The sequence below is a fragment of the Rahnella sp. BCC 1045 genome (assembly GCF_019049615.1).
In the GTDB taxonomy this organism is placed as follows: Bacteria; Pseudomonadota; Gammaproteobacteria; order Enterobacterales; family Enterobacteriaceae; genus Rahnella; species Rahnella contaminans.
In genome coordinates this window covers 1-207910 of sequence record NZ_JAFMOZ010000143.1, presented here as the reverse complement: position 1 = coordinate 207910, position 207910 = coordinate 1, and the positions used below count along the sequence as shown (strand labels likewise).

The window sequence follows — 207910 nt, the reverse complement described above, 5'->3', positions numbered from 1 at the left end:
ATATTGATTTTAGACATTTTTTTATAGTGTTCGGGATAACCTGTATGTTCAAAGAGCAATCTCAAACCCTCTTTAAAATCGTCGTAGTTGAACTCTTTGAAATCAAAGATATTCTGGCCTAACGAATGTGACTCACGATTGATGTAACGTAAAAATGACTGGAATCGTGGATTTTTCAATTCAGGTTTTTGTATTACATTACTGAGATCTGCCTTCTGTACAAAGTTAAAGAAATATTCAATTACATTCCTCATACAGTTAGCGATCAACGCTGGGGGTTGTTTATCATCATTAATTACAGACCAGTATGATTGATAATCATTTTGTATCTCATCATATTTTATTGAACTAATTGAACTGCCATTTGAGTTTTTAGAAAAACGGAATAAGCTTTGGCTCTCTTTCCTTCTATCATGATTTGCATCAGCAAGTTCATAGAAAAAGTACAGACTGTGAGATAATACGAATACTTGCTCAATGTCTTTTGAGTTGAAAAAATCATTTTTGAGTAACTGGCCTATATTGTAAACAAAGATATGTGACAAACTGGATACAGGATCGTCAATAACTGCAATTTTTCTCACGTTACCTTCAGTTGCGCTTTGTTTACCTCTGAATAGCTCTCTAAAATATAATAAACTGATGATCATTTTCTCACCTTCACTTAATGATGAGAAGATTTTTAAGTGAGAGTCAGTGCGAACTAAACGATATAGGTCACCTTCATGTTTTTCTATGTAGAAATCTGTAATTCCTATATCGGTTAAACCTTGGTTGATATTAATTATCGCCTCATCAATATTAACTGTGGATTTTTGATGTTCGACTCTATCCGAATTTGTTGTCCTTTCTAGCTCTGTTTTTGCAGTTTCATCTTTTGTTTTTTCAGTTATTATTTTTTCTGCTTCACTTTGAATGGCATTGAAGTTACTGATTGTTTGATCATATTCATATCGTAATATTTTCCAAAAATCAGTTTTGATATTTGCTAATTCATTTGCTGAATTGTCGATCTTGGAGTTATGTGTAACTATAAGCTTGTTAATTGACTCTACAACCAAATTAAATGCTGACACCGTTGCGGAAATATCATGTAATGTAACTTGTAGGCTAGGGTTAGAAACTTTTTGCTTGATTAACTCAAGATTTGCTTCTGCATCCTTTGATAACTGGGCGTGATATTCATTTAACTGAGCTAGATAGCCACTAGAAAATTGACTATTTTTATAGTCGTCTAACTTCGGAATACTCTCAACAATGGAAGTATATCGCGTTTGGATCGATTTAATTTCAATTATACTATTTTGATACGATTCATCAAAGTAATCACGAATATTTTTAGCTAGTTGTTCGGTAATCGTATCAGCCTGACAGAATGGACATTGAGGCCCATCAATTTGGTCCAAATATTTTAGACCGTCGCTCACCCAATCGGAATTTTTTAGCTTACCGATAAGTTTTGATACTGGACTGTCATTACTACCTACAATAATTTCATTCAAAGAAAGGGTATCTTCTGGAGATAATATAAATGAGTTAAATGTGCTAAGGGTTGAGTGTTTAACTGCAGCATCACCATCTATAGCATTAGCTTCATCTTTGAGGTTTGCAATGGTCTTGGACGGTTTGGATGTAGGCATAGGTATCAGGCAAAGATTATTGAAAAGAGATTCTTTGCTGCCCATTTTCCCTTTTAGACAAAATTCAAGCACTCGGTCGCCACCGGTATAACTGGTTTTTATCTCCCATGTTTTATTTTGCGCTTTTTCTTTCGCATCACTGATATTAGATTGTTGTTTAACTATATCTTTCCGTAACTGTTGCTTCTGTTTGGATATTTCTTCTAATTTTAGAGTTAACTCTTCTACCTTCTCCTTTGCTTCTTTATTTTCCTTGGATAAACTAAATATACCGCTTAGAGTGTCTTTCGAATAAAAGTTATCTTGAATGAACTTTTGATTGTAAACAAGAATTGTGTCGTAATCCCCGATGTGAGAGCAGTGTTCGTATTTTGTGCTTTGAGGGTCATAAAAATAATTAGAAAAAGTACTTTTCCCTGAACCATTCAATCCATATATTATATTAACCTTTTTGTCTGTTTTTAGCTCTGCTTTTGATTTGTAACTTGCAATGTTATTTAGTACGATATTAGTTATCACTTACTTTCTCCTCAGTAAACTATAACTCCCATTGATTTTTAATTAAATTACATTAGTTAATAAAGGTTGGTCAACTGTCGTTTTGACGAATTGAGAGCTGAAATCCAATTAACAATGCTAAGGGAATGAGTTGCAACACTAAATCTATTGCTGCCGACCGACATTTTAGCTATGGGGAACGAGGTTCTACCCTCTTATAAGTGTTGGCGAAAATACTGGGGCGAAGGGGGGTAGCAACTTAACAAGAGTAAATGAGTAAGCAATTTACCTGCCTTTAGGATTAAGTTCGTTGCAAAGCTGGCTATTTAGCATTTCATTTATGGAAGATAGTTGTGATATCTGCAAACGCAAATGGTGTATTTCTTCCCGTAGCGCACGATTTTGAGTCTCTGTGTCGTGAAGTTTTTTCCTTAACGTACTTTCGGATTTTTGTGGTGGGTAACCTGTTATCTGTCTGATTTTTGCCGCGATATCTGGGTAATGATTGTGAATCAGCGATGGGCTTATGCCAGCCTCACGCGCCACTCTGGAAATACTAAGTGTTTGCTTCCTGAGTACTAGACTGCGGATTATTTGCAGAAGTTTCTGTTGGCGGATATGTGCTGGTTTATGTTGTTGATTCATCATCGTCCCCATCACTGAGAGGAATACCAAGAGACTTCATCACGCTCTTGCAGTGCCTGATATCCTCAAAGAGATGATGCAATGCGATTGGGTGATGGACACGGGTTTTCAATGAACTTAAGTCGTCATATAACTGCTGGTATACAGAAAGGTGTGAAGAGTCGATCACCGCGTTACTACATTTACCACAGCGCAGCATATTCTGTGGAGAGTTGCCTGAACATCGTCGATTATCAGCGGTACACCATGCATGCCCATTGCTGCGGATAGATGTACTTTCGGCCATAGAACGGAGCATATGTTCGTGGCTGTGGAAAATATGAGACGGTGTAGTCTGTCTCCAGTGCATAAGATTTTTGCCATAACCACCGGCCAGAGGTGTTACTGCCTGAAGCCAGTTGTCTATCAGCGTTATTTTCAGCGTTTCTACGTCACCTTCTATTTCACTTAACAGTGTCATTTCCTGTCGGTCGCTCATGGCATATCTCAGCGTCATGTCCATTGACCAATGTTTAAAATGTTCGCGGAGATAACGAAGATCACCGAACTGACTTTGCGCTGCATAGTTCGCAAATTTACGTCGGAACTGGTGCGTGCTGATCGTCCATGGAATCTCGTGAGTCTGGCAAAACGCTTTCAGACGTGAATTCCATTGCCCACCGCCTAATGTCCTGACTTGTCTTGTGCGGGGATGTCTTCCCAGAAAAATGGCTCCCTGATGGCGTCTGGCTTCGAGGATCTCTGGGTCGTGCGGATTAGCCTGCTCTTTTTGTCGTATTTCTATTTGCAACTCCTTTTGAAGTGGTGCTGCCAGTCTTTCAGCCACCCTGATCGCCCTTACAGCAGCAGGAGGGATCATCCATTCAGTCTGACCTTCTCCGGTTTTTGTTGAGCGAGAACGCATCCACCACAGTATATCGCCGTTTTCATGTCGGATGCGGTAACAGGCACCCGTCTGTAACCAGGCCAGTTCGTGATTCCGACAACCGGATAGACTTGCGATAACAATGTAACAGGCAGTTCCAAGATGATGCAGATCCTGATATAGCGAAGTCAGTCCGTGGCTCCATCCTCGGGTCTTCAGGCAGGTATTGCGTGCAATAGCTCGGGTTGAGGGGCATTTATCTGCAACAGACTTGCTGGCATACAGGAGTGCCTCACGGTGTCGAAGTAATTCATCAGCCTGTTTTACTTTTTTCCAAGCGTGCTGGAACAATGCTGTAAAAACTAAATCAGGCATGAGAGGAGTTTTATGCATCGTGATAGTTTTGTTATTCATCCGGGCTAACCGATGGGAAGATGTACCGGGCCATGGGTGTGGGATCATGTGTTCAGGGGCAAACTGCCCCAGTTCAAACAGTGTTTCGAGCGCAGCTAGGCGGCGAGATAACGTTGCTGGCTTCAACGTCTTGCCTGTTTTAATACTTTGGTATTGCTGAAGTTCTCTGGCCCATGTCAGACAGAGCTCTACAGTGACCTGGTTCAGAGTGCATATATTCTGAGCGGAGAGCCAGTGCAGGAAAAAATGAATCTCTAGAATAAAAGCTGCCACTGTTCCTGGCCTTGGGCGAATCTTCCCCGCACGTCCGTGAGATAACCAGTGCCATGACAGGTACTTCAATGTTGCCCGGAAAACGGTGGGAATTTTTGCAAAACGAATATATCGCCGGAACCGACTTGTGTTGGTTGGAGCGTCGTTGAATTGCCACTCATCATCTTGGTACAGGCTTAGCGTAATCCAATTTCCGTTTATATGGATGCGAGATACTACTGTGCTGCCTGGCACGTCAGATTGACCAAGGAAAGGGGCTGTCTGTGGAATGTTCATTGTTTTTCCAGCCAGGCCAGCGGGCGTTCATATGACCAGAATGGATGTGGTGAATGCCGGGCAGCCTCACGGGCCTGGTCTACGTCAGACTGTCGAAAGATGCCATGCTGTATCCCGGGTATTATCACGGTCCGTTCGATAAGGCGCGGAATATAGGCATAGTACTGCTTCCAGCAGTGTTTGCTTACACGGTTACGTTCGTACAATACTCGCCAGAAGAAACTGAATACTCGATGTAGATCATCGGCCGTAACTACATAGTGGCGGCAGCGTAGGCAGTTGAGAAAAGAGTAGCACTGAGCTCCTGTCGTTGTCGGTGCGTATTCTCCATTACGGCGGTCACGACAACGACCTGCAGGTGTCTGAGCTAAATTTTCACGAGAGACACTGAGCAGTTCAGTTGTCAGTATGCGCCCCATCTTTTGCCAGCGGAGTTTGGCCTTTTCCGGTGGGCGGAGATAATTATGTGCAGTAACCTGCGGACTGTTGCCAGCGGCTGCGGCGGTTGCAATGAGATCTTCATCGAGGATCTCGTAAACCTTGTTGATAAACGTTTTACGCAAACGGCTGACATTCAGTCGCAACCAGTTACCGTTATCATCAGTAAGGTTGGCGTGTTTTATCAGTTTATCAGTGTGGTGCAATAGTACTGAGGATGTCAGTGTGGTGAGTTGTCCACTGGTGGGACCGGCTGGCACCCGATACAGCCAGAGAGACGATTTCAGATGGGGAGGCGCTTCATCACGAAGTGGTTCTGTTAGCCTGATGACGTTCCTGATTAGCCGGGCAACGGTAAGCCGTATTGCTGGCCAAGATGTATCGTCTTGAGTCGCTTCCTGTCGGATCACCACTTTGTCTTCGGAGTGACCTCGTCGCTTATTAAGCTGGAGAAACATCAGACCTTCCCGGGGATGGGGAATGAGGCAACTTGGGGTTAGCTCTAACAATGGCGTAGTATTGCGTCCAGTGTGTAAGGCAATAACCAGGAGCGCGTAACTGAGTAAATCGGGACCCGGAGAAGACGATAGGGTCATCAGCGGACTGACGGCGGATTTTAATGCTGTGGCAAATGCTCGTCGCTGAGGCCGTGTCAGGGGAGACTCTCCACGGGCACGGCGGTTACAGCCTGGAAATGGGTTGGGCGGAAACGTGAGTAAATCAGGGCGCCCACGAAGCGTAAGGTTTATTTTTCCTCGTAGCCCTATAGCGGTCAACACTGAACGACAGGCGCTATATATTGCTCGCTGACTAAGCATTGAGATATTTTTCTGGCGAAGAAAAAAGAGAAAACCATCTATCGTGTTTCGACTGATATCGTTTAGTGTTAGTTCATGCTGGGCAGTCTGGCTGCTTAGTACCATGAACTCCAGAAAGTTGCGCCCACCAATACAACAGTAATTAACAACTGTTGTGACTGCGACGTCATTGTCCAGCCCGGCAAGAAATCGTTCAGTTTGTTGCTGCCAGCCCGCAGTTATGTTGTCAATTCCTACACCATACCAGGGGGCGAAATCATAATGCCTATTGGTGGTCGGATTTCCTGGAAACGAGACGACGGTAACCGATGGGCGGAGTGGGTTTCCGGCAGGAATGTCACGAGACAGGAATTTAGCTGCTGTCAGCGTAGTTCGGGTGAACAGTTTACGCCGTCCCATATCGTTAGTCTCCGCTTTCAATGTTGAGGATATCGCTGTACTGCAAAATGGCATCCTCTGCGAGTGTGTTAATTAGATGAAGATAACGCATAGTAGTATTAATGGAGCTGTGACCCAGTTGCTGCTGAATGAACACGACTGGCTCGATACGATTTTTATCTCGCTGTTGTTGAAGCAGGGACAGCGTATGAGTTGCCCAGGTGTGTCTGAGCATATGAGTATTAACCTCTATGCCTGCCTTGTGCCCGATTTCTCTGACAACTCTGTCTAGGTGTTTTCCGCCATCGGCGTAGGGTAACCCGCTGTGATTCAAGAATAGGGCTTGCTGGCAAGAAGGTGAGAGTGATGCTCGTTCGTATCGGCGAAGGCGGATATAGTCGCAGATGTTCCGATAAAAGAGTTGGCTAATATAAATATCCCTGGGTTTCATCCCTTTAGTGCGCATCCCATAACCATCAGTTGGGGAAAGAGATATTCGAATATTGCCATGTATTTCTGCTGATGGTGTACAGGACGTCGATATATACGCCAAGGGAAATGAGGCCAGCTCTTCGCGGCGAAGGCCAGTGTTCAGGGCCATCAACAACAGCATCCGGTGGTGTGGATTACGAGTGGTTGTAATCAATGAGTGAATTTGCTCGGAAGACAGAAATGTCGGAAGCTGCCGCCATCGACGGGGCATCACATTTCTTGTGGTTGTCTTGCCGCTAGAAGCCTCCGTATGAGCCAGAAAAGTTGGCGATCTGACTGTGACCCGTGATTCGTTGTGCCAGGGTAAATGAGTTATCCAGCCTTGCTGAAGCGCAAACTCATAAAACTGGCAGATGAAATGCAGCCGTTGGCTGACCGTGTTTCGGGAAAGGCCGACATGGCTGAAACTCCAGAGACGGTAACTGTCGGTTAGGTTTACGCCAATTGCCGGTGAAACAGTCTTCCATTGTAGACTGTGTACCTGAAGAAAACTGAAGTAGTCATAGAGTGCCTGTCCTGCAGCACGCCACGTATGATGAGAACTGATACTGCCCCGGCTCAGATGATGCCGCAGAAAAATGTTGACCTCCCTGCAACTATCCATAGTGTCGTGAAGGATTATTGGGAATCCAGGGCAAGATACACCGGATAAACAAAAATCACTGGAAGCCCATACCAGCAGCATGATGCCAGCCCCTTTTCAGTTGAACGAAATGGCTCCTGATCTGTACTGCATATCCATCAGATTAATCCTTGACCAGAACCTAACAAACTTCAAGGTCCATAACACGCCATTTTGCGTTTCCCGTATGATGGCGGAAATGCAACTGGATGATATCGGCAGCTTGCTGGCCGATAAGCCTTTTTTCACCGTTTACGAACCGGCTTGTGGTTCAGCCGGGATGCTCCTGGCTATTGCGGAGGTCGTCATGGAAAAGGGATTTAATCCAGAACGGCATCTGTGGGTTTCCTGTACCGATATCGATCCGGTGGCGTCCGGAATGGCTTATATCCAGTTATCGCTGAAGGGTATCCCCGGAGAGGTTGTGACAGGGAACGCCCTGAACGGTGAACGCCGGCGAGTAATGCATACCCCGGCGCATTGGTTGGGGAACTGGTCATATCGTCTAAAAAGCGTTTTAGATATTGCATAACATAAACGAAGCCTCTGCATTGCAGAGGCTTTTCTATGAATTTAAATCCTGACGAATATTATTTATATTGGCTTAGTATTAATTCTTAACCGTAAATCGGAATAACAAAAAACAACTTACGATAAAAAACGTCAGGCCACTTCCCTGAACCTGAATGCTCCAGTCAAGAACGATACTCACTGCGATAAAGGCCGCCAGGACGACCACCATCAGGTGAGACAGCACCAGGTATCTGCTTGCAAAACGCATAAATGGCATCAGGCCAAGTGCTGCTAACCGCTTTCGCTCAGGGATCAGGGGCAATATCACCCCAACAAACGAGAGCACGCTACAAAGATTTGCAGTACACGCAGCCGTGAGCTGCTGAGGCCCCCACTGGTTTCGCAGCGGTACTGCAAGAATAAGCCGGACGCCAGCGAACAATATAGCAGCCCATACCCAGAACAAAATTCGGAACCATTTTTCGTTTTGAAAAAAAGTCATGTGGTCTCTCCTAACAAATATCGATGCGATAAAACTAATAATTAACGTAACGGTCACGCTAATCACGTCTAATCTCAATAAGAAAGTTCGACGGCTACGGATTCATCCGCGGATTCCTGATTATCGAAAAACTCACCGCCATCAGTCACTGTGGTATGAGCATTGGAGTGACAAAACGATTTCCACTCTTTCTTACTGCCACGCCATCCAGTGTGCCAACCAAGTTCTCGTGTTGCTTTTCGCCATGCGCGATTTGCTAATTGCATCTGTGTTTTTTGCATATCACGCCCCCTTGACCGTAAAACCGGACTTTTCTATATCAGCAATGGAATTTAGGCGAGAGGCGTTATATCCACGGACATATCCCTGCTCGTATTCATCAGGGTCTTGATAGTCAAAGCGCTCGTTATGCAACTCAACGGGATTGGCCAGTTTGGCTTTCAGCTCTGCGATTTCTGCCCGCAAACCTTTTTGAACTTCGTGCCCCGCAGTCAAATCACGGTATTGATTGCGGTTTGCGCGTTCTGCATCATCAGCCTGTTGGCGTACTGCCCCAACTTTTTCGACAGCGTCAGCAAACTGGAACATGTTGCTCCACTCGGGGCGTTGACCAGTAGCGGCTTCGTACATATCGCTCAGTGCCTCTTCCGCAGCGTCACGTTCCGCAATCACCTGTGTTTCGCTGATGTCTAAGTTTTCTGCACGCTGACGTTCAGCTTCGAGCTGGTTAATTACCTTATTTGCAAAGTTACGCATAATCTCATTAGGAATGATTTCGCATTCCAAGAATTCACGCAGCGCAGCTATATCGGATGTCTCAGTCATACCGTCTCCCGAAGTGTTTTGTTGGCTTTGAGTGCTTCTTTGTAGCTGGATTTAGCCTCTTTTTGTGTATCGCACCATTCCCCGGTAGCTCTGCGGGAAACCATCCGGAATTTGCCCCGATTCGGATACCAAGAGCCGTATTCAATTTCTGGCACATCAATGCCCAGAAACTCTGCAAACGAATAACCGCAATCCGCATGCAGGTACTCTTCGTAGCGAGTGGGTGTTTTAGGTGCGGGTAGTGATGCAAAGGCGATAGCCCGGCCAGCGTCTGTAACGTGGTAAACCACATCACCCTCAGCGCAGAATGAGGGAGCGGCGAAGGATGTCATCAGGCCAGCAGTATGGAGAGATTCCAGATCAGCATTAGCATTGTGACCGCCGCTGGCGAGAAAATAATTCCGATATGGTTCGCGGCGATTCTCGTTGATGCCTAGTGCGTGCTGCATGAGTTCGATTTGGTATTTGGTTGTCTCAATCATGAGGTTGTTCCCTTTTTTCGGCTTTGAGTACCATCCGACTGCCGTCAGGTAACCCCCAACTAATTTCGCCACCCTCCGACATAACCAATTGCCAAACCAGTTGTGCTGCCTCATTTGTCACGTCGCTGCCCTTATCGTTGCTGACGAGGACTCGCTGACCCTCACCGTCGTCGCGCATTTTTGCTAACCTGATAGCTTTGCTCAGCGGAGAGAACCCCAATTGCAATTTGGCTGCAGGTTTACGTGCGTTCATGATTGTGTTTCCCCCTTCATGGCAGGCATGGAGAGGTGAGTATTTTCCGGGATGATATCGGTATCTGAAAGAGACTGGATATGGTTCAGGCAGTCATGCAGTGAGTCGAAGTCTGTCTGTGAAACTCTATGGCCCCATCTCTCTTTCGCCAGGCCAAACTTTCCTGTGCTCCGGTTGCTAAAAAATGACCAGGCGCAATCTTCACTTCCCAGATTGAATACCGACATGACTTTCTCATCCCTTTCATCAGATTTGAGATATTCAAGAGTGAATTTAACCAATTGTATCTTTTGCTGAAGCTCAGTTGGGGAATTGGAAGAGAATGAGATCGCAAACCCGCGTTGTTTCGTATTGATGTTGTAACCGCCATTCAAATTCAGCCCGGCTTGTTCAATCCAGGCCAGTTTGTATTCCCGCATCACATGCGTTTCATTGTCATCGCTGTCAAAAATAGATGGCCAGTTGGGTTTGTTTCCCCATGATTCAATTAAAATGGAATCCCGCTCGCAGAAGAGGCTGTAAGCCTCATTTTGTGCGTGTTCAAGATTACGTTCTGCACGCTGAACTGAGCGATGGCGTTTTTTTACAATTTCATTGGCTTCCGCAATACGGCGATTTATGCCGTTTAACTTAGTTTCCAGATATTGCATACAGATAATCTCCTGAGCAGAAAATATGCCCGAAAAGCCGGACAACGATTCTGATGGATAAAAGATGCCTAACGAATTGTCCCTTCTGCCACTGGGCCAATTTGCCCCCAGAGTTTTTTCGTCCAGGCTTCTTTAAGATGGGTTGGGTCTGTTGATCGGTAAGTCGCTATAACCTGGCTGCTCCCACCTTCGCGGCTGACTTCAAGTGTCAGGTGATCGTCTTTCCCCCATACCCGGCTCATCCGGTAGTAAGAACCTGGTTGGGCGCTCCAGTCCGTGCCTTCAGACATTGCGCTGGCCACCCAGCCTGAGTTTCCTTTACCGCTGTTACCGGCAGCGGCAATTTCATCACTCGATGTGAAGTGGTAGTAACGCTTCAGCCTGACGGCGGCGGTATCGACATCCGCCCGGACAATCAATGTTTTAGTAATTTCACCCCATTCAGGTGATTTTTCTGCATTGGCAGGCGGTGTTGAGGGGGACAGAGTAGAGCGCAGTTGACTGACCTGCTGTGTAAACGTGTTCAGGTCGCTGTTGCTGCATGCCGTCATATTCAGTGCACACGCGGCGACCAGAAGAGCGGAAGGGAGCTGAAGTTTATTTAATATTGCCATGATATATCTCCATTTCTGATAGGAGGAAGCGGGGCACGCAGTGCTTGCCCCTGACCAATTTAGAGGCGGGAGTCCGTGAGGTGGACCAGCCAGATCATGTAGCTTTTCCCCACGCGATTAATATTCAAAACCGCGCTGCCATTTTTAAGCAGCACTCGCCCGCTGCTGCGAGCTACGTCATGAGCCTCATTGTCGGGACCGATTGGCAAGCCTGCTGCAAGCTGGAAATTCAACAACGTCTGATACTGAAAAGATGAATCTGCGTAGTCCGAGAAAATCATGAGTTTTTGAGTGAAAGTTTTAGAGGTTGGCTTTAAGTGCACGGGGACAACGTTCGTATTGAGCACCGCGCGGAAAGCTCCAGCAGACGACACTAGTTCCAAAGGCAATGGTTCTCCGAAATATGACATTGCATGCCAAAACGCTAAAGGCTCAAGTGTTCCTGACTGTCGAAAAGTGTCAGCAGTGACAGCGCTTTTATCGGGCGAAATTACCCGTTGGCCCTCGACCTCATCAGACTCTCTCTCGGGTAGGGCGTTAAGCGATTGAAGGACATTTCTGAGGGCATCGGGGCGCGTCGGAGTAAACATCCAAACAGAAACATCATATGAAACACAGTGCGCACAAGCCTGTGTGTTGGGTGCTTCCTCTAATGTGTTTTTAACCGCACCAGGGGCTGTTGATGCTCGGGCATTTGCAGAAATCAATAGCATGATGCTCAGTATTACGCTGATTAAAAGAACTGAAGATAAATGGTTTTTTTTCACGATTGTCATGGTCTTTCTCCGGTGAAGGGAAAGGGCATGTTGAACATGCCCGTAAGTATCAGAAGGTGACAGAGAGCTGCGCTACAGCACCGTAGGTTCGGTCTGTCCCGGCCATCCCGGTCAGGTCGAGGTGAACCAGGTCGAACGGTGAAATGCCGATACCTGCCGTCACGACATTGTTGTCACTGTTGCGCATGTCAGCGCGATAGCCGGCACGCAGCTGCGCCCACGACCAGGCATTAAGCTCGGCACCGACGCCGGCATATTGTCTTTTTTCATCGGAAGCGAATCCGCTTTCGGGGGTCATATCGACGTCGGCCGCAAAGGTCACGAACCCGTTACTCCATGCGGTGCCTGCGGTGGCCTGTGGGCGGATTTTGAAGCTGTCCTGTGTGCCGTTGATTTCACGGGTAGCGACACTGCGGGCCACGAGGTTTTGCGTCGCCAGGGCGACGGTCCACGCCGGCGTCAGGTCAGCTGAGAAACCCAGGTCAACGTTGGCACCGCTCTCTGAACGCTTCCAGTCGCCGCTGTGAAAATCAGAGGTGCTGTAGTTATTAATGGCCACGTTATAATTCCAGGTATCAACCCGCTGGAGTTTAGGAGTGATACCAACGGAAACCGGAATATCAACGAGGGTGAACTGATGTGCCATGGCAATGCCGTATTCGCTTACCAGTGCTGCCACTCCTTCCGCCCGGGAGGTCAGGTTGTTTAACGCGGTTCTATCCGGTTGAACGAGACCTGAGCCGACCGCATCGAGATAGGCCAGATCACTGTCGCTCACCACCGCACGCGCTTTGGCCTCTCCCCAGCCTTTTACGACGAGAGCAAAAGGCAGGGTAGTGTTCGGTACGGCAATGGCGGCACCGACGCCGGCATTCGCCTGACCGCTGTGGTCGGATATATCGGTCAGGGATTTTCTGAGTTGGGCTGCTGCTGAAGCACTGTTGCCTGTGCTGGTGGTATTTTCCAGATTGTCCCAGGCATGTTTAATGCTATCGAAGCCGTCCTGCAGGTTATCCGGGTCACTGACCTGAGCCCCTATCGCCGGCAGGATAATGCTGAGGTCATCAGAAGGCGTCGCTTTTGTCAGCAGGGCTGGGTTCAGGAACGGAGCCGCGCCGTATTTGGACGAGGCTACACCGGTGCCACCCATTGCATCATTACGCGCTTCAAACCAGGTACCGGCCGCGTGGGCTGCCGGCAGTGAGGAGGCCAGGCCAGTAAGCAGCAGGCAGCGTGAGATTAATGTGGCTTTCATCATGATATTTTCCTGTTCAGTTTAGGATTTTTAGGCAAAAGAATTCCCTGATGCTTGCGCACCAATAAAATTTTGTTTGTTTACGTGATACCGGATTAATTAATCAGAGCATGTCATCTATTGTTTTTAACCACTCCTGTGTTGCATATTTTTCTGGAAATCTGAGTGGCAGTAATTCTTCTGTTTGCCATTCAGATAAGTCCGTGGAATTAAATATTTTGTCCACCGCCATAATGGGTAATACTTTCCCTGATGAGAGGAGAGATAATGTTGTAGTGTCTGTTGTGCGCGTGGCGACTCTGGCCAACCCTTTTCTTTCAATTACGCCACAATAAGCGAGAAAATCTGAAATAAGCTCTTCATGTCCGCCATAAGGTATTTGTTCGCCCAGATACTGGACAATGCGCAGCGGGACACCATTTTTTAATCTTGCCGTAATGAGGCAAACACCTATTAGTGTTTCATGACTGCGTTTATCAACCGGCGGAGCAAGTTTGTCCCGGAGTAAAATAATCTGAGGCAAGCCTATGCCAGAAAATGCCCTAATCTCTTTATTTATTCTCAATGCCAGCGTATGCCAGTCCGGAATATTACCGGGCGCAGGGCCTGGTGTGACGACTTCGCCCTGCAACCATCCCTTATTAACCCCAAACCAGTCGGCCATCTCTGAAAGCAACGGAGCAGTCAGATAATCCATCGTTCTCTCCCGGTTTTCCAAAACGCTAAGGCCGATATTCCAAGGGGACAGCAGTGTGGCGACATCGGTAACGTTTAGCCCGTGCGCCCCCATGAGCAACTGAAAGCGTTCGACGACCAGTGTTGCCCGGGTCTGGAAGGGCGAGAGGGTTTCCCGTACCACTCCTTCTATTAAAATATTGATGAACTCGGAGGCGGAGACCCCCAATTTTGCCGACGCCTGTGTGACATATTCTCGGATACCTGGCTTAAATCTGACGGCCAGAGGATCCCCGGACTTTTTACTTTCCGTCGCGGCAGCGCTGAGTAAAGCACTGAGCTTATCGTCCTGTTCCAGCGTCAGGCGCGAAAGCAATGATGTGACGTTAAGGTTCATGGTTTTTCCCGATGTTGAAATAGCGCGTTGTATTGAATGTGTTTCATTCATTTGTATCCGATGTGAATACAGTAATCGGACAAGTGGCCTATGTATAACGGACAATTTCGATCGTTCAGATCGACACGGCTCATGTAACCAATATGAATACGTTGATTAAAAGATTTAACGGGAAATTGTTTATTCACTTTTGCAAATTAATTATGGGTGTCGGCCCGTTGCCTGAATCGGGGCCATTTAGCGCCGCAACCACCTGAATCGCAAACGAAAATGCGCAGACAGTGGCCTGCATTCCGCCTCCTGTAACCAGCCGGCAATAAATCCCTCGGTCCACAATGCCAGACGGTGAAAGCGGTTCAGTTTGTAGTTGTAATGAAAGGCAGCTTCCTCCTCCTCGCAGATGTTCCTGCAGGCACGTTCGGTGGCTTTCATGAGTTTCCAGGACAGCATCGTCGTTATTGCCTCTTGTCTTTTTTACGTATCACAAGCACACCGCAGCGCCCAGAGGGGGAATACCAGCGCCATTCCTTGAGGAATGTGTCTAGCTGAAGGCCTGTCCGCTCAATGCGGCCAACGGGCCGGCTCAGGATGCGGTGCCTGTAGTTCCCTGCCGGGAAACGTTGTACTAACCGTTTTATTCTTCGGCAACTGAGAAGATGCGATGACAGGATGAGAGTGCCGTGGGGCGACGACAGGCCGGTACGGAGCGTGTCCGTCAGGGCTCGCCAGTAGGCGTTAATGTCACTGAGACCCGGCTGGCCGACGCAGAGCCAGGGGTTGAGGTGCAGCCAGACCCTGTGTCGTTTTTTCATCAACACAAAGGGGGCGGGCCTGAGAAAAAACATCACTTTGGTCAAGGGTCTGAACAACACTGGCATACAACAGATGATAGCAAACACGACCAGTGTGTCAGGGGTGATCCCTCTTCGGGTGATGAATGCACTGAGGGCTAAACAGATTAGCCCCCAGCCTGTGGCAACCAGGGTTAGCTGAACGTTATCCGATTTCATGGCGGTCCCTTTTCTTGGAAAAGTCCCATTCAGGCACGTTCCCGGACGCCTGGTCAGGAAAAATTCTGCATGCAAATCCAAAAAATAAAGATCAAGTGACTAATCGATCAAATGAATAAACAGTTCTCCCTTGTCAGCGGAGGGGGAAAGCATAGCGTAATGCCTCTTTACCGATAACTGACGCAGGGGATGGCAATGCTAAAGTGGATTGCAGGCGCATTTCAGAACCAGAAAGGGGAGATGGCACCGACGCCGGTTAAGGTGTCCGATAGCCTTGGAGCAGGTGGATGGTTCGCGCCGCAGAGCGCCGACGCGCTTCTGGCCACCCGGGCCAGGAAACAGGCACTGCAACAATTATGGGACAACAGCCCTTTTTCCAAAGCGGTATGGGAAGCGTTCTGGCTGGAGCCCGTTAAGCAGCTGGCGGTCAGTCTGCAGCAGCTGCCAGCTGCCACATCCGGACCCTATGCCCGCGAAGGCGGCATGCTGGATGAGGCACTGGACGTGGCGGTTTGCGCGGTCAGGCTATCCCGGGGATGGATGCTGCCGCCAGGGGCGCCCCCAGAAGAGCAGTCGGCACAGAGTGCGGCCTGGTGTACGGCGATATTCTGGTCCGCATTACTGCATGATTTGGGCAGTCTTCAGCAGATGGCGGCTTTCTATGAAGACGGGCGCCGGTGGCATCCGGGGTTCGGGAAGCCTGATGCCCCGTGGCGTATGCGGTTTTGTGATCAGGATTCAGACTCGACAGTTCGTGCTGCCGCCTCAGCTTATCGACTGCTACCCTATGAGGGGCTTATCTGGGTGGCCCGCTGGCCCGCACTGACGGACATGTTGCTGACCTACCTGTCTGGTCATAAGTCTGCCGGCGCTATACTCCATGCTGCCGTGAGTGCAGCTCGTGAAAAATGTGGGTTGCTGGCTGAAGGCACGTCTTCCCAGCCTTCAGCAAAATTAGCCGCAAATAATTCTGAAACCTTATCCCAGAGTGCTCCTCCGGCTTCTGCCGAACATCCCGCGAATGAAATTGCTGTTAACCCCATTGTATCTATGGCAATCGATGAGAATAAAACTCAGTCGTCAGGCAGTGCGCCTGCCATTCGGCCTCTGCCCGAACCGGCCTCAGAGCTGGTCTCTGCGCTCGGCCAACCGGTAGCTGATGAAGGTGATGCTGAACAGGGAACGGATGGGCAATCAGGGGGCGGGACGCCGGGAGAATTGCTGACACTGCTGGATAAAATGACCGGCGGGGATACGCCCGATGCAGTGTTGCCGGAGGATGACCCACCGCCGGTGGCAGCGTTGCAGCCTGCGGATATCTCCGCGCTCACCCCGGGTGAACATTTCTGGGCGTGGCTGGTTGATTCTATCGAGGCGGGGTCATTAAGTGTGAATGCGCAGGATAGCCTGCTGCATGGTATGGCGCAGTACGTGTTTATCCAGACACCGGACTGTTTTTACCGGTACCTGGGGGGGCAGGGAAATACGGAGGGGGATAAAGATGAGGTTCAAAAGAGTTTTGAAGTATTGAACCGGCATTTTTCAAAAAGTGGGAAGGGAATATATATCTACAGGAAATATGAGAATGAGAGCCGGGAGGGGCGGTTTACCCGAATGTCTGGCTATATGATTTTGGCCTCACAACTCTTTAAGCAAGGTGTCGTGCTTTCTGACAGCCTGTGGTTGTCACCCAATAAATAGATTTTGCAAATTATTTGCTTGAGAAATAAGGAGAATGAAATGGATTTAATTAATTATGACGATATCTTGCAGGATTATTTTTTCAGTAAAACATTACGGCCTGCCACTGAATGGAGTTACAGAAAAGTTGTCAATTCATTCATACGTTATACGGGTGATAAGGTTCTACCGGGTCAGGTCAACAGACTGACAGTCTTAAACTGGCGGCGACATGTCTTAAATGAACAGGGACTGTCATCCATAACATGGAATAATAAAGTCGCTCACATGCGGGCAATTTATAATCATGCGCTGCAGCAAGAGTTTATTACCCTAAAAGATAACCCCTTTAATGGCGTGATTGCCAGACCTGATATTAAACGGAAAAAAACGCTCTCGGAGTCAGAGATAAAAAAGATTTATTTACTGCTTGAGGCCAGGGAACATGAGGAGAGTTTGGGTGTGATGGATAAGCAACGCTCGGCGCTGCGACCAGCCTGGTTTTGGCTGAGCGTGGTAGACACGCTTCGGTATACCGGGATGAGACAGAATCAACTGCTCAACATTCGCCTGGAAGATGTTTATCTGGAAGGGGGATGGATTAATTTAAGACCGGAGGCATCCAAAAATCACCGTGAGCACCGTGTTCCCATAACCCGATTATTGCGGCCAAGACTTGAAAGGCTAATGATGGCTGCGACTGAGCGTGGGGCAACACACTGCGATATGCTATTTAATGCCAGCAGGTTTGATGGGCGGAAGAATATCTTAACTGATGTGATGGCGTATCAACCCTTGCGCGGTTTTTTTCGCCGGCTCTCGACTGAGTGCCAGTGCGTCATTACTCCGCACCGATTCAGGCATACCATTGCGACCGATATGATGAAATCCCCTGACCGTAATCTGAAAGTGGTTCAAACACTGTTAGGACACTCAAGTGTGGCTGTCACGCTGGAATACGTTGAAGGCAATATGGACAGTCTGCGGGTCGCCCTGGAAGAGGTTTTTGGCCGATAAGATTAATCTTAAGTTAAATATAAGTGATTGAAAGCAAAAAAGTGCGGGTTTTCTTTACAGAAGATTGACACTGCCGGTCGGAAACTGTAAGAATTCTTATCGGAAGGACGAGAGAAAGCCGGAGAGTGCTAGAACACTCTCCGGCTTCTTAGTCCCGAGTGTTCAACAATCGATGCGATAAGCGTATTTATCACATGACGTCGTTTCGGGTACTTATGTCATGCCCGTTAAGGATCTCAACCCTTAACGAACAGGCTCTGAAGATGGTGCCCGGACTCGGAATCGAACCAAGGACACAGGGATTTTCAATCCCTTGCTCTACCGACTGAGCTATCCGGGCAACGGGGCGCATTAAACCGTATTGGGCATGTGTCGTCAACGGCTTTTTGTAACAACGGTGGCGTTCGTCACCCGACTGATGCTTTTTACCGCATTTTGGCGATTTAACTTACGATACCGGGAAAGTGTCCGTCAAAACAGGGTGGGATGGGCGGATTTTCGCGTTTTGTGATGTCGCATTCTGTAAGAATTTCCCGCAATGTTCAGGGTTGAACAGGGGAATAAAAGATGCCATTATTGCGCCGATTTATTAAACAACTCTGATCCCGTTTTCACGCGACAGCTCAAGAGGGTTGCGGCATGGCTGGTTTATCACATCGCGCTTTTCGTAAGTGCAGAAAAAATCTGATGATGATCTCCGGGTGCTGTAAACACCACGATTTCAGTTTTCCTCCTTTTGCAGATCCTTTCATGCGGTAAGGCTACCGTTTGCCTGCTGTTAGATATTAGTAAAAACAGAGCGCACCTCTGATTTTACTGTTGTCTATCAGACGTGGCCTGGCCTGAACGTCGATCTGTCACCACTTTGCCCCTCGGGCATCGTTTCATCGCACTCGACCTCGCGCTCAAGCCAACGTCATTTGCCGGGCTGGACTCTGCGCACTATACCTTTAAGACGTAAGAACCAGCTCATTGCCGTGCCCTGTGGCACACCCTCTTACTTAACCGTTTGAGAGTCTGAATGAAACACTTAAAACTTGCAGCAAGCGCTTCTGTCGCCCCTTATCTCCAGACGTCCCGCCTGGTCGTCGATCTGCGTCGTGCCGATTATGCCGACGTGGCGGCCATCATTATTTCTGTCGGGGATCTGAATCACGGCAGGCTGGCGGAGATAGAAACGCTGGGATTCGGGATCCCCGCGTTTGTTGCAGTGCAGGGAACGGAGCAGATTGCGCCGGAGTTTTTACCGTCGCTGAAAGGCGTGATTACGCTGTCCGATGCCAATCAGGCGTTCTATGCGGCGCAGATTGAATCGGCTGCGCAGGGCTATGAAGAAGCTTTGTTCCCGCCGTTTTTCGACACACTGAAAAAGTATGTCGAGATGGAGAACGCGACCTTTGCCTGTCCGGGGCATCAGGGCGGTGAGTTTTTCCGTCGCCATCCGGCAGGGCGTCAGTTCTATGATTTTTACGGCCCGAACATTTTCCGTTCCGACATGTGCAACGCCGACGTCAAACTGGGCGATTTACTGATCCACGAAGGCTCGGCGAAGGATGCGCAAAAGTATGCGGCGAAAGTCTTCAGCGCGGATAAAACCTATTTTGTTCTCAACGGGACTTCTGCCGCGAACAAAGTCGTGACCAACGCGCTGCTGACGCGCGACGATCTGGTGCTGTTCGACCGTAACAACCATAAATCCAACCACCACGGCGCACTGCTTCAGGCAGGCGCGACGCCGGTGTATCTCGAAACCGCGCGCAATCCGTTTGGTTTTATCGGCGGCATCGACGCGGCCTGTTTCGATGAAGCTTATCTGCGCAAACAAATCAAAGAAGTGGCTCCGCAACGTGCTGGAGAAAAACGTCCTTTCCGCCTGGCGATTATCCAGCTCGGCACGTATGACGGCACCGTGTATAACGCGCGTCAGGTGGTCGATAAAATCGGGCATCTGTGCGACTACATTCTGTTTGATTCTGCATGGGTCGGTTATGAGCAATTCATCCCGATGATGAAAGAGTGCTCACCGCTGTTGCTGGAGCTCAACGAAAACGATCCGGGCATTATCGTCACGCAGTCCGTGCATAAGCAGCAGGCCGGGTTCTCGCAGACGTCGCAGATCCATAAAAAAGACAATCATATCAAAGGCCAGAAGCGTCATTGCAGCCATAAGAAGCTGAATAACGCATTCATGATGCACGCTTCAACCAGCCCGTTTTATCCGCTTTTTGCCGCGCTTGATGTCAACGCGCGTATTCATGCCGGTGGCAGCGGTAAACATATGTGGATGGAGTGCGTGAAGCTGGGTATCGAAACCCGCAAAATGCTGCTCGATCAGTGTTCGATGATTCTGCCGTTTGTTCCGCCGGTGGTCGGTGGAAAGCGCTGGCAGGATCATGAAACCGCTGAAATGGCGAACGATGTGCGTTTCTTCGATTTTGTGCCGGGCGAGCGCTGGCATGCCTTCTCGGGTTACGCGGAAAAACAGTATTTTGTTGATCCTTGCAAGCTGCTGCTGACCACGCCAGGCATTGATGCGTCCAGCGGGAAATATACCGAGTTTGGTATTCCCGCGACGATCCTGGCGAACTACCTGCGTGAGAACGGCATCGTGCCGGAGAAATGCGATCTCAACTCGATCCTTTTCCTGCTGACGCCAGCCGAAACGCCGGCCAAAATGCAGCTGCTGGTGGAAGAGCTGGTTCGCTTCGAGCAGTACATCGAAGAAGACGCGCCGCTGAGCGAAGTGTTGCCGACCGTTTACCGTAAAAACGAAGACAGATACCGCAACTACACCATCCGCCAGTTGTGCCAGGAAATGCATAACCTGTACGTCAGTTTTGATGTGAAAGAGCTGCAAAAAGAGATGTTCCGCGAGAAGAGTTTCCCGAAAGTGGTGATGAACGCGCAGGACGCTCATAACGAGTTTATCCGCGACAACATTGAACTGGTGCCTGTCGGCGAAGCCGAAGGCCGTATCGCGGCGGAAGGTGCGTTGCCGTATCCGCCGGGCGTTCTGTGTGTCGTGCCGGGCGAGCTGTGGGGCGGCGCTGTGCAACGTTACTTCATGGCGCTGGAAGAGGGGATTAATCTGCTGCCGGGCTTCTCGCCTGAACTCCAGGGCGTTTATATCGAGAAAAAACCGGTCGGCTGGAAGCGTATTATGGGCTACGTCGTCGCGGAGTAATCCGCACACGCTCAAGCAGAAATGAAAACGGAGGCCAGCGGGCCTCCGTTTTTTTGTACCGCAATCACATCAGTCTACACGGCGATAGCTGCGCTGCGTGTTGTTCACTTTGTACAGATAGCGGCGCGATTCTGCTGACGGATGTTTGGTGGTCAGCGTGGTATAGACATCGCCCGGCGCCATGTTGTTGATGATGTTGAAGGCCTGCGTTTTGTTCTGTGAGAACACGCGCAGCACGCTACCTGCACCGCCATTGTAGGCCGTGATCACGGCGTAACGGCGTGACGTCGGGTTACTGATGTTCCCCAGATACGTCGTTTGCAGCATCGCCAGATACGCGGTGCCGGTGTTGATATTGTTCTGCGGATCGAACAGATAGCTTCGGCTCGGTTTGCCCCACTTGCCTTCGGATTTAAAGACGTCAACCCCGGCGGAATGCTGCACAACCTGCATCAGGCCCAGCGCATCGGCGTTACTGACCGCATACGGGTTAAAGGCGGATTCGGTTTGCATGATCGCCAGGATCAGCGACTGATCGACGCCGTATTTGGCGGAGGCTTCGCGGATCATCGGCAGATATTTATGCGCACGCTGATTCAGGTGGTTTGGCACCATCTGGATCGTGACGGAATAAATGATATGCATGCCGGACTGGCGGCGCATCAGTTTGTTTTGCACCAGATAATCGGCAAAGCTGTTGGCACGGCCGACCCAGCGGATAGGCTGCCCGGTGTTGTCGAGAACCTGCCCGTAAAGCATCGGCTCACGGCTGATCTGGATATCGTTGGCGTCGGAATAGAGGTCAACATTGCCCGGATCATCGCCCACCAGTAAAGTGCTGACGATCGCCTGACGCAGGCTCGCGGCCGGATCGGTGCCGGAAATGGTTTCAATCGTGATGGTACCCGCATCAAAGTTGATGTGGCTGCGGGTGTAATACTGATCGCTATACTTTACGTAGTCTTTCGGACCCGCAATCAGGACTTCATTCATACCCCAGATATTTTCGATGTTATGAGCGAACTGCCCCATCAAAATATCGAATCCGTTGGTGTCTTTTACGAAAGCTTCGTCGAACTGGTTTTTTTTACTGCCGGAGCAGGAAATCAGCATCGGTGCGATAACCAGCAAAGCTAAAATTTTCTTCATCTGAAAACCATTTCTGGTGAAAGAAGCAGGCCGCGCACGAGCCTGCCTAAATTTCTGTTCCTGAACGTTATTTTGAAGGCGGGGTGTAGCCTTCAATATGAACATCCTGACCTTCAAACAGGAAATTAACCATCTCCTGTTCCAGCAATTTCCGGTCGTCCGGGTTCATCATGCTGAGTTTCTTTTCGTTGATCAGCATGGTTTGTTTGGTCATCCACTGAGACCAGGCTTCTTTCGAAATTTCGTTGAAAATACGTTTGCCGATCTCACCCGGATAAAGCTGGAAGTCCTGTCCTTCGGCATCGCGTTTCAGAAAAGTACAAAAAATCGTTCTGCTCATGCTAATTCCTTATGATCATTCTGTTGGGACGGTTTTTTGCCATCGGCTTTTTTTGCCAGAGAGGTCAGCAAACGCTCGACCGGTGCGGCCAGCCCGACCTGTTGTGGTTGCGCTAAGTTATACCAGAGACCCGCACCTTCATCCATGCAACCCGCTGTCGTTCGCAGATTTAACCACATCGGGACGATATCCAGATGGAAATGGCTGAAAGTGTGGCGAAAAGCAGTCTGCTGCTGCAACTGATTTTGCGTAACACCGTATTTTTGAAGCCCCTGCGCCAGTTCTTCTTCTGTCGCAAATTGCGGGAAGCAGAATAAACCGCCCCACAGGCCCACCAGCGGTCGCTGCTCCAGCCAGACTTTTTCGTCCTTCTGAATCATCAGCATAAAGGCCGTTTTTTCCGGCAACGTCGTCTTGGGTTTTTTACCCGGATATTTTGCCCAGCTGTGATGTGCGTAGGCTTCGCAGCCGGATTTCACCGGGCACAGTTCACATTTTGGTTTGCTGCGGGTGCAGACCATTGCCCCTAAATCCATCATCGCCTGATTAAACTGCGCGACACCTTCAGCCGGTGTGACGTCTTCGCTTATTTTCCACAAACGATTTTCAGTTTTCTTCTCGCCCGGCCAGCCGTCAACGGCATAACACCGGGCCAGCACGCGCTTCACGTTACCGTCTAAAATGGGATAGTGCTGGTTTAGCGCCAGCGACAATACGGCGCCTGCGGTCGAACGACCAATGCCCGGCAACGCGAGAATTTCATCAAAGGTGGTCGGAAACACGCCATTGTGCTGAGTGGCAATAGTTTGCGCCGCTTTATGCAGGTTACGCGCCCGGGCGTAATAACCCAGACCGGTCCACAGATGCAGCACTTCATCGAGCGGGGCGGCGGCGAGATCGGACACCGTCGGGAAGCGTTCCATAAACCGTTCGAAATAAGGAATAACGGTTGCGACCTGCGTTTGCTGCAACATCACTTCAGAAAGCCAGACTTTATAAGGTGTTTTGGCGATTTGCCACGGCAGCGTTTTACGGCCATAGCGCTGATACCAGTCGAGCACCAGCGGCGAAAAAGTGGAGGCTTCCATCATGGGTGAATTACAGTCCGGCAGGGTTAAAAGACGGGGCTGATCACATCACAGTTCCCGTCTGGCTGTAAACCGGAACTTTCCGCACTGTATTGACGGATTTCCTGCCCGCAAGCCTTGCTAATCGGGAGTAAGTTTGGATAATGCGCCATTCTTAACAGTTAATGACCAAAATACAGCAGTGACCGAATACCGCGTCTTGCGTAACGGAGTGGAAACACCATGAAAAACGACGTCATTTCTCCGGAGTTCGATGAGAACGGTCGCGCGATGCGCCGTATCCGCAGCTTTGTCCGCCGTCAGGGCCGTCTGACCAAAGGTCAGCAATTTGCGCTGGACAACTTCTGGCCGGTGATGGGCGTGGAGTTTCAGACTGAAGCTCTGGATATTGATGCCTTATTTGGTCGCTCAGCACCGGTTGTGCTGGAAATCGGTTTTGGTATGGGCACGTCGCTTGTCACCATGGCGCAGCAGAATCCTGACCAGAACTTTATCGGGATCGAAGTGCATTCGCCGGGCGTCGGTGCCTGTCTGGCAACGGCGCACGAAGAGGGCGTCAGCAACCTGCGCGTGATGTGTCACGATGCGGTTGAAGTACTGGAAAAAATGATTCCGGATGGCTCGCTGGACATGGTACAGCTATTCTTTCCTGACCCGTGGCATAAAGCGCGTCATAATAAGCGCCGTATCGTGCAGCCTGAATTCGTTGAGAAACTGCGCAGGAAATTGAAAGTGGGTGGCGTATTCCATATGGCAACCGACTGGGAGCCGTATGCAGAACACATGCTTGAGGTGATGACCAGTCTCGAAAACTGGGCAAATCTGTCGCAGGAAAATAATTATGTACCGCGCCCCGAATCGCGCCCGGTAACGAAGTTCGAAATGCGTGGCCAGCGTTTAGGCCACGGCGTGTGGGATCTGATGTTTGAGAGGAAGCAATAATGGCTACAAATCGCAGTCGTCGTTTACGTAAGAAGTTACACATTGCCGAGTTCCAGGAACTGGGCTTCTCTGTAAAATGGCGTTTCCCGGAAGGTACCGCGGTAGAAACCATTGACGAATCACTGGATAAATTCATTGACGGTGTGATCGAGCCAAACAAACTGGCCTTCGACGGCAGCGGCTATCTGCAATGGGAAGGTCTGGTTTGCCGTCAGGATATCGGTCACTGCACTGATGAACAGCGCGCGCAGGTCAAAAAATGGTTAGAAGACCATAAAATGGAAGACGTTGAAGTTTCAGACCTGTTCGATATCTGGTGGGATTGATTCTGCCAGCAGTTGAACACTGAATCTTTTAAAGGTGCCTTTCCGGCACCTTTGTTACATCTGGAGGAAGGACGTTGGGTACCGAGCTCGATAACAGTTTGCTGGAAGATATTCTTGCGCAGGTCAGGCCGCTGATTGGCCGTGGTAAAGTCGCCGACTATATTCCCGCGCTGGCAGAAGTCAGCCCTGATCATCTGGGGATTGCCGTGTGTACCACGAAAGGGGAGATCTTTCGTGCCGGTGATGCCAATACCCGGTTCTCAATCCAGTCGATTTCTAAAGTGCTCAGCCTGACGCTGGCGCTGACCCGCTATCAGGAAAGCGAAATCTGGCAACGCGTGGGCAAAGAGCCTTCCGGCCAGCCGTTTAACTCGCTGGTTCAGCTTGAGCTGGAACAGGGGAAACCGCGCAATCCGTTTATCAACCCCGGTGCGCTGGTGGTTTGCGATATGCTGCAAACCCGTCTGACTGCGCCCAAGCAAAGAATGCTGGAAGTGGTGCGTCAACTGGCCGGTTCGGCCGATCTCAACTACGATCGGCACGTTGCGCGTTCTGAATTCGATCATTCCGATCGCAACGCCGCCATCGCTTACCTGATGAAATCTTTCGGTAATTTCGATAACGACGTCATCACCGTGTTGCACACCTATTTCCATTATTGCGCATTGCGCATGAGTTGTGAGGAACTGGCGCGGACGTTCGTTTATCTTGCGAACAAGGGCCATCCGCTGGGTAATGAGCAGCCGCTGATTGATGCCCGTCAGGCGCGACAGATTAACGCAATGATGGTGACCAGCGGCATGTACGACGGCGCCGGTGAATTCGCTTACCGCGTCGGCATGCCGGGCAAGTCCGGTGTCGGTGGCGGCATTATTGCTATCGTGCCGGGAGAGATGTGTATCGCTGTCTGGTCGCCGGAACTTGATGCGGCGGGGAACTCTTTGGCAGGTATTGCTGCCTTAGAATTACTGGCGCAACGAATTGGCCGTTCAATTTTTTGAGTTTGCTGTCTTAAGGGAGAGTACATGTTTGTAAAAAGTGGAGTGGTAAAAACCGGACTGGCTGCATTGCTGGCGCTGAGTGCGTGGAGCGCGCAGGCTGATTATCAGTGTGCCGTTCAGCCTAAAGACGACGTGATCATCAAGCCGCAAACCGTGCAGGTTGTTGGCAAAAGCGGTGACTTGCTGATGACCCCTAACGGCAATGTGACTCTTAACGGAAAAGACATGACCCTGAGCGCAAAACAGCGTCAGGAAGCCATCGATTATCAGGCTGGCCTGCGCCGTGACCTGCCATGGATTGATCAGGGCGCGACGGCGCATCTCGAAAAAGGCCGTGTGGCCGTTGACCGTGTGATTGTCGATAAACTCGGCAGCGACAGCAACGTGCGTAATCGTCTGGTCAAGCTGGATAAACAGCTGAAAGAGCAGATGAATCTGATTATCGAGCATCGCACTGACGGGCTGACCTTCCACTACAAAGCGGTGGATCAGGTTAAGCAGAATGGCCAGAAGCTGATGGAACAAACTATGGGCGGTGTGATGCAGGACAGCATCAACGAGATGGGCCTGAAACAAGCCACGAGCGGCGGCAATCCCCTGCAGGCAATGATGGGCAATCTCGGCGGTCTGCAACAGGCCGTACAGGAAGAGTGGAACAAACAGGAAAAAGAGTTTAAAGCCTTCGGCGATGATGTTTGTAAACGCGTCACCGCGCTGGATACCCAGCACAAAGCGTTACTGGCGGATTTGAAACAGTAATTTGCTAAATGCCAGACACAAAAAAACCGCGATTACGCGGTTTTTTTGTTGGAACATGTAGTTGGAGCTACATCTTCCAGAGTTTCTACTTCCGTAAGTAGCACGAAAGTCAGCACCCCAACGCAGCTGATAATATACCCAATTCAAATTTGCGACAATCCCAACACGCATCATTTTCCCGTACGCCGAAAATCTTATCCGGGAGGTCATATAAACGTGACGAAGTAATTTAGAGGGTGATAATATCCTATCGGGACTAATTCCCCCGTTTGGAGACGGGGCACCGGGCTCAGGGATTGGAACTGACACACCGCGAAAGTTGGCACCTCAACAGATGCTGGCCATTTGCCACGTTATCCCGGTGTGATTTGGTGAAACGCGGTTTCTTCAGGAAACTGCAAATATGAAAAAGTGCATTTATGCGCTTCTCATCGTGCTTGGTTCTATGGCGACTACTGAAAGCGACGGATGGAACATTCATGTTTCACACATCAATTTCAGCGTTAACATAGGCCAGTACTGAGCACTTAACCAACCGCCCCTCGGGGCGGTTTCTTATTTTCTAATCCTTACTCACCCAAAAACAGCTCCAGCAGCGAATTCAGGAACAGTTTACCTTTGCGGGTGATCTGCCAGTGAGTGCCGGTTTCCACCAGATATTCTTTGGCGATGGCTTCGTCAAGCTGTGCGCGGATCACCGATTCATCCAGCCCGGTATACAACCCAAACTCTTCGCGTGGTGCGGCTTCGAGCAGACGGAAACGGTTCATGAAGAATTCAAACGGCAAATCTTCTGTTTCCACAGGATGCTGTTTGTCCATGTAACGTCCCTGCATATAACCACGCGGATGCTTGGTTTTGACCGTGCGCAGGATTTGCCCGTCGGGCTGTGTCAGCTTGCCGTGCGCGCCGCAACCGATGCCGAGATAATCCCCGAAGCGCCAGTAATTGAGATTATGCTGGCACTGATAGCCGGGTTTAGCATAGGCAGACGTTTCATATTGCTGATAACCGGCGGCCGTCAGCAGCCGTTCGCCTTGCTCAAAGATATCCCACAGCGCGTCGTCATCCGGCAACGTTGGCGGACGTGAGGCGTACATCGTATTAGGCTCGATGGTCAGCTGATACCACGATAAATGCGGCGGATTCAGTGCGATGGCCTGACGCAAATCGTCCAGCGCTTCTTCGAGTGTCTGATCCGGTAAACCGTGCATCAGATCCAGATTAAAACTGCGCAAATTCAGGCCGGTCGCCAGATGGGCGGCGCGTTTTGCTTCTTCCGGCCCGTGAATGCGCCCCAGACGCTCCAGTTTTTGCGCATCGAAACTTTGCACACCAATTGAAATGCGGTTCACACCGGCGCGCTGATAGCCGCTGAAGCGGTCTGCTTCGACGGTACCCGGATTGGCTTCCATGGTGATTTCCGCACTGGCATCGAGAGGCAAACGCGCACGTACGCCGTCGAGCAGGTTTTGCATCGCTTCGCTGCTCAGCAGGCTTGGGGTTCCGCCGCCGATAAAAATTGTCCCTACGCTTCGGCCTGCGGCCAGATGCAAATCAGCATCCAAATCGGCCAGCAGATGCGCGACATAGTCGTCGTGCGGCACTTCACCCTTTAACGCATGCGAGTTGAAATCGCAGTAAGGGCATTTTTGCACGCACCACGGAATATGAATGTAGAGACTCAGCGGCGGCAACTTACGCATTCTTCTGTACAGCCTCTTTCATCGCCGCCAGCAGCAGTTTCAGCGCCTGACCACGGTGCGATACCGCACTTTTTTCTTCACGCGTCAGCTCTGCGGCTGTTTTGCCCAGTTCCGGAACGAAGAAAATGGGGTCGTAACCAAAACCGCCTTCACCGGCTTCTGCAAAGGCAATTTCACCCGGCCAGCTGCCGTGACACACCAGCGGCGTCGGGTCTTCTGCGTGACGCATGTAAACCAGAACGCAATGAAATTGTGCATTGCGCTGGCCCTGCGGCACGTCTTTCAACGCAACGAGCAGTTTGTCGAGATTTTGCTGATCGCTGGCATCAACACCTGCGTAACGTGCGGAATAAATCCCCGGCGCGCCACCCAGAAAATCGACGGCCAGGCCGGAGTCATCGGCCACAGCCGGTAAACCGGTTTCTGCCGCCGCGTGGCGGGCTTTGAGAATGGCGTTCTCAATGAACGTCAGGCCGGTTTCTTCAGCGGATTCAACGCCGAGTTCGGTTTGTGCGACGACGTCCAGCCCGAAATCGGCCAGAAGGTGTGCGAGTTCACGGACTTTACCGGCGTTGCCGGTAGCCAATACGACTTTTTGCATAAAATAACGTCCTGAAGACCATCTGAAATGAGTTTATTCAGCGAGCAGTACCGCGACCTCGGTCGGGATATTTTGCGGATTCGTAATGCGGACTTGTTTATGGCGGCCCAGCTCGCCCTTTTCAATGCTTATCTGACTTTTGGCGACTTTAAACTGTTTGGCGAGAAATTTCACCAGATGCGTGTTGGCCTGACCGTCCACTGGTGGCGCGGTGATGGCGACTTTGAATTCATCGCCATGCAAACCGACCAGGCTGTCGCGGCTGGCTTTGGGCTGAATAATCAACCGCAAAACCAGCGCATCGGACTGCCAGCTCACCGGATTTACGGCAACTGCCATAATGTTCCGATGTAATTTAAGTTCGCGAAGAAATTATCGAGAATATAAAGAATAATCACGATAATCATGCCTGAAAAATCGATGCCACCCAGCGCGGGTAAGATGCGGCGAATTGGCCCCATCAGCGGTTCAGTTAACTGCATCAGCAGATAATCCATCGGGCCACGACCCTGCGTCACCCAGCTCAGCAGGGAGCGGATAATCACAACCCAGAAAATCAGCGAGCCTGCGGTTTTGATTAACGAAACCAGACCCGCCAGCAAATTCACCAGGCTCAGTGAAATCCCGCCGCTGATAATCAGCTCCATCAGCGGGTATTTGAGCGTCAGCAGCAGGAACGCAATCAGCAATGACGCGCTGTCAATCGGCCCCAGCGGCGGGATCACCCGGCGAAGCGGACGGATAACCGGCTGTGTGACTTTTACGACAAACTGGGATAACGGATTATAAAAATCTGTACGCGCCCACTGCATCCAGATGCGGAGCAGTAAAATCATTGCGTAAGTATTAATTACCATGACTAACAAATTGGTCAGCATAAATTGCCTTATCTAAGTATGTTAAAACTGTTTTTCCATTTCCTGTGCGCGGGTAATGGCGGCCTGCATGGCTTCGGAGACAATCTCCGGTAATTTACGATCGGTGAAAACTTTCAGTGCTTCAAACGTCGTGCCACCTTTGGACGTCACATTCTCACGAAGTTGTGACAATGGCGTGTCCGGGCTGGCGGCGACCAGCGCAGTCGCCCCGCTTGCAGCCTGTTCCACCAGCATCCGTGCCGCTTCTGCACTAAAGCCCAGACGCTGTGCTTCAGCCTGCATCGCTTCCATAAACAGGAAGAAATACGCCGGCGCACTGCCCGCAGCAGCAATAATATGATTGATGCCTTCTTCGGTATCGACCCAGCACACTTTGCCGACGGCGGTCATCAGCTCGCCGCTGTAATCGCGGTCAGCTTGTGAAACCTGTTCTGGCGCGAACAAACCGCTCATGCCTTTTCCGACCAGAGACGGCGTGTTAGGCATAATACGCACAATGTTCAGATTATCGCCCAGCAGCTCGCAGAAACGCGCCACGCTGACGCCTGCGGCAATCGACAGTACCAGCTTGCCGCTAAAATCCACGTCTTTTTGCAGTGCTTTACATACATCGGCCATCATTTGTGGTTTTACAGAAAGTACCACCACATCAGCGTCTTTTGCGCAGCCATTGTTATCGCTGCTGCTTTTAACGCCATATTTTTCAGCCAGCGCGTCGCGGTGCGTGGTGGAAGGGGCACAAACGCTGACCAGATTTGCCGGATAGCCGCTTTCGACCAGACCCGCAATAATCGCGCCTGCCATGTTACCGGCGCCGATAAAACAGAGTTTACGATGTTGCATTGGTGCTCCTTGCTGTCAGAACAGGGGATAAGTAAGTCATTTATTGATGATTTAAAACAGTTTACTGCATCGCAGCGGTTACTGTTTGGCGCTGTAATCGCGGGCACCAAAAATCGCCGTCCCGATACGCACCATGGTGCTGCCTGCCGCAATGGCTGCCGGCATATCGTCGGTCATGCCCATTGAAAGCGTATCCGCTTGCGGGCAAATGACCTGCAATGCCTTCAGTGCGTCACGCATCTGGCTGAAAACGTCCAGCTGACGTGCGTAATCGGTTTCTGCCGCCGGAATTGCCATCAGACCGCGCAGATTCAGGTTAGGCATCGCCATGATTTGCGCCGCCAGCTCCGCAACGTCTTCCAGCGCAATACCGGATTTGCTGGCTTCATCGCTGATATTCACCTGAATCAAAACCTGTAATGGCGCAAGATCAGCCGGACGTTGTTCATTGAGGCGCTGGGCGATTTTCAGACGGTCAATCGTATGGCACCAGTCGAAATTCTCGGCCACCAGGCGGCTTTTGTTTGATTGCAATGGTCCGATGAAATGCCAGGTGAGCGCAGGCTGATGCCCGGCAAAGTGGGCAATTTTATCCACGCCTTCCTGCACGTAGTTTTCACCGAAGGCAAACTGCCCGGCGGCGATAGCTTCTTCGACAGCGCTCGCAGGTTTCGTTTTGCTGACTGCAAGCAAAGTAACTTCTTCTGGAGACCTGCCGCAAAGCTGTGCAGCGGCTGCGATTTTCTCGCGGACATTCTGTAAGTTCTGCTCAATAGCGTTTTGCTGACTCAGGCTCATAAGGACTCGGGAGGATTTCAACATGGATATTGATGGATTAGTGGGGCGTAGTGTAAAGCAAAATGCCTCTGATCTGCACCTTTGTACCGGCTATCCGCCAATGTTACGCATTGATGGCGAATTATGCCGCTGCGAGGATCTGCCGGTTGTTAAGGCGTCGGCGATGCAGGCACTCAGCCAGCAGTGGCTGGATACCGCGCAGCTTGACTGTCTGCATCAGGCCGGACAGGTGGATAAAGCGCTGACGCTCGGGGCGGGCGTGCGGATGCGGCTCAACATTTTTCAGCAATGGCACGGGCTTTCCGCGGCGCTGCGACCCATTCCGGCGCATTGTCCGGATTTGGCCACGCTTCACGCGCCTGACGTTTTGCAGCGGCTGATTATGCAGGAGGATGGCTTGATTCTGGTTACCGGCGCGACCGGTAGCGGGAAATCCACCACGCTGGCAGCGCTGATTAACCATCTCAACCGGCATACGGCGCGGCACATCATTACGCTTGAGGATCCCATTGAGCTGATTCATACCAGCCAGCGCTGCCTGATCCAGCAGCGTGAGCTGGGGCAGCATACGCGCTCTTTTTCTGAGGCCGTGCGCGGTGCCCTGCGTGAGGATCCGGATGTGTTGCTGCTGGGGGAACTGCGTGACACCGAAAGTATCCGGCTGGCGCTGACCGCGGCAGAAACCGGGCATCTGGTACTGGCAACCTTGCATACGCGTAATGCCACGCAGGCGATTGACCGGCTGGTCGATGTTTTTCCCGTAGAAGAAAAGGCGTTTGTCCGGGCACAGCTGGCAGGCAGTTTGCGGGCGGTGATTGCCCAAAAGCTGGCGGTAACGAAAGCGACGGAGGAACAGCAGGGCGGAAGGGTGGCATTGTTTGAAGTGCTGACATCAACGCCGGGTGTGTGCAATCTGATCCGCGAGGGGAAAACGCATCAGCTGGCCGATGTACTGCAAACCGGCGCACAGGCCGGAATGCAGACATTTGCGCAGAGCCGCCAGCAGCGGCAAAGCGCCGGGTTACTGGCTGCGGATCAGGACTGACTCCATTGTTTCTCGAACCAGCTTTCCAGAATGATGACCGCCGAAGCCGCGTCCACGCTGCCTTTGTCCAGCGCGCGAAAGCCGCCACGGTCAAACAAATCCGCGCGTGCTTCAACGGTGCTCAGACGTTCGTCATGCAGCTCCACCTGAACGCCAAAACGGCCATGCAGACGGTTGGCAAACTTGCGTGCACGTGCCGTCAGCGGCTGTTCTGTACCGTCCATGTTCAGCGGCAGACCAACCACGACCAGATCAGGAAGCCATTCTTTCAGCAGCTTTTCGATCTTCAGCCAGTCCGGCGTGCCGTCCTGCGCTTTAAACGACGTCAGCGGGCGCGCCGTGCCAGTGACTTCCTGGCCGATCGCAAGGCCGATGCTTTTGGTGCCGAAATCGAAGGCGAAGACTGTGCGGTTACCCATTATGCGTGCCCTGCGTGGGTGGCAAGCTGGCTGACATCCACGCCGATCATTTTCGCGGCTTCACGCCAGCGGTCTGCAATCGGAGTGTGGAAGAGAATGTCGCTGCTCGCTTCAATGGTCAGCCATGAATTTTCCAGCAATTCCTGCTCCAGTTGCCCCTGTTCCCAGGCCGCATACCCGAGCGCCACCAGCACATTTTTCGGCTGGTCAGGCGTGCCCAATGTTTCAAGAACGTCTTTGGACGTAGTGATCATGGTGCAGTCTGAAATCCGGATACTGGACCCAAAACCTTCACGCGGCGTATGCAAAATAAAACCACGATCGTCTGCCAGAGGGCCGCCGGAAAAGACCGGGCGGTCGAGGCGGATTGCCGGATCGCGTGGCTCAGGGCTGATATCGAGTTTATCGAGCACATTTTCGACGGTGAAATCTTCGACCAGTTTATTAATCACCAGACCCATTGCGCCGTCTTCATTATGTTCGCAGATATACACGACCGAACGTTTGAACTGGGGTTCGTCCAGTCCGGGCATCGCAATAAGAAAGTGATGTTGTAGATTCATGGTATGTAGGATGTTTAACCTCAAAATAGAAACAAAATCAGACAAGCCAGTTTATTACGGCAGCGTCATCAAAAAAAGCGGGTTATCCGGCAGTGCGGATAACCCGTTAATGACGATATTGCGTGATTAGCGTGCAGCCAGACGCTTTTCGATAGCGTCCATCAGCATACCGGTGATGGAAATCGGGAATGCGGCTTCGATTTCACGCGCACAGGTCGGGCTGGTAACGTTAATTTCGGTCAGGCGATCGCCGATGATATCCAGACCGACAAAAATCAGGCCTTTTTGCTTGAGGATTGGTGCAACGGTGCGGGCAATTGCCCAGTCGCTTTCGCTCAGCGGACGTGCTTCACCGCGGCCACCGGCAGCCAGATTGCCACGGGTTTCACCTTGTGCAGGAATACGCGCCAGGCAGTAAGGCACCGGCTCGCCGTCGACAACCAGAACGCGTTTGTCGCCGTCTTTAATGGCCGGCAGATAGTTTTGCGCCATGCAGAAACGGCTGCCGTGCTCGGTCAGTGTTTCGATGACAACGGAAACGTTCGCGTCTTCCGGTTTCAGGCGGAAGATTGATGCGCCGCCCATACCGTCGAGCGGTTTGAGGATCACATCGGTATGTTCTTTATGGAACGCTTTCAGCTGCGCCGCGTTGCGTGTTACCAGCGTGTCCGGCGTCAGTTCCGGGAACCAGGCGGTGAAAAGCTTTTCGTTACAGTCGCGCAGGCTCTGCGGTTTGTTGACGATCAGCGTGCCTTTTTCTTCGGCGCGTTCAAGGATGTAAGTGGCATAAATAAATTCGGTATCAAACGGCGGATCTTTACGCATCAGGATCACGTCGAGCTCCTGCAGGGCGATATCCTGTTCGGTGCCGAATTCATACCAGCCGTCGTAATCCTGCTTTACGCTGAGCTTTTTGGTGGTCGCACGGCCTTCGCCGCCGCGCAGATACAGGGAATTCATTTCCATGTAATGCAGCTCGTAGCCACGACTCTGCGCTTCGAGCAACATTGCGAAACTGGTGTCTTTTTTGATGTTGATGGAAGAAATCGGGTCCATCACGATGCCAAGCTTGATCATTTGGTCTCCTCTTAACCCAGATCGCCGAAACGAACCTGTAAGGCCGTTATCGCGGTGAGTGCTGTAGTTTCTGTACGCAGAACACGGGGTCCCAGCAGGATATCAGTAAATCCGTAACCGGAGGTCATTGCAATTTCGTCGGCGGATAAACCGCCTTCCGGGCCGATCAGCAGGCGAACATGATTCACCGGCAGCGGCAGGGTATTGATGCTGTGACTGGCGCGAGGATGCAGGTTCAGCTTCAGGCTGTCGTCCTGCTCGGCGCACCAGGCTTCAAGCTGCATGACCGGACGAATTTCCGGAATGCGGTTTCGGCCACACTGTTCACAGGCGGCAATGGCAATTTTCTGCCACTGCTGCAATTTCTTTTCCAGACGCTCACCGTCCAGTTTCACGCCACAGCGTTCGGAAAACAGCGGCGTAATGGTATTCACGCCCAGCTCAATGGATTTCTGGATGGTGAATTCCATCTTCTCGCCGCGCGAAATCACCTGGCCGAGATGCAGATTCAGCGGTGATTCATTGTCTGACAGCACGCCTTCTTCCAGGCTGACGCGCACGTTCTTCTTATCCACCTGCGTAATGCTGGCGTCGAAGATCTGATTACTGCCGTCAAATAACTGAATGGCCTGACCAGGCTGCATGCGCAGAACGCGCCCGACGTGATTCGCGGCATCTTCACTGAGCGCAATTTCGCTGTGCGCGTTTAACGGTTCAGGGTGATAAATGCGAGGTATGCGCATGTGAGGCTGCTGTCCTTAAAGTCTTGAGAGGGGTTATTTTGGCGACATTAGTCCGCATTGTCGCGAACTAATGTGCTCTGATGATGAGTTTAATACTAAGTTAGCTTTTTCTTTGCGCGCAAGCCTGCTGAACGTACGGATTGTGATTTCCCTGCACATTCGCAATGCGGTTATCGCGTTCGCATTCCCAGGCGGTGACCGGATACTGGCGATCCCAGGCAGTAAACAGCTGAGTTTGCTGACGGGACAGGTTCAGTTTGTACTGGTCGCGCATGTAGAAATAGGTGCGTGCGATGGCGCCGCGTGCACGGGCTGGCGGCTCGGCGGCTTTGGCTTTGAAGTCGACTTTCATCCCGCATTTGCCGTACTGGCCTTCCCCGCCGTTCCACTGACTGTACATAAAGTTGTTGCGATCGCCGTTCACTTCGCCGATAGCCGGTTCAAGGTTGTGCAAATCCGTTTCTATCTGGCGATAGTCGGCGTTTTTCGCACAGTTTTTGCGTCCGCCATCCTGCCAGCACTGCATCTGATGGCCGAACTGCCAGGCGGGAACCACATGCTCCCACTCAATCCTGCTGGCGCGTTGTTCGCTTTTACGTACCTGATAGCCACAGGATTGCAGATCCGGCGTGCCTTTTTTCCCCTGCCAGCTGATGGTACAACCGCAATAAAATGTAGGCGCACCCTGATTAATTTTCACTGCCGCCGCTTTGGCCTGAGTGAAATTATTAATGGCGTTGCCAGACTGGCTGAAAGCGCTCAGCGGTGCCAGAGCACCGATAAACAGAAAGGATAAAAGTGTTTTACGAAACATGTTTCCGAATAGCCCGAGTGTAAAAGGTCGCAAGGGTAACGGATGCGAAGCGGTGTGACAATCAGACAATATGGCTATTTAGTGATTGAAAAATCAGCAGTTAGCGGTGCCTTTAGCGTTAAAACGTAACAACTCACCGCAATGCCGGCAGCGATATTCTGACTCTTTACGCATCACTTTATTGTGGCGTCGGACAGTCAGCTGGTGATCACGGCAGGCGCATAAATATGGGTAGGTTTTGCTTTGCACCGAGGCGACTTCGAACTTGTGCGTCCGGCTGGCGGAAACACCCAGCACATGTTCCATCATCAAGCGCCACTCTTTGCCATGCGGCGCCGGTGCGCGTCCAAACCGCCGGTAAACCAGCAAATGCGCCAGCTCGTGCGGAACCACTTCATCAATAAAAGGCTGCTGGTTTTCCATCAGCAAGACAGGGTTAAGACGGATTTGCCAGTGCTGGAGGTACGCGCTGCCCGCGCTGGTACCGCGTTGCTGATATGTGATTTCCGGCTCCGCGTAATCGGTGCCAAAAAACTGATTTGCCATCTGGAGTTTTTCCCGCAGGCAGCGCATGACGGCTTGTTGCAGGGCGATGGGAAGGCGTGAGGTTTTCATCAGGCGAAGGATAAATCTGTGGGAAGCGAGATGCAATATTGAATTCCTCCCCTTTGCAGGGGAGGAATGGCGGGCTTACTTACCGATGTCGCGCAGTGCTTCACCTTTCATCAGGTTGCGTTCGATGTGTTCCAGAGAGACGTTTTTGGTCTCAGGGATCAGCGCAATGGTGATGAAGATGAATACAACGTTCAGCGCCGCGTATACCCAGAAGGTGTTGGCGTTGCCGAGGCTGTCGAGCATGGTCAGGAAGGTCGCGCCCACGATCATGTTGGCAATCCAGTTGGTCGCGGTTGAAACGGTGATACCGAAATCACGGCCTTTCAGCGGCTGAATTTCAGAACACAGAACCCAAATCAGCGGACCGGCACTCATCGCAAAACCTACGATGAACATCAGCAGCATCGCGATAGAGAAGTATTTCGCGGCATCTGATACAACGCCAATGTGCAGCATTGTCCCGAGCACGCCCATACCGACGGCCATAACCAGGAAGCCCAGTTTCAGGGTAGGTTTACGGCCCCAGCGGTCAACCAGACCGATAGCGATAAAGGTCGCCAGAACGTTAACCAGACCGACAATGACCGTGCCCCACATTTGTTGAGACGTGCTGGCAAAACCGGCGATACCGAAGATTTTCGGTGCGTAATACATGATGACGTTCATGCCGGTGAACTGTTGCATGACCTGCAACAGGATGCCGAGGTAAACCGCACGACGGAAGTTTTTGTTGTTAGTGAACAGACCCCAGCCGCTTTGTTTTACTTTCAGGCTTTCACGGATTTCATCCAGCTCACGTTTCGCCTGTTCGCTGGAATCACGCAGTTTTTCCAGAACACGGCGGGCTTTGCCATCGTCACCGCGTGCGGCCAGCCAGCGCGGACTGTCCGGCAGGAAAAATACGCCAATCAGCAGCAACACGGCAGGGATGGTGATAACGCCCAGCATCCAGCGCCATGCGCCGGTGTAGCTGAATGCGGTATCAGACAGGTATGCCGCCAGAATACCGATGGTGATCATCAGCTGGTACATGGAAATCATGCTGCCACGGATTTTTTCCGGTGCAATTTCTGACAGGTAGATTGGCGCAGTGTAAGACGCGACGCCGACCGCCAGACCCAGCAGGACGCGGGCAATAATCAGAATTTCTGTGTTTGGCGCGAAGGCTGAACACAGGGAACCGGCAACGAACAGGATCGCGCCAATCATCAGGCTATACTTACGGCCAATGCGGAAATTCATCCAGCCACTGCCGACAGCACCGACGGCGGCACCAAACATCATGGAGCTGACCACCCATTCCTGCTGGTGGCTGGTGATTTGAAAATCATGGCTGATAAACGGAAGGGCACCAGCGATGACGCCGATATCTAAGCCGAACAACAGTCCGGCCAGCGCAGCGAGAAAACACACAAAGAAAGTGACGCTTTTGTTCGAGCGTTTTCCTTTGGTCGAAGTTGAGTTGTTCATCCGGTCTCCAAAATAATGCAATCGTTTTGAGTTTGTAATAATGCTTAGGTTGTTATGTTATTTACCCTGTACACAGCTTAACGTGAACCCGGTCACAGTGTTGTAATCGTTTACACTTATAGGTGTCATCGGGAATGTTGTTCGGTAAGGGTTTCAATGAGATATGCAGCAGGGAAGGGGCTTTCATGCAGAGTAATAGCCCATAAATTGATTTATATCAATCAAAATTATGTGACACATTTTTAATCATCTAAATAATCTATTAATTTATAACAAGTTATTATCTGTAACCGTTTTCACATGTCTTTAAAAATCAGATTCCATCCCTATTCATTCCGCGCTAATCCCCTAAAAACAGGCAATAAAAAACCCCGCCGCAAGGACAGGGTTTCAGTGCAGAACAGTCTGAAAAACTTATTTCAGGCCGGCAGCTTCACGCAGCTGAGCCGCTTTGTCGGTTTTTTCCCATGGGAAATGTTCGCGACCAAAGTGACCGTATGCAGCGGTTTCTTTGTAGATCGGGTGCAGCAGATCCATCATCTGAATCAGGCCGTATGGACGCAGGTCGAAGAACTCGCGCACAAGCAGGGTCAGCTGTTCGTTAGAAACTTTACCCGTACCGAAGGTTTCCACCATGATGGAAGTCGGTTCAGCCACGCCAATGGCGTAAGACACCTGGATTTCACAACGATCAGCCAGACCGGCTGCCACGATGTTTTTCGCCACATAACGTGCAGCGTAAGCAGCAGAGCGGTCAACTTTCGATGGATCTTTACCTGAGAATGCACCGCCGCCGTGACGGGCCATGCCGCCGTAGGTATCAACGATGATTTTACGTCCGGTCAGACCGCAGTCACCCATCGGGCCACCGATAACGAAACGGCCAGTCGGGTTGATGTGGTATTTGGTGCTGGCGTTCAGCCATTCTGCTGGCAGTACAGGTTTGATGATTTCTTCCATCACCGCTTCCTGCAAATCTTTCAGCGCAATGTCTTCAGCGTGCTGAGTGGACAGCACAACGGCATCGATGCCAACGATTTTGCCTTCGTCATACTGGAAAGTGACCTGGCTTTTCGCATCAGGACGCAGCCATGGCAGGGTGCCTGATTTACGTACTTCAGCCTGACGCTGCACCAGACGGTGTGCGTAAGTGATCGGAGCTGGCATCAGAACGCTGGTTTCGTTGGTAGCATAACCAAACATCAGACCCTGGTCGCCCGCGCCTTGTTCCAGCGGGTCAGTGCGGTCAACGCCCTGATTGATGTCAGGAGATTGCTTACCAATAGCGCTCAGTACGGCACAAGAGTTGGCATCGAAACCCATGTCAGAATGGATATAGCCAATTTCGCGAACGGTCTGACGCGTGATTTCTTCAACGTCGACCCATGCGCTGGTGGTGATTTCACCGCCAACCAGGACCATGCCGGTTTTGACATAAGTTTCACATGCAACACGTGCTTTCGGGTCTTGCTCTAAAATTGCGTCCAGTACGGCGTCAGAAATCTGGTCTGCAATTTTATCTGGATGTCCTTCTGAAACAGATTCGGACGTGAAGAGGTGTTTAGCCATTATGTTCTTTACCTTACATACGACGGGTTAGATATCACTGCATAGCACCGGGGAGACGGGCAGATGAGGAGCTTAGCTCGTCATTGTCACAATGCGTCCTGCATGTCCCCATTAGGCAAAGCCTTAAAGCAGTTTGCGCATTAATCCCTAAAATTGCTACGGACGGATTAACATCTGGACGGCTATTTTAGGATAGCACCTGTGTTGAAAGCCAGTCATTTTTGTGGCGAACATGGCGTTATTGTGCGGGTTTGCAGTGATATTCACGCATAGAAACAATCCTGACGTCATTTTCATTTTGCAATTTCAGCAGGTTGCCGGTATAAACGGCGCGCGCTGTACACATTTATAGAGACTGTAGATCCCAGCGTATTCCAGTGATTACTGTTTTCTCAGCTCGAATGCCCGCGGGTGATGCGTGGCACGTGTGGAGGTGGTTAGGTTAATGACCCACTTTTTACCGGTTGTTACATTTCAACAGCATCCCCTGCAGCCTTTAATGCGCCTTGCAGCACTTCTTTCAGCGGACCTTCTTTCAGAGAAATGTCTGCCCTCTCTGCGATGTTACAGACAGCCTGACTACAGACAGGTCAGTCGCCGACATCTGTACGCTACTCAGTAAAACCGGGATCGTATTCCCGACATATAACTGATGTAGCCTGCGACCTCCGGGGTGATTTCCCCTGATTTCTTCCGACTCGTTACACGGAGTCTAAAAACGTGTTTTACAATGATATGAGTGAAAAACAGTCCCATGGCTGTGGCTCGCAGGGTTTTATCCTGTCTGAAAGCCAGCCTTGCGGGTTGTTCTCACCTGTTGTTACTGCGATAGTGGCTGGCCATGTTGTCAGTATAGAAAGAGGATTTACCTATGTCTGATGACATCCAGTCCCACCGTCCGTCACAACCGGGCGATACTGTTTCTTTGCGCTCCATGCAGGAGGTTGCCGTGAACGATCGTGATGCCAGCAAAATGCTGCGCACTTACAACGTTGCCTATTGGGGTAACAACTATTTTGACGTCAATGAACTGGGCCACATCAGTGTTTGCCCGGATCCTGACGAGCCTTCTGCCCGTGTCGATTTGGCGCAACTGGTGAAAGACATGCGCGAGCAGGACGGTCAGCGTCTGCCCGCTTTGTTCTGTTTCCCACAAATTCTGCAACACCGTCTGCGTTCGATTAACGGCGCCTTCAAGCGCGCGCGTGAATCGTTCGGTTATGAGGGTGATTACTTCCTGGTTTATCCGATCAAGGTTAACCAGCATCGCCGCGTCATTGAATCTCTGGTCGAGTCCGGCGAACCGTTGGGCCTGGAAGCGGGTTCAAAAGCGGAACTGATGGCGGTTCTGGCTCACGCCGGAATGACCCGTTCTGTTATCGTTTGTAACGGTTATAAAGACCGCGAATATATTCGTCTGGCGCTGATCGGCGAGAAACTCGGTCACAAGGTTTATCTGGTTATCGAGAAAATGACCGAGATTAAACTGGTGCTGGAAGAAGCTGAACGTCTGAACGTCATCCCGCGTCTGGGCGTGCGTGCGCGTCTGTCCTCACAAGGCTCCGGCAAATGGCAGTCCAGCGGTGGCGAAAAGTCCAAGTTTGGTCTGGCGGCGTCTCAGGTTCTGCAACTGGTGGAAATGCTGCGTGAAGCCGGACGTCTGGAAAGCCTGCAACTGCTGCACTTCCATCTGGGTTCACAACTGGCGAATATCCGCGATATCTCGACTGGTGTGCGTGAGTCGGCGCGCTTCTACGTTGAACTGCACAAGCTTGGCGTCAACATTCAGTGCTTCGACGTCGGCGGCGGTCTGGGTGTGGATTACGAAGGCACCCGTTCGCAGTCTGACTGTTCGGTGAACTACGGCCTGAACGAATACGCCAACAACGTCATCTGGGGTATTGGCGACGCCTGTAATGAACATGGTTTGCCGCATCCGACGGTGATTACCGAGTCTGGCCGTGCTGTAACCGCGCACCACACAGTTCTGGTTTCCAACGTGATTGGCGTTGAGCGCAACGAGTTCAAAGAGCCGGTTGCGCCGGAAGATGATGCACCACGTGCGCTGGGCAGCATGTGGGATACCTGGAACGAAATGCACGATCCGGAAAACCGTCGCTCACTGCGCGAATGGTTGCACGACAGCCAGATGGACTTGCACGACGTCCATTCGGCCTATGCACACGGTATTCTGGATCTGACTCAGCGCGCCTGGGCGGAAGATATCTACCTGAATATTTGTAATAAAATTCAGGATCAGCTGGATCCAAGCAACCGCGCGCACCGTCCGATTATCGACGAATTGCAGGAACGTATGGCCGATAAGCTGTACGTGAACTTCTCGCTGTTCCAGTCCATGCCGGATGCGTGGGGTATCGATCAGCTGTTCCCGGTTCTGCCGCTCGAAGGGCTGGACAAACCGCCGGTTGGCCGTGCGGTGCTGCTGGATATTACCTGTGATTCCGACGGGACTATCGATCACTACATCGACGGTGACGGTGTGGCGACCACAATGCCGATGCCTCCGTATGATCCTGAGAACCCGCCGGTGCTGGGCTTCTTCATGGTTGGCGCGTATCAGGAAATTCTCGGCAACATGCACAACCTGTTCGGCGATACCGCGGCAGTGGACGTGTTTGTGTTCCCTGACGGCAGCATAGAAGTGCAGCAGTCTGACGAAGGCGACACCGTGGCCGATATGCTCGAATACGTGCAGCTTGACCCGAATGTGTTGCTGACCCGCTTCCGCGATCAGGTAAAAGAAACCGATCTGGATGCGGAACTGCAGGCGCAGTTTGTGGAAGAGTTTGAATCCGGTTTATACGGTTATACGTATCTGGAAGAAGACGAATAAGGGCGCCGGTTTTCGGCTCTGAATGAAAGATAAAATAAAGGCACCTTCGGGTGCCTTTATTATTTAGGTTGTGAATATTCTATTTTTGAGGATATAAATAACGAATTTGTTCTCGCGATTATTTATCTTCGGCGATACGCTTTTTAATATTATCTGCGCGCTCCTGAGAAGGCGGGTGAGAGCTGAATAAACTCTTCTCACTGCCACCGCTCATTTTTGCCAGTTTCTCAAAGGCAGTAACCAGCCCTTTGGTCGGCAGGCCGCGTTTTTTCAGCAAGTCGTAGGAATAATTATCAGCGTCAGATTCCTGTTTCTGAGAGAACTGCGCGTTAATCAGGTCTTCACCCAGATCGGCCAGCTGTGTGCTGGAAAGCTGTCCGGCAATGCCACCGGCTGCGCCCGCTGCATTGTGCGCGGCGGAAGTGCTGTATGCCACCTGCATGGCTTTTTTGCTGTGACCCAGGGCGACGTGACCTATTTCGTGGCCCAGTACGCCTTCGACTTCATCGTCGGTCATCATGTCCATCAGGCCGCTGTAAACGCGGATACAGCCGTTCGCCATCGCCCAGGCGTTGACGTCGCTGGTGAGATAGACTTTGTAGTTAGCCTGCCGGCCATTGATGTCGTTACCGAGGTTTTTGGCAATTTTATTCAGGCGTTTTGTGTATTTGCTTTTTGATGAAGCAATTTGGGATTCGGCATCCAGCGCTTTACAGGAACCTTCCGTCATATTGATGACATCCTGATCGGTCAGCGTGGCCGCTTTGTAAGCATCTGAACCCGATTTCATTAAGGCATCGGTATTGAGCGCGCCGTTTTGGCAACCACTTAATAATACGGTGATCCCGAACGCAATTGCAGTTATGCGAAAATTCATAATCCATCTTCCTTTGATAGTTAAATTAAACAAAAACGCAGGAAGAATAACGAAACGTTTTTACTTAGCGAGGAAAAGTCTTCATGGAGGGTTATTTTCAGATTTTGTGCGGTATTTATTTCTGAATAATGGATTTTTAATGAAATTAGGAAGCTTCACTTATACAGGTAATAAAAAGATGCACCCCTTAGCGGGCGCATCTTTATATATGAAGGAATTAATTACCGGCAGCTATGCGATCGCGGATATGTTTGGCACGCGCTTCGGATGACGGGTGATCGTCAAACCAGCCAATGCTGCTTCCCTGATCCAGTTTTGCCAGTTTTTCAAAACTGGTCGCCAGCCCGGTCGGATCTATCCCGCGTTTTTTCAGCAGATCAAACGAGTAATCATCGGCTTCGGATTCCTGTTTCTGAGAGAACTGCGCGTTAACATATTTCTCACCGAGATCGGCCAGCTGCGATTGCGAAAGCGTGGTGCTGACGCCGCCCAGTGACGCCACCGCCGTCCGTGCCGCCGTGGCGCTGTAGGCAACCTGCATCGCTTTACGGGTATGCCCCAGCGCGACGTGACCCATTTCGTGGCCGAGGACGCCTTCGACTTCGTTGTCGTTCATCATATCCATCAGGCCGCTGTACACGCGGATACAGCCGTTCGCCATCGCCCAGGCGTTGACGTCCTTGGTCAGGTACACCTTATAGTTGGCTGGCGTGCCGTTGATGTTGTCCCCCAGCGCCGCCGAGATTTTTTTCAGACGTTGTGCGTATTCGCTGCTTTCTGGTGCTATTTGCGCTTTTTTATCCATTTCTTCGCAAGACTGAACACTCAGGGTTTTTACATCGGCGTCGCTCAGTGTATAAGCCTGATAAGCCTGCGCGCCGGATTGCATTAAGGTATCGGTATTAAGGGTTGAACAACCGCTGACCAGTGCGGCCGCGCAAAGACTCAGCAAAACGGGGTGGAATTTCATCAGTTTGGGTTCCCGGAGAACGTTAATAATAAAGTCAGTACAGCCTCAAAAAGGCGCTGATTGTAAGAATAGCGTTAAGATAGGTTTTTGGGATCGCCCGATCTATAGTGTAAGTCTGAAAAAACGCACTGATTTAAAAGCGAATTCTGTGAACTTAGTCACGAGAGTGATTAAGGATTGCCGTTTTAATGCCGAGTCTGAGAAAATGACTTTCTTGACTGCTTTTTTAATCCGACCTGGAGTAGAACATGTCCTCTCGTAAAGAGCTTGCGAACGCTATCCGCGCACTTAGTATGGACGCCGTGCAGAAAGCGAATTCCGGCCACCCTGGCGCCCCTATGGGCATGGCAGACATTGCCGAAGTCTTGTGGCGTGATTACCTGAACCACAACCCGTCAAACCCGAACTGGGCTGACCGCGACCGCTTCGTGCTGTCCAATGGCCATGGTTCCATGCTGATTTATAGCCTGCTTCACCTCACCGGTTATGACCTGCCAATCAGCGAGCTGGCGAATTTCCGTCAGTTGCATTCTAAAACTCCGGGTCACCCGGAATACGGTTATACCCCTGGCGTAGAAACCACCACTGGCCCGCTGGGTCAGGGCATTGCGAATGCAGTGGGTATGGCGATCGCAGAACGTACGCTGGGCGCGCAGTTCAACAAACCAGGCCACGACATCGTCGATCACCAGACTTACGCGTTCCTGGGCGACGGCTGCATGATGGAAGGCATTTCTCACGAAGTGTGTTCTCTGGCCGGTACCATGAAACTCGGCAAACTGACCGCGTTTTATGATGACAACGGTATCTCTATCGACGGCCACGTAGAAGGCTGGTTCACCGATGATACCGCTAAACGTTTCGAAGCTTACGGCTGGCACGTTGTGCGTGGTGTTGATGGCCATAATCCTGACGCCATCAAAGCGGCTATCGAAGAAGCACATAAAGTGACTGATAAGCCATCGCTGCTGATGTGCAAAACCGTGATCGGTTTCGGTTCACCGAACAAAGCCGGGACTCACGATGTCCACGGTGCTGCACTGGGTGCTGCTGAAGTGGCGGCAACCCGTGAAGCGCTGGGCTGGAAATACGCTGCCTTCGAAATTCCGCAAGATATTTATGCTCAGTGGGATGCTAAAGAAGCGGGCCAGGCGAAAGAAGCGGCATGGAACGACAAGTTTGATGCTTACGCCAAGGCACACCCTGAGCTGGCAAAAGAGTTCAAACGTCGTGTGAACGGCGAGCTGCCAGCCAACTGGGAAGCAGAAGCACAGAAATTTATCGAAGAACTGCAGGCTAAACCTGCCAACATCGCCAGCCGTAAAGCATCACAAAACGCGCTGGAAGCTTTTGGTAAAGTGTTGCCGGAATTCCTGGGCGGCTCTGCCGACCTGGCGCCAAGCAACCTGACCATGTGGTCCGGTTCTAAGTCTATTGGCGACGATCAGGCGGGTAACTACATCCATTACGGTGTGCGTGAATTCGGCATGACCGCGATCACCAACGGTATCGCGCTGCACGGTGGTTTCCTGCCGTACTCTGCGACCTTCCTGATGTTCGTGGAATACGCACGTAACGCCGTGCGTATGGCTGCGCTGATGAAAATCCGCAACGTGTTCGTGTACACCCATGATTCTATCGGTCTGGGCGAAGACGGCCCGACGCACCAGCCGGTTGAGCAAATTGCCAGCCTGCGCGTGACGCCAAACATGAGCACCTGGCGTCCTGCGGATCAGGTTGAATCTGCTGTGGCATGGAAATACGCGATTGAGCGTAATGACGGCCCGGTGACTCTGATCTTCTCCCGCCAGAACCTGACTCAGCAACCACGTACCGCTGAGCAATTAGCCAACGTGGCGCGCGGTGGTTATGTGCTGAAAGATTGCGACGGTACGCCGGAAATCATCCTGATTGCGACCGGTTCTGAAGTCGGTATCACTGTAGAAGCGGCTGATAAACTGGCGGCTGCGGGCACTAAAGTGCGCGTGGTTTCCATGCCTTCAACTGACGCCTTTGACAAACAGGACGCGGCTTACCGTGAATCTGTGTTGCCGAAAGCCGTTTCTGCACGTGTTGCAGTTGAAGCAGGTATCGCGGATTACTGGTTCAAATACGTTGGCCTGAATGGCGCGATCGTTGGTATGCACAGCTTCGGCGAATCTGCTCCGGCAGACCTGCTGTTCAAAGAATTTGGTTTCACTGTAGATAACGTTGTTGCTCAGGCACAGGCGTTGCTGAAGTAATCCGGTTTTCTTAACGCTGCTTAAAAGCACCTTCGGGTGCTTTTTTTTCGTCGGCAATTTTATGCGCAGGTTCTCAGTTTCGTGCGAAATGACGCAGGTCAAACCCTTCGGGTGCCGACTCCGCTAAACTCCCTGCATTCTGATGCTGTTTCAAACCGTCGGTTTTTGAGAAAAATCACTGTTGAAAAGGTGATGAAAAAGTAAAATCACTGTGAATACACAGAATTGGCTGGCGTTTTTTTAAGCGTTCAGCGCGATTAATGCCTCAGTGTTTGACGAATTATTCCTTTTATTCATCGTTTGGTTTATTCTCAGCTGAACCGTTTCAGTCGGGCTATTTGAGCTTAACATCGTCACCAGGTTGTTATCGTGACTGAAACTGAGATTTTTCTGCCGTACGCATTGTGCTGACAGATGACGATGGTGATTCACCGTAAACGCACGCTGCATTACTATAGGTGTTACTGATATTGAGTAACAACCGTGTAACAGGGAGATGTATGCCAATACGTATTGCAATTAATGGCTTTGGTCGCATTGGCCGTAGCGTATTGCGCGCATTATACGAATCCGGGCGTCGTGCGGAAATCTCCGTTATTGCCATCAATGAAATCGCCAGCCCTGAAGGCATGGCACATCTGCTCAAATACGACTCCAGCCACGGGCGCTTCGCCTGGGATGTCCGCCAGGAAGGGGAAAACCTTTACGTCGGCGATGACTCCATCCGTTTACTTCATCAGTCTGATGCCAGCCAGTTGCCATGGGGCGAACTGAGTATTGACGTCGTGCTCGATTGCACCGGCGTTTATGGCAGCCGTGAAGACGGTGAAGCTCAGCTCGCGGCCGGTGCCAAAAAAATTCTGTTCGCGCATCCCGGCGGTCATGATCTTGACGCTACGGTGGTTTACGGTGTGAACCACGAGTTGCTCGAACGCCAGCACCGCATTGTGTCCAATGCGTCCTGCACCACCAACTGTATTATCCCTGTGATCAAGCTGCTCGACGATGCCTTTGGCATTGAGTCGGGCACGGTAACGACCATCCATTCTTCGATGAATGACCAGCCGGTCATTGATGCGTACCACGCAGATTTACGCCGTACGCGCGCGGCCAGTCAGTCCATTATTCCGGTCGATACCAAACTGGCCGCAGGGATCACGCGCATCATGCCCAAATTCTGCGATCGCTTTGAAGCTATCTCAGTGCGTGTGCCGACCATCAATGTCACAGCCATTGATTTGAGCGTATTTGTCGAGGGTTCCGTGACGGTAGACGAGGTGAACCAGCTGCTGCAAAAGGCCGCAACGGGCGCTTTTCGTGGTATAGTTGACTATACCGAACTACCATTAGTCTCGACAGATTTTAACCATGATCCCCACAGCGCCATCGTCGATGGAACGCAGACGCGGGTAAGTGGACAGCACCTGATAAAAACACTGGTCTGGTGCGATAACGAGTGGGGTTTTGCCAACCGAATGTTGGATACAACATTGGTAATGTCCGCTAGCGGTTTCTAGTACGGCTGTTCCGGCCTTCTGGCCGAAATTGCCTTCAAGCAACTTTAAAGAGAATCAACGAGAGGATTCACCATGTCTGTTATTAAGATGAGCGATCTGGATTTAGCGGGTAAACGCGTACTGATCCGTGCCGATCTGAACGTGCCAGTTAAAGATGGCAAAGTAACGTCAGATGCACGTATCCGCGCTTCTTTGCCAACCATCGAAATTGCCCTGAAACAAGGCGCACGCGTGATGGTTACCTCGCATCTGGGTCGTCCGACTGAAGGCGAATATAACGAAGAGTTTTCTCTGCTGCCGGTTGTTAACTACCTGAAAGAACATCTGAAATCTCCAGTGCGTCTGGCGAAAGATTACCTTGATGGCGTTGAAGTTGCAGAAGGCGAGCTGGTTGTTCTGGAAAACGTTCGCTTCAACAAAGGCGAAAAGAAAGACGACGAAGCCCTGTCCAAAAAATATGCTGCTCTGTGTGACATCTATGTGATGGACGCCTTCGGTACTGCGCACCGCGCACAAGCTTCTACTCACGGCGTGGGCAAATTTGCACCAATCGCCTGTGCCGGTCCGCTGCTGTCTGCAGAACTGGAAGCACTGGGTAAAGCGCTGGGTAACCCGGCTCGTCCGATGGTGGCTATCGTTGGCGGTTCTAAAGTTTCTACCAAACTGACCGTTCTGGATTCCCTGTCCAAAATCGCTGACCAGCTGATCGTTGGTGGCGGTATCGCGAACACCTTCGTCGCTGCTCAAGGCAACAACGTCGGTAAATCCCTGTACGAAGCAGATCTGGTCGGTACCGCAAGCAAATTGCTGGAAACCTGCGACATTCCTGTTCCTACAGATGTTCGCGTGGCGACTGAGTTCTCCGAAACGGCTACCGCGACGGTGAAGTCTGTAAAAGACATCAAAGATGACGAACAAATTCTCGACATGGGCGATGAGTCTGCATACCGCCTGGCTGAGATCATTAAAAACGCTAAAACCATTCTGTGGAATGGTCCTGTAGGCGTGTTCGAGTTCCCTAACTTCCGTAAAGGGACCGAAATTGTGGCGCAGGCTATTGCTGACAGCGATGCATTCTCTATCGCAGGCGGCGGCGACACTCTGGCGGCTATCGACCTGTTCGGTATCGCTGACAAAATTTCCTATATCTCCACTGGCGGTGGCGCATTCCTGGAATTCGTTGAAGGGAAAGCACTGCCAGCGGTTGTGATGCTGGAAGAGCGTGCTAAGAAGTAATGAACCCTGAGCGGGGAGCCAGCGGCTTCCTGTTCTTCTTTGCCGCGCGAGGGGCTGCACAGTGGAGTTCGCGCGACATAGCAAACCGATTCAATCCATCTACGGCCGACGAATACAGGACAAAGAACTATGTCTAAAATTTTTGATTTCGTAAAACCAGGCGTTATCACTGGTGATGATGTACAGAAAGTTTTCGCTATTGCTAAAGAAAACAAATTTGCTCTGCCAGCGGTTAACTGCGTAGGCACCGACTCTATCAACGCCGTTCTCGAAGCTGCTGCGAAAGTCCGTTCACCGGTTATCGTTCAGTTCTCTAACGGTGGCGCTGCGTTCATCGCGGGTAAAGGCCTGAAAACTGACGTGCCACAAGGCGCGGCAATCCTGGGTGCAATCTCTGGCGCACATCACGTACACCAGATGGCAGAACATTACGGCGTGCCCGTTATCCTGCACACCGACCATTGCGCGAAAAAACTGCTGCCATGGATCGACGGTCTGCTGGACGCGGGTGAAGCTCACTACGCGAAAACCGGTAAGCCACTGTTCTCTTCCCATATGATCGACCTGTCTGAAGAGTCTCTGGAAGAAAACATCGAAATTTGCAGCAAGTACTTAGCTCGCATGGCAAAAATCGACATGACTCTGGAAATCGAACTGGGTTGCACCGGCGGTGAAGAAGATGGCGTGGACAACAGCCATATGGACGCATCTGCACTGTACACTCAGCCACAAGACGTTGATTACGCATACGAAAAACTGAACGCTATCAGCCCGCGTTTCACCATCGCTGCGTCATTCGGTAACGTACACGGTGTTTACAAACCAGGTAACGTTAAACTGACTCCAACGATCCTGCGTGATTCTCAGGAATACGTGTGCAAAAAACACAACCTGCCACACAACAGCCTGAACTTCGTATTCCACGGCGGTTCCGGTTCTACTGCAGCTGAAATCAAAGAATCTGTAGGCTACGGTGTTATCAAAATGAACATCGACACCGACACCCAGTGGGCTAACTGGGATGGTATCCTTCAGTTCTACAAGAAAAACGAAGCTTACCTGCAAGGTCAGTTGGGTAACCCGGAAGGCGCGGACAAACCTAACAAGAAATTCTATGACCCGCGCGTTTGGCTGCGTGCTGCACAGTCCTCCATGGTGACTCGCCTGGAACTGGCATTCAAAGAACTGAACGCAATCGACGTACTGTAATTCTTACCCTTCCGGTGCTTGACCACCGGAATGTGAGGATAATCGTCAAAGGGGCTTCGGCCCCTTTTTTATTGCCTGTTTTCCAGACACAATAGCCTGTTACGTATTTGCGGCCGCACCCCAAAGAGAGAGCCATGAAGCCAAAATCTGTCACCCTCGATGACGTCGCGCGTCAGGCGGGCGTTTCTTATCAGACTGTATCGCGTGTGCTGAATCAGGCGGCGCACGTCTCGGCAAAAACGCGGGATAAAGTTGAGCAGGCCATGGCGGCTTTAAACTACGTGCCGAATCGCGTTGCCCAGCAGCTGGCCGGGAAACAAAGTTATACGCTGGGGCTGGCGACTACCGAACTCGCCCTTCATGCGCCGTCCCAAATTGCTTCTGCAATGAAAACCCGCGCCAATCAGTTAGGTTTTAACGTTGTTATTTCGATGATTGATAACCTGAGCCTTTCTGCCTGCCGCACGGCGGTGAATGAGCTGATGTCTCAGCGCGTCGATGGCGTGCTGATTAACGTGCCGCTGTCAAACGATGATGCGGGCGTCATTGCACAGCTTTGCGGTGATTTACCGGTGCTGTTTCTGGATGTCGATCCGCAGGCTGACGTCTTTAAAATTCTGTTCGATCCGCATTGCGGGGCAGAGCAGGGCGTTGAACACCTTCTGGCGCTGGGGCATCAGAAAATTGCGGTGCTGACCGGCCCGCTGGAATCCATCTCTGCGCGGCTGCGTTACGAAGGCTGGCTGAGTACGCTGGCAAAGCACCAGATTACGCCCTGTGCCATACAGCACGGTGACTGGAGCGCGGCTTCCGGCTATCAGCAGGCATTATTACTGCTCAACCAGCCGGTGCGGCCTACGGCGATCCTGATTGCCAATGATCAGATGGCGCTCGGTGTGTTACGTGCGGTGCATGAATTTGGCCTGCGCGTACCGGAACAGATTTCGGTGATCGGCTATGACGATACCGAAGACAGCGCGTTTTTCTTCCCGCCGCTGACTACCATCAAGCAAGATTTCCGTCTGCTCGGCCACGAGAGCGTCAAGCGGCTGGTTGACCATCTGCATCATCATGGCGATAAGCAGCAATCGTCGCTGTTATTGCCGACCTCTCTGGTGGAACGCCACACAACGTCGAAACCCGGTGAATCTGCCGTTTCTCAGGAAGCACTGTCGCAGGAACTTCTCCGCATCGCCCGCCAGCTCAGCCCGCGCTGATTTACTTTTTTTTTTGCTTCTCCGGCGCGGGATCTGTGATCCGCGTCCCTTTCCCGCACTCCCTTGCTTTACTTAATTGCTCCCTTTACGCATGTTTATATTATTGTGAGCGCATAACAATTTGCATGGGGATTATTATGACATTATCAGCGGATGAAAAACTGTCGTCACTGGCCACCGTTCTGGGGCGCCGTGACTGGGAAAAACCATCATCAACGCAATATAACCGTCTTGCGGCGCACCCGCCTTTTAACAGCTGGCGGGAAAGTGAAGAAGCCAGACGAAATCAAGGTTCCCCTAATATTGTTTCCCTGAACGGGGAATGGAAATTCAGCTATTTTAAGCGGCCAGAAGCCGTGCCCGAACAATGGCTGGAAGGTGACCTCGCGGATGCAGACAAGGTTCAGGTGCCATCTAACTGGCAGCTTGCAGGTTATGATGCGCCGATTTACACCAACGTTCAGTATCCGATCCCGGTTAATCCGCCGTTTGTGCCCGCAGAAAATCCTACAGGTTGTTACTCGCTCACAGTTTCTTTGGAGAACGAATGGCTCAGCAGCGGACAGACCCGCATCGTGTTCAACGGCGTCAGTTCGGCGTTCTATCTGTGGTGCAATGGTCAGTGGATTGGTTATTCACAGGACAGCCGTTTACCGGCTGAATTCGATCTCAGCGACGTGCTTCATGCGGGTGAAAACCGGCTCGCGGTGATGGTGTTGCGCTGGAGCGACGGCAGCTATCTGGAAGATCAGGATATGTGGCGCATGAGCGGCATCTTCCGCGATGTCACATTGCTGCAGAAACCCCGGGAGCAGATCACGGATTACCAGGTGCGCACGCATCTGTTCCACGGTTTTACACAGGCTGAACTGGAAGTACAGGTCAGCGCGGCGGTACCTCAGGAAAGCGCGGCTGATTATCAGGTGCGCGTTCAGTTGTGGCAGGGCGATAAGCAGGTCGCAGAACATCAGCAGGCGCTTGGCAGTGAAATCATTGATGAACGCGGGGCGGCATATGATCGCACCACGCTGCGTCTGCCGGTCAGCCATCCTGCACTATGGAGTGCCGAACAGCCCGCTCTTTATCGCGCGGTGGTTTCCCTGATTTCTCCGCAGGGTGAGCTTATCGAAGCTGAAGCCTGCGACGTCGGTTTCCGTCAGGTGGAAATCAGCAACGGGCTGCTGAAAGTCAACGGACAGCCGGTTCTGATCCGCGGTACTAACCGTCACGAGCATCATCCCGTAAACGGTCAGGTGATGGATGAAGTCACCATGCGCCGTGACATTGTGCTGATGAAACAGCACAACTTTAACGCCGTGCGCTGCTCGCATTATCCGAATCATCCGCTGTGGTACACACTTTGCGATGAATACGGCCTGTATGTGGTCGATGAAGCCAATATCGAAACCCACGGTATGCAGCCGATGAATCGTCTTTCAGACGATCCGGTGTGGTTCAACGCCTTCAGCGAGCGCGTCACCCGCATGGTTCAGCGTGACCGCAACCATCCCTGCATCATCATCTGGTCGCTGGGCAATGAATCCGGCCACGGTGCGAATCACGACGCGCTGTACCGCTGGATAAAATCTGTCGATCCGACGCGTCCGGTGCAGTATGAAGGCGGCGGTGCCAACAGCGCGGCGACCGACATCATTTGCCCGATGTATTCCCGCGTTGAGCAGGATCAGCCATTCCCGGCGGTACCCAAATGGTCGATTAAAAAGTGGATCAGTATGCCGGACGAAACGCGTCCGCTGATCCTCTGCGAATACGCCCATGCCATGGGCAACAGCTTCGGCGGTTTCGATAAATACTGGAAAGCCTTCCGCCAGTTCCCGCGTTTACAGGGCGGTTTCGTCTGGGACTGGGTCGATCAAAGTCTGCTGCGCACCGGCGCAGACGGCGAACGTTATATGGCCTACGGCGGTGATTTTGGCGATACGCCAAACGATCGTCAGTTCTGCATGAACGGACTGGTATTTGCCGACCGCACGCCGCATCCGTCGCTGTTTGAAGCGCAGCGTGCGCAGCAATTCTTCCAGTTCTCGCTCACCGGCACCTCACCGCTGACGATTGAAATTCAGAGCGAGTATCTGTTCCGCCAAAGTGATAACGAACAGCTGGTCTGGCGTATCGAGCGTGACGGCAAAGTCATTTCACAGGGCGAAACGGTGCTGAACATCGCGCCTGACGGCAAACAAGTGTTGGATCTGGGTGATATCCCGCAGGCAGAAGGCGATTTGTGGCTGAACGTCGCGATACACCAACCGCAGGCAACCGCGTGGTCCGAAGCGGGGCACCGCAGCGCCTGGGATCAATGGCAGCTGCCGCAACCGCTCAGCCTGCCGGTGCAGGAGAAAACCTCCACCAGCGCGCCGGTTATGGATCGGCAGGGCGATATGATTTCTGTAGTCCACGGCGCGCAACGCTGGCTGTTCAGTCAGCAAACCGGACTACTGGAACAGTGGTTTGATGACAAAACGCCGCGCCTGCTTTCGGCGCTACGCGACCAGTTTGTCCGCGCGCCGGTGGATAACGATATAGGCGTCAGCGAAGTCACCAGAATCGATCCGAATGCGTGGGTGGAGCGCTGGAAAGCCGCCGGAATGTATCAGCTGGAATCGCGTCTGCTGAATATTTCCGCCGATCAGTTGCAGGATGGCGTGGTGATTACTACCACGCATGCATTTATGGCGGGTGAGGAAGTGCGTTTGCTGAGCCGCAAAAGTTTCCGTATCGATAATCAGGGTGAGTTGCATATCAGCGCCGACGTCAGTGTGGCGGCGAACGTGCCGTCGCCGGGGCGCATCGGCCTGACCTGTCAGCTGGCAGATATCGCGGAAAACGTCCGCTGGCTGGGGCTGGGGCCGCATGAAAACTATCCGGATCGTCGTCTGGCCGCGCAGCACGGGCGCTGGACATCGCCACTCGGCGATCTGTATACGCCGTACGTTTTCCCGACCGAAAACGGTTTGCGCGGTGGGACGCGTGAACTGGAATACGCCGGTTGGACGTTGCAGGGTAATTTCCACTTTGGCCTGAGCCGCTTCAGCCTGCAACAGCTGATGGAAACCAGTCATCGTCACCATTTGCGTGAAGAAGAGGGCACCTGGCTGAACATCGACGGTTTCCATATGGGCGTCGGTGGTGATGATTCTTGGAGCCCGAGCGTCAGCCCTGATTTCCTGCTGACTGCCGGCCAGTATCATTATTCATTCACCTGGAAACGTGCCTGACAGCCTGTGCCGCCGGGTTCATCTCCGGCGGCGAAATATTCAGACGTAAGGAAACTGCGTATGTATTACCTGAAAAATACTAACTTTTGGATGTTCGGGCTGTTCTTCTTCTTCTATTTTTTCATCATGGGTGCATATTTCCCGTTCTTCCCGATCTGGCTGCACGACATCAATCAGATCAGTAAAAGTGACACCGGAATAATATTTGCCAGCATTTCGCTGTTCTCCCTGCTTTTTCAGCCGGTGTTTGGTTTACTGGCCGATAAACTGGGGCTGAAAAAGCATTTGCTCTGGGTGATCACCGGTATGCTGGTTCTCTTCGCACCATTCTTTATTTACGTGTTCGGCCCGCTGCTGAAAATTAATATCTATCTCGGTTCGGTGGTCGGCGGGATTTATCTCGGCCTGATTTACAACGCCGGTGCGCCTGCGATTGAAGCGTATATCGAAAAAGTCAGCCGCCGCAGCAGCTTTGAATTTGGCCGTGCGCGGATGTTCGGTTGTGTCGGCTGGGCGCTGTGTGCGTCGGTGGTCGGCATCATGTTCACCATCAACAACGAATTTGTTTTCTGGCTCGGTTCCGGCTGTGCGGTCATTCTGGCAATCCTCTTGCTGATCGCCAAACCGGAAGTTACGCCTACCGCGCACGTAGTTAATGAACTGGGCGCGAACACCAAACCGTTCAACCTGAAGATTGCCCTTGAGCTGCTCAAAGACCGCAAACTCTGGTTCCTGGCGCTTTACGTGATCGGCGTGTCCTGCACGTACGACGTCTTCGACCAGCAGTTCGCCAACTTCTTTACTTCGTTCTTTGATTCGTCGTCCGAAGGCACACGCGTTTTCGGCTATGTCACCACCATGGGCGAGTTGCTGAACGCCTGCATCATGTTCTTCGCACCGCTTATCGTGAACCGCATTGGCGGGAAAAATGCGTTGCTGCTGGCCGGAACGATTATGTCGATCCGCATCATCGGCTCGTCGTTTGCCTCATCGCCGCTGGAAGTCGTGGTGCTCAAAACGCTGCACATGTTTGAGGTGCCGTTCCTGATTGTCGGCTGCTTCAAATACATCACTTCAGTGTTTGAAGTGCGCTTCTCCGCGACGATTTATCTGGTGACGTTCTGCTTCTTCAAACAGGTGGCGATCATGTTTATGTCCGTCTTCGCCGGGAATATGTATGACCGTATCGGTTTCCACGGCACGTACCTGATCCTGGGATTAGTGGCGCTGACGTTCACCGTGATTTCGGCCTTCACGCTGAGCGGAAGAGGGCCGTTACAGGCTTTCAAAACGCCTGAAACGCTTAAGAACAGCCGCGTAAATTCCTAATCTGATAGCCTTTCTCAACGGGCGGTTGGCACTTCATCGCATTGTTAGTTAACCTTAAAGCACACTTGCTGCCCGCATCGTCGGGCAGCTTTGGTTTCTTGCAGCCCGACAGGGTGTAATTTTGGGGTACTTTAAATGGATGATTTGAACGTTGTAGGCAGCATTAATAATGCTGGCAACTGGTTGGTGAGAAACCAGGCCTTGCTTCTGCATTATGCTGTGAACATTGTGGCGGCTATTTTCATTCTGATCGTCGGTCTGATAATCGCCCGCGTCGTTTCCGGCGGTGTCAGCCGTGTTCTGAAAGTTCGTGGTATTGATATCACGGTTTCTGATTTCCTTTCCGCTATGGTGCGTTACGCGATTATCGCCTTCACGCTGATTGCGGTTCTCGGACGCATCGGGGTACAAACCACGTCGGTGATTGCGGTTATCGGTGCCGCCGGTCTGGCCGTCGGTCTGGCGTTACAGGGCTCGCTGTCTAACTTCGCAGCTGGCGTGCTGTTGGTTATTTTCCGTCCGTTCCGTGCAGGTGAATATGTGGATCTCGGCGGCGTAGCCGGTACGGTGACGCACGTACAGATTTTCTCAACCACTCTGCGTACGCCGGACAACAAAATCATCGTCGTACCAAACGGTAAAATTATTGCCGGTAACATCATCAACAATTCACGCGAACCGACAAGCCGTATCGATATGACCATCGGCGTGGGTTATGACTCTGACATTGATCTGGTCAAATCGATCCTCACCGAGATCATCACTGCCGATCAGCGTGTGTTACAGGATAAAGGCGTCACCGTACGTCTGAACGAAATGGCCGCTTCTACCCTGAATTTCATCGTGTACGCATGGACCAGCAACGGTGATGCGCAGAACGTGAAATGGGATCTGCTGGAATCGTTCAAACGTGCGCTGGATAAAAACAATATCAATATTGCGTATCCGCAAATGGACGTTCATTTGTATCCGGCGGCCCCTGTCGTTGTGGATAAAAACGTACAGCCTGCGGAATAAAGTCGCGGCTTCTCAAAGGGCGCCTGCGGGCGCCTTTTTTGTGTCTGAAAAATGGGCTCCTCACAAATAAGTCAGGCTAATGACCGATTAGAAATATCCATTTCCTCTAATGACACCAAAGCCCTTACACTGCGCGCAATCTCTGTTATTAACTCTTTAAGGATATTCACGTGCTGGCTATTTTCCTGCAAGGACTGGCGATGAGCGCCGCAATGATTTTACCCCTCGGGCCGCAGAATGCGTTTGTGATGAATCAGGGCATTCGCCGCCAGTATCATCTGATGATTGCGTCTTTATGCGCGCTGAGCGATATCGTGCTGATTTGCGGCGGGATATTTGGCGGCAGCGCGCTGCTGAGCAAATCGCCGCTGTTATTAGCGCTGGTAAGTTGGGGCGGCGTGGCATTTCTGCTGTGGTATGGCTGGGGCGCGTTTCGCACGGCATTCAGCAAAAATCCTGAACTGGCGCAGGCGGAAGTGGCGAAGCAAAGCCGCTGGAAGATTGTCGTCAGCATGCTGGCGGTGACCTGGCTCAATCCTCACGTTTATCTCGATACGTTCGTCGTATTGGGTAGTCTGGGCGGAAGCCTGAGCCACGACGAACGTTCGTGGTTTGCGCTCGGCGCGGTCAGTGCTTCTGTGCTGTGGTTCTTCGGGCTGGCCATTCTCGCGGCATTACTCGCGCCCTGGTTAAACACCGGGAAAGTGCAGCGCGTCATCAACTTTATTGTTGGCGTAATTATGTGGGGGATTGCCGTACAACTTGCGCGTCAGACCGGCGTATTTTGAGTTTTTACCCGAAAACAGGTTTTTGTCACTAATCTTAGTTTCAGTTGTAACGGTTTATGCTACGGTTTTGCGGATTGATTGAATTAACTATTGCCAGATCTTTGATGATTAATGGAGGCACTGTGAAACTGAAAGCATTGGCTGTAGCAGCGATGTTGGGATTAGGGACTTTACCTTTAGCGTTGCACGCGGCAGAAGTTCCTGCCGGCCCGCACGTGGTGACATCAGGTACGGCAAGCGTTGACGCCACACCGGATATCGCGACGCTGGCCATTGAAGTGAGCGTATCGGCAAAAGATTCCGCGAGCGCCAAGAAACAAGCCGACGATCGTGTGGCGGAATATTTTGGTTTCCTGCAGAAAAACGGAATTGAAAAGAAAGACATCAATGCCGCGAATCTCAGCACACAGCCGGAATATAATTACCTGAAAGACGGCAGCTCAGAGCTGAAAGGCTACCGTGCGGTGCGTCAGGTTCAGGTGACATTGCGTCAGCTGGATAAACTGAACGATTTGCTGGATGGCGCATTAAAATCCGGCCTGAATGAAATCCGTTCTATCGAACTGGGTGTGGCAAATCCTGATCGTTTCCGTGACGAAGCGCGTCAGAAAGCCATTGATAACGCCACACAGCAGGCAAAGTCTTTGGCAGAGGGCTTCCACACCAAACTGGGGCCGGTTTACAGCATTCGTTATCACGTCGCCAACTACCAGCCAATGCCGGTTGCGCGCATGTTTAAAGCCGCCGCCGCACCCACGCAAAATGATGCCGCTGAAACCTACGAACAGCAAAGCATTCACTTTGATGATCAGGTCGATGTGGTGTTCGAACTGCAGCCGCAGGCACCCGCACCAGCTCAGTAAATATGACGCCGTAATAATGAAAAACCCGCTCCGGCGGGTTTTTTGTTTTCTGCGGCGCTAAATCAGTCCTGACGCAACACCTGATGTCCGTGTGCCAGCAGGGCATCGGTGACTTTACGCATCATGCGGCTTTCCGGCGCAAAGCGGTGCCAGTACAGCATCCGGCGCTGGAACAGGCCGGGCGTCAGGTCGATAAGCTCGCCGCTTTCCAGCTCTTTCTCGATTTGCAGATGCGGGATCATACAACAGGTCGTGCCCTGACGTGCCAGCTGCACAAAGGCTTCCGACGAGTTAACGATATGACACGGCACGCTGCCCGGTGACAAATCGAAGTTCTGTTGAAGGAACGCCTGGTGCATATCGTCGAGATGATCAAACGCAACCGCCGGCGCTTTCAGCAGCGCGGAACGGGTGACGCCGTTCGGGAAATACCGATCGGCAAACGGCTTGGAAGCGACAAAGAGGTAATCCAGCGCGCCAAGTTGATCGACCAGACAGCTCGGAAGCGGCTGCGGCTGAATACTCACCGCGCCGACCACTTCACCGCGGCGCAGACGTTCCTGCGTCCGGGTTTCATCTTCAACCTGCAAATTCAGGCGGATAGGTGAATCGACCAGCACGGATTTCAGCGCCGGTAACAGCCAGGTTGCCAGACTGTCGGCGTTGACCGCCAGCGAAAGCAGCAGCGGCGTATCGTTACTGTCGCTGTTACTGTCACTGCCGAGCCACTCCTCTTCCAGCAATTCCACCTGATGTAACAGGGCCAGTAATTTCTGCCCCTGTTCCGTCGGACGAGGCGGCACGGTACGCACCAGCAGAGGCTGGCCGAACAGATTTTCCAGTTGTTTAATGCGCTGAGAGACCGCCGATTGGGTGATGCAAAGCTTTTGTGCGGCGCGCTCAAAACCGCGCTCACGGATCACCGCGTCCAGTGCCTGTAGCGTTCTATAGTCCGGGCGTTTCATCGGAGTTCTGTCCCTTGGATTTAATTTTATCCGAACACTATGCCACAGATTGTCAGGTTTTGTGGTGAGGAAAATCGGGGCGCTTACAACCCAATTGCACTTAATAAGTGTGATCTGGTCACGCTCTTGTCTGCCCAATCTGCCGGCACATGCTTTATAATCACCGACACTTTTCCGTATTCACGCCACTTACGTTATCAGACAGAGAAGCCATTATGACGCAGGAAGAATTGAAAAAAGCAGTCGGCTGGGCCGCACTGGATTACGTGACTCCGGGCACCATCGTCGGTGTCGGAACCGGATCCACCGCCGCCCATTTCATCGATGCACTGGGTTCGATCAAAGGTCAGATCGAGGGCGCCGTTTCCAGCTCTGACGCTTCAACGGCAAAACTGAAAAGCTTAGGCATTCACGTTTTCGACAGCAACGAAGTGGACTCGCTGGACGTTTACGTTGACGGCGCGGATGAAATCAACGGCTTCATGCAGATGATCAAAGGCGGCGGCGCTGCGCTGACCCGCGAAAAAATCATTGCCGCGATCGCCAAAAAATTCGTCTGTATTGTGGACGCGTCTAAGCAAGTCGATGTGCTGGGTAAATTCCCGCTGCCGGTAGAAGTCATCCCGATGGCGCGTTCTTACGTTGCGCGTGAACTGGTGAAACTCGGTGGTCTGCCGGAATACCGCCAGAACGTTCTGACTGACAACGGCAATATCATTCTCGACGTCCATAATCTGAGCATTCTGGATGCCGTCGCGATGGAAAATAAGATCAACGGAATTGCGGGCGTGGTGACGGTAGGGCTGTTCGCCAACCGTGGCGCCGACGTTGCGCTGGTAGGCACTTCTGAAGGCGTAAAAACTGTCACGCTGAAGTAACCTATCAATAAGCAGAAGATCTGGCTGCTTTTGCTGAAAGCAGCCAGTCATCTCCCTGTCATAACACAATGTTATGAAGATGATAATTTTCTGAATGAATCATCTTTTCTTCAAAAGCCTTAATTTGGTGACTTATGTCACATTTCTCACTATCGCCTCCTGAACGTCTTGCTTTGTAAAATCTAACCAGCAGGAAATGCTGAAAACCAACAGGCGCGGTGAGCCTTCTGCTGTCTGGCAGGCAATCGTTTGTATTGATGATGGCGTATTTTTTGTTATGTTGACTGTGAGCAGTCACCTAGCAGTTCGAATTCAGCCAGAAAAAATATAGGGTCGGGAAATGGCAAAAGTATCACTTGAGAAAGACAAGATTAAATTTTTGTTAGTGGAAGGCGTCCACCAAAGTGCGGTTGATACACTCCGTGCCGCGGGTTACACCAATATTGAATTTCACAAAGGTGCTTTAGATACGGAATCGCTGAAAGAATCGATCCGTGATGCGCACTTTGTTGGACTCCGATCGCGTACTCAGCTGACCGAAGAAGTGTTCCAGGCAGCAGAAAAACTGGTGGCTGTAGGGTGTTTCTGTATCGGTACTAATCAGGTTGACCTGAAAGCGGCAACCCGTCGTGGTATTCCGGTCTTTAACGCACCGTTCTCTAATACCCGTTCCGTCGCCGAAATGGTGCTGGGCGAAATGCTGCTGATGATGCGTGGTATTCCTGAGGCCAACGCCAAGGCGCACCGCGGGATCTGGAACAAACTGGCCGTCGGTTCTTTTGAAGCGCGCGGTAAACGTCTGGGTATTGTCGGCTACGGCCACATCGGTACACAGTTAGGTATTCTGGCGGAAAGCCTGGGGATGCGCGTCTTCTATTACGACATCGAAAGCAAATTGCCGCTGGGTAATGCGCAGCCGATTGCGACTCTGGAAGAACTGCTCAGCACCAGCGACGTCGTGACCCTGCACGTTCCAGAAACGCCAGGCACCAAAAACATGATTTCCGAAGTGCAGCTGGCACAGATCAAACAGGGCGCATTGCTGATCAACGCCTCACGCGGCACGGTGATCGACATTCCTGCCCTGTGCAATGCGCTGCGCAGCAAACATCTGTCCGGTGCAGCTATCGACGTCTTCCCGGAAGAACCGGCGACCAACAGCGATCCGTTCAATTCTCCGCTGTGTGAATTCGACAACGTGCTGCTGACGCCACACATCGGCGGTTCTACCATGGAAGCGCAGGAAGGCATAGGCCTGGAAGTGGCGGGCAAACTGGCGAAATACTCTGACAACGGTTCGACTTTGTCCGCGGTTAACTTCCCGGAAGCCTCTTTGCCAGCGCATACCGAGAAAGCCAGCCGTTTGCTGCATATCCACGAAAACCGTCCGGGTGTGCTGACCAGCATCAACCAGATTTTCGCGGAGCAGGGCATCAACATTGCAGCACAGTATCTGCAAACCAGCCCGGAAGTCGGTTATGTGGTTATCGATGCTGAAACGGATGTCACAACGTTGAACACCGCGCTGCAACTGATGAAAGCGATTCCGGGCACGATCCGTGCGCGCTTGCTTTATTGAGAGATCTGCGCAGTAACAGACTATAAACCGCCGAAAGGCGGTTTTTTTATGCTATTTCCCGCAGACGGGAAGATCTTACCGGATGAGTCGTTTGCCAGATTGCTCAAGGCGTTGAGCCGATGACGGGCGCCATCTCAGGGCACTTCACGAAAATGTCATAAGTAAAAGAACAGGCTGACCAGACCACAGAGGATCAGTGAAGACAGGGTGATTTCGAACTGGAAGCGGCGCAGCATCATCCACAGTACCTCAGGATAAAAACTGGAGAAAAAAACACCCGGCGAACCGGGTGTAAATTTAGCATTTCTGGTAATTGCGAGTTAATACCTCACAAAGACTTCTTGGTAACTTCTTATGCTGCTGGGGTTGCTTTTGTAGCCGGAGCAGCTTTCTTAGCATGTTTCACGTGTTTTTTAGCAGCCTGCGCTTTCTGCGCTACCGGAGCAGCTTTCTTAGCATGTTTCACGTGTTTTTTAGCAGCCTGCGCTTTCTGCGCTACCGGAGTTGCTTTCTTAGCATGTTTCACGTGTTTCTTAGCAGCCTGCGCTTTCTGCGCTACCGGAGCAGCTTTCTTAGCGTGTTTCACGTGTTTTTTAGCAGCCTGCGCTTTCTGAGCGACTTTCTTGTGAGTCTTGTGTTTAGTTACATGCTTGGCCGCAGGCGCAGCGGTCGTTGCAGCAGCAGGTGCCGGAGTAGCGGTTGTTTCAGCAGCGAAAGCGACAGAAGACAGACCCATTGCAGCGGCTACAACCAGAGCTAATACTTTTTTCATGTTTAAATCCTCAGAGATATCGGTTTATGTGTCTGCCCCACTGCGGGGCCGTTGAGAAGATAATAGACATGACGGAATTTATTGTCCGTGAGGGATTGGTTTCGGCGTGTAACGGTATGTATAAGGGGAATTTTCTGAGGGGAGTATTCTCTGAGAGGAGTATCAACAGTCAGCCTATCTTCACCACGTCCACACTTTGCCCGGCGTGATCACTTGCGGCAAAGGCACATCCCAGTGCTCCACCGGCAAGACGTCCACCTGCTGGCAATCATGCGCTAAGCCAATCGGATACGGCCCGCCATCCCGCCAGTGCTCCAGCGTGCGGTCGTAGAACCCTCCGCCCATACCCAGACGTTGTCCGTGGCGGTCAAACGCGACCAGCGGCGTCAGGATGATATCCAACTGAGACAATGGCACAACCTGTGTGACATCAAGTTGTGGCTGGAGGATTTTAAGACGATTGCGTACCAGCGGTGTTTCAGGCGCATAGCGCAGGAACAACAGATGGTGAGGGGAAAACGGATGCAGCACCGGCAGACAGAGCTCTTTTCCTTCCTGCCACAGGCGCTGAATCAGCGGTGTGGTATCAAGCTCTCCGTCGAAGGACAGAAAAACTGAAATCGTGGTGGCAGACTGAATTTCAGGGTGCGCGGCAACGCGATCTGCGGCCTGAAGGGCAAACTCTGTTTGCTGACCGGCAGTCAGATTTTTTCTACGCTGGCGAATTTCATTGCGAATATTTTGTCGGGCAGAAGCAAAAAGAGGAGTGTGCAACATAGATACAAACACCAGAAAGGGATGTACCGAAAAGAAAGGGGAATCTCCGAGATGCCGTCGCAGGCTGTAACCCTTGAACCCATGGTTCAAGGTGAACGTGCTGTCGCAATCTTTAGGCTTCTCGGACGGACCGAGCATGCGCACCGATTACGGATCATCACATTCTGTTGGTACTAATTATCGGCTCAGGGGACGGGCCCGCTGGCGAACATCTCAGAGAAATTTTTTACCGCTTCTGACTGGCCTGTGACGAGCCACATCAGCAACGTGTGTTATTCGAAAGGCGCCCCTTCACGTTCAGAGATCCGGCCTTGTTCGAGCAATGCCTGCTCGATGGTTTGTTGCAGCATCCGGATACGTTGTTCCATATTGGATGCGTAATCGCGCGTTTTCAACCTTTCCTGAGCAAGTTCGTGACATACGTTCAATGCCGCGATGAAAACCAGTTGCTCTGTATTGGTGACTCTAGTGCGAACTTTAAGATCTTGCAACCGCTGATTAAGATCTTCAGCTGCCAGATTCAGTGCTTCCTGTTGTTCTGGCGGACAATTCACCCGTAACGAGCGACCAAAAATTTGAATATCTACCGGTTGTGCAGACATGCCACCTTCCTGCTGATTTATTCGTCCGCCCCAACGTGACCACTACGACCTGGCGCAGGATGTTGGAAGCGGGCGCCACTATAACTATCTCAATACCAGGTTACAACCCCATGACCGGCTGACTGCTGCCCGATTGTTCAGGGCGTGCCATTCAGGCCAAACTGAGCCTGATTGCGGGCTGCTAATCTGGTACTACGACAGACCTTGGTGGTAGCATAACACGAACTTAACCTGCCAACGATGGCGAATGCGCATGTCTATTGAGAATACTTACCCTACTTACGATTCGTTGGATCAAAACCTGAAACAACAATCGGTTGCTTTGACCGCAGCAGAAATGCACGGTCTGATCAGTGGCTTACTGTGTGGCGGCAACCGCGACGGCAGCTGGCTGACGATGGTGCATGATCTGACCAATGAAGGCCTGGCCTTCCCGCATACGCTGGCGGATTTGCTGCAACAACTTCGTAAAGTTACGTCCGATACGCTGGAAGATGACAGCTTCGAATTTAAAATGATGATGCCCGATGACGACAAAAGTGTCTTCGAACGTGCCGACGCCCTCGCCGGTTGGGTCAACCATTTCCTGCTCGGCCTTGGCATGATGCAGCCTAAACTTGCGAAAGTGAAAGGCGAAGTCGGCGAAGCCATCGATGATTTGCGCAGCATCGCGCAACTTGGCTACGACGAAGATGAAGATCAGGAGCAACTGGCGCAATCTTTAGAGGAAGTGGTGGAGTACGTCCGCGTGGCAGCCATTTTATGCTTTGGCGAATTTGGCCACAGCCTGCCGTCTGCACCGGAAAATACCCGCACGTTGCACTGATAATTTGAGAACCCAGTTAATAACAACGAACTAAAACGATTTCAGGAGAAAGTGATGACTCAGCAAGAGATCGAGAACCGTCGCCAGGCGCTGTTAGCGAAAATGGTACCGGGAAGTGCTGCGATAATTTTTGCGGCCCCCGAAGCCCCGCGCAGCGCCGACAGTGAATACCCGTATCGTCAGAACAGTGACTTCTGGTATTTCACCGGTTTCAACGAACCGGAAGCTGTGCTGATTCTGGTTAAAAGTGATGAAAATCATAACCACAGCGTGCTGTTTAACCGCGTGCGTGATCTCACCGCTGAAATCTGGTTCGGGCGCCGTCTGGGGCAGGAAGCAGCACCGGCTAAGCTGGGCGTGACCAAAGCCTTGCCTTTCGGCGACATCAACGACCAGCTTCATTTACTGCTCAACGGCCTTGACGTGGTCTATCACGCGCAGGGCGAATATGCCTATGCCGATGAAATCGTTAACCGCGCGATGGAAAAACTGCGTAAAGGTTTTCGTCAGAACTTCGCCGCGCCCGCGACCGTCACTGACTGGCGTCCGTGGGTTCACGATATGCGTCTGTTCAAATCCGCCGAAGAAATCGCGGTTATGCGCCGTGCCGGGCAAATCACTGCGCTGGCACACACCCGCGCAATGGAAAAATGTCGTCCGGGAATGTTTGAATATCAGCTCGAGGGAGAAATTCATCACGAATTCAACCGCCACGGCGCGCGTTATCCTTCCTACAACACGATTGTTGGCGGTGGCGAAAACGGCTGCATCCTGCACTACACCGAAAACGAATGTGAGCTGCGTGACGGCGATTTAGTGCTGATCGACGCCGGTTGTGAATATCAGGGCTATGCCGGTGATATCACCCGCACCTTCCCGGTGAACGGGAAATTCAGCAAAGCACAGCGTGAGATCTACGACATCGTGCTGGCGTCAGAATACAAAGCACTGGAAGTCTTCGGACCGGGCAGCAGTATTCAGGCGGCGACCGAAGCGGCTGTCCGCGTCATGATCGAAGGACTGGTCAAACTGGGCGTGATGAAAGGTGATGTTGAAACTCTTTACGCTGAGCAGGCGCATCGCCAGTTCTTCATGCACGGTTTATCTCACTGGCTGGGGCTCGACGTTCATGACGTCGGTCATTATGGCTCGGTTGATCGCAGCCGTACGCTGGAACCCGGCATGGTACTGACCGTTGAACCGGGCCTGTATATCGCGCCGGATGCGGACGTACCTGAAGCGTATCGCGGTATCGGTATCCGCATCGAAGACGACATTCTGATCACCGCGACAGGCATCGAAATTCTGACCGGCGACGTGGTGAAAGAAGCCGATGATATCGAAGCCTTAATGGCGGCGGCACGTAAATAATATGAGCATTGTTTCTCTATGAGCATAGTGATTGTTGGTGGCGGAATGACCGGTGCCACGCTGGCGCTGGCAATTTCCTCGCTGACGCAGGGGCGTCTGCCGGTGCATCTGGTGGAGGCGACCGCGCCGCAAGAACACGAGCATCCGGGGTTTGATGCCCGTTCGATTGCGCTCGCGCAGGGAACCTGCCAGCAACTGGCGCGCGTCGGGATCTGGCCGGCACTGGCAAAAATCGCGACGCCTATCCGTGACATTCACGTCAGCGATCGCGGCCATGCGGCTTTTGTGAATCTCACTGCGGGGCATTATGGTGTCGAAGCGCTTGGTCACGTTGTGGAGCTGCATGAAGTCGGTAATCGTTTGTTTGCCATGCTCACCAAAGCTCCCGGCGTGACGGTGCATTGCCCGGCAAAAGTGGTTGATGTTCAAAGACAAACCGACAGCGCGAGTGTCACGCTCGACAGCGGTGAAACTCTGACCGCGCAGTTGCTGGTCGCTGCCGACGGTTCCCACTCTTCGCTGGCGAAAGCCTGCAATATCAGCTGGCAGCGCGAGGATTACGGGCAGATTGCCGTCATCGCCAACATCGCCACCAGCGAACCGCATAACGGCCGCGCGTTCGAACGCTTCACCCAAAACGGACCGCTGGCTTTATTGCCGATGTCCGACGGGCGCAGTTCGCTGGTCTGGTGCCACCCGCGCGAAGCCCGTGAAGAAATTGATCACTGGAGCGAGGCGAAGTTCCTCAGCGAACTGCAAAAGGCATTTGGCTGGCGGCTGGGTACCATGAAACAGGCCGGTAAACGCTTCAGTTATCCGCTGCAATTACAAAAAGCCAACAGCCATATCAGCCATCGTCTGGCGCTGGTGGGTAACGCGGCGCAAACGCTGCATCCGATTGCCGGTCAGGGTTTTAACCTCGGCCTGCGCGATGTGATGACGCTGGCGGAAACGCTGGCAAGCGCCGCAAAGCAGGGTAACGACGTCGGCAGTTATCGCGTACTTTGCGATTATCAGAACCGCCGTCAGCCCGATCAGCAGGCGACCGTCGGCGTTACCGACGGCCTGATCCACCTCTTTGCCAACCGTTATCTGCCGTTAATGGTTGGCCGCAATCTGGGTTTACTGGCGATGGAAGGCATCACGCCGTTGCGCGATGCGTTTACCCGACGGACGCTCGGCTGGGTTGACCGTTAATTCCGTTCCGGGCTTTACAGGAAAAATTATGCAATCTTTTGATGTGGTTATCGCCGGGGGCGGAATGGTCGGTCTGGCGCTGGCATGTGGTTTACAGGGCAGCGGTCTGCGCGTTGCGGTGCTGGAAAACCAGCAGCCGGATCTCGATTCGCCATTGCCGGAACAGCCGGGCCTGCGCGTTTCTGCCATCAACGCCGCCAGCGAGCGCCTGCTCAAATATATCGGCGTCTGGGACAACATCATCGCTCAGCGCGCCAATGCGTATCAGGGAATGGAAGTCTGGGATCGCGACAGCTTCGGTAAAATTGCATTTCGTGGCGAAGAATATGGGTTCAGTCATCTCGGGCACATTATTGAGAATCAGGTGATCCACCGCGCCCTGTGGCAGCGTGCGGAAAAATCTTCCGACATCACTTTGCTTGCGCCGGCCACACTGAAAAACGTGGCGTGGGGCGAGAATGAGGCGTTTATCACCCTTAATGACGATCGCCAGCTCAGCGCGCGGTTAGTGGTCGGAGCGGACGGTGCCCAGTCCTGGCTGCGTCAGCACGCCGACATTCCGCTGACATTCTGGGATTATCGCCATCATGCACTGGTGGCGACCATCCGCACCGAAGAGCCGCACCAGTCTGTTGCACGTCAGGTATTCCACGGCGAAGGCATTCTGGCGTTTCTGCCGCTGGCTGATGCGCATTTGTCTTCTATCGTCTGGTCAGTTTCGCCGGATGAAGCTCAGCGTCTGAGCGCGCTGGAGCCTGAGGAGTTCAATAAAATCCTCGCCAGCACCTTTGACCTGCGCCTGGGTATTTGTACCGTTGAAAGCGAGCGTCTGACCTTCCCGCTGACAGGCCGTTATGCCCGCAGCTTTGCCGGACAACGTCTGGCGCTGGCCGGTGATGCCGCGCACACCGTGCACCCGCTGGCCGGGCAGGGCGTCAATTTAGGTTTCATGGATGCCGCAGAACTGGCATCGGAAATCAGACGCCTGCAAAAAGAAGGCAAAGATTTCGGCCAGCATATGTACCTGCGTCGTTACGAGCGCCGCCGCAAACACAGCGCCGCGCTGATGCTGGCGGGTATGCAGGGCTTCCGCGAATTGTTTGCCGGTGACAATCCTGCCAAAAAACTGCTGCGCGATATTGGTCTTACGCTGGCGGATTCTCTGCCGGGCGTGAAACCAAAACTGGTGCGTCAGGCGATGGGGCTGAATGATTTACCGGAGTGGTTACAGGACGATTTACTTCGATTGAAATAATCTAATTTCAGCTCAGTTTTTCCATTACATTTTCTAATCCGGGGCCGGATTTCTCATTCTGCAAATGGTGAGAAATCTGGCCTTGTCGTTATATAACATCGATACTTTTGATGTTTATTTGTAGATTTTGCGCCACAAACCCCAGTTTACCAGTCAAAAACTCTGCACAATGCCCTTGTGAAATCACTGACATTTATCCCGCTCTGCATATTTTAACTTATGGTTAGTGAGCTTATTCAGTGGTAAGTTCGAGCAAGGGTATCGTTTGCGCGGTGTGCTGTTTATGCACTTAATTAAATGAGGAATAAGATGGTTAAGCAGACTCAGCTTTATGAACAACATGTTGCGTGTGGCGCGCGTATGGTCGATTTCCACGGCTGGATGATGCCATTGCATTACGGCTCTCAGCTGGATGAACACCACATTGTGCGTCAGGATGCCGGTATGTTTGACGTCTCGCACATGACCATCGTTGATCTCCACGGTGCCCGTACCCGTGAATTCCTCCGTTACCTGCTGGCGAATGATGTCGCCAAACTCACCGTTCCCGGTAAAGCGCTTTATACCGGCATGCTCAATGCGTCCGGCGGCGTGATCGACGACCTGATCGTTTACTTCCTCAACGAAAACTATTTCCGCCTGGTGGTGAACTCCGCGACCCGGGAGAAAGATCTGGCATGGATTTCGCAGCATGCAGAACCGTATGGCATCGAACTGACCGTGCGTGATGACTTAGCGCTGGTAGCCGTGCAGGGCCCTCATGCAAAAGAGAAAGCAGAAACACTTTTTACCGCTGAACAAAAACAAGCGGTCGCGGGGATGAAGCCGTTCTTCGGCGTTCAGGCGGGTGACCTGTTTATCGCCACCACCGGTTATACCGGCGAAGCAGGATATGAAATCGCACTCCCGCAAGAACAGGTTGCTGATTTCTGGCAGAAACTGCTGGCAGCAGGCGTGAAACCTGCCGGTCTGGGCGCGCGCGACACGCTGCGTCTGGAAGCGGGTATGAATCTTTACGGTCAGGAAATGGACGAAGGCGTTTCACCGCTGGCAGCCAACATGGGCTGGACCATCGCCTGGGCACCTGAAGACCGCAACTTTATTGGCCGTGACGCACTTGAAAGACAGCGCGAGCAGGGCACCGAACAGCTGGTCGGTTTAGTGATGACAGAGAAAGGCGTATTGCGTAACGAACTGCCGGTGCGATTCACCGACAGCGCGGGCAACACGCTGGAAGGCGTGATTACCAGCGGCTCATTCTCTCCGACGCTCGGCTACAGTATTGCTCTGGCACGCGTTCCGGCGGGCATTGGCGAGCACGCCATTGTGCAAATCCGTAACCGCGAAATGCCGGTGAAAGTCACCAAACCAGGTTTTGTCCGCAATGGCAAACCGCTGGCGCAGTAAAAATTCGAGATAAAATTATCCAGTTAACGCTGAATTAAGCACTTTTTTGGAGAAAATATAATGAGCAATGTTCCAGCAGATTTGAAATATGCCTCTTCCCACGAATGGGTACGTTCAGAAGGCAACGGCGTTTACACCGTAGGTATCACTGAACACGCGCAGGAATTACTGGGCGACATGGTTTTCGTTGATTTGCCAGAAGTGGGCCGTGAAGTCGCCGCAGGTGAAGACTGCGCCGTGGCGGAATCGGTTAAAGCGGCTTCCGATATTTATTCTCCAGTCAGCGGCGAAATCCTTGCGGTTAACGGCGAACTGGAAGGTTCTCCGGAACTGGTCAACAGCGAGCCGTACGGCGCAGGTTTCCTGTTCCAGATTAAAGCGTCAGACGAAAGCGAACTGGCTAATCTGCTTGATGCAGAAGCCTATGCTGCTTCTGTAGACGAATAATCAGGACTGCAATGCCCGCCCCGCATCCCGTTTGCGGGGTGAATTCAAGACCCGTAGCTTTTGTCAGTATCCCAAGACACCTCCAGCAGATTTCAGGAATGCGTAGCAAATGACTCAGACTCTCAGCCAACTCGAAAACAACGAAGCCTTTATCGGCCGTCACATTGGTCCGTCTTCTCAGCAGCAGCAACAGATGCTGGATACGGTCGGTGCAGACTCGTTAAACGCGCTGATCCAGCAGATCGTTCCGGTCGATATTCAGCTGCCGGGGCCACCGGCCGTCGGTGATGCCGTGACGGAACATCAGGCGCTGGCTGAGCTGAAAGCCATTGCCAGCCAGAACCAGCGCTATAAATCCTACATCGGTATGGGTTACAGCGCGGTGCTGACACCGCCGGTTATCCTGCGCAATATGCTGGAAAATCCGGGCTGGTATACAGCGTATACCCCGTATCAGCCGGAAGTGTCGCAGGGCCGTCTTGAAGCGTTGCTGAATTTCCAGCAACTGACATTAGATCTGACCGGTCTGGATCTGGCTTCTGCTTCTTTGCTCGATGAAGCAACCGCTGCGGCAGAAGCGATGGCGCTGGCAAAACGCGCCAGCAAACTGAAAGATGCTAACCGCTTCTTCGTGGCGGACGACGTGCATCCGCAAACGCTGGACGTAGTTCGCACCCGTGCGGAAACGTTCGGCTTTGACATCATCGTTGATAAAGCTGAAAAAGTGCTCGAACTGGAAGGCGTGTTTGGCGTGCTTTTACAGCGGGTCGGCACTACCGGCGAAGTGCACGATTACACTGCGCTGCTGGGCGAACTGAAATCCCGCAAAATTATCACCAGCGTTGCCGCTGATATTATGGCGCTGGTGCTGCTGGCCGCACCGGGCAGGCAGGGCGCAGACGTCGTCTTTGGTTCGGCGCAACGCTTTGGCGTGCCGATGGGTTACGGCGGTCCGCACGCGGCATTCTTTGCCTGCGTAGACGAATTCAAACGCTCCATGCCGGGCCGTATCATCGGCGTTTCCCGCGATGCTGCTGGCAAAACAGCCCTGCGCATGGCGATGCAAACTCGCGAGCAACATATCCGCCGCGAAAAAGCCAACTCCAACATTTGTACCTCGCAGGTTTTACTGGCCAATATTGCCAGCCTTTATGCGGTATTCCACGGCCCTGAAGGCCTGAAACGCATTGCGTCACGCATTCACCGTCTGACCGACATCCTGGCCGCTGGCCTGAAACAGGGCGGTCTGACACTGCGTCATAACACCTGGTTCGATACACTGACTGTTGAAGTCAAAGACAAAGCCGCCGTGCTGGAACGCGCGCTGAGCTTCGGCCTGAACCTGCGTACTGACATTCACGGCGCAGTCGGTATCACGCTCGACGAAGCGACCTCCCGCGAAGACGTTCAGGTGCTTTTCGCTGCCCTGCTGGGTGACGATAACGGTCTGGATATCGACAAGCTGGACAATGCCGCATCGACCGACAGCAACTCGATTCCTGCGGCCATGCTGCGTGTGGATCCGATCCTCACCCATCCGGTATTCAACCAGTACCACAGCGAAACCGAGATGATGCGTTATATGCACCGTCTGGAGAAAAAGGATCTGGCGCTGAATCAGGCGATGATCCCGCTGGGTTCCTGCACCATGAAACTGAATGCTGCGGCAGAAATGATCCCGATAACCTGGCCGGAATTCGCCGAACTGCATCCGTTCTGCCCGACAGAACAGGCGGGCGGTTATCAGCAAATGATCGGTCAGCTGTCACAATGGCTGGTTCAGCTCACCGGTTACGACGCTGTCTGTATGCAGCCAAACTCCGGCGCGCAGGGTGAATATGCGGGTCTGCTGGCCATCCGTCGTTACCACGAAAGCCGTAACGAAAGTGGTCGTCACATCTGCCTGATCCCAAGTTCAGCACACGGCACCAACCCGGCATCTGCACAGATGGCGAGTATGACCGTCGTGGTGGTGGCTTGTGATAAGCAAGGCAACATTGACCTGAGCGACCTGCGTGAGAAAGCGGCGAAAGCGGGTGACGAACTGTCTTGTATCATGGTGACGTACCCGTCAACGCACGGCGTTTACGAAGAAACTATCCGTGAAGTTTGCCAGATTGTGCATCAGTACGGCGGTCAGGTTTACCTCGACGGCGCGAACATGAACGCACAGGTCGGCATCACCACGCCGGGTTACATCGGTGCTGACGTCTCGCACCTTAACCTGCACAAAACCTTCTGTATCCCGCACGGCGGCGGCGGTCCGGGCATGGGGCCGATTGGTGTGAAAGCGCATCTGGCACCGTTTGTTCCGGGTCACAGCGTGGTACAGATTGACGGCGTGCTGACGCAAAACGGTGCGGTTTCTGCGGCGCCGTTTGGCAGCGCGTCAATCCTGCCAATCAGCTGGATGTACATCCGTATGATGGGCGCGGAAGGCCTGAAACAAGCCAGCCAGGTCGCTATCCTCAACGCCAACTACATCGCTACCCGTCTGAAGGATGCGTATCCGGTGCTCTACACTGGCCGCGACGGTCGCGTGGCGCATGAATGTATTCTGGATATTCGTCCGCTGAAAGAAACCACCGGTATCAGCGAAATGGATATTGCCAAACGCCTGATCGACTACGGATTCCACGCCCCGACCATGTCCTTCCCGGTTGCCGGCACGCTGATGGTTGAGCCAACCGAATCAGAAAGCAAAGTGGAACTGGATCGCTTTATCGATGCGCTGCTGGCAATCCGCAGTGAAATCGACCGCGTTGCGAAAGGCGAATGGCCGCTGGAAGACAACCCGCTGGTGAATGCACCGCACGTGCAGAATGAGCTGGTCAGCGACTGGAACCATCCGTACACCCGCGAAGTGGCGGTATTCCCGGCCGGGTACGACAACAAATACTGGCCGACCGTGAAACGTCTGGATGACGTGTACGGGGACAGGAATTTATTCTGTTCATGTGTACCGATGTCAGATTACGAGTAAGACTGCGGTCTGCTCCCTCCCCTGCGAAGGGGAGGGTCGGGGTGGGGTATTAAAGCAAAATTAATAAGTTGAAGTTAGCATTGACAAGGTATTAGGCCTTAAAACCCCTTCCCGGCCTCCCCCTTCACAGGGGGAGGAACTAAAAACCGGATTGCTCCCTCCCCTGAGAAGGGGGAGGATAAAATTCAAATCATCATTGCTTCAGTTTCTCCTACACTTTCCTCACTTTTCCCCACTGGAGTATTCAATGAAAATCGCTCTCGTCACCGGCGGTAGCCGCGGTATCGGCCGTGCAACCGCGATCCTCCTCGCGCAGCAGGGTTACGCCGTCGGCGTCAACTATCTGAATAACGAAACCGCTGCACAATCTGTCGTCGATGAAATTCAACAGGCCGGTGGCAAAGCCATCGCGCTTCAGGCTGATATTGCCGACGAAACGCAGGTGGTCGCGATGTTTAAACGCCTGGGCGAAGAACTCGGGACAATCACCGCGCTGGTGAATAATGCCGGAATTCTGTTCCAGCAGACGACGATTGAAAACCTCTCGGCGGAGCGGATTAATAAAGTGCTGTCCACCAACGTGACGGGCTATTTCCTGTGCTGCCGCGAGGCGGTGAAAATCATGTCGCATCGTCATGGCGGAAAGGGCGGGACGATTGTGAATGTCTCTTCCGCGGCTGCCCGTCTGGGTGCGCCGGGCGAATATGTTGATTACGCGGCGTCAAAAGGGGCGGTGGATACCCTGACCACCGGTCTGGCGCTGGAAGTGGCGGCGTACGGTATTCGCGTTAACTGCGTGCGGCCCGGTCTGATTTATACCGAAATGCACGCCAGCGGCGGTGAGCCGGGACGCGTCGATCGCGTGAAGGCCAATCTGCCGATGCAGCGCGGTGGCCAGCCGGAAGAAGTGGCGCAGGCGATTTACTGGCTGCTCTCCGATTCCTCCTCCTACGTCACCGGCAGCTTTCTCGATCTGGCGGGTGGGAGATAATACTTTCTTCGGATGCAGAAGCGCCTTAAGGCGCTTTTTTTATGTCCAAACGGTCAACTCCACACAAACGGTCATAACCGGTCATGAGAAACCACGAGGAATTGTGACCGTTTGCAAAACTGTTGCTGTCTTGTTGCAACGCAAATGACGATTTAATGCCGTTCCCGCCACAGATCCAAACTTTAACATTTCATCTTTTCTCAGCTTTTCGTGACAACTATCACATGACGGCGGTGGCAAAAAATGCACACAGCCGCGTTTGAGGCACTGCGCATTCCACAACCACCGGGCTGCGTATCCTGTTTGACATCGGGAAAGAGGAATCACCACATGCTGCCAGTAGAGCGACATCGTTTTATTACCGAAATTCTCACCCAGCGCGGACGCATTCTGGTGCAGGAAGTGGCGCAGTTATGCCGTATTTCGCTGGAAACGGCGCGGCGGGATCTGGCGCTGCTGGAAAAGCGCGGCGTGCTGTTACGCAGCCACGGCGGCGCGGTCTTTACGGAACATTCGGCGGGCGAAAAAACCTATGTACCGTCGCAGATTGAACAGGGCGAATCGTTTCGTGACCGCAGTAATCAGTCGCCTGACAGCAAAACGCGCATCGCCAAACGCGCATTGCAGCTGATTAATCCGGGTGACTGTCTGCTGCTCGACAGCAGTTCGACGAGCTGGTATCTGGCGCGTCAGTTGCCCGACATTCAGCTGGTGGTGCTGACCAACTCAGTGCAGATCATCCAGACGCTGTCGGTGAAAGCCAATGTGCGCACCATCGGTTTAGGCGGTGAATATTCGGCGAAATATGAAGATTTTGTCGGCGTGCTGGCCGAACAAATGCTGAAAGAGTTCGTCATCAACAAACTGTTTTTCTCCTGTCACGGCATCAGCCACGAAGGCGGCATCCGTGAGAGTAACGAGCATCATGCGCGGCTGAAACAGCAAATGCTGCTTTCCTCCGAGCACAAAATTTTGCTGGCTGACTCCAGCAAATTTGGCCGCCGCTCTTTTGCGCGGATCTGCCACTACCGGGAAATCGACACACTGATAACAGACCATCTGGAGGATGAAGAATTCCGCCAGGAACTGGCCTGGAGCAACGTTAACGTGATTGAAGTTTCTCCGTCACCCCTACAGAAAAAAACTAAAAACAGCCGCAACGGTCCGTTAGCTGCGGCACATAACTGACCTCCCAGGAGAGTAAACATGATCAAGAAATCCGTTCTTGCCTGCCTGTTCGCGACAGCCATGTTGTCCCTGTCGGCACACGCCGCCGATAAAATTCGCATGGGCGTGGTGGTGAAAGTCGGCGGTAACGCCTGGTTCAACGCGATGGAAGCCGGGATCAAAAGTGAAGCGGCCAAACGCGGGATAGATGCGTGGCAGGTCGGGCCAACCAGCGCGGATCCGGCGTTGCAGGTGCGTGCGATTGAAGATCTGATTGCGCAAAAAGTAGATGTGATCGGCGTGGTGCCAAACGATGCCCGTGTGCTGGAGCCGGTGCTGAAACGCGCACACGACGCCGGCATCAAAGTCATTGTGCATGAATCGCCGGATCAGAAATATGCCGACTGGGATTTCGAAATGGTCGACGCCACGCAGCACGGCATTAACCACATGATCGCCCTCGCACAATGTATGAAAGAAAAAGGCGATTACGCGGTGTATGTCGGCAGCCTGACCGTGCCTCTGCATCAGAAATGGGCCGATGCCGCCATCAATTATCAAAAAGAACATTATCCGAACATGCACCTGGTCGGCGACAAATTCGGTGTCGGCGAATCGCTCGATGACAGCATCCGAACTACCAATGACCTGATGTCTAAAGACGCCAACCTGAAAGGCATTCTGGCGATCGGTTCACAAGGACCGATCGGCGCAGGCCGTGCGGTGCTTAACCGCGGCAAAACCGATGATGTCTGCGTCTTCGGGCCATTCAGTCCGGGCCAGGGCGCAAGCCTGGTGAAAGCCGGTGCCATCAAAGGTGGCTTTATCTGGAATCCGATGGTCGCCGGTGAAGTCTTCGTGCGCATCGCCGAGAAGCTGGAAAAAGGCGAAAAAATCACTGACGGCATGACCATCGAAGGCATGGGCAAAGTGAAAGTCGATGAAGCCACGCGCACCATTCTGGGCAACGAAACCGAAAGTCTGGATAAAGCCAACCTGCCGAAACTGGTCAAAATGGGGCTGTAATCATGGCAATCTCCGGGATCATTCAAACAGACAACACGCCGCTGATTGATGTACAGAATCTGTCGGTGACCTTTGGCGGACAGCGCGCGCTTAACGATATTTCCCTGCGGCTGATGCCGGGGGAAGTTCACTGCCTGGCGGGCACCAACGGCTGCGGTAAAAGTACGTTGATCAAAGTGATCTCGGGGGTTTATCAGCCGGATAACGGTTGCCGGATCACGCTGGGTTCTGCCACGCAGGGGCTTTCGACGTTCAGCAAACTCAGCCCGGATCAGGCGCGGCAGTTTGGCGTTCAGGTGATCTATCAGGATCTTTCGCTGTTTCCGAACCTGAGCGTGTTTGAAAACATCGCCTTCGACCACAACCTGCAAGGGCTGATGGGCTGGTATCGCCCGTCACGTCTGCGCGACACCGCGCAGCGCATTCTGACTGAACTCAGTTACACCTTAGACCTCGACAGCAAAGTGTCAGCGCTGCCTATCGCCCAGCGCCAGCAGGTGGCAATTTGCCGCGCGCTGGTCGCCGATGCGCGGTTAGTCATTATGGATGAACCGACCGCCTCGCTGACCCGCACCGAAGTGAATCAGCTGCTGCGCACCGTGCATTACCTGAAAAGCAAAGGCATCAGCGTGGTGTTCGTCAGCCATCGTCTCGACGAAGTGCTTGAGATTTCCGACAGCGTCACGGTCATTCGTGACGGCAAAAAAGTCGGCACTTTCCCGGCCTCTGAAGTCAGCAGCGAACGCCTGACCGAACTGATGACCGGCCTCAGACTCGATTACCGCCTGAAAGCCGCCAACATAAATGACGAACGCATCATGCTGGAAGCCGACAAACTCACCCGCGAAGGCCAGTACCACGACGTCAGTTTCAAACTGCACGCCGGGGAAGTGCTCGGCCTGTGCGGCCTGCTCGGTTCCGGGCGCACCGAACTGGCGCTCAGCCTGTTTGGTATGACCAAACCGGACAGCGGCAAAATTTATCTCGACAGCAAACCGGTACGTTTTCGCAGCCACGAAGACGCGATCAAATCCGGCATCGGCTATGTCTCGGAAGACAGGCTGACGCTGGGACTGATCCAGCAACAATCGGTCGGCGACAACACCGTGCTGGCGATCATGGATCAGCTGCGCAGCCGTTTTCATCTGATCGACGAATATCGCAAAAACAAAATCATCCAGCAGTGGATCGAAAAACTCGGCGTCAAAGTCGCTAATCCTGATCAGGCGATTTCCACGCTGTCCGGCGGAAATCAGCAAAAAATCGTGCTGGCGAAATGGGTGCTGACGCAGCCGAAAATCCTGATCCTCGATTCCCCGACCGTCGGCGTGGACGTCGGCGCGAAAGCCAGTATTTACCAGCTGGTGCATCAGCTGGCGGAAGAGGGCATTTCGATCCTGCTGATTTCCGACGAAGTGCCGGAAGTGTATTTCAACTGCGACCGCGTGCTGCATTTCTCCGAAGGCACAGTGAAGGGCGAATATCTTCCGGGCGCGATTACTCAGCAACAGCTTGCGGAGGCGGTCAATGCTTAAGCTCAGCCGGTTACGCCCGTCCAGCAATGAAGGTTATTTAGCCTGGGTTTTGCTGGTGGTTATCGTCACGTTTTCCCTGCTCACCAATCAGTTTCTGACGCTTCAGAACCTGCTCGATCTGACCGAAAGCTACGCCGTCAGCGGCATTTTTGCCCTCGGATTATTTGTGGTGCTGGTCACCGGAGGCATTGATATTTCGTTCGCCGCCGTGGCGTCCGTCGTGCAGTACCTCATCGCCACCCTGGCCATTCATTACGGCCTGAGCAGTCCTGCCGGCAGCATTTTACTGGCGATCGCGATCGGCACCGTCCTCGGGATGATCAACGCCATCCTGATCTACTGCCTGCGCATTGTCTCGATCATCGTCACCATCAGCATGCAGTCACTGCTGTTCGGCATGCTGATGTGGCTGACCAACGGCACCAGCCTCTATGACCTGCCGGACTGGCTGACCACGCCGATCCGTGTGCTGCCCTTCAGCGTCGGCGAGCAGCACTATCAGGTGGGTTTGCCGGTGGTAGTGATGCTGGCAGTCGCCGGACTGAGCTGGATCCTGCTCAACAAAACCCATCTGGGACGCCAGCTGTTTGCCGTCGGCGGTGATCAGGAATCCGCGCGTCGTATCGGGATCCGTGTCGGGTTATTGCATCTGTTTGCGTACGGTTATCTCGGCGCGATGGCGGCGATTGGCGGCCTGGTACAGGTGTATCGCGTCGGTGAAGTGGTGCCGAATGCGCTGGTCGGCGGCGAGCTGGATGTGCTGGCGGCGGCGGTGCTCGGCGGCGCCAGCCTTAACGGCGGTAAAGGCAGCGTGGTCGGCACACTGATGGGCGTGTTCCTGATTGGCGTGCTGAAAAACGGCCTCAACCTGATCGGTGTCTCCAGCTACTTCATGAATATCGTCATCGGCGTGGTGATTGTCGCGGCAATCACCGTCACCCATTACAAGAAACGCAAAGAAACCGAAGTCGGCTTCGCGTGAGGAAAACCGCTATGTTCGCGAAAAGCAGAAATGTGAATCTTAAAGCCCGGCCCCGGCTGAAAATGGCTTCCCTGAAAATAGACAACACCACACTGGGATTATCGCTGTTGCTGCTGGTGGTCATTATCGGTTTCAGCCTGGCGATGCCGGGGCGATTCTTCAGTGACGCCACCTTTATGAGCGTCGCGTTTCAGCTGCCGGAACTCGGTTTGCTGACGCTGGCAATGTTTATCCCGATCCTCAGCGGCGGCCTGAACCTGTGCATTATCGCCACCGCTAACCTGACCAGCCTGCTGATGGCGTGGGTGTTTCTGACCTGGCTGCCGCCCGATGCCAGCATGGCCATGCAGGCGGTCTGGCTGACCGTGGCGCTGGTTGGCGCAATGATTCTGGCGCTGGTCATCGGCATGCTGACCGGTGCGCTGGTGGCCTACGTCGGGGCGCATCCGATTCTGGTCACGCTCGCCACTATGACGATGGTGAACGGCGTTGGCATCTATCTCTCACGCGGCGCGGCCATCAGCGGTATGCCCGACATCGTGCGCTTTATCGGTGCGGAAACCCTGCTCGGCGTGCCGGTTCCGTTAATCATCTTTCTGCTGACGGCCGCCTTAATCGCGGTGTTTTTAGAACGCACCCGCCTCGGTAAATACATCTACATGAGCGGCAGCAACATCAACGCCACCCATTTCAGCGGCGTCAACACGCACCGTGTCCTCATCGCCATCTACGTAATTTCCAGCATGTTATGCGTGATTGCCGGGCTGGTGATGATGGCGCGCTTCAATTCGGCGCGCATGGGCTACGGCGATTCTTACCTGCTGCTGACCGTACTGGCGATCATTTTAGGCGGCACGGATCCCAACGGCGGTTTCGGCAAAGTCGCGGGCGTGGTGCTCTCGCTGATTGTCCTGCAGGTGATTTCCACCGGCCTGAATCTGTTGAACGTCAGCCCGCATTTCAGTCTGGCGATGTGGGGCGCGGTACTGATTGTGGTGCTGGCGCTGAAATTCTTCCGTGCCCGTTTCCTGCAAAAACGCGCAGGACGCATGAGCGCCGCCAAAGCGCGGGCTGCACAACCTTAATCCTTATTTTTAAAGCTTATTTTCATAGCCTCTGACCTTAGGAAAACATCATGGAATACAAAATTTCTCCGTCGCTGATGTGCATGAGCCTGATCGACATCAAACAGCAACTCGAAGTGCTGAACCGCCGCGCTGACATGCTGCACATCGACATCATGGACGGCCATTACGTCAAAAACATCACGCTGTCGCCGTTCTTCATCGAACAGATCCGCCCGCATACGCCCCTGATTCTGGACGTGCATATGATGGTGGAAAATCCGTCCGACTTTATCGAACCGATAGCCAGAGCCGGTGCCGATTTTATTTGTCCGCACGCCGAAACTATCAACCGCGACGCGTTCCGCATCATCAACCAGATCCGTTCTCTGGGTAAAAAGGTCGGCGTGGTACTTAACCCTGCGACGCCGGTGGAATACATCCAGCACTACATTCATCTGCTGGATAAAATTACCGTCATGACCGTCGATCCGGGCTATGCCGGGCAGCCGTTCATCCCGGAAATGCTGGGGAAAATTGCTCAGCTGCGCGATCTCAAACAGCAAAAAGGCTACCGCTATCTGATCGAAATCGACGGATCCTGCAACTTGAGGACGTATCAGGATCTGATGTCTGCGGGCGCGGAAGTGTTGATCGTCGGCAGTTCCGGCCTGTTCACGCTCGACAGCGATCTGGATATTGCCTGGGACAAAATGCTCGATCAGATGCGTCAGGCGCGTCACGCAGCCTGAGGGCAGGAGAGCCGTATGCCGCACTTTCTTGGAGTGGATGTCGGGGGCACCAATACCCGTTTAATGCTGATGGACAGCCAGCAAAATTTTCGCGGCTACCACAAAACCCCGACGCAAAGTTGGGCAGGGCAAAGTGATCCGCTGAGCGGGCTGGAAGCACTGATCCGCGGGTATCTGGATGCGCAGGATCCGCATCATCAGGTGGCACAGGTGATGCTCGGTTTGCCGGGGATCTTGTCCCGTGACCGGCAAACCGTGTTATCGCTGCCGTTTATTTCCGCGCTGGATAATCAGCCGGTCGCGGAGCAGCTTGCGCAGCGACTGCATCTGCCGGTGACGATGGATAAAGACGTTAACCATCTGATGTGGTGGGATTTACTTCAGCACGACACGCTGCCTGACGTCGCCGTCGGCCTGTATCTGGGCACCGGTCTGGGCAACAGTTTGTGGATTAACGGCGATTTTTATCACGGTGCGCACGGCGGTGCGGGCGAGCTCGGACATATTCCGCTGGCAGGCAATCCGCTGCTGTGTCCTTGCGGCAAAACCGGGTGCGTCGAAACGCTGACGTCCGGCAACTGGCTGACCGGCTGGGCTCGGCAGCACGCACCGCAAACGCCCTTCGCCGAACTGTTTGTGCGTCACGCAGAACATGTGGATTTAACCGAATTTGTAGCGCGTCTGGCACGAACGGTCGCCAGTGAAATGAACATTCTGGACCCGGAATATCTGGTGCTCGGCGGCGGTGTGCTGGCGATGGAGAATTTCCCGCTGGCGCAGCTCGAACAGCAGTTGCGCAGCCATCTGCGCAGCCCGTATCCGGCGAACGGACTGAAGATCCACTTCAGCGCCGTCACCGATGAGACCGGCTGCCGCGGCGCCTGTCTGGCAGCACAACGCGTTTTTCAGTCGCAGTCACGACCGTTTTCTTTCAGGAGAGAGGCATGAAAAAAGGCAAGGTATGCGTATTTGGTTCTTTCAACCTCGACATTGTCGCTGGCATGGCGCGTTTCCCCAAGCCGGGAGAATCCCTGATTGCGCGTAACAGCATGATGGGTGCGGGTGGAAAGGGCGCGAATCAGGCAGTTGCCGCACTGCGCGCCGGTGCGCGGGTGCATTACATCGGGAAAGTCGGGCGTGATGATTTCGGCATGTTTGCCCGCCGCCACCTCGACAACGCCGGTTTCGATGCCGTCACGCTGTTTTCCACCAGCGAATGCCCGACCGGTAATGCGCTGATTTACGTCGCCGGTGCGGACGCGGAAAACATGATAGCGGTCGATCCGGGCGCGAACCTGACGGTCACCGACGAAGAGGTCGAACAATGCCGTCCGGCGGTAGCCGCTGCGGATATCCTGCTGACGCAGCTGGAAAATAATCTTCCGGCTATCGAAAAACTGATCAACATCGCCAGGGAAAACGGGACATACATTATCCTCAATCCCGCGCCGTTCCAGCCGGTTTCCGACCACCTGCTGGCGCAGGTCGATTTGCTCACGCCCAACGCCACTGAATGCACATTACTGACCGGCATTGAGGTTCACGATATTCCATCCGCTAAGTGCGCCGCCCACGCGCTGCACGCTAAAGGCATTCAGGCACTGATCGTCACGCTCGGCACGCAGGGCGCACTGCTTTCCGTGAATGGCGAAACGCAAATCATCGCCGCCTGCCCGGCCACACCGGTCGATACCACCGGCGCAGGCGATGCCTTTAACGGCGCATTAGCCTCGCAGCTCGCCGCCGGTTCCACGCTTTCCGAAGCCGCGCAATTTGCCTCCGCCTACGCATCCGTTTGTGTGGAAAGAGCAGGGGCTGCGGCATCGATGCCGACCTATGAAGAGGCACGGGAAAGGATGGGTGTTGTGGTGGTTTGAAGGTCAGCCGGGCGCGCCAGCCGCGCCCGGTGAATAACATTATTGTTGCAGTGAAAATCGCTGTCCCTGATTGGCCGTGATTCGATACGGCACTACCCACAGTTTTAGCGTATTGGAGAATTCAAAGTGATGGCGGATCGGGGCGGTAAAATTGTCTTGTTCAGGATAAATCAAATACATCGCTCCTTGATCTTCACCGGCAAGATACTTTTGCCCGTAGGCAAACATCTGATAAAGATCTGATTGGGATAAACCATATTGGTTTCGCATATTTCCATTGATTAGCTTCCATTTTGTATCCATGACCAGATTATTTTTAGCGGGAACCCCTTTCTGAATCACAAGATCTGGCCGCAATGAGAAAAGGTCTTTTTCCTGATGTCTGACCAGTGACAGGCCGCTAAATTGTGATTTAACGGTCAGCCCGGGTGGCAGTTCGTCAGCAATAGTTTGTGCGACAAAAGATTCAAACACCACCTCCATAGGGAAAAGGAGTGATAAAGATTTCGCCTCTCCTTGCAATGCCATCGGGCTCATACCAGTGAGAATTAATTTCGCCCATTCCACGGGGGTTTCGTAATGCACCATGTTACGGCCAAAGCGCAATTGTGAAATATCCGCGTCGATATCCCGACTCACCGGGATATCATCGAAAACAAAACGAAGCTCCTGGATCCATTGCTGGTTTTCTGCTGCAAGCTGCATTTTACTGAGCTTATTCAAAGCTGAGTGCAAGAGTCTGTTGGCGGCATTATCCGGAGAATACTCTTCATAACTGACGAAAAATTTATCGCGATGAATCACATTATGTCGAAGCTGGGCTGATACATTCAACCTGCCTTTCATGAAGGTTAAATTATCGCTGTGTTCCCGATAGTCAGAACGCAGACCTTTTTTTAGCAACAGGCTTAAGCTTTGTAAAAACTGAGAGATAAAAATTTCCAGCAAGGGTCTCGAATAAGTTTGTACCGATGACTCCTGAGTTTGAATATGCCGAAAGCCCGACAGATAACTCAACATTGTGACCAGCGTTTCGCGTGCTTTTTCTTTGGTCAGATTTCGCCCGACTTTAGGCAATATTTCCAACTGATGGCCCAGAGGTGTGAACAGCATGCCTGCATAATTCTGGACCTGTAATAAACGCTGGTTGTTGCGGGCAGTAACTTTAAGAAATTGGCATCCATACTCGCTGAGAGCCATTGCCTCAAGGTATTTAAAAACCTCTGAAGGCAAAGGAACAACGCCAGATATTTTGGCGTTTTCGTCCCCTAATAAATCATATTCAAAGGCAGAGATAACCCCGGTCATTAGACACTTCCTGATGGGGTTGCTTGAATTTCCTGTTGCTGATAAATCTCACGGTAAGCTTGTGGCAAATCCCATACCGCCTGACCAAACGATTGAAGCTCATAGACCGTTGACTGCTGCTCGTGCCGTCTTAAACCATGGTTGCGGCCGAAAAGCGCATCAAAATCATCGTTTTTCTCCCTCACAAACTGCAGGCTATCTTCTTTCTGGTTGTCCGCCAGAACCAGCCTGATTTTATTCCAGTCATCAAAGAAGTATTCCTGAAGTAAAGGAATGATTTTTTTCTGGAATACGCCTTTAAAAAGCTTAAAGGCCTCTTCCTGACCGCTAGTCTCAAGAGCGGATTTTACCGGCAAAAAGAAGGCGTGCCCGAGCGTGTGCTCGCGGTCATAAAGTGCTTCAATTCGGCTGTTGAGATTTTCCAGTAACGGTTCAAGGTCAATGCCTTTTATATGGCAGCCGCTCAGTAAAGAAAGGTCAGGCATCATCTCGATAAAATCAAAACGACGACGCAGTGCTGTATCCATTAAAGCCAGTGAGCGGTCAGCGGTGTTCATTGCGCCAATAATATCCACGTTTGACGGTACGCTGAATATTTCGCCGCTGTAGGATAATTGCAAACTCAGGGCATTTTTCATCCCTGCGCGCTTATCCGTTTCGATCAGTGAGATCAGCTCGCCGAATATCTTAGAGATATTTCCCCGATTGATTTCATCAATAAAGATAGCGTAGCGGTGATCCGGATCTGCCTTGGCTTTCAAACAAAGACGCATGAAAATTCCGGGTTCTATAGGGTAAGAGACATTACCGCTGTCATCGGCACGGGCACGCATTCCTTCGATAAATTCTTCGTAACCATACGACTGGTGGAAGGTGACAACGGCAAAGCGTTTAATAGCTTCTGCAGAGGTCGGGCCTTTTTTCAGCACAGCATGCAAGGCCGTCAGATCTTCTATCTGTTCCAGTTGTGATTTCACTAAAAACCACTCGCTGTCAGTTGTTTTATCAAATACAGCTGGCTCGCGACGATTTTTATATTCCACCGTTGTTGATTCTGGCTGAGTGAAGGCTTGCAGCGATGCCCAGGCGGTTTGGGTCAAATTAGTCGTGCGGCCATTCAATGAGGCTTTTCGCTGGAACCAGTTATGCTCTACGATTTCACGGACTTTGGCTCGCTTATTAAGGTCGAGTAAAATCAGTGCAATAACCTGCATCCAGTTCAGCGACTCCAGATGTGAATCCAGCCAGGCACTGAGATCTGCTTGTTCAACATCCGTTGTATACTTGTTCATCTCCTGTTGCAGAATATACGTCTTACCTGTTCCCGGCGGCCCGAAATAGATTTGATTGATAGGTGTTGTATTAGCCGGCTGAGATCGTTTGATTTCTCTTTCAACGACAGGTTGGTGAGTAATATTAAATTTCGGTTCTTTATTATTATCACGATCACGTATTAGTTCATAAAGATGCCAAAGCGCCATATTGACAAAATGAGGGTCGGTATCAGGTATAAGCTGATTGATGGCCTGTTTGAATTCGTTATTTTTCTGCAACCAGTCGCCGTCCAGAGTCAGCCCTAAATTAAAGCTCTTATTGAGAAAACTGGCTGCTGCCGTAAAGGCATTTTCTTCGACAGTTGTTGTACATAAATTCGGAGAAAAAGCCGCAAAGACCCTGTTTCTGAGGCTCCAGTACATACGGCTGAGACGCCCTTCTTGCTTTGCAAGCTGCATGGCTTGCGTGACTTGCTTGTAGGTTGTGTCATCCTGTTTTATGCGTATTATCTCAGTTAATTCTCTGAAAAACGGTATGTTTTTTTGAAATTCGGCTAAAGAGGGAACACCTTGCATGATACTGGCAACCCCATTTCCACGCTCATACCAAAGCGCTTTTAGTAACTCATCATTCTCGGCACCCGAAAAACTGTGCGCTTGCTGTACCTGACCGGTGAGCTCGCTGTAACGTTCATACCACATGGAATGAGGATAATCTCTTTCCTGAGCTAATGTATTAATCAATTCACCGAGAGACAACGTTCCTGATTCAATTTGGGCAATAATATCCATTGTGTAGATCCCTTTATTTGAGAATTTGACTTTATCTAATTCATTCAATGTGAGTTGAAAGGAAGGACTGATGTATTAGACGGATATTATCACAGAGCATGAGTGCCCGAAATATTCGCTGTGTGAAGCCTATCCCAATAATCATGCAACGTTAGCATACATGTTTATTGCGAGACGCCTTCCAATTATCAAAGTAACTTCCTGTAAATCCATACAGTCTGTTTCATTGGCAAAATCATCGGAATATAGTCACCTCGCTGCGGCAAAATCCGTAGCCGGACTTGGAACTCCGAATATCTGGAACTGAAAAAATTTGTTTTTTTTCAGCGGCTACGTGCACACTTCAATTCGTGGCTCAGGCAGGGCAATCTTTATGATTGGCCGGTCGCTAGATCCGGAGTTCCAAACCTGTCTGAGTCACTCCTTTTGTTTGGAACCTGAAGGCGTGATGAAACTTAAATCTGGTAATGGAATGATCATCATGACAACAACCGAAACTCAGTACCCTGAAAACTCCATCACCGCTTTTCGCACTTTGATTTCCGATATGGATCTCAGCAACTTCACCGAACCCCAGCTTTATGATCTTGGCGCGGTCGCCTCTGAATCTGCCGAAGGCCTTTGCCATGGTTTGCTCTGTCTGAGCGAAGGTCTGGAAAGCGGGGAACTTTTGCCGCCGGAAGGTGTGGCGCAGGTGAGCGCGTACATCAAAGCTACGGCGCATGTTTTGCCTGCTTTGTTTGAGTTGTCGGAAAAAGCCGGGAACGCGCTGGCGAGGTCATGAGTTCAGGGGTAACGATTTTAAGGACGGCAATACGGCGGTCTTTTCATCCTATTTGTTCAGTAACATTCGCTCATTTTTCATTCAAATAACCATCACACTTCCGCCATGTAACTGACACATAGGCAGGACAGGATAGGCACCTTATTTCGCTGACCGGTATCCTGTAATGCGCCGCACGTTGTTTCCTTATCTTATTTTGCTGCCGACGCTGATTTTCCTGTTTCTGTTCACCTATTACCCTTTATTTCAGTCAGCGATGGACAGCCTGTTTGACAGCCGTCTGGCGTCGGACGGGCCACCGTTTGTCGGTCTGCAAAACTATCTGCGTCTGGTGCAGGATCCCGTTTTCTGGCGTGCACTGCTCAATAACCTGGCTTACATCCTGATGACCGTCGTGCCCGGTATCGTGCTGGCGCTGCTGCTGGCCGTTGCGCTGTGGGAAAACACTTCGCTCAACCGCTGGCTGCGTACCGCGTTTTTCTTGCCGATGATTATCCCGCTGGTCAGCGCCGCAACCCTGTGGCTGTTCATTTTCATGCCTGGCATGGGATTGCTGGATTACACCCTGGCGAAAATGTTCGGGCCGATGAATAACAACTATCTCGGCATGAGCAACAGCGCGCTGATTGCCCTGAGCGTTATCGGTGTATGGAAATTTGCCGGGTATTACATGCTGTTTTTCCTCGCCGGATTGCAGTCGATTCCCGCTTCTGCCCGTGAAGCGGCGCTGATGGAAGGGGCGTCGCGCCCGCAGGTTTTCTTCTACGTCACCCTGCCGCTGCTGCGCCCGACCATCAGTTTTGTGGTCACTATTGCGCTGATTTATTCCATTACCCAGATCGACCACGTCGCGGTGATGACGCAGGGCGGGCCGAATAATGCCACCACAGTGCTGCTGTATTACATCCAGAGTCTCGCCAATGACACCCACGATTTAGGCAAGGCCTCGGCGGCGACTTTCCTCACGCTGGTGCTGCTGTTTGGTTTTTCGATGCTGAATCTGCGTGTGCTGGAAAAAGGAGCTCACTATGAGCGTTGAAACATCTGAAGCGCCGGTGATGACCGGTAAAAAATCGCAGGCGGGTGCGCGTTCGCCGTCGATGTTATTGCGCGGTGCGCGTCGTTCGACATTGCCGGTTTTACTGCTGTGCGCGGCGTTTTTGTGGATGGCACCGTTCCTGTGGATGCTGTCGTCGGCGTTCAGCGAAAGCAGCTTTTCGCCGGATATGGCCTCGTTACTGCCGCGCTTTCCGCTGACACTGCAAAACTTCCGTGAGGCATGGGACAGCGCTGACTGGCTGAGGCTTTACGCCAATACGATCTTCTTCTCCTTCGGCACGTTTCTGGTTCAGCTGGTGACCATCACCACCGCCGGTTACGTCTTCGCGTATCACGAATTTCGCGGCAAACAGACGCTGTTCTACCTGCTGCTCATCCAGCTGATGATCATGCCGGTCATCATGATGGTGCCGAACATGATGATCCTCAAACAGTTCGGGCTGCTCAACACCCTGACCGGCGTGATGATGCCGTACTTTGCCTCAGCGTTTGGCGTGTTCCTGATGCGTCAGGCGTTTCTCAGTATTCCCCGTGAAATCGAAGAAGCTGCTCTGATGGAAGGCTGCCGCTGGTGGCAGGTGGTGTTCCGCGTGCTGATCCCCATGTCATGGCCCGCCATTCTCGCCTTTGCGACCGTCAGCATTACCTATCACTGGAATGAATATTTATGGCCGCTGATGGTGCTTAACGACCCGGACAAACAGGTGCTCACCGTCGGGCTGGTGTCCTTTGCGATGGGCGCGGAATCGGGCGGCCAGTGGGGATTGATTACTGCCGGAACGCTGATGGTGTGCCTGCCACTGATGGTGGCGTTCATTATTTTTCAGAAACAGTTCCTGAAAAGCTTTGGCTTCTCGGGCATTAAATAAAGGAGTCATCCATGTTTTTAGCTCAGATTTCTGACATGCACTTTCGCAGCCATGGCCGCAAATTGTATGACTTTATCGATGTGAACGGCTGTAACGCCGAAGTGGTCAGCCAGCTCAATGCGCTGGAAGAACAACCGGATGCAGTGGTGATCACCGGCGATATCGTCAACTGTGGCCTGCCGCAGGAATATGAAGTTGCGCGCCGCACGCTGGGCAATCTGCGCTATCCGCTGTTTATCATTCCCGGCAATCACGATGACAAAGCACAGTTCCTGGAAGCGCTGCATCCGCTGTGTCCGCAGCTAGGCACCGATCCGCAAAATATGCGTTATGCCATCGATGATTTCCCGATGCGTCTGCTGTTTGTGGATTCCAGCCTGGCCGGTGAATCAAAAGGGTTCCTGACGCTGGAAACGCTGGCGTGGCTGGAAGGTCAGCTGGAGCAGGGCGGCGGGAAACCGACGGCGGTGTTTATGCACCATCCGCCGGTAAAAGTTGGTTCGGCGCAAATGGACGCGATTTCCTGCGAAAACGGCGACCAGCTGCTGGCTCTGATTGACCGCTTCCCGTCGCTGGTTCGCGTGTTCTGCGGCCATACGCACCGCCTGATTTTCACCCAGTACAAACAGGCGATCATCACCACCATTCCCGGTACTGTGCATCAGGTGCCGTATTACCATCATAATCCCGCGCCGTTCTATAACCTCGAACCGGCGGCCTGCGTCATGCACCGTCTGGTGGATAACACCGGGCTGGTCAGTTATCTGCATCCGCTGTCGCAATATCCGGGGCCGTATCTTTACGATGCACAAATCAGTTGTCCGGTGGATGAGCAATGATGTCGGGTATTCGTCTGGAACATATTACCAAACAGTTTGAAGGCAGCACGGCGGTGAATCATCTGTCGCTGGAGATTGCCGACGGCGAATTTCTGGTGCTGGTCGGGCCGTCGGGTTGTGGCAAAAGTACCCTGCTGCGTTTGCTGGCCGGTCTGGAAGAGGTCAGCGACGGGCGCATTATGCTCGACGGTAATGACATCTCCGGTTTGCCGCCCCGCGAACGTAATTTTTCGATGATATTTCAGAACTACGCGCTGTTCCCGCACATGACCGTTGAGCAGAACATCACGTTCGGTATGCGGATGCGCAACGAGCCGAAAGATCAGCACAAGGCGCGTGTCGATCGCGTGGCCGGATTATTGCAGCTGGAGCCGTTGCTCAAACGTAAACCGGGCAAATTGTCCGGCGGACAGCGTCAGCGCGTGGCGATGGCCCGCGCGATAGTGCGCGATCCGAAGCTTTTCCTGATGGATGAACCGCTGTCGAACCTCGATGCGCGCCTGCGTACCGAAGTCCGCGATGGGATTATGCAGCTGCATCAGCAGCTAAAAACCAGCACCGTTTACGTTACGCACGACCAGATGGAAGCCATGACCATGGCGGACAGGATCGCTGTGCTGGATAAGGGCCATCTGCAACAAATTGGCGCGCCGGAAGCGCTGTACGCGCATCCGGCTAACTTATTTGTCGCCGGATTTATCGGCACACCGTCGATGAATCTTTTTCTGCTGCCGTGCGCCGCAGGCGTGCTGACAGTCGAAAATCAGCCGGTGCATTTGCCGCAAACTGGTCACGCGCAGGCGCTTACTGAAGTGTATCTGGGCATCAGACCCGAACACCTCAGCGACCGCCCGGTGGATGGCGAAAGCCTGCAATTGCAGGCCACACTGACCTATCGCGAACTGCTCGGCGCGGAGTATCTCTGCCACGCCGACACTGCGCTGGGGAAAATTCGCTACGTTCGTAAAAACCAGCTGCGGGAAAACGTCGGGGAGATCCCACAACCCGGCGACCGCATCACTTTGCATTTCTCTTTGCACGACCTTCATCTTTTTTCAGGCCAAAACCAGCAGAACCTGCACCGGGAGAATCACCATCATGCGTAAAGTTTACGCACTGACGCTCGCCATTGGCTTCATTGCCACAGGCAGCGCCTTCGCCAAAGAAAATATCGATTTCATGTTCCCTGCGCCGGTTGACGGCAAGCTGACCATGGAAATGACCCGTGTTATCAAAGAGTTCAACCAGTCACAAAATGATGTCGAAGTGCGCGGCATTTTTACCGGCAGTTACGACACCACCAAAGTGAAAGCGGAAGCGGCGGCCAAATCCGGTCAGCCACCGGCGCTGGTGATCATGTCTGCTAACTTCACGGCAGATCTGGCGATCAAAAATGAAATTCTGCCGATGGACGAACTGTTCAAATTCGGCGATCAGAAAGCCACACCATTCCTGACGCAAAACTTCTGGCCCGCCATGCGCCAGAATGCGCAGGTGAACGGCGTGACGTATGCCATTCCGTTCCATAACTCGACGCCAATTTTGTATTACAACAAAACGATGTTCGCCCGGGCGGGTATTACCGCGCCACCGAAAGACTGGGATGAATTGCTGGCAGATTCGAAAAAGCTGACGGATTCGGCGAAAGGCCAGTGGGGCATCATGTTGCCATCGACTAACGATGACTACGGCGGCTGGATTTTATCCGCGCTGGTGCGTGCCAACGGCGGGCAGTATTACAACGCCGATTACCCGGGCGAAGTGTATTACGACAAACCGTCCACGCTGGGCGCACTGCACTTCTGGCAGAACCTGGTTTATCGCGACAAAGTGATGCCTTCAGGCGTGCTGAATTCCAAACAAATCAGCGCAGCGTTCTTCTCTGGCAAACTGGGTATGGCGATGCTGAGCACCGGCGCGCTGGGCTTTATGCGTGAAAACACCAAAGATTTCGAGCTGGGGGTGGCGATGATGCCTTCCAAAGTGCGTAACGCAGTGACTATTGGTGGCGCGAGTCTGGTGAGCTTTAAAGGGATTTCCGACGATCAGAAAAAAGCGGCATACCAGTTCATGCAATATCTGGTCAGTCCGAAAGTGAACGGTGCCTGGAGCCGATTTACCGGTTATTTTTCACCGCGTATGGCGTCTTATGACACGCCGGAAATGAAAGATTATCTGGCAAAAGACCCGCGTGCGTCGATTGCACTGGAGCAGCTGAAATACGCTTATCCGTGGTATGCGACCTATGAAACCGTGGCGGTTCGACAGGCAATGGAAAACCAGCTGGCAGCGTTGGTAAACGACGAAAAAGTGACACCGGAAGCGGCGGCGGCGCAGGCACAGAAAGATGCTGACACCATCATGAAACCTTATGTGGAATCAACGGTGCTGACGGTACCGAAGTAAATTTTTTAAACGTCCTCCCCTGTGAAGGGGAGGATTATATTACTTCAGCCAGCCCTGCTGATGGGCGTTATCAAGATGGCCGCGGATATGTAGCCAAAGTTCCGGGTGGATATCGGCGATAAAGGCATTGCGGGCTAAAACCTGCTCCAGACGGATATTGTTCTCCACCCAGCTCTGACCCTGATTGTTCAGGTTCATGACCATCGGCATGACGCGGTCAATGACCAGCGCAAACCGCGCTTCCGGGGTTTCTCCGGCTTCGTATTCATTCCACAGATCCAGAAATTGTGTGCTCAGCGGCGCAGGCAGCAGGCCGAACAGGCGTTTCGCAGCAATGATTTCCTGATCATGCACCGCCGCACGGGCAGCGAGATCGTATACCAGCACGTCACCGGCATCGATTTCGACGATGTCGTGGATAAGCGCCATGCGGATGACTTTATTGATATCAGTGCCTTGTGGCGCGAAAGGTGCCAGTGACATGGCTGCCACGGCGAAATGCCAGCTGTGTTCCGCAGAGTTTTCCTGACGCTCAGTGCCTAACACTTTGGTGCGACGTTGCACGCTTTTCAACTTGTCGATTTCCATCAAGAACTGAAAAACTTCGGTCATTGCGCCAAAATTCAGCGGGGAAGTTGCTACGGACATAGTCAAACCTTAGTCAAATTGACGGCATTATGAAGAGCATTATCAGAGATTTCCGGTACACCTTAATCGGTTGATGACAAAAAATCATGTTTTTGGGTGCGGAAAATGGCGCTGTCTTCAGAATGTCACACGGAGGAATTATAAACAAAGTGAATGAATTGAAGGGATTCCAGAAAGAGGTTGACTGAAATGATGATCCCGCTAAGAGACTGTTACATCAGGAAATACTCAATTTAGGCTTACAGGTGTACACTGGAATCATTCTCAGTTAATCTGCCTGTCGGCGTAATTTATAAACAGTGCCGGATTAACGTTATTTTATTGTTTTGCCTCGAGGGTTCTCATCGTATGGGTAAGTCATCACCACAGGGATATCCGTGGGCTGAAGAAATTGCCAACAGCCTGAGTCACGGCGTCGGGCTGGTGTTTGGGATTGTCGGCCTGGTCTTGTTACTGGTGCAGGCGATCAGCGTAAACGCCAGCGCAATGGCGATCACCAGTTATAGTTTGTACGGCGGCAGCATGATTTTGCTGTATCTGGCCTCCACGTTGTATCACGCCATTCCGCATCAGAAAGCCAAATACTGGCTGAAAAAACTCGATCACTGCGCGATTTATCTGCTGATTGCCGGAACTTACACGCCGTTCCTGTTGATCGGGCTGAATTCTCCCCTGGCGAAAGGGCTGATGGCGGTCATCTGGGGCCTGGCGCTGTTTGGCGTAATTTTCAAACTGGCGTTTGCGCACCGTTTTGAAGTGCTTTCGCTGATCACCTACCTGACCATGGGCTGGCTGTCGCTGATTGTGATTTATCAGCTGGCGACCAAATTGTCTCCTGGCGGTGTGGCGTTACTGGCTGTGGGCGGCGTGGTGTACACGCTGGGCGTCATTTTCTATGCATCAAAACGCTTCCGTTTCGGTCACGCCATCTGGCACGGTTTTGTGCTGGGCGGCAGCGCCTGCCACTTTATGGCGATCTACTTCTACGTGTAGATAAAACGGCGAGTCAAACAAAAATGAAAGCGGAGTCTTGTGCTCCGCTTTTTTGTGCCTGCTATTCGCCTGACCACCACTGCACCAGCGACGGCACCGGGCGCAGATCGTAATGCGGTTCGCCCAGCAGATGGTTCAGGATTTTGGCCGAGCGCCACGCAGTCAGCGTCAACTGGCCTTCGGCGCTGCCGTGGCTGTGGATACCGGCATTCACCGCGTAAATCCGGTTCTGTTCCGGGCCGTCCCAGCGCAGGTTGAAGTTGGGCAGCAACGGCAAATGTTGTTCGCGATCGTACGGAATTCTGTTGAGCATTGGCGCGAGATAATCCGGCAAACCGGGGCGATAACCCGTGGCGAGAATGACGATATCGCCGCTGAAATGTTCCTCGGATTTCTCCAGCCCGTGTTTCGCCTGCAAACTGAAATCCCCGGAAGCGTTGCGAACGATATGATCCAGCGCGCGGTGCGGCAGTAAACGCACGTTGCGCGGCTGATGCAACACGTCAAACCGGTGATAAAGCTGCTTATAAATATCTTCCAGCGTGTGATAACTGATGCCATCGGAAGGCAGTTTCTGCGTTCTGATCTCCTGCTCACGCACGTCTTCGGGGAGCGTGTAGAAGTAATTCACATACTCGGGCGTGAAATATTCATTAGTGAAAATCGACTCATCCAGCGGCTGAAAATTCGGGCGTCGTGACAACCAGCTCAGTTCCGCGAATTCACCCCAGTGCCCGCCCAGGGCATTGAGAATAATGTCTGCGCCGCTCTGGCCACCGCCGACCACAATGACGCGTTTGCCGGTGAAATCTGGTTCACGCAATTCAATTTCAGCCGCGTGGAAACAGTTTTCCCCCAGCGCCGCGCGTGCCGGTTTGGGGATCCACGGCGCATGGCCGGTGCCGAGGCAAATGTTGCGCGCGCGGTGCTCGCCTTTATCGCTCTGCACCACAAATTCCTGCTTTTTATCATCGAAATCAATACGCTCAATCGGCTCGGAAAAATGCAGACCGGGAATGCGGTCACACGCCCAGCGCAGATAATCTGAGAATTCATCGCGGCTGATGATCAGTTGTTCTGTCGCCAGAAAACGGTAAATCTTCTTCTGCTCAACCAGATAGTTGATAAAGGAGAATTCGCTGCGCGGTGCTACCGTCGTCACCAGATCCTGCAAAACGTAGGTCTGCATGGTGGCCGTTGGCAATAACATGCCGGGATGCCAGCTGAATTCCGGGTTGGCATCAAAAAAAGCCGTGTTAAGTTTCGCGGTATCCCTCGCCATGGCGGCCAGACTCAGATTAAACGGGCCGATGCCAATACCAATCAAATCCTTCGCGGGCATCTTTCTGTTCCTTATGTGTTTTAGAAAAGACAGTGAAGTGCTTTAAGCATAGGCCAGCCACCGCAAGCTGACATTTTTCTCGAAAATAGAAACAAAACTTCATAGACTCAGACACTTCGCCCGTTTCCAAAAGATGAACAAAAGGATCCGTTATGACCCGCCTGCGCCGTTTTAAACAAGTTGATGTGTTTACCGCTGAACCGCTGAAAGGCAATGCACTGGCCGTAATCCTCGATGCCGAAGGGCTGACCGACGCCGAAATGTTCGCCATGGCGCGCTGGACCAATCTTGCGGAAACCGCTTTTGTGCTTAAACCGGAATCGCCGGATGCCGATTACCGCGTCCGTATTTTTACCACCGACAAAGAGTTGCCGTTTGCCGGACATCCGACGCTGGGCACGGCGTACGCGCTGTTGCAAAGCGGCCTGAAGCCTAAAAATCCGGGGCATCTGATACAGGAATGCGGCGTCGGGTTGGTTCAGGTTAATCAGTTGTCCGAAGGCGGGCAGGCGTTTTCTGCACCGCCGGCGGTAATGAAACCGCTGGGGGCTGAACACAATGCGTTGCTGGAGACCGCGCTGCGCGGTGGCAAAATTCAGGCTGACGTCACGCCGGTGGCGGCTGACATGGGCATTATCTGGCTGGTGGTGCGCATGGAAAGCGCGCAGGATTGCCTGAATATCACGGCTGACGCAGCGGCCATCAGCGAGCTGCAAACGCGCCTCGGCGTGAACGGCATTGCGGTTTACGGTTTGCACGATAAAAACGGCCCGGCAGATTATGAAGTGCGGGCGCTGATCGACGAAGACGGCGTGCTGAAAGAAGATCCGGTCACGGGCAGCGCGAATGCCTGTCTGGCGCGGGTTTTGAAAGCCGGGGGATTCCCGGACGGTGCGCATATGGCCGAAAGTTACCGCGTCCGTCAGGGCACAAAACTTCAGCGAGATGGCCGTGTGACAGTCACTTTCGTGGACGGCGAACCGTGGATTGGCGGCGATACCTGCACGCTGATCGACGGCACGTTAGATCTCTGATCAGCGCGGCGTCAGCCCTTGTTGCGCCGTCTGTAACAGATGAATAAACGCCTGCCTATACGGCGTGGCATTGAGGTTATGGCGGTGCAGCAGCCAGGTGCGGTTCTTCACCGTCGTGCCATCGACGCTGACAGGCCGCCGGTAAAAATGCTCCGGCAGCGGTAAATATGTGGCGACAATCGCGTAGCCCAGCCCGTGCTCCACCATTGCCATACACACTTCGAGCTTATCGACTTCCATCGTGATGTTCGGCGCGTGCGAGAAATTGGCATTCCACCAGCGTTCAATCAGCTGCGTGACGTGCGCGCCGTGATGGATTTTTATCTGCGGCATGTGCGGAAGCAGCGCAAAATCAAAATCCTGACTGTTCACCAGCACATAGTCATCTTCTTCAATCAGGTGCTTACCTTCCTTCCAGTTAAAATCATCTTTCACCAGCGCCATATCAATCTCGCCGCGCAGCAGCTTTTGAATAATATCCTCGCTGAATCCGCTCATCAGGCTGACGCGGATCCCCGGATGCGTCTGGCGAAACTGGCTCAGCAAAGGCGGCAGACGATATGCCGCGTAATTGCTGGAAACGCCGAGCGAGATTTCCCCTTGTTGCGCCTGATCCAGGCTGTGCAGATTGAGTTTCAGTTGTTGTAAATCGCTGAGTACGGTCACCGCGTGCTGCGCGAGATATTCCCCCTGCGCGCTGAAAACCAGCCCCTTTTGCCCTTCTTCAAATAAACGGATAGCCAGTTTGCGTTCGATCTGACGCAGGCGATAACTCAGGGCGGGCTGCGAGGTGTAAAGCTGCTCCGCCGCGCGGGTAATATTTTTATGCTGATATACGGCGCGCAAAATCAGCCAGTCTTTTTCGTTCATGGATTTCCCCGGAGTACTGCCCGCAAAGTCGAATACCATAAAATAATTTTTGCGTAAAAAGGGCAACAGATAAAAAGGCTCAATTTGACCAAAATCCCTAAAAGCCCTATTTCTGGAAGGCATAGAGGCAAAACAACGCAACGGCCAATTCACGCTGTCAGAAAATAATTTTTGGCTTTGCACCATCGCAGGGAATAAAACATGTCGGTTTGCACTACAGAAGAACAAAAGGCCCAGATTATCGCTGCCGTCGATTTACTGGCGGCTCAGGCGACGGAACTGGCGATGAACATTCATGCCAATCCGGAGCTCAGTTTTGAAGAAGTGAATTCTGCGGCGGCGCTAATTGCGCCCCTGCGTGCGGCAGGTTTTGAGATTGAAGAAGAACTGGGCGGCTTGCCGACGGCATTCCGCGCCACTTATGACAGTGGTAAACCGGGGCCGGTGATTGCGTTACTGGCCGAATATGACGCGCTGGTCAATCTGGGCCATGCCTGCGGACATAACCTGATCGGCACGGCTTCCGTGACGGCAGCGCTGGCGCTGAAACAGGTTTCGCAGTTTCTGACGGGCAGGCTGGAAGTGATCGGCACACCGGCGGAAGAGGAAGGCGGCGGCAAAATTATCCTCAGCGACAAAGGCATTTTTGACGATGCCGATGCGGTGATGATGTTCCATCCACGCGATAAAACCATGGTGGTGCGCGGCGGGCTGGCGTGTGTCGATGCCGTCTTTAAATTTCATGGTAAAGCGGCGCATGCGGCGTCCGCGCCGCAAAACGGTATCAGCGCGCTGGATGCGGTCATCCACACTTTCAACGGGATCAACGCGTTACGTCAGCTTTTCACCGACGATGTGCGCGTTCACGGCATCATCACCGACGGCGGCAGCGCCACCAATATCGTTCCGGCCTACAGCGAAGCAAAATTCCTGATGCGCGCCGACACCGTGAAAGGGCTGGCCGCCGTGAAGCAAAAAGTCTTCGATGCGGCACGCGGCGCAGCGCTGATGACCGGCGCGCGGCTGGAAATCGAAGAAGGGCTGACCTATGCCGAACGCAACAACAACCTCACGCTGGCCGGATTCTTCCAGCAAAATCTGGAAGCAATCGGTGTTGAGGTCGTCCCGCCTCCGCTGAACGGCGGCATCGGTTCCTCCGATATCGGCAACGTCAGCCAGATAACGGCGGCAATCCACCCGTATATCCGTATCGGCGATGTCCTTCCTCACACGCCGGAATTCGCGGTTGCCGCCGGTTCAGAAGCCGGTTTGCAGGGCATGTTACAGGCCGCCAAAGCGCTGGCGATGACGGCTCTCGATTTATGTCAGGACGATACTAAGCTCCGCGCAGTCAGAGAAGAATTTTCAAACTGGCAGTCAAAACAATAACTTTGGGAAGAGAGGACAGAATAATGATGAAAAAAACACTGGCGGCTGCCGTTCTGGCACTGACCTTTGGCAGCGCGATGGCTCACGCTGACGGTGAAACCCTGCGCGTCGCCGCCGACATGGGCTATCCGCCATTCCAGTACCGTGACGCCAGCGGGACGCCGACCGGTTTTGAAATTGATATCACCAACGCCATCTGCGACGTGATGAAAGTGAAATGCGAGTTCGTGGTCAGCAGTTTTGACGCCGAAATTCCTTCCCTGCTTGCCAAAAAAGTCGATTTTATTTCGCCACAAGGTGCGACAGAAAAACGTCGTAAAGTGATCGACTTCAGTGATTTCGTGTATCACATTCCGACCAGGCTGGTGGTGGCAAAAGGCAGCCCGCTGATGCCGACGCCGGAATCGTTGCAGGGTAAACGCATTGCGGTTCAGCAGGGATCGATTCAGGAAATGTACGCCAATACCTTCTGGCAGCCGAAAGGCGTCGATGTGGTGGCTTATGCCGATCAGGATACGATCTATCAGGATTTGGTCGCCGGGCGTTTAGACGGCGCGCTCAGCCCGGCGGTCGCCGTGACCTTCGGTTTCCTCAATAAGCCGGAAGGTAAAAACTTCGAACTGACCGGCCCGGAAGTGCGTGACGATAAAATATTCAGCGTCGGCTCCTCCTACGGCGTGCGCAAAGACGACGCCAAAATCAAAGCGTTGCTCAACGACGGGCTGGCAAAAATTAAGGCTGACGGCACCTGGGAGAAGATCAAGGTGAAATATTTCGGCCCGCTGGACATGTCCGTTCATCAGCAAGGGAAAGCCCAATAATGCCTCTGCGTCCGCCGGTTCGTGAACATTTACTGCCGCTGATGGACGGCCTGTTGTACGAGTTCTCCTCGCTGCACAGGCTTTCCGGTTGTGATGATGCTGAACTGGCGGCGCATCGGATGGTGTCGTTATTGCAGGAACAGGGGCTGGATGCGCGCCTGATGCATTGCCCGTTGTATCTCAGTGATCCGCTGGCCGGCAGCCTGGAATTGTCCGGCAAACCCGGCTGGCGCTGTGAAGCGAAAACCCGTTCATTTTCCGCGCATTGCCCGCAGGGCGTGGAAGGGCTGGCTTTTTATGACGCAGAAGCCTGCGCGCCGCGTAGCGATCTACAGTGGAAAGCGTGGGCGCAGAACGTAAAAGGCAAAATCGTGTTCGCCGGTCAGGGCTTTGAAGATTACGTGCAACGGCTGTGTGCCGCCGGTGCGCTCGGTCTGATCCATATCTGGGGTTCTGCGGAATCCGCACTGCATGAAGAAACTGTCGGGCCGGTTTGGGGCACGCCGGAGCCGGATGATTTTTTGCGTTATCCGCGCCTGCCGGTGATTTCAGTCAATCAGCAGGGCGGCCAGCGGCTGCTGGCAGAGCTTCAGAATAACCCGCGGATGACCGTGAAAATGGCTACACAGCTGAATTATCACGTCGCCGAATGCAGCATGCCGGTGGTGGATATTCCCGGCAGCAGCCCGGAGTTTGTATTGCTGTCTTCCCACTACGATTCCTGGCATGAGGGCGTGACAGATAACGCGACCGGAAATGCGTTGTGTCTGGCGATGGCGATCCATTTTTATCAGCAGCGCGAGACGTTGTTGCGCGGGCTGCGGATTATCTGGTGGCCGGGGCATTCCAATGCCCGTTATGGCGGCTCGACGTGGTACGCCGACCGTTACCGCCAGCAGCTGAAACAACATTGTGTGGCGCATATCAACGTGGATTCGCCGGGATGTCTGGACGCCGTCAATGTGGTGCTGAATGCCAGCGGTTCTGAATCGCATGCGTTCTTAAACGCCGCCGTTGAAGCTGTGACCGGCGAACCGGCGCTGCGCATTACCGCGCTGGGAAAAGGCGGCGACCAGTCATTCTGGGGCTGCGGTTTACCGCTGCATTTTGCCTTCCGCGAAGTGCCTCAGGAAAAAACGACGCAGTCACCGGGCAGCGGTGGCGGCTGGTGGTGGCACACGGAAGCGGACACTTACGATAAGGCGGATCTGAATATTCTCTGGCGCGATACGCAAATTCACGCGCACTGGCTGGAAGTTTTACTGACGCAGCCCGTGCTGCCGCTGGATCCGCTGGCGTATCTTGACAGTTTGCAACACTCCCTCACGGAGCTGATCGCGGTTATTTCACCGGAATTCGACCTCGCGCCGGTGGCTGAAAAACTCAGGGAATTGCAACCTGAACTGGAGAAACTGACGACACGCTGGATGGCGGATCCGCTCGTCTGGCAGCCGCAGTTAAGGCGTGTCATCGCGGATTTACATCGCCTGCGTTACAGCTCGGTTGATGATTTTCACTATGATCTGAGTTATCGCGGCGGCGCGTTTCCCGGCTTTCAGGAGCTGGCGTCAGCCCGCGAAAATACGTCGCCCGAGATGTGGCTGATGATGACCACGCGCTTCTGGCGCCAGCGGGATCGCGCACTGGCGCTGATTGAAAACGCAGACGCTATTTGTCGCTCATAACGAGCAGATAGCGACAAGGCTGCGAACCCGGATTAGTGAATGTAATAGGCAAATCGACGCCAAACGTCAGGGCATCACCGGTGGCCATCGCGTAGTTTTCATCCCCGTAACGGATATCCAGCGTGCCTTCTACCATCCACAGGCGCTGCTTGTAAGCCTGCTGATGCCAGCCGGGATAGCTGACGCGCGCTCCGGCTGGAAGGGTAATTTCCACCAGTTCGGGCGCACCATTTTCTTCATGCGCGGTCACCTGGCGGCGCAGATAACCAATATCCGGATCCTGCCAGACTTCCTGATTCGCCTGCGGGCGCAGCGGGGCGGGCTGCGGGTTTTCTTCTGAGAGCAACTGTGCCAGCGACACGCCGAGGCTGGCCGCCAGACGCCCCAGAAGGCTGGCGCTCGGGCTGCTGTCCTGCCGTTCAATTTTCGAAATCATCGCTTTACTGACCCCGGAATTGTTTGCCAACTGTTCGAGGCTCAGCCCCTGAGTTTTTCGTAATGATTGCAGACGTGTAGCGATCAACTGGTCGATTGACATATCAGGCGTTCCGTTGTTTACTTTTGTGGAATTTAATCCACTATAGTGGAAATTAAACCATAACGGAAGCGAAGGGGAACATCTGATGAAACTGATTGCCTGTAATGAACATCAGCACGCGGTGCCGATTTTGGATATTTTTAATGATGCCATTATCACTTCAACGGCTTTATATGATTATAAACCGCGCCATATCGACAGTATGACCTCATGGTTTGCCACTAAACTGATCAATAATTTCCCGGTTATCGGCCTCGAGGATGAAGAAGGGACGTTGCTGGGATTCGCCAGTTACGGCACGTTTCGCGCGTGGCCAGCGTATAAATATTCTGTCGAACACTCTATTTATATTCACAAAAGTCATCGTGGAAAAGGGCTGGGAAAAGTGTTGCTCAATGCACTCATTGACGCGGCACGCGAGCGCGATGTCCATACACTGATTGGTGCGATCGACGCGGCAAACGGTGGCAGCATTGCGTTGCATGAGAAGAACGGATTTACCCACACCGGAACGATTAAACAGGCTGCCTGGAAATTTGACCGCTGGCTGGATCTGGCCTTTTATCAGTTGATCCTTGATACGCCTTCAGCGCCCTTTGGAGGCTGAAAACGGCGGGTTGAATGAGAAAGCAAGCGCCGGAGGGCGCACGGTGATTTCAGAGCATAAGCTGTGAATCATCCAGTCGGGAAATGTGAGGCAGACCATGTCAGCTAAAGCGCAAGTTCGTCACGAAGCGTTATCGGGAAGTGCGGAAAGTCATCAGGCGCAGGATCCGCGCTGGCAGGCGGTTGTCAGTTGCGATGCGAAGGCCGACGGCCAGTTTGTGTATGCGGTAAAAACCACCGGTATTTACTGCGCGCCTTCCTGTCCATCACGCCAGCCAAATCCGCAAAATATTGAATTCTACGACAATGCCGAAGCTGCCGAACAGGCCGGTTTCCGCCCGTGCAAACGCTGCCGTCAGGGGCTTATTTCACTGGCGCAGTTTCACGCTCAGCGCGTGGCACAGGCATGCCGGCTGCTTGAACAGTCAACCGAAATGCTCACGCTGAACCAGCTGTCGGCAGAAGTCGGCATCAGCGCTTACCATTTTCATCGTATTTTCAAAGCCCAAACCGGTGTGACGCCAAAAGAATATCAGCAGGCGCAGCGCACGCGCCGCGTCCGTGAAAAGCTGGCCGATGCGGCGACAGTGACCGAAGCGGTTCACTCCGCCGGGTATTCATCCGATGGCCGGTTTTATGAAACGTCGGGCACAGTGCTGGGCATGACGCCGCAGTCATTCCGTGCCGGTGGCCGTGATGTTCGCGTGTGGTTTGCCATCGGGCATTCTTCGCTGGGCGAGATTCTAGTGGCTGAAAGCCAGCGTGGAATTTGCGCCATTTTGCTGGGCGATGATCCGGAAAAGTTGATCGCTGAATTGCAAAACAGTTTTCCGCAGGCTGAACTAGTGGGAGGCGATCCTGATTTTGAGCAGCGCATTGCCGTGATCGTCGGCTTTGTCGAACAGCCGCAAATCGGGTTGGATTTGCCACTGGATATTCGCGGTACGGCTTTTCAGCAGCGCGTCTGGCAGGCATTGCGCGATATTCCAGCCGGAACGACTGCCAGCTACGCTGATATCGCCCGCAAAATTGGCTCGCCAAAATCCGTTCGCGCCGTTGCCGGTGCCTGTGCGGCGAACCTGCTGGCCGTTGCCATTCCCTGCCATCGCGTCGTGAAAACAGACGGGAATATTTCCGGCTACCGCTGGGGCGTGGAAAGAAAGCGTTCATTGTTAGCTCGGGAAGAAAAAGCCTGACTATACTCAGCTGACTTTTCTGCCACCGAATTTTTTGATGACGAGGAACGCCGTGCCTGCTTTTTCTTTGCGCGAAGCTGCGCCAGAAGATATTGATGAACTCGCCAGATTGCACGTCGCTATCTGGCGTGAAACCTACTGCAAACTGGCCCCGGCGGAGGCATTCGCTGCGCTGGATGTGCAACGTCGTAAAGCTTTCTGGCAGGATAAGTTTGATCATCCCGCTGTGGGGCAGGGTATTTTTCTGGCAGAAGTAAACGGAAAACTGGCCGGTTTTTGCCTTGCCTCGGCGTCATCTAACCCTGATTTTGGCGAGATGGCCGAAATCAAATTCCTGTATGTTTCCGGCGATTTTAAACGTCAGGGCCTCGGTAAACGGTTAATCAGTAAAGCGGCTCAGCATCTTATTACCGCGGGATATCGCAGCGTCGGGCTGGGCGTAGTGGAAGGCAACGAACCGGCAATCCGTTTTTACAGTGCGCTGGGTGGCCGCGAAGCGGGGCGGTATACCGACTCCGGGCCGATCTGGCGTTCGCGAAATATCATTTATGCGTGGCCGGACATTACGTTGCTGTCTGCCGTGTAAATTCGCTAAGCAAAGAAAGTGCCCGCATCAGTGAATTCCGCGGGCTATGTTTTTATTTACGCAGTTCTTCCAGACGCTGCTTCTGCTGACCTTCAGCAGAGAAGTTATCGGCGCTCAGCCAGCGGTCAAATGCCGTTTTAGATTCTGGCCATTCGCTGTCGATGACTGAATACCAGCAGGTATCACGGTTGTGGCTTCGCAGGACGATAGCCTGACGGAATGTACCTTCGTACTGAAAACCAAAGCGTAATGCTGCCTGTTTAGACGGTTCATTCAGGCTGTGGCATTTCCATTCGCAGCGGCGGTATTTCAGCGTATCGAACAGATAACGTTGCAGCAGATAAATCGCTTCCGTGCCGAAACGCGTGCGTTTCATCAGCGGTGACCAGTTTACCCAACCAATTTCCGCAACACCGTTCACCGGGTCGATGCGCATCAGCGATACGCTGCCAACGGCACGGCCTGTAGCGTTATCCACAACGGCGAAAAACAACGGATCTTCACTTTTGACCTGCTGCGAAATAAACAGATCGCATTCAGCCTGCGTTGCCGGACGGTCAACAGAAAGATAGGTCCAGTCACTGCCGTTATCAATGCTGTGCCAGGCGTTAAACAGATCCTGGCTGTGGAGTTCGCAACTCAGTGGCTCCAGGTGACACCAGGTGCCGTTAAGCTGAACGCGTGACGGACGTTCACGTGGCTGCCAGTCGGGAAGGGCGTCGCCCACGGGCTGGCCAAAGTGGTTGAGGGTTGTCATCATCTTTTCCATTTCACTATCAGAGAGCTTTCCATAAAATCAGAATGGTGATTGGGCTGCAACCGGTGAGATGCCAAAGAGTTGAAAAGCGGAGAAAAAACCTCCGCTTTAAATCCATTAAGGCGGTAAACCTCATGCTGGTTATAAACCTATTCCCCGTTATAAACGGCCAGCGCTGCCACAGACTTTTATCTTTTCCTCCACTACTTTTTGCATAGCCAGCTTTCCGGGAACGATATATTTGCGCGGATCGTTCGCGTCAGGATGCGCTGCAAAATAGTCTTTCACTGCATCGGCAAAGGCAATTTTCAACTCTGTCGCCACATTGACTTTGCAGATCCCCAGCGCAATCGCCTCATGGATCATGTCATCCGGGATCCCGGACGCGCCGTGTAACACCAGGGGAATATCGACCCGTTGACGAATTTGCTCCAGACGGCGGAAATCCAGTTTGGGCGTGCCCAGATATAAGCCGTGTGCCGAACCAATGGCGACCGCCAGCGAATCGATACGGGTGGATTCCACAAAGTGCCTGGCGACAACCGGATCAGTAAAGAAGCTGTCGCCTTCCTCAACGACCAGATCGTCCTCCTGCCCGCCAAGCCGCCCGAGTTCGGCTTCTACGCTCGCGTCAAAGGCATGGCATAAACGCACCGCATCGCGCACCTTTTCAATGTTTTCTGCCAGCGGAAAATGTGAGGCGTCGATCATGACGGATCGGATCCCCGAGCGGACTTTCGTCCCGATGTCTTCCAGTTCCTCATGATGATCAAGATGCAGTGCCAGCGGAATACGGTTTTTCCGTGCCGCTTCCTGACATATCGAAATCAGGTACCGGGTTCCCGCATAACTGAATGTGCCGGGCGTTCCGGCGAGTATCACCGGAGAGCTCATCGCGGCCGCCGTTTCGGCCACAACCTGTACCGTTTCCATATTGTGGATATTGAATGCCGGAACCGCATAACCTTCGCGCTGCGCCGCCAGCAGCATTTCTCTGTTTGAGATCAGATACATGAATTTAGCTCCTTGTTAAATCCAGCAGGATTTTGCCCGCCATAGGTTTTCCTTTCAGGGCGGTAACTTCTTTGGCAAATTCCTGCGGGTCACCAAGACAGCCAATGAGTGGTGTCAGATTTATTTTCTGTTCCGCGAAAAGCTGCGTTGCCAGCTGCCATTCACTGCCGGGCCAGGGCGCGGAATAATTCATCCAACTGCCGAGTAACGTCAGCTCTTTACGCAAGATATGGCTGAAGGTTGCCACATTCAGGGTCAGATCTTTATGCAGCGTACCGACCAGCGCGACCTGCGCTTTCGGGCCCGCAATGTCGAGAGCCAGCGCGACGGTTTGCGGCGTACCAGCGGTTTCGATAATCAGCTGATTAAAACGACGCTCCTGACTTTGCTGGCGGATTTCGTCAGCGTTCAGCATGGCGCTGTTGAAGCTATGGCTTGCACCGGTTTCCAGAGCAAGCGCCAGCCGCTGAGGGTTGATGTCTATGGCGGTCACGGAACGCGCACCCAGGGCGCTTGCGGCCTGAATGATCAACTGACCGATCGTCCCCGCACCAATCACGACGACTTCTTTGCCTTCACAACCACCGGCCAGTTTCAGTGCGTGTAAACCTACGGTGATCGGTTCCAGAAATGCGCCCTGCAACAGAGAAGCGTTTTCCGGCAGCCGGAAGAGATTTTTTCTCGGCGCGACCACATATTCCGCATGGCCGCCATCGCGGCGGGAGCCGATAAACTGGTAGTGCTTACATTGTGAGTAGGCTTCTTTTTTGCATTCTTCACACTGGAAGCAGGGGAGAAGAGGAACGCACGCCACAGCATCACCTTCCTGTAAATCATGAACTTCGCCACCTGTACTGACCACGTAACCACTGAATTCATGGCCGAGCGTGATCGGATAATAATGCGAAGAGTTGGCGAAAATACGCGGAATATCAGAGCCGCACAGGCCGGAATACGCAACGCGAACTAACACATCATCGGGCGCGCTTAATACAGGATTTGCTTTTTCCTCGACGGTAATTGTTCCGCCCTGATGTACAACTACAGATTGCATCATTGTTTCCTTAAGGCGGAGGTAACCCTCCGCCTGGATGAGGGTTAAGCGCTGGTCAGTGCAGCCGCTGCCAGTTTTTCAGCCCGGGTAAAATTACGGGCGCGTCGCCATGTGAGGAATACACCCACGGCGTAAATGATGCCGATGATGCTGAGCCCCGCGATGTTTTTCAGCGTACAAAGTTGGATCAGAAGATAGGTAATCGGAGAACCGCCCTGATCCATGGATGCCACCCGGCCACCGGCCGTGAGAGCACCGGCATTTGCCGCGAGCTGAGTGTGCAAGTCGATGGTCTGCGTCGCAATCCAGAGGGTGATGCTCATGATGATGCAGCCCGAAATCAGCGTGCGGAACAGGTTCCCCTGATGCACGGCAACCGCAATCGCCACAAAGAAACCGATAGTTGCCAGATCCCCAAACGGCAGAACCTGATTTCCCGGTACCAGCACCGCAATCAAAATCGTTAATGGAATAAAGATCAGGCTGGCGGATACGACGGCGGTATGGCCGAGCAGAAGCGCAGGATCCAGACCAATCAGGAATTCCTGTCCACCGAAACGGGCTTGCAGTCGTGTACGGGCATGGCGGGCAATAGGTGTTAACCCATCCATGATCGGTTTAATCACCCGCGGCATCAGCAGCATGACGGCAGCCGTTTTGACGGCCAGCTGCAATACGCCTTTGATGTCATATCCGGCGAGATAACCAATAATCAGACCCATCACAAAACCCACGGTGACGGGTTCTCCGAACGGGCCAAAGCGTTTCTGAACATCGTCGGCGCTGAAGTGGATTTTGTTCAGACCCGGGATTTTCTCAATAAGGGTATCGACCAGCACGGCAATCGGGCCAAGATAAGCCGAGGAGCCGTGCGGGATTGCGATGCCTTCAAGGTTGAAGAAATCGCGGGTATCTTTCGCAAACCAGTCGCCCAGTTTGTAGATGAACGCCGCGTGAACCACGACGCCCATGATCCCCAGCCAGTATGATCCGGTTGCCAGATGCAGCATGGCGCCGGTGAATGTCATGTGCCAGATGTTCCAGATATCGACGTTGACGACGCGTGTCATGCGGGTCAGCAGCATCACGATATTCACCCCGATAGCAATCGGAATAGCAACCAGCGCAATCTGGGAAGCCCAGGTCATCGGTGATGAACCCGGCCAGCCAATATCCACCACTTGCAGGTTGATTTCAAAATGCTCGGCCATCGCTTTTGCCGCAGGTCCGATGGAATCGAGCATAAGGCCAATGACCAGACCGATCCCGACGAAGCCGATGCCAATGTGAATGGCTGATTTAAATGAGTCCCCCAGTTTCATGCCCAATATCAGGGAGAAAATGATGATGACACCGGGCAACATGACTGTCGGCCCGAGGTCGAGGATGTAGCGCATTATTTCGGTAAACATGGCTTACTCCTGCAACAGGGTCAGTATTTGCTCACGCAACGCATCCATGCCGACGCCAGAAATGAACGGCATCCCATGTACCAGCGGAATTGTGCCGAACTTGCGGTCAACTCTGGCCGTGGTGCAAATCAGATGCGCACCGTCCATGTAGGTTTCGATCTCAGTGACGCGGCACTGGACGAGATCCACTTCAATATTGTGTGCCGCGCATAACTCTTTGATTTCCTCTGCTGCCAGAGTGGAAGTGGCAACGGCTCCGCCACAGGCGACAATGATTTTTCGCTTCACGGTAAGGCTCCTTGATGCTTTGTTTTAATGTTTTTAAGTAAGGTGTAGAGGAGATGCTTCTGTTGCTAACGGCTTCAGATATAAACGGGAGAAATTTTCTCTTCAGCCGGTAAGAAAACCTGTTGCTCAAAGAGGGATGCCAGCTGATTTTCTGGCGCAGTAAGCAGTTTTTCTAAAAATTCCGGCTTCTGTAGTTGACTGAAAAGTTGACGTAACAAGCTCAGCTGTTCTGACGGATGTGTGACGATAAGCGCCACTATCAGAGACGCAGAAACGGTGCCTTCATCATCAGCCTGAAAGAATTCAACGGGAGCATTCGGGCGAATCAGGTAGATAGCCGGGCTCCGGGCATGGCTGGCTTCGCAGTGCGGAATAGCGACTGCATGCTCTTCAAGCTGAATGCCCGTCGGGAATTCAGCCTCGCGATTCAGAAGCGCCTGCGGGTAGGTGCTTTCAACCACACCGGCTTTGACCATGCTTTCTCCGATGTGGGTCAGCGCTTCGCGATGATCTGTAAAGGCAATATTTGTTTTGACGAAGATTTCGCAGTTAAGCATTGCAGCGGGCCTCCGCGCTGACGGGCTGCAGGGAACAGCCGTAATGGTAGGCGCGCAGAACGTCCTGAATTTTATCGATAATCAGTTCGTGAGGATCGCTGGTCAGTTTATTCGCCATCACCCGTTCAAATTGCGCAGGAAGATATTGGCTCAACAGGCCCAGCGGGATTTCTACTGATTTTAAATTGGCGACCAGCGCTTCCATAGCCCGGTTGATGCGGGCATTGGGCCAGTAATAACGAATGCGATCTGAAAGGCTGAAATGCAGGTCGATCAGCGAAAGGCTGAATGTCGGGTTGTAGTATTTTTTCCAGTAAACCGGTTCGTCCAGCATGACACCGTCGATCACGGTCAGTATCTGGCTGCGGGATTCGGGGGCGATCAGCACCTGTTCGATATTCGCCAGAGCAAAAACGGCTTCACGAAGGGCAAAGGTTAACGCAGGCCCAACTTTAAGAATGGCAAAGTGATCCTTAACCAGATGACGATAGGATTCTCGGGTTTGGTAATCGGTTGAATGTGCTTCATAAACCAGCGGAGTCGTTGTTATATATGCCGATAATCCTTCAGCGAGTTTCGGCTGATAGTGGATCACACGGCTATGATCAAACTCTACACCTGGCTGCACAACAACGGCGATGATCCGCTCAATTGCCGCCTCAAGCCCCATTTCTCTGAAAGCCTGATGATGCATTTCGAGCGTAGCTTGCGCGTCTTTCGACTCGGTCACATGAACGTGCTGAATAGCAGAAGCTTCTCCGCCAGGGACCGGAACTTCGGTGCCAATGACGTAGGTCAACGAGCATTTTTGCAGGGGGGTTGCAACACGTTCGGCCACCTGACATAAACGCGCTGCACGCTGAGCGACAACGAAAGGATCAAGCGGAACCGGATCGTCTTTGCATGACATTGAGGCGTCCAGATGGATCTTGCTGAAACCTGCTTCAACATATTGCGCTATCAGCACCTCTGCCTTAGACATTGCACTTTCAGCATCCTCATTTTGCCAGCAGTTTGGCCCCAGGTGGTCCCCTCCCAGAATGAGTCGCTGCACCGGGAATCCGACTTTTTCCGCAATCGCGAGAACGAAATCGCGAAAATCGATCGGCAGCATTCCTGTATAGCCACCAAACTGGTTCACCTGATTAGAGGTGGCTTCGATCAACACTTTACGATCGGTGCGGAGATCTTCCCGCAGGGCGGCCTCGATCACCAATGGATGTGCAGAGCAGACAGAACAAATCCCGGTACTTTCGCCTTGCTTATGTTTTTCGATAATATCTTTCATTTTGGCCTCCGTTTGTTTTCGAAGATACTCATATCATTTCGAAAGCCAAACAATAGCGTTTTACAGAATTCGTGACAGCGATCGAAATATTTCGTAAGATTGTTGCATTCGTTTTCTTTCGTATTCCGGAGCGTGCCGTAATATGAAAGCAATCAAAGCCTGGCGGGCAAGGTGATATCACGTTTCACAATGTCGGTATTTTTTTCTCCTCTTAATGACGCCTTTTGTTTACACTGTCCGCAATACAGTCTTTCGGATCCTTAATCATGAATACTTATGATAGACGTAACAAAATCATTGATTTAGTGAATCAAAACGGCACCGTCATGGTCGCCGAGCTTTCGAATTCTTTCGACGTTTCTGAAGTGACAATCCGTTCTGACTTGGGTCTACTGGAACAAAAGGGCGCTCTGACGCGTTTTCATGGCGGCGCGGCGAAACGCGACGCTTCAATGGCCGACCTGACGGGATTGCAGCAGGATGAAATGGTGCTTGAAGAACGTTATTTGCAGGCCAGTGATCCTAAAAAACGTATAGCTCAGGCTGCGGCAGGATTGGTAAAACCCGGAGATACCGTCATTCTCGACAGTGGCAGCACAACCATGTTGCTGGCGGAAGAGCTGGTAAAATCTGGCGACATCACCGTCATCACGAACAATCTGCCAGCTGCGTTTGTTTTATCTGAAAACCCCGATATCACGCTGGTGGTCTGTGGTGGAACGTTGCGGCATAAAACACGCTCTTTGCATGGAAACATTACGGAATATGCCTTGCAGGGAATCGTCGCCAATCTGATGTTTGTGGGCGCGGACGGTCTGGACGCCGCAACAGGCATCACCACATTTAATGAGGGCTACAGCATCAGCGGCATTATGGCTGCCGCTGCTCAGCGGGTTGTCGTTGTCACTGATTCGACTAAGTTTGGCCGTCGCGGATATAACTTGGTGTTGCCGATGGAAAAAATCGACACAATCATTACGGACACAGATATCCGTGATGAAGCTTTGCTGGCACTTAGGCAGACGTCGGCGGATCTCATGTTGGTGTAACCTTTTCGGATAACGTTTATCGGTGAGGCTGACTTTAGGCTGATAGCCGGATCAGTGAAACGGAAAGGTTTGAGGATTGCGGAGGTTCACGAAAACAATCTTCTGCATTGCAGTTTCTGGCAGGTGGTATTGGAATCCATCCCGCAAATATTGAGCCGCATGGTTAGCCACATGCGGCCTGATGAAAGGAATTACGGCTTTTTGGTGTAGACCTCAAACGTGAAGTATTTCTTTTCCAACGTCTGGTAAGTCCCGTTTTTATGGATTTCTGCCAGCGCATTATTGATGAGTGTCAGGTGCGCCTGATCATCTTTACGCAGCCCGATAGCCGTTCCTTCGCCCAGATAACGGGTGTCGTTTAACGGCTCGCCAGCAAAGGCATAATCTTTGCCTTCAGGCGTTTTCAGAAAGCCGGTTTCGGCTGCCGCCGCGTTAGTCAACGTCACGTCGATACGGCCAGAGGCCAGGTCCTGATTCACGAAATCCTGATTCTGATAGGATACGACGTTCACGCCTTTCTTCTGCCATTCGCCTTGCGCATACGCTTCCTGCGTAGTTCCCTGAGCGACGCCGACGGTTTTGCCTTGCAGCGATTCCGCCGTCGGTTGCAGGCCATTACCTTTTTTCGCAATCAGCACACTGGGAACGTGATAAAGCATGTCGGAGAAAGTGACCTGTGTTTTGCGTTTTGGCGTCATAGACATGGCGGAAAGTACGGCATCAAATTTTTTAGCATTTAGGGCAGGAATTATTCCGTCATACGCGGTTTCAACCCACTCACATTTAACCTGAGCCTGCTGACAGATTGCGTTGCCCAGATCGATATCAAAACCGATCAGCTTACCGTCCGCTGCTTTGGATTCAAAAGGGGGAAACGACGGATCTACGCCGAAACGCAATGTTGTTTCAGCCTGTGCAAAACCGCTGGTGGCCGCCAGCGCCAGAAGGCACAGCAGTATTTTTTTCTTCACAAGTAATCTCCTGATGGTGCCAAAAAAAACAAACCCCCGCAGCTAAAAGCGAGGGTAAAAGTGATGCTTTCTTATTTCGAATATGACGATTCAATAAGTCAGGGTCAAGCGCCAAACATCTGCGCAAAACGGGCAATAGTCGAAGATGGCCGCAATAAGATAACCGGCCGCTATGGAAAACGACTATCCGCAGAAATGGATGAGATAAATGTCGTGTTATAGATGAAAAACAAAAGGATAGACTGCGATGACTCAACGGAGATGTTGCAATAAAAAAGCCGCAAACCCTTGCGGGGTGCGGCTTTCTTTGCGTATCTGGTAATAACCGAAACCTTTTGTGCACTTCTCGGGCATCAGCCAGTGAACGTGCAGAATAAGCGCCAAGGCAGATCAATGGTGCGTTTTGATGTGTTAGGAACCTGATAGAGGAAACGCCAAATTTTCTTGCCGTTGGTTTTGACCAGGAGAAAGAGTCCGTCACCGTCACGCAAGGATCTTCCCTAATTGGTATACGTTTATTGGTATATATCTTAGCGTATACCAATAGACGCCGGTTTCAGGCGGATCTTCTCGGACTTCTTCAGACACAAAAAAGCCCGCAAACCTAGAAGGGATGCGGGCTTTCAGGACTTCTCCGGACTTATCTGGTAATAACCGGATCATTATTTGGTGGAGCTGGGGGGATTTGAACCCCCGTCCGAAATTACTACACCGTCGGCACTACATGCTTAGTCCAATCTTTACATTCGCCGGTTAGCTGCGGATGGACACGCCACTAACAAACTATCCTGATTGGGTTTAACGCTTTCACCCCAGGCAAGGTGTCCACGCGATCTCTTTTGGGTTTGACCTCTCTTGATCCCCGTCCTAAGAGCGGAGGCTAGGGAGAGAGGGCTCTAAGCAGGGTATTAAGCTGCTAGGGCGTAGTTTTCGTCGTTTGCGACTATTTTTTTGCGGCTTTTTACGAGGCCAACCGCCCCTCGGCATGCTCCTTGGGCTTCGCAAATCCCGTCGAATCCAGAATCAGCCCCAAGTACTATTTAGCAGTATATCAGAAAAACTGTATGTTAAGCCAGAGACTTAGCGGTTTGAGTTCTTCATGATACGTGCTTTGTCTACTTTCCATTCACGATCTTTAATGTCATCGCGCTTGTCGTGCTCTTTCTTACCTTTTGCCAGGCCGATTTTCACTTTCGACCAGGCATTTTTCCAGTACATAGAAAGCGCGACGACGGTGTAACCATCGCGTGTCACTTTACCGAACAGCGTTTCTAACTCACGTTTGTTCAGCAGTAATTTTCTTGTACGGGTCGGATCACAAACCACATGACTTGACGCCACGTTGAGAGGTTGAATGGTTGCGCCGAATAAAAAGGCTTCACCGTCGCGGAATGTGACATAGCTGTCAGTGATGTTTGCTTTTCCAGCGCGCATCGATTTGACTTCCCATCCCTGCAAAGCAAGCCCCGCCTCGATCTCATCTTCGATGAAGTATTCATGGCGAGCGCGTTTGTTCATCGCGATAGTCGCGGAACCGGGTTTATGTGCTTTTTTCTTTGTCATAGTGACACTTATTATACTGTAAGCGATGCCGAATGAAATCCCCACGCGGTCAGAGTCAGATGTTTTTCCTGTTTGTGGCGCGCTATGCTTCGTAGTTTTTATTACCGCGCAGATAAATGGTATTATCTGTACGTTTTATGACTCCTGGAAAATGATATGCCACAGATAAGTCGTTCTGCGCTTGTGCCGTTCAGCGTGGAACAGATGTACACCCTGGTTAATGATGTCGATGCTTACCCGCAATTTCTGCCCGGTTGTACCGGCAGTCGGATTTTAGAAAACAGTGACACGTCGATGACAGCCGCTGTCGATGTTTCTAAAGCAGGCATCAGTAAAACGTTTACCACGAAAAATACGCTGATAAGCAATAAACGTATTGATATGCAGCTGGTTGATGGCCCTTTCCGGAAGCTAACCGGCGGATGGGATTTCATCGAACTGAGCCCTGAAGCGTGCAAAGTTCAGCTCAGTCTGGATTTCGAATTTACGAATAAGCTGATTGAGCTCGCGTTCGGTAAAATCTTCAAAGAGCTGGCAGGAAGCATGGTTCAGGCGTTCACTTTACGTGCAAAAGAGGTCTACAGTGCCTGAAATCCGCGTTGAAGTGGTCTATGCGTTGCCAGAACGTCAGTACCTGAGAACCGTCAAACTGGAAGAAGGCAGCAATGTTGAACAGGCGGTTATTGCTTCTGGCTTGCTTGAACTGCGTCAGGACATTGATTTAAAAAAGAACAAGCTGGGGATTTACAGCCGGCCCGTAAAATTGGTGGACACGGTGAGCGACGGTGATCGGATTGAAATTTACCGGCCGCTGATTGCGGATCCGAAAGAGCTGCGGCGTATTCGTGCCGAACGTTCAAAAAAATAAGGCGCCTGAGGCGCCTTATTTTTTTACCCTGAAAGATGATTTTTGGTAGCTACCAACGACCATCACACCCGGGCGATTTATTGCTGATCGTTCAACTTCGGTTTGTTATCGATGTTGGTCAGCTCGCCACCCTGGTTGAAGGTCAGCGTTAATGTTTGCTGAGTTATACCTTCATGACCTGGCTCCTGACGGAACACGTAATACCAAACATCACTGCCAAACGGGTCGTGCAACATCGGCGTGCCAAGAACATAAGCAACTTGTTGCTTAGTCATGCCGGTATGAATTTTTTGTACATCAGCAGGAGACAAGTAGTTCCCCTGATTGATGTCAGGCCGATAAACCACCTTTTCCAGAGTGGAACAGCCCGCAGTAAGCATTAGAAGAGCTACAGCGGCGGCAGTTAGCGTTTTACAGCGCATAGTCATTACATTCCTTTAGGGCATAAGATGCCGATGATAATAGACCTTTCATCAGTTTGAAACCTTTGCGGGGCACCTGTATGACCGCTTAAATGTAAAAAAGTTGAGCTTTTTACGCTGCGAGCAACTCTTTTGCATTGGCTAACGTGTTTCGGGTGACTTCACTTCCGCCCAGCAAGCGTGCCAGTTCCTGCAAACGCGCCTTCTTATCAAGACGATTCATTTGGGTTTCTGTCACTTCGCCGTCGGTTTCCTTGCTGACAAAATAATGCTGATGACCACATCCTGCAACCTGAGGTAGGTGAGTTACGCACATTACTTGTGTCGATTCACCCAATTGGCGTAACAGGCGGCCGACAATTGCGGCAGTTGGTCCGCTGATACCGACGTCCACTTCATCAAAGATCAGTGCCGGAGTTTCCATTTTTTGTGCAGTAATGACCTGAATCGCCAACGCGATACGCGACAGCTCACCGCCGGATGCCACTTTAGCCAGCGCCTGAAGAGGCTGGCCCGGGTTAGTCGTAACCTGGAATTCCAGGCGATCCGCACCTTCGATGCTTAGATGTTCAGGTTCGAACTGAACCTGAATTTTAAATTTACCGTGCGGCATGGACAGTGCCTGCATACTTTGCGTGATCAGTTGCGTTAATTCATCAGCAAAATACTGGCGTTTTTCGTGAAGTTGTTCGGCAATGGTCACGGCCTTCTGATAATGACGTTGTACTGCTTCGCTAAGCTCGGCCTGATTCGTTTCCTGCTCATCCAGTGCCTTTTGTTCTTCCAGTAACTGACGATGCAATTCTGGCAGCTCTTCAGCGCTGACATGATGCTTACGTGCGAGGTTCATCTGGCGGGACAGGCGCTGTTCCAGTTCGTACAAGCGGTTTGGATCCATATCCAGACGTTCGCTGTAATGACGCAGTTCGTCGCTGGCTTCGCTAACCTGAATCGAGGCCTCATCCAGCATAATGATCAGCTCGTTCATTTTGCTGTCGAGTTCAGCCAGTTCAGTTAACTGATTACGGGCGGTGTAGAGCATGCTGACAATATTCTGTTCTTCACCATCGGCCAGCAAATACAGAGCACTCTGGCTGAGAGACAACAGCTGTCCGCTGTTTGCCAGACGCTTATATTCTTCATCAATTTGCTCGTATTCACCCGGCTGAGGGGAAAACTCATTGAGCTCTTTTAACTGGTATTGCAGGAGCTGGCGGCGTGATTCACGCTCATTCATCTGCTGCTGATATTGTGCCAGCTGGCGGCAGCTTTGGTGCCAGTTCTGGTAAGCGGTACGCATTTCTGCCAGTAACAAAGGCTGGTCTGAATATGCATCGAGCAGGTCTTTCTGATGCTCAGGTTTGAGCAGAAGCTGATGGGCGTGCTGGCCGTGAATCTGAATAAGATGCTGGCCCAGTTCGCGCAGTTGGGACAACGGCACAGGCGTTCCGTTGATAAAGCCACGTGAGCGACCATCGCTGCTGATCGTGCGGCGCAGCAGGCAATCATGCCCTTCATCCAGCTGATTATCGGCCAGCCAGTGTTTTGCGGAAGGTGTATCGGCAAGGGTGAAACGAGCGCAAATATCTGCACGGCTTGCGCCAAGGCGAACCATGCTGCCATCGGCGCGGTTGCCCAGGCAAAGGCCCAGTGCGTCAATAGCAATGGATTTACCTGCACCGGTTTCGCCGGTGATTGCCGTCATACCGGCATGAAAATCGATTTCTAATTCACGGACAATGGCAAAGTTACTGATAGTTAATTGCGCCAGCATGATCACCTTCCTGTACATAACAACAGACCTGTAATTACATACAGTATAAACTGGTTTTATATACAGTAAAGGGGCTGGTGAACTATTTTTATCAAATCAGAAGAGTTTTTTTGACCATCCGAGTTTGGTGCTTAATGTATTGAAATAGCTGTAATCCTTTGGATGGATTAAGTTGAGATGGAATTCACTTCGGCGGATCACCACTTCTTCACCCGGCTGGATGGGAAGGGCGATCTGGCTGTCACAGCTGATTTCCAGATCATTGCTCATATGTGAAAAACGCAGACAAATGGTGCTGCTGCTATTGATGACCAGCGGGCGCGCGGAAAGCGTGTGCGGGAACATTGGCACCAGCGCGATAGCTTCAAGCGTCGGTGTAAGGATAGGGCCGCCACCTGAAAGAGAATAGGCGGTAGAACCGGTCGGGGTTGAAATAATCAAACCGTCGGAGCGTTGAGAGAAGGCGAATTTGTCGTCAATATAGACTTCAAATTCAATCATGTGCGCGACTTTCCCCGGATGGAGAACGACTTCATTAATGGCCGTGCTCACGCGACATTGCTGGTCTTTGCAGCGTACCATGGCCTCCAGCAGGAAACGCTGTTCGCTGATGTATTCGCCCTGCAGAACATCATCGAGTTGCTGAAGGGCGTTATCCGGATCAAGATCGGTCAGAAAACCGAGATTACCGCGGTTAATGCCGATGACTTTGATGTCATAGCGTGCCAGAACGCGCGCGGCGCCCAGCATATTACCGTCACCGCCAACTACAACGGCAAGATCGGCCAGTTTGCCAATCTCCGCCAGGCTGCCGGTTTGTGCGCCTTCCAGGGCTAAATCTTGTGCCACCTGCCGTTCAACGACGACCTGATAACCTTTTGAGATTAACCAATGGTAAAGCATTTCATGGGTGGCAAGTGCCGAAGGATGGCGTGGGTGCCCGACGATCCCAATGCACTCAAATTTTTTATTCATCGCTGTGGTTATCCTCAGCAGGGTGTGATGACACCTGCATTATGACCGGTTTCATTCAAAACCAAACCTTGAAACCCCGGTTTTGATCCCCATAATAAGCCAACTAGCAAGATTAATGCTAAAACGCGGAGAGATTCATGAGTAGTAAAGAACATAAGACACCTGACGAGCAAGTCTCTGAAGAACTGAATCAGGAACAAGAGCTGCATGCGGAAGCGGAAACTCAGGCGGCAGATGTCGTTGACCCGCGCGATGAACGTATTGCTGAACTGGAAGCACAACTGAAAGAACTCCAGCAGCGTGAGCGTGACAGCCTGCTGCGTGCAAAAGCGGAAGTGGAAAACATCCGTCGCCGTACTGAGCAAGATATCGAGAAAGCGCATAAATTCGCTCTGGAGAAATTCTCCGGTGAGCTGCTGCCAGTTATCGATAATCTGGAACGTGCACTGGATCTGGCTGATAAATCCAATTCAGAGCTGGCAGGTTTGATTGAAGGTGTCGAGCTGACCCTGAAATCTCTGCTGGATGCTGTGCGCAAATTCGGTATGGAAGTGGTGAGCGATATCCACGTGCCTTTCAATCCGGAACTGCATCAGGCGATGACGATGATGGAATCAGAAGAGCTGGAACCTAATCACGTGATGATGGTGATGCAGAAGGGTTACACTCTGAACGGCCGTCTGTTACGCCCTGCAATGGTTGCGGTTTCTAAAGCCAAAGCCTGATTCTGTTTTTCACAGACTGATATGACGAAAGAGGCACCTTCGCGGGTGCCTCTTTTTTATGCCTGTTCGGGTAATACTGGTACCCAGTCAATCGGTGCCAGACCTTGTTGTTCCAGTAAAGCATTCGCCTGCGAGAAGTGCTTACATCCCAGAAAACCGCGATGTGCCGAAAGCGGAGAAGGGTGCGGTGCTTTCAAAACATGGTGGCGGTTGCGGTCAATAATGTTGCCTTTCTTTTGTGCATGAGAGCCCCAAAGCAAGAACACAATCCCTTCACGGTTTTCGTTCAGCGCGGCTATGACTTTGTCGGTGAAGGTTTCCCAGCCCAGTTTGGCATGGGAATGCGCCTGACCGCCTTCAACGGTCAACACCGTGTTCAGCAGCAGCACGCCCTGATCGGCCCAGCTTTGCAGATAGCCGTGAGACGGTCGTTCGAAGCCGGGAATATCAGTGGCCAGTTCTTTGTACATGTTCACTAAAGAAGGCGGAGCAGGGATCCCGGGGCGTACGGAAAAAGATAAACCATGAGCCTGATTGGGACCGTGGTAAGGATCCTGACCCAGGATCACCACCTTGACGTCTGCCAGCTCAGTGGAGCGGAAGGCGTTAAACACATCCTGCTGTGGCGGATATATAGTTTTGCCCGCTGCGCGTTCAACTGCGACAAACTTCAAGGTATCAACGAAATAGGGCTGTTCTTTTTCCTGACCAATCACGTCATGCCAGGTGAGAGTAGTGGACATTGACGCTCTCCTTTTGAGGGTAATTTTAAACTGGCAGTAGCTTACCTGCTCATCCTGCTGAGTGAAACCCGCGTGAGCTTTTACCGATGTTTATCTGCAACTTAACGTTCTATGCAAAATTTGTTGATAATTTACAAAAATAATTTAACCGGCCACCTTGGAAAAATTGATATAAAACATAAATATGCTGAGGGTTGGAAATACCCACACGGAAAAGATTGATATTTATCAAAGAATGCGGGGTGCTCTGCTGTTATATCTGACAACAGGAAAACAGGTTGTGGTCCGGCCTGACATCAATCATTTAACAGTATCGTAGCCAACTTGGAGGCAACATATGATCACCGGGATCCAAATTACTAAAACTGACAACGAAGCGCTGAAAAACTCTTTCTGGCTGCTCGACGATGAAAAAGCTGAAGCGCGTTGTGTATGTGCTAAAGCGGGTTTTGCGGAAGACCAGATCGTAGCTGTCAGCGATCTTGGCAAATTCGAATACCGTGAAGTGCCAATGGAAGTTCAGCCAACCGTGCGCGTGGAAGGCGGTCAGCACCTGAATGTTAACGTACTGCGCCGTGAAACTCTGGAAGATGCAGTGAAACATCCTGAAAAATACCCACAGCTGACTATTCGTGTGTCTGGCTATGCGGTACGTTTCAACTCACTGACTGCTGAACAGCAGCGTGACGTCATTACCCGTACCTTCACTGAAAGCCTGTAATCGCTGCTGAGCCTTTCAGGTTCCTGTGATTGACGGATATAAAAAAACCGCCTTTCGGGGCGGTTTTTCTTTGCATCAAATCAGGCTTTATTTGGATGCGTCTTTCGCAGCGTCAGGTTTAACGCGGCGCTTACCAACGTTTTTGCTGTCACGATGGCGAACTTTCACTTTCACCTTTGATTTTTCCTGATCCGCTTTCTGCTTCTCTTTGCGTTTCGCCAGCACTTTCTTCGAGGGTTTACCGGTGACTTTTTCGCTAGGTGCTTTGGTCTTAGGACGGAAGCCTTCGAGCACGCGTGCTTTCAGCGGTTCGTTCAGGTAACGACCGATTTTACCGAGCAGCAGATGGTCATGCGCTTCCACAAAGGAGATCGCGGTGCCTTTGCGGCCAGCACGACCGGTACGGCCGATACGGTGCAAATAGATATCAGCGGTCAGCGGCAGGTCAAAGTTGAAGACGTGGCTGATGTCGTTAATATCCAGACCGCGGGCAGCAATATCGGTGGCAACCAGCACGTTAACGCGATCTTCGACCATACGTTTCACGGCTTCGGTACGTTTAACCTGTACCATTTCGCCTTCCAGGTAGCAGGAGTTAATCCCTGCCTCACGCAGCCAGGCAACCAGCTCATGCACACGCTCACGCTTACGCACGAAGATCACTGATTTAGTGACGTCTTCCTGTTTCAGCAAATGGATGAGCATCTGGGTTTTATGCGCCAGATCGTCAGCACGGTAATACCATTGCAGGATTTTTTTGCGCTCGCGGCGTGACGGATCGGCTTCAATTTCTACCGGTTCAGTCAGAATGCGTTCTGCGAATTCACGGATGGCTTCCCCTTCCAGCGTTGCGGAGAACAGCAACGTCTGTTTACGCCAGCGTGCTTCGGCAGAAATCGTTTCGATATCCTGAGCAAAACCCATGTCCAGCATGCGATCGGCTTCGTCTAGGATCAGCGTTTCAATTGCACGGCAGTCAAAGTTTTCTTCTTTGATGTATTGCAGCAAACGGCCGGTCGTCGCAACGACGATATCCTGGTTTTCGCTGAACACTTCGGCGTGGTTCATATATGCCACACCGCCGGTGATCGTCGCGATATCCAGATCGGTATGTTTTGCCAGCTCACGCGCCTGTTCAGCAACCTGCATGGCAAGTTCACGGGTTGGCGTGAGGATCAGAATACGGGGAGGACCAGATTTCTTACGCGGGAAATCCAGCAAATGCTGCAAGGCTGGCAACAGGAATGCCGCGGTTTTGCCGGTGCCGGTAGGAGCCGAACCCAACACATCGCGTCCGTCCATTGCTGGCGGAATTGCCTCTGCCTGTATGACAGTCGGGCGGCTATAGCCTTTGTCGCCTAAGGCGTCAATCAGGCGTTCATCGAGTTCGAGTTCGGAAAAAGTGGTTACAGTCATGGTCTACCTCTACTTGGGGCGCCGATTATAGACGTGTTAGACGCGATCTTCACCTATTTAAGCGGTTTACGTGCCTTTTCCTCCACATCTCTTTACCCTATGCTACGACAGTTTTCGTTCAGAGGCCTGATGGCCGGCGTAATTACGGTGAAATGAGTGGCAAAAGAAGTCAGTTCGGCCCGGCCTTTGCGGCGCAACGGGTTTACCTTTAAACAGTTTTTCGTCGCGCATGACCGCTGCGCGATGAAAGTTGGTACCGATGGTGTTCTGCTGGGCGCGACGGCTCCCGTCAGCGGGGCTAAACGCATTCTGGATATCGGCTGCGGCAGCGGCCTTATTGCCATAATGCTGGCTCAGCGTAGTGACCCTCAAACCGCTATTGATGCCGTTGAACTCGAACCTGCCGCTGCTGAACAAGCTGCGGAAAATTTTGGCGAATCTATCTGGACACAACGACTGTCTGTATTCGCGCAGGATATTAATGATTATGCACGGCAGCATCCGGCTGAGTATGATCTGATTGTCAGCAATCCGCCTTATTTTGAATCGGCGGTAGCCTGCCGGGATGAAGCGCGAAATGCGGCCCGTTATACCGAAACCCTCACACACGCATCGCTGCTTGAATGCGCCGGAAAGCTGATTACGCCGCAAGGATTATTCAGTGTTGTGCTGCCTTATGACATTGGCCTGGCATTTGAAGCGCTGGCGCATCAGCAGGGCTGGTTCAGCGCATGGCGGATGGCCGTGCGCGATCGTCCGGGAAAACCCCTTAACCGCCTGTTACTGACGTTATCGAAGCAGCCCGTTGAGAGAGAGGAAGTGGAACTGGATTTACGGAAATCTGAAGGTATTTACAGCGAAGCGTTCTGCGCGCTGATTGCGGATTTTTATCTGAATTACTGACGGATTTTGTATCTTTTAAAGTGCGTTCCTTCGCACTTTTTAGCGACTAAGGCTGCAAGATTGTCGGCTGAGGGTTTTCCTCTAAATCGGGATAATCTAGCGTGAAGTGCAGCCCGCGGCTTTCTTTACGTTCCAGTGCGCTGCGGACGATGAGTTCAGCCACCAGTACCAGATTTCTCAATTCCAGCAGATTATTAGAAATACGGAAGTTGGCGTAATACTCGTCAATTTCCTGTTGCAGCGTCATGATGCGACGCAGGGCACGCTCAAGGCGTTTGGTCGTGCGCACAATTCCCACGTAGTCCCACATAAACAGGCGCAGCTCATGCCAGTTATGCTGGATGACCACCTGCTCATCGGAATTGTCCACCCGGCTTTCATCCCATTGCGGAATGTTTTTCGCCAGTTTTGCGTGAGGCAGGCGCTTAATGATGTCCTCCGCCGCAGACCACCCATACACCACACATTCCAGCAGTGAGTTAGACGCCAGGCGGTTTGCGCCATGCAGACCGGTGTAGCTGACTTCGCCAATCGCATACAAACCGTCGAGATCGGTACGCCCGTGCTGATCCACCATGACACCGCCGCAGGTGTAATGCGCAGCAGGTACAATCGGAATTGGCTGTTTGGTCAGGTCGATGCCCAGTGTTTGCAGCTTTTCATCAATCATCGGGAAATGATGCTTGATGAATTCCGGCGGACGATGGCTGATATCAAGATACATGCAGTCCGCGCCAAGACGCTTCATTTCATGGTCGATTGCCCGCGCCACTACATCACGCGGTGCCAGTTCGCCACGTGCATCGAAATCAGGCATAAATCGTGTGCCGTCAGGGCGTTTGAGCAGAGCACCTTCGCCACGCAAAGCTTCAGTCAGCAGGAAGTTACGCGCCTGCGGGTGATACAGGCAGGTCGGATGAAACTGATTAAATTCCAGATTGGCCACACGACAGCCTGCACGCCACGCCATCGCCACGCCATCACCGGAAGATATATCCGGATTCGTGGTGTACTGATATACCTTCGCTGCACCGCCAGTGGCCAGCACAACCGATTTGGCTCGCAGTGTTTCCACGTGCTCTTTATCACGGTTCCAGACATAAGCACCGACGACGCGTTGTGTGCCCGGTAATCCGAGTTTGCTTGAAGTAATTAAATCAACCGCATTATAGCGTTCTTTAACGCAAATATTGGCGTGCGCCCTTGCTTTCCCAACCAGCGTAGTCTCTACTTCTTTACCTGTAGCATCAGCAGCATGCAGGATCCTACGGTGGCTGTGACCGCCTTCGCGAGTCAGATGATATCGCTCTTCTGAGCTCTCGTTGGTTTCGGTATCAAACAGTACACCCTGGTCGATCAACCACTGTACACAGTGACGTGCGTTGCTGGCGATAAATTCAACGGCTTCTTTCTCACATAAGCCAGCGCCGGCAACTAATGTGTCATCAACGTGTGAGGCAATGCTGTCTGCTTCGTCGAAAACGGCGGCGATCCCGCCCTGTGCGTAAAACGTTGAGCCTTCGTTGAGCGGGCCCTTACTGAGAACAGTGACGTGACAGTGGTCTGCAAGTCGCAAAGCCAGAGAAAGGCCCGCAGCGCCACTTCCGATTATCAATACATCGCTAACAAATTCAGATGAAGGTTGCATAACGTATGATGTTTGCAGAAGAAGAGGGAAATTCATGTTAGCCTAAACCTCCGTGAAAAAGCCACGGGCATGAGACTTCAATAGAAAAAACAATGGCGATGTGGAACTTTATGTTTCATGTGAACTCCAAGCAGTACTTGCTCAGGAATATAATGATGAAAGCTGGCAGTACGACTTTAAGCGCGGAGATGGTTTTGGGGAGATTTTACCTCGGATGAGCGAGCAGTTAGCCGATCAAGTTCTGGTTGAGCGGGTCCAGAAGGGTGATCAAAAATCGTTCAATTTACTGGTTGTTCGTTACCAGCATAAGGTAGCGAGCCTTGTATCCCGCTATGTGCCACAGGGCGATGTGCCTGACGTGGTTCAGGAATCTTTTATTAAAGCGTATCGCGCGCTGGAATCTTTCCGCGGCGACAGTGCTTTTTATACCTGGTTGTACCGTATTGCAGTCAACACAGCGAAAAATTATCTGGTTGCTCAGGGACGACGTCCGCCTTCAAGTGACGTCGACGCAAATGAAGCCGAAAACTTCGAAAGTGGTGGTGCCCTGAAAGAAATTTCGAACCCAGAGAATTTGATGTTGTCTGAAGAGTTACGACAGATAGTTTTCCGTACTATTGAAGCGCTTCCTGAAGATCTTCGCATGGCGATTACCTTGAGGGAGTTGGATGGGCTGAGCTATGAAGAAATAGCTGCCATCATGGATTGTCCGGTGGGTACGGTTAGATCCCGTATATTCCGTGCCCGGGAAGCAATTGATAACAAAGTTCAACCGCTCATCCAGCGTTAGAGATGACGGACACAGGAAGGGTACTTAGGCATGCAGAAAGAAAAGCTTTCCGCTCTGATGGATGGTGAAGCGATTGATTCAGAACTGTTAAGTTCTTTATCAACGGATAATAAGCTTCAGCAAAGCTGGCAGAGTTATCATTTGATCCGCGATACCTTACGCGGTGATATTGGGAATGTGGTGCATCTGGATATCGCAGACCGTGTGGCCGCAGCGCTGGCAAACGAGCCGGTTAAACTGGTGCCGGGTTCTGCTACAGAATCGCAGCCTCAGCCTCATACCTGGCAGAAAATGCCTTTCTGGCACAAAGTTCGTCCTTGGGCGAGCCAGCTGACCCAGATTGGTGTGGCCGCGTGTGTGTCTCTGGCCGTGATTGTGGGTGTGCAGCACTACAATCAGCCTGACGCAACGGGTGCTTCTCCGGAAACTCCTGCGTTCAATACGTTGCCTATGATGGGTAAAGCTTCTCCGGTGAGCTTCGGCGTGCCAAATGAAGGCAATACCACCAGCGGGCAACAAAATGTGCAGGAGCAACGTAAACGCATCAATGCTATGTTGCAGGATTACGAACTGCAGCGCCGCTTGCACTCTGAGCAGCTTCAGCTCGAACCGATCACGCCGCAGCAAGCTGCTGTTCAGGTCCCCGGAACTCAGTCTTTAGGAACGCAAACGCAGTAATGAAGCAATTTTGGTTTGCCGTTTGTTTAGCGACGGGCAGCCTGCTTTCTTCAAGTATCGCCTCGGCAGAACCGACTTCCGAGGCGTTATTACAAGAAATGGGTAAAGCCAGCCAGTCGCTGAATTATGAAATGGGTTTTATCAACATCACGAAGCAGGGGATTGACTCCTTTCGCTATCGTCATGCTGTCTCGAAGGAAGTCTTACTCGCTCAGCTGGTTCTGATGGATGGGCCGCGCCGTGAAATTGTCCAGCGTGGAAAAGACATCAGCTACTTTGAGACCGGGTTACAGCCTTTCACTCTGGATGGCGATCATATCGTTGATTCCCTTCCTTCCATCGTTTTCAGTGATTTCTCCCTGCTTTCAAAATACTACGACTTTATTGCCGTAGGTCGCGCCCGTGCTGCCGATCGCCTGAGTCAGGTTATCCGCGTTGTTTCGCGGGATGGTACGCGTTTCAGCTATGTCATCTGGGTGGACGAGCAGACGAAATTGCCTATGCGTGTTGATCTGTTAGACAGAGACGGTGAAACACTGGAGCAGTTCCGTGTCATCAGTTTTGATGATGGAAAGCAAGCCATTGGCATGCTGGCTGATTTGGAAAAAGCAAGTTTACCGCCTGTGCTTTCTTTACCTGCTTCCGAGCAGGCGAAATTTAGCTGGCAGGTGAAATGGCTTCCGGCGGGTGTCACGGAAGTGGCAAGCAGTCGCAGAAACTTGCCAAATATGCCCGTCACGATAGAATCACGTCTGTATACTGATGGATTATTCAGTTTCTCCGTCAATATCAGCTCTACGACCAGCGGGCCCTCTGAGCAGTTAATCAGGCAGGGGCGCAGAACGGTGCAGACAGAAATTCGCAACGGCAATGAAATTACCGTTGTCGGAGAATTGCCACCTTCAACAGCCAAACGTATTGCTGACAGTATCGTCTTCTCCGCAAAATGACTTTTGACTAAAAAAACGGGTGATCACATGATGAAAGAATGGGCCACAGTTATCTCGTGGCAAAATGGTATTGCAACGCTGCGTTGTGAAACGCAGGCGGGTTGCAGTAGCTGCCATTCACGCTCAGGTTGTGGTGCCCGCGTATTGAATGAGTTAGGGCCACAAACCGAGCATAATCTTCAGGTCAGCATCAATGAACGTCTGGAACCGGGTCAGAAAGTCGAACTTGGGATCCCCGAGGGAAGCCTTCTTCGTTCGGCATTTTTGGTTTATATGACGCCATTGTTTGGTGTCATTGCTGGCGGCGGGTTGCTACAGGCCCTGCTGAAAGAAGATATGTATGCAGTGATTGGTGCTGTGCTCGGCGGTGGATTGGGCTTCCTGATTGCAAAAGCGCTGGCGGCAAAAGTCGACGGCAAAACTGGTTATCAGCCGGTGGTCTTGCAGGTCGGGTTACCACCGAATGCATTCCGCTACTCTGCTGACAGCTAAAACCTCTCCATTCATGATGCGTATAAATGCCACTGTTTCTTTTGATTCAGTGGCATTTTTAGTTTCTGACAGGTATACGGTTCTGAATCATATGCTCAATCAGCGCGATGAAAAGATCTGCGCTTGAGAGCGAGGTATAGTGCACGGAAAACAGGATCCTGCCGTGTTTATCCAGCAATCGAATCAGCGGGCTGTTGCTGCCACCGCTGATAAACTGAATGTCTTCAACCGGCACCATTTTCCCTTCATCCGTGGTCAGCATCAGCGCGCTCAACCTGATTCGTTTTTCGTGCGTTGCCAGAAGGTTAGAGCTGATAAACCGTTTAAATCCGCAGCGGGCATTGAGCAGACGGGTAAAAAGAATATCGCCACCCTGAGCCAATGTATTTAATGCCCACGGACCACGAAACATCAGTTGTTCGTTTTTAATAACTTCAATTAACCGCTCGGAATGAGCAATGTTTGGCGTGATCCTATGCCAGGTTTTGCTATTTTCTTCACGAAATATCATCGTGTTTAAAATGCGACGTGTATATTTACCGGTTCTGAAACGATATATATCTATAATCCTTTCGAACGGAATAAAACGATTCTTTTTATCCGTCTGGCTTATAACTAAAATACCGTTTTCATGCAGCTGATAGATTTGATGTGGACGGATGAAGCGTCTTAGCATGATGAGGACAATCCCCAGCGCAATGCTGAGCAAAGCAGATAGCACAACGCTGTGCAGCCCGGCTGCGGTATGCCCGAAAGCCAGCAGGAATGCAATTTGCACCGCGCCGCCGATCAGTAACAGAACTGACAGGACCAGAGTGATCCACGAGTTGGCTTTGGCAAAGCCATGCTGACTGAGCAGCCGCCCTTCATTGATCATATCGCTAACCTTGTGACCGGATTGAATTAAAATAAAAAAGTTGTTTAAAGAAGACAGTAATTAAAACCTAAGTAGGTTGGGGGAGAGTTATTTCTTTTTATAACAATATATTAAGTCGCGGTGTCTGTTTTTGTATATGGGCATTTTCCTAAAATAAACAGAAGGCGTTTGTATTTTCCGGACTCGGATTAATGGACGTTGCTGGCAGGCGCAAAGAGGCGACAAATGAAAATAAATGAAAAGTTGACCTCTTCCTGATGGGAAAGCTCGCATAATCTGGAGTTAGGGTGTGCCGAGACTAGGTTTTCCCAGTGCTGGCATGTAGAATGCTGCGACTTAGGCGAAAGACAGCCAACCTACAAACCGTCGCTGTATGTTCATGGCGAATGATTCAGAAATACCAAGGCAGAAAAACTTTTATAATGAAGCATATACGAAATTTCTCCATTATTGCCCACATTGACCACGGTAAGTCGACGCTGTCAGACCGTATTATTCAAATTTGCGGTGGCTTGTCCGATCGTGAAATGGAAGCGCAGGTTCTCGATTCAATGGATCTGGAACGTGAACGCGGCATCACCATTAAAGCGCAAAGCGTTACCCTCGATTACAAAGCGAAAGACGGTCAGGTTTATCATCTGAACTTTATCGACACCCCGGGGCACGTTGACTTCTCTTATGAAGTTTCCCGTTCTCTGGCCGCCTGTGAAGGTGCGTTGTTGGTGGTCGATGCCGGTCAGGGCGTAGAAGCGCAGACCCTGGCAAACTGTTACACCGCGATGGAAATGGATCTGGAAGTGGTTCCGGTTCTTAACAAAATCGATTTGCCAGCCGCTGATCCCGATCGTGCTGCACAGGAAATCGAAGACATCGTGGGTATCGATGCGACCGACGCGGTACGTTGCTCGGCGAAAACCGGTGTTGGCGTGCCAGAAGTGCTGGAACGTCTGGTTCGTGATGTTCCGCCGCCGGAAGGTGATCCGGAAGCGCCGCTCCAGGCATTGATCATCGACTCCTGGTTCGATAACTACCTTGGCGTGGTTTCTCTGGTGCGTATCAAAAACGGCACCATGAGAAAAGGCGACAAAATTAAAGTCATGAGTACCGGTCAGGTGTATAACGCCGATCGTCTGGGTATTTTCACGCCTAAACGTGTTGATAAAGACATCCTGAACTGCGGCGAAGTTGGCTGGTTGGTTTGCGCGATCAAAGACATCCTGGGCGCGCCGGTAGGCGATACCCTGACATTAGCGCGTCAGCCTGCGGACAAAGCGTTGCCTGGTTTCAAGAAAGTGAAGCCTCAGGTTTATGCCGGCCTGTTCCCGGTCAGCTCTGACGATTATGAAAACTTCCGTGACGCGCTGGGTAAACTCAGCCTGAACGACGCCTCCCTGTTCTATGAACCAGAAAGTTCTACCGCGCTGGGCTTCGGCTTCCGCTGTGGTTTCCTGGGCTTACTGCACATGGAAATCATTCAGGAACGTCTGGAACGTGAATACGATTTGGATCTGATCACCACCGCACCGACGGTAGTGTATGAAGTCCTGACCACCGGTAACGAAACCGTTTATGTCGACAGCCCCTCTAAATTGCCTGCGCTGAACAACATTCTCGAATTACGCGAGCCTATCGCCGAATGTCACATGCTGATGCCGCAGGAATATCTGGGCAGCGTGATCACGTTATGTATTGAGAAACGTGGCGTGCAGACCAATATGGTTTATCACGGCAATCAGGTTGCGCTGACTTACGAAATTCCAATGGCGGAAGTCGTGCTCGATTTCTTTGACCGTCTGAAGTCCACTTCGCGCGGTTATGCGTCTCTTGATTACAATTTCAAACGTTTCCAGACTTCTGACATGGTGCGTGTTGATGTTCTAATCAATGGCGACCGTGTGGATGCGCTGGCGCTGATCACTCACCGTGGCAACTCACAGTTCCGTGGACGCCAGCTGGTTGAGAAGATGCAGGAATTAATCCCGCGTCAGCAGTTCGACATTGCAATCCAGGCGGCGATTGGTGCTCACATCATTGCCCGTTCGACGGTTAAGCAATTACGTAAAAACGTTCTCGCCAAGTGTTATGGCGGTGACGTAAGCCGTAAGAAAAAACTGTTGCAGAAACAGAAAGATGGTAAGAAACGTATGAAGCAAGTGGGTAACGTTGAGTTACCACAGGAAGCGTTCCTGGCCATTCTTCACGTAGGCAAAGACAGCAAATAAATCCTTAATTGAGTTGTAGGGAGTATGCATGGCTAACATGTTTGCCCTGATTCTGGCGATTGCAACGCTGGTATCAGGGATTATCTGGTGCCTTGATCGTTTCAAGCTGGCACCCGCACGTCGGGCGAAAATTGCTAAAATTAAGGCCGAAACTGGCGGTGCAGTTGACGACGTCACGCTGAGCAAGGTCGCGAAGCAGCCAGGCTGGGTGGAAACCTGTGCTTCTGTATTCCCGGTACTGTTAGTCGTGTTCGTGGTGCGTTCATTTATTTATGAACCCTTCCAGATCCCGTCCGGTTCAATGATGCCAACGCTGTTGATTGGCGATTTCATTGTGGTGGAAAAATACGCCTATGGTCTGAAAGATCCGATCACTCAGACCAAGCTTATTCCGACTGGCGAACCAAAACGTGGCGATGTGGTGGTATTTAAATACCCACGTGATCCGAGCGTTGACTATATTAAACGTTTAGTGGGGCTGCCGGGCGATCGCGTAACCTATGATCCCTTCAGCAAGCAGGTGACCGTTCAGCCTGCCTGTGAAAATGGACAGAGTTGCAATACGGCGCTTGCGGTGACTTACGACACGGGCACAGCCAGTGATTTTGTACAGACTTTCGGCCAGTCTTCTGGAGGCGAAGCAAGCAGCGGTTTCTTTGAGACTCCGCCGACCGGCAACGTTCCGCAGGACGGCGTTCGTCTGGTGCAACGTAATGAAACGCTGGGCAATGTGACTCACCGTATTCTGACCGTGCCTGGCGCGCGTGACCAACTGGGTGCGTATTATCAGCAACCGGGTCAGCCTCTGGGAACCTGGGTTGTTCCGGCCGGCCATTATTTCATGATGGGCGACAACCGTGATAACAGTGCCGATAGCCGTTATTGGGGCTTCGTGCCAGAGCAGAATTTAGTGGGCAGAGCCTCTGCAATCTGGATGAGCTTTAAAAAGCAGGAAGGTGAATGGCCGACCGGTGTTCGTTTAAGCCGTATTGGTGGGATTCATTAATCTGCTGGCGTCAGCAGCCCGATAATTCAAGTTGCAGGAAGCTCTGGCTCCTGCAACTTCTGTTTTGGCGGCTATATTAGCGCAGCATTATATTTTCACCCGTTGTAGAATATCCTTTCGGGCGATAAAAGTTGGCCCCCTGATTTTTAGTTTTTCTTTGAAAAGAACAAAAACACAAAAGAACAGAGGGAGCCACTGCAAACGAAACAGCTTTGGATTGGCTTAGGGCGAAGCAGGCCTGTTCCGTATGCTGAAGTTTTTGACGCATTCTTGATCTATTGGTAACTCATGAATCCCATTGTAATAAACAGGCTTCAGCGGAAGCTGGGCTACACTTTTCAACAGCAGGAGCTTTTATTGCAGGCACTGACTCACCGCAGCGCCAGCAGTAAGCACAATGAGCGTTTAGAGTTCCTGGGTGACTCAATTCTTAGTTATGTAATTGCTAACGCTTTGTACCATCGCTTTCCTCGCGTAGACGAGGGCGATATGAGTCGTATGCGTGCCACGCTGGTACGCGGAAATACGTTAGCTGAAATGGCACGTGAATTCGATCTCGGCGAATGCCTGCGTTTAGGGCCGGGCGAATTGAAAAGTGGTGGTTTCCGCCGTGAGTCAATTCTCGCGGATACGGTGGAGGCACTCATTGGCGGCGTGTTCCTGGACAGTGATATCCAGACCGTCGAAAAGCTGATTCTCGATTGGTACCGTAGTCGTTTAGACGAAATCAGTCCCGGTGATAAGCAGAAAGACCCAAAAACCCGTTTACAGGAGTTTTTGCAAGGTCGCCATCTGCCGTTGCCTTCTTATCTGGTTGTGCAGGTTCGCGGTGAAGCGCACGATCAGGAGTTTACCATCCACTGCCAGGTTAGTGGCTTGAACCAGCCGGTTGTAGGAACCGGTTCAAGTCGCCGAAAAGCCGAGCAGGCGGCAGCGGAACAAGCGCTGATACAGCTGGAGCTTGAATGAGCGAAGAAAAAAGTTACTGTGGTTTTGTTGCAATCGTAGGCCGTCCTAACGTCGGCAAATCTACATTGCTTAATGAATTATTGGGGCAAAAAATCTCCATTACTTCACGCAAACCACAAACCACGCGTCACCGCATCATGGGCATCCATACTGAAGGGCCATATCAGGCTATTTACGTGGATACCCCGGGGCTGCACATCGAAGAAAAACGTGCAATCAACCGCCTGATGAACCGTGCTGCAAGCAGCTCAATTGGTGATGTTGAACTGGTGATCTTCGTGGTTGAAGGCACAAACTGGACTGCTGATGACGAAATGGTCGTCAACAAACTGCGTGATTTGAAATCGCCGGTTCTGCTGGCTATCAACAAGATTGATAACGTCACCGATAAATCTAAATTACTGCCGCATTTGCAGTTCCTTAGCGAGCAAATGAACTTCGTCGATATCGTGCCTATCTCTGCTGAGAAAGGGACCAACGTAGACACCATCGCCGCTCTGGTTCGCAAACGTCTGCCGGAAGCGATTCATCACTTCCCGGAAGACTACATTACCGACCGTTCACAGCGCTTTATGGCCTCTGAAATCATCCGTGAAAAACTGATGCGTTTCCTGGGCGAAGAGCTGCCGTATTCAGTCACCGTTGAAATCGAACGTTTCGTCACTAACGAGCGTGGTGGTTACGATATCAATGGCCTGATTTTGGTAGAACGTGAAGGCCAGAAGAAAATGGTTATCGGTAACAAAGGCTCTAAAATCAAGACGATTGGCATCGAAGCCCGCCAGGACATGGAAAACATGTTCGAAGCGAAAGTCCATCTTGAGTTATGGGTTAAGGTCAAATCCGGCTGGGCAGATGACGAACGTGCATTGCGCAGCCTGGGTTATGTAGACGACTTATAAGGTCCGCGCCTATGGAAGGCTGGCAACGCGCATTTGTTTTGCATGGGCGACCTTACAGTGAAACCAGCCTGATGCTGGATCTCTTCACTGAGGGACAAGGGCGGGTACGCATACTGGCTAAAGGTGCGCGTGGCCGCCGGTCCAATCTGAAAGGCTGCCTGCAGCCTTTTACGCCTTTACTGGTTCGCTGGAGCGGGCGGGGAGAAGTCAAAACCCTGCGCAACGCCGAGCCGGTTTCTCTGGCACTTCCCCTTTCTGGTTTGATGCTTTATAGCGGCCTGTACGTTAATGAACTGGTTTCCCGCGTACTCGAGCAGGAAGCGAACTATTCCGCCTTATTCTTCGATTATCTGAATTGCCTGCAAAATCTGGCCGGTGCCACAGGCTCGCCGGAATATGCCCTGCGCCAGTTCGAATTATCCCTATTGTACCATCTGGGCTACGGCGTGGATTTTCTGCATTGCGCTGGCAGCGGCGAAGAAGTCAGTGACACCATGACTTACCGTTACCGCGAAGAGAAAGGGTTTATCGCCAGCCTGGTTATCGACAATTCCAGTTTCACCGGCAGGGATTTAAAAGCCCTCGCCAGCCGTGAATTTGACGTCGTTACCTTGCGCGCTGCCAAACGTTTCACGCGCATGGCGCTGAAGCCGTATCTCGGCGGGAAACCGCTGAAAAGCCGTGAGCTGTTCCGCCAGTTTCAGGTTAAAAAGCCCGTCTCATCTTCTGACAATTCTGTCGGTTAATTCAGACTCTGCTCTACACCCCGACATCCGCTAAGGTGTAAACTGCGTAAAACGTTTTTGTTCCATTCTTAAATCAATCCATTCAAAAATCTGGAGCTGTTATGGCTGAGTTGCTGTTGGGCGTTAACATTGATCACATCGCGACACTGCGTAATGCGCGTGGTACGGCTTATCCTGATCCGGTCCAGGCTGCGTTTATCGCCGAGCAGGCGGGGGCGGACGGCATTACTGTTCACCTGCGAGAAGATCGCCGCCATATCACCGACCGTGATGTGCGTCTTTTGCGCCAGACTATCCAGACCCGTATGAATCTGGAAATGGCCGTGACCGATGAAATGGTCGGGATCGCCTGTGAAATTCTGCCGCATTTCTGCTGCCTGGTGCCGGAAAAACGCGAAGAAGTGACCACCGAAGGCGGGCTGGACGTGGCTGGTCAGCTCGACAAAATGACAGTCGCCGTTTCCCGTCTCAGCGAAGCGGGCATTCTGGTTTCCCTGTTTATCGACCCGGATTTGCGTCAGATTGACGCCGCAGTTGCCGTCGGTGCGCCTTATATTGAAATTCACACCGGTGCTTACGCTGAAGCCCAAACCGATCTTGAGCGTCTGGCTGAACTGGAACGCATCAAACAAGGTGCAGCGTACGCCGCGGGCAAAGGCCTGAAGGTTAATGCGGGCCACGGTCTGACTTACCATAACGTGCAGCCGATTGCGGCTCTGCCGGAAATGCATGAGCTGAATATCGGCCACGCGATTATCGGTCAGGCGGTGATTGACGGGTTGTCTGGTGCCGTGCGCGAAATGAAAAACCTGATGCGGGAAGCACGCCGTTAATGAGCATTTTAGGTTTAGGTACGGATATCGTTGAAATAACCCGTATCGAAGCTGTGATTGAACGCAGTGGTGACCGGCTGGCGCGCCGTATTCTGTGCGCGAATGAATGGGCTGTTTACCAGCAACATCAGCAGCCGGTTCGCTTTCTGGCCAAGCGTTTTGCCGTCAAAGAAGCAGCAGCAAAAGCGCTGGGAACCGGGATCCGCAACGGTCTGGCGTTTGAGCAGTTTGAAGTGGTCAATGACAGTCTCGGGAAACCGGGGCTGGTATTCCATGCGCGCGCAGCGGAAATGGCGGCAGAAATGGGCGTGAAATCGGTGCATGTCACGCTGGCTGATGAACGCCGTTATGCCTGTGCAACCGTAATTATCGAAAATTAATTCAGTGCATCACGCCGTGAATTATACGGTGTGATGCAGTACCACGAATTTATCCCACAGCTCTTCGTTGGTTTCTTTATGTGCTGGATTGATGATGATCGTATTGTCGATCGGGCAGACACTCTGACAGGTCGGTTTATCGTAATGACCGATACATTCCGTACAGCGATCGCTGTCGATTTCATAGATCTCATTGCCCATCGAGATCGCCTGATTCGGGCACTCCGGTTCGCACATATCGCAATTTATGCATTTGTGTGTGATCAGCAGGGCCATAGTCTTTCTCGTATCGTCAATAATCAGGGCGCGCAGTATAGCAGAATTGCGCTGGCGTAGGATCCGCACCCGCGCCTTTCCACATCTCAAATGATCCTGATCAAACCAGCTTTTTTACCAGCTCTTCGCTGTGGCGGATCCGTTCCGGCGCATGCTCTGTATCCTGCTGAACCAGTGCAACAAACAGTAAATCCGTCAGGGAAGATTGCGCGGTGGTAGCCGAAAGCGCCGCGCCGCGCGTTGCCGGTAATTCGGCGACCGTATACAGGCAATGGTCAGCCTGCTGCTGCAATGAATTTGGCGAGAAGCCGGTCAGTGCCAGCACTTTTGCGCCGCTCTCTTTCGCCACCCGTGCCGCCAGATTGATTTCACTGCGCTCACCGCTGGAAGAAATCGCCAGCAATAAATCGTCTTTTGACAGTGCCTGAACGGTGGCAATCAGCACGTGCGTATCGGATTCCGCGATGGCTGTGACGCCGATTTTCAGCAATTTATACGCCAGATCTCTCGCGACCAGCCCTGACGCGCCGATGCCCGTCAGCACAATTTTTCTGGCATCTGTCAGCATTGAAAGGGCTATTTGCAGACGCGGCTCGCTGTTGATATCCAGCGTAGCACGCAGCGCAGACTGCTTTTCGGCCAGCAGCTTTTCCCCCACAACGTGCAGGCTGTCCGTACTCAGAATCTGATTATGGACGGTAACCGGCTCACTGTTATTGGGGGATGCCAGCGATTCACTCATGGCCAGTTTCAGCGCGGGGAAGCCTTTGTAGCCCAGCTTCTGAGCGAATTTCACCACGCCGGACTGGCTGACACCGGCCATTTCAGCCAGTTTTTGTGAACTTAGATGGCGCGCCTGTTCCGGCTCCGCCAGTAAAAAGTCAGCCAGTTTTCGGTCATTTTGTGCCAGTGTCGGGTAAAGCTGGCGGATGCGGATCATGCAGCTCATGGTGGTTTTTCCCAGCCTCTCTGAATACTGACATCACGTTTTACGGATTATGTTATCTAAAATAGCAAATATTCCTCGCAATGATGAATAAAATATTCAAATATCACGTAACTAATTTGAATTAAATATTCAGGAGAACATCATGAGCCATAACGCTAACCTGGGAACCCTTGTTTCAGAAACACGTAACCCGGAAACCATGAATCTGGATGAGATGTCCACGCTTGAGCTGGTGACCTGCTTCAACCAGCAGGATCGTAAAGTGCCGGAAGCGATTCAGAAAGTTTTACCGGAAATTGCGAAAGCGGTAGACAGCGCGGCGGCCTCTTTTAAAGCCGGTGGCCGGTTGATTTATCTCGGTGCCGGAACCAGTGGCCGCCTCGGCGTTCTCGATGCATCTGAATGTCCGCCGACTTTTGGCGTGCCGCACGGGATGGTCGTCGGGCTGATTGCCGGCGGCCCTGGCGCGATGCTGAAAGCCGTGGAAGGTGCGGAAGACAGCAAAACGTTGGGCGTTGAAGATTTAAAAAACCTCAATCTTACGGACAAAGATACCGTCGTCGGGCTTGCTGCCAGCGGCCGCACACCTTACGTGATTGGCGCACTGCGCTACGCAACGGACCTGGGATGCGCGACGGTCGCCATTTCCTGTAACCCGGATTCCCCGATTGCCCGCGAGGCAAACATCGAAATTTCACCGGTGGTTGGCCCGGAAGCCCTGACCGGTTCGACCCGTCTGAAATCCGGCACGGCGCAAAAACTGGTGCTGAATATGATTTCGACCGGTGCGATGGTTAAAACCGGCAAGGTTTACCAGAACCTGATGGTCGATGTAAAAGCCACCAACGTGAAGCTCGTCGACCGCGCCTGCCGCATTGTGGTGGAAGCCACCGGAGCCTCGCGCGCAGACGCTGAACAGGCATTATCGCAAACCGGTTTCGACGTTAAACCGGCTATCCTGATGCTGCTGGCAGGTATTGATGCGTCCGAGGCGAAGGCACGCCTGAGTCACCATAATGGATTCCTGCGCGCTGCTCTGGCGGAATAATACGGAGAGAAAAGCATGGCGATGGATAAAACGAATCTCTTGGCTTCACAGATTTTGCAGGGTGTCGGCGGCGAAGGAAATATCAGTAAACTGGAAAACTGCATGACCCGCGTACGTGTGGAAGTGCATGACGACGCGCGTCTGGATCTGACCCGCCTGAAAACACTGGAAGGCATTAAAGGCTACCTTAAGCAGGGGGATCAGCATCAGTTTATCGTCGGGCCGGGTGCGGCGGCGAAAGTCGTGGATGCCATGCGCACATTGCTCAGAACCACCGATGCGCCGGTTCAGAATGATATCGCGCGTAACAAAGCCAGCGCGAAAGCCAAATACTCCGCGCCGATGAGCGGGGCGCTGCGCAAACTGGCTGATGTCTTTATTCCGCTGATACCGGCCTTTATCGCGTCGGGGCTGATCATGGGCATTATCAACCTGCTCAAGCGGCCAGATATTGCCGGTTCCATTGCCACGGATTTCCCGAATATTCTCGGGCTGTTAGCGATTTTTGGCGGCGCGGTTTTCGCCATCATGAATATTCTCGTGGGCGTGAATGCGGCCCGCGTGTTCGGCGGTTCACAGGCGATGGGCGGCGTAATGGCCGGCATTCTCTCCAGCCCGGCGCTGGCGCAAATTACGCTGTTTGGCGAAACGTTGCAGCCGGGACGCGGCGGAGTAATTGCCGTGCTTTTAGTGGTAGCCCTGATGTGCTGGCTTGAAAAACGGCTGCGTAATTTACTGCCGGAATCGGTGGAGCTGATCCTGAATCCGCTGATTACCACGCTGATTACTGCCACGCTCGCTATTGTCATCCTGCAACCGATCGGCGGTTTCATTTCTGACGGCATCGCGCACGGCGTTAATATCGCGATAGATAAAGGCGGTTTGCTGGTTGGCGCAGTGCTGGCGGGCGCTTTCCTGCCGCTGGTCTTGTCGGGGTTACATCAGGGGCTTGTGCCGATCCACGTTGAACTGATTCAGGCGCACGGTTCTAACCCGTTACTGCCTATTCTGGCGATGGCAGGCGTCGGGCAGGTTGGGGCGGCCATGGCGGTATACATGAAAACCCGCAATGCGCGGCTGAAAAAAGTGATTAAAGGCGCGCTGCCGGTCGGTATTTTAGGTATCGGCGAACCGCTGATTTTCGGGGTGACATTACCGCTGGGGCGGCCTTTTATCGGTGCCTGTTTAGGCGGCGCGGTCGGCGGTGCGCTAATCTGTTACTGGAAAGTCGCGACGGTGATCACTTTTGGTATTTCCGGATTGCCGCTGGCGCTGACCATTATTTCCGGCAAAGTCATGTTGTATCTCGCCGGTTTAGTCATTACGGTATTGGCTGGTTTTATTTTTACCTGGCTGATGGGGTTCAACGATCCCGAGGAGTAACGGATTGAGTACGAAGCCTGATCGACGGGTCGTGTTTTTTGATCTTGATGGAACACTGCACCAGCAGGACATGTTCGGGAGTTTTTTGCGGTTTTTGCTCCGGCGGATGCCGCAGAACCTGATTCTGGTGATCCCGGTCTTGCCGCTGGTGGCGATTGGATTGCTGATGCACGGGCGGGCCGCGCGCTGGCCGATGAGTTTGCTGCTTTGGTCGATCACTTTTGGTCACAGCGAAGCCCGGCTTAAAGCGCTGGAATTGCAGTTTGTCACCGCGTTTCGCCACAAAGTGGTGGAGTTCCCGGTTGTACAGCGGCGGCTGCGTGAATACCTCGACAGTGATGATACCGAAGTGTGGCTGATCACCGGATCGCCGGAAAATCTGGTTCAGCAGGTGTATAACGCGTCGCTGTTTCTGCCAAAAGTGCGTCTGGTGGGCAGCCGCATTGCGCGCGGTAAAGGCGGCTGGGTGCTGCCACTGCGCTGCCTGGGTGAGGAGAAAGTGGTTCAGCTTGAACGCCGCATCGGTTCTCCGCTGAAACTTTACAGTGGCTACAGCGACAGCAAACAGGACAACCCGCTGCTGTTTTTCTGCGAGCACCGCTTTCGCGTCAGCAAGCTGGGCGAACTCCAGCAACTGGAATAATTCCGCCGCCGGACCTTCGTCTTAACTATCATTCTAAAACAGGCCGGTTTCCGGCCTGTTTGCATTGGGATGACGCAGGTATACTGCTGGCCGCTAAAAAGAGATTGAGGTTGAAGTGTCGGACGCAGAGTTGGGTAACGGATTAGCAGAAATGAAAGAACACGAACACTGGATGCGATATGCCATGAATCTGGCGCTGAAAGCGCAGGATGAAGGCGAAGTGCCGGTGGGCGCTGTGCTGGTTTTGGATAAACAGGTGATTGGCGAAGGCTGGAACCGGTCTATCGGGCATCATGATCCGACTGCGCATGCGGAAATTATGGCGCTGCGCCTCGGCGGAAGTGCTGTACAAAATTACCGTCTGCTGGATGCCACGCTGTACGTCACGCTTGAGCCTTGCGTTATGTGCGCAGGGGCGATGATCCACAGCCGTATCCGTCGCGTGGTGTATGGCGCAGCGGATGCCAAAACCGGTGCCGCCGGTTCCCTGCTGGACGTTTTGCGCCATCCGGGCATGAATCATCGAGTGGAAATTCTGCCGGGCGTCTTAGCGGAAGAATGTTCCGAACAGCTGAGCGCGTTCTTTCGTTTACGCCGCAACCAGAAAAAGGCGCTGCGGCTGGCAGAGCGCGCTGCGCAAGCCGGTAATACCTCTGAAGAATAAGCCCGCTCGTTGCTATAAATGCTACGGCGCCAGGGCTTCTTTTGCGTCCACGACCGGATAACCCTGGCCCAGCTGAGCCTGCAACGCCGCTTTCTGCGCCTGTTGCTTCTCTTTCTCCATCAGATACCCGACCAGACTGAGCTGATAGCGGCGGATGTTTTCCACATAATTGTACGCCTGCGTGCCGCGCGCGTAGCCATACGTTGTGCGGCTGAAATAGCGCTTCTGGTTGAGCATCGGCAGACGCTGCTTCACATCGGCCCAGCTGTCCGGATTGGCTTTTTGCTGCGCCGTCAGCTTACGGGCGTCGAGCATGTGGCTGTAACCCATGTTGTATGCTGCCAGCGCAAACCAGATCCGTTCATCTTCGGGAATCGATTCCGGCATCTTATCCATCAGGTGCGACAGATACAGAGCGCCTCCGCGAATACTTTGCTCGGCATCGGTCCGGTCATCGACATTCAGGCCATCCGCTGTGGTGCGAGTCAGCATCATCACGCCGCGCACGCCGGTCGGAGATTTTGCCTGCGGATCCCAATGGGATTCCTGATAGGCAATCGCCGCCAGCAGCCGCCAGTCAATTTTATCCGCGTATTTTTCAAACAGCGGTTGCAAAACCGGCAGCGTACTGTCGATGGCGTTCAGGAAAGTTCGCGTATCGACATAATCAAAATCGCCGACGTGCCCGAGGTATTTCTCCTCAAGTTTCTCCAGCGTACCGTCTTCGGAAATCTGGCTGAAAAAGTCCAGCATCGCCGCAGAAAGGCTGTCGTCATCCGGTTCCTTGCGGTAATACCAGGTCACCGGCTCATCTTCCGTGGCATCAAAAGCCACGGCCAGACGCGGATAAACGCGCTGCATCAGTGCGATGGTGACGGAATCTCCCAGCGTGTAATCCAGTTTGCCGTTCTCAACCTGTTGTAACAGATCGCGCGGCGAAAGTTTGTCCGTCGTGGTCCACGTCAGATTGGGGTATTTTTTGGCGGCAGCTTCCAGCGTCAGGATGTGCGCACTGCCGGCGGAAACCACCAGCGTACCTTTTACATCCGCAAAACTTTTCGGGCGCGCGGCTCCCTGCCGGTAAACCAGTTGCTGAGAAACGGAATAGTATTCCGGCCCGGCACGGTAGTTTTTCAGGCGCGTATTGTTATACACCAGCCCGGAAGCCAGCATGTCGGTTTTGTTGTTGTCCAGATCGTCGAACATGGACTCGATCGTGGTGTGCTGATTCACCACCAGCTTTACGCCCAGATAATCTGCGAAGCGTTTAGCCAGTTCGTAATCGAAGCCGAGATTTCCTTCCGGGGAGTCCATAAAAGTCAGTGGAGAATTGAGCGTGCTTACGCGCAATTCTCCACGGGATTTTATCTGATCCAACTGGTCGCCTTCGCCTCTGTGCCACGGGACGGCAGGCCATAAGGCCAGAGCCAGCAACAGGGCGGCAATCCCCATCAGAACATAGTTAATTTTTAGTCGCGTCAAATAGTTATCTCGCTGCGGCGCTCTTGTTTTTTTACGATGTGCTGTGCAGTTTCTATGGTTATATCCCCAGTGCTGACGCATTTTGCTCAACAAAACGGCAGTCTGCAACATTATTCATATTAACCGCAATATTTATAAGGTTATGAGTGAATATCAATATTCCCGACGCAAACGGTTTCGTATGCCGCAAGCTTTCTTTATAATAGCCCGCGTTTTCCCCCTGTTGCGCCCAATGAAGCACTGTGGTCAGTGTCTTCGAAGACGAGAGATCTGTGATTATGGAAATACTGCGTGGTTCGCCCGCTTTGTCGGCTTTTCGCATTAACAAATTATTATCCCGCTGTCAGGAAGCACGCCTTCCGGTCAATGATATCTACGCCGAATATGTACACTTTGCCGATGTCAGCGCGCCGCTGAATTCGGACGAACAAACCAAGCTGCAACGCCTCCTGAAATACGGTCCTTCTCTCGCTGAACATGCGCCAACAGGTCGTTTACTGCTGGTTACCCCGCGTCCTGGCACCATTTCTCCGTGGTCTTCCAAGGCGACTGATATTGCACACAACTGCGGTTTATCTCAGGTTCTTCGCCTTGAGCGCGGTCTGGCGTTTTATGTTCAGGCTCCTGAACTGACCGAAGCACAATGGTCGCAGCTGGGCGCATTGCTGCATGATCGCATGATGGAAACCGTCTTTGGCAAACTCGAAGACGCCAGCGCGCTGTTCGCGCAGCAACAGCCTGCACCGGTTCAGCATGTCGATATTCTCGGCGAAGGCCGTATCTCGCTGGAAACCGCCAATACCAAACTGGGTCTGGCGCTGGCGCAGGACGAAATTGATTACCTGATGGAGGCCTTTACGTCGTTGGGGCGCAACCCGAATGACATCGAACTGTATATGTTCGCACAGGCAAACTCAGAGCATTGTCGCCATAAAATCTTCAACGCTGACTGGATTATCGACGGCGAAACGCAGCCGAAATCCCTGTTCAAGATGATCAAAAACACCTTCGAACAGACGCCTGATCACGTGCTTTCTGCGTACAAAGATAACGCTGCCGTGATGGAAGGTTCGCAGGTCGGCCGTTTCTACGCCGATGCGAAAGACGGTCTGTACGATTTCCATCAGGAGCAGGCGCACATCCTGATGAAGGTTGAAACCCATAACCACCCGACGGCGATCTCTCCGTGGCCGGGTGCGGCGACAGGTTCCGGCGGCGAAATCCGTGACGAAGGCGCAACCGGTCGCGGTGCAAAACCGAAAGCCGGTCTGGTCGGTTTCTCCGTTTCTAACCTGCGTATTCCGGGCTTCGAACAGCCGTGGGAAGAAGATTTCGGTAAGCCGGATCGTATCGTTACCGCGCTGGATATTATGACTGACGGCCCGCTGGGCGGCGCAGCCTTTAACAACGAATTTGGTCGTCCGGCGCTGCTGGGATACTTCCGTACTTACGAAGAAAACGTCAACAGCCACAATGGCCCTGAGCTGCGCGGTTATCACAAACCGATCATGCTGGCGGGCGGTATCGGCAACATCCGTGCTGATCACGTGCAGAAAGGTGAAATCACCGTTGGCGCGAAACTGATTGTGCTCGGCGGCCCGGCGATGAATATCGGTCTGGGCGGCGGTGCGGCTTCTTCAATGGCCTCCGGCCAGTCTGACGCGGATCTGGATTTTGCTTCCGTACAGCGCGATAACCCGGAAATGGAACGCCGTTGCCAGGAAGTGATCGACCGCTGCTGGCAGCTCGGTGAAGCCAACCCGATTCTGTTTATCCATGACGTGGGTGCAGGCGGTTTATCCAACGCGATGCCTGAACTGGTCAGCGACGGCAACCGTGGCGGCCGCTTCCAGCTGCGTGACATTCTGAACGACGAGCCGGGCATGAGCCCGCTGGAAGTCTGGTGTAACGAATCGCAGGAACGTTACGTCATGGCGGTTGCACCGGCTCAGCTGGCGCAGTTCGACGCGATCTGTAAACGCGAGCGCGCCCCGTACGCGGTGATCGGTGAAGCCACAGAAGAAATGCATCTGTCTCTGGAAGACAGCCATTTCGATAACCAGCCGATTGATATGCCGCTGGACGTACTGCTGGGTAAAACCCCGAAAATGACCCGTGACGTCACCACGCTCAAAGCGAAGGGCGATGATCTCAACGGCGAAAATATTCAGATTGCCGAAGCGGTAAACCGCGTTCTGCATCTGCCTGCTGTGGCGGAGAAAACCTTCCTGATCACCATCGGCGACCGCACCGTGACCGGTATGGTTGCACGCGATCAGATGGTGGGACCGTGGCAGATCCCGGTGGCTGACTGCGCGGTCACTACCGCCAGCCTCGACAGCTATCACGGTGAAGCGATGTCTCTGGGCGAACGTGCGCCAATCGCCTTGCTGGACTTTGCCGCTTCCGGTCGCATGGCCGTCGGTGAAGCACTGACGAACCTGGCCGCGGTCGAAATCGGCAGCCTGAAACGCGTTAAGCTTTCTGCTAACTGGATGTCTGCGGCCGGTCACCCGGGCGAAGATGCCGGTTTGTATGCCGCGGTGAAAGCGGTCGGCGAAGAGCTTTGCCCGGCACTGGGTATCACCATTCCGGTGGGCAAAGACTCCATGTCGATGAAAACCCGCTGGCAGGAAGGCAACGAACAACGCGAGATGACGTCACCGTTGTCTCTGGTCATCACGGCATTTGCCCGCGTCGAAGACGTGCGTCATACCGTGACGCCGCAACTGCGCACCGATAAAGGCGACACCGCATTGCTGCTGGTGGATCTGGGTGCCGGTCACAACGCACTGGGCGCGACGGCGCTGGCGCAGGTTTATCGTCAGCTCGGCAACACGCCAGCGGATGTGCGCAGTGCTGAACAGCTAGGTGGCTTCTTCAACGCCATGCAGGCGCTGGTTTCTGAACAGAAACTGCTGGCCTACCATGACCGTTCCGACGGTGGTTTGCTGGTCACGCTGGCGGAAATGGCCTTTGCCGGTCACTGCGGCCTGACGGCGGATATCGCCGCTCTGGGCAACGATTCTCTGGCGGCGCTGTTTAACGAAGAGCTGGGTGCAGTGATTCAGGTTCGCGCTTCTGACCGTGAAGCCGTCGAACATACGCTGGCACAGTTCGGTCTGGCAGACTGCACGCATTACCTCGGTACTGTTGAAACCGGTGACCGCTTCATCATCACGCAGGACGATAAGCCGGTATACAGCGAAAGCCGCACCACATTGCGTACCTGGTGGGCAGAAACCACCTGGCAGATGCAGCGCCTGCGCGATAACCCCGAATGTGCCGATCAGGAACATCAGGCCAAAACCCGCGATCTTGATCCTGGCCTGAACGTGAAACTGAATTTTGCGCCGGACGAAGACGTGGCTGCGCCTTATATTGCGAAAGGTGCGCGTCCGAAAGTGGCCGTGCTGCGTGAGCAGGGCGTTAACTCCCACGTTGAAATGGCGGCGGCTTTCCATCGCGCCGGTTTCGATGCGGTTGACGTGCATATGAGCGATTTGCTGGCCGGTCGCCGTGATTTGCAGGACTTCCATACGCTGGTTGCGTGCGGCGGTTTCTCTTACGGTGACGTGCTGGGCGCGGGTGAAGGCTGGGCGAAGTCTGTCCTGTTCAACGACCGCGTGCGTGAAGAGTTCGCTGAATTCTTCCACCGTCCGCAGACTCTGGCGCTTGGCGTGTGTAACGGTTGCCAGATGATGTCGAATCTGAAAGAACTGATCCCGGGCGCTGAACACTGGCCGCGCTTTGTGCGCAACCTGTCTGATCGCTTTGAAGCGCGTTTCAGCCTGGTAGAAGTGACCGCCAGCCCGTCAATGTTCATGCATGGCATGGCTGGTTCACGTATGCCAATCGCCGTTTCCCATGGCGAAGGCCATGTGGAAGTGCGTGATGCTGCGCATCTGGCACAGATCGAACACAGCAATCTGGTGGCGCTGCGTTTTGTCGACAACAACGGTCAGGCGACTGAAAACTATCCGGCCAACCCTAACGGTTCTCCGAACGGTATCACCGCTGTCACTAACCTCTCAGGCCGCGTCACCGTCATGATGCCGCACCCTGAGCGTGTCTTCCGCACCGTCAGCAACTCATGGCACCCGGAAGAGTGGGGTGAAGACAGCCCGTGGATGCGCATGTTCCGCAACGCGCGTAAACAGCTGGGCTAATCATTAAAAAGCTTAAGTAATAAAAATCCGTAGTGCGAAAGCCTGCGGATTTTTTTATGTACGAATATCAAAAAATAAAGTAATCATGATATTAATTTCGTGAGTGTAAGAAGATATGTCAAAAACGGCCGCTGGGTAAATTTGTAACCGGCTGTTTTACAATGAAATAGCATATCTGGGTCTCAGTAGTTTATATTTACTGAATATATTATTAAATATTTATATGTGTTAAGCGCCATATAATGCCCTGGTCAACTCAACAGGGCATTTACGCCAATGGAAAATATAATCTCCGCGAATTCTCGCGCAATACTCTCTTATTCACTTTTGACGTGTACATTATTAATGTCCATTAATGGACAGGCGCAGGAAAATGTTGCTAATTATCAGCAGCAGGAAATGTCTTCACAAGAAAATAATGACGGGCTGTGGTCTTCATTTAAAAATAATATCGCTGAAACCTGGAATGAACCTCAACAGCAAGATCTCTTTATTCCGGTATTAACCCGCCATAATCGTCACACGCACAGTAAAAAACAAATTGACGGATATAATGAACATCCGTGGGGAGGCGGTTACGGCGTTTCACGTTATGACGATAAAGGAAACTGGCACGCGCTTTATGCCATGGCGTTTAAAGATTCCTTTAATCATTGGGAACCCGTTGCCGGATATGGATATGAAAAGATATGGCAGCCTTTCAGCGATCAGGAATTTCGCCTGGGAGCCGGATACATTGCCGCCATCTCTGCACGTGACAACTATGATTACGTGCCTTTCCCTATGGTGTTACCGCTGGTGTCTGCCGGATATTCGCGGGTGACATTCCAGGCGACCTACGTGCCGGGGACGAATACAAAAGGCAATGTTCTGTTTGGCTGGTTCCGCTTTCAGTTTTAACTGAATTTCTTTACTTAATAAATACCTTTATTAAATTTAAAACAGTCAGAAGTATTACAGACTATTCTGATAATTTAAGTCTCCACCCCTTAATTTTCAGGGAATTAAGTGTCTAAACGTTTTTTGTTACAACCCTGTTTAACCTGTTTTCTTATGCTTTGTTTATGATATTGCTTCGATAAGGAGTGACGTTGAATATGGTAAATAAGAAAAATCTCAGGGATGTCGGTTTATTAATGTCTGTAATTTTTAGCCCAAACCTGTGGGCCAACAACAGTGGAATACATCCGGTCAGCGATCCGGATACCGTGCAATACAAATCGCTGGCAGCCAATGTCTGGTCCGATTTTAAAGACAAGGTCTCCACCACCTGGAATGACTCTGATTCTCAGGATTTGTATCTGCCGGTTATTACCTGGCATAACCGGCTGACCTACGATAAAGAGAAAACTGACAAATATAACGAACGACCATGGGGCGGCGGTTACGGTATTTCCCGTTATGATGATAAAGGAAACTGGAACGGCATTTATTTTATGGCGTTTAAAGACTCGCACAATAAATGGGAGCCGATCGGCGGTTATGGCTGGGAGAAAATATGGACACCTGCGCAGGATAAAGATTTCCGTTTAGGTCTGGGTTATACGGCCGCCGTGACGGCGCGTGATGACTATAAATATATTCCTATTCCTATCGTTTTACCGCTGGCCTCCATCGGTTATAACAAGCTGACTTTCCAGGCCACGTATATTCCGGGAACCTACAACAACGGCAACGTGTTCTTCGCCTGGCTGAGGTATCAGTTCTGATACTCTGCATTGTTACACTTTTGTGACAGTGCAGGCCGGGGTTGTGAGCACGATCTCCCTCTTTTTCTCAATATTCACCTATGCTGAAAATTCACCGCACTTATCAATCTGTTGAACGCAGAATGAGTGCGGTACTTTTTTTATTTCAGGGAATATTCATAAAGAGGAACACTCGTGAAAACAACGTCGCGTTATCTCGCTTTAACCGCACTTGCCTGCTTGTTACCACTCTCACTGCCCGCCGCTCAGGCCGCACAATCCGATAACCTGGAACTGCAACAGGTGCTGGTTCTCAGCCGTCACGGCATCCGTGCACCGCTGGTGAATTATGGTGATGTCCTGGCGGAATCTACCACGCACACCTGGCCGGTCTGGAAAACAGAAGGGGGGTTACTGACCCCGAAAGGCGGCCAAATCTCCGAGCATATGGGGCATTACCTTCGCGCATGGCTGGCGAAAGATAAGCTTCTGCCTGCTGCGGGTTGCCCGGAAACTCAGCAGGTTTTCGCCTATGCCAACAGCCTGCCGCGTACAATTGATACCGCGAAACATATCACCACCGGCGCATTTCCAGGCTGTGATGTGCCGGTCATCAACCGTGTAGAAATTGGCAAAATGGATCCGGTATTCAACCCGATCATTACCGCCGAAGTGAATGACAGTTTTAAAACCAGTGCGCTGAATTCCATCAGCCAGCACGCGGGCGAGGGCGGTTTGCCGGGCCTGAATCAGCGTCTGAAGCCGAACTATGCGTTGCTCGAAAATATTCTCGATTATAAAAACAGCAAAATCTGCAAAGAGAAACAGCAATGCGATCTGGCGTCTCAGCCTTCGGATGTAGTGCTGACGCAGGGTAAAGAACCGGGAATTACCGGGCCGTTGCGTATGGCAACCGGTGCGGCAGATGCATTCATGCTGCAGTATTACGAAGGTTTCCCGCTGAAGGATGTAGCGTGGGGGAAAATCAGCACAGACGATCAGTGGACGAAACTGGAAACCATCAAAAATCTGTATCACGAAACGCTGTTTGGCTCTCCGGCGATTGCTGCCAATGCCGCGAAGCCTTTACTGACGTTCATCTCCGGCGCGCTTGATCCGAAACAGGCCTCGACCGCAGATGAGAAAGCTGCACAGCAGGCAAAACTGGCTCTGCTGGTCGGGCATGATTCGAACATCGCTTCATTGCTTGCGGCACTGAAAACGCAGGATTACACCCTGCCGGGGCAATTTGAACGTACGCCAATCAGCGGTACGGTGGTCTTCCAGCGCTGGCATGACAAGAAAGCGGATAAAGATCTGATGAAGATCGAATATGTTTATCCGACAGCACGTCAGATCCGTAACAACGTAGCCCTGAGCCTGAAAAATCCTCCTGAGCGCGTCACGTTGCAAATCGAAGGCTGCAAAGTGGATAAGCAGGGCTTCTGCCCGATGGAACAGTTCACTCAGGCCGTACGGAAAGATTTGCAGGGCTGAGCCGGCTTTAACCGCTAACTGGCAATAGATAGTGTTTTAAGTTAGTTAGCGGCAGCAAACTGTCATCCGATAATGTGCCGACGTTTTCTTACTCCGGCACATTATGGCGTCCTCTTCTTTCTATCTTAGCCCGCACCAACGGGGCGAAATTAAAGCGCGTTCCCGCAGCCTTTGGTGGCGGCTGGAAATACCGACGTGGTGCCTGATTTTCGCCATTTACGGCGGCTGGTTTTCCGTGGTGTTCTTCTGGAACAGCCTCGGTCCGTGGCTCGGCACGCCTTTGCTCATCTGGTTTACCGCCTGGTATATGTCGCTGCAACACGAACTTATTCACGGCCATCCCACACGTAAAGCCTGGCTGAACCAGCTGCTCGGCACCTTGCCGCTGGCGGTCTGGTATCCCTACGGGCTTTACCGCGACACGCATTTGCAGCATCACAAAAATGAACATCTGACGATCCCCGGTGACGATCCCGAAGCCTATTATTTCAGCCGCAGAAGCTGGGAAAGCCTGACGCCTGCGATGATGGCCGTTGTCCGTCTGCGCAATACCTTGCCTGGCCGGATGATACTCGGCCCGCTGATGGATATTTTCAGCACGCTGACTGGCGCACTGCTGGCCGTCTTTCGCGGTGAATGGCGTACCGTCGCGATGTGGCTGGTTCATGGGATTTTGCTGGCGCTGTTGCTGGTCTGGATGGCGCGCCAGGGGGTATCTCCGGGCTGGTTTGTGCTGGCAATCAGCTATCCGGCCCTGAGCCTGACGAAAGTGCGCTCGTTCTATGAGCATCGCGCTGAACACTCGCCCGAAACACGTTCCACGCTCAACGAAGCCGGTTTTGTCTGGCGCCTGTTATTTCTGAATCTCAACTATCATCTGGTACATCATGATTTGCCGGGCGTGCCGTGGTTTGCGCTGAGGCAGATATATTTTGCTGACCGCGATGCGTATATCCGGCGCAGCGAAGGGTTTGTCGTAAAAGGCTACCGCGAGTGGTTCCGGCAGCATACGCGCGCGCCGGTCGCGGTGGAAATGCATCCGTTTGCTGCGGGGGATCCGGCAGCAGAAAACGGTCACAGCGACTATGATTATCAGCAGGACACCCCCTGACGGAGCTGCCAGATCATGCTGATGTCTTTACCGATGTACGCCATTTCTCCGCTGGACGTGGAAATTTTCACCGTCGCTTTACTGGGTAAACTCAAGCGGCTGGGCATGAAACCGCTGCCGGTTTCACTGAGCTGGCCGACGAATTTGCTGGCGCACTGGCAGAATAAAGATTTGTTGCTGAGCCAGACCTGCGGTTTCCCGCTGGTGGAAAGCCTGCCGCAGGTGCAGCTGGTTGGCACATTCAGTTACCGTGCGCCCGGTTGTGATGGTTTTCGCTACCGCAGCTTTCTGCTGGCGCGTGAAGAACACAGCGGCTTACATCTGACCAGCTTTCGCCATCGCAGGCTGGCTTTCAACAGCACAGATTCGCAGTCAGGCTACAACAGCCTGCGCGCACTGGTTGCGCCGCTGGCCGAAAACGGAAAATACTTCTCTGAGGCGCTGGCGACCGGCAGCCATCTCGAATCACTTCTGTACGTGCAGCAGCATAAAGCCGACATTGCGGCGATTGACTGCGTGACTCTCGAACTGCTGCGTCGCACCGATCCTGAACGGGTCAGCGGGCTGGTTGTCGTCGGGCAAACGGCTGCCGTGCCGGGGCTTCCGCTGATCACCTCCGCGCAGACGTCACCTGAACATCTGGCGATGCTGAGACAGGCATTGCATGAAGTTTCCCGCGAACCGGTGAGTAAACCGTTGCTGATTGAAGCGTTTACCGAGGTGCCGCGACCGGCGTATGAAGTGATCAGGCAGATGAAAAGAATTGCTGAGGAGTTTGGCGTGCGTGAGCTGATGCCGGAATCTGTCAGCTAAAAAAACCGGGCTTCAGCGTCCGGTTTTGTCTGTCAGATCCCGCGGATAATCAGTGCGTTTCTATCGGGAAATCTTCGTTCACATCGCCCCATTCGGCCCATGAACCGTCATACAACAGCACATCTTTCACGCCCAGCGCGTCAAGCCCGAAAGCCAGCGCCGCGGCGGTAACACCGGAACCGCAGCTGGTGATCACCGGTTTATTCAGATCCACGCCCAACCGTTCAAATGTTGCTTTCAGCTCCTGCGGCGATTTCATGCGACCTTCCTGCGTCAGTTCGGTAAACGGTACGCTGAGGCTCTGTGGAATATGCCCGCCGTGCAGTCCCGGACGCGGTTCCGGTGCTTCGGCTTTGAAACGCGCCTGCGAGCGTGCATCGATAATCTGCACTTTACCGATGGAATCTTTCACCTGCTGCGCGCTGGCGACGACCGGGCGCACCAGTCTGGCATTGAACGTCGACGGCACGCGGGTGTGTTCGCCGCTCTGAGTTGGTTTACCTTCGGCAATCCAGGCATTCAGCCCGCCATCGAGCACGCGCACGCTTTTCGCGCCGAAACTGGTCAGCATCCACCAGACACGCGGGGCGGAGAACAAATCCCCTTCATCGTAAAGCACGATGGTTTGCGTATCGGCCACGCCAAGGCGGCTCATCGACGCGGAGAATTCTTCTGCTGTTGGCATCATGTGCGGCAGGCCGGTGGTGCAGTCGGAAATACTGTCGACCTCGACATAAATGGCGCCGGGAATGTGCGCCTCGAGATATTTGCCATGAAAATCAATCGGCGGAGTAATACCCGGTTTCGATTTACGGCAATCGATAATGACCACGTCCGGTGAATTCAGATTCTTCGCCAGCCAGTCGGTAGAAACGGTATGGGTAGAGAAAGTCATGTTCTGTTGCCTTATCTTTTTTGTGGAGCCAGCCTCAGAGATCGCCGGGGATCAGGGAATACATCCAGGCGTCGCGCGGCTGACCATGATAATAAAGCCGGTTGCGGTGTAAACCTTCGGACGTCGCGCCCGCTTTTTCCGCGACGCGGCGGCTGCCGTCATTGCCGTCCATCGCGACGATTTCCAGTCGCGTCAGTTCGAGCTCTTTAAACGCGAACTGCGCCGTGGCCCTGACCGCCAGCGTGGCCAGACCCTGACCGGTATAACCGGTGCGGATCCAGTAGCCGAGATTAGAAAACTTATAATCCTGACTGATGCGGTTGATGCCCACGCTGCCAATCAGATTGCCGGTGGCGCGTTCAAACAGACAGAAATTGAATTCTGTGCCGCGATGACGTTTGTGCTCGCTGTCGGTGAGATATTTCCGGCTGTCTTCCAGCGAATATTTATCTGTGCACCAGGATTCCCACTCGCCAATCTCGGCGACGGAAGCCTGAACGGCAGCAAAATGCGTGATCGCTTCCAGTTCGGTTGCGGCGCGGATCTCGATTTTTTCGTCCTGATAAATCTGGCGTGTCATCATCTGCGGTGTCCTGGAAGCCGGAAATCATCTATGAAACCAATCAAATCAGCCTCACATATCCGGCCGCTGGATGTCAATTAGCGTAGAGATCAAATAAGTGAGAAAAAACAGCAGGCTGTCCGTCAGCGCAATTCAGCTTTCCGGCACCAGCATCACCAGTTTGCAATCGGCATAACCCGCCGGGAAAAACGTCTGCTGCCGGTACCGCGTTTCGCCGCTGAGCGGGTGGTTAAAACGCCGCGCGCCGCCTTCGCGCGCCAGCACTTCCTGTTGCGTCCACCACTGATTGAATTCGCTGCTTTGCCCGCGCAGGCTGATCACTTTCTGACGCACGGCGTCGGAATGAGCGTAATGGCTGGTCTCCGCACGAAATTCTGCCACCACGCGTTTAGCGCGTTCTGCCCAGTCGGGTACCAGCTGCCGGGAAAGCGGATGCAGAAACATAAAATCCAGCAGATTAGGCCGTTCAACTTTTCCCAGCCAGCCGCTGAATAGCGCACCTGCGGGGGGATTCCACGCCAGCACATTCCAGCAGCTGTCGAGCAGATAACCGGGTCCTGTGATCTGATTGACGCAATTTTTCAGGCTGTCATCCGGTGCGCCAGAGAGGGGCACGGCAAGCGGATCTTTCACCGACGCAAGACTGAACAAATATTCGCGGGCGGCCGGTTCCATTTGCAGTGATTTCGCCAGCCTGTCAAGCGTGGCGGCAGAAATAGACACATCGCGCCCCTGCTCAATCCAGGTATACCACGTGGCGCTGATGCCGCTGATTTGTGCCAGCTCCTCGCGCCGCAGCCCGCTGGTTCTGCGTCGTGCAGAACCGGGAAGGCCCACCATTTCCGGCGTGACGCGTTCGCGATGCGTGCGTAAAAAGGCGCCTAAAGCTCCCGGGCCGCTGAGCGACTCTACGTTATCAATCATATTTTTTCTCAGGCTGGAAGTAACTCATACCAGTATAAATGCTCATATTGTACCCGTATAGAACAATGCCTATAGTGATTTTGAGGTCATCTGAAACCGGCGTTTCGACGAAAATAATAAGGCAAACAGGAGCAATGAAAATGACAACAAATACCCACAGTCAGGCGGTCGATAAGCAATTTGGTTCGCAGGCGCAAAATTACCTGACGAGCGCCGTTCACTCGCAGGGCGCAGATTTACAACGTCTGGCCGTTTTACTGGCGCCATTCCCGGATGCGCAGGTCATTGATCTGGGCTGCGGCGCAGGGCACGCCAGTTTTGTTGCAGCGCGCGCCGTAAAAAATGTGATTGCCTATGATTTGTCGGCGCAAATGCTGGAAGTGGTGGCGCAGGCGGCGAAAGATAAGCAACTGGAAAATATCACCACTCAGCAGGGGGTGGCAGAATCACTGCCGTTCGCCAGCGCCAGTGCAGATATCATTATCAGCCGGTATTCCGCGCACCACTGGCACGATGTCGGGCTGGCGCTGCGTGAAGTGGCGCGTGTGCTGAAACCGGGCGGCAAATTTATCATGATGGACGTGGTGTCGCCGGGGCATCCGCTGCTGGATATCTATCTGCAAACGGTCGAGGTTTTGCGCGACACCTCGCACGTCCGCAACTATTCTCCGGGCGAATGGCTGGAAATGGCGTCCGGAGCCGGTCTGATTGCCGGCGAAGTCACCACCGACCGTCTGGTGCTGGAATTCACCAGCTGGATTGCCCGCATGCGCACGCCGGAGCATTTCTCCGTCGCCATCCGCGAGTTGCAAAAAAAGATGTCAGACGACGTTGCCCGCCACTTTGAGATCCAGCCCGACGGTTCGTTTACCAGCGACATTATGATGCTGGTGGCTTCTAAGGGGTAAAGTGCCTGAAAGGGTTTCGCCCTCCTGTGAGAGGAGGGCGGAAGCTATGCTGCGCTATTTCTTCCCGAACATCTTCTTCCCGAGCATTACCAGTGCCAGAACGGCGGCACCGACGATAAGGCCGACCACTAAATCCGTTGCGCCGGTAATCAGCGTGTTGATCCAGCTTTCGTGGCCGTGGGTCAGCGGTTCAATCAGGCTGTGCATAAACGGCAAACCGTGGCTGATAATACTGCCGCCCACCAGGAACATCGCGATTGTGCCAACGACAGAAAGGGTTTTCATCAGCCACGGGGCGGCGTTCACGATGACGCGGCCGAACGCGCGTACGCCATTCATCACACTGCTCTCGCCCGACAGCTTACTGAGATACAAACCCGCGTCGTCAATTTTGACTATCGCGCCGACCAGCCCGTAAACGCCGATGGTCATGGCGACGGCAATCAGCACCATAACGGTGACCTGATTGATAAACGGCGCGGATGAGACGATACCCAGCGAAATCACGATAATTTCAGCAGAAAGAATGAAATCGGTACGCACGGCACCTTTTACCTTTTCTTTCTCCCGTTTTTTGGCATCGGCCTCATCTTTTACCTGCGGTGTCGCCGGTTTCTCTTCATGATGATCGCCGGGCATCAGTTTGTGCGCGATTTTCTCGAAGCCTTCGTAACATAAATACGCACCGCCAATCATCAGCAGCGGCGTAATTGCCCACGGAATGAACGCGCTGATCAGCAGCGCCAGCGGTACCAGAATGGCCTTATTGACCATCGAACCTTTTGCCACCGCCCAGACAATCGGCAATTCCCGGTCGGCTTTAACACCGGAAACTTGTTGCGCGTTCAGTGCCAGATCGTCTCCCAACACACTGGCTGTTTTTTTTGCCGCGACCTTACTCATTGCGGCTACATCATCAAGTATGGATGCAATATCGTCGATCAAGGCCAGAAGGCTGCCACCCGCCATAAACACTCCCTTTTGTCCCGGTCATCATTCCGCAGAGAAGATGCAGGGAATTTTGTTGTTAAAATCAGTTTTCGCACACGCGAAAACCGTTCTTCTGTCGCCACGGCTGTGCAGGTGATCACGGCGACAGGTAAAACCCTAAAAAATAATCATAACAGCGATTGCACTCTCTCGTCGATTTGTGCGAATGTTGTGCGGGTTATAAATAACTTTGAAAACTCTCCATACTTTCTCCATTAAATATCTTTGAATTTCGGCCAGTTATCTGCTAGGAAATGTTTACTTTCATTCTCTCCTTATTTTTACCACAATGGTTAAACTTCTTTACGTTGCATTACGTCCCCTTTCATTGATTCGCCGATAATTAATTCAACGGATTACTTCCGCTCCATTAATTAACGAAACTAACAAAATAAAGGTGCGTATTATGAAACTCTTACCTATGTTTACTGCAGCTGTAATTACCGTCGCTTCATTCTCAGCACTTGCCGCAACGCCTATCTCTGAAATGCAGGCGCAAAGTGGTAACTACCAGTCACTGGGTATGGTTTCAGTGAGTGCACCAAGCACAGTCCCTGGCAGCCTGCATGACCAGCTGGAACAGATTGCCAGCGATAAAGGCGCGACACATTACCGCGTAGTCGGTGCCGGTACTCCCGGTGATTCCAGCCTGACCCGTGCGAACGTTGAGCTGTATAAATAAGATTAAAATTATCTGCTGATAACGAAAAATTTTTTATTAAGACGTTATTTAGCTAATAAGTGTGAGAAGGCCAATGTCACCTGACATTGGCCTTTTAATTATTTGTGCCACCTCTGTTATTTTTGACCTTTTTGAGAATCATCCCATGTGATTTTTCTGAGTTAAAACTTTCTGATGTTTATTCCCCTTATTAATCATTTCTTAAGAATTTTTTGGCTTAATGGGGGTCTGATTCCTCAGGAGGAGTTAATATGTTGAATACCGCAAGAATGACAATTAAGAACACCGGTCTTTCGCTTCAGAACCAGTTTTTTTATCTGCAGAATTTTATTACCTCACCACGGACGATGGGGACGCTGATGCCGTCCTCGCCATGGTTGTGCCATGCGATGCTGAGCCAGATTGACTGGACGACGTCGCTGGATATCGCAGAGCTGGGCGCCGCAGATGGCGTACTGACCCGGCGGATCCTCAGCCGGATGCGCGCTGATGCGAAGCTGGAAGCGTTTGAAATTCAGCCCGCGTTTGTCCGAAAGCTTAATCAGATGGAAGACCGGCGTTTGCAGGTGATGGCGCATTCTGCCGAGCACATGAGCACGGATTATGACGCAGTGTTTTCGTGCCTGCCGCTGTTGTCGATGCCGGTGCGAACCAGCATAAAGATTTTGCAAAAAACGCAGCAGCAGCTGAAAAGCAAAGACGGCGTGCTGGTTCTGTTTCAGTACAGCCAGATGTCTGAGAAACTGCTGTCGCGCTATTTCACCTGGAAAAAAATCCGCGTGGTGAAGAATTTTCCACCGGCCATTGTGTATATCTGTAAACCCCGCTGATACAGCCACTTAGACATTCTTGCTGTCTGAGAGGTTTGCAGGGCATTGCGCTACAAGGATTTTTCAGTATGATGCCCTGAATGGCGTAAATAAAACGCTACAGAAGCTTCACCGGCAGGTGACAAAAATCTGCCAGTGAGGCTTTTTTGTTGTACTATCTCGCGAGTACAGCGCAAACCAGTACACCAGACCACTTTTTGCGACAAAGACTTCATATTGATGATGGATTTTCATCAGGTGAGATACGGGACTTTCGGGGAATAAAGGATAGCGGTAATGACACAACCCATTTTCATGGTAGGCGCGCGTGGCGCGGGTAAAACGACAGTTGGCAGTGAGCTTGCAAAAGCGCTGGGCTACAAATTTGTCGATACCGATCTGTACCTGTTACGCACCTCAGGCCTCAGCGTGGCGGATATTGTCGACCGTGAAGGCTGGGAGGGGTTCCGTCGCCGTGAAACCGAAGCCCTGAAAGCTGTCTGCTCACCGCTGACTGTGATCGCGACCGGGGGCGGCGCGGTGCTGGCGCAGGAAAACCGTGATTTTATGCGGGAAGCCGGAACGGTTATTTATCTGCGTTCACCAGCAACGACGCTGGCAAATCGTCTGGAAGATGCTCCGCAGGAAGATCAGCGTCCGACACTGACCGGCAGGCCTATCACCGAAGAAATGATGCAGGTGCTGAACGAACGCGAAACGCTGTATCAGGAAGCCGCTCACCACGTGGTGGATGGTACTCAGGATCCTGCGCGGGTAGTGAATTCTGTCATGAATGCACTGGCGTTGCCGATGGCGCGCTAACATCATCTGCGGTAAAACGTCATCACGACGGGTCCTCTGAGGCCCGTTTTTTTTGCCTGAAATCCGGTGTTAAGCTGTAAACAAAACGGGCCATTTCTCGTGACAGGGATCACAATCGCCTAAGTATTGTACTGGTGTATGAGCGGGCGTAAACTAATAACTCAGGTGATTACTTAGACGCAGCGCCGTGACGCTGAAAACCCACAACGGACCCGATGATGAAACCCCTGATGTCTTTCTTTAACCAGCACAGTAAAGCCATGCCCGCAATCTGGTCGATCACGATCATTCTGGTCGAAGCTTCTATCGCGTTGTATATTTTGCGTAATATTTAATCAAAATAATCTGCTGAGTTTTACATCGTTCACTTCATAAATACTCGGCATTCATTTCCCTCTCCTCGCCATTCGATTGCTTTAGGAATTTCTTTAAGCATATTCATTTATCTGTCTTCTTCTGGCGGTTAAATAAACGTCTTGACGCTGACACGTATCAGCTTTAGTTTTTATTTAACTTAACAGGAACCCTGTTCCATATACCGGAACTTACTCCTTTATGACCACTTTAGAAAATGCGGCTGCGGTGCTGAAGTTATTTTCAACCCAGGGGATCCGGCAGGGACATCCCGGCTTGTCATTCAGTGACGTGGTCGAAAATTTAAAATTACCGAAAAGTACCGTTTCACGTTTACTGATGACGATGGAAACGCAAGGGCTTTTGGAACGCGATCAGGACAGCCGCTTATACCGGATCGGTAAATTATTGCTGGCAGTCTCCAGCCATTATTTATCCGTGCCGCTGGTGGATTCTGTTTCACCGTATATGACGCAACTGAGTCAGTTGACGCAATGCACGGGCTATGTGTCGATGCTGGAAGGGCGTGACATTATGGTCATGCGTATGTTCCCCGGCAGAACCTATTTACAAGTAGTGACGCCAGCCGGAAGCCTGCTGCCAGCGCATGAGACCGCCATTGGCCGTGCGATCCTGGCGCGTTTTAGCGACGAAGACGTGGTTCAGCGTTTTAACGGGGAATATCAGGTTAACTCCGTCAATTCCCCTGCAAATATGGATCTTCTTTTGACCAGGCTGGCGGAAGTCCGGCAGACAGGATTATCGTTTGCCAATAATGAAACGCTTCAGGGCATCAGTTCTTTAGCGACCAGCATTTTTAATAAACACAGAAATGAAACGGTAGGGCTTTGTTTGTCATTCCCTTCTCCCGAACAGGGTAAAAATATTCCGAAAGGCATAAAAGAAGGATTAATTGCTGTGACCCGGCAAGTCGCCGAAAAATTGGGTGATGAGTACTGGCAATGATTTTTCATCGCAAGGACCAGTAACGGACCCGGATTATTTATTCATTTTTAGCCAACACCAGGGGCCTTATGTCAGACCAACGTGCAAAAGATAATAAGGAAAATCCGCTAAAGGATATTGGCACGCTCATCGTGATGATTATTCTGTCTATTTTAGGCGCTATCATCGGGGTCCAGTTAATAACGACGTTAGGTGTTACGCCTAATACCTCTATTATCGGCGCGCTGTTTGCCATGCTGCTGGCCCGCATTCCGATGCAGGCTTTTCAGCGTTACCGTTCAATCCACACCCAGAATCTGGCGCAAACCGTCATTTCTTCCGCAACTTTTGGCGCAGCAAACAGCCTGCTGATGCCGATTGCCGTGCCTTATGTTCTCGGACAGCCGCAGCTGATTATGCCGATGTTTATCGGTGTTGCCGCCGCGATGCTGCTGGACGCCTATCTGCTTTACCGCCTCTTCGATACCAAAGTTTTCCCGGCCAGTAACGCCTGGCCTCCGGGCGTGGCGGCGGCGGAAGCGATCAAAGCCGGCGATAACGGCGGGCGTCAGGCGTGGTTGCTGGTGGCGGGCGTGGTGATCGGGCTCGGTGGTGCGGTACTGAAAATTCCGATGGCGGCGTTTGGGACGGCATTCATCGGTAATATCTGGGCGCTCAGTATGTTCGGCATCGGATTGCTGATCCGCGCTTACGCACAACCGGTGGCCGGGCTGGATCTTAATGCCCTGTACATTCCGCACGGCATGATGGTCGGCGCGGGGCTGGTTTCGCTGATTCAGGTGATTCAGGTGGTTCGCGCTAAAAATGCCGATGCCCGCACGACATTTACTCAGCCGGCGAAAGAAGTGCGTACGGCGCTGGGGTTGGGCGCATTCGGCTATATCGCGATTGCTGCGTTGCTGGCACTGGCCGGGGGGTTATACAGCGAAATGTCCGTCGGCATGCTGATTGCGTTCGTGGCTTACGCCGCCTTTGCCGCTTTCTTCCACGAGCTGATCGTCGGCATTGCGGCCATGCATTCCGGCTGGTTCCCGGCGTTTGCTGTGGCGCTGATCACGCTGATTATCGGCATTCTGATTGGTTTCCCGCCGCTGGCACTTTGCGTGCTGACCGGCTTTACCGCCGCGACCGGCCCGGCGTTTGCCGATATGGGCTTCGACCTGAAAGCCGGATTCATTCTGCGCGGTTATGGTAAAGACTTACGGGCCGAACTGGCGGGGCGTCGCATTCAGTTATTCGCCGCGTTGCTGGCTTTTATCATTGCGATCCCTGTGGTGTGGTACGCCCATTACGGCTACTTCGCACAGGATCTGGTGCCGCCGGTGGCGCGCGTTTACGCCAAAACCATTCAGGCCGGTGCTCAGCCGGGGATCGCTCACAGTCTGCTTATCTGGGCGATTCCGGGCGCGCTGATTCAGCTGATTGGCGGCCCAAAACGCCAGCTCGGCGTACTGCTGGCGACCGGGCTTCTGATCAACAGCGTGATGGCGGGCTGGGCGGTAGTCTGCGGTATCGTGCTGCGCATCATCATTATTCGTATCTGGGGTGAAAAAGGGCGTACGCCAATGGAAGTGCTGGCGGCAGGTTTTATTGCCGGTGACGCACTTTACAGCTTCTTCACCTCGGTTTTCAGTGCCAAAAAGTAAAGCGTTATTGCCAACACCAGGGCCGTTATCTGGCCAGCATTAAACACTGACTGTTCCGATGATGAACAGCGTTCGTGACCGTTTTGGCTTTTGCGCCTGTGCGCCGGTCACGAAGTTTTAAGAGGATTTTGTGATGAGTTTGCAACAGACATTAACGGTATTTGAACTGATGGATAGCGCACACGTCAGCGGTCAGGATGTTGTGGATTTATTTGCCCGTTATCCGGGCGTCATCGCCAGAACAAACCGTGCGGATGGCCCGAAAGGCGGCACGGATTTCGTCCGTATCACCGTGCCTGGCAGCAAAGGAAAAAGCAGTGGCGGCACTGCACCGACGCTGGGGATTATCGGCCGTCTGGGCGGGATTGGTGCACGCCCGACGCGTATTGGTCTGGTGTCCGACGCGGACGGCGCGATTGCTGCGGTAACCTGTGCGCTGAAACTGGCGGACATGCAGCGTAAAGGCGATACGCTGGAAGGCGATGTCATTATCACTACCCACATCTGCCCGAACGCGCCAACCCGCCCGCACGATCCGGTAGATTTCATGGATTCGCCGATCGACGACGTGACCATGAATGACAACGAAGTCGTCGACGGCGTGGATGCGATCCTTTCCATCGATACCACCAAGGGCAACCGCATTATCAATCACAAGGGTTACGCCATTTCGCCGACGGTGAAAGAGGGCTACATCCTGCGTGTTTCCGAAGACCTTGTGCGCATTATGGAGATGACCAGCGGCAAGCCGGCGGTCACTTTCCCTGTCACCACACAGGACATTACGCCCTACGGCAACGGCGTTCATCACCTCAACAGCATTTTGCAGCCGTCAACGGCGACCAGCGTTCCGGTGGTTGGCGTTGCGATCACGGCAGAATCTGTGGTGCCGGGCTGCGGTACCGGCGCGAGCCATGAAGTGGATATCGCCCTGGCGGCGAAGTTTGCCGTGGAAGTCGCAAAAGAATTCGGGCGCGGTACGTGCCAGTTCTTTGATGCCGACGAATATCAACTCCTGTTGTCGCTGTACGGAAGCTTGCGCCACCTGCAAAACCGGAAGTAAGCCTTATGATCACGACCTTTGCGACGTTAACCATTGGACAGGCGCCGCGCAGCGATATTATGCCGCTGCTGATGGCGCATCTGCCGGCCAAATCAGTGACCCACGTGGGCCTGCTGGACGGAATGAGCACGGAGCAAATTGAGCAGCGATATGCGCCTGCGGAAGGCGATGCGGTGCTGGTTTCGCGTTTGCTGGACGGTTCGCAGGTCACCATGGCGGCGCATCGGGTTGAGCGCGGATTACAGGAAAAAATCGACGTTCTGGAAGCGCTCGGCTGCATGACTATTTTACTGCTATGTACCGGCGAATTTAAAAAGCTGCACGCCCGCAATGCGCTTCTGCTCGAGCCTGACCGGATTATCCCGCCACTGATTGGTGCGATTGTCGGCGGGCATCGCGCAGGAATTGTCGTGCCGATCGAAGAGCAGATCGTCGAGCAGTCTGGCAAATGGCGGAAGCTGTCCAAACCGCCGTGCTTTGCGGTGGCCAGCCCGTATATTTCCGATGACCAGACCATTATCGAAGCGGCGATGCGTCTGGCGCAGCAGGGTGCGGAAGTGGTGGTACTCGATTGTATTGGTTACACGCGGCATCACGCCGAATTGCTGAAAAAACATCTCAGCATTCCGGTTCTGTTGTCGAACGTGCTGATGGCAAAACTGGCGGCGGAACTGATCGTCTGACGCCGGGGAGTAAAGCGGTTATGTGCGGAGCGGATAGCCACCCACAATGGCACTGTGCGACGCTAAAATCAAATCAGCGACGCCGCTTTGCGGGCGGTGTCGTCTGGTGCAGATAAAGCGGTAATAATCAGTGACAGAATGAGGTTTCTGCCCCTAATATGGAGGCTCTGAAAATTATCGCAAAGGGCCAATCTATGTTGAAAAATAATGAGTATTTTGACGGGAAAGTTAAGTCGATTGGTTTTGACAGCGACAGTACGGGTTCAGCCAGCGTTGGCGTGATGGCCGTCGGCGAATACACTTTCGGCACCGCTAAGCCGGAAGAAATGACCGTCATCAGCGGCTCGCTGAAAGTGCTGATCCCGGGTTCTCCGGACTGGCAGGTCTTCAAACCGGGCGAAACCTTCTACATTCCGGGTAAAAGTGAATTCAATTTGCAGGTCGGCGAAACCACGTCGTATCTCTGCAAGTATCTGACCAAATAAATCATTCAGACACAGCAAAAAAAGAAAAGGCGCCAATGAGCGCCTTTTCTTATTCTTGCAGACCTGAAATTAACGTTGGGCTTCGCCGCCCAGCGCCTCAATCAGATTCTGGATTAATGCAGCCAGTTCACCGGTCATCAGCACGAAATCAGCATCGAAACGTCCGGCGAAATCTTCGCGATCGATGTCTTCGTTCTGGTCACGGATCACGTCGCTGAATTTCAGACGTTTGATGCTGCCGTCGTCGGCCAGAACAACGGCAATGCGTTCCTGCCAGTCGACGGCCAGCTTGGTGACCAGTTTGCCATTCTCGATGTGCGTGGCGATTTCGTCGCTGACCAGCGCCTGTTTCTTACAGCGGATCACGCCGCCTTCTTCCAGAATCGCTTTCAGCTCGGCTTCGTCCTGCAGGGCAAAACCGGCAGGCGTCTGGCCTGAACGCACCCATTCGGTCAGCGTCAGTTCGATCGGGCTTTCCATGGTTAATGGCACAACCGGCAGTGAACCGAGGCTTTTACGCAGCAGCGCCAGCATGTCTTCCGCTTTTTTCGCGCTGGCGGCATCGACCATGATCAGGCCGTTAACGGTGTCGATCCACATGAATGTCTGGCTGAAACGGCTGAATGCGCGCGGCATCAGGCTGTGCAGCACTTCGTCTTTCAGGGAATCTTTTTCGGTTTTCTTCAGCTTACGGTGTTGCTCACCTTCAAGCTGATCAATCTTCGCCTGTAACTCCTGTTTGATGACCGGAGAAGGCAGGATTTTTTCTTCTTTACGGGCGCAGATCAGGATCTGACCGCCGTTAACGTGAGTCAGCGCGTCGCCACCGTGGGAACCCATCGGTGAAACCCAGCCGGTTTTCGCCATATCCTGGCTGCCGCACGGGGTAAAGGTGAAAGCGCTGAGCTGTTTTTCCATTTCGTCAGCAGATAACGAAACTTCACGGCTCAAACGGTATACCAACAAATTCTTAAACCATAACATGGCGTTATCCCTGTCCCGGCGCACTCGTGGTACGCTGATTAAATGAATGCAGGGCGGCATGATAACCAATTGAGCGCCGGTCGTCGTTAAGAAATCACCGCAGCATGAAACATTGCATAACAGCTTATTCTGGTGACGACAGCAGCGAGCTTCTACACTGATTTAACCTCAAAAATAACTGACCCTACCGGCAGAAACAGGAGAGAAAACGTGCGAATTGGCATTGATTTAGGCGGCACAAAAATAGAAGTCATCGCGTTATCCGGCGAAGGGAAAGAACTGTTCCGCAAGCGGGTGGATACGCCAAGAAATGATTACGAACGCACGCTGAAAGCGATTGAAGGTCTGGTGCTGGACGCCGAAAAAGCCACCGGCCAGCACGGCAGCGTCGGCCTTGGGATCCCCGGTACGCTTTCGCCGTTTACCGGTAAAGTGAAAAATGCCAACTCGGTCTGGCTAAATGGCCAGCAGCTGGATGAAGATCTGGCGCTGTTGTTAAAACGCGAAGTCCACATTGCCAACGACGCCAACTGTCTGGCGGTTTCCGAAGCCACTGATGGCGCAGGCGCAGGCCGTCACACCGTGTTTGCCGTGATTATTGGTACAGGCTGCGGCTCCGGTATTGCGCTTAACGGCGTGGCGCACGCGGGCGGCAACGGCAATGCAGGCGAATGGGGACACAACCCGCTGCCGTGGCAGGACGAGGAAGAAATCCAGTTTGCCCGCGACGTGCCGTGCTATTGCGGCAAATCCGGCTGCGTGGAGACGTTTGTGTCGGGCACCGGTTTTGCAGAAGATTATTTTCGGCTGTCAGGCCAGCGGCTGAAAGGTGCGGAAATTATTGAGCTTGTTGAGCAGGGCGACGAAACGGCGGAGCTGGCGCTGGGCCGCTACGAGCGTCGTCTGGCGAAAGCGCTGGCCAACGTGGTGAATATTCTGGATCCGGATGTCATCGTTTTTGGCGGCGGCATGAGCAACGTCGATCGTCTGTACCAGACCGTTCCCGTGCTGATCAAACAGTGGGTCTTTGGCGGCGAATGTGAAACGCCGCTCCTTAAAGCGGTTCACGGCGATTCCAGCGGTGTTCGCGGTGCAGCCTGGTTGTGGCCGCAGTCACGCTTCGCGTTGTAATTTTCTGGCAGACAAAAGCCGCATGATGTCACGGCATCATGCGGCTGTATCGATTACTGCGACGGGACTTTAAATTCACTGCTCAGGCGGCTGACGCCCAGCCCGTTCACCTTGGTCACTTTGATTTGCACCGGAATGCGGTCTTTCATCGCTTCAACGTGGCTGATCACGCCAATGGTTTTACCGGAGGCGTTCAGGCTGTCGAGGGCGTCCAGCGCGGTGTCCAGCGTGTCGGCGTCGAGCGTACCGAAACCTTCGTCGAGGAACAGCGAATCGATGCGGGTTTTATCGCTCACCAGATCTGACAACGCCAGCGCCAGCGCCAGACTGACCAGGAAGCTCTCGCCGCCGGATAACGTGCGGGTATCACGCACGGCGTCTGCCTGCCACGTATCGACAACCTGCAACTCCAGCGCATCGCTGGTTTTACGCTGCAACAGATAACGGCCATGCAGTTTTTCCAGCTGGCGGTTCGCCAGATACACCAGATGATCCAGCGTCAGCCCCTGCGCGAACTTACGGAATTTCGCGCCATCGCTGGAGCCAATCATCTGATTGAGATATCCCCAGTCATCACAGGTCAGCTGCGCCTGCGCAATCTGCGCGATTAACTGCTGCTGGCTGCCGCTTCGTTCCTTGTCGAATTTAAGCTGATTACTCACTTCGCCGGTGCGCTGTTGCAGCGCTTTCAGGCTTTGTGACAGCGATTCCTGCTCGGCCATCAGCGCCGTGAGATCGCTTTCGTATTCACTCAGATGCGCCGGGCGTGCGAGCCGCTGTTTCTCCAGTGTCTCTTTCGCGTCGCTTAACAACGCCTGAGCCTGTACCCGCTGTTTCTGCAACTGGTCTTTACGCTGAAGGAGTTGCTGGCGTAATGCGTCGTCGAGCATCGCGAGTTTCACTGCGTCTTCATCCGCAAACTCGCTGTGGGCCAGCGCCTGTTGCCAGTCTGTTTGTGCCTGATGCAGACGGGCCGTGGCCTGCTGATGTTGCAATTGCGTGCTGGCGAGCTGACCGGCCAGTTTGTCGCGAAGTTCCTGCGCCCGGTGAAGGGCAGTCTCGGCTTCGCTGACCGCTTTCTCGGCGGCCTGTTGTTGCTGATGTAAGTGCTCGCGAACCTGCGTAACCTGACGGTCACCGAAAAGTTCTGTGCGCTGCGCCGTCAGTTCCTTCAGCGTTTTCTCGCCATCCGCATACTGGGTTTGCAGGCGTTCAAGCTGTTCCAGAGACTTCGTCAGGTTTTGCTGCGTCAGCGAAAAACGCTCTGCCAGCAATGCACTTTGCTGCTGGACTTTTTGTTGTTCGCCGGCGGCTTCGCTGAGGGCGTCTTTCGCCTGTTGCAGCGCACGCGCCAGCTGTTCATGCTGGCGGAGGGTTTCCTGTGTTTGCTGTTCTTCCTGATCGCATGACGCCAGCCATTGCTGAATGTCCGCCGCATCATTCAGGGTGAACGTCAGACCATGCGGAGCGCTGATTTTCTTCCAGTTTTCGAGATGCGCGTTCAGTTGCTGCTGGTCGTGCTCAAGCTGCGTTTGCAGGCGCAATTGGTGTTCTTTCAGGCTTTTAATTTTCGCGGCCAGTTCGATTCCGCTGGCTTTCGCTGCATCAAATTCCAGCTGCATTTTCTCAACACGCTGCGCGGTTTCAGACGGTTTGATCTCCTGATAACTTTCAATCGCCGGATGCGAGGTGGAACCGCACAGCGGGCAGGGTAGGCCGCTTTGCAGATTCGCGCGTTCTGCCGTCAGGCTGACGATCAGTTCCTCGCTTTTCAGCCGCGCTTTGACATCATTCAGATGCTCGAGCTGTTTCTGGCATTGCAGACGGATTTTGCCAAGGCGTTCTTCTTCTTCCGCGATTGCCGTCTGATTCTGCGCAATATCCTGATGCTGCTGACGGACACGTGAGTCGAGCTGAGGGAAAATTTGTGCGAGTGAGAACAGCTGCTGGCGTACCGGACGCAGTTGCGCCAGTTCAGATTGCCGCTTCTGCAACGCCGTCAGCGGCTGCTGTTTTTCCAGTTCAACCTGACGCTGTTGCTGAGTCTCAAGCGCGGCGGTCAGCGTGGTGTGTTTCGCCTGATGCTGCTGACTCTGTACCTCCAGTTTCTGCCGTTCTTCGGTGATTTTCGCCAGCGTCGCGTTATGCTCACTGGCCTGTTTCTGTACTTCACTGACGGCCTGCTGCGTGTCAGTCAGTGATTTGTGCCACCGGGCAATTTCGCTATCCAGCGGCAGAACTTTTTCGTCCATCAGCGTCTGTAGCTGGCGCTGCTCTCCGGCCTGTTTCTGGCGAGCGGTTTTCGCCTGTTCCAGCGCCAAAGCCAGCGGTGTCATCTGTGCGGCCTGTTGCTGCTGTTGCTGAACCAGTTGCGTGAGCGCCTGCTGTAACTCCTGTGTTTCTTTCTCACAGCGCAACCGGTCGCTGAGCAGCGGACGCAGCTTTTCAGCCGGTTCACTGCGCGCGAGTTGTTGCAACTGCGGCGCTGCGGCGAGGTTTTCCTGCTCTGCCGCCGTCAGCTGCTGCTGAGATTGCTGATATTTTTGCTGTACCTGCTGCCATTGTTGCAACCAGTTCAGATCCTTCTGGCGCTGAAGCGCCTGCTGGCTGAGGATAATTTCCTGCGCGTTCAGCGCGGCCAGTTCCGTTTCAAACGCCTGACGCTGCTCTTCGCTGAGCAACTCGATACCTGCCATACGCTGATACAAACCGTCGAGCTGATTTTTGGCTTCTTTATGTTGTTCAAACACGCGCTCAGAAAGCCGCCCGTAGATTTCGGTGCCGGTGAGTTCTTCCAGCAATTCCGCGCGGTCGTTGGCATCAGCATTCAGGAACGCGGCGAACTGGCCTTGTGAAAGCATCATTGATTTGGTGAAACGGCCAAAATCCAGCCCGGTCAGCTCGGCGATGGCATCAAGTTTATCGCGCACTTTGTCGGCCAGAATTTTTCCATCGGCCAGCAGTGCCAGTTCCACTTTCGGCGCCTGTAAATTGCCGTCCGGCGAGTTTTTGGCCCGGCGCTGGCTCCAGAACGCGCGGTAGCCAATGCCTTTGACCTCAAACTCGACTTCCGCCAGCGATTCGGCGGTGTGGCGGGTCATCAGTTCATTCTGACTCGGCGTGACGTTCAGACGCGGTGTCTGGTGATAAAGCGCCAGACAAATGGCGTCGAGCAGGGTGGTTTTCCCCGCGCCGGTCGGGCCGGTGATGGCAAATAAACCGTTACTGGCAAACGGCTCAGCGGTGAAGTCGATTTTCCATTCGCCTTCCAGCGAGTTCAGGTTTTTTAATCGCAGGCTGAGAATTTTCATTGTGCGCCGTCCTCCGCATTCTGACCGCTGGTGATCTGTTCAACGACCTGCGCAAACAGCGTGCGCATCCGCGCCTGACGCGGCTCATCAGGATCCGGTTCCAGCGCCAGACGTCGTTCAAACACGTCACTGACGCTCAGCTCGCTCAGCGTTTCCTTTTCCTGCTGCTCAATACTGTGGATGCGCTGTTCTTTGCTGCGGCGCAGCAGAACGACTTCCACCGGCAAATCTGCGGTCAGCGTCTGAATACGCCGCTGGATATCGCTGAGATAATCCTGCGTGGCGACTTCGATATCCAGCCAGACCGGCTTTTGCATATCGCCGCCTGCAAACTGCGCCAGCTGTTTTTCGATTTCAGCCAGCGAACCTTTGATGATCTGCATGGGCTGGAAAACCGGGATTTCCAGCGTGTCGATGGCGTTAAGCGTTGCGCCGTCGAAATTGAGTAAGTACACACTTTTGGCTTTGCTCAGTTCGTCAAAACTCAGGGCAATCGGCGAGCCGCTGTAACGGATATGTTCGGTTTTTGCGACGCACTGGGCGCGGTGAATATGCCCGAGCGCCACGTAATCTACCGGCGGAAATGCCTGGGCCGGGAAGGCGTCGAGCGTGCCTATATAGATGTCGCGCACGGAGTCAGACGTGCTGACGCCGACGGTGGTCAGATGGCCGGTAGCGATAATGGGCAACGGCATACCAAGTTTCTGACGCTTCGCCAGTGCGGCCTGATATAGCGCGTCATAATGCGCCGCAATGGCTTCCTGCAACGCGAGCTGTTTGTCGCTGCCGGATTGTCCGGCCTGACTGGCGAGCAAATCGCGCGGACGTAAAAACGGGATAGCACAAAGCACCGCGCCCGGTTTTCCGTCACGCTGGTTTAACACTAAAATCTGTTCAGAGAGGTCTTCACCGACGGTGGCAATCACCCGCGTATTCAGGCACGAAAGCAGTTCGCGGGATTCATTGAGGGTGGCGACGGAATCGTGATTCCCGGCCAGCACCACCAGCTGACAGCCGGTTTGTTGTAATTCCACCACGAAGCGGTTGTACAACTCGCGGGCGTAACTGGGCGGCGAACCGGTATCAAAGATGTCCCCGGCGACAATGACGGCGTCCACCTGATGCTGCTGCACCTGACCGGTCAGCCAGCGCAAAAATGCCTGATGTTCAGCGGCGCGGCTTTTGGTAAAAAAGTACTGGCCGAGGTGCCAGTCGGAGGTGTGGATCAGGCGCATGAGACTCCCGTGTGAACCCTGTATGACGACAATGGTGCAAAGTATAAACGTCGGCGGGGGAACCTGTCCCCGATAAATCAGACCAATTTCAGCAGGATGGCGGGAATTTATCTGTCATATTTGCCTTAAATGAACCATCATTTTCATTCATAAATCTGTCACAAAACTGACGCATAATGGCGCCCGCAATCAAATAAAAGATCGCTAACCTATTGGCAGGACCTACGATGGCTAGACGTATATTGGTGGTTGAAGACGAAGCTCCAATCCGTGAAATGGTGTGTTTTGTACTGGAACAGAATGGATATCAGGCAGTAGAAGCTGAAGATTTTGATTCAGCGATTGGCCAGTTAGTGGAACCTTACCCAGAACTGATCCTGCTCGACTGGATGCTACCCGGCGGTTCCGGTATTCAGTTTATTAAGCACCTTAAACGTGAAGCACTGACCCGCGAAATTCCGGTGATGATGCTGACCGCTCGCGGTGAAGAAGAAGATCGGGTGCGCGGCCTGGAAGTCGGTGCCGATGATTACATCACTAAACCGTTTTCACCAAAAGAACTGGTTGCCCGTATTAAAGCGGTGATGCGCCGGATTTCGCCAATGGCGGTCGAAGAAGTGATCGACATGCAGGGGCTCAGTCTGGATCCGTCGTCTCACCGGGTGATGGCCAACGAGCAGGCGCTCGATATGGGGCCGACCGAATTTAAGTTGTTACACTTCTTTATGACCCATTCCGAACGCGTTTACAGCAGAGAACAGTTGCTCAATAACGTGTGGGGCACTAACGTTTATGTGGAAGATCGCACGGTAGACGTGCATATTCGTCGTTTGCGTAAAGCGCTGGAAACCAGTGGACATGACAGAATGATCCAGACTGTTCGTGGTACCGGATATCGTTTCTCAACGCGTTATTGAGTCCCCCACAGCGGAGAACCTGTGTGTTAGAACGTTTGTCATGGAAACGTCTGGCCGGCGAATTTTTTCTCTTTTGTCTGCCAGCCCTGATCCTCGGAATTTTCGTCGGCCATTTCGGCTGGCTCCTCTTTGCGTCGCTGGTCGCGGCGCTGGGCTGGAATTATTACAATCAGCTTAAACTCTCTCACTGGCTGTGGCTTGACCGCAGCATCACCCCGCCGAACGGGCGCTGGAGCTGGGAACCGCTGTTTTACGGGCTGAACCAGATGCAGATGCGCAACCGGCGACGTCGTCGTGAATTAGGTCAGTTGATCAAACGTTTCCGCAGCGGTGCCGAATCGCTGCCGGATGCGGTGGTTCTGGCGACGGAAGAAGGCAATATCTTCTGGTGTAACGGACTGGCGCAGGATCTGCTTGGTTTCCGCTGGCCGGAAGATAACGGCCAGCATATTTTTAACCTGCTGCGTTATCCGGAATTCCGCACCTGGATCCAGACCCGTGACTTCAGCCGTGCCCTGAATCTGCAACTCAATAATGAACATTACGTCGAGTTTCGCGTGATGCCGTATTCCGAGGGGCAGCTTCTGATGGTGGCGCGTGACGTCACGCAAATGCGTCAGCTCGAAGGCGCGCGACGTAACTTCTTTGCCAACGTCAGCCATGAACTTCGCACGCCGCTCACTGTGTTGCAGGGGTATCTGGAAATGATGGAAGACGCCAAGCTGGAAGAGCCGTTCCGCACCAAAGCGCTGGATACGATGCAGGAGCAGACGAGGCGCATGGACGGGCTGGTGAAGCAGCTTCTGACCCTGTCGAAAATCGAAGCATCCGCCAATATCGATATGCACGAGAAGGTCGATATTCCGGTGATGCTCAGCATGCTTGAGCGGGAAGTGCAGACGTTAAGCGGCGGGAAACATGAAGTGGTGTTTCGCGTAAACGAAAAGCTGAAAGTCTTTGGCAATGAAGATCAGCTGCGCAGTGCGGTGTCGAATCTGGTGTATAACGCCGTGAATCACACCCCGCCGGGCACGCGGATTGAAGTCAGCTGGCAGCAAATTCAACATGGCGCGCAGTTTCAGATAAGTGACAACGGGCCGGGCATTGCGCCGCAGCACTTACCGCGTCTGACCGAACGTTTTTACCGTGTGGATAAGGCGCGCTCACGCCAGACCGGCGGCAGCGGACTGGGGCTCGCCATCGTAAAACATGCGCTCAGCCACCATAATTCGAAACTCGAAGTTCTCAGCGAAGTCGGCGTCGGCACGCGGTTTATGTTCACGCTGGCACCAAAATTGATTGTTCCTCAGGGTTCAGACTCCCCGGTCACCGTAAAACCTTAATTTCAGCAATTTACGTAAAGTCTGTTATCAGCCGATAGCAGGCTTTTTCATTTCTATTTATGGCGTGATTCTGCCTGATGATCATGAATTTATTTCACGTCCCATGAAAATTCCTCTGTTGTGAGTGAAGAGGCTGCATGACAGTATGGCCTTAAAGCCGTTTAGACATCCAGATGTCTATAAATAACGCAATGTAATTATTTACTTTGTAAATCATTCGCATTCCGCCAGGGGCGTGATGCCTTAAGGAGTTTTCATGCAACGTACTACCCCTCCGTTCCGCGCTGACGTCGTTGGCAGTTTCCTGCGCCCGGCCGCGATCAAAGAAGCCCGCAAACAGTTTCAGGCCGGTGAGATTAATGCAGTACAGCTGCGCGCGGTGGAAGACACTGAAATCCGCCGTGTGGTGGATTTGCAGCGTGAAGCCGGTCTGCAGGTTGTGACGGATGGCGAGTTCCGCCGTGCGTGGTGGCACTTTGACTTCTTCGAAGGCCTGGAAGGGGTGGAAGGTTATGATGCGGTTCAGGGGATCCAGTTCAACGGCGTACAGACGAAAGCGCGCAGTATCAAAGTGGTGAGCAAACTCGGTTTTGGTTCGCACCCGATGCTGGAAGATTTCCGTTTCCTGAAAAGTATCAGCGGAACGGCTGTGCCGAAAATGACTATTCCCAGCCCGAGCGTGATGCATTTTCGCGGTGGCCGAAATGCTATCAGCAAAGACGTTTATCCTGATCTGAAAGACTATTTTGACGATCTGGCACAGGTTTACCGGGACGCGATCAAAGCCTTTTACGATGCCGGCTGTCGTTATCTGCAACTCGACGATACCGTCTGGGCATACCTGTGTTCTGAAGATCAGAAGAAACAAATCCGCGAACGGGGTGACTCTCCGGAAGAGTTAGCACGTACTTACGCTGACGTGCTCAACAAAGCCATCGCCGGTAAACCTGACGATCTGGTGATTGGCCTGCATGTTTGCCGCGGTAACTTCCGTTCAACCTGGATTTCTGAAGGTGGCTATGAGCCGGTGGCAGAGATTCTGTTTGGCGGTGTGAATATCGACGCCTTCTTCCTGGAATATGACAATGAACGTTCAGGCGGTTTTGAGCCACTGCGTTTCATCAAAAAAGGTCATCAGCAGGCGGTTCTGGGGCTGATCACCACCAAATCCGGTGAACTTGAGCTGGCGAAAACCGTGGAAGCACGGATCGCAGAGGCGGCTGAATATCTGGACATTAACCAGATTTGCCTGAGCCCGCAGTGTGGCTTCGCGTCTACGGAAGAAGGCAATAGCCTGACCGAAGCGCAGCAGTGGGAAAAACTTAAACTGGTGGTGGATATCGCCGCCCGCGTCTGGTAAATCCGGAAAGCGGCTAAATTTTGCCCTCGTAAAAATGCTGGATATTGTGCGTGAAATGACCTTTGGATGGTGATTTCACGCATTTTTAATCTTATCGGAGCATATCTTGTGCTTTGTTCGTTCAAAAATCATACATATCATATTGCGTGTTTTGGAAGGTATTTAGTGATTGTTACTGCTTTGTCGTATTAATCTGGTTGAACACTCTGCTTTTTCGATCACGGCTTGCCTTTCTACGCTATAAACGTTTACCTTAAGCCCCGCTGTCGCTCGATACTCCCTGCATAACAACGTAATCATCTGCATATCATCAGGCGTTTTTAGCTCACTCCGATCCTCACATTGGTGTTCTCTGGCTATGACAACGCCATTCATCCTTCTGACGGAGTAGCACGACGACAGCATCGGACACTTTATTCATTTGAACAGGCAACACGACACCAATCATGAGTACTCGTTTAACAAATAAAGATATTCTGGCGCTGGGTTTCATGACCTTCGCCTTATTCGTCGGGGCAGGAAACATCATTTTCCCGCCGATGGTAGGCTTGCAGGCCGGTCATGAAGTCTGGTGGGCAGCTGCCGGGTTTATGATCACGGCGGTAGGGCTTCCTGTGATGACCGTGATTGCGCTTGCGCGCGTCGGTGGCGGTGTTGACGCCCTGAGTACGCCTATTGGTCGTGGTGCCGGTATTCTTCTGGCGACTGTCTGTTATCTGGCTGTGGGCCCGCTGTTTGCCACACCGCGTACGGCGACGGTTTCCTTTGAAGTCGGTATCGCACCGATGACCGGTGACGGCCCGCTGCCTCTGCTGATTTACAGCGTGATTTATTTCGCTCTGGTGATTGGTATCTCCCTGTATCCGGGCCGTCTGCTCGATACCGTCGGGCATTTCCTTGCACCGCTGAAAATGGTGGCGCTGGGCGCGCTGGGTGTCGCTGCACTGCTATGGCCTGCCGGTCAGTCCATGCCTGCGGTTGACGCTTACCAGACGGTGCCGTTCTCCAGCGGTTTTGTTAACGGCTATCTGACGATGGATACGCTGGGCGCGCTGGTCTTCGGGATTGTTATCGTTAACGCCGCACGTTCGCGTGGCGTGACCGATGCCAAACTGCTGACCCGTTATACGGTTCTGGCAGGGCTGATTGCCGGTCTGGGCCTGATGCTGGTCTATCTGAGTCTGTTCAAACTGGGCGAAAACAGTGCCTCGCTGGTGCCAAATGCAACAAACGGCGCAGTGATCCTGCATGCTTACGTGGCACATACTTTTGGCAGCGTGGGCAGTTTCTTCCTCGGTGCGCTGATTTTCATCGCCTGTATGGTTACCGCGGTTGGTCTGACCTGCGCCTGTGCTGAGTTTTTCGCTCAGTATCTGCCGTTGTCATATAAAACGCTGGTCTTCATTCTGGGTCTGTTCTCAATGCTGGTGTCCAACCTGGGCCTGAGCCATCTGATTCAGATTTCCGTACCGGTTCTGACTGCGATTTATCCGCCGTGTATTGCGCTGGTTGTACTGAGCTTTACCCTGCGCTGGTGGAACAGCACTACGCGTATCGTCGCACCTGTGATGGTTGTCAGCCTGGTCTTCGGTATTGTTGACGGCATCAAAGCTTCTGCTTTTGCAGATCTTATGCCAGCCTGGACTGCGAACCTGCCGCTGGCGGCGCAAGGTCTGGCCTGGTTACCACCGTCATTATTAATGCTGGTGCTGGCCGGTATTTATGACAAAATCAGCGGTCCGCGTAGCGTCACTGCGCACCAATGATCATTTGGTGAATGTTCAACGGCATAAAATATAATTAGTCTGCTGAATGTTTCGCCAATCGGGCCACGGAGAATCTTCCGTGGCTTTTTCATTGGCAGGTAAAAAAGTTAATTTCTTAAAATACGCACTTTTGATATTTAAAAAACATACGGGTTAATGCACATGCAGCAAGAAGCTGAACAACCAACAGAGCAAAAAGAAGCGCCAGGCACGAAGCTAAAACGTGGCCTGACAACGCGCCATATTCGCTTTATGGCACTGGGATCAGCCATCGGTACCGGGTTATTTTACGGATCTGCCGATGCCATCAAAATGGCCGGACCAAGCGTGCTGCTTGCCTATCTGGTCGGCGGGATCATCGCATTTATCATCATGCGTGCATTGGGTGAGATGTCCGTTAATAATCCGCAGAGCGGGTCGTTCTCCCGTTACGCGCAGGATTATCTCGGGCCGATGGCCGGCTACATCACCGGCTGGACGTATTGTTTTGAGATTCTGATTGTCGCGATTGCCGATGTTACGGCGTTCGGTATTTACATGGGCGTGTGGTTCCCGGATGTACCACAATGGACCTGGGTGCTGAGTGTGGTGCTGATTATCGGCGCTATCAATCTGGTGAGCGTGAAGGTGTTCGGTGAACTGGAGTTCTGGTTCTCCTTCTTCAAAGTGTTCACCATCATCATCATGATCATTGCCGGTTTCGGTATTATCTTCTGGGGCATTGGCAACGGTGGGCAGGCGACCGGTATCCACAATCTGTGGACGAACGGCGGCTTCTTCAGCCAGGGCATCATGGGCACGATCCTGTCGTTGCAACTGGTGATGTTTGCCTATGGCGGTATCGAGATCATCGGTATTACCGCCGGTGAAGCGGAAGACCCGAAGAAATCTATTCCGAAAGCCATCAACTCCGTTCCGCTGCGTATTCTGGTGTTCTACGTTGGCACGCTGTTTGTGATTATGTCGATTTTCCCATGGAATCAGGTGGGGACGCAGGGCAGCCCGTTCGTGCTGACGTTCCAGCACATGGGGATTGCGGCGGCGGCAACCATTCTGAACTTCGTGGTGATCACCGCGTCTCTTTCTGCGATTAACAGTGACGTGTTCGGCGTGGGCCGTATGCTGCACGGTATGGCAGAGCAGGGGCAGGCGCCTAAAATGTTCAGCAAAGTTTCGCGTCTTGGCACGCCGTGGGTCACAGTTCTGGTGATGATGGCGGCGCTGCTGGTGGCGGTTTATCTGAACTACATCATGCCGTCCAGCGTATTCCTGGTGATTGCGTCTCTGGCGACATTCGCGACCGTTTGGGTGTGGATTATGATCCTGTTCTCCCAGATCGGTTTCCGTCGCAAGCTCAGCAAACAGCAGATTAAAGAGCTGGAATTCCCGCTACGCGGCGGCGTTTATACCTCGGTCTTCGGGATCATTTTCCTGGTGTTTATTATCGGGCTGATTGGTTACTTCCCGGATACCCGCGTGTCGCTGTATGTCGGTCTGGTTTGGGTTGTGGCGCTGCTGGTCGGTTACCGCTTCAAATTGCGTAACGACCGTAAGAAAGCAGCACTGGCGCTCAGCAACAAAGCGTAAGCAAGCACTTACCTTCCGGTAAAGAAACGCCCCCGATATCATCGAGATAGCGGGGGCGTTTCTTTTCTACGCAGGAAGATTAATAACCTATTGCTGCACCTGCCGGCCGGCGCACATCATTCGCGCCGTACAGATAACCTTCGCGCACTTTACCCGATACTGCAGAGTCGTTACCTGAAGTGGCCGGTGTCACGCCAGCAGCACCCGGCAATCCCACCATAATCAGTTCTGCTGCGCCCCACGGTGTTTGTTCAACCATTTTATAGCCCATCTTTTGCAGGATGTTCAGGCTGTCCTGAGAAACGCCACGCTGCTCGTAATAGACTTCATCCGGCAACCACTGATGGTGAATACGCGGCGCATTCACGGCTTCCTGCGGTGGCATTCCGTGATCGATGACATTCAGCGCCGTCTGCAGGGTAATGGTGATGATGCGTGAACCGCCCGGTGAACCCAGAACCATGAAGGTTTTACCGTCCTTAGTCACCAGGCTCGGGCTCATTGACGATAGTGGGCGCTTACCGGGGGCGATTGAATTTTTCGGCCCCTGCACCAGACCGAACAGATTTTTCTCACCAATTTTGGTGGTGAAATCATCCATTTCGTCGTTAAGGAAGAAACCGGTGCCCGGTGCAATGACCACAGAACCAAACAGACCATTGATAGTGTAAGTGGTGGAGACCGCATTACCCATTTTATCGACGATAGAATAATGGGTGGTTTCCGGTTTCTCGTGGGGTTCCATACCGGGCTGAACCTGTGTAGAAGGCGTGGCTTTATCCGCTTCTATTTTCTTACGGATTTCCTCCGCGTAACTTTTGCTGACCAGACGATCGATCGGGTTTTTTACAAATTCCGGATCGCCGAGATAGGTATTGCGGTCCATGTAGGCATGGCGCATGGCTTCGGTGAGGACGTGAATTGAAGCCGCCGAGTTGAAGCCCATACTTTTCAGATCATAACCTTCGACGATGTTGAGAATTTCACACATCGTCACACCGCCGGAACTCGGAGGAGGGGCGGACACAAATTTATAGCCGCGATAGCTGCAAGTGATCGGCGCGTCTTCAGTGACTTTATAGTTTGCGAAATCCGCCGCTGTCAGGATGCCGCCCCCTTTTTTTGATGCCGCTTCGACAGCTGCCGGGATTTTGCCTTTATAGAAAGCATCCGGCCCGTTTTTTGATATAGATTCCAGCGTATTGGCTAAATCGGTTTGCACCAGTGTATCGCCGGGCTGGAATGCGCTGCCGTCTTTATGCAGGAAGATACGCGCCGCTTCAGGATCTTCTTTGAAGCGGTCGACCTTGGTATCGAGAATATCGGTATCGCCACGGGTGAGCACAAAACCTTCGCGCGCCAGTTTAATCGCCGGCGCCATGACTTGCTGGCGGGTCAGTTTGCCGTATTCCTTCTGCACCGTATCTAATCCTAAAACCGTACCCGGTACACCGGCGGCAAGATAGCCGTAGAGGCTGGCGCCTTTTTTTACGTTACCGTCGGCGTCGAGATACATATTGGCGCTGGCGGCAGCTGGTGCCGTTTCGCGAAAGTTAATAAAGGTGTCTTTACCATTGGCAAGATGCACCGTCATGAAGCCACCGCCGCCGATATTGCCACAACACGGGTTGACGACGGCCTGCGCATAACCGACTGCTACGGCGGCATCAATGGCATTACCGCCCATTTTGAGAATATCGACGCCAACCTGCGACGCCAGATGTTGCGAGGTGACAACCATGCCATTTTTGGCTTCAACCGCAGGACCGGATGCGGCGTACAACGGGAAGCTGGTCAGTAAAGCCAGCGCGATGAGTGATTTCCGTAACATAGGGGCTCCTGTTTATTACCCTGTCTTATGAGTCATAACCTTCAGGTTATTGTGTGATAACGCTTTTTTGTTTTTTAATCCGGCAGTATTTCGACAAATAACTATGCAAACTGCACGCCATAATGACGCGACCGGGACGTTTTCAGCGTAGACGCAAAACAGGAATAACGGGGAGCAGGAAGAGGAAATTGTGATCGTGCCGGACGGCAGCCAAAAAAAAACGGCCAGCTAAGCTGACCGTTGATAACCGTTAAATCCGTGAAGGGATTACAGGTTTGAAGCGTTTTCAGACAGGTATTTAGCCACGCCATCCGGAGATGCGCCCATGCCTTTTTTGCCTTTTTCCCACTGAGCCGGGCACACTTCGCCGTGCTCTTCGTGGAATTGCAGTGCGTCAACCATACGCAGCATTTCGTCGATGTTACGACCCAGTGGCAGATCGTTCACTACCTGGTGACGAACAACGCCTTCTTTGTCAATCAGGAAAGAGCCGCGCAGTGCAACGCCAGCGTCCGGATGTTCGATACCGTAGGCTTTCTGAATTTCGCGTTTGATATCAGCAACCATTGCGTATTTAACAGGACCGATACCGCCTTTCTCAACCGGCGTGTTACGCCATGCGTTGTGAACGAACTCGGAGTCGAAGGAAACACCAACAACTTCTACGCCACGATTCTGGAATTCTTCGTAACGGTGATCGAAAGCGATCAGCTCAGAAGGACACACAAAAGTGAAGTCCATTGGCCAGAAGAAGATAACAGTTGGTTTGCCTGCTGTGTGTTTTTTGAAGTTGAAGTTTTCAACTACTTCGCCGCTACCAAGTACTGCTGCTGCGGTAAAGTCAGGGGCTGGGCGAGTTACCAGAACCATAAATTACTCCTTTAAGACCCTTGAGGGTGTCGTAGGTGAGTGGAAAGGGTGAACAAAACGACTGCCAGTATAGGGGCAACCCTCAGGTGAATAAACCCCTTCAGACCAATCAATCAGATAGCACTCGGCTATCAGTCTTTGACGTAAGTCTCAATCTTCTTTAACAACAATCCGCTGTTTTGCAGGGGATCGTGCCGTCACTCACAACTTTATGGAGTTATTCAGAGTTCGCGGTCTTTCGCCTGCTGCATCATGACCGGATAAAATTGCCAGAAGAGTTGCTCAAGTGCGTCGTAATTGAGCTCTATATCGTGGAAAGAGCCGCTCAGTGCGCTGAGTTTTGGGCGGCGGTTCGCCATGCCCTGCAAGACTTCGCCGATGAACGGCAGAACGGCATAACGCTCCAGCCAGCGCTGTGGCCAGATAAAGTTATTCAGGTTCTGAAAACGTTCCGGCATGCCCTGAAGCTGCGGCTCGATTTCCTGCTGACAGGCGGCGATAAAATCTTCCAGCGGCTGTTGCGGATGCAGGGAATTCCAGTGGCGCGACAGGAAGTGATCCCACACCACGTCGAGCGTAATCGGCGAGACGCGGCGGAAATCATCCCGAAAATAGCTGCGGGCAATTTTCACTTCGGGCAGGGAATCCGTCATGACATCGACGCGACGATGCATGCGGATCCCACTGACAATTTCCGGGCTGTATTGCCCGTCAGGATTGCCCCGAACAAAATCCGCCAGCAGATTGCCCAGCAGGGAACTGTCGGCCAGAGAGGCCAGATGGAGGTGCGCTAAAAAATTCATCGGGCGAGTATAACGCAGGAAAGTTGATCCCTGACAGGGCAGCGGGTGCCTTTCTTCGTTCATAAGCTTGCAGGGGATGCCCCGTCCCACTAGACTAAGCCGCCTGTTTTTGTCGTTAAAGTGAAGTGAAAAGCCATGCGTGTTGCCGATTTTTCTTTTGAACTCCCGGAATCCCTGATTGCCCGCTATCCGCAGACCCAGCGCAGCGGCTGTCGTTTGTTGTCTCTTGACGGGCCGAGCGGTGAGTTAACGCACGGCGTGTTCACCGATATTCTCGATAAAATCCTGCCCGGCGATCTGCTGGTCTTCAATAATACCCGCGTGATTCCGGCCCGCGTTTTTGGCCGTAAAGTCAGCGGTGGTAAAATTGAAGTGCTGGTTGAGCGCGTGCTCGATTCGCACCGCGTTCTGGCGCACGTTCGCGCGTCGAAATCGCCAAAGCCGGGCGCTGAACTGCTGCTGGGTGATAACGAAGATATTAAAGCCACGATGGTGGCGCGTCACGACACCCTGTTTGAGCTGCAATTTAATGAAGACCGCGATGTCTTTACGCTGCTCAATGAAATCGGCCATATGCCGTTGCCGCCTTATATTGATCGTCCGGATGAAGATGCTGACCGCGAGCTGTATCAGACGGTTTACAGCGAACGCCCGGGCGCAGTTGCCGCACCGACCGCCGGTCTGCACTTTGACCAGCCGCTGCTGGATGCGCTGAAAGAAAAAGGCGTTGAGCTGGCGTTTGTCACGCTGCACGTCGGCGCGGGGACTTTCCAGCCGGTGCGCGTTGACACCATTGAAGACCACATCATGCACGCTGAGTACGCCGAAGTGCCTCAGGAAGTAGTCGATGCGGTTCTGGCGTGTAAAGCGCGCGGCAATAAAGTGGTGGCCGTGGGCACTACGTCAGTTCGTTCTCTGGAAAGCGCGGCGAAAGCCAGTGAAAGCGCGCTGATCGCGCCATTCTTCGGCGATACTAAAATCTTCATTTATCCGGGATACCATTATCAGGTGATTGATTGCCTGATTACCAATTTCCATCTGCCTGAATCCACGCTGATCATGCTGGTGTCGGCGTTTGCCGGATACAAAAATACCATGAATGCCTACCACCAGGCGGTGGCAGAGCAGTACCGTTTCTTCAGTTATGGCGATGCGATGTTCATCAACCGTAACCCACTGGCGCCGCAGGAAGTGGTGGGTCAGTAAACCTGAATCAGCAGTTAACGGCCTGGACGCACTCGGTGTATTCAGGCTTTCTTTTCCGGGCGTCATGCCACGGACTTAACCTCATCAGACTGTTTCTCTGATGCTGGAGGCAATGTGAAATACGAATTAAGCACTACCGATGGCCGTGCGCGTCGCGGACGTCTGGTCTTTGAACGTGGCGTGGTTGAAACTCCGGCATTTATGCCTGTGGGCACTTACGGCACCGTAAAAGGCATGACTCCGGAAGAAGTCAAAGAAACCGGCGCACAGATTTTACTGGGCAACACGTTCCACCTGTGGCTGCGTCCGGGGCAGGAGATCATGAAACTGCACGGCGATCTGCATGATTTCATGAACTGGCATGGCCCGATCCTCACCGACTCCGGCGGCTTCCAGGTTTTCAGCCTGGGCGCGATGCGTAAGATTAAAGAAGAAGGTGTGCATTTCCGCAATCCGATCAACGGTGATCCGGTGTTCCTGAGCCCGGAAAAATCCATGGAGATCCAAAACGATCTGGGTTCTGACATTGTGATGATCTTCGATGAATGTACGCCATATCCTGCTGACTGGGATTACGCAAAACGTTCGATGGAAATGTCTTTACGCTGGGCAAAACGTAGCCGCGATCGCTTCAACGAGTTGAATAATAAGAATGCTTTGTTCGGGATTATTCAGGGAAGCGTTTACGAAGATTTACGAGATGTATCATTAAAAGGGCTGGTAGATATCGGCTTTGATGGTTACGCTGTGGGCGGTTTGGCAGTAGGCGAGCCGAAAGAAGACATGCACCGTATCCTTGAGCACGTTTGCCCGCAAATCCCGGAAGACAAACCACGTTATCTGATGGGCGTGGGTAAACCGGAAGATTTGGTTGAAGGCGTACGTCGCGGTATCGATATGTTTGACTGCGTCATGCCAACGCGTAATGCGCGTAACGGCCACCTGTTTGTCACCGACGGTATCGTAAAAATCCGTAACGCCAAGCATAAAGATGACACCTCGACGCTCGACGAACACTGTGATTGTTACACATGTCGCAATTATAGCCGCGCCTACTTGCATCATCTCGACCGTTGCAACGAAATTCTCGGTGCGCGGTTGAATACCATCCATAACCTGCGCTATTACCAGCGTCTGATGGCCGGTTTACGCCAGGCTATCGAAGAAGGTAAATTAGAGCAGTTTGTGACAGACTTCTACGAGCGCAAAGGCAAGCCAGTTCCGCCTTTAAACTTCTGATTTCTTTGCCGTGTCGACATCTCCACAAGGTGGTGCCGATTTTATCATTTGTTGAACCGGCATTATGGGGTATTGTGCGAGACGTTTCATCGCCAGACTCCGGCTTGGATCACTGTTATTTTCTAAAACAATTTTGCTTCACAACAACAATGAGGGAATTTAAATGAGTCTTTTCATTTCCGATGCTGTCGCAGCGACTGGCGCACCATCACAGGGAAGTCCTTACTCTCTGGTTATTATGCTGGTGGTATTTGGTCTGATTTTCTATTTCATGATCCTGCGCCCGCAGCAAAAGCGTTCTAAAGAACACAAAAAACTGATGGATTCCATCGGTAAAGGTGACGAAGTCATGACCACGGGTGGTTTGATCGGTCGCGTAACGAAAGTAGCCGAAACTGGCTATGTGGTTATCGCACTGAACGACACTAACGAAGTGATGATCAAGCGTGACTTCGTGGCAGCAGTTCTGCCAAAAGGCACGATGAAGTCTATCTAATTTTCGATTTTCCCGAAGGGAACTGCCGTGTTAAACCGTTATCCTGCGTGGAAGTATCTGATGCTGGTCGTTGTGATCATCGTCGGGCTGCTTTATGCACTTCCCAACCTTTATGGTGAGGATCCGGCTGTTCAAATCACTGGTGCTCGGGGTTCCGACGCCAGTGCAGTAACGCTGGACCAAGTCCGTAACGCTTTAGATCAAAATAACATTCAGAGCAAATCTATTGCTCTGGAGAATGGCGCTATTCTTGCCCGTTTTAAAGATACGGATGTTCAGCTTCGCGCTCGTGAAGTGCTGAACGGCGTTCTGGGCGACAAATTTGTGATTGCACTTAACCTGGCTCCGGCAACGCCGCGCTGGTTGAGCATGCTGGGTGCTGAGCCGATGAAGCTGGGCCTCGACTTACGTGGTGGTGTTCACTTCCTGATGGAAGTGGATATGGATACCGCGTTAAGCAAGCTGCAAGAACAAACGATGGACAACATGCGCAGCGATTTGCGCGACAAGAATATCCCTTATGCCACTGTGCGTAAGCTCGACAACTATGGCGTTGAGGTGCGTTTCCGTGATGCTGCGACCCGCGATGCGGCCGTCAGCTATCTGACCCCACGTCACCGCGATTTAGTCATCACCAACAGCGGCGATACTGCTGTTAATGTGGTGATGACGGATGCCCGTCTGAATGAGGCGCGCGAGTATGCGGTTCAGCAAAACATCACTATCCTGCGTAACCGTGTAAACCAATTGGGTGTGGCCGAGCCGCTGGTACAGCGTCAGGGCGCAGACCGTATTGTGGTTGAGTTGCCAGGTATTCAGGATACTGCCCGCGCTAAAGAAATCTTAGGCGCAACGGCAACGCTGGAATTCCGTCTGGTTAACACCAATGTGGACGCCTCTGCAGCGGCAACAGGCCGTGTTCCGGGTGACAGCGAAGTGAAAAATACCCGTGATGGTCGCCCGGTTGTCCTGTACAAACGTGTGATTCTGACCGGTGACCATATCACTGACTCCACATCCAGCATGGATGAATACAATCAGCCACAGGTTAACATTTCTCTCGACAGCGCTGGCGGTAACGCCATGTCTAACTTCACCAAGGATAACATTGGCAAACCGATGGCAACCTTGTTCGTGGAGTACAAAGACAGCGGTAAGAAAGATGCCAATGGCCGTTCGATTCTGGCGAAACAGGAAGAAGTGATTAACGTCGCGACGATTCAGTCACGTCTGGGTAACAGCTTCCGTATTACCGGCGTGAACGATCCGAATGAAGCCCGCCAGCTTTCTCTGTTGCTGCGCGCCGGTGCGTTGATTGCGCCAATTCAGATCGTTGAAGAACGTACCATCGGCCCGACCCTGGGTATGGAAAATATCAAGCAAGGTCTGGAAGCCTGTCTGGCAGGACTTGTGGTTTCAATTATCTTCATGCTGTTCTTCTATAAGAAGTTTGGCCTGATTGCGACCACTGCGCTGATTGCTAACCTGGTACTTATTGTGGGGATCATGTCCCTGATACCGGGTGCAACACTGACCATGCCGGGGATTGCGGGTATCGTATTAACCCTTGCCGTAGCGGTTGATGCCAACGTACTGATTAACGAACGTATTAAGGAAGAGCTTAGTAACGGACGTTCAGTACAGCAGGCTATCGAAGAAGGTTACAAAGGCGCGTTCAGCTCCATCTTTGATGCCAACGTTACGACGCTCATCAAGGTTATCATCCTGTATGCCGTCGGCACCGGGGCAATTAAAGGCTTTGCGATTACAACCGGTATTGGTGTAGCGACGTCAATGTTTACCGCAATCATCGGTACCCGTGCCATCGTAAACCTGTTGTACGGCGGCAAGCGCATCAAAAAGCTGTCTATCTGAGGAGTGCGTTGTGGCACAGGAATATACTGTTGAACAATTAAACCATGGTCGTAAAGTCTATGACTTTATGCGATGGGATTACTGGGCTTTCGGTATCTCTGGTTTCCTGTTGATCCTTTCTATCGCCATTATCGGTGTGAAAGGTTTCAATTGGGGTCTGGATTTCACCGGCGGTACGGTCATTGAAATCTCGCTGGAAAAACCTGCGGATTTGGACGTGATGCGCGCAGCGCTTGAGAAATCAGGCTTTGCCGATCCGCTGGTACAGAACTTTGGTAGCAGCCGTGACATCATGGTACGCATGCCACCGACTCAGGGTGAAACCGGCGGCCAGGTTCTGGGTACCAAAGTTCTTAGCGTGATTAACGAAACGACCAGCCAGAATGCTCAGGTGAAACGTATCGAGTTCGTCGGGCCGAGCGTAGGGGCCGATCTGGCGCAGAATGGTGCTATGGCGCTGTTAGTGGCGCTGATCGCTATCCTGATTTACGTCGGTTTCCGCTTCGAGTGGCGTCTTGCCGCAGGTGTTGTTATCGCGCTTGCTCACGACGTTGTGATCACCATGGGTGTACTCTCGTTGTTCCATATCGAAGTTGACTTGACCATCGTCGCTTCACTGATGTCGGTTATTGGTTACTCACTTAACGACAGCATCGTGGTATCGGACCGTATTCGTGAGAACTTCCGCAAGATCCGTCGCGGGACACCTTACGAAATCTTTAACGTGTCGCTGACCCAGACGCTGCACCGTACATTAATCACATCCGGTACCACGTTAGTCGTGATCCTGATGTTGTATCTGTTTGGCGGTGCATTGCTCAGTGGTTTCTCACTGACCATGTTGATTGGTGTTTCAATCGGTACGGCTTCATCAATCTACGTTGCGTCCGCGCTGGCTCTGAAACTGGGCATGAAGCGTGAACATATGTTGCAGCAGAAAGTGGAAAAAGAAGGTGCAGATCAGCCTTCGATTCTGCCGTAATCTGCCGGTAGCGTAGAAAGTAAAAACCCCGCAATGCGGGGTTTTTTTATGTCTGATTCCTAAAACTGAAAGCCCAATTTTTACTTCGCTGGAACCGGTTCTGCGGCCTGAGCGGGTTTCTGCGTGGCGACAATATTATGCAGATGAACAAAGCCCAGCGTTTCAACGGTCACCTGATCGAATTTCACCTCTATCGTTTTCACCGGACCCGGTAATAAATCCGGTTCAACCGTGATGGTCTGCGTTTGCATATCTACAGTCAGCGGCTTGCCTGTCACTGGATCCAACTGGCCCCAGTTCAGTGTGGCGGTAAATGCAGGCAGCGGCTGGCCGGCATTATTTTTAATCTCTAATACGGCCTGAACACCGCTGGCATCCGGGGCAACGCGGGTCAGTGCAAGGCTCAGTTCGCCAATTTCACTCTTCACCAGTGCAGCGCTTTTCGCCGCAGGAAGCAAATAGACCCCGTTAGTGGACTGGCGGTTCAGCGTAGTTTGCTGTTCCAGCGCTGTAGCCAGATCGGTCAGGCGGGAGAGTTTTTGGTTCAGTTGGCCTACTTCGGCTTTCAGTTCCGGTAACTTGGGATCTTGCTGTGCGCAGCCCGCAAGGCTGAACAATGCGGCAAAGGCCAGTAAGAGGCGGGGAGGTTTTGTCATATCAGAGACTTCCTTTCATCTGCCCGTTGAAACATTCGTTCCGGGCACCAATATAAGATGAGTAAGTTTAACCTGATGTCTATGAAAGTAGCGACAGCCTTTGTTGTCGGCACACTTCGGGGTAAACTGGTGTCCAATTATGCTCGCTGTCAGGAAGTGCTATGCATTGCCCATTTTGTGCCGCTGTTGATACTAAAGTCATCGATTCCCGCCTGGTAGGTGATGGATCTCAGGTCCGCCGACGCCGCCAGTGTCTGGACTGCCATGAACGCTTCACGACTTTTGAAGTGGCGGAACTGGTGATGCCGCGGGTCATTAAAAGCAATGAAGTTCGCGAACCTTTCAACGAAGACAAGCTTCGCAGCGGCTTTCTGAAAGCGCTGGAAAAAAGACCGGTCAGCTCCGACGACGTCGAAACGGCCATCAGCCACATTAAATCGCAGTTACGGGCTACCGGTGAACGTGAAATTCCTGCCAAAATGATTGGTAATCTGGTGATGGATGCCCTGAAAGGGCTGGATAAAGTCGCCTACATCCGCTTCGCATCGGTTTATCGCAGCTTTGAAGATATCCGTGAATTTGGCGAAGAGATTGCCCGTCTTCAGGACTAAGGAACGTTAATGCTCCCCGAACAGCCTGCCGGAACATCGTCTGACGAATTACACCGTGATGAACGTTTTATGGCGCGTGCTTTTGAGCTGGCGCGTCGCGGACGTTTCACCACCACACCCAATCCGAACGTCGGCTGCGTGATCGTCCTTAATGGCGAAATCGTCGGTGAAGGCTATCATTTGCGTGCCGGTGAACCGCATGCGGAAGTTCATGCATTACGCATGGCCGGTGAGAAAGCCCGGGGCGCGACCGCGTATGTCACGCTCGAGCCGTGCAGCCATCACGGGCGTACGCCGCCTTGTGCCGATGCCCTGCTGGCTGCCGGTGTGACCCGCGTAGTCGCCGCGATGCAGGATCCCAATCCGGAAGTTGCCGGGCGCGGTTTGTATCGCCTCAAACAGAACGGCATTGACGTCAGCCACGGGCTGATGCATTCCCAGGCGGAAGCCGTGAATCTCGGTTTCCTCAAACGTATGCGTACCGGTTTTCCTTACGTGCAGCTCAAAATGGGTGCGTCGGTGGATGGCAGAACCGCGATGGCCTCCGGCGAAAGTCAGTGGATAACTTCTCCGGCAGCCCGTGCGGATGTTCAGCGTTTTCGCGCAGAAAGCTCGGCGATTCTGAGCACCAGCGCCACCGTCCTGGCCGATAATCCTTCGCTGAATGTTCGCTGGAGCGAACTGGGCAGCGATGTGCAGGCGGTTTATCCGCAGGAAAATTTGCGTCAGCCGCTGCGCATTATTCTCGACAGTCAGAACCGCGTAACGCCACAGCATCAGCTGGTGAATATCCCCGGCGATGTGTTGCTGGCGCGTCTGGACACTGATACGGAAATCTGGCCTAAATCCGTCGAACAATGGCGTGTGGCCGGACGCGATAATCGTATAGATCTGGTTCTGCTGATGATGCAACTGGCAAAACGCCAGATAAATTCCATCTGGGTAGAAGCGGGGCCGCAACTGGCGGGCGCCTTATTACAGGCAGGTCTGGTGGATGAATTAATCGTTTATATGGCACCGAAACTATTAGGTAATAATGGCCTCGCGCTGTGTGAACTGCCCGGCTTAACGTACCTGGCCGATGCCCCTGAATTTGCTTTCAGCGATGTCAGGCAAATTGGCCCGGATTTACGTTTGCGCCTGAAACCAGTGTACTAAACAACACGTACTGAGAATTTTACGCCTCTCTGTCTGAATGGGTTTGAAAAGCGCATGTCCAGACAGGGTAATTTTATGATAGAATCCGCCCCCCTGCGGCGGGGGTTAGAAACTCCTGAACCCACTTTAAGGAAAACTATGAACGTTATCGAAGGTGCTGTAGCCACGCCGAACGCGCGCGTAGCGATCGCGATTGCTCGTTTTAATAATTTCATCAACGACAGCCTGCTGTCAGGTGCTGTTGATGCGTTGAAACGTATCGGTCAGGTCAGCGATGACAACATCACCGTAGTCTGGGTCCCTGGCGCATACGAATTGCCTCTGGCAACCCGTGCACTGGCTGAAAGCGGTAAGTACGACGCCGTTGTTGCGCTCGGAACTGTGATCCGCGGGGGCACTGCCCATTTTGAATTCGTAGCGGGCGAATGCAGCTCTGGCCTGTCCAGCGTTGCAATGAACAGCGAAATCCCGGTTGCCTTTGGTGTGTTGACGACAGAAAGCATCGAACAAGCCATCGAACGCGCAGGGACAAAAGCCGGTAACAAAGGTGCAGAAGCTGCACTGACCGCGCTTGAAATGATTAATGTTATCAAGGCTATTAAGGCCTGAATCTAGTTAAGGGGAAATCCGTGAAACCTGCTGCTCGTCGCCGCGCCCGTGAATGTGCCGTCCAGGCGCTTTACTCCTGGCAGTTGTCGAAAAATGACATCGCCGATGTTGAATTAGAATTCCTGACCGAGCAGGATGTCAAAGACGTAGACATTGCCTATTTCCGCGAACTGCTGTCTGGTGTGGCAAACAGTGCAGAGAAACTCGATGCATTGATGGCGCCATACCTGTCCCGCCAGTTGGACGAATTGGGCCAGGTGGAAAGAGCGATTTTGCGTCTGGCTCTGTTTGAGCTGAGCAAACGCCAGGACGTCCCTTACAAAGTGGCGATCAACGAAGCTATCGAACTGGCTAAAACCTTCGGTGCTGAAGACAGTCATAAGTTTGTCAATGGTGTGCTGGATAAAGCGGGCCCGCACATTCGTAAAAAATGATCGTCAGCCAGGGTCAGTGGCATTCATAAATGGCGACAGTCATTTTCGGTGCAATACTGAGTCTGTTGATAATCTGGTGATGTCACCTCGCTTATCCTCTGTGTGACACCCCTTTTTAAGGCCGGGCTTCCGGCCTTAAGTCATTCTAACGATTTGGAATTGTACTATGGCATGCGGCGAATTTGATGTAATCACTCGCTACTTCAACAGGTTCAGAACCGCCCGACAGGATGTTCAGTTAGGCATTGGTGATGATTGTGCCTTGCTGACGGTGGGCGAGAAGCAACTTTTAGCAGTCAGTACCGATACTCTGGTCGAAGGCATCCATTTTCTCAAAACGATTTCACCGGCTGATCTTGGCTACAAAGCGCTGGCCGTTAACCTCAGCGATCTGGCTGCTATGGGCGCCGATCCTGCCTGGGTTTCTCTGGCGCTGACGCTTCCTGAAGTGAACCCTGACTGGTTGCAGGCATTCAGTGACAGCCTCTTCGACCAGCTCAATTATTACGGTATGCAGCTGATTGGCGGTGATACCACCCGCGGTCCGCTGAGCATGACCCTGACTATTCAGGGGTTAGTGCCCGCTGGTCGCGCATTAACACGCGGTGGCGCTGGTGTCGGAGACTGGATTTTCGTCACCGGCACGCTGGGCGACAGCGCGGCGGGTCTGGCAATCCTTCTCCAGGAGCTGAATGTCAGTGATATTCCAACCCGCGATTTCCTGCTGAAACGCCATCTGCGTCCGTCACCCCGCGTTTTGCAGGGGCAGGGATTGCGCGATTTAGCGACCTCAGCGATCGACCTGTCCGACGGGCTGATTTCTGATCTTAAACATATACTGAATGCCAGCGAATGCGGCGCGCGTCTGGATCTCGATGCGATCCCGTTCTCCGATGCCATGAAGTCGGTTGCTGACCATGAACAGGCGCTGAAATGGGCGCTGACGGGCGGCGAAGATTACGAGCTGTGCTTTACCGTACCGGAAATCAACCGTGGCGCGCTGGATGTTGCGCTCAGCCATCTGGGCGTTGATTTTACCTGTGTCGGGCAAATTGCTCCGCATTCCGAGGGCCTCAAATTTATGCGTTCCGGGGCTGCCGTTGAGCTTGAATGGCAGGGGTTCGATCATTTTGCCGGTAGGGAGTTGTTGTGAATATAAGCCGTAAAAAACGCCCGGCAGGGTACAAAGGAAAAACCGGTGATCCGGTGCAGGACATGGCGGCCGCGAAAAAGCGTCTGAACCTGCGTAATCCGTGGCACTTACTGGCAACCGGTTTTGGCAGCGGATTATTCCCTGTCGGACCGGGCACTGCAGGCTCCATCGCCGCGATCCCTTTCTGGATTGTCATGACGTACCTGCCGTGGCAGGTGTATTCCATGATCGTCATGTTCAGTATCTGTATCGGCGTATATTTGTGTCGCCAGACTGCGCGTGACATGCGGGTTCATGACCACGGCAGTATCGTGTGGGATGAGTTTGTTGGCATGTGGATCACGCTGATGGCGATCCCCGTAAACGACTGGCGCTGGGTGCTGATCGGATTTATCGTTTTCCGCGTGCTGGATATCTGGAAACCGTGGCCGATCCGCTGGTTTGATCGCAACGTTCAGGGCGGGATGGGGATCATGATCGATGATGTGGTCGCCGGTGTTCTGGCTGCCGCAATTATCTATCTGGTGGGACATCACTGGCCGTTGTTCTGAACTGATTTGCTGTGACGTGATGTCAAAGGCGCTGCCGGTTTCGCGCAGCGCCTTTTTACCTTTCAACCGCGTATCAGCCGCTGTGATTATTTAAAACCAGTGGCCACGTGCGGTACATACGCCATTTCCAGCTCTGCAATTTCTTCTGCTGACAACGTAATGTCTAGCGCGCCAATAGCATCCGTCAGATGCGCAGGGCGGGATGCACCGATAATCGGTGCGGTCACGACGTGCTTACTCAGGATCCACGCCAGCGCGATCTGCGCACGCGCCACCCCGTGATCTTCAGCGATTTTACCCACGCGTTCAGCGATTTTACCATCGGCCTCATCGGTGGCGTCATATAGCGTTTTGGCAAAATTATCGGAAACAGAACGTGCCGTGGTTTCTCCCCACGGACGGGTCAGTTTGCCGCGTGCCAGCGGACTCCATGGCAGCACCGCAATATTCCTTTCCAGGCATAGCGGATACATTTCATTTTCTTCTTCACGCTGGATAAGATTGTATTGATCCTGCATCGACACAAAGCTCGCCCAGCCGTTTTGTGCCGAGACATCCAGCGCCTGTTTAAACTGATGGGCGTGCATGGATGATGCGCCGATAAAACGTGCCTTACCGGCTTTGACGACGTCATTCAGCGCTTCCAGCGTTTCTTCAATGGGCGTTTCGTAATCCCAGCGGTGGATTTGCAGCAGATCGACATACTCCATGCCAAGGCGGCGCAGGCTGTCATCAATGGATTGCATAATCGAAGCGCGTGACAGCCCCGGCTTCAGGCCGGTGACGGCGTTGTAAACCTTGGTCGCCACGACAATCTCATCACGCTTTGCAAAGTCCTTCAGCGCGCGGCCGACGATTTCTTCGCTGCTGCCGTCGGAATAGCTGTTGGCGGTATCAAAGAAATTTATTCCCGCCTCAAGCGCCTGTTTAATGATCGGGCGGCTGCTTTCTTCGGGCAGTGTCCATGCGTGGGTTCCGCGATCCGGTTCACCGAACGTCATACAGCCAAGGCACAGGCGTGAGACATTCAGGCCGGTTTTTCCGAGAATAGTGTATTGCATGACATCTCCTGGTCAGGATGAATTGAAATCAGAAAGTCGTGAAAATGATTAGCACGCTATAACTGTAGCTTACTGAACGCCAGGATTGGGTGACGGGGGAAAAAGTTAGAAAGGAAAATCCCCTCTTTCAGGCTGAAAGAGGGGAAAAGGCTAGGCCAGCCAGTCGGTGATCTGACGGTCGATGCCTTCAGCGTCCAGCCCCAGATCGTGACGGATTTCGTCCTGTGTGCCTTGCGGAACAAAGTTGTCCGCCAGGCCGATATTGAGCACCGGCACCAGAATGCGTTTGGACATCAGCAACTCATTCACGCCGCTGCCCGCACCACCCATAATGGCGTTTTCTTCCAGCGTCACCAGCACTTCATGGCTGGCCGCCAGTTCCTGAATCAGAGCCTCATCCAGCGGTTTCACAAAACGCATATCCACGACGGTGGCATTACGTTTTTCAGCCGCTGCCAGCGCGTCCGGCAGTAAAGTACCGAAGTTCAGGATGGCAACTTTCTCGCCTTCACGACGCACAACGCCTTTGCCAATTGGCAGCGACGCCAGCGGTTCACAGGTTGCGCCCGTGCCGTTGCCGCGCGGATAACGCACGGCAACCGGGCCGCTGTTATGGTGATAACCGGTATGCAGCATCTGGCGACATTCGTTTTCATCGCTTGGCGTCATGATGGTCATGTTCGGAATGCAGCGCAGGAAAGACAGGTCGAAAGCGCCCTGATGCGTCTGACCATCTGCCCCGACGATGCCGCCACGGTCAATGGCGAACAGCACTGGCAGATTTTGGATGGCCACATCGTGGATCACCTGATCGTACGCGCGTTGCAGGAACGTCGAGTAAATCGCGACAATCGGCTTGTAGCCGCCAATAGCCAGACCGGCGGCAAAAGTCACGGCGTGCTGTTCAGCAATTGCAACGTCGAAATACTGCTGCGGATATTCACGCGAGAAGCGCACCATGCCGGAGCCTTCACGCATCGCAGGCGTAACCGCCATCAGTTTGCTGTCTTTGGCTGCGGCCTCGCACAACCAGTCGCCGAAAATTTTCGAATAAGTAGGCAGACCTTCTTTGCTTTTTGGCAGCGTGCCGGAAGCCGGATCGAATTTCGGCACTGCGTGGAAACTGATTGGATCCTTTTCCGCTGGTGCGTAACCTTTGCCTTTTTTGGTCATGATGTGCAGCAATTGCGGGCCTTTCAGCTCGCGCATGTTTTTCAGCGTTTGCGCCAGCGCAACGACATCGTGCCCGTCAACCGGCCCGATATAGTTAAAGCCCAGCTCTTCGAACAGGGTGCCTGGCACCATCATGCCTTTCAGATGTTCTTCGGTACGGCGCACCAGTTCTCTAATCGGTGGCAGACCGGACAACACTTTTTTACCGCCTTCACGCAGATGCGAGTAGAGTTTTCCGGACAGCAACTGCGCCAGATGATTGTTCAGCGCACCGACGTTTTCGGAAATCGACATCTCATTATCATTGAGGATGACCAGCATGTCAGGTTTGATATCGCCCGCGTGGTTCATGGCCTCGAAAGCCATCCCGGCGGTGATTGCGCCATCGCCAATCACGCAAACGGTGCGCCGGCCTTTGCCTTCACGCTCGGCGGCAACGGCCATGCCGAGACCCGCACTGATAGATGTCGAGGAGTGGCCCACGGACAACGTGTCATATTCGCTTTCGCCGCGCCAGGGGAACGGATGCAGCCCGCCTTTCTGGCGGATGGTGGAAATGCGTTCGCGACGGCCGGTCAGAATCTTGTGCGGATAGGCCTGATGGCCGACATCCCAGACAACGTGGTCGAATGGCGTGTTGTAGACATAGTGCATCGCAACGGTCAGTTCTACCGTTCCCAGACCGGACGCAAAGTGTCCGCTGGACTGGCTGACGCTGGCCAATAAATATTGACGCAGTTCGTCACAGAGCTTGGGCAGACTCTCTTTAGGGAGTGAGCGGAGATCTTCGGGATTCTCCGCCAGCGCCAGTGTCGGGTATTTGGCTAATTCAAGACTCATCAGTTGCTCATAGTAAGTTTAATTATCGCGTTCAATGATAAAGCTGGCTAACGCGAGAAGTGGCGCTGTGTTGTAAGAAAGTGCAGCCAGCTGATCCAGTGCGGAAACGGCTTCCTGATACAGATCCATCGCTTTGGCTTTTGCGCCGTCCAGCCCCAGCAGGGCAGGGTAGGTACTCTTCCCGAGCTGCTGATCAGCGCCCTGACGTTTGCCGAGCGTAGCGGTGTCGCCAATCACATCCAGAATATCGTCCTGAACCTGAAACGCTAAGCCGATAGCTTGTGCGTAGTTATCCAGTATAGGCAAAACGGCACGTCCGGTTTCACCGGCAGCCAGCGCACCCATGCGCACGGCGGCGCGGATCAGCGCACCGGTTTTATGGCGGTGGATTTTTTCTAACGCTTCAAGACCCACCTGCTGGCCTTCTGCGGCTAAATCCAGTGCCTGACCGCCACACATGCCGCTGGCTCCGCTGGCGCTGGCCAGTTCGGAAATCATCGACAGGCGGTCTTTCACGGCCACGTCCGGCATATCACCATCGGCGAGAATCGAAAATGCCAGTGTCTGTAGTGCGTCACCGGCAAGAACAGCATTGGCTTCGCCAAATTTAATGTGGCAGGTCGGCTGGCCACGGCGCAAATCGTCGTCGTCCATCGCAGGTAAATCATCGTGGATCAGCGAATACGCGTGAATACATTCCACGGCGGCGGCTGGCGCATCCAGATTCTTCAAATCAAGGTTGAACAGTTGTCCGCTGGCGTAAACCAGATACGGGCGCAGGCGTTTACCGCCCAGCAGCGAACCGTAACGCATCGCGTCCACCAGCGGTAAATCCGCCAGAGGTTGTGCGCTGACGTAGGCCGTCAGAACGCAATCGACACGCTTTTGCATGGCACGAAGTTCGCCAGTAAAGCTGTCAGAAGAAGATAAGGAGATCGCTTCAGACATGACCAGTTACTCTGCTTCCGGGGTGAACGGAGTCAGCGGAGCATCGTTGTCGCTGTCGAGCAGGATCTGAACACGCTGTTCTGCCTGTTGCAGCTTTTGCTGCCCCTGACGTGCCAGCTGGACGCCTTGTTCAAATTCGTTCAGCGCATCTTCCAGAGGCAGCTCGCCAGACTCAAGGCGGGAAACGATCTGTTCCAGTTCGGCCAGGGCCGTTTCAAAATTGGCAGGTGGTGCAGATTTTTTTGGCATAATTCTCTTTTGATATCGTTGATCAGAATTGATGATCAGAGGTCTGAGCCGCAGAGCCGGTTTTCAGCCTCGAGAGACATTCCTGTTCAGCATGACATCTGCTGTCGGGTTTTGTGCGCAGAGTACGCATTTTAAGTGATATACTCTGCGCCGCAGATATTATTGCTAAGCCCAATGTGGCACATAACATACATCTGGCTTAGCAATAATAGGATCCTAGATCCTTATTCAGCGACTTACTACCCCGTTTTTTCACCCGCTAACAAAAGACTGCCATGAAGTTTATCATTAAATTGTTCCCTGAAATCACCATCAAGAGCCAATCTGTGCGTTTGCGCTTCATTAAGATCCTCTCAAGCAGCATCCGCAACGTTGTGCGGCCGCATGATGAGACGCTGGCAGTAGTCCGCCATTGGGATCATATCGAAGTTCGCAGCAAAGACGAAAGCAAACACGATCTGATTCAGGAATTACTCTGCCGTATTCCAGGTATCCGTTATGTTGAAGAAGTGGAAGACCGTCCTTACACGGATCTTCACCATATTTTCGAACAAACGCTGGAAGCCTATCGTGCTGAAGTAGAAGGAAAAACGTTCTGCGTACGCGTTAAGCGTCGCGGTAAACATGATTTTTCTTCAACCGAAGCGGAACGCTACATCGGCGGCGGCCTGAATCAGCACGTCGAATCTGCGAAGGTCAGCCTGAAAGATCCGCAAGTGACGGTTAAACTCGAAATCAACGACGATCAGCTGGTGTTGGTAAAAAGCCGGCTCGAAGGTCAGGGCGGTTACCCGATTGGCACGCAGGAAGATGTGCTTTCGCTGATTTCCGGCGGTTTCGATTCCGGCGTGTCCAGTTATATGCTGATGCGTCGCGGCTGTCGTGTGCATTATTGCTTCTTCAATCTGGGCGGCGCGGCGCATGAAATTGGCGTGAAACAGGTAGCACATTATCTGTGGAACCGTTTTGGCAGCTCACACCGCGTGCGTTTCATCTCAGTCGATTTCGAACCGGTTGTGGGTGAAATCCTCGAAAAAGTCGAAGACGGTCAGATGGGCGTTGTCCTGAAACGTATGATGATTCGTGCCGCCTCTTCCATTGCTGAGCGCTACGGCGTTCAGGCGCTGGTCACTGGTGAAGCGCTCGGTCAGGTGTCCAGCCAGACACTGACCAACTTACGCCTGATCGACAACGTATCTGACACGCTGATCCTGCGTCCGCTGATTTCCCACGATAAAGAACACATCATCAAGATTGCCCGTGAAATCGGCACGGAAGATTTTGCGAAAACTATGCCTGAATACTGTGGCGTGATTTCCAAAAGCCCGACCGTGAAAGCCGTGAAAGCGAAAATCGAAGCCGAAGAAGCGATGTTCGATTTCAGCGTGCTGGATAAAGTCGTCAGCGAAGCGCGAAATGTCGATATCCGCGAAATTGCAGCGCAAGCCGCAGAAGTCGTGCCGGAAATTGAAACGGTCGCTGAATTTACGTCAACCGATATCGTGCTGGATGTCCGTGCGCCGGATGAAGTCGACGCGCAGCCGCTGACACTGGAAAACGTTGAGGTTAAACCTCTGGCGTTCTACAAACTTGCGACTCAGTTTGGCGATCTCGACCAGACCAAAACCTATCTGTTGTATTGTGACCGTGGCGTAATGAGCCGTTTGCAGGCGCTGTATCTGAAAGAACAGGGCTTTGATAATGTAAAAGTCTATCGCCCATAGTCATTAAGCGTTAACCAAAATAAAGGGGTTCAGCCATGCTGAGCCCCTTTTGCTTTGCGGCATCCGGATTAGGATTCGCGTGCGCCTTCGTCGGTGTAGTTATAAATACCTGGCGCCAGAACCAGTTGTGCGGCAATTTCTGCGGCTTTGGTTTTGCCCAGAAGCAGGTCGATAATTTTAAGTGCGAACTCCATGGACGTTCCCGGCCCCTGGCTGGTGAGCAGGTTTACGCGCGGATCGAAAATCACCCGGCGATCGGACCATTTGTTCGGATCGATTTTGTCTTTCAGGCCCGGAAAACCGGTCATGTTACCGACAGGGAATAAATCGTGATATTCCAGCACCAGCGCGGGTGCGGCGCAGATCGCCGCCACGATTTTACCGCTGACGTGCATCTGACGGACTTTCTCCACCAGCAGCGGGCTTTCACTGAAACAGGTCGCGCCGCCAAGGCCGCCGGGCAGAACAACGACGTCGTGGTCGTCATCGGCGACATCCACCAGCGCGGCGTCTGCCAGAATACGCACACCGCGTGAACAGCGGATTTCAAGATTGCCATCCCCCGCAACGCTGGCGGTGGTGACGTGGATACCGGCGCGAACCAGCAAATCAATCACGGTGACGGCTTCAATTTCCTCGCTACCAGGTGCCAGGCAGACCAGTACCGATGCGCTCATAGTCGTTTTCCTTTCTTTTAATTTGTTCAAATAATCGGGTATTAACCGGCAGGTTGAGTCCGTATTTGCGTCCGCGACGCAGCAGATAGCCAGTAATGTAATCAATCTCAGTGTGACGCTGGTTGCGGATATCCTGCAACATGGAAGAGTGATTGGCGGCGGTGGAATCAATCACCTGATAAATAAAGCTCAGCAGCGATTCACTGTGAATTTCCACGCCTTCAATCGCCATGACCTGCGCGACTTCCTGACAGATTTGTTCAATCTGGTCGGCATACGCCAGCAAATCCCCGTTGGTACATTCGTAGGTGGCGGTCAGAGGATTAATCACGCAGTTCACCGCCAGTTTATTCCACAGCGACGGCTTGATGTTGTCGTGCCACGCGACGTCCGGCAGCGCGTGATGCAGCACATCTGCCAGCGAACTCAGCGCCGCAGCGCGTGGCGAAACTGGCCCGATATGCGTGGCACCAGTGGCAACGTGGAGAATGGCATTGCCTTCGTGACGCGCCGCGTGCGTGGTTGCGCCCTGCAAAATCGCCAGCCGGTTTGGCGGCAATTCATCGACGGTTCCCATGCCGTTGTGCAGCAGTAATATCGTGCAATTATCGTTCAGCATCGGCATCAGCGCGCTGACGGCTCCGGAAACCTGCCAGGCTTTGAGGGTCACGAGCAGTAATTCGCTTTGCGCCAGATGCTCAGGATCGTTGGTGGGCAGGTTACGGTTAAAGGCGATGCCTTCGGGGGAAATCACGTTGACGGCACAAAATGGCTGCGGAATACGTATCCAGCCCTGAACGTCGTGGCCTTGCTGATAAAGTGCTGAAAGCCAAAGTTGCCCCAGCGCACCACAACCAAGAACTGTTATTTTCATTGTGCCTCCCGGGAAATGCGGCGAAAACCGCCGTTAAAGCCGGTTGTAGAAAGAATATTCTGCTGTCCGGTTATCTTATTAGTATAGACATTTGTGCTGTACATCACATTTCCACCTGTACTTTTTGACCATTGGAGCATTTCATGTTCGGTGGTTTGCTGTTGTTTGGCATCGACGGTTGAAGGCGGTATTATGCACGCCATATAACGTGCAATACAAAAACTACAGGGAGAAGCGATTATGCCGTCTTTTGACATTGTTTCCGAAATCGACATGCAGGAAGTGCGCAACGCCGTGGAAAATGCCAGCCGTGAACTGCAAACCCGCTGGGATTTCCGCAATATTCCGGCCAGCTTCGATCTCAACGAGAAAAACGAGAGTATCAAAGTGGCCAGTGAATCTGATTTTCAGGTTAATCAGCTGGTTGATATTCTGCGTGAGAAGTTAGCTAAACGCGGCATTGAAGGCGGGGCGCTGGAAATTCCTGAGCAGATGGATCACAGCGGTAAAACGTACAGCGTTGAAGCTAAACTGCATTCTGGGATTGAATCCGCGCTGGCGAAGAAAATCGTCAAGCTGATCAAAGACAGTAAAATCAAAGTGCAGGCGCAGGTACAGGGCGACGAAGTTCGCGTCACCGGCAAAGCGCGTGATGATTTGCAGGCCGTGATGGCGTTAATCCGTAACGGCGATTTAGGCCAGCCCTTCCAGTTTAAAAACTTCCGCGACTAATAGCCTTCGACCTTCGCGCTGCAGATGCGTTGACTGGCGGGAATATTAAAGGGACGCTGTGCGTCCCTTTTTTATGGTGGTCACTTCGGCTGGCGTAGCCTTTTCACCAGTTCGAAGTCTTTAAAGTAGATCGGTTTATCGTGCTGCATTGAAAGATTTCCGGCGACCCCGGTCAGGATCGACATCGCTCCGGCCCGATGATCGGCCGCGCGTTTTAACGGATCATCTTTGCGCTCGCCGAACAGGTCTTCCAGCATGGCATTATCGCCGCCGCCATGACCGCCTTCTCCCAGCTGGAATTGGGCTTTCCACGGTTGTGCAAATAACGGGTAAACCGTGATTTCTGCTGTTTCGATACTGCCTTCATTCTCACGTTTACCACCGGCATTCACGTAAGACATTTCGACGATTTTCATTTCAATGCGGCCTTTGGTGCCGTTGAACACCACGTTCAGTCCTTCCCACGGCAGATACGCATTCAGCGAATAAGTCAGCTGCACTTTGTTGTGGTATTTCACCAGCACCGATAGCGTATCTTCAATATTAATGCCGTCGCTGAATACGCTCTGGTCGCGGAAATAGTTATCCTCATGCTCGGCATCCAGGTACAGCGCTTTGAGCTGCGCATTATCTTCCATGTGCAGAGCAAACGGATCGTTCTGCGCCTGCGGATAGCCATGTGCACGCGGATAAAATTGAGTCACGCCGCGCTTCTCGGCATTCTCTTTTCCGTAAAAACGCAAATCACCTTGGGCATACACTTTTTCCGGTGTGCTGTTCAGCCAGAAGTTCATCAGGTCGAAGTGGTGGGTGGATTTATGCACCAGCAGGCCGCCGGAATTGCGTTTTTCACGGTGCCAGCGACGGAAATAATCTGCGCCGTGTTCGGTATTGAGCAGCCATTCAAAGTGCACAGAAAGCACTTCGCCGATGGTTTCATGCTGGAGTAGTTCGCGGATTTTGCTGTGATGCGGGGCGTAGCGGTAATTGAACGCGACGCGAACCTGATAGCCCGTGGCATCGACAGCATCCAGAATGCGCAGCGCGCGCTGTTCATCAATGGTCATTGGCTTTTCAGTGATGACGTCACAACCGGCGTGCAGGGCGCGGACGATGTAGTCGTCGTGGGTGCGATCCATGCTGGTGACAATCACGATCTCCGGTTTAGTTTCGTCGAGCATTGCAGAGAAATCGGCAGCTTTCCATGTTGATACACGGGCGATGCCACTCTGCTCAAGCTGGCGGTTTGCATAATCCATTCGCGTCTGGTTTGTATCGCAGAAGGCCACAAATTTTGCGTTGTGGCGGTATTTGCCGGTGATCGCTTCAATGTACAAACCTGAGCGACCACCGGTGCCAACGAGAGCATATGTTTTCATGAGATCCTCAATAGGCCCGAAAGCCGTCATCACTGACAAAATTTTGTTAAGGAATTCTTGAGGATAATGATTACTGGGTTTTTTTAAGTGAGGAGAGTCACGCGGTGGGGATAAAATTGAAACGCTGTGCCAGTTTGCAGGCACAGCATTTATTAACGTCAGAGGGCGTCAGGCAGCGCTGACCAGTTGTTCGAGAGCCTGGCGGTTGGTCTGTTTGGTATCGACCTTCACGTAAGCACTGAATTCTTCCGGTACGACTACCGCTTCTGCCACGCCCGGCTGGGCCAGAATGCGCGCCTGAAGGGCGGAATCTTTTACCGCCAGTTCAGACAGCGTAATGCGCAGGCTGCTGACGTACGGCGGTTCGGTCATAGTAGAACTGACCAGCAACCAGACAATGGCGATCGCTGCGCAAACCAGGAACACCGCGCCAGCACCTGAGTTTCCGTATACGTAACCGCCTAAGCTGCCGCCGATCGCCACGCCGATAAACTGGCTGGTGGAATACAAGCCCATCGCGGTGCCTTTGTATCCTGCCGGAGATTCTTTGCTGATAAGCGAGGGCAGAATAGCTTCCATGACGTTAAACGCCAGGAAGAACAGCTGGATACCGGCAATCACGGCCCATAAATGCAGACCCGCCGACCACAGCACGATTTCCGCCAGCAACAGTACTGCGACACAGCCCATGAATACCTGTTTCATGTGGCGTTTTTTCTCGGCGTAGATAATGACCGGAATGACGGCAACGAAAGACGTAAGCATGGTGATCAGGTAAACGCGCCAGTGTTCGCTTGGCGGGAAACCTGCGTGTTCCATCACTTGCGGTAACACCACAAAACTCGACATCAGCAGGATATGCAGACACAAAATTCCGAAATTGAGTTTCAGCAATTTGGCGTTGCTCAGCACTTTACCGAAGCTGCCTTTCACCATGCTCGATTCACGATTAAGAATGTGCGTGGCAGGGGAGGGCACCACGGCAACGGTAATAATGATGCCGAGAATAGTCAGTACTGCGATGGCCCAGAACAGGGCGTGTAAGCCCCACGCGTGCGTGATAATCGGGCCGAGGACCATCGCAATTGCAAAGGTAATGCCGAAGCTGATGCCGATAAACGCCATTGCTTTGGTGCGGTTCTGTTCGCGGGTCAGGTCAGACAGCAGGGCCATGACGGCGGCGGCAATCGCGCCGGAGCCTTGCAGGGCACGACCAATGATCACGCCCCAGATAGATTCGGTTGAAGCAGCCACAATGCTGCCGATGCAGAAGATGACCAGACCAAAGACGATCAGGGGTTTGCGGCCCACGCGGTCAGAAAGCAGTCCAAACGGGATCTGGAAAACGGCCTGTGCCAGTCCGTAAATGCCTATGGCGATGCCGATCAGTGCTTCGCTGGCGCCGGAGAGTTTCATGCCATAAGTGGTCAGTACTGGCAGAACCATGAACATGCCAAGCATGCGCAAAGAAAATACTGTCCCTAGTCCCCATGTAGCCCGACTTTCCTGCGGGGTCATCTGGTTATCGTTCACATTACTACCTCAAAATAACAATCCGACATTTTAATGATTAAGCCGGCCTGGGTAAAACGATGGATCTTTAGCAGATATTACGGGATTTGCCTGATGCTCAAAGCAAAAGAAAAGGCCAGTATTGCTACTGGCCTTTCGCTATGATTTCAGAGCGTTACACTGAAATTGTGTGTTACCAAACGTAGGTCAGCAACGATGTTGGCGCAGAATTAAAATCCACGGACATCATGAAGCTCAGCGACATGATAGTGATGATGGAAAAACCAAACAGTTTTCTCGCCCACACCACGTCGTTTTCCGTTTTGTAACCCTTCAGTGCCATGCCCAGCCACCAGATACTGACAGCGGCGGCAACGACCAGGTATTTATACCCTGCGTAACCGCTCAGGGTCAGCATCAGCGTCGCAATCATAAACGCCAGAATGTAGACGATAATATGATGTTTGGCGACAGAGATGCCTTTCACCACTGGCAGTACCGGGATGCCTGCTGCCTGATAATCTTTGAAGCGGAAGATGGCAATCGCGTACGAATGCGGCATCTGCCACAGGCTGAAGATCAGAAGCAGGATCAGGGCACCGGTATCGAACTGGCCTGAAACGGCGCAGTAACCGATAACCGGTGGCGCTGCGCCAGACAAGCTGCCGATCAACGTGCCGTATACCGAGTTGCGTTTCATGTACAGGCTGTAAACGCCGACATAAACCACAAAGCCCATCACTGCCAGCCACATCGCCAGCGGATTTGCTCCGATATACAACAACGCAAAGCCCGCAATACCCAGAATGGTCGCGTAAACCAGGCTTGTTTTCGGCGGAATAAGCCCTTTCACCAGGACCCGGTTCTTCGTTCTTTCCATGATCCGGTCGATGTCGCGGTCGATAAAGTTGTTAAATACACAACCCGATGCGACAACCAGCGAAACACCCACCAAAGTGGCGAGAAAGAGTGGGAAGTCGATGCTGCCTTTGGCAGCAAGGAGGAATCCCCCGATGACAGAAATTAAGTTGCCGAAAATAATTCCTGGTTTCGTTACTTGCAGGTATTGCTTAATCATCACGTGCAGCTCGGCTCTTTAACTGACCATCATATTGAGGTTGAGGTTATACATAATCCACAATGAGCCCACAACGACGATAAAGATAATCACAGCGGTGAACAGAAGTGCCACCAGGTTCCAGCGCTCTTCCGACGACGTATTCATGTGCAGGAAGAACACCAGATGGACAACGATCTGGATGATTGCGGACGCAACCACGGTACCCAGGATCAGTGAATGTGATGCCGTGTCGGTCATGACCATGGCAAACGGGATCACCGTCAGGATAACCGACAAGATGAAGCCAATCGCATATGACTTCAGGCTGCCGTGGCTTGCGCCACCATGGGAAGTAGCAGAATGACTCATTACATCGCTCCCATCAGATAAACAACGGTAAACACGCAGATCCACACTACGTCCAGGAAGTGCCAGAACAGGCTCAGACACATCAGACGGGTTTTGTTAACTTCAGTCAGACCGCGACGTGAAACCTGAACCATCATGGTCAGGATCCAAATCAGGCCACAGGTCACGTGCAGACCGTGGGTGGCGACCAGTGCAAAGAAGCCAGACAAGAAACCACTGCGCTGCGGGCCATAGCCTTCAGCAATCAGGTGATGGAATTCATAGAGTTCCATCCCGATGAAGCCTAAACCGAACAGGAATGTCAGGAACAACCAGCCGTTAACGCCTGCTTTGTTACCCTTGTTCATGGCCAGCATGGCAAAGCCGTAAGTGATACTACTGAACAGCAGGCAGAAGGTTTCTACCAGCACGAACGGCAGTTCAAAAATGTCTTTACCAGTGGGACCGCCAGCGGTCCCGTTTACCAGTACTGCATACGTTGCGAACAGGCTCGCAAACAGGATGCAGTCACTCATCAGGTAGATCCAGAAGCCGAAGACTTTGGTTGCACCTGCGTCGTGGTGCCCATGCTCAGCATGGGCTTCATCGTGGTGAGTCAGAGTATCAGTTGCCATGTTTCACACCTGCTTTACGGATTTGTTCAAAATGCTGGTTTTCAATACGTTCCACTTCTTCAACTGGCACGTAGTAATCAACATCTTCGTCGAAGCTTTTCGCAATCCAGGTCGCAGCCAGGGCAATGAAGCTCACTGCTGCCAGCCACCAGATATCCCAGATTAATGCGAAACCACAAACCAGGCTCAGCATAGCGATGATGAAACCGGCGCCGCTGTTACGTGGCATATGAATCGGTTCATATTTAGCAGGCTGCTTGTAAGCGGTACCTTTCTCTTTCATGTCCCAGAACTCATCACGGTCGTGAATTTGCGGCACGATAGCGAAGTTGTAGAACGGAGGAGGAGAAGAGGTTGACCACTCCAGAGTACGTGCGCCCCACGGGTCACCGGTCAGATCACGGTTCTGGTCGCGGTCGCGAACAGAGACGAAGATCATGATCAGCTGGCAGAGGATACCGATAGCAATCAGTGCAGCACCACATGCTGCAACAACCAGCAGCGGGTGGAACTCAGGATCGATATTCTGGCTGACGCGACGGGTCATCCCCATGAAGCCCAGTGCATACAGAGGCATGAACGCAACGAAGAAACCGATGATCCAGAACCAGAATGAACGCACACCCCATTTTTCGTTCAGCGTGAAGCCGAAGGATTTAGGGAACCAGTAAGTCAGACCAGCGAAGCAACCGAAGACCACACCACCGATGATAACGTTATGGAAGTGGGCAATCAGGAACAGACTGTTGTGCAGCACGAAGTCAGCACCCGGAACCGCCAGCAGAACGCCAGTCATACCACCAACGGAGAAGGTGATGATGAAGCCCACGGTCCACAGCATCGCCGCGTTAAGCGTGATACGGCCCTGATACATGGTGAACAGCCAGTTGAAGATTTTTACCCCAGTCGGGATAGAAATGATCATCGTCATGATGCCGAAGAAGGCATTGACGTTGGCGCCTGAACCCATGGTAAAGAAGTGGTGCAGCCAAACGATGAACGACAACACGGTGATGGCGATGGTTGCCCATACCAGCGAGGTGTAACCGAACAGACGTTTTTTGGAGAAAGTTGCAGTAACTTCCGAGAACACACCAAATACTGGCAGAACCAAAATGTACACTTCCGGATGGCCCCAGGCCCAAATCAGGTTGATGTACATCATCATGTTGCCGCCCATATCATTCGTGAAGAAATGGGTGCCCAGATAACGGTCTAATGTCAGCAGTGCAACAGTCACGGTCAGAATCGGGAAGGACACGATAATCAACACGTTGGTGCACAGTGCGGCCCAGGTAAATACCGGCATTTTCATCAGCGGCATGCCTGGTGCGCGCATCTTCAGGATGGTCGCAAAGAAGTTAACACCGGTCAGCAAGGTCCCGACACCGGATATCTGGAGACTCCAGATCCAGTAATCTACCCCGACTCCCGGACTGTATTCCTTACCTGACAGTGGCGGATAAGCCAGCCAGCCGGTCTGTGCGAACTCGCCAACACCCAGAGAGATGTTGATAAGCACCACAGCCGCGGCGGTGAACCAGAAGCTCACGTTGTTCAGGAACGGGAACGCAACGTCGCGCGCACCGATTTGCAAAGGAACCACCACGTTCATCAGACCGATTACGAAAGGCATCGCCATGAAGAAGATCATGATAACGCCGTGCGCGGTAAAGATTTGGTCATAGTGATGAGGCGGCAGGAAGCCCGGTTCACCTGCAGAAGCAAGAACCTGCTGGCTACGCATCATGATCGCATCGGCAAAGCCACGCAGCAGCATGACGAAGGCCAGAATGATGTACATGATACCTAATTTTTTGTGGTCGACAGACGTCAGCCACTCGGTCCACAGATACTTCCACTTACCGAAATAGGTGATGCCGGCAAGAACTGCCAGGCCACCAATGATAATCGCGGCAACTGTGACCATGATAATCGGTTCATGATACGGAACCGAATCAAGCGTTAATTTTCCGAACATCGTTTATTCCTCGGCTCCGGCTGCGTGAGACTGTCCACCCATATCCATGCCTTTCATGTCACTGCCGGCTGGCATTGGCATGGTATGACCTTCTGGCGCTGCCTTCATGTCATGCATGGAGTATTTGCCAATGATTTCTTTGAACAAACCAGGTTTTGCTACAGAGAAGTATTCGACCGGGTTGTCGATACTCTGTGCAGCCAGTTTGTTGAAGTCATCAGTGGTTGCCAGCTGGTTCGGTGCGCTTTTCACTTTTGCTACCCAGGTGTCGAAATCGGCACGGGTTGGAGTCGCAATTGTGTTGAACTTCATGCCAGAGAAGCCGCGGCCGCTGAAGCTTGCTGAGATGCCCTTATAGGTACCCGCCTCATTTGCAATCAAGTGCAACTGAGTCTGCATACCGGCCATCGCATAAATCTGCCCGCCTAACTGAGGAATAAAGAACGAGTTCATCACAGAGTCAGAAGTGACTTTGAACTGAACCGGCACATCTTTAGGAATGACGAGCTCATTAACGGTAGCGATGCCCTGTTCCGGATAAATGAACAACCATTTCCAGTCCAGAGAAACGACTTCAACCGTCATCGGTTTTTCGTCAGTCACGATAGGCTTGAACGGATCAAGCGAGTGGGTGGTTTTCCAGGTAATCGTTGCCAGAATGGCAATGATTATAATTGGAACTGTCCAGACGACGGCTTCAATTTTGTTGGAGTGGGACCAATCAGGACTGTATTTTGCTTTTGTGTTGGAAGCACGATACTTCCACGCAAAGGCAAACGCCATGATAATAACTGGTATAACGACGATCAGCATTAAACCAATCGCTGTTAAAATCAGCGTTCTCTGCTCAAGTCCAATTGCTCCCTTGGGATCCATCAATGCCGTATTGCAACCGCTCAACATTAACGCGGAGGCAAATAAGGACAACATCCCAATACTTTTATTGTATTTCTTAAGTCTCATCTAACGACCTCAATAACTAGGGCTCTATTGTCGCTTCAGGTGTGCGGGCATTTTACGGGAAGGTTGCAGGACTGTAAACACGCTTAAACAAGTGTCAAAGCGCTGTTGACACTTTATGTTAACGCAGTCACACATGTCACGGATCGTGACAATTTACAGTGGGCAACAATATGTTGCGTATAGATTTTTTTCTATAGTGATGAAAAACAAGGGGTGATACATTTTCAAATATTTATGGCCGTCCATAATCCCGGCAATAGGTTTAATTAATGTTAAATTAATGTAGAAACCAAGTGAAATAAAACACACAAAAAGAACCGGAGAAAAATTATCC

197 protein-coding genes, 1 tRNA gene, 2 other RNA genes and 1 pseudogene are annotated in these 207910 nt (G+C 52.5%); 107 read left to right on the top strand and 94 right to left on the bottom strand.

Annotated elements, in window-relative coordinates:
- The 5 genes from J1782_RS24170 to J1782_RS24150 all read right to left on the bottom strand — a co-directional run.
- Positions 1 to 2159 (bottom strand): AAA family ATPase (locus J1782_RS24170; protein ID WP_217154044.1); only part of this gene is annotated, 2159 nt, incomplete at its 3' end.
- 264 nt (positions 2160 to 2423) lie between these two features.
- Complete coding sequence (locus tag J1782_RS24165) at positions 2424 to 2786, bottom strand: TetR/AcrR family transcriptional regulator (protein ID WP_217154043.1); 363 nt, start codon at positions 2784 to 2786, stop codon at positions 2424 to 2426.
- Positions 2767 to 4611 (bottom strand): site-specific integrase, encoded by a 1845-nt coding sequence (locus J1782_RS24160; RefSeq protein WP_217154042.1) that lies wholly within the window; start codon positions 4609 to 4611, stop codon positions 2767 to 2769. Before J1782_RS24160 ends, J1782_RS24165 begins: the two co-directional genes overlap by 20 nt.
- On the bottom strand, positions 4608 to 6266 hold the full coding sequence (locus J1782_RS24155; protein WP_217154041.1) for a hypothetical protein: 1659 nt from the start codon (positions 6264 to 6266) through the stop codon (positions 4608 to 4610). The genes J1782_RS24160 and J1782_RS24155 overlap by 4 nt, the downstream gene beginning before the upstream one ends.
- Positions 6267 to 6270: 4 nt before the next feature.
- Positions 6271 to 7422, bottom strand: a complete 1152-nt coding sequence (locus J1782_RS24150) for a site-specific integrase (protein WP_217154040.1) — start codon at positions 7420 to 7422, stop codon at positions 6271 to 6273.
- Between the two features lie 28 nt (positions 7423 to 7450).
- Here J1782_RS24150 and J1782_RS24145 point away from each other — a divergent pair, with 28 nt between their 5' ends.
- A complete protein-coding gene (locus tag J1782_RS24145; protein ID WP_254303150.1) occupies positions 7451 to 7891 on the top strand; it encodes an N-6 DNA methylase in 441 nt (146 codons plus the stop codon).
- Between the two features lie 78 nt (positions 7892 to 7969).
- Here J1782_RS24145 and J1782_RS24140 read toward each other — a convergent pair whose 3' ends face one another.
- The 11 genes from J1782_RS24140 to J1782_RS24090 form a co-directional block, all read right to left on the bottom strand.
- Positions 7970 to 8374, bottom strand: a complete 405-nt coding sequence (locus J1782_RS24140; RefSeq protein ID WP_217154038.1) for a hypothetical protein — start codon at positions 8372 to 8374, stop codon at positions 7970 to 7972.
- Between the two features lie 74 nt (positions 8375 to 8448).
- A complete protein-coding gene (locus J1782_RS24135; RefSeq protein WP_217154037.1) occupies positions 8449 to 8655 on the bottom strand; it encodes a hypothetical protein in 207 nt (68 codons plus the stop codon).
- A 1-nt stretch (position 8656) separates the two neighbouring features.
- The gene (locus tag J1782_RS26595) at positions 8657 to 9199 is read right to left on the bottom strand and encodes a hypothetical protein (protein ID WP_371819826.1); all 543 of its coding nucleotides are present in this window, start codon (positions 9197 to 9199) and stop codon (positions 8657 to 8659) included.
- Positions 9196 to 9681: a hypothetical protein gene (locus tag J1782_RS24125; protein WP_217154036.1), complete on the bottom strand. Its 486-nt coding sequence runs from the start codon at positions 9679 to 9681 to the stop codon at positions 9196 to 9198. Before J1782_RS24125 ends, J1782_RS26595 begins: the two co-directional genes overlap by 4 nt.
- Positions 9674 to 9934, bottom strand: a complete 261-nt coding sequence (locus J1782_RS24120) for a hypothetical protein (protein ID WP_217154035.1) — start codon at positions 9932 to 9934, stop codon at positions 9674 to 9676. The genes J1782_RS24125 and J1782_RS24120 overlap by 8 nt, the downstream gene beginning before the upstream one ends.
- Positions 9931 to 10584 (bottom strand): hypothetical protein, encoded by a 654-nt coding sequence (locus J1782_RS24115; RefSeq protein WP_217154034.1) that lies wholly within the window; start codon positions 10582 to 10584, stop codon positions 9931 to 9933. The genes J1782_RS24120 and J1782_RS24115 overlap by 4 nt, the downstream gene beginning before the upstream one ends.
- Positions 10585 to 10652: 68 nt before the next feature.
- The gene (locus J1782_RS24110; RefSeq protein ID WP_254303149.1) at positions 10653 to 11198 is read right to left on the bottom strand and encodes a hypothetical protein; all 546 of its coding nucleotides are present in this window, start codon (positions 11196 to 11198) and stop codon (positions 10653 to 10655) included.
- A 59-nt stretch (positions 11199 to 11257) separates the two neighbouring features.
- Positions 11258 to 11974, bottom strand: a complete 717-nt coding sequence (locus J1782_RS24105) for a hypothetical protein (protein ID WP_217154033.1) — start codon at positions 11972 to 11974, stop codon at positions 11258 to 11260.
- Between the two features lie 49 nt (positions 11975 to 12023).
- Positions 12024 to 13232, bottom strand: a complete 1209-nt coding sequence (locus J1782_RS24100; protein WP_217154032.1) for a conjugal transfer protein TraF — start codon at positions 13230 to 13232, stop codon at positions 12024 to 12026.
- 100 nt (positions 13233 to 13332) lie between these two features.
- On the bottom strand, positions 13333 to 14301 hold the full coding sequence (locus J1782_RS24095) for a hypothetical protein (protein WP_217154031.1): 969 nt from the start codon (positions 14299 to 14301) through the stop codon (positions 13333 to 13335).
- A 237-nt stretch (positions 14302 to 14538) separates the two neighbouring features.
- Complete coding sequence (locus J1782_RS24090; RefSeq protein WP_217154030.1) at positions 14539 to 14733, bottom strand: hypothetical protein; 195 nt, start codon at positions 14731 to 14733, stop codon at positions 14539 to 14541.
- A gap of 773 nt (positions 14734 to 15506) precedes the next feature.
- Here J1782_RS24090 and J1782_RS26440 point away from each other — a divergent pair.
- Both J1782_RS26440 and J1782_RS24080 read left to right on the top strand, forming a co-directional pair.
- Positions 15507 to 17012, top strand: coding sequence for a TraI domain-containing protein (locus tag J1782_RS26440; protein ID WP_254303148.1), 1506 nt, complete (start codon positions 15507 to 15509; stop codon positions 17010 to 17012).
- Between the two features lie 39 nt (positions 17013 to 17051).
- Entirely contained in the window at positions 17052 to 18008 is a 957-nt protein-coding gene (locus J1782_RS24080; protein ID WP_217154029.1) for a tyrosine-type recombinase/integrase, read from the top strand.
- 264 nt (positions 18009 to 18272) lie between these two features.
- On the opposite strand, the gene J1782_RS24075 is transcribed toward J1782_RS24080, so the two are convergent.
- Positions 18273 to 18348 (bottom strand) — tRNA-Phe (locus tag J1782_RS24075).
- Positions 18349 to 19029: 681 nt separating this feature from the next.
- Between J1782_RS24075 and speF the strand changes: the two genes are divergently transcribed.
- Positions 19030 to 21192, top strand: a complete 2163-nt coding sequence (gene speF / locus J1782_RS24070; RefSeq protein WP_217154028.1) for an ornithine decarboxylase SpeF — start codon at positions 19030 to 19032, stop codon at positions 21190 to 21192.
- 69 nt (positions 21193 to 21261) lie between these two features.
- Here speF and mltC read toward each other — a convergent pair whose 3' ends face one another.
- From mltC to mutY, 3 genes are all read right to left on the bottom strand, one after another.
- On the bottom strand, positions 21262 to 22341 hold the full coding sequence (gene mltC / locus J1782_RS24065; protein WP_152327729.1) for a membrane-bound lytic murein transglycosylase MltC: 1080 nt from the start codon (positions 22339 to 22341) through the stop codon (positions 21262 to 21264).
- 67 nt (positions 22342 to 22408) lie between these two features.
- On the bottom strand, positions 22409 to 22681 hold the full coding sequence (locus J1782_RS24060) for an oxidative damage protection protein (protein WP_101075311.1): 273 nt from the start codon (positions 22679 to 22681) through the stop codon (positions 22409 to 22411).
- Positions 22678 to 23772 carry an A/G-specific adenine glycosylase gene (mutY, locus tag J1782_RS24055; RefSeq protein WP_217154027.1) on the bottom strand — a complete coding sequence of 365 codons (1095 nt, stop codon included), beginning with the start codon at positions 23770 to 23772 and terminating at the stop codon, positions 22678 to 22680. Before mutY ends, J1782_RS24060 begins: the two co-directional genes overlap by 4 nt.
- A gap of 219 nt (positions 23773 to 23991) precedes the next feature.
- Between mutY and trmB the strand changes: the two genes are divergently transcribed.
- From trmB to J1782_RS24035, 4 genes are all read left to right on the top strand, one after another.
- A complete protein-coding gene (gene trmB, locus J1782_RS24050) occupies positions 23992 to 24711 on the top strand; it encodes a tRNA (guanosine(46)-N7)-methyltransferase TrmB (protein WP_152327731.1) in 720 nt (239 codons plus the stop codon).
- On the top strand, positions 24711 to 25037 hold the full coding sequence (locus J1782_RS24045; protein ID WP_015698505.1) for a YggL family protein: 327 nt from the start codon (positions 24711 to 24713) through the stop codon (positions 25035 to 25037). The genes trmB and J1782_RS24045 overlap by 1 nt, the downstream gene beginning before the upstream one ends.
- Before the next feature lie 74 nt (positions 25038 to 25111).
- Positions 25112 to 26038, top strand: a complete 927-nt coding sequence (gene glsB / locus J1782_RS24040; RefSeq protein ID WP_165059139.1) for a glutaminase B — start codon at positions 25112 to 25114, stop codon at positions 26036 to 26038.
- A gap of 24 nt (positions 26039 to 26062) precedes the next feature.
- A complete protein-coding gene (locus J1782_RS24035) occupies positions 26063 to 26797 on the top strand; it encodes a DUF2884 domain-containing protein (protein WP_217154026.1) in 735 nt (244 codons plus the stop codon).
- 569 nt (positions 26798 to 27366) lie between these two features.
- Here the strand turns inward: J1782_RS24035 and hemW are convergent.
- The 6 genes from hemW to J1782_RS24005 form a co-directional block, all read right to left on the bottom strand.
- Positions 27367 to 28503 (bottom strand): radical SAM family heme chaperone HemW, encoded by a 1137-nt coding sequence (hemW, locus tag J1782_RS24030; RefSeq protein ID WP_217154025.1) that lies wholly within the window; start codon positions 28501 to 28503, stop codon positions 27367 to 27369.
- Complete coding sequence (locus tag J1782_RS24025; RefSeq protein ID WP_152327735.1) at positions 28496 to 29104, bottom strand: XTP/dITP diphosphatase; 609 nt, start codon at positions 29102 to 29104, stop codon at positions 28496 to 28498. The genes hemW and J1782_RS24025 overlap by 8 nt, the downstream gene beginning before the upstream one ends.
- Before the next feature lie 33 nt (positions 29105 to 29137).
- Positions 29138 to 29443 carry a DUF167 family protein YggU gene (yggU, locus tag J1782_RS24020; protein WP_152327736.1) on the bottom strand — a complete coding sequence of 102 codons (306 nt, stop codon included), beginning with the start codon at positions 29441 to 29443 and terminating at the stop codon, positions 29138 to 29140.
- The gene (locus J1782_RS24015; protein ID WP_104923215.1) at positions 29428 to 29982 is read right to left on the bottom strand and encodes a YggT family protein; all 555 of its coding nucleotides are present in this window, start codon (positions 29980 to 29982) and stop codon (positions 29428 to 29430) included. The genes yggU and J1782_RS24015 overlap by 16 nt, the downstream gene beginning before the upstream one ends.
- A gap of 21 nt (positions 29983 to 30003) precedes the next feature.
- On the bottom strand, positions 30004 to 30825 hold the full coding sequence (gene proC / locus J1782_RS24010; RefSeq protein WP_152327737.1) for a pyrroline-5-carboxylate reductase: 822 nt from the start codon (positions 30823 to 30825) through the stop codon (positions 30004 to 30006).
- A 78-nt stretch (positions 30826 to 30903) separates the two neighbouring features.
- Entirely contained in the window at positions 30904 to 31623 is a 720-nt protein-coding gene (locus J1782_RS24005; protein ID WP_208951577.1) for a YggS family pyridoxal phosphate-dependent enzyme, read from the bottom strand.
- Between the two features lie 22 nt (positions 31624 to 31645).
- On the opposite strand from J1782_RS24005, the gene J1782_RS24000 reads away from it, so the two are divergent.
- Entirely contained in the window at positions 31646 to 32668 is a 1023-nt protein-coding gene (locus J1782_RS24000) for a type IV pilus twitching motility protein PilT (RefSeq protein ID WP_208951578.1), read from the top strand.
- On the opposite strand, the gene ruvX is transcribed toward J1782_RS24000, so the two are convergent.
- The 8 genes from ruvX to metK form a co-directional block, all read right to left on the bottom strand.
- The gene (ruvX, locus tag J1782_RS23995) at positions 32659 to 33087 is read right to left on the bottom strand and encodes a Holliday junction resolvase RuvX (protein WP_152327740.1); all 429 of its coding nucleotides are present in this window, start codon (positions 33085 to 33087) and stop codon (positions 32659 to 32661) included. The two genes, J1782_RS24000 and ruvX, sit on opposite strands and share 10 nt — an antisense overlap.
- Entirely contained in the window at positions 33087 to 33650 is a 564-nt protein-coding gene (locus tag J1782_RS23990) for a YqgE/AlgH family protein (protein WP_152327741.1), read from the bottom strand. Before J1782_RS23990 ends, ruvX begins: the two co-directional genes overlap by 1 nt.
- A 126-nt stretch (positions 33651 to 33776) precedes the next feature.
- The gene (gshB, locus tag J1782_RS23985) at positions 33777 to 34727 is read right to left on the bottom strand and encodes a glutathione synthase (RefSeq protein ID WP_152327742.1); all 951 of its coding nucleotides are present in this window, start codon (positions 34725 to 34727) and stop codon (positions 33777 to 33779) included.
- 11 nt (positions 34728 to 34738) lie between these two features.
- Positions 34739 to 35470 carry a 16S rRNA (uracil(1498)-N(3))-methyltransferase gene (rsmE, locus tag J1782_RS23980; RefSeq protein WP_152327743.1) on the bottom strand — a complete coding sequence of 244 codons (732 nt, stop codon included), beginning with the start codon at positions 35468 to 35470 and terminating at the stop codon, positions 34739 to 34741.
- A gap of 100 nt (positions 35471 to 35570) precedes the next feature.
- Positions 35571 to 36284 carry a deoxyribonuclease I gene (endA, locus tag J1782_RS23975; protein ID WP_208951580.1) on the bottom strand — a complete coding sequence of 238 codons (714 nt, stop codon included), beginning with the start codon at positions 36282 to 36284 and terminating at the stop codon, positions 35571 to 35573.
- Positions 36285 to 36377: 93 nt separating this feature from the next.
- Positions 36378 to 36899: a SprT family zinc-dependent metalloprotease gene (locus J1782_RS23970; RefSeq protein WP_217154024.1), complete on the bottom strand. Its 522-nt coding sequence runs from the start codon at positions 36897 to 36899 to the stop codon at positions 36378 to 36380.
- A 75-nt stretch (positions 36900 to 36974) separates the two neighbouring features.
- Positions 36975 to 38369: a sugar porter family MFS transporter gene (locus J1782_RS23965; RefSeq protein WP_152327746.1), complete on the bottom strand. Its 1395-nt coding sequence runs from the start codon at positions 38367 to 38369 to the stop codon at positions 36975 to 36977.
- Between the two features lie 414 nt (positions 38370 to 38783).
- Positions 38784 to 39938, bottom strand: a complete 1155-nt coding sequence (gene metK / locus J1782_RS23960) for a methionine adenosyltransferase (RefSeq protein WP_152327747.1) — start codon at positions 39936 to 39938, stop codon at positions 38784 to 38786.
- A gap of 871 nt (positions 39939 to 40809) precedes the next feature.
- Between metK and speA the strand changes: the two genes are divergently transcribed.
- Complete coding sequence (gene speA, locus J1782_RS23955) at positions 40810 to 42792, top strand: biosynthetic arginine decarboxylase (protein WP_152327748.1); 1983 nt, start codon at positions 40810 to 40812, stop codon at positions 42790 to 42792.
- 118 nt (positions 42793 to 42910) lie between these two features.
- Here speA and J1782_RS23950 read toward each other — a convergent pair whose 3' ends face one another.
- The gene (locus J1782_RS23950; RefSeq protein ID WP_165059153.1) at positions 42911 to 43669 is read right to left on the bottom strand and encodes a M48 family metallopeptidase; all 759 of its coding nucleotides are present in this window, start codon (positions 43667 to 43669) and stop codon (positions 42911 to 42913) included.
- 217 nt (positions 43670 to 43886) lie between these two features.
- Positions 43887 to 44639, bottom strand: a complete 753-nt coding sequence (locus J1782_RS23945; RefSeq protein ID WP_152327750.1) for a M48 family metallopeptidase — start codon at positions 44637 to 44639, stop codon at positions 43887 to 43889.
- 248 nt (positions 44640 to 44887) lie between these two features.
- Here J1782_RS23945 and tkt point away from each other — a divergent pair, with 248 nt between their 5' ends.
- The 10 genes from tkt to J1782_RS23895 all read left to right on the top strand — a co-directional run bounded on the left by tkt (position 44888) and on the right by J1782_RS23895 (position 59294).
- Positions 44888 to 46882 carry a transketolase gene (tkt, locus tag J1782_RS23940; protein ID WP_217154023.1) on the top strand — a complete coding sequence of 665 codons (1995 nt, stop codon included), beginning with the start codon at positions 44888 to 44890 and terminating at the stop codon, positions 46880 to 46882.
- A 500-nt stretch (positions 46883 to 47382) separates the two neighbouring features.
- Positions 47383 to 48399, top strand: coding sequence for an erythrose-4-phosphate dehydrogenase (gene epd, locus J1782_RS23935; RefSeq protein ID WP_217154022.1), 1017 nt, complete (start codon positions 47383 to 47385; stop codon positions 48397 to 48399).
- A gap of 72 nt (positions 48400 to 48471) precedes the next feature.
- Positions 48472 to 49635, top strand: a complete 1164-nt coding sequence (gene pgk / locus J1782_RS23930; protein ID WP_165059159.1) for a phosphoglycerate kinase — start codon at positions 48472 to 48474, stop codon at positions 49633 to 49635.
- Positions 49636 to 49764: 129 nt separating this feature from the next.
- The gene (gene fbaA / locus J1782_RS23925) at positions 49765 to 50844 is read left to right on the top strand and encodes a class II fructose-bisphosphate aldolase (protein WP_165059161.1); all 1080 of its coding nucleotides are present in this window, start codon (positions 49765 to 49767) and stop codon (positions 50842 to 50844) included.
- A 134-nt stretch (positions 50845 to 50978) separates the two neighbouring features.
- Positions 50979 to 52061, top strand: coding sequence for a LacI family DNA-binding transcriptional regulator (locus J1782_RS23920; RefSeq protein WP_152327755.1), 1083 nt, complete (start codon positions 50979 to 50981; stop codon positions 52059 to 52061).
- A 137-nt stretch (positions 52062 to 52198) separates the two neighbouring features.
- On the top strand, positions 52199 to 55297 hold the full coding sequence (locus J1782_RS23915) for a beta-galactosidase (RefSeq protein ID WP_217154021.1): 3099 nt from the start codon (positions 52199 to 52201) through the stop codon (positions 55295 to 55297).
- A 60-nt stretch (positions 55298 to 55357) separates the two neighbouring features.
- A complete protein-coding gene (locus J1782_RS23910) occupies positions 55358 to 56626 on the top strand; it encodes an MFS transporter (protein ID WP_152327757.1) in 1269 nt (422 codons plus the stop codon).
- Between the two features lie 135 nt (positions 56627 to 56761).
- On the top strand, positions 56762 to 57643 hold the full coding sequence (gene mscS, locus J1782_RS23905) for a small-conductance mechanosensitive channel MscS (protein WP_152327758.1): 882 nt from the start codon (positions 56762 to 56764) through the stop codon (positions 57641 to 57643).
- 170 nt (positions 57644 to 57813) lie between these two features.
- Entirely contained in the window at positions 57814 to 58431 is a 618-nt protein-coding gene (gene argO, locus J1782_RS23900) for an arginine exporter ArgO (RefSeq protein WP_152327759.1), read from the top strand.
- 122 nt (positions 58432 to 58553) lie between these two features.
- On the top strand, positions 58554 to 59294 hold the full coding sequence (locus J1782_RS23895) for an oxidative stress defense protein (protein ID WP_193333203.1): 741 nt from the start codon (positions 58554 to 58556) through the stop codon (positions 59292 to 59294).
- A gap of 62 nt (positions 59295 to 59356) precedes the next feature.
- Here J1782_RS23895 and J1782_RS23890 read toward each other — a convergent pair whose 3' ends face one another.
- Entirely contained in the window at positions 59357 to 60259 is a 903-nt protein-coding gene (locus J1782_RS23890) for a LysR family transcriptional regulator ArgP (protein WP_101075345.1), read from the bottom strand.
- 215 nt (positions 60260 to 60474) lie between these two features.
- Here J1782_RS23890 and rpiA point away from each other — a divergent pair, with 215 nt between their 5' ends.
- Together rpiA and serA are read left to right on the top strand one after the other, a co-directional pair.
- Entirely contained in the window at positions 60475 to 61137 is a 663-nt protein-coding gene (rpiA, locus tag J1782_RS23885; RefSeq protein WP_152327761.1) for a ribose-5-phosphate isomerase RpiA, read from the top strand.
- 340 nt (positions 61138 to 61477) lie between these two features.
- A complete protein-coding gene (serA, locus tag J1782_RS23880) occupies positions 61478 to 62716 on the top strand; it encodes a phosphoglycerate dehydrogenase (protein WP_165059167.1) in 1239 nt (412 codons plus the stop codon).
- A 352-nt stretch (positions 62717 to 63068) separates the two neighbouring features.
- On the opposite strand, the gene asr is transcribed toward serA, so the two are convergent.
- From asr to zapA, 4 genes are all read right to left on the bottom strand, one after another.
- Positions 63069 to 63488 (bottom strand): acid resistance repetitive basic protein Asr, encoded by a 420-nt coding sequence (gene asr, locus J1782_RS23875; RefSeq protein ID WP_217154020.1) that lies wholly within the window; start codon positions 63486 to 63488, stop codon positions 63069 to 63071.
- A 180-nt stretch (positions 63489 to 63668) separates the two neighbouring features.
- Positions 63669 to 64265 (bottom strand): 5-formyltetrahydrofolate cyclo-ligase, encoded by a 597-nt coding sequence (locus J1782_RS23870; RefSeq protein WP_217154019.1) that lies wholly within the window; start codon positions 64263 to 64265, stop codon positions 63669 to 63671.
- 39 nt (positions 64266 to 64304) lie between these two features.
- A non-coding RNA gene (gene ssrS / locus J1782_RS23865) (6S RNA) lies at positions 64305 to 64488 on the bottom strand.
- Between the two features lie 49 nt (positions 64489 to 64537).
- On the bottom strand, positions 64538 to 64867 hold the full coding sequence (gene zapA, locus J1782_RS23860; protein WP_013576788.1) for a cell division protein ZapA: 330 nt from the start codon (positions 64865 to 64867) through the stop codon (positions 64538 to 64540).
- A 253-nt stretch (positions 64868 to 65120) separates the two neighbouring features.
- On the opposite strand from zapA, the gene J1782_RS23855 reads away from it, so the two are divergent.
- The 16 genes from J1782_RS23855 to rbsK all read left to right on the top strand — a co-directional run bounded on the left by J1782_RS23855 (position 65121) and on the right by rbsK (position 83747).
- Positions 65121 to 65693: a YecA family protein gene (locus J1782_RS23855; protein ID WP_101075350.1), complete on the top strand. Its 573-nt coding sequence runs from the start codon at positions 65121 to 65123 to the stop codon at positions 65691 to 65693.
- Positions 65694 to 65747: 54 nt separating this feature from the next.
- Entirely contained in the window at positions 65748 to 67064 is a 1317-nt protein-coding gene (pepP, locus tag J1782_RS23850; RefSeq protein WP_152327765.1) for a Xaa-Pro aminopeptidase, read from the top strand.
- 18 nt (positions 67065 to 67082) lie between these two features.
- Positions 67083 to 68261 (top strand): 2-octaprenyl-6-methoxyphenyl hydroxylase, encoded by a 1179-nt coding sequence (gene ubiH / locus J1782_RS23845; protein WP_217154018.1) that lies wholly within the window; start codon positions 67083 to 67085, stop codon positions 68259 to 68261.
- Positions 68262 to 68289: 28 nt separating this feature from the next.
- Positions 68290 to 69516, top strand: coding sequence for an FAD-dependent 2-octaprenylphenol hydroxylase (gene ubiI / locus J1782_RS23840; RefSeq protein ID WP_217154017.1), 1227 nt, complete (start codon positions 68290 to 68292; stop codon positions 69514 to 69516).
- Positions 69517 to 69825: 309 nt separating this feature from the next.
- Positions 69826 to 70923: a glycine cleavage system aminomethyltransferase GcvT gene (gcvT, locus tag J1782_RS23835; protein WP_217154016.1), complete on the top strand. Its 1098-nt coding sequence runs from the start codon at positions 69826 to 69828 to the stop codon at positions 70921 to 70923.
- 60 nt (positions 70924 to 70983) lie between these two features.
- Positions 70984 to 71370, top strand: a complete 387-nt coding sequence (gene gcvH, locus J1782_RS23830) for a glycine cleavage system protein GcvH (RefSeq protein WP_217154015.1) — start codon at positions 70984 to 70986, stop codon at positions 71368 to 71370.
- A 109-nt stretch (positions 71371 to 71479) separates the two neighbouring features.
- Positions 71480 to 74353 carry an aminomethyl-transferring glycine dehydrogenase gene (gene gcvP / locus J1782_RS23825; protein ID WP_217154014.1) on the top strand — a complete coding sequence of 958 codons (2874 nt, stop codon included), beginning with the start codon at positions 71480 to 71482 and terminating at the stop codon, positions 74351 to 74353.
- A gap of 247 nt (positions 74354 to 74600) precedes the next feature.
- A complete protein-coding gene (locus tag J1782_RS23820) occupies positions 74601 to 75344 on the top strand; it encodes an SDR family oxidoreductase (protein ID WP_208951394.1) in 744 nt (247 codons plus the stop codon).
- 330 nt (positions 75345 to 75674) lie between these two features.
- The gene (locus J1782_RS23815) at positions 75675 to 76532 is read left to right on the top strand and encodes a DeoR/GlpR family DNA-binding transcription regulator (protein WP_152327772.1); all 858 of its coding nucleotides are present in this window, start codon (positions 75675 to 75677) and stop codon (positions 76530 to 76532) included.
- Positions 76533 to 76550: 18 nt separating this feature from the next.
- Positions 76551 to 77537 carry a substrate-binding domain-containing protein gene (locus J1782_RS23810; RefSeq protein WP_206738862.1) on the top strand — a complete coding sequence of 329 codons (987 nt, stop codon included), beginning with the start codon at positions 76551 to 76553 and terminating at the stop codon, positions 77535 to 77537.
- A gap of 2 nt (positions 77538 to 77539) precedes the next feature.
- A complete protein-coding gene (locus J1782_RS23805) occupies positions 77540 to 79072 on the top strand; it encodes a sugar ABC transporter ATP-binding protein (protein ID WP_217154013.1) in 1533 nt (510 codons plus the stop codon).
- On the top strand, positions 79065 to 80054 hold the full coding sequence (locus J1782_RS23800; RefSeq protein ID WP_217154012.1) for an ABC transporter permease: 990 nt from the start codon (positions 79065 to 79067) through the stop codon (positions 80052 to 80054). The genes J1782_RS23805 and J1782_RS23800 overlap by 8 nt, the downstream gene beginning before the upstream one ends.
- Before the next feature lie 11 nt (positions 80055 to 80065).
- Positions 80066 to 81139, top strand: a complete 1074-nt coding sequence (locus J1782_RS23795) for an ABC transporter permease (RefSeq protein ID WP_165059187.1) — start codon at positions 80066 to 80068, stop codon at positions 81137 to 81139.
- Positions 81140 to 81189: 50 nt separating this feature from the next.
- The gene (gene alsE, locus J1782_RS23790; protein WP_104923174.1) at positions 81190 to 81870 is read left to right on the top strand and encodes a D-allulose 6-phosphate 3-epimerase; all 681 of its coding nucleotides are present in this window, start codon (positions 81190 to 81192) and stop codon (positions 81868 to 81870) included.
- A gap of 15 nt (positions 81871 to 81885) precedes the next feature.
- Entirely contained in the window at positions 81886 to 82818 is a 933-nt protein-coding gene (alsK, locus tag J1782_RS23785; RefSeq protein WP_152327777.1) for an allose kinase, read from the top strand.
- Positions 82815 to 83747 (top strand): ribokinase, encoded by a 933-nt coding sequence (gene rbsK, locus J1782_RS23780; RefSeq protein ID WP_152327778.1) that lies wholly within the window; start codon positions 82815 to 82817, stop codon positions 83745 to 83747. Before alsK ends, rbsK begins: the two co-directional genes overlap by 4 nt.
- A gap of 39 nt (positions 83748 to 83786) precedes the next feature.
- Here the strand turns inward: rbsK and J1782_RS23775 are convergent, their stop codons facing one another.
- Both J1782_RS23775 and J1782_RS23770 read right to left on the bottom strand, forming a co-directional pair.
- Positions 83787 to 85055: an McrC family protein gene (locus J1782_RS23775; protein WP_217154011.1), complete on the bottom strand. Its 1269-nt coding sequence runs from the start codon at positions 85053 to 85055 to the stop codon at positions 83787 to 83789.
- Positions 85055 to 87121, bottom strand: coding sequence for an McrB family protein (locus tag J1782_RS23770; RefSeq protein WP_217154010.1), 2067 nt, complete (start codon positions 87119 to 87121; stop codon positions 85055 to 85057). Before J1782_RS23770 ends, J1782_RS23775 begins: the two co-directional genes overlap by 1 nt.
- A 481-nt stretch (positions 87122 to 87602) precedes the next feature.
- Between J1782_RS23770 and J1782_RS23765 the strand changes: the two genes are divergently transcribed.
- From J1782_RS23765 to J1782_RS23740, 6 genes are all read left to right on the top strand, one after another.
- Positions 87603 to 87905, top strand: a complete 303-nt coding sequence (locus tag J1782_RS23765; RefSeq protein WP_217154009.1) for a hypothetical protein — start codon at positions 87603 to 87605, stop codon at positions 87903 to 87905.
- 166 nt (positions 87906 to 88071) lie between these two features.
- Positions 88072 to 88944 (top strand): carbohydrate ABC transporter permease, encoded by an 873-nt coding sequence (locus J1782_RS23760; protein WP_217154008.1) that lies wholly within the window; start codon positions 88072 to 88074, stop codon positions 88942 to 88944.
- Complete coding sequence (locus J1782_RS23755) at positions 88934 to 89833, top strand: carbohydrate ABC transporter permease (protein ID WP_217154007.1); 900 nt, start codon at positions 88934 to 88936, stop codon at positions 89831 to 89833. Before J1782_RS23760 ends, J1782_RS23755 begins: the two co-directional genes overlap by 11 nt.
- Before the next feature lie 11 nt (positions 89834 to 89844).
- Positions 89845 to 90672 (top strand): phosphodiesterase, encoded by an 828-nt coding sequence (locus tag J1782_RS23750; RefSeq protein ID WP_217154006.1) that lies wholly within the window; start codon positions 89845 to 89847, stop codon positions 90670 to 90672.
- Positions 90672 to 91778, top strand: a complete 1107-nt coding sequence (locus J1782_RS23745; protein ID WP_217154050.1) for an ABC transporter ATP-binding protein — start codon at positions 90672 to 90674, stop codon at positions 91776 to 91778. Before J1782_RS23750 ends, J1782_RS23745 begins: the two co-directional genes overlap by 1 nt.
- Complete coding sequence (locus tag J1782_RS23740; RefSeq protein ID WP_217154005.1) at positions 91771 to 93078, top strand: ABC transporter substrate-binding protein; 1308 nt, start codon at positions 91771 to 91773, stop codon at positions 93076 to 93078. The genes J1782_RS23745 and J1782_RS23740 overlap by 8 nt, the downstream gene beginning before the upstream one ends.
- Before the next feature lie 39 nt (positions 93079 to 93117).
- On the opposite strand, the gene J1782_RS23735 is transcribed toward J1782_RS23740, so the two are convergent.
- Positions 93118 to 93726 (bottom strand): HD family hydrolase, encoded by a 609-nt coding sequence (locus J1782_RS23735; protein WP_217154004.1) that lies wholly within the window; start codon positions 93724 to 93726, stop codon positions 93118 to 93120.
- Positions 93727 to 94074: 348 nt separating this feature from the next.
- Here J1782_RS23735 and J1782_RS23730 point away from each other — a divergent pair, with 348 nt between their 5' ends.
- On the top strand, positions 94075 to 94719 hold the full coding sequence (locus J1782_RS23730; RefSeq protein ID WP_217154003.1) for a hemolysin III family protein: 645 nt from the start codon (positions 94075 to 94077) through the stop codon (positions 94717 to 94719).
- A 61-nt stretch (positions 94720 to 94780) separates the two neighbouring features.
- Here the strand turns inward: J1782_RS23730 and J1782_RS23725 are convergent, their stop codons facing one another.
- On the bottom strand, positions 94781 to 96061 hold the full coding sequence (locus J1782_RS23725) for a lysine N(6)-hydroxylase/L-ornithine N(5)-oxygenase family protein (protein ID WP_165059207.1): 1281 nt from the start codon (positions 96059 to 96061) through the stop codon (positions 94781 to 94783).
- Positions 96062 to 96213: 152 nt separating this feature from the next.
- Here J1782_RS23725 and J1782_RS23720 point away from each other — a divergent pair, with 152 nt between their 5' ends.
- Positions 96214 to 97095 carry a PhzF family phenazine biosynthesis protein gene (locus tag J1782_RS23720; RefSeq protein ID WP_152327788.1) on the top strand — a complete coding sequence of 294 codons (882 nt, stop codon included), beginning with the start codon at positions 96214 to 96216 and terminating at the stop codon, positions 97093 to 97095.
- Here the strand turns inward: J1782_RS23720 and J1782_RS23715 are convergent, their stop codons facing one another.
- Entirely contained in the window at positions 97096 to 97965 is an 870-nt protein-coding gene (locus J1782_RS23715) for a LysR family transcriptional regulator (protein ID WP_165059210.1), read from the bottom strand.
- 201 nt (positions 97966 to 98166) lie between these two features.
- Here J1782_RS23715 and J1782_RS23710 point away from each other — a divergent pair, with 201 nt between their 5' ends.
- From J1782_RS23710 to J1782_RS23700, 3 genes are read left to right on the top strand one after another with little or no spacing between them, the layout of a single operon-like run.
- A complete protein-coding gene (locus J1782_RS23710; RefSeq protein ID WP_217154002.1) occupies positions 98167 to 99354 on the top strand; it encodes a M20 family metallopeptidase in 1188 nt (395 codons plus the stop codon).
- A gap of 23 nt (positions 99355 to 99377) precedes the next feature.
- A complete protein-coding gene (locus J1782_RS23705) occupies positions 99378 to 100175 on the top strand; it encodes a transporter substrate-binding domain-containing protein (protein WP_152327791.1) in 798 nt (265 codons plus the stop codon).
- Positions 100175 to 101860, top strand: a complete 1686-nt coding sequence (locus J1782_RS23700; RefSeq protein WP_217154001.1) for a M28 family peptidase — start codon at positions 100175 to 100177, stop codon at positions 101858 to 101860. The genes J1782_RS23705 and J1782_RS23700 overlap by 1 nt, the downstream gene beginning before the upstream one ends.
- Here the strand turns inward: J1782_RS23700 and J1782_RS23695 are convergent.
- Entirely contained in the window at positions 101844 to 102398 is a 555-nt protein-coding gene (locus J1782_RS23695) for a helix-turn-helix domain-containing protein (protein WP_208951408.1), read from the bottom strand. The genes J1782_RS23700 and J1782_RS23695 overlap by 17 nt on opposite strands.
- Before the next feature lie 85 nt (positions 102399 to 102483).
- Between J1782_RS23695 and J1782_RS23690 the strand changes: the two genes are divergently transcribed.
- The 3 genes from J1782_RS23690 (at position 102484) to J1782_RS23680 (ending at position 104786) form a co-directional block, all read left to right on the top strand.
- Positions 102484 to 103005, top strand: coding sequence for a GNAT family N-acetyltransferase (locus J1782_RS23690; protein WP_152327794.1), 522 nt, complete (start codon positions 102484 to 102486; stop codon positions 103003 to 103005).
- 97 nt (positions 103006 to 103102) lie between these two features.
- A complete protein-coding gene (gene ada / locus J1782_RS23685; protein WP_152327795.1) occupies positions 103103 to 104200 on the top strand; it encodes a bifunctional DNA-binding transcriptional regulator/O6-methylguanine-DNA methyltransferase Ada in 1098 nt (365 codons plus the stop codon).
- A 52-nt stretch (positions 104201 to 104252) separates the two neighbouring features.
- Complete coding sequence (locus tag J1782_RS23680) at positions 104253 to 104786, top strand: GNAT family N-acetyltransferase (RefSeq protein ID WP_152327796.1); 534 nt, start codon at positions 104253 to 104255, stop codon at positions 104784 to 104786.
- Positions 104787 to 104838: 52 nt separating this feature from the next.
- On the opposite strand, the gene J1782_RS23675 is transcribed toward J1782_RS23680, so the two are convergent.
- The 7 genes from J1782_RS23675 to gatZ form a co-directional block, all read right to left on the bottom strand.
- Positions 104839 to 105543 (bottom strand): GNAT family N-acetyltransferase, encoded by a 705-nt coding sequence (locus tag J1782_RS23675; protein ID WP_217154049.1) that lies wholly within the window; start codon positions 105541 to 105543, stop codon positions 104839 to 104841.
- Positions 105544 to 105702: 159 nt separating this feature from the next.
- On the bottom strand, positions 105703 to 106557 hold the full coding sequence (locus J1782_RS23670; RefSeq protein WP_152327797.1) for a tagatose bisphosphate family class II aldolase: 855 nt from the start codon (positions 106555 to 106557) through the stop codon (positions 105703 to 105705).
- 4 nt (positions 106558 to 106561) lie between these two features.
- On the bottom strand, positions 106562 to 107611 hold the full coding sequence (gatD, locus tag J1782_RS23665) for a galactitol-1-phosphate 5-dehydrogenase (protein WP_217154048.1): 1050 nt from the start codon (positions 107609 to 107611) through the stop codon (positions 106562 to 106564).
- Between the two features lie 44 nt (positions 107612 to 107655).
- Positions 107656 to 109023, bottom strand: a complete 1368-nt coding sequence (locus tag J1782_RS23660; protein WP_152327798.1) for a galactitol-specific PTS transporter subunit IIC — start codon at positions 109021 to 109023, stop codon at positions 107656 to 107658.
- Between the two features lie 3 nt (positions 109024 to 109026).
- Positions 109027 to 109311: a PTS galactitol transporter subunit IIB gene (gene gatB, locus J1782_RS23655; RefSeq protein ID WP_152327799.1), complete on the bottom strand. Its 285-nt coding sequence runs from the start codon at positions 109309 to 109311 to the stop codon at positions 109027 to 109029.
- 74 nt (positions 109312 to 109385) lie between these two features.
- On the bottom strand, positions 109386 to 109868 hold the full coding sequence (gene gatA, locus J1782_RS23650) for a PTS galactitol transporter subunit IIA (RefSeq protein ID WP_152327800.1): 483 nt from the start codon (positions 109866 to 109868) through the stop codon (positions 109386 to 109388).
- Positions 109861 to 111156 (bottom strand): tagatose-bisphosphate aldolase subunit GatZ, encoded by a 1296-nt coding sequence (gene gatZ / locus J1782_RS23645; RefSeq protein ID WP_208951411.1) that lies wholly within the window; start codon positions 111154 to 111156, stop codon positions 109861 to 109863. The genes gatA and gatZ overlap by 8 nt, the downstream gene beginning before the upstream one ends.
- A gap of 266 nt (positions 111157 to 111422) precedes the next feature.
- Here gatZ and J1782_RS23640 point away from each other — a divergent pair, with 266 nt between their 5' ends.
- The gene (locus J1782_RS23640; protein WP_217154000.1) at positions 111423 to 112205 is read left to right on the top strand and encodes a DeoR/GlpR family DNA-binding transcription regulator; all 783 of its coding nucleotides are present in this window, start codon (positions 111423 to 111425) and stop codon (positions 112203 to 112205) included.
- A gap of 191 nt (positions 112206 to 112396) precedes the next feature.
- Here the strand turns inward: J1782_RS23640 and J1782_RS23635 are convergent, their stop codons facing one another.
- The 4 genes and pseudogenes from J1782_RS23635 to smpB form a co-directional block, all read right to left on the bottom strand.
- Positions 112397 to 113176 (bottom strand): ABC transporter substrate-binding protein, encoded by a 780-nt coding sequence (locus J1782_RS23635; protein ID WP_217153999.1) that lies wholly within the window; start codon positions 113174 to 113176, stop codon positions 112397 to 112399.
- Between the two features lie 340 nt (positions 113177 to 113516).
- A pseudogene (locus J1782_RS26435) lies at positions 113517 to 113670 on the bottom strand (integrase arm-type DNA-binding domain-containing protein); the annotation flags it as partial.
- Positions 113671 to 113843: 173 nt separating this feature from the next.
- Positions 113844 to 114207, bottom strand: a transfer-messenger RNA (tmRNA) gene (gene ssrA, locus J1782_RS23630).
- Between the two features lie 49 nt (positions 114208 to 114256).
- Positions 114257 to 114739, bottom strand: coding sequence for an SsrA-binding protein SmpB (gene smpB, locus J1782_RS23625; RefSeq protein ID WP_101075405.1), 483 nt, complete (start codon positions 114737 to 114739; stop codon positions 114257 to 114259).
- Positions 114740 to 114895: 156 nt separating this feature from the next.
- Here smpB and J1782_RS23620 point away from each other — a divergent pair, with 156 nt between their 5' ends.
- Both J1782_RS23620 and J1782_RS23615 read left to right on the top strand, forming a co-directional pair.
- Positions 114896 to 115330: a type II toxin-antitoxin system RatA family toxin gene (locus J1782_RS23620; RefSeq protein WP_152327803.1), complete on the top strand. Its 435-nt coding sequence runs from the start codon at positions 114896 to 114898 to the stop codon at positions 115328 to 115330.
- The gene (locus J1782_RS23615; protein WP_165059232.1) at positions 115323 to 115607 is read left to right on the top strand and encodes an RnfH family protein; all 285 of its coding nucleotides are present in this window, start codon (positions 115323 to 115325) and stop codon (positions 115605 to 115607) included. The genes J1782_RS23620 and J1782_RS23615 overlap by 8 nt, the downstream gene beginning before the upstream one ends.
- A 77-nt stretch (positions 115608 to 115684) precedes the next feature.
- Here J1782_RS23615 and bamE read toward each other — a convergent pair whose 3' ends face one another.
- From bamE to nadK, 3 genes are all read right to left on the bottom strand, one after another.
- The gene (gene bamE, locus J1782_RS23610) at positions 115685 to 116029 is read right to left on the bottom strand and encodes an outer membrane protein assembly factor BamE (protein ID WP_152327805.1); all 345 of its coding nucleotides are present in this window, start codon (positions 116027 to 116029) and stop codon (positions 115685 to 115687) included.
- Positions 116030 to 116141: 112 nt separating this feature from the next.
- Positions 116142 to 117803: a DNA repair protein RecN gene (gene recN / locus J1782_RS23605; RefSeq protein WP_217153998.1), complete on the bottom strand. Its 1662-nt coding sequence runs from the start codon at positions 117801 to 117803 to the stop codon at positions 116142 to 116144.
- Positions 117804 to 117899: 96 nt separating this feature from the next.
- The gene (gene nadK / locus J1782_RS23600) at positions 117900 to 118778 is read right to left on the bottom strand and encodes an NAD(+) kinase (RefSeq protein ID WP_104923140.1); all 879 of its coding nucleotides are present in this window, start codon (positions 118776 to 118778) and stop codon (positions 117900 to 117902) included.
- Between the two features lie 137 nt (positions 118779 to 118915).
- Between nadK and grpE the strand changes: the two genes are divergently transcribed.
- Positions 118916 to 119503 (top strand): nucleotide exchange factor GrpE, encoded by a 588-nt coding sequence (gene grpE / locus J1782_RS23595; RefSeq protein ID WP_152327807.1) that lies wholly within the window; start codon positions 118916 to 118918, stop codon positions 119501 to 119503.
- Between the two features lie 56 nt (positions 119504 to 119559).
- On the opposite strand, the gene ung is transcribed toward grpE, so the two are convergent.
- Positions 119560 to 120246: a uracil-DNA glycosylase gene (gene ung / locus J1782_RS23590; protein WP_217153997.1), complete on the bottom strand. Its 687-nt coding sequence runs from the start codon at positions 120244 to 120246 to the stop codon at positions 119560 to 119562.
- 337 nt (positions 120247 to 120583) lie between these two features.
- Here ung and grcA point away from each other — a divergent pair, with 337 nt between their 5' ends.
- Complete coding sequence (grcA, locus tag J1782_RS23585) at positions 120584 to 120967, top strand: autonomous glycyl radical cofactor GrcA (RefSeq protein WP_112288177.1); 384 nt, start codon at positions 120584 to 120586, stop codon at positions 120965 to 120967.
- A gap of 87 nt (positions 120968 to 121054) precedes the next feature.
- Here the strand turns inward: grcA and srmB are convergent, their stop codons facing one another.
- Complete coding sequence (srmB, locus tag J1782_RS23580; RefSeq protein WP_095924878.1) at positions 121055 to 122383, bottom strand: ATP-dependent RNA helicase SrmB; 1329 nt, start codon at positions 122381 to 122383, stop codon at positions 121055 to 121057.
- Positions 122384 to 122539: 156 nt separating this feature from the next.
- Here srmB and J1782_RS23575 point away from each other — a divergent pair, with 156 nt between their 5' ends.
- Positions 122540 to 123286 carry a tRNA1(Val) (adenine(37)-N6)-methyltransferase gene (locus tag J1782_RS23575; RefSeq protein ID WP_371819822.1) on the top strand — a complete coding sequence of 249 codons (747 nt, stop codon included), beginning with the start codon at positions 122540 to 122542 and terminating at the stop codon, positions 123284 to 123286.
- 46 nt (positions 123287 to 123332) lie between these two features.
- Here the strand turns inward: J1782_RS23575 and nadB are convergent, their stop codons facing one another.
- Positions 123333 to 124934 carry an L-aspartate oxidase gene (gene nadB / locus J1782_RS23570; RefSeq protein ID WP_193333206.1) on the bottom strand — a complete coding sequence of 534 codons (1602 nt, stop codon included), beginning with the start codon at positions 124932 to 124934 and terminating at the stop codon, positions 123333 to 123335.
- 214 nt (positions 124935 to 125148) lie between these two features.
- Here nadB and rpoE point away from each other — a divergent pair, with 214 nt between their 5' ends.
- Genes rpoE through rseC form a run of 4 tightly spaced genes read left to right on the top strand, consistent with a single transcriptional unit; the run spans position 125149 to position 127844 of the window.
- Entirely contained in the window at positions 125149 to 125724 is a 576-nt protein-coding gene (rpoE, locus tag J1782_RS23565) for an RNA polymerase sigma factor RpoE (protein ID WP_101075416.1), read from the top strand.
- 30 nt (positions 125725 to 125754) lie between these two features.
- On the top strand, positions 125755 to 126402 hold the full coding sequence (rseA, locus tag J1782_RS23560; RefSeq protein ID WP_152327811.1) for an anti-sigma-E factor RseA: 648 nt from the start codon (positions 125755 to 125757) through the stop codon (positions 126400 to 126402).
- Positions 126402 to 127352, top strand: a complete 951-nt coding sequence (rseB, locus tag J1782_RS23555) for a sigma-E factor regulatory protein RseB (protein ID WP_152327812.1) — start codon at positions 126402 to 126404, stop codon at positions 127350 to 127352. The genes rseA and rseB overlap by 1 nt, the downstream gene beginning before the upstream one ends.
- 27 nt (positions 127353 to 127379) lie before the next feature.
- A complete protein-coding gene (gene rseC / locus J1782_RS23550) occupies positions 127380 to 127844 on the top strand; it encodes a SoxR-reducing system protein RseC (RefSeq protein ID WP_217153996.1) in 465 nt (154 codons plus the stop codon).
- A gap of 58 nt (positions 127845 to 127902) precedes the next feature.
- On the opposite strand, the gene J1782_RS23545 is transcribed toward rseC, so the two are convergent.
- On the bottom strand, positions 127903 to 128721 hold the full coding sequence (locus J1782_RS23545; RefSeq protein ID WP_217153995.1) for a hypothetical protein: 819 nt from the start codon (positions 128719 to 128721) through the stop codon (positions 127903 to 127905).
- Positions 128722 to 129143: 422 nt separating this feature from the next.
- Here J1782_RS23545 and lepA point away from each other — a divergent pair, with 422 nt between their 5' ends.
- The 7 genes from lepA to acpS all read left to right on the top strand — a co-directional run bounded on the left by lepA (position 129144) and on the right by acpS (position 135779).
- Positions 129144 to 130943: a translation elongation factor 4 gene (gene lepA, locus J1782_RS23540; protein ID WP_152327815.1), complete on the top strand. Its 1800-nt coding sequence runs from the start codon at positions 129144 to 129146 to the stop codon at positions 130941 to 130943.
- A gap of 28 nt (positions 130944 to 130971) precedes the next feature.
- Positions 130972 to 131949 (top strand): signal peptidase I, encoded by a 978-nt coding sequence (gene lepB, locus J1782_RS23535; protein WP_165059253.1) that lies wholly within the window; start codon positions 130972 to 130974, stop codon positions 131947 to 131949.
- A 288-nt stretch (positions 131950 to 132237) separates the two neighbouring features.
- On the top strand, positions 132238 to 132918 hold the full coding sequence (gene rnc, locus J1782_RS23530; RefSeq protein ID WP_013576719.1) for a ribonuclease III: 681 nt from the start codon (positions 132238 to 132240) through the stop codon (positions 132916 to 132918).
- A complete protein-coding gene (gene era, locus J1782_RS23525) occupies positions 132915 to 133820 on the top strand; it encodes a GTPase Era (protein WP_152327817.1) in 906 nt (301 codons plus the stop codon). Before rnc ends, era begins: the two co-directional genes overlap by 4 nt.
- An 11-nt stretch (positions 133821 to 133831) precedes the next feature.
- Positions 133832 to 134566 carry a DNA repair protein RecO gene (gene recO / locus J1782_RS23520; RefSeq protein ID WP_152327818.1) on the top strand — a complete coding sequence of 245 codons (735 nt, stop codon included), beginning with the start codon at positions 133832 to 133834 and terminating at the stop codon, positions 134564 to 134566.
- Between the two features lie 101 nt (positions 134567 to 134667).
- Positions 134668 to 135399 carry a pyridoxine 5'-phosphate synthase gene (gene pdxJ, locus J1782_RS23515; RefSeq protein WP_165059255.1) on the top strand — a complete coding sequence of 244 codons (732 nt, stop codon included), beginning with the start codon at positions 134668 to 134670 and terminating at the stop codon, positions 135397 to 135399.
- Complete coding sequence (gene acpS, locus J1782_RS23510; protein WP_152327820.1) at positions 135399 to 135779, top strand: holo-ACP synthase; 381 nt, start codon at positions 135399 to 135401, stop codon at positions 135777 to 135779. Before pdxJ ends, acpS begins: the two co-directional genes overlap by 1 nt.
- 21 nt (positions 135780 to 135800) lie before the next feature.
- Here the strand turns inward: acpS and J1782_RS23505 are convergent, their stop codons facing one another.
- Together J1782_RS23505 and J1782_RS23500 are read right to left on the bottom strand one after the other, a co-directional pair.
- Positions 135801 to 136055 (bottom strand): YfhL family 4Fe-4S dicluster ferredoxin, encoded by a 255-nt coding sequence (locus tag J1782_RS23505; RefSeq protein WP_101075791.1) that lies wholly within the window; start codon positions 136053 to 136055, stop codon positions 135801 to 135803.
- 100 nt (positions 136056 to 136155) lie between these two features.
- The gene (locus J1782_RS23500) at positions 136156 to 137004 is read right to left on the bottom strand and encodes a MurR/RpiR family transcriptional regulator (protein WP_217153994.1); all 849 of its coding nucleotides are present in this window, start codon (positions 137002 to 137004) and stop codon (positions 136156 to 136158) included.
- 142 nt (positions 137005 to 137146) lie between these two features.
- On the opposite strand from J1782_RS23500, the gene murQ reads away from it, so the two are divergent.
- The 4 genes from murQ to tadA all read left to right on the top strand — a co-directional run bounded on the left by murQ (position 137147) and on the right by tadA (position 140742).
- Positions 137147 to 138052 (top strand): N-acetylmuramic acid 6-phosphate etherase, encoded by a 906-nt coding sequence (murQ, locus tag J1782_RS23495; RefSeq protein WP_217153993.1) that lies wholly within the window; start codon positions 137147 to 137149, stop codon positions 138050 to 138052.
- A 21-nt stretch (positions 138053 to 138073) separates the two neighbouring features.
- Entirely contained in the window at positions 138074 to 139435 is a 1362-nt protein-coding gene (locus J1782_RS23490) for a PTS transporter subunit EIIC (RefSeq protein ID WP_152328027.1), read from the top strand.
- A 4-nt stretch (positions 139436 to 139439) separates the two neighbouring features.
- Positions 139440 to 140078 (top strand): phosphatidylglycerophosphatase C, encoded by a 639-nt coding sequence (yfhb, locus tag J1782_RS23485; RefSeq protein WP_217153992.1) that lies wholly within the window; start codon positions 139440 to 139442, stop codon positions 140076 to 140078.
- Between the two features lie 151 nt (positions 140079 to 140229).
- Positions 140230 to 140742 (top strand): tRNA adenosine(34) deaminase TadA, encoded by a 513-nt coding sequence (gene tadA / locus J1782_RS23480; protein ID WP_217153991.1) that lies wholly within the window; start codon positions 140230 to 140232, stop codon positions 140740 to 140742.
- Positions 140743 to 140763: 21 nt separating this feature from the next.
- On the opposite strand, the gene mltF is transcribed toward tadA, so the two are convergent.
- Entirely contained in the window at positions 140764 to 142224 is a 1461-nt protein-coding gene (mltF, locus tag J1782_RS23475; RefSeq protein WP_217153990.1) for a membrane-bound lytic murein transglycosylase MltF, read from the bottom strand.
- A 275-nt stretch (positions 142225 to 142499) separates the two neighbouring features.
- On the opposite strand from mltF, the gene purL reads away from it, so the two are divergent.
- The 6 genes from purL (at position 142500) to J1782_RS23445 (ending at position 151502) form a co-directional block, all read left to right on the top strand.
- A complete protein-coding gene (purL, locus tag J1782_RS23470; RefSeq protein WP_217154046.1) occupies positions 142500 to 146393 on the top strand; it encodes a phosphoribosylformylglycinamidine synthase in 3894 nt (1297 codons plus the stop codon).
- A 345-nt stretch (positions 146394 to 146738) separates the two neighbouring features.
- The gene (gene pagP / locus J1782_RS23465) at positions 146739 to 147293 is read left to right on the top strand and encodes a lipid IV(A) palmitoyltransferase PagP (RefSeq protein WP_371819820.1); all 555 of its coding nucleotides are present in this window, start codon (positions 146739 to 146741) and stop codon (positions 147291 to 147293) included.
- Between the two features lie 236 nt (positions 147294 to 147529).
- Positions 147530 to 148102 carry a lipid IV(A) palmitoyltransferase PagP gene (gene pagP / locus J1782_RS23460; protein ID WP_165059262.1) on the top strand — a complete coding sequence of 191 codons (573 nt, stop codon included), beginning with the start codon at positions 147530 to 147532 and terminating at the stop codon, positions 148100 to 148102.
- A gap of 174 nt (positions 148103 to 148276) precedes the next feature.
- Complete coding sequence (gene agp / locus J1782_RS23455; protein WP_165059263.1) at positions 148277 to 149578, top strand: bifunctional glucose-1-phosphatase/inositol phosphatase; 1302 nt, start codon at positions 148277 to 148279, stop codon at positions 149576 to 149578.
- 103 nt (positions 149579 to 149681) lie between these two features.
- A complete protein-coding gene (locus J1782_RS23450; RefSeq protein WP_165059264.1) occupies positions 149682 to 150689 on the top strand; it encodes a fatty acid desaturase in 1008 nt (335 codons plus the stop codon).
- Positions 150690 to 150704: 15 nt separating this feature from the next.
- Positions 150705 to 151502 carry a phosphate/phosphite/phosphonate ABC transporter substrate-binding protein gene (locus J1782_RS23445; protein ID WP_193333207.1) on the top strand — a complete coding sequence of 266 codons (798 nt, stop codon included), beginning with the start codon at positions 150705 to 150707 and terminating at the stop codon, positions 151500 to 151502.
- 49 nt (positions 151503 to 151551) lie between these two features.
- Here the strand turns inward: J1782_RS23445 and sseA are convergent, their stop codons facing one another.
- The 3 genes from sseA to J1782_RS23430 all read right to left on the bottom strand — a co-directional run bounded on the left by sseA (position 151552) and on the right by J1782_RS23430 (position 153904).
- The gene (gene sseA / locus J1782_RS23440) at positions 151552 to 152397 is read right to left on the bottom strand and encodes a 3-mercaptopyruvate sulfurtransferase (protein ID WP_152327833.1); all 846 of its coding nucleotides are present in this window, start codon (positions 152395 to 152397) and stop codon (positions 151552 to 151554) included.
- Positions 152398 to 152431: 34 nt separating this feature from the next.
- Complete coding sequence (locus J1782_RS23435; protein WP_152327834.1) at positions 152432 to 152980, bottom strand: GNAT family N-acetyltransferase; 549 nt, start codon at positions 152978 to 152980, stop codon at positions 152432 to 152434.
- Between the two features lie 132 nt (positions 152981 to 153112).
- Positions 153113 to 153904: a helix-turn-helix transcriptional regulator gene (locus J1782_RS23430; protein WP_152327835.1), complete on the bottom strand. Its 792-nt coding sequence runs from the start codon at positions 153902 to 153904 to the stop codon at positions 153113 to 153115.
- 140 nt (positions 153905 to 154044) lie between these two features.
- On the opposite strand from J1782_RS23430, the gene J1782_RS23425 reads away from it, so the two are divergent.
- Positions 154045 to 154812, top strand: coding sequence for a class I SAM-dependent methyltransferase (locus J1782_RS23425; RefSeq protein WP_208949872.1), 768 nt, complete (start codon positions 154045 to 154047; stop codon positions 154810 to 154812).
- A gap of 54 nt (positions 154813 to 154866) precedes the next feature.
- Here the strand turns inward: J1782_RS23425 and J1782_RS23420 are convergent, their stop codons facing one another.
- Positions 154867 to 155781, bottom strand: coding sequence for a DUF808 domain-containing protein (locus J1782_RS23420; RefSeq protein ID WP_165059269.1), 915 nt, complete (start codon positions 155779 to 155781; stop codon positions 154867 to 154869).
- Positions 155782 to 156208: 427 nt separating this feature from the next.
- Between J1782_RS23420 and J1782_RS23415 the strand changes: the two genes are divergently transcribed.
- The 8 genes from J1782_RS23415 to ppnP all read left to right on the top strand — a co-directional run bounded on the left by J1782_RS23415 (position 156209) and on the right by ppnP (position 163312).
- Entirely contained in the window at positions 156209 to 156484 is a 276-nt protein-coding gene (locus tag J1782_RS23415; RefSeq protein ID WP_152327838.1) for a DUF1471 domain-containing protein, read from the top strand.
- A gap of 251 nt (positions 156485 to 156735) precedes the next feature.
- Positions 156736 to 157314, top strand: a complete 579-nt coding sequence (locus tag J1782_RS23410) for a class I SAM-dependent methyltransferase (protein ID WP_208949873.1) — start codon at positions 156736 to 156738, stop codon at positions 157312 to 157314.
- Positions 157315 to 157590: 276 nt separating this feature from the next.
- On the top strand, positions 157591 to 158115 hold the full coding sequence (aroL, locus tag J1782_RS23405; protein WP_152327840.1) for a shikimate kinase AroL: 525 nt from the start codon (positions 157591 to 157593) through the stop codon (positions 158113 to 158115).
- 555 nt (positions 158116 to 158670) lie between these two features.
- On the top strand, positions 158671 to 159435 hold the full coding sequence (locus J1782_RS23400; RefSeq protein ID WP_152327841.1) for an IclR family transcriptional regulator: 765 nt from the start codon (positions 158671 to 158673) through the stop codon (positions 159433 to 159435).
- Positions 159436 to 159503: 68 nt separating this feature from the next.
- Entirely contained in the window at positions 159504 to 161081 is a 1578-nt protein-coding gene (locus J1782_RS23395) for an OPT/YSL family transporter (protein ID WP_152327842.1), read from the top strand.
- Between the two features lie 133 nt (positions 161082 to 161214).
- Complete coding sequence (locus J1782_RS23390; protein ID WP_152327843.1) at positions 161215 to 162144, top strand: DUF1177 domain-containing protein; 930 nt, start codon at positions 161215 to 161217, stop codon at positions 162142 to 162144.
- 5 nt (positions 162145 to 162149) lie between these two features.
- Entirely contained in the window at positions 162150 to 162827 is a 678-nt protein-coding gene (locus tag J1782_RS23385; protein ID WP_165059273.1) for an AroM family protein, read from the top strand.
- A 194-nt stretch (positions 162828 to 163021) separates the two neighbouring features.
- Positions 163022 to 163312 (top strand): pyrimidine/purine nucleoside phosphorylase, encoded by a 291-nt coding sequence (ppnP, locus tag J1782_RS23380; RefSeq protein WP_101075794.1) that lies wholly within the window; start codon positions 163022 to 163024, stop codon positions 163310 to 163312.
- Positions 163313 to 163381: 69 nt separating this feature from the next.
- On the opposite strand, the gene rdgC is transcribed toward ppnP, so the two are convergent.
- Positions 163382 to 164296, bottom strand: coding sequence for a recombination-associated protein RdgC (rdgC, locus tag J1782_RS23375; RefSeq protein ID WP_101075448.1), 915 nt, complete (start codon positions 164294 to 164296; stop codon positions 163382 to 163384).
- A 210-nt stretch (positions 164297 to 164506) separates the two neighbouring features.
- On the opposite strand from rdgC, the gene mak reads away from it, so the two are divergent.
- Positions 164507 to 165427 carry a fructokinase gene (mak, locus tag J1782_RS23370; RefSeq protein WP_217153988.1) on the top strand — a complete coding sequence of 307 codons (921 nt, stop codon included), beginning with the start codon at positions 164507 to 164509 and terminating at the stop codon, positions 165425 to 165427.
- A gap of 53 nt (positions 165428 to 165480) precedes the next feature.
- Here mak and sbcC read toward each other — a convergent pair whose 3' ends face one another.
- Together sbcC and sbcD are read right to left on the bottom strand one after the other, a co-directional pair.
- Complete coding sequence (sbcC, locus tag J1782_RS23365; protein ID WP_217153987.1) at positions 165481 to 168738, bottom strand: exonuclease subunit SbcC; 3258 nt, start codon at positions 168736 to 168738, stop codon at positions 165481 to 165483.
- Positions 168735 to 169973, bottom strand: a complete 1239-nt coding sequence (gene sbcD, locus J1782_RS23360; RefSeq protein ID WP_217153986.1) for an exonuclease subunit SbcD — start codon at positions 169971 to 169973, stop codon at positions 168735 to 168737. Before sbcD ends, sbcC begins: the two co-directional genes overlap by 4 nt.
- 227 nt (positions 169974 to 170200) lie before the next feature.
- Here sbcD and phoB point away from each other — a divergent pair, with 227 nt between their 5' ends.
- The 5 genes from phoB (at position 170201) to proY (ending at position 176946) form a co-directional block, all read left to right on the top strand.
- On the top strand, positions 170201 to 170890 hold the full coding sequence (gene phoB / locus J1782_RS23355) for a phosphate response regulator transcription factor PhoB (protein WP_013576682.1): 690 nt from the start codon (positions 170201 to 170203) through the stop codon (positions 170888 to 170890).
- A 23-nt stretch (positions 170891 to 170913) separates the two neighbouring features.
- The gene (phoR, locus tag J1782_RS23350; protein WP_152327848.1) at positions 170914 to 172233 is read left to right on the top strand and encodes a phosphate regulon sensor histidine kinase PhoR; all 1320 of its coding nucleotides are present in this window, start codon (positions 170914 to 170916) and stop codon (positions 172231 to 172233) included.
- A gap of 256 nt (positions 172234 to 172489) precedes the next feature.
- Positions 172490 to 173593, top strand: a complete 1104-nt coding sequence (locus J1782_RS23345; protein WP_152327849.1) for a cobalamin-independent methionine synthase II family protein — start codon at positions 172490 to 172492, stop codon at positions 173591 to 173593.
- Positions 173594 to 174039: 446 nt separating this feature from the next.
- The gene (gene brnQ, locus J1782_RS23340) at positions 174040 to 175359 is read left to right on the top strand and encodes a branched-chain amino acid transport system II carrier protein (protein WP_217153985.1); all 1320 of its coding nucleotides are present in this window, start codon (positions 174040 to 174042) and stop codon (positions 175357 to 175359) included.
- Between the two features lie 156 nt (positions 175360 to 175515).
- Positions 175516 to 176946: a proline-specific permease ProY gene (gene proY / locus J1782_RS23335; protein ID WP_165059282.1), complete on the top strand. Its 1431-nt coding sequence runs from the start codon at positions 175516 to 175518 to the stop codon at positions 176944 to 176946.
- A 79-nt stretch (positions 176947 to 177025) separates the two neighbouring features.
- Here the strand turns inward: proY and ggt are convergent, their stop codons facing one another.
- From ggt to J1782_RS23320, 3 genes are all read right to left on the bottom strand, one after another.
- On the bottom strand, positions 177026 to 178777 hold the full coding sequence (ggt, locus tag J1782_RS23330) for a gamma-glutamyltransferase (RefSeq protein WP_152327852.1): 1752 nt from the start codon (positions 178775 to 178777) through the stop codon (positions 177026 to 177028).
- A gap of 267 nt (positions 178778 to 179044) precedes the next feature.
- On the bottom strand, positions 179045 to 179647 hold the full coding sequence (locus tag J1782_RS23325; RefSeq protein WP_013576674.1) for a peroxiredoxin C: 603 nt from the start codon (positions 179645 to 179647) through the stop codon (positions 179045 to 179047).
- Positions 179648 to 179868: 221 nt separating this feature from the next.
- Entirely contained in the window at positions 179869 to 180450 is a 582-nt protein-coding gene (locus tag J1782_RS23320; protein WP_217154045.1) for an ACP phosphodiesterase, read from the bottom strand.
- Positions 180451 to 180585: 135 nt separating this feature from the next.
- On the opposite strand from J1782_RS23320, the gene queA reads away from it, so the two are divergent.
- From queA to secF, 5 genes are all read left to right on the top strand, one after another.
- Positions 180586 to 181656, top strand: a complete 1071-nt coding sequence (gene queA / locus J1782_RS23315) for a tRNA preQ1(34) S-adenosylmethionine ribosyltransferase-isomerase QueA (protein WP_152327854.1) — start codon at positions 180586 to 180588, stop codon at positions 181654 to 181656.
- 114 nt (positions 181657 to 181770) lie between these two features.
- On the top strand, positions 181771 to 182895 hold the full coding sequence (gene tgt / locus J1782_RS23310) for a tRNA guanosine(34) transglycosylase Tgt (protein ID WP_152327855.1): 1125 nt from the start codon (positions 181771 to 181773) through the stop codon (positions 182893 to 182895).
- A 163-nt stretch (positions 182896 to 183058) separates the two neighbouring features.
- Positions 183059 to 183391 carry a preprotein translocase subunit YajC gene (gene yajC, locus J1782_RS23305; RefSeq protein ID WP_013576670.1) on the top strand — a complete coding sequence of 111 codons (333 nt, stop codon included), beginning with the start codon at positions 183059 to 183061 and terminating at the stop codon, positions 183389 to 183391.
- A 27-nt stretch (positions 183392 to 183418) separates the two neighbouring features.
- Positions 183419 to 185266: a protein translocase subunit SecD gene (gene secD / locus J1782_RS23300; protein WP_152327856.1), complete on the top strand. Its 1848-nt coding sequence runs from the start codon at positions 183419 to 183421 to the stop codon at positions 185264 to 185266.
- Between the two features lie 10 nt (positions 185267 to 185276).
- Positions 185277 to 186248 carry a protein translocase subunit SecF gene (gene secF, locus J1782_RS23295; RefSeq protein WP_165059286.1) on the top strand — a complete coding sequence of 324 codons (972 nt, stop codon included), beginning with the start codon at positions 185277 to 185279 and terminating at the stop codon, positions 186246 to 186248.
- 80 nt (positions 186249 to 186328) lie between these two features.
- Here the strand turns inward: secF and J1782_RS23290 are convergent, their stop codons facing one another.
- Positions 186329 to 186904, bottom strand: coding sequence for a DUF3251 domain-containing protein (locus tag J1782_RS23290; RefSeq protein ID WP_165059288.1), 576 nt, complete (start codon positions 186902 to 186904; stop codon positions 186329 to 186331).
- Positions 186905 to 187065: 161 nt separating this feature from the next.
- Here J1782_RS23290 and nrdR point away from each other — a divergent pair, with 161 nt between their 5' ends.
- The 6 genes from nrdR (at position 187066) to pgpA (ending at position 191420) form a co-directional block, all read left to right on the top strand.
- Entirely contained in the window at positions 187066 to 187515 is a 450-nt protein-coding gene (gene nrdR / locus J1782_RS23285; protein WP_104923087.1) for a transcriptional regulator NrdR, read from the top strand.
- 9 nt (positions 187516 to 187524) lie between these two features.
- Positions 187525 to 188673, top strand: a complete 1149-nt coding sequence (ribD, locus tag J1782_RS23280; protein WP_217153984.1) for a bifunctional diaminohydroxyphosphoribosylaminopyrimidine deaminase/5-amino-6-(5-phosphoribosylamino)uracil reductase RibD — start codon at positions 187525 to 187527, stop codon at positions 188671 to 188673.
- Between the two features lie 138 nt (positions 188674 to 188811).
- Positions 188812 to 189282, top strand: coding sequence for a 6,7-dimethyl-8-ribityllumazine synthase (gene ribE / locus J1782_RS23275; RefSeq protein ID WP_101075472.1), 471 nt, complete (start codon positions 188812 to 188814; stop codon positions 189280 to 189282).
- 20 nt (positions 189283 to 189302) lie between these two features.
- Positions 189303 to 189716 (top strand): transcription antitermination factor NusB, encoded by a 414-nt coding sequence (gene nusB, locus J1782_RS23270; protein ID WP_101075473.1) that lies wholly within the window; start codon positions 189303 to 189305, stop codon positions 189714 to 189716.
- 166 nt (positions 189717 to 189882) lie between these two features.
- Entirely contained in the window at positions 189883 to 190869 is a 987-nt protein-coding gene (gene thiL / locus J1782_RS23265; protein ID WP_165059290.1) for a thiamine-phosphate kinase, read from the top strand.
- A 62-nt stretch (positions 190870 to 190931) separates the two neighbouring features.
- Entirely contained in the window at positions 190932 to 191420 is a 489-nt protein-coding gene (gene pgpA, locus J1782_RS23260; RefSeq protein ID WP_101075798.1) for a phosphatidylglycerophosphatase A, read from the top strand.
- An 86-nt stretch (positions 191421 to 191506) separates the two neighbouring features.
- On the opposite strand, the gene J1782_RS23255 is transcribed toward pgpA, so the two are convergent.
- From J1782_RS23255 to xseB, 4 genes are all read right to left on the bottom strand, one after another.
- Positions 191507 to 192481: an aldo/keto reductase gene (locus tag J1782_RS23255; RefSeq protein WP_152327861.1), complete on the bottom strand. Its 975-nt coding sequence runs from the start codon at positions 192479 to 192481 to the stop codon at positions 191507 to 191509.
- 150 nt (positions 192482 to 192631) lie between these two features.
- A complete protein-coding gene (dxs, locus tag J1782_RS23250) occupies positions 192632 to 194494 on the bottom strand; it encodes a 1-deoxy-D-xylulose-5-phosphate synthase (protein ID WP_217153983.1) in 1863 nt (620 codons plus the stop codon).
- Between the two features lie 18 nt (positions 194495 to 194512).
- Complete coding sequence (gene ispA / locus J1782_RS23245; RefSeq protein ID WP_217153982.1) at positions 194513 to 195442, bottom strand: (2E,6E)-farnesyl diphosphate synthase; 930 nt, start codon at positions 195440 to 195442, stop codon at positions 194513 to 194515.
- Positions 195443 to 195448: 6 nt separating this feature from the next.
- Positions 195449 to 195691, bottom strand: coding sequence for an exodeoxyribonuclease VII small subunit (gene xseB / locus J1782_RS23240; protein ID WP_013576657.1), 243 nt, complete (start codon positions 195689 to 195691; stop codon positions 195449 to 195451).
- 275 nt (positions 195692 to 195966) lie between these two features.
- Here xseB and thiI point away from each other — a divergent pair, with 275 nt between their 5' ends.
- Positions 195967 to 197415: a tRNA uracil 4-sulfurtransferase ThiI gene (gene thiI / locus J1782_RS23235; RefSeq protein WP_217153981.1), complete on the top strand. Its 1449-nt coding sequence runs from the start codon at positions 195967 to 195969 to the stop codon at positions 197413 to 197415.
- A gap of 68 nt (positions 197416 to 197483) precedes the next feature.
- Here thiI and yajL read toward each other — a convergent pair whose 3' ends face one another.
- From yajL to J1782_RS23220, 3 genes are read right to left on the bottom strand one after another with little or no spacing between them, the layout of a single operon-like run.
- Positions 197484 to 198092, bottom strand: coding sequence for a protein deglycase YajL (yajL, locus tag J1782_RS23230; RefSeq protein WP_165059296.1), 609 nt, complete (start codon positions 198090 to 198092; stop codon positions 197484 to 197486).
- Entirely contained in the window at positions 198055 to 198966 is a 912-nt protein-coding gene (gene panE, locus J1782_RS23225) for a 2-dehydropantoate 2-reductase (RefSeq protein WP_217153980.1), read from the bottom strand. Before panE ends, yajL begins: the two co-directional genes overlap by 38 nt.
- Positions 198963 to 199223 (bottom strand): hypothetical protein, encoded by a 261-nt coding sequence (locus J1782_RS23220; protein ID WP_208949887.1) that lies wholly within the window; start codon positions 199221 to 199223, stop codon positions 198963 to 198965. The genes panE and J1782_RS23220 overlap by 4 nt, the downstream gene beginning before the upstream one ends.
- Between J1782_RS23220 and J1782_RS23215 the strand changes: the two genes are divergently transcribed.
- Entirely contained in the window at positions 199207 to 199698 is a 492-nt protein-coding gene (locus J1782_RS23215; protein WP_132965051.1) for a YajQ family cyclic di-GMP-binding protein, read from the top strand. The genes J1782_RS23220 and J1782_RS23215 overlap by 17 nt on opposite strands.
- Positions 199699 to 199778: 80 nt before the next feature.
- Here J1782_RS23215 and J1782_RS23210 read toward each other — a convergent pair whose 3' ends face one another.
- From J1782_RS23210 to J1782_RS23175, 8 genes are all read right to left on the bottom strand, one after another.
- The gene (locus J1782_RS23210; RefSeq protein ID WP_217153979.1) at positions 199779 to 201077 is read right to left on the bottom strand and encodes a Gfo/Idh/MocA family protein; all 1299 of its coding nucleotides are present in this window, start codon (positions 201075 to 201077) and stop codon (positions 199779 to 199781) included.
- 168 nt (positions 201078 to 201245) lie between these two features.
- Positions 201246 to 202610: an MFS transporter gene (locus tag J1782_RS23205; protein ID WP_217153978.1), complete on the bottom strand. Its 1365-nt coding sequence runs from the start codon at positions 202608 to 202610 to the stop codon at positions 201246 to 201248.
- A gap of 172 nt (positions 202611 to 202782) precedes the next feature.
- Positions 202783 to 203667, bottom strand: a complete 885-nt coding sequence (cyoE, locus tag J1782_RS23200; protein WP_112287502.1) for a heme o synthase — start codon at positions 203665 to 203667, stop codon at positions 202783 to 202785.
- Positions 203668 to 203685: 18 nt separating this feature from the next.
- Positions 203686 to 204018: a cytochrome o ubiquinol oxidase subunit IV gene (locus tag J1782_RS23195; protein WP_013576648.1), complete on the bottom strand. Its 333-nt coding sequence runs from the start codon at positions 204016 to 204018 to the stop codon at positions 203686 to 203688.
- Positions 204018 to 204632, bottom strand: coding sequence for a cytochrome o ubiquinol oxidase subunit III (locus J1782_RS23190; RefSeq protein ID WP_152327869.1), 615 nt, complete (start codon positions 204630 to 204632; stop codon positions 204018 to 204020). Before J1782_RS23190 ends, J1782_RS23195 begins: the two co-directional genes overlap by 1 nt.
- Entirely contained in the window at positions 204622 to 206613 is a 1992-nt protein-coding gene (gene cyoB / locus J1782_RS23185) for a cytochrome o ubiquinol oxidase subunit I (protein WP_152327870.1), read from the bottom strand. The genes J1782_RS23190 and cyoB overlap by 11 nt, the downstream gene beginning before the upstream one ends.
- A 3-nt stretch (positions 206614 to 206616) precedes the next feature.
- Complete coding sequence (gene cyoA / locus J1782_RS23180) at positions 206617 to 207576, bottom strand: cytochrome o ubiquinol oxidase subunit II (protein WP_152327871.1); 960 nt, start codon at positions 207574 to 207576, stop codon at positions 206617 to 206619.
- Positions 207577 to 207729: 153 nt separating this feature from the next.
- A partial coding sequence (locus J1782_RS23175) for a hypothetical protein (protein WP_217153977.1) occupies positions 207730 to 207910 on the bottom strand: 181 nt, incomplete at its 5' end.

Excerpts from the sequence above, each read along its gene's own strand:
- J1782_RS24090 (WP_217154030.1), bottom strand. The coding sequence starts at position 14,733 with ATGAAAGCCACCGAACGTGCCTGCAGGAACATCTGCGAGGAGGAGGAA.
- J1782_RS23740 (WP_217154005.1), top strand. The coding sequence starts at position 91,771 with ATGCGTAAAGTTTACGCACTGACGCTCGCCATTGGCTTCATTGCCACA.
- J1782_RS24060 (WP_101075311.1), bottom strand. The coding sequence starts at position 22,681 with ATGAGCAGAACGATTTTTTGTACTTTTCTGAAACGCGATGCCGAAGGA.
- J1782_RS23720 (WP_152327788.1), top strand. The coding sequence starts at position 96,214 with ATGACCCGCCTGCGCCGTTTTAAACAAGTTGATGTGTTTACCGCTGAA.
- cyoA (WP_152327871.1), bottom strand. The coding sequence starts at position 207,576 with ATGAGACTTAAGAAATACAATAAAAGTATTGGGATGTTGTCCTTATTT.
- J1782_RS23815 (WP_152327772.1), top strand. The coding sequence starts at position 75,675 with ATGCTGCCAGTAGAGCGACATCGTTTTATTACCGAAATTCTCACCCAG.
- J1782_RS23700 (WP_217154001.1), top strand. The coding sequence starts at position 100,175 with ATGCCTCTGCGTCCGCCGGTTCGTGAACATTTACTGCCGCTGATGGAC.
- alsK (WP_152327777.1), top strand. The coding sequence starts at position 81,886 with ATGCCGCACTTTCTTGGAGTGGATGTCGGGGGCACCAATACCCGTTTA.
- rseB (WP_152327812.1), top strand. The coding sequence starts at position 126,402 with ATGAAGCAATTTTGGTTTGCCGTTTGTTTAGCGACGGGCAGCCTGCTT.
- J1782_RS24080 (WP_217154029.1), top strand. The coding sequence starts at position 17,052 with ATGGATTTAATTAATTATGACGATATCTTGCAGGATTATTTTTTCAGT.
- J1782_RS23195 (WP_013576648.1), bottom strand. The coding sequence starts at position 204,018 with ATGAGTCATTCTGCTACTTCCCATGGTGGCGCAAGCCACGGCAGCCTG.
- J1782_RS23435 (WP_152327834.1), bottom strand. The coding sequence starts at position 152,980 with ATGATGACACGCCAGATTTATCAGGACGAAAAAATCGAGATCCGCGCC.
- lepA (WP_152327815.1), top strand. The coding sequence starts at position 129,144 with ATGAAGCATATACGAAATTTCTCCATTATTGCCCACATTGACCACGGT.
- asr (WP_217154020.1), bottom strand. The coding sequence starts at position 63,488 with ATGAAAAAAGTATTAGCTCTGGTTGTAGCCGCTGCAATGGGTCTGTCT.
- J1782_RS23425 (WP_208949872.1), top strand. The coding sequence starts at position 154,045 with ATGACAACAAATACCCACAGTCAGGCGGTCGATAAGCAATTTGGTTCG.
- J1782_RS23715 (WP_165059210.1), bottom strand. The coding sequence starts at position 97,965 with ATGAACGAAAAAGACTGGCTGATTTTGCGCGCCGTATATCAGCATAAA.
- ribD (WP_217153984.1), top strand. The coding sequence starts at position 187,525 with ATGCTCCCCGAACAGCCTGCCGGAACATCGTCTGACGAATTACACCGT.
- phoB (WP_013576682.1), top strand. The coding sequence starts at position 170,201 with ATGGCTAGACGTATATTGGTGGTTGAAGACGAAGCTCCAATCCGTGAA.
- pagP (WP_371819820.1), top strand. The coding sequence starts at position 146,739 with ATGTCCATTAATGGACAGGCGCAGGAAAATGTTGCTAATTATCAGCAG.
- J1782_RS24035 (WP_217154026.1), top strand. The coding sequence starts at position 26,063 with ATGTTTGTAAAAAGTGGAGTGGTAAAAACCGGACTGGCTGCATTGCTG.
- J1782_RS23690 (WP_152327794.1), top strand. The coding sequence starts at position 102,484 with ATGAAACTGATTGCCTGTAATGAACATCAGCACGCGGTGCCGATTTTG.
- J1782_RS24145 (WP_254303150.1), top strand. The coding sequence starts at position 7,451 with ATGGCTCCTGATCTGTACTGCATATCCATCAGATTAATCCTTGACCAG.
- rseA (WP_152327811.1), top strand. The coding sequence starts at position 125,755 with ATGCAGAAAGAAAAGCTTTCCGCTCTGATGGATGGTGAAGCGATTGAT.
- mscS (WP_152327758.1), top strand. The coding sequence starts at position 56,762 with ATGGATGATTTGAACGTTGTAGGCAGCATTAATAATGCTGGCAACTGG.
- J1782_RS24100 (WP_217154032.1), bottom strand. The coding sequence starts at position 13,232 with ATGATGAAAGCCACATTAATCTCACGCTGCCTGCTGCTTACTGGCCTG.
- ppnP (WP_101075794.1), top strand. The coding sequence starts at position 163,022 with ATGTTGAAAAATAATGAGTATTTTGACGGGAAAGTTAAGTCGATTGGT.
- serA (WP_165059167.1), top strand. The coding sequence starts at position 61,478 with ATGGCAAAAGTATCACTTGAGAAAGACAAGATTAAATTTTTGTTAGTG.
- pagP (WP_165059262.1), top strand. The coding sequence starts at position 147,530 with ATGTCTGTAATTTTTAGCCCAAACCTGTGGGCCAACAACAGTGGAATA.
- J1782_RS23255 (WP_152327861.1), bottom strand. The coding sequence starts at position 192,481 with ATGCAATACACTATTCTCGGAAAAACCGGCCTGAATGTCTCACGCCTG.
- sbcD (WP_217153986.1), bottom strand. The coding sequence starts at position 169,973 with ATGCGCCTGATCCACACCTCCGACTGGCACCTCGGCCAGTACTTTTTT.
- J1782_RS24000 (WP_208951578.1), top strand. The coding sequence starts at position 31,646 with ATGGATATTGATGGATTAGTGGGGCGTAGTGTAAAGCAAAATGCCTCT.
- dxs (WP_217153983.1), bottom strand. The coding sequence starts at position 194,494 with ATGAGTCTTGAATTAGCCAAATACCCGACACTGGCGCTGGCGGAGAAT.
- J1782_RS24115 (WP_217154034.1), bottom strand. The coding sequence starts at position 10,584 with ATGCAATATCTGGAAACTAAGTTAAACGGCATAAATCGCCGTATTGCG.
- J1782_RS24150 (WP_217154040.1), bottom strand. The coding sequence starts at position 7,422 with ATGCTGCTGGTATGGGCTTCCAGTGATTTTTGTTTATCCGGTGTATCT.
- J1782_RS23210 (WP_217153979.1), bottom strand. The coding sequence starts at position 201,077 with ATGAAAACATATGCTCTCGTTGGCACCGGTGGTCGCTCAGGTTTGTAC.
- J1782_RS23400 (WP_152327841.1), top strand. The coding sequence starts at position 158,671 with ATGACCACTTTAGAAAATGCGGCTGCGGTGCTGAAGTTATTTTCAACC.
- J1782_RS24110 (WP_254303149.1), bottom strand. The coding sequence starts at position 11,198 with ATGGCAATATTAAATAAACTTCAGCTCCCTTCCGCTCTTCTGGTCGCC.
- pgk (WP_165059159.1), top strand. The coding sequence starts at position 48,472 with ATGTCTGTTATTAAGATGAGCGATCTGGATTTAGCGGGTAAACGCGTA.
- J1782_RS23970 (WP_217154024.1), bottom strand. The coding sequence starts at position 36,899 with ATGAAAACCTCACGCCTTCCCATCGCCCTGCAACAAGCCGTCATGCGC.
- J1782_RS23705 (WP_152327791.1), top strand. The coding sequence starts at position 99,378 with ATGATGAAAAAAACACTGGCGGCTGCCGTTCTGGCACTGACCTTTGGC.
- J1782_RS24045 (WP_015698505.1), top strand. The coding sequence starts at position 24,711 with ATGGCTACAAATCGCAGTCGTCGTTTACGTAAGAAGTTACACATTGCC.
- J1782_RS23890 (WP_101075345.1), bottom strand. The coding sequence starts at position 60,259 with ATGAAACGCCCGGACTATAGAACGCTACAGGCACTGGACGCGGTGATC.
- J1782_RS23800 (WP_217154012.1), top strand. The coding sequence starts at position 79,065 with ATGCTTAAGCTCAGCCGGTTACGCCCGTCCAGCAATGAAGGTTATTTA.
- J1782_RS23770 (WP_217154010.1), bottom strand. The coding sequence starts at position 87,121 with ATGGATATTATTGCCCAAATTGAATCAGGAACGTTGTCTCTCGGTGAA.
- gatA (WP_152327800.1), bottom strand. The coding sequence starts at position 109,868 with ATGCTTAACTGCGAAATCTTCGTCAAAACAAATATTGCCTTTACAGAT.
- J1782_RS23965 (WP_152327746.1), bottom strand. The coding sequence starts at position 38,369 with ATGAACAACTCAACTTCGACCAAAGGAAAACGCTCGAACAAAAGCGTC.
- J1782_RS23385 (WP_165059273.1), top strand. The coding sequence starts at position 162,150 with ATGATCACGACCTTTGCGACGTTAACCATTGGACAGGCGCCGCGCAGC.
- J1782_RS24155 (WP_217154041.1), bottom strand. The coding sequence starts at position 6,266 with ATGGGACGGCGTAAACTGTTCACCCGAACTACGCTGACAGCAGCTAAA.
- brnQ (WP_217153985.1), top strand. The coding sequence starts at position 174,040 with ATGAGTACTCGTTTAACAAATAAAGATATTCTGGCGCTGGGTTTCATG.
- J1782_RS23290 (WP_165059288.1), bottom strand. The coding sequence starts at position 186,904 with ATGACAAAACCTCCCCGCCTCTTACTGGCCTTTGCCGCATTGTTCAGC.
- J1782_RS23505 (WP_101075791.1), bottom strand. The coding sequence starts at position 136,055 with ATGGCCCTGCTGATCACACACAAATGCATAAATTGCGATATGTGCGAA.
- pepP (WP_152327765.1), top strand. The coding sequence starts at position 65,748 with ATGACTCAGCAAGAGATCGAGAACCGTCGCCAGGCGCTGTTAGCGAAA.
- J1782_RS23450 (WP_165059264.1), top strand. The coding sequence starts at position 149,682 with ATGGCGTCCTCTTCTTTCTATCTTAGCCCGCACCAACGGGGCGAAATT.
- J1782_RS23795 (WP_165059187.1), top strand. The coding sequence starts at position 80,066 with ATGTTCGCGAAAAGCAGAAATGTGAATCTTAAAGCCCGGCCCCGGCTG.
- J1782_RS24160 (WP_217154042.1), bottom strand. The coding sequence starts at position 4,611 with ATGAACATTCCACAGACAGCCCCTTTCCTTGGTCAATCTGACGTGCCA.
- acpS (WP_152327820.1), top strand. The coding sequence starts at position 135,399 with ATGAGCATTTTAGGTTTAGGTACGGATATCGTTGAAATAACCCGTATC.
- J1782_RS23220 (WP_208949887.1), bottom strand. The coding sequence starts at position 199,223 with ATGTCAAAAGACGGCATAATCGCTTCTCCCTGTAGTTTTTGTATTGCA.
- ubiH (WP_217154018.1), top strand. The coding sequence starts at position 67,083 with ATGAGCATAGTGATTGTTGGTGGCGGAATGACCGGTGCCACGCTGGCG.
- nadB (WP_193333206.1), bottom strand. The coding sequence starts at position 124,934 with ATGCAACCTTCATCTGAATTTGTTAGCGATGTATTGATAATCGGAAGT.
- J1782_RS23695 (WP_208951408.1), bottom strand. The coding sequence starts at position 102,398 with ATGTCAATCGACCAGTTGATCGCTACACGTCTGCAATCATTACGAAAA.
- mutY (WP_217154027.1), bottom strand. The coding sequence starts at position 23,772 with ATGATGGAAGCCTCCACTTTTTCGCCGCTGGTGCTCGACTGGTATCAG.
- J1782_RS23660 (WP_152327798.1), bottom strand. The coding sequence starts at position 109,023 with ATGTTTACCGAAATAATGCGCTACATCCTCGACCTCGGGCCGACAGTC.
- J1782_RS24135 (WP_217154037.1), bottom strand. The coding sequence starts at position 8,655 with ATGCAAAAAACACAGATGCAATTAGCAAATCGCGCATGGCGAAAAGCA.
- J1782_RS24095 (WP_217154031.1), bottom strand. The coding sequence starts at position 14,301 with ATGAACCTTAACGTCACATCATTGCTTTCGCGCCTGACGCTGGAACAG.
- ggt (WP_152327852.1), bottom strand. The coding sequence starts at position 178,777 with ATGTTACGGAAATCACTCATCGCGCTGGCTTTACTGACCAGCTTCCCG.
- J1782_RS23730 (WP_217154003.1), top strand. The coding sequence starts at position 94,075 with ATGGGTAAGTCATCACCACAGGGATATCCGTGGGCTGAAGAAATTGCC.
- alsE (WP_104923174.1), top strand. The coding sequence starts at position 81,190 with ATGGAATACAAAATTTCTCCGTCGCTGATGTGCATGAGCCTGATCGAC.
- J1782_RS23820 (WP_208951394.1), top strand. The coding sequence starts at position 74,601 with ATGAAAATCGCTCTCGTCACCGGCGGTAGCCGCGGTATCGGCCGTGCA.
- J1782_RS23915 (WP_217154021.1), top strand. The coding sequence starts at position 52,199 with ATGACATTATCAGCGGATGAAAAACTGTCGTCACTGGCCACCGTTCTG.
- sbcC (WP_217153987.1), bottom strand. The coding sequence starts at position 168,738 with ATGAAAATTCTCAGCCTGCGATTAAAAAACCTGAACTCGCTGGAAGGC.
- J1782_RS24120 (WP_217154035.1), bottom strand. The coding sequence starts at position 9,934 with ATGAACGCACGTAAACCTGCAGCCAAATTGCAATTGGGGTTCTCTCCG.
- gatD (WP_217154048.1), bottom strand. The coding sequence starts at position 107,611 with ATGCAATCTGTAGTTGTACATCAGGGCGGAACAATTACCGTCGAGGAA.
- J1782_RS23735 (WP_217154004.1), bottom strand. The coding sequence starts at position 93,726 with ATGTCCGTAGCAACTTCCCCGCTGAATTTTGGCGCAATGACCGAAGTT.
- rbsK (WP_152327778.1), top strand. The coding sequence starts at position 82,815 with ATGAAAAAAGGCAAGGTATGCGTATTTGGTTCTTTCAACCTCGACATT.
- J1782_RS23500 (WP_217153994.1), bottom strand. The coding sequence starts at position 137,004 with ATGAGCTGCATGATCCGCATCCGCCAGCTTTACCCGACACTGGCACAA.
- pgpA (WP_101075798.1), top strand. The coding sequence starts at position 190,932 with ATGGCGGCCGCGAAAAAGCGTCTGAACCTGCGTAATCCGTGGCACTTA.
- J1782_RS23395 (WP_152327842.1), top strand. The coding sequence starts at position 159,504 with ATGTCAGACCAACGTGCAAAAGATAATAAGGAAAATCCGCTAAAGGAT.
- J1782_RS24015 (WP_104923215.1), bottom strand. The coding sequence starts at position 29,982 with ATGCTGACCAATTTGTTAGTCATGGTAATTAATACTTACGCAATGATT.
- proY (WP_165059282.1), top strand. The coding sequence starts at position 175,516 with ATGCACATGCAGCAAGAAGCTGAACAACCAACAGAGCAAAAAGAAGCG.
- thiL (WP_165059290.1), top strand. The coding sequence starts at position 189,883 with ATGGCATGCGGCGAATTTGATGTAATCACTCGCTACTTCAACAGGTTC.
- J1782_RS24025 (WP_152327735.1), bottom strand. The coding sequence starts at position 29,104 with ATGCAAAAAGTCGTATTGGCTACCGGCAACGCCGGTAAAGTCCGTGAA.
- pdxJ (WP_165059255.1), top strand. The coding sequence starts at position 134,668 with ATGGCTGAGTTGCTGTTGGGCGTTAACATTGATCACATCGCGACACTG.
- J1782_RS23415 (WP_152327838.1), top strand. The coding sequence starts at position 156,209 with ATGAAACTCTTACCTATGTTTACTGCAGCTGTAATTACCGTCGCTTCA.
- J1782_RS23805 (WP_217154013.1), top strand. The coding sequence starts at position 77,540 with ATGGCAATCTCCGGGATCATTCAAACAGACAACACGCCGCTGATTGAT.
- J1782_RS23810 (WP_206738862.1), top strand. The coding sequence starts at position 76,551 with ATGATCAAGAAATCCGTTCTTGCCTGCCTGTTCGCGACAGCCATGTTG.
- ribE (WP_101075472.1), top strand. The coding sequence starts at position 188,812 with ATGAACGTTATCGAAGGTGCTGTAGCCACGCCGAACGCGCGCGTAGCG.
- J1782_RS24005 (WP_208951577.1), bottom strand. The coding sequence starts at position 31,623 with ATGAGCCTGAGTCAGCAAAACGCTATTGAGCAGAACTTACAGAATGTC.
- gcvT (WP_217154016.1), top strand. The coding sequence starts at position 69,826 with ATGGTTAAGCAGACTCAGCTTTATGAACAACATGTTGCGTGTGGCGCG.
- cyoE (WP_112287502.1), bottom strand. The coding sequence starts at position 203,667 with ATGATTAAGCAATACCTGCAAGTAACGAAACCAGGAATTATTTTCGGC.
- bamE (WP_152327805.1), bottom strand. The coding sequence starts at position 116,029 with ATGCGCTGTAAAACGCTAACTGCCGCCGCTGTAGCTCTTCTAATGCTT.
- J1782_RS23670 (WP_152327797.1), bottom strand. The coding sequence starts at position 106,557 with ATGTATCTGATCTCAAACAGAGAAATGCTGCTGGCGGCGCAGCGCGAA.
- thiI (WP_217153981.1), top strand. The coding sequence starts at position 195,967 with ATGAAGTTTATCATTAAATTGTTCCCTGAAATCACCATCAAGAGCCAA.
- J1782_RS23430 (WP_152327835.1), bottom strand. The coding sequence starts at position 153,904 with ATGATTGATAACGTAGAGTCGCTCAGCGGCCCGGGAGCTTTAGGCGCC.
- proC (WP_152327737.1), bottom strand. The coding sequence starts at position 30,825 with ATGCAACATCGTAAACTCTGTTTTATCGGCGCCGGTAACATGGCAGGC.
- J1782_RS26595 (WP_371819826.1), bottom strand. The coding sequence starts at position 9,199 with ATGACTGAGACATCCGATATAGCTGCGCTGCGTGAATTCTTGGAATGC.
- smpB (WP_101075405.1), bottom strand. The coding sequence starts at position 114,739 with ATGACAAAGAAAAAAGCACATAAACCCGGTTCCGCGACTATCGCGATG.
- zapA (WP_013576788.1), bottom strand. The coding sequence starts at position 64,867 with ATGTCTGCACAACCGGTAGATATTCAAATTTTTGGTCGCTCGTTACGG.
- J1782_RS23760 (WP_217154008.1), top strand. The coding sequence starts at position 88,072 with ATGCGCCGCACGTTGTTTCCTTATCTTATTTTGCTGCCGACGCTGATT.
- gcvH (WP_217154015.1), top strand. The coding sequence starts at position 70,984 with ATGAGCAATGTTCCAGCAGATTTGAAATATGCCTCTTCCCACGAATGG.
- speA (WP_152327748.1), top strand. The coding sequence starts at position 40,810 with ATGTCTGATGACATCCAGTCCCACCGTCCGTCACAACCGGGCGATACT.
- gcvP (WP_217154014.1), top strand. The coding sequence starts at position 71,480 with ATGACTCAGACTCTCAGCCAACTCGAAAACAACGAAGCCTTTATCGGC.
- grcA (WP_112288177.1), top strand. The coding sequence starts at position 120,584 with ATGATCACCGGGATCCAAATTACTAAAACTGACAACGAAGCGCTGAAA.
- aroL (WP_152327840.1), top strand. The coding sequence starts at position 157,591 with ATGACACAACCCATTTTCATGGTAGGCGCGCGTGGCGCGGGTAAAACG.
- J1782_RS26440 (WP_254303148.1), top strand. The coding sequence starts at position 15,507 with ATGCTAAAGTGGATTGCAGGCGCATTTCAGAACCAGAAAGGGGAGATG.
- trmB (WP_152327731.1), top strand. The coding sequence starts at position 23,992 with ATGAAAAACGACGTCATTTCTCCGGAGTTCGATGAGAACGGTCGCGCG.
- rpoE (WP_101075416.1), top strand. The coding sequence starts at position 125,149 with ATGAGCGAGCAGTTAGCCGATCAAGTTCTGGTTGAGCGGGTCCAGAAG.
- J1782_RS23775 (WP_217154011.1), bottom strand. The coding sequence starts at position 85,055 with ATGACCGGGGTTATCTCTGCCTTTGAATATGATTTATTAGGGGACGAA.
- recO (WP_152327818.1), top strand. The coding sequence starts at position 133,832 with ATGGAAGGCTGGCAACGCGCATTTGTTTTGCATGGGCGACCTTACAGT.
- J1782_RS23675 (WP_217154049.1), bottom strand. The coding sequence starts at position 105,543 with ATGACAACCCTCAACCACTTTGGCCAGCCCGTGGGCGACGCCCTTCCC.
- gshB (WP_152327742.1), bottom strand. The coding sequence starts at position 34,727 with ATGATCAAGCTTGGCATCGTGATGGACCCGATTTCTTCCATCAACATC.
- queA (WP_152327854.1), top strand. The coding sequence starts at position 180,586 with ATGCGTGTTGCCGATTTTTCTTTTGAACTCCCGGAATCCCTGATTGCC.
- murQ (WP_217153993.1), top strand. The coding sequence starts at position 137,147 with ATGAGCCATAACGCTAACCTGGGAACCCTTGTTTCAGAAACACGTAAC.
- xseB (WP_013576657.1), bottom strand. The coding sequence starts at position 195,691 with ATGCCAAAAAAATCTGCACCACCTGCCAATTTTGAAACGGCCCTGGCC.
- epd (WP_217154022.1), top strand. The coding sequence starts at position 47,383 with ATGCCAATACGTATTGCAATTAATGGCTTTGGTCGCATTGGCCGTAGC.
- J1782_RS23990 (WP_152327741.1), bottom strand. The coding sequence starts at position 33,650 with ATGAATCTACAACATCACTTTCTTATTGCGATGCCCGGACTGGACGAA.
- J1782_RS23910 (WP_152327757.1), top strand. The coding sequence starts at position 55,358 with ATGTATTACCTGAAAAATACTAACTTTTGGATGTTCGGGCTGTTCTTC.
- J1782_RS23950 (WP_165059153.1), bottom strand. The coding sequence starts at position 43,669 with ATGAATTTTCGCATAACTGCAATTGCGTTCGGGATCACCGTATTATTA.
- J1782_RS23320 (WP_217154045.1), bottom strand. The coding sequence starts at position 180,450 with ATGAATTTTTTAGCGCACCTCCATCTGGCCTCTCTGGCCGACAGTTCC.
- J1782_RS23750 (WP_217154006.1), top strand. The coding sequence starts at position 89,845 with ATGTTTTTAGCTCAGATTTCTGACATGCACTTTCGCAGCCATGGCCGC.
- J1782_RS23870 (WP_217154019.1), bottom strand. The coding sequence starts at position 64,265 with ATGTTGCACACTCCTCTTTTTGCTTCTGCCCGACAAAATATTCGCAAT.
- fbaA (WP_165059161.1), top strand. The coding sequence starts at position 49,765 with ATGTCTAAAATTTTTGATTTCGTAAAACCAGGCGTTATCACTGGTGAT.
- rseC (WP_217153996.1), top strand. The coding sequence starts at position 127,380 with ATGATGAAAGAATGGGCCACAGTTATCTCGTGGCAAAATGGTATTGCA.
- J1782_RS24125 (WP_217154036.1), bottom strand. The coding sequence starts at position 9,681 with ATGATTGAGACAACCAAATACCAAATCGAACTCATGCAGCACGCACTA.
- srmB (WP_095924878.1), bottom strand. The coding sequence starts at position 122,383 with ATGACTGTAACCACTTTTTCCGAACTCGAACTCGATGAACGCCTGATT.
- mltC (WP_152327729.1), bottom strand. The coding sequence starts at position 22,341 with ATGAAGAAAATTTTAGCTTTGCTGGTTATCGCACCGATGCTGATTTCC.
- J1782_RS23745 (WP_217154050.1), top strand. The coding sequence starts at position 90,672 with ATGTCGGGTATTCGTCTGGAACATATTACCAAACAGTTTGAAGGCAGC.
- J1782_RS23490 (WP_152328027.1), top strand. The coding sequence starts at position 138,074 with ATGGATAAAACGAATCTCTTGGCTTCACAGATTTTGCAGGGTGTCGGC.
- nadK (WP_104923140.1), bottom strand. The coding sequence starts at position 118,778 with ATGAATAAAAAATTTGAGTGCATTGGGATCGTCGGGCACCCACGCCAT.
- J1782_RS24165 (WP_217154043.1), bottom strand. The coding sequence starts at position 2,786 with ATGATGAATCAACAACATAAACCAGCACATATCCGCCAACAGAAACTT.
- J1782_RS23725 (WP_165059207.1), bottom strand. The coding sequence starts at position 96,061 with ATGCCCGCGAAGGATTTGATTGGTATTGGCATCGGCCCGTTTAATCTG.
- J1782_RS23215 (WP_132965051.1), top strand. The coding sequence starts at position 199,207 with ATGCCGTCTTTTGACATTGTTTCCGAAATCGACATGCAGGAAGTGCGC.
- J1782_RS23190 (WP_152327869.1), bottom strand. The coding sequence starts at position 204,632 with ATGGCAACTGATACTCTGACTCACCACGATGAAGCCCATGCTGAGCAT.
- ada (WP_152327795.1), top strand. The coding sequence starts at position 103,103 with ATGTCAGCTAAAGCGCAAGTTCGTCACGAAGCGTTATCGGGAAGTGCG.
- nrdR (WP_104923087.1), top strand. The coding sequence starts at position 187,066 with ATGCATTGCCCATTTTGTGCCGCTGTTGATACTAAAGTCATCGATTCC.
- tadA (WP_217153991.1), top strand. The coding sequence starts at position 140,230 with ATGAAAGAACACGAACACTGGATGCGATATGCCATGAATCTGGCGCTG.
- endA (WP_208951580.1), bottom strand. The coding sequence starts at position 36,284 with ATGTTTCGTAAAACACTTTTATCCTTTCTGTTTATCGGTGCTCTGGCA.
- rpiA (WP_152327761.1), top strand. The coding sequence starts at position 60,475 with ATGACGCAGGAAGAATTGAAAAAAGCAGTCGGCTGGGCCGCACTGGAT.
- grpE (WP_152327807.1), top strand. The coding sequence starts at position 118,916 with ATGAGTAGTAAAGAACATAAGACACCTGACGAGCAAGTCTCTGAAGAA.
- panE (WP_217153980.1), bottom strand. The coding sequence starts at position 198,966 with ATGAAAATAACAGTTCTTGGTTGTGGTGCGCTGGGGCAACTTTGGCTT.
- J1782_RS23945 (WP_152327750.1), bottom strand. The coding sequence starts at position 44,639 with ATGAAATTCCACCCCGTTTTGCTGAGTCTTTGCGCGGCCGCACTGGTC.
- rnc (WP_013576719.1), top strand. The coding sequence starts at position 132,238 with ATGAATCCCATTGTAATAAACAGGCTTCAGCGGAAGCTGGGCTACACT.
- J1782_RS23710 (WP_217154002.1), top strand. The coding sequence starts at position 98,167 with ATGTCGGTTTGCACTACAGAAGAACAAAAGGCCCAGATTATCGCTGCC.
- speF (WP_217154028.1), top strand. The coding sequence starts at position 19,030 with ATGAAACACTTAAAACTTGCAGCAAGCGCTTCTGTCGCCCCTTATCTC.
- J1782_RS23920 (WP_152327755.1), top strand. The coding sequence starts at position 50,979 with ATGAAGCCAAAATCTGTCACCCTCGATGACGTCGCGCGTCAGGCGGGC.
- sseA (WP_152327833.1), bottom strand. The coding sequence starts at position 152,397 with ATGACTTTCTCTACCCATACCGTTTCTACCGACTGGCTGGCGAAGAAT.
- J1782_RS23765 (WP_217154009.1), top strand. The coding sequence starts at position 87,603 with ATGACAACAACCGAAACTCAGTACCCTGAAAACTCCATCACCGCTTTT.
- J1782_RS23345 (WP_152327849.1), top strand. The coding sequence starts at position 172,490 with ATGCAACGTACTACCCCTCCGTTCCGCGCTGACGTCGTTGGCAGTTTC.
- gatZ (WP_208951411.1), bottom strand. The coding sequence starts at position 111,156 with ATGAAAGATATTATCGAAAAACATAAGCAAGGCGAAAGTACCGGGATT.
- tkt (WP_217154023.1), top strand. The coding sequence starts at position 44,888 with ATGTCCTCTCGTAAAGAGCTTGCGAACGCTATCCGCGCACTTAGTATG.
- yggU (WP_152327736.1), bottom strand. The coding sequence starts at position 29,443 with ATGGCAGTTGCCGTAAATCCGGTGAGCTGGCAGTCCGATGCGCTGGTT.
- ispA (WP_217153982.1), bottom strand. The coding sequence starts at position 195,442 with ATGTCTGAAGCGATCTCCTTATCTTCTTCTGACAGCTTTACTGGCGAA.
- cyoB (WP_152327870.1), bottom strand. The coding sequence starts at position 206,613 with ATGTTCGGAAAATTAACGCTTGATTCGGTTCCGTATCATGAACCGATT.
- J1782_RS24140 (WP_217154038.1), bottom strand. The coding sequence starts at position 8,374 with ATGACTTTTTTTCAAAACGAAAAATGGTTCCGAATTTTGTTCTGGGTA.
- metK (WP_152327747.1), bottom strand. The coding sequence starts at position 39,938 with ATGGCTAAACACCTCTTCACGTCCGAATCTGTTTCAGAAGGACATCCA.
- ubiI (WP_217154017.1), top strand. The coding sequence starts at position 68,290 with ATGCAATCTTTTGATGTGGTTATCGCCGGGGGCGGAATGGTCGGTCTG.
- J1782_RS23410 (WP_208949873.1), top strand. The coding sequence starts at position 156,736 with ATGTTGAATACCGCAAGAATGACAATTAAGAACACCGGTCTTTCGCTT.
- J1782_RS23445 (WP_193333207.1), top strand. The coding sequence starts at position 150,705 with ATGCTGATGTCTTTACCGATGTACGCCATTTCTCCGCTGGACGTGGAA.
- J1782_RS23545 (WP_217153995.1), bottom strand. The coding sequence starts at position 128,721 with ATGATCAATGAAGGGCGGCTGCTCAGTCAGCATGGCTTTGCCAAAGCC.
- rdgC (WP_101075448.1), bottom strand. The coding sequence starts at position 164,296 with ATGTTATGGTTTAAGAATTTGTTGGTATACCGTTTGAGCCGTGAAGTT.
- J1782_RS23755 (WP_217154007.1), top strand. The coding sequence starts at position 88,934 with ATGAGCGTTGAAACATCTGAAGCGCCGGTGATGACCGGTAAAAAATCG.
- J1782_RS24105 (WP_217154033.1), bottom strand. The coding sequence starts at position 11,974 with ATGACAATCGTGAAAAAAAACCATTTATCTTCAGTTCTTTTAATCAGC.
- era (WP_152327817.1), top strand. The coding sequence starts at position 132,915 with ATGAGCGAAGAAAAAAGTTACTGTGGTTTTGTTGCAATCGTAGGCCGT.
- J1782_RS23390 (WP_152327843.1), top strand. The coding sequence starts at position 161,215 with ATGAGTTTGCAACAGACATTAACGGTATTTGAACTGATGGATAGCGCA.
- J1782_RS23620 (WP_152327803.1), top strand. The coding sequence starts at position 114,896 with ATGCCACAGATAAGTCGTTCTGCGCTTGTGCCGTTCAGCGTGGAACAG.
- J1782_RS23420 (WP_165059269.1), bottom strand. The coding sequence starts at position 155,781 with ATGGCGGGTGGCAGCCTTCTGGCCTTGATCGACGATATTGCATCCATA.
- lepB (WP_165059253.1), top strand. The coding sequence starts at position 130,972 with ATGGCTAACATGTTTGCCCTGATTCTGGCGATTGCAACGCTGGTATCA.
- recN (WP_217153998.1), bottom strand. The coding sequence starts at position 117,803 with ATGCTGGCGCAATTAACTATCAGTAACTTTGCCATTGTCCGTGAATTA.
- J1782_RS23325 (WP_013576674.1), bottom strand. The coding sequence starts at position 179,647 with ATGGTTCTGGTAACTCGCCCAGCCCCTGACTTTACCGCAGCAGCAGTA.
- ruvX (WP_152327740.1), bottom strand. The coding sequence starts at position 33,087 with ATGGGTAACCGCACAGTCTTCGCCTTCGATTTCGGCACCAAAAGCATC.
- yajC (WP_013576670.1), top strand. The coding sequence starts at position 183,059 with ATGAGTCTTTTCATTTCCGATGCTGTCGCAGCGACTGGCGCACCATCA.
- yajL (WP_165059296.1), bottom strand. The coding sequence starts at position 198,092 with ATGAGCGCATCGGTACTGGTCTGCCTGGCACCTGGTAGCGAGGAAATT.
- J1782_RS23855 (WP_101075350.1), top strand. The coding sequence starts at position 65,121 with ATGTCTATTGAGAATACTTACCCTACTTACGATTCGTTGGATCAAAAC.
- J1782_RS23640 (WP_217154000.1), top strand. The coding sequence starts at position 111,423 with ATGAATACTTATGATAGACGTAACAAAATCATTGATTTAGTGAATCAA.
- ung (WP_217153997.1), bottom strand. The coding sequence starts at position 120,246 with ATGTCCACTACTCTCACCTGGCATGACGTGATTGGTCAGGAAAAAGAA.
- rsmE (WP_152327743.1), bottom strand. The coding sequence starts at position 35,470 with ATGCGCATACCTCGCATTTATCACCCTGAACCGTTAAACGCGCACAGC.
- hemW (WP_217154025.1), bottom strand. The coding sequence starts at position 28,503 with ATGCGTAAGTTGCCGCCGCTGAGTCTCTACATTCATATTCCGTGGTGC.